The organism is Rhizobium sophorae, assembly GCF_013087515.1.
In the GTDB taxonomy this organism is placed as follows: Bacteria; Pseudomonadota; Alphaproteobacteria; order Rhizobiales; family Rhizobiaceae; genus Rhizobium; species Rhizobium sophorae.
In genome coordinates this window covers 223901-450711 of sequence record NZ_JABFCN010000048.1, presented here as the reverse complement: position 1 = coordinate 450711, position 226811 = coordinate 223901, and the positions used below count along the sequence as shown (strand labels likewise).

Genomic DNA, 226811 nt, shown 5'->3' with positions numbered 1-226811 from the left:
GCGACGATCGAATACCCCTCGCCCTCGGTAAAGCCCGTCGCCAGCCCATCGGCGCCGAGATCGAGTCCGAGCAGCGGATTGCGGTTGCGCTGGAAGATCTTGTTCCACTCAAAATCCGGTTGCGCGAAATAGGGATAAAGGTTCGGATAGGATTGTTGAAGAGCGGCGGCAAGCGTCACCATCTCGCGTGCGGTCACCTTGCTCTTGCCATCGGGAAGACCGGTGGAATTGCCGAACTCGGCCTTCTCCATGCCGAGTTCGCGGGCACGCCGCGTCATCGACACGGCAAATTGCTGCTCGCTTCCGGCCATGCCCTCTGCGAGGATGATACAGCTGTCATTGGCGCCCTGGATGGCGACGCCCTTGATAAGGTCCTCGACGCGCACGCGCGATTTGAGGCTGGCAAACATCGTTGCCGTCCGCGACGGGGCCCCGCCCGTCCGCCAGGCATATTCGGAAACGGGATAGTCGGTATCGAGCGTGATCTGGCCCTTGGTCAGCGCCTCGAAGACCAGATCCATCGTCATCAGCTTGGCAAGCGAAGCCGGCGAAAAGCTCTGATCCTCGTTCTTGGCGAGAAGCACCGTGCCGGTGGTAGCCTCGATCATATAGGCCTGCGCCGCCTTGGTGGCGAAGCCGGCACCGCCATCGGCTGCAAAGGCTCCGGTGGCGAACAGCATCAGGCATGCAAGCAGGCGAAGCGCGGGCTTCAACATCGCAATTTCCACTTATGGAGCGGCGTGTGTCGGGAGGTTAGAGCGGTGGAGAATCCGATGCAATGCCATGCTCAGCGCGCGGCGAACTTTGCCTGCTGGCGCTTGGCCGAGGCAAGGATGGACTCTTGGGTTAGCCCATCATTGCGCACCATGACCGCGTCGAAGGCGAGATTGACGGTCACTGTCTTCACCTCTTCGTTCTGGTAGCCGAGCGCCAGCGAATTCTGGGGCCGCTCATAGGGCATCGGACCGATCTCCGGCAGCACGACCATGTGGTCCATGGCCTGCGCGCCGTTGTTGAAGGTCGGCGCCGATGGCGCGACCAGAACATGGGCAGCCGGTGCCAGAGCGGGTGCTGCGGCGGCTGCCGCATTGTTGCGGGCGCTCGGCGTCGAGCCGGCATAGGAAGTTGCCGACCTTGGCACCGGCACGTTGGCCGGCGTCTCGTAGTCTTCCGAACTCTGAAGTTGGTCGCGGGTGATCTTTCGGCTGTTGGAGGCGACCATCACGCCGGTTGCGATCTGGCCTTCCGGATTGACGCCGGGAATGCGGCTGCCCTTCGGCGCGTATGAGGCCATCAGATAGGGCATGTCGTGGCCGTCCATGCGGGCGCGGCCGACATATTGCACGCGCACCTTGCCGGTGCCGCTGTGCTGCAGATCCAGCATGTCGGCCGTCTTGTTGGAAAGATCGATGATGCGGCCTTCATGATAGGGTCCGCGATCGTTGACGCGCACGATGACGGAAGAACCGCTTTCGAGATTGGTAACGCGCGCATAGCTCGGCAGCGGGAAGGTCGGATGTGCGGCGGAAAGATGCATCTGGTCGTAAACTTCGCCATTCGCCGTCAGGCGCCCATGAAAGGCCGAGCCATACCACGAGGCGACGCCGACCTTGTTATAAGAGAAATCTTCCTTCGGATAATACCACTTGCCCTTCACCTCGTAAGGGTTGCCGACGATATAGCGGCCGCCGCCCTTCGGGATATTGTTGCCGGTCGCGACCCGCGGGCTCGCCTTCACACCATATTCGGATTCGGAGAAATATTCTTTGCCGTGGGCTTTTTTCTTCGGCACCGCCTGCGTCGTGCCGCAAGCCGCAACCGTCGCACACATCGCCGAGATCGCCAGCCACCGTGCTGTCGTTGCGAAAGACGCCGCCCCGTAATCCAGTTTCATATGCCCCACGCCGCTCAAAGATCGTTATGGTTAAGGAACCCTGCCCCATCCTGGGGCAATAGCGCCTTATTCCCGCCCGCCTAACGAGGCTTTAATCTTGCTAAGTTCGTGGCAAATTTACGAACGATTTCGGAGCGATAGCGACAATTCTAATGATTATGGTTTATAAATCACTAACAAAAGCCACTTCCGCCTGCCCTTCCGCCGCCGCAATGAGGCCCGAAATCATCGTGCCGATGCGAGGCATATGGTGAACATCTGGGGTGCTTCCGGACGCCCCAAAGCTCCATATTGGAACACGGCCTGCGCGTATTTGAGGAGCGGCGGCGCGTCACTAGCTTGCCTATCCCCGCGATATGACGCTATGCACTCTCGACGCGGGTTGAGGGCTTAAGAATGGACAGAATTTTCAAAAGCTTGATCTTGCTGGTGGTGGTATCCAGCTCATCAGCAGTCGCCGCCGCGGAAGATTTCCCCGCCTATTGGCGCAAGACGATGACCAATGATCCCAAGACGAATTTTTATCTGGCCGAGGCCTTGAAACCCTTACCGAACAAGGATGCCGAAACCCTCAAGGTGCTCAGGCTGTCGCTGATCGCCGGCAACCTTTGCCTCGACGCCGCCATCGACAGGAGAACAGGCGAAGCCTATCTGCACCGGGCCGGATATGACCGCCTCCGCGGAAAGACATGGGACGAGGCCGCCTTCCTCGCCAACGACTGGTTCAAATATTTCAACTACCGCTCCCTCGCCCACCTATGCGCCGGCATCGACTATATGTTCGGGCGGGAGGGAAAGCTGGTGCCCAATCTGGTCAAGCCCGGCAAGGGTGAGCCGAAGGGAACCTACGATCCCCAAAATCCCTACCTGCGGCTTCCGCCCTTGCGCAAGCCGAATGGCTAGGTAGCGTCGCCGATAGATGTGATGCAACGCGGGTCGCGTATTTGACGCTTCGTGGCTGTATGGGAACGAATTGTCGGCCACGGGCTTTGAAGGTTTAGACCTTTGGAGGATCACCATGAACGATGAAACCCTGACTCAGCTCGACACGATCAGCCAGCAGTTGCATGCCCGATCTCGCGCGCTTGCCCAGCCGGATAAAGATAACGACATTGCAATCCTGATGTCGGCCCTCGCCGTGACGATGGAGGCGGTTCGATCGCTCGGCGAGGATATGAAACAGCTCAACGGCCCGAAGGGCCTCGGATCTGACGGAAGCTAAATCTCTTATGTCGCCGGCGCAATTCACAGAGCTTGCGCCGGGAACGATGAGCGCCAAGCGCTCATCTTCGACATGGTGGGAAGCCGTGGGCCGTCTATGCCGCCGGTGGACGATAGCGAATCGACTTCGCCTTTTCCAAGGCCTCGATCGTATCCTCGACGCTGAGGAGGACAGTGGTTTCCATGGAGCTGAGCGCGCCTCCTGCACCGATAGCAAGTGCTACAGCCGCCATCGATACGTTATCAGGCGCCTCCCACAGATTCCAACCGTCATGCTCGCCGAAGGCGTACCAGAACCCGTGGAGCTTTCCGCCCACGGATTCAATGTAACTACGTGCCGCCTCTCGGCGATCCTCGGGGTTTTCGATCATCCGCGCCCAGGTCTCGGGCGTATAGCTAAAGCGTGTGAGATACATGGCCATGGTTTGTTTCCTCCGCCAGAACACGCAGTTAACGCTCAAGCCGGGGAGAACGCGAGTCATTTCCAATGTGTGGAACGGGCTTCCAACGATCTCGGTCGCAATGCCCAGAAGAACAGCGAGTTTCGCCGTCAGAAGATCTTGCGGCGTTCATCGAAAAGTAGATTTTAGCAGTTATTCCGACTCCGCTTCTCATCTCACATCGGGTTCCGGCAATGGATCTTGCGACAGTCCTGCTTCTACACAAGTCTTCCTTCATCGTCGGAGCGATCTGCTTCTTCTACGTGAGGTGGCGCTCCGGAGCGACGCCCGGGCTCGGCGTGCTTGCCGTTGGTTTTACTTTGCTCGCGATCGCCTCAACGCTGGCAGGTTGGGACGAGAGCCTTCACATGTCCGCCAATGCCAGGACGTTCTGGAGTTTTTCGCTGGGCGCCAACGGTTACGGGCTGATGACGGTTGGTCTTTTCGGCCTCAGCCGGCGTCAAAACTCTCTACGAGACTGGTGGCCATTGCTCCTGCCCGTCGTCCTGACGCTGAGTGCGGCGATCACGCCATGGTATTTGGACAATGGATTGAGAGCATCGGTGTTCAATGGCAGCGCCACCATCCTGCTTGCCTTGTCAGGTTTCGTGATCGCCCGCGACTTCTTCCACGAGCGTCTTACCGGGCGGCTCGGCCTTTCCGCATCCATTTGGCTGGCGACGTCTCTCTCGGCTTTGGTCGTCATTGGTTTCATCTTTCCGAATGATGCGCCTCTTCCCCCGCGCTACGCATTCTTTCTGCTGATCATCTGTCATTTCGCAGTCGCTCTGTTCGTGCTCGTTGTCGTGCAGGAAAGAGCCGAAGAGAAGCTTATAAGACTTGCAAATACCGATATGCTGACCGGCATTCCCAACCGGCAGCATTTCTTCAATTCCCTTCCGAAAAGCCTCGGCCCCGGGGACGCCTTCGCCCTCATCGATATCGACTTTTTCAAGCGTGTTAACGATATGTACGGACATGACAAAGGTGATGTCGTTCTCATAAATGTTGCTCGGACGATTGCTCAGAGTGCCCCCGCTTCCTGCGTGCTAGGTCGGTTGGGCGGCGAGGAGTTCAGCCTCTTTTTTCGCGGCCAAACGGCAGCCTCCGCTTTTGCGTTCGCTGAGCGGATACGCGAGGCTGTCAACGCCCTGAGCTTGTCTTCGAAGGAAATCAGGTCACCCCTTCCGTCAGTGCAGGTGTGGCACTTTGGGAAGCGGGTCTAACCGAACAAGACGTCCAGAAGCGTGCAGATCAGGCGCTCTACATTGCCAAAAACAAGGGTCGCAACAGGGTTGAGTTGTTCAGCAGCGTCGGGTTGACCTGCAGCGTCCTTGCGCCGGAACCGCTACCGGCTCGTGCAGGCGAAGAACAACGGAAGGTCGGCTCTCTCGAGCTAGTCGCACGTCATGGCGAAGATGCTGGCAAATGCTGCAGAGCAAGTTGACGCTGCTACCAAAGCTGCTAAAAAGCCAGCCATCGAGTGATTGGGTCGCAAATCGGTAGCAATGGCCGGTTGGTAGAAATCGACAGAATGTTGATGTCTCAACCTTTTCAATCAGATGGAAGAGTGTCCGAGTGGTTTAAGGAACCGGTCTTGAAAACCGGCGTGCGGGAAACCGTACCGTGGGTTCGAATCCCACCTCTTCCGCCATCTTATATTGATTTTGTTGCACAATTTCCGCTTTTTCGAGAATGCACGCTTGTCGTATCCCCCCTTCTAGTATGAAAGCCGCCAGGCTGATGAGGCTGGCGGCTCATCTGTTGAGCACCAAGGTTGGTTTCAGTGGCACTGCCGGCTAAAAATCGAAATACACGGTCACACCTGACCGACGACGATAGGAGTAATGGTCGCGATAGCCGTAATAGTCGCGACTGCCGTAATACCGCGGACGATAGCACGAGCCGTAGTACCGACAGTCGCGGTAAGCGTAGCGGTGTTTCTTCCGGTGGCCATACGCATGTCCATTACCGTGGCGACGGTGTTTGACCTGCTCGACGTCGGGGGTGTGCATATGTACTGCGTTCGGCACGACGATCGGCGCGGCGTTCAGCGGCAGGGCGAAAGATGCAGACAAGATCATGGCTGCAAGTGAGGAAAAAAGCATCTTCATCGGCGCATCCTTTCAGGCTGCGATTCTGGGTTAATAAGCATTAACCTCCGATGAACGGCTGCAAGTATCCCAGAAAACACCGGCCGGCGCGCCGCTGGTGTGGCTCGGCAGCGGGCTAACGCAGGTCTACGACCCACGCCGATGCGCACAGGGCGGCGCACATTCGATTAATTCCCAGATCTCTCCGCGGCGGTCGCTCGTGTACAGGAGCCAGTCCATGCCGCGCGCTCTTCGTTGCAACGCTTGCACGCCAAAGCGATGCTGCCTGCCGTGAGCTGAGCTAAGAATTTCGATGTCGTAGAGTTCGCGACCCTTCCGCCATCCGTCGTTTTCCGAAAATTGCGGTTTGGTACCTCAAGAAGGTTGGCGTTCCCTGAGGCAAGAGATGAGTTTCACGCCGCCTCCCTTGCGTTGACGATGAGATGATGTACAGGCAGCAACAGGACGCGACCGCCATTAACTTAAGAATGGGGTCGGGCGGCAGATTGACGTCACGTCGCTGCCACGAGATCACGTGGCCGTCCTCTGGTCGGCGTCCGCAAGTACGAGAGCAGCAGTCGCCTATCTCGACTGAGATGATATTATTGGGGCTGCAACGGCAAGGGAAATGACTTTGTCAGCAGCACCCTAGGTCTTCAGATTTCCAATCTGGTATACCCGGTGTCTCAAGCGGTCCAACAAGTGCGAGGCTCCTTTTATGATCGTTCAAGCCTGCATCAACGGCGCGCGGCCGAGCGATTTCCATCCCCTCCTTCCGCTGACGATCGATGCCATGGTGCGTGATGCCACGGCTTCGGTTGCTGCCGGCGCTGCGGAGCTCCACGTTCATCCGCGCGAAGCCGATGGCAAGGAGAGCCTTGCCGCTGTCGATGAGACGGTGGGCGCGATCCGCCGGGCTTGTCCGGGAACGCTGATCGGCGTCTCCACGGGCGCCTGGATCGAGAGCGATCGCGAGAAAACGCGGGAAGCCATCCGCCGCTGGCGTGTCCTGCCGGATTATGCCTCGGTGAACCTGTCCGAAGACGATGCGCCCGATGTCATGCAGCTGCTGCGGCAGAAGGGTGTCGGCATCGAAGTCGGGCTGGCATCGGTCGCCGATGCGGAGCGCTACATCGGCCTCGATGATCGTGAGCGGGTCTTTCGCGTGCTAATCGAGCTCGATGACGAACAGGATTTGCAGCGCGCATGCGATATCGCGGACGGCATTATCAGGGTACTTTGGGATAGCCGGGTCAATCGACCCATTCTTCTGCACGGTTTCGACGACACCGTCTGGCCCTTCGTCAGGTTGGCGCGCGAGCGGCGCTACTCCACCCGTATCGGTCTGGAAGATGGCAAGCACCTCCCGGATGGGACGATTGCGAACGACAATGCCGCGCTGGTCACTGCGGCCGTTGCGATCTTCCGTGGCCAATCGAACTGATCCCGATGTGTCGGCGGCCGGGCGGCAGTGCGGAATCTCCTTCGGCGCCATCGGCCGTCAAGGCGCAGAAGTTTCGAAATACGGGCTCGGCGATGTCGATGATTCGCCGGACGGCCCTCACGAGAAGTACGCATATATCAGGACGCCAACAGAACCCCAGAAGATAAGCGGCGCCAGTATCATCCCCGCGACGAAAATTTTAGTCACAGCAAAACTCCGAACACCTCCATGCATGCCGAAGCAAGCTATTGCATCGACGGAAAGTTGCCATGGGCACAAAGTCCGGGATGGATCGGACCTTGGTCTGGGTTTCGCTCGCGCGGCCGATCAGTGCCGGACTCTACTCTCCCCGAGCGCTCGGCGGCGGTAAGTCCCGGCCGCGATGACGAGCGCGACGACAAGCAGTGCTGCCGCAACGGCGAAGGTCATCCGCATGCCTGAGGCGACGGCCTCGGGATGCGCCGCTGTGATATCGGGTGTTCCCGAAGAGAACGCGAAGACGGCGCCCATCACGGATGCGCCGGTAATCAGCCCGAGATTGCGCGACAGGTTGAGCATGCCCGAGATGACGCCTCGCTGGTCGGGGTGGACATCCGCCATGACGGCGGTGTTGTTGGCCGCCTGGAACAGCTGATAGCCGGGTGTCAGCATGGCGATGGCGGCGATGTAGCCTGATATCCCGGGAAGCACTGCCATGGCGACGGAGGCTGCCGCCATGACAACGAGCCCTGCGACAACCACGAATGGCGCGTCCAGACGGTCCACCAGCCGACCGGCCGGGATCCCGCTCAAAATGGAGATGACGGGGCCGATCGACATGACGATGCCGACGAGAGCTTGATTGAGCCCGAGCGCACGGGAGAGGTAGAACGGCGCGACGACCAGCGTCGCCATCATCACCGTCGAAACTAGCATGTTCATCGCCAGGCTGGCGGTGAGCACGCGATTGCGGAATACTGTCAACTGGATCAGCGGCGATGCCACTCTTGCCTCGGCGAAGACAAACAAACCGGTGCCGAAGACGGCGGTCAGTAACAGGGCGACGTTCAGCAGGCCAAAACGGCCGTGCCCGATCGTCATCGCCAGCGCATAGGCCGAAAGCGTCAGCGCAAGCAGCAGTGTGCCCGCCAAGTCGAAGCCCTTCCGATCTGTCCTCCCCTTGCTGATATCGGCGGGCAGGTGGCGATAGGCGAGAACGAAGGTCAGAACGCCGAGCGGCACGTTGACGAGAAAGATTGCCGGCCAGCCGAGCCCGGCGATCAGGAAGCCTCCGAGCGAGGGCCCAAGAGCAGTGCCGATCGCCGACATCGTTCCAAGCAACCCCATGGCGCTCCCGGTTCTTTCCTTAGGCACCGTTTCGCCGACAAAGGCCATGGTCAGAGCCATCATGATGGCCGCACCCAGACCCTGCACCGCGCGCGCGGCAATCATCAGCCATAACGTCGGCGCGACGCCGCAGAGGATCGAGGCCAGCGTGAAGAGCAGGATGCCGATGAGGAGCAGCCGGCGTCGACCGGTGATGTCGCCGAGCCGTCCGACGCTGACGATCAGGGTCGTGATGGCAAGGAGGTAGGCGAGAACGATCCACTGGACGTCCTGGAAGGCGGCGTTGAATGCCTGCGCCAGGCTCGGCAGGCCGACATTGGCGATGCTGGTGCCGAGTGACGGCAGCAACATGGAGAGGGAGAGACTGGCAAGCGCCCAGCGGACGGAAGGTGTCCGTTCGGCGATTGCCTCGCCTCGTTCTGCAATGATCGGCTTCACCCGTGAACTCCGTTTCTCTTAGCTCCCCAGAATGGGACTGATGAAAACCTAGTCCTCGGCTTGATATGGCAGAAGACGCATGATTTGCACTTCATCCATGCGTTTGACGCCACATTAGGATGAAACCGTGTTATACCTGATGCATGTCGACACCCGATCTCAACCTGCTAGTCACCCTCGATGTGTTGCTTGCCGAGGGCAGCGTTGCGCGTGCGGCACAAAGGCTGCGGCTCAGCCCGTCGGCGATGAGCCGGGCCTTAGCGCGATTGCGCGAGACGACGGGCGATCCGCTGCTGGTGCGCGCCGGCCGCGGCCTCGTCCCCACGCCGCGCGCGCTCGAACTGCGCGAGCGGGTCGGCCAGATTGTCGAGGACGCGCAGGCGGTCTTGCGTCCTGCCGAGGCGATTGACCTTCAACGCTTGGTCCGGACGTTCACGCTGCGCACCAGCGAAGGCTTTGCCGAGAGCTTTGGACCTGATCTGATCGCACGCCTCGGCCGGCAAGCGCCCGGTGTGCGGCTGCGCTTCGTGCAGAAACCGGACAAGGACAGCGCCCCGCTTCGCGATGGAACCGTCGATCTAGAAACCGGCGTCGTCAGCGGGACGACGGGTCCAGAGGTGCGGGCGCAGGCCTTGTTCCGCGATCGTTTCATCGGCGTCGTGCGCTTGGGGCATCCGCTTTGCGAGCGCGAGATGACACCCACCCTTTATGCCGGCGGCGAGCACATCTACGTCTCGCGGCGCGGCCTCGACAAGGGACCGATCGATGACGCCTTGAATGCGCTCGGGCTGGAACGGCAGATCGCCACCATCGTCAGCGGCTTTTCTACGGCGTTGGCGCTCGCCCGGAACTCCGATCTGATCGCCAGCGTGCCCGAACGGCACACCGGAGCCTTACGCGCGGGGATGCATAGTTTTCCCCTCCCCGTCCCGACGCCTGAGATTACGGTCTCGTTGCTCTGGCACCCCAGGATGGATGCCGACCCCGCGCATCGCTGGCTGCGCGGCTGCGTTCGGGACACCTGCGAGCGCGCTGATTGAAGGTCCGCGTAGGATCTAAGGTTTGACCCGATTGATCCGTGTGTTGACTATCCCGCGTCGCCGTGATTTCCCGTTGTGATCACCAAACGAGGACGTTATGACCGACATCATTGTAAAGGACAGCAACGGAAGCCAGCTTCACGACGGCGATTCCGTGACGCTGATCAAGGACCTCAAGGTTAAGGGAACCTCGGAGACGCTGAAGCGTGGAACGCTGGTCAAGGGCATTCGTCTGACCGACAATCCGGGCGAGATCGAGTGCAACACCAAGCAGGTCAAAGGCCTCGTGTTGAAAACCGAGTTTTTGAAGAAGGCATAAAGTCCCTCGCCCGCGACTCCGCGATCAATCGGCTTTCACCGCCTCCGGCGGCACTTCCTCGGTGATCACCTCGAAACGGGAGAGCGTTGCCGGACCGAAGGCTGTCGACATGGCGACGTCAGTGGCGTCGCGGCCGGTTCCCATCAGGATCCGGCCGATGCGCGGCGTGTTGTGGCGGGCATCGACCGTATGCCAGTGGCCGCCGAGAAAGACCTCGAACCAGGCGCTGAAATCCATCGGATTGGGATCAATCGGAACGCCGATATCGCCGAGATAGCCGGTGCAATATCTGGCTGGGATATTCATGCACCGGCAAAGCGCGATGGCGAGATGGGCAAAGTCGCGGCAGACGCCTGCCTTGTCGATGAAGCCGCCATGCGCGGTGCGCAGGAGGTCGGCCTTCTGGTAATCGAAGGTGATGTGGTCATGGACGAAATCGCAGATCGCCTGAACGCGCGCCCAGCCGAGCGGCGTCGACGAGAAGGTTGCCCAGGCGAAATCGGCAAGCCTGTCGGTGTCGCAATAGCGGCTGCCGAGCAGGAAGACGAGCACCTCGTCCGGTAGATCGTTGATCGCGTGCTGGACGGCATCTTCGGGAACGATGTCGGGTTGACCGCTGTCGTAGATCTCGAACTCCGTAGAGATCGTCGTCACTCCCGCCGGGGCGACGATCCGGCTGCAGGCATTGCCGAAACCATCGGCATATTCCCAGGCCTCGATCGCCCGGTCGAATGTCAGGACCTGCTCGCTGAGAAGATCGGCGCGACGGGAGGGATGGATATTGAGAACGAGCAGCATCGGTGTCGGCTGTATGCATTCATAGCCCAGATGAAACCCGGCGCGTATCTTCATTGTGGCTTCCTTATCGCGTCTCCGCAGAGGTGGAGGTGAGTATGGAACGTTGATCGCGACACCCGGTTCCCGCAGACACGATCGTCTCCGCGCGGCTGCCTCGCGGTAATCAAGATCACCTCGGAATAATCAAGACTATCTCATTGTAACCAAAGATTTACTTCGGAGGTAATCGAGATTACTTGGTGGTGACGTTGACCTGCACCGTCATGCTGTCGAAATCCTTCCCGTCCCCGTCATAGCTGCCGCTCAACGGCACTGCCTGGCGCGGATCGCGGGCAACCGCGACACGAATGAGATCGCGGTTGCCGACGATGCCGTTGGTCGGATCGAACTCGGTCCAGCCGGCGCCTGGAAGATAGATCTGGCACCACGCATGCGTGGAACCGCCGCCGAGCACGGTGGAACCGTCCCGGTCGGGAACATAGACATAGCCTGTGACGAACCGCGCTGCGAGGCCGAGGATGCGTGCCGCCTCCATCATCAGAAGCGCAAAATCCCGGCAGGTGCCGGAGCGAAGCTTCAAGGTCTGCACCGGCGTCTGCGTTCCGTGTTCATGGCGCCGCGCATAGACGAAGCTCTCGCGGATGGCGTAACAGAGCGTCATCAGCAGATGCCCGGTCTCCGTCGGACGCCCCTGGCGCACGAATTGGCGTGCCCAGCGTCCGACCTCGTCGTTCGGGTCGGGATAGTGGCGCTGCATCGCCGGCGTCAGATCCGCGATCTCGTCCTTGTCGTAGGAGAATGGATAGGTCAGGGCTGCGTCGTCGACCTTGAGATCCAGGGCGACCTGCGGCGTATGATCGAGCGTGATCCAGGTTTCGAAACGAAGTTCGGACGCCGGCCTCGAAAAATCGACGAGCGCCACGCAATTGCCGAAAACATCGTGGATCCAGCGCACATGACTTTCCTCAGGATAGATCGTCAACGACGCTTCGAGCAGCCGCTGGTCGAAACTGTCGCGCGGCCGGAACATCAAGCGATGCTCACCGAAATCGACGTCCCTGACGTAACGATAGGACGTGATGTGGCGGACGGAGAAAATCGTCATAAGCCACCGTCGAATCTATTCACTTTGCTGCTCCAAGGTGGCAACGCCGCCTCTCTTCTGCGGAAGCGCCCTGCCGGCTTTCCCGCTCATCCCGATTTCTTGTCATATAAGCACGTTCGAAAGATTGCTATTGTATCTTTATCGATCGACGGTAGGCCCGTCCAACCTAAGAGGATAACATGCATATCATCTGGGACGTTCTGACGCTTCTGCTGACAATCGGCTCGCTCTATGGCGGTCGCGAATACCGGATTATTCGCGCTCGTGCCCGCGCTCAGAATTGGGGCAACTTCTGATTCGATCCGGATATCTCTGATTTGATTGCGAATCATGGCCGCACCGGTCGTTGCCGGTCGCCGTTACGTCGAATGACGTAAAGTCATGCGCTTAAGAAACTGCTTTATTAGTTGAGGCGGAGTCTATCCGTCCATTCTCCCTGTTAATCCTAAGCCCGCCTCACCCCAGGCGGGCTTTTTTATTCCATCGCCTGCATCACTTCTTGGCGCCGGCCGAGAGCACCCGATGTGTCGCATTGTCCATGGCGTGGCTCGCTTCCTGGCCATCCTTCTTCAGTCCGTATGCGGTATTGCCGCAGCCGGAAAGTGTCAGCAGGCAGATGCAGGCGATGGCGATTGCAGCTTTTGGCATCAAGTGTTTTCCTCGGATTGAATGGCAATCAAGGGAAGATGACGCATTCTTCGCCAAAATCAATCCGCCGGCGATGAGCGCGAAACTCGCGACATGGAACTCGGTGACGTCACAGGCGTTTACGGGAGCCATCCAATCGGGGTTAACGACATGGACTACCAGATTGCCTTCGCCGCGACGGTCGCAACAGCGTCCTTCCTCGTCTTTATGCTGATCGTCCACCGAACCTGACTGGCCCTAGGGTGCGCGCGATCACTGGAACCCATCGCCAACGGCGTTCCGCGGCCTAATTATTTGCGATCTGGAGAGATAGCGGCACTAGTCGCCGCCTCGACGATAACGCGTAGATCGGAAGGTCTGAAGCGCGCACAGATCGCAGGTCACCCGCCAACAACACGGAAAAGGTGCAAAATAAAGCTTTCGACATCCGAAAGTATTTTTGCGATCCTCGATGTATTTAATTTTAATTAATTACCAAACTTAACTATCCGTTAACAATATTGTTGCGCTCCGTCCCCTTCCGATTATGCTTTACGCAAAAGGGGAGAGGGACGATGTTTAGCAAAAGTCTGATTATGCCTATCGGCTTCGCGTTGCTCGCCATTGCCGGCCTGCTGTTCCAGATTGTCGCCCACGCGCTACGCTCTCCGGTCACCCTGCTGCAGCTGTGAGTCACATAAGTTGCTGAACCCGCACGCGATCTCAGTAACTGGGAGTGGAACTTCCTTTCATTTCGTGCATTCTGTGACTCGTTTTGCCAGGAGGGAGATAACCATGGAAGATGCAGGCGTGGGTTGGATTGCAGCCATCATTATCGGCGGCGTCGCCGGATGGCTGGCGGAAAAGGCCATGCGCAGCAGCATGAGTCTGCTCATGAACATACTGCTCGGCATCGTCGGCGCCATCGTCGCCAACTGGATCCTGGGTCTGTTGCACATCCAGCCGCTCGCCGGTTGGCTGGGTTATCTGATCACCGGTTTCGTCGGTGCCTGCATCTTGATCGCGATCGGGCGCGTCATCCGCCGCTAAAGGGCGCCGTTGCCGATCGTCGGAAATATTAAAAGCCGGGCGTTCATCACGTCCGGCTTTTCCTTGCCCTGAATTCCGTTCAGCGGCGGCTGAGCAGGCCGAACACGTAGGCAATGCCTGCCGTCACGGCGAGTGCCACGAGCGGTTCTTCGCGCACCTTGTCGCGCAGCCGTTCCGTCATCAGCGAAGCCTCGTCGGTCACCGCCGACTTCGCCCCCTGCCCCAGCGCGACCACGCTTTCCGTCAGTCGGGAGAGATCGTTGCGAAGGGCTGCGACCTGCGCCGACAGATCGTCTGCTGCAATATCAGCCTTGACGCGCGCAGCGGTGGATTCGGCGGAAGCGGTTTTCAATTCTGCCATGGTCTGCTCCTGTTTCATGGGATGCCGCTTCAACGAAATGGCGGCCCGAAAGGTTCCGCCGCAACCGATCTTTTGTTCGCCGCAAAGCCACCGCGGCTGAGTGGACCCCTTGTGCAGCTTTTCGCGCGACAAACCCTTCATTTCCTGTCGGCTTTGTTTTAAGGAACGTCGAATGTCCGCCCGCGCGCGGGTCAATGATACTGCGAGGTTTGCGTTTCTATGTTCCATATCCTGAGAAGAGCTGCTCAGACCTGGGTTGCCAAGCTCCTCCTGCTTCTGCTCGTCGCGTCCTTCGGCGTCTGGGGCGTGTCGCATGAGCTGCTGTCAGGCGGCAACAGCACCACGGTCGTGACCGTCGGCGATCAGCATGTGGACGTCAACGAGTTCCACCTCGCCTATCAGCGCCAGGTGGCAAGCCTCAGCCAGCAGTTCGGCACGCGCCTCACCCCCGAGCAGGCCCGCGCCTTCGGCGTCGAGCAGCAGGTGCTCGCCCAGCTCGTCGCCGGCGCCTCGCTCGACCAGCTCGCCGAAGACATGAACCTCGGTCTTTCCGAAGATCGCCTCGCCCAGCTGATTGCTGACGATCCGGCTTTCAAGGCCGTCAACGGCCGGTTCGACCGCGAGCTCTTCATCTCGCGCCTGCGCAATGCCGGCATCCGCCAGGACGATTACATCAAGGAGCGCAGCAAGGTCGCTGTCCGCAGCCAGGTGGTCGATGCCATCTCCAACGGCTTCACCGCACCGAAGACGCTGGTCGACGCCTTGAAGCTCTATGGCGACGAAAGTCGCAGCGTCGAATACCTGCTGCTCACCAATGCCAATATCGAGCCGATCAAGGCACCTGCCGACGACGTGCTGGCGACGTGGTTCGAAGGTGTCAAACAGCGCTACCGAGCGCCTGAATACCGCAAACTCGTCTATCTCAAGCTGCAGCCTGCCGATATTGCCGATGCCGCGACCGTCACCGACGACCAGGTCCACGAAGCCTTCGACAAGAGCAAGGATACCTATCGCACGCCGGAAAGCCGCACCATCGAACAGCTGACCTTCGCCAGCAAGGATCTCGCCGCTGCCGCCGAAACGGCGCTGAAGAGCGGCACCAGCTTCGATCAGCTGGTCTCCGACCAGGGCAAGACGGCAAGCGACGTGCTTCTCGGTGAGTTCACCAAGGACAAGGTTCCCGACCAGGCCGTTGCCGATGCCGCCTTCGCGGTTTCGCGCGATGGCGGCACGACGCCTGTCGTCGATGGCTCCTTCGGCCCCGTCATCCTGCGCGTCACCAACATCAAGTCGGAAACGGCGAAGAATTTCGACGAGGTGAAGGAGGATATCCGCAAGCAGCTGGCGCTTTCCAACGCCTCTCAGGAAGTGATCAACGTTCATGACCGCATCGAGGACCTGCGCGCTGGCGGTTCGACGCTCGAGGATATTGCCGGCCAGCTGAATCTCAAAGCCGTAACCGTCGATGCCGTCGATATGACCGGCGCCGACAAAGATGGCAAAGAGGTCAAGGATATCCCAGCCAAGCAGCAACTGCTCGGCGAAGCTTTCAAGACCGAGGTCGGCGTCGATGCGCCGCCGCTGCCGATCGGCAATGACGGCTATGTCTGGTTCAACGTCCGCGAAATTACGCCGGACCGCGACCGCCCGGTCGCCGAAGTGCGCGAAAAGGCCGTCGAGGACTGGACGGCGGAGCAGCAGAAGGCCGAGCTCGCCAAGAAGGCCGACGCGTTGAAGGCCGAGGCGCAGGAGGGCACGGCCCTTGCCGATATCGCAATGCCGCTTGGCATTGCCGTCGAAAGCAAGAGCGGCGTCACCCGCGCGACCGACGATGCAGTCCTCGGCCGGGCTGGCGTCACAGCCGCCTTCTCGGGTCCGGTCGATACGGTCGCAAGTGCTGTCGGCGCCGATCCCTCGACGCAGATCCTGCTGAAGGTCACCGAGGTCAACACCCAGCCGACCGGCGACGTGCTGAACAATCGCGATGCCCAGATCACCGCCATGGCCAATGCCGCCGGCGACGATATTCTCGATCAGATGGTCAACCTGCTGCAGACGCAGTATGGCGCTCAGATCAACCAGACGCTCGCTGAACAGGCGACGGTCCGCTAGGAGGTTTTATGACCGATCTGAAGCCGTTCCTGGCCAAGGCCGCAAGCCGCGAGCCGCTGACGCGTGACGAGGCCCGCGCCGCCTTCGACATCCTGATGTCGGGCCAGGCGACGCCCTCGCAGATCGGCGGATTCCTGATGGCGTTGCGCGTGCGCGGCGAAACCGTCGATGAGATCGTCGGCGCCGTCACCGCGATGCGCTCGAAAATGCTGACCGTCGAGGCGCCGGCCGATGCGATCGACATCGTCGGCACCGGCGGCGATGCCAGCGGCACCTACAATATCTCGACGCTGGCAGCGCTGATCGTCGCCGGCGCCGGTGTTCCCGTCGCCAAGCATGGCAACCGGGCGCTGAGTTCGAAATCGGGCGCAGCCGACAATCTGGCCGCACTCGGTGTCAAGCTCGACGTCGGTCCCGAAATCATCTCCCGCTGCATTGCCGAGGCCGGCGTCGGCTTCATGTTCGCGCAGATGCATCATTCCGCCATGCGTCATGTCGGTCCCTCGAGGGTCGAACTCGGCACGCGGACGATCTTCAACCTGCTCGGGCCGCTCTCCAATCCGGCCGGCGTTCGCCGCCAGCTGCTCGGCGTCTTCTCACCGCAATGGCTGGTGCCGCTTGCCGAAGTCATGCGCGATCTCGGCTCCGAATGCGTCTGGGTCGTCCATGGCGACGGGCTCGACGAGATCACCACCACCGGCATCACACAAGTCGCAGCACTCGAAGACGGCAAGATCCGCACCTTCGAGCTCTCGCCCGCCGATTTCGGCGTCAGCCCTTGTGTGCTCGCCGACATCAAGGGCGGTGACGGTGTCGCCAATGCTGCAGCCCTTCGCGAGGTCCTCGGCGGCACCCAGAATGCCTATCGCGATGTCTCGCTCGCCAATGCCGCCGCCTCGCTCGTCATCGCCGGCAAGGTCGAGACGCTCCGCGACGGCATGACGCTGGCCACGCGGTCGCTGGATAGCGGCTCTACTGCGCTCGCTCTCGACAAACTCATCGCCGTTTCCAACGATATCGACTAGGATTGCCCGATGACCGATATCCTGAAGAAGATCGAACTCTACAAGCGCGAGGAGATTGCCGCTGCCAAGGCGGCGGTGTCGCTTGCCGATCTGAAGGCGATGCAAGCTGATCAGTCCGCCCCACGCGGCTTCCACAAGGCGCTCGTTGCCAAGCGTGATGCCGGCCGCTTCGGCCTGATCGCCGAGATCAAGAAGGCAAGCCCCTCGAAGGGTCTCATTCGCCCGGATTTCGATCCGCCGTCGCTGGCGAGCGCCTATGAGGCCGGCGGTGCCGCCTGCCTGTCCGTACTGACCGACAGGCCGAGCTTCCAAGGCGCACCGGAATTTCTGACAGCCGCCCGCGCTGCCTGCACGCTGCCGGCGCTGCGCAAGGATTTCATGTTCGAGACCTACCAGGTGCATGAGGCCCGTGCCTGGGGCGCCGATTGCATCCTGCTGATCATGGCCTCGCTGTCGGACGATGAAGCCGAGCGCCTGCAGGACGAGGCCTTCGCCCTCGGTATGGATGTGCTTGTCGAGGTCCACGACGCCGAGGAGATGGAGCGGGCGCTAAAATTCTCCTCACCGCTCATCGGCATCAACAACCGCAATCTGCGCACTTTCGAAGTCAGCCTCACCGTCAGCGAGACGCTTGCCCCCATGGTGCCGGCAGACCGGCTTCTGGTCGGCGAAAGCGGCGTCTTCACCCATGCCGATTGCAAGCGCCTGCAGGCCGTCGACATCAACACTTTCCTCGTCGGCGAGAGCCTGATGCGCAGGGACGACGTGGCGGCCGCTACCCGCGCTCTGCTCCTTGGCGACGCCGCCATCGCGGCCGAATGATATGAGCGGCCAAAAGCCAGGCCTCACGCATATCGGAGCCTCTGGTGAGGCGCATATGGTCGATGTCTCCGACAAGGCCGAGACGGTACGCATCGCCACTGCCGAGGGCCATGTGAAGATGGCGCCGGAAACGCTTGCTCTCATCCGCCAAGGCGATGCCAAGAAGGGCGATGTGATCGGCACGGCGCGTCTTGCCGGCATCATGGCGGCAAAACGCACCCCCGATCTCATTCCGCTCTGCCATCCGCTGATGCTGACGAAGGTCACGGTCGAGATCGCGGAAGATGCCGCGCTGCCCGGCCTGCGCGTTACGGCGACCGCCAAGCTCACCGGCAAGACCGGTGTGGAGATGGAGGCGCTGACCGCCGTCTCGGTCGCTTGTCTGACGATCTACGACATGGCCAAGGCGGCCGATAAGGCAATGGAGATCGCCGGCATCAGACTTCTTGAAAAGTCCGGCGGAAAATCCGGCGATTTCCGTCATCCGGAGGCGAGATGAACCTTCTCCCGGTCGCCGAGGCCTTGAACCGCTTACTGTCTCGCGCCAAGCCCATTGCTGCATCCGAGACGCTGCCGCTTTCCGAGGCTGAGGGCCGTATCCTGGCCGTCGATCTGACGGCCGGCCTGACCCAGCCGCCCTTCAATGCCTCCGCCATGGATGGCTATGCGCTACGCCGCGAAGACGCGCCGGAGCCGGGCGCCGTGCTGAAGGTCATCGGCATGTCTTCCGCCGGCCACGGCTTCGAGGGAAGCGTCGGCCAGGGAGAGGCTGTTCGCATCTTCACCGGCGCGCCTGTTCCGCCAGGCGCCGACAGCGTCCTGCTGCAGGAGGATGCGGAGAAGATCGAGGGCGGCATCAGAATCAATTTCCCTGTCCGGCAGGGGCAGCATGTTCGGCCGCGCGGCCAGGATTTCGCCGAAGGCGAAGCCGTGCTGTCGGCCGGCACCGTGCTCGATTTTTCGCGACTGACGGTTGCTGCCGGCATGAACCGGCCTGATGTCGAGGTGCTGCGTCGCCCGCTGATCGCCATCCTCGCAACCGGCGACGAACTGCTGCCGCCCGGAAGCACGCCCGGCCCTTCGCAGATCATCGCATCCAATACGTTTGGCATTGCAGCCCTTGCCCGCAAAGCCGGCGCCGATGTGCTCGATCTCGGCATCGTGCCTGACGACAAGGCCAAGATCAGCGCGGCGATCGACACGGCGCGGGACGCCAAGGTCGATGTGATCGTCACGCTCGGCGGCGCTTCGGTCGGCGACCATGATCTGGTGCAGGCCACGCTGATCGAGGCCGGTATGCAGCTCGATTTCTGGCGCATCGCCATGCGCCCCGGCAAACCGCTGATGGTCGGCAGCTTCGGCGAGACGCATGTGCTCGGCCTGCCCGGCAATCCGGTCTCTAGCCTCGTCTGCTCTCTGCTCTTCCTGGAACCGCTGATCCGCAAGCTCGCCTCCCTACCGCCAGTGCAGCGCGAGGCAACGGTGGAGGCAGCCGTCACACTGCGCGCCAACGACCACCGGCAGGACTATATCAGGGCGAAACTTTCGAAATCCGCCGCCGGCCACTGGCTCGCCGAACCTTTCGGCAAGCAGGATTCCTCGATGATGAAGGTCTTCGCCGCAGCCGATTGCCTTGTCATCCGCCCGCCACATGCGCCGGAATTGCCGGCCGGAGCGCCCTGCCCGGTCATGTTGTTGCGGCCTGACCTTCTGGCATAATCTTGCCTTCAGCTTTGCCGGAGAGCGCAAAAACGCCCGCCGGCACTGCCCCGCCGCCAGTGCCTCCGCCGAAATCCGCAACCGCATGGGTGGCGATTCGCCTGAGTTCGCCCTGCGGCAGGTGGGCCCGTTCGGGATCGCCGATCAGCACCTCGATATCGCTCGCCTGGCAACGCCGGAGGAAGGCCATTACCCGCAAGGCGAGCGCTGGATCGTAGAACAGGTCGCCGACGACGAGAAGGTCTGCATCCGGCGGCGGATCCTCGATGATATCGGCGGCCCGGGCTACGATATCCACGCCGTTGATCGCCGCGTTGAGGCCGATCGCGGCAATGGCATTGGCATCGATGTCGACCGCCGTAACCGTGCGTGCTCCAGCCTTTGCTGCCGCGATAGCGACGAGTCCTGAGCCGGCGCCGAGATCGAGGACACGGCGGCCCGCGACCGTTTCCGGCTGGTCGAGCAGATGGCGGGCAAGCACGGCGCCGCCGGCCCAGGGATAAGCCCAGTAAGGCGGCGGATCGGCCTCTCTGCTACTGGCAAGCCGCCAGAGCCCGCTCGCAGGCCCTGCCGTATGAAGGCAAATCTCGGGGATCGAGGGAACGGGGGATATAGGCAGGTTGGCACGGATGAAGGCGGCCGGATCGAGTTGCGACATGCCCGGGCGTTTCATCGTCGTCTGCTCCTGCCGAGGCTGTAAGGGCATCATCGTTTTTAATAGCAAGAGCAGGTCGCCGTTGTGGAATTCCCCGCCATTTATGCACGCGACGATTGAGGTGAAATAATCAAGCCGAGCCAGGCTTTTCGCAAGGAACTGAACCGCTATTCGTGATGAGGCGTGCCATATGCCATTCAAGAACGCAACACAGGTCGTTGAAGCGAGACCGTCTTGGGAGCCTCGGCGCGTGCGAGATCTGCGAGAAACTATTCCATCAGCGGGGAATCACCAAGCCGACGATAGGCGAACTTCCGTCCTGCAACCGATGTCTGAGGGAAGCTTAAGCTTCACTGATTGCACGCTGCGGCAGGCATCAAGAGGGTTGAGTCCTGCTGGTGCAAAGCAAGGCAGACAACCTTCGTCGACGATCGTTGGCTGTCGGGCATTTATGAATCTCATTTCTAACATCATGCAGATAGTACCGCCTAATGCTCCATGCTGAGGCGAGGTAACGTCCACAACCAACCGCCGTCTCCAGTGCGATGCCATGTCCGGAGAAGATGAGGCGTGTCTTGGGTCTAAGGTCTTTAGCGCGGCCTGCCAGCAACGGTGCTGGCGCGCGCTACTCCGCCGTCCTTTCAGGGGGCTTCGACAGCCTGCATTCGGGAAGTACACGCATGACAAAAATTTTGGCTTCTGTTGTGATCTCCACCTTCATCCTTGTGTCGGCGACGGCTCCTGCGGCAGCGGAGGGAGATGTCGCCTTGGGGCAAAAAGCGTTTCAGCGCTGTTCCGCCTGTCATTCGACCACGGATCAGAAGAAGGCTGGGCCGGGGCTCGGCGGCGTTGTCGGGCGCGCGGCCGGCGCTGCGGAGGGCGTCCGCTATTCGACGGCCATGAAGGCGTCGGGATTAGTATGGGACGAGGCGACGTTGGACCGATTTCTAGCAGCGCCTCGCGAAGTTGTACCAACCACCACAATGACCGTGGGCGTACCCAAGCCTGAGGATCGGCTAAAAATCATCGCTTACCTGAAGTCCCTGTCGAAGTAGCTGCGAACCTCTTGGCTGAGCAAGCCGGCGATCGATAGGCACCCAACGTGGCTGATCATCGCTGACCGGTCTTGGGTTGACGTGTCTGCTCGTGCTTTTGTCTCGCATTCAGAAGCCGCCTTTCTAACGTCGTGCAGGTTGGCCCAACTAATTTGGCGCCGCCGGACGAGCTAACGTTGCCGCGGAGAGCAGGCTCTTGGTCGAAGGCGTCTCATCATCCTGGAGGTAGCTGGCGGCACTCCTGTCGCCGTCGCTCTCCTCAGAGATCGACGGTTCTAACCGTTAGCTGAACGACAACGAGCACATCCATTATGAAACATCGGAGAACCGACCAGTCATGATCACACTGAATATCAACGGTAATCAGCACGAGGTCGACGCCGACCCGGAGACACCCATCCTTTGGGTCCTGCGCGACACGCTCGGCATGACCGGGACCAAGTTCGGCTGCGGCGCCGCGCTTTGCGGCGCGTGCACGATACATCTGGATGGTGAGGCTGTCCGGTCCTGCAGCACCCCTCTCTCCGCTGCCGAGGGCCTGAATATCACCACCATAGAAAAAGCGACCGACGGCAGCGACCGCGTCGGCGCCGCTGTGCGCGCAGCTTGGGTCAAGCACGATGTAGCGCAGTGCGGTTATTGTCAGAGCGGTCAGATCATGAGCGCCACGGCGTTCCTGGCATCCCTGCCCTCCGGTTCGCAGCCGACTGCCTCGGAGATCGATTCGGCAATGGAAGGCAATATTTGTCGTTGCGGAACCTATGTCCGCATCCGCGCCGCCATAGCCGATGCTGCCAGCAATCTCGTCTGAAGGAGACGCCATATGTTGCCGAACATGGATTATAGCGAATTACCGCGTGCGCTGCAGCACATGCTGGAACGGGGTCGTTCAACGGCGGTTCAGGCGTTGCCACGCCGCAGCTTTCTAAAGCTGACGGGGACCCTCGGTTTGGCTGTCGGCATTTTCCCCCATCTGGCCGCCGCCCAGTCCACCGACGCGGGTGAGGTGCCCACCGCTCTGAAGCCGACCGAGCAGCCTTCTGCATTTGTTCAAATTGCGCCAAATGGCGAAGTTATGGTCACAATCAACCGGCTCGAGTTCGGTCAAGGCGTCCAAACAGCATTGCCGATGATCCTGGCAGAAGAACTAGACGCGGACTGGAATTCAGTACGCAGCCAGCTCGGCACCAATGACATGGCCTATGTTGATCCGCTCTTCGGCATGCACCTTACCGGCGGTTCGAACACCATCAAGAACAGCTTTACGCAGTATCGCGAGTTGGGTGCCCGCGTCCGCGCCATGCTACTCGCAGCCGCGGCGGACCGCTGGAACGTGGATGTTTCCGCGCTGCGAACCGAGGCAGGTGTGGTTCTGGCTCCCGATGGCCGCAAGCTCGGTTATGGAGAACTTTCCGAAGCGGCCATGGCCCTGCCCGTCCCTCAGAAAATAGCGTTGAAGGACCCGAAGGATTTCCGCATCATCGGCCAGCCCACCCAGCGTCTGGACGCACAAGCCAAGAGTAGTGGCCAACAGAGTTTTGGCATCGACTTCAAGCTGCCGGGACAATTGACGGCCGTGGTGGCTCGCCCTCCGGTCTTCGGAGCTAAGATAGCATCGCTGGACGATAGCGCAGCACGTTCAGTAAAGGGTGTGAAAGCTGTTTTGCGGGTGCCGCTGGATCGCGGTGCAGAGGGTGTGGCCGTGGTGGCCGACGGGTATTGGCAGGCATCTCAGGGCCGCAACGCCCTTAAGGTGGAGTGGGACACATCGGCTGTCGAAAAGGTCGATAGTGAAAAGCAGCTTGCCCAGTTTCGCGAGATCGCCGATCGCCCCGGACCGCGCCAGTTCGATGCCGACATGGCGCCATTGGAAACCGCACCCTTGAGTCTGGAAGCCGAATTCGTGTTTCCGTATCTCGCCCACGCGGCGATGGAACCCCTGAACTGCACCGTTCGGCTTTCCGACGATCGTGCCGAGATCTGGATGGGGAGCCAAAGTGCAGGGCTCGACGCCGGCGTTGCAGCAAACGTGCTCGGCCTCAAGCCGGAACAGGTCGTGGTGAACGTGCAGACATCGGGTGGTGGCTTCGGCCGGCGCTTTTCCAGCAGCAGCGACACGGCAATGGAGGCGTGCCAGATAGCCAAAGCCGCCAGGGCGGCGGGGCTGAACGCACCGGTGCGAACGCTCTGGAGCCGTGAGGACGATATGAGGGGCGGCTACTATCGTCCAACGCATCTTCACCGCGCCCGCATCGGCTTCGACAAAGAGGGCAATGTGCTGGCCTGGGACCACACCATCGTCGGCCAGTCCATACTGACGGGAACCGTGTTCGAGAAGTTCCAGGTGAAGGACGGCATCGATGCCGCCACAACCGAGGGGATGCGGAGCCCCTATCCGCTTCCTATGCGCCTGACAGTACATCATCCTGTTGCCAACGTGCCGGTTCTGTGGTGGCGCAGCGTTGGCTCCACACATACGGCTTTCGTGATGGAGACCTTGCTTGACGATATAGCGAGAGCCACCGACCAGGATCCGGTCGCATATCGCATGAAGATGTTTGGCGATGAGCATCCTCGTCATCGCGATGCACTGCAACTCGCCGTAGACAAGAGCGGTTACGGCAGTAGGGCATTGGCAGAAGGCCGGGCCTGGGGTGTGGCCGTGCACGAATCCTTTTCATCCGTGGTGGCCTACGTGGTGGAAGCCTCCGTCGTCGACGGGCAGCCCAAGCTGCATCAGGTTACGGCGGGGGTGCACTGCAATTTGGCCGTCAACCCTCGGACTGTGGAAGCGCAGGTCCAGGGCGCGGCGATCATGGGCTTGTCGACATGCCTTGCCGGCGCGGAAATCACGCTCAAGGACGGTATTGTGGAGCAAGGCAACTTCAGCGAATTCACGGTGGCAAGGATCACGGATGTGCCAGAGTTCGACGTCAACATCGTACCGAGCGCGGATGCACCGACAGGCATGGGCGAACCCGGCTTGCCGCCTTTGGCGCCGGCATTTGCCAATGCCATCTCGCGTCTGACAGGCAAGCCAGTCAGGCAGATGCCTTTCAACCTCGCTTAGAACCTGGCTCGAACGAGAGCCTGCCCCGGTCCTGTGTGCCGCTGAATGCAGCGGGCCGCACAGGGCCGCGCTATTCCTGTCGCGTGATGCGACCATCTTCCGGACAGGCCTGGCAGGGGCGTCAGCCTTTGAAACGAAGCGCCTCGACGAGGAGCGCAAACGCAGCCGTATGCTGACGTCGGCTTGGGTAATACAGGTGATAGCCAGGGAACGACTGACACCAATCGTCGAGGACTCGGATCAGTCGCCCGTCTGCAATGTATTGTGAAACCTGACTTTCGAAGGTGTAGGCAAGCCCGAGCCCATCCAAAGCAGCGGCTTCCAGCATCAAACTATCGTTGATGATGAGCGGCCCGTTCATTCTGACCACAAGCTCCTCGCCGTCGCGCTCGAACTCCCAGGCGTACAATCCACCTCCTGTGGTTTGCCGGTAGCTAATACCCCGGTGGTCGCCGAGATCGCGGGGCGTCATTGGGATTGTGCGGTTCTGGAAGTAGGACGGCGATCCGACGACTGCCATGCGAAGGTCAGGGCCGATCCTGACGGCAACCATGTCTTTTTGAACCTGTTCTCCAATGCGAATACCGGCGTCGAACCGGCCGGCCACGATATCCGTCAGGCCCTCGTCAAGAATGACCTCCATTTCAATATCCGGGTATTCCGCCAAGAATGTTGTCATGACAGGCCAAAGCACGCTCATGGCGGCATATCGGAACGTCGTGATACGGATAGTGCCCGCCGGCTTGTCACGAAGTGAGGTGACGGCTGCGATCTCGCTTTCGATGTGTTCGAAGGCAGGGCGGAGGTTCCGAAGCATACGCTCTCCGGCATCGGTCAGCGACAAGCTTCGTGTAGTGCGTGAGATTAGCCGCACCCCCAGCCTCTGCTCCAGCATCCTGACTGAGTAACTGACGGCAGACTGGGAAAGTCCCAGCTTGGCGGAGGCGCGCGTAAAACTTCCAGCCTCGGCGACGGCGATGAAGGCTGCAAGTTCGCTGAAGTCACCGTGTCTCATTTATCAGCCTCATTTCTAACTTCATGCAGATTATAGCGGCTAATCATCGTTTGTCTTCATCGCTATCTGTCACTTCACAAACCGTTGACCGGCAAGCAAGAGAGACAATTGCTCATGGAAACTACGTCCAAAATTTTTGAACCGTTCGCATTCGCCAAGGGGCTCACGCTTCGCAACCGGGTCGTCATGGCACCAATGACGACATGGTCGGCGAATGACGATGGAACTGTCTCGGATGAGGAAGTTTCGTATTATCGACGTAGGGTAAACGGCGTTGGCCTCGTTGTGACGGGCTGCACGCACGTCACGCCCAATGGCATCGGCTTCACGGGCGAATTCGCTTCTTATGACGACAGCTTCATGCCAAGTCTGCGGCGGCTCGCGGAATCCGCTAAGAGCGGCGGCGCACCCGCGATTCTTCAGATTTTTCACGCTGGGAACAAGGCCGTGCCGGAGCTGGCCCCGAAGAAGGACGTGGTCAGCGCCAGTGCGCTCGAAGTTCCCGCCGGCCCGTTCAATCCAGGTGGGGTCACTACACGTGCTCTGAGCCATGACGAAATCCTCGATGTGATTTCGGCGTTCGGGCGTGCGACGCGCCGTGCCATCGAAGCGGGCTTCGACGGTGTCGAACTCCATGGTGCCCATGGCTTCCTGATCCAGAACTTCTTCTCGCCTGTCTATAACCAGCGCAACGACGAATGGGGAGGCGCGCTGGAAAACCGGATGCGGTTCCCGCTTGCAGTGGTCCTCGAAGTGAAGCGGGTAATAGACACATACGCGACGCGACCCTTCCTTTTGGGATACCGGATTTCCCCGGAGGAACCAGAATCCGGCGGGCTTCGGATCGAGGACACCTACGGGCTTATCGACCGTCTCATCGATTGCGGCGTGGACTACATCCATGCATCGCTGTCGAGCGTACTCGATGCCAAGCCGGTTGAAGCTAGCGATGATCGCATGATCGCTGAGTTGATCGCCGCCAGAGTTGCAGGGCGCGTGCCAGTCCTTGCCGCTGGCCAGGTCAGAACGCCTCAACAAGCGGAGCGTGCCCTCGATCTGGGCCTTTCGCTTGTGGCTGTCGGCCAAGGGCTGGTGATCAACCCGGACTGGGTCGAACTGTCAAAGAGCGGAAACGGCGATCTGATCGAGACGGAGATCAGAACCACGACGGTCCCAAAAATCGCACTTCCCACCAAGCTCTGGGGCGTCATTGAGGCAGCCGGCGGCTGGTTCAAGATCAACGATGATCATGCGGCGCACGGGCGGAAGGCCAACGCATAAAGTGTCGGTACACAACTCGCCATCAAGGAGAATTCTATGAGTAAAGTCTGGATGATCACAGGCGCCGGGCGCGGCATGGGGTTCGATTTCGCCAAGGCGGTTCTGGCGTCCGGCGACAAGCTCATCGCCACCGGCCGAAATCGTGAGCGCGTTGCCGCGGCCATCGGTCAATCGGAAAACCTGCTGGTCGTCACGCTGGACGTGACAAAGTCTGCCGATGCGGACTCCGCTGTCAAAGCGGCGCTTGAACGTTTTGGTCGCATCGACGTGCTGGTCAATAATGCCGCGAACTTTTACGCAGGCTATTTTGAGGAATTGACCTCAGCCCAGATGGATCTGCAGTTGGCCAGTAATCTCCTCGGCCCCATGAGTGTCACCCGCGCCGTCCTGCCGGTGATGCGCCGGCAGGGGTCCGGCAAGATCATCTCGATCTCATCGACGGCCAGCTTGCTGGGCTTTGAGTTTTGCAGCGCTTACTCTGCCGCGAAGTTTGCCCTCGATGGCTGGATGGAATCGCTGCAGCCCGAAGTGGCGCCGTTCGGCATCGAAACGATGATCGTCAATCCGGGCTTCTTCCGCACGGAATTGCTGACTGACGAATCAACCCAATATGCTCCGTCATCTGTCAGCGACTACGACGAAAGACGCGCCCAACACCTGGCATTCTGGAAATCCGCCAACGGCCAGCAGAGCGGCGATCCCGCAAAACTCGCCCAAGCGCTGATCACCCTGGTCAACCAACCGGAGCTACCCCGCCGGTTCATCGCCGGAGCCGATGCTGTTGGCATGGTGGAACAGAAAATCGCGCTGTTGCAGCAACAGATCGATGCCTACCGCGACCTTTCAAGTTCGCTTGCCTTTGACGTGAAATCGCAAGCCTGAATCGACGCTTTGCTGAAGCTCAGTAATTCTTCATGGCAAGATGCGGCATGCCACCGTCAAGAAATTCCGCGCCATAGGCGACGAAGCCGAAACGCTCGTAGAGCGGCAGCTTGTCCGCCTGTGCTGTGAGATAGAAGCGGTTGTCGCGGGCAGCGCGATGCAGGTCTATCGCTCGCTCGATCATTGCGGCTGCAATGCCTTGGCCGCGCCATTGGCCGGCAACAGCAACCCGGCCGATCTTCACATGTTCCTCGGCATAAATCACCCGCAGGGTGCCGGAGACCTCGCCCGCCGTGACGGCGACGAGATGATGGGCGCTGAGATCGTCGGCATCGAATTCCTCGGCTTCGGGAACCTTCTGCTCATGCACGAAAATAGCGCGCCGCAGCCGGAAGGCCTCATTGCAGAGCGTACTGAAAACCGGAACGCTGAGGATTGCCGTTTCCACCATCATCCTTGCCTCGCTGAGGGATACGGCCCAAAGCCCTCCGCCAGGACCGGCGAAGGGTTACTGCATAATTCCTTAAATGGGAATCGATTTAAGGATAAAATTATGCAGCAATTCAAAGCGTACAGCGCGGTGCTGTAGCGACAAAATCAGCCGGGCTTCTTCTTCGAAAACTTGGCCTTCGGCCCGGCGCCGCCTTTTCCGTCATATTTGGCGCCTTCGAATTTCGGCTTGTCGAATTTCGGTTTGTCGGATCTCGGGGCATCGAAGCCAGGCTTACCCGGTTTCTTGCTCCAGGGCTTGCTATCCTGTCTCTCCTGGCCCGCATTGTCGGCTGCGGCGTATCCGCCGCCCGGACCCTTGCCGAACTTGTTCTTCGGCCGCTCGCCGCGGAACGTATCGTCCGGCCGCTCGTCACGGGATGGCTTGCCGGCATAGGGCTTCGGCGCAGGCGCCCGGCTGAAATCCGGTGTGCCGGAAAGCCTGGTCACGCGGATGCCGCGTTCGAGCGCCTTGTTCGGACCGATCGCCGCCAGGAAGCTTTCGGCACTCGCCGCGGCGATCTCCACAAAAGTTTCCTCGGGTTGCATCTTGATCGCACCGATCTCGCGCTTCGTCACATTGCCGTTGCGGCAAAGCATCGGGATCAGCCAGCGCGGCTCGGCATTCTGCTTGCGTCCGACCGAGACGGAAAACCAGACGCTGGCGCCGAAATCTTCGCGCGGTCCCTTCTGCGCCGGCTCGTAGGGCTCGGCATTGTCGCGGCGCTTGCGGCTGCGCTCGTCCTGCACGGTGACCTCGATCAGATCCTCCGGCGCCGAATGATTGGTGCGGTAAAGACGCAGGAAGGCGGCGGCAAGCTTTTCGGCGCCGTGGCTGGCGAGAAGCTGCTGTACCAGCCCCTGCTCTTCCTCCTGCGGCGTTTCGTTGAAGATTGGATCGGCGAGCAGCCGCTCGTCGTCGCGCTCGCTCACTTCCTCGGCCGAGGGCGGCCGCGCCCAGGCAGCCGAAATACCGGCATTCTCGAGCAGGCGCTCCGCCTTGCGCCGTGCACTCAGCGGCACGATCATGGCGCTGATGCCCTTGCGTCCGGCCCGGCCGGTGCGGCCGCTGCGATGCAGCAGCGTTTCCGGATTGGTCGGCAGGTCGGCATGGATGACGAGATCAAGGCCCGGCAGGTCGATGCCGCGGGCGGCGACGTCGGTCGCGATGCAGACGCGGGCACGCCCGTCGCGCATCGCCTGCAGCGCATGGCTGCGTTCGTTCTGGGTCAGCTCGCCGGACAGCGCCACCACGGCAAAATTGCGGTTGTTGAACCGCGCCGTCAGATGATTGACGGCAGCACGCGTCGAGCAGAAGACGATGGCATTGGTCGCCTCGTAATAGCGCAGCACGTTGATGATCGCATTCTCGCGGTCGCTCGGGGCCACCATGAGTGCGCGATATTCGATGTCGATATGCTGCTTTTCCTCGGCCGCGGTGCTGATGCGCACGGCATCGCGTTGGTAGCTCTTGGCAAGCTTGGCGATCGCCGCCGGCACGGTTGCCGAAAACATCAGTGTCCGGCGTTCGTCCGGCGCCGCATCGAGGATGAATTCCAGGTCTTCGCGGAAACCGAGATCGAGCATCTCGTCGGCCTCGTCGAGCACGGCAGCCTTCAGTTCCGACATGTCGAGCGCCCTGCGGCGGATATGGTCGCAAAGCCGGCCGGGTGTGCCGACGACGATATGGGCGCCGCGTTCGAGCGACCGGCGCTCGCTACGGATGTCCATGCCGCCGACGCAGCTGACGATCACCGCGCCGGTCATCTCAAAGAGCCAGTCGAGCTCGCGCTTCACCTGCAGGGCAAGCTCGCGCGTCGGGGCGATGACGAGAGCGAGCGGCGCGCCGGCATTGCCAAACCGCTCCCTGCCCTCAAGCAGCGTCGGAGCCAGCGCCAGACCGAAGGCGACGGTCTTGCCGGAGCCCGTCTGGGCCGAGACCAGCGCGTCGGAAGCGGCGAGCGCGGGATCGAGCATCGCCTTCTGCACCGGGGTGAGTTCGGCGTAACCGCGCTTCTGCAACGCCTTGGCGATCGCCGGAACGACGCCGTTAAATTCTGTCATGGGTTCGATCTTTCGGAGCTGTCAGGCGCGTTGCTGCGCCATGGCCGGAGCCAGCCGGCGGGGTATTTGCGCCGTTCCTAGCCGCTCCCGCGGCGATTGTCAAAGCGTGCGGCTGCGCCACAGCCAGACGTCGATGCGGCTTGCACGGCCGCGCAGCGCCGTTTCCAACGGTCCCTCCATACGGCCGGACTGCATGAGCACGCTATCGGGACCTGCTGCGCGGACGATTTCGGCGCTCAGCGCCAGTTCGACACCATGGCGGGCGGCGACCTCCATCAGGCGGCTGCCGACATTGACGGTGTCGCCCGCCGCCGTGATCTGCTGCCGGTCGCCGCTGCCCAATCGCGAGGCGACGATCGGGCCGCAATGGGCGCCGACCTTGAAGCCGATCTTCTTCTGGGCAAAGCCCGCATGCGCTTGAAGCCAGGCCCTTGTGCGCTCGCACAGACTGACCGCGCAGGCGGCGGCCCGGGCGGCATCGTCATCGGCGGGCTCCGGCAGGCCGAACAGAATCATCGCCCCGTCGCCCATGAAGCTGGTGATGGCGCCGCCATGGGCGCGGGCCTCCTCGTCGACCAGTTCGAAGAAGCCGCTCAGCATCTCGCTCACCGCCACCGGCCCCGCATTTTCGCTGAGGCCGGTGAAACCCGAGAGATCGATGAAGATGACGGCGGCGTTCTGGCGCACCGGAGCGGCGAGGAAATTCGGATCGCGCGCCAGCCACTCGCCGAGCCCAGGCGCCTCAATGCGCTGCAGGAGTGCGCTCTGTTCGGCGTAATGACGGGCGCGGCCGCGGTCGAGCCAGAGTTCGGCCGCGCCGAACGCCAACGCCGGCGGCAGCGCCGCGGCGATCGGCAGCGCCGCACTCAGCCAATAGCCATGTGCGAAGGCCGACAGATTGAGCATCGCCCAGACGATCAGCGTCAGCACGATGATGACATAGCCTGCCGCACTCCGGCGCCAGGCGACCAGCGACACGAGCACGATCGGCAGTCCGATGGCAGTGGCGGCATCGATCAGCCGCATCCTGCGGTCGCGCACCATGCCGTCGCCGGTAACGAGATGGGTGATCGCCGTCGACATCACCTCGACGCCGGGCATGACGGGATCGAACGGGGTCGGGAAGACGTCGCCGCCGCCGGTGACAGTCGAACCGATGACGACGATGCGGCCTGCCACCGCATCCGCCGACAGCTTGCCATCCAGCGCATCGGCGGCGCTGAAGGTGGCGATACTGCCGTGCCCGCCATAGAAGGTCACCGGCAGGCGCTGGCCGATATCTGTGGGAATACGCAGCTTTCCGAGCATGATAGCGTCGCGTTCGATGGTGGGATCGACGCCGAGCGCCACCGACGCGGCACGCAGCGGAAAAGCCGGATCCAGCCGGTCTGCGGCACGCGAAATCAGCGGAATGAAGCGCGGCGTGCCGGTCTGGTCGGTTGCGACGTTGACGATACCGACCGCGGCGGCCTCGGCAAAGCGGGGGAGCGGCAAGAGAAGCTGATTTGCCTCCGGGATGGCGGCAAGCGGATCCTCGGCCGCATCGGTGACCCGCTGGCGGCTTTGCGCAAAGGTGGCCGCGGCCGCAATCACGCTTGGCCCCTGGCGAAGGGCTGAGGTCAGTGCGGCATCGCCCTCCTCCGGCCCCGGATCGACCAGCAGAATATCGATCGCCACGGCCTTCGGCTTCAGCGCGGTGATGGCATCGACGAGGCGCGCAAGTGTCGCCCGATTGAGCGGATAGCCGTGCGCCCCAGCGGTGCGGTCGTCGATCGCGACGATCGAGACGACGGGAGGCGGTGTTTTCGCCCCGACGATGAGGCTGCGGATATCGGCAAGCGAGGCCTCCATCCGGTCGAGAAGGCCGATACCGGCATGGAGATTGGTATAGCCAAGCGCAGCTCCCCAAAGACCGGCGAGCAGCAGCGCGATCACAGTCAACAGGCGATGGTTCATGGGACTTATTGGCCGAGACGGGCAAGAAGAGCAGCGGCGCGCGGCGCCGGCCAGCGACGCACGACGAGGGGTCCGGTTCCGGCGGTAACGTCGACACCCTCGCCCGGCGACAGCAGCACCGGCTCGCCAGCCGGCCGGCGAACCGCGACGCTGCCTCTGACGACCAGCACCGAGGTTTGGCCGCCTGCGACATCGACGGCCCATTGGGTGCCGCGCACGGCCGCAATCGCCTGCGGTGTCACGACCTGAAAACCACCGGCGTGCTGGGTGTTATCGACATCGACAAGAATGGCCTTGCGGCGCAGCGATGCCGAATCGGGGCTGCCGTCACGGTTGCGGTCGACGAGGCTGTAGGCAGCGCCGGCCTCTGCCGTCACCGTCACGCCGCCGGGACAACTGAGCACCTGGCGGGCGCCGGCATCACGCGATACCGTGCAGCCGGCAGACTGCGCAAAGGCCGCCCCATACGGAATGAGGCCGGCAGCAAGTGCGGCGGCAAGTATGCTGCGAAGCGTCGTATTCATGGAAAGTCCCCTTGACCGTGCGGAACAGTTCTTTTCGAAAGCGCCCGCCAACCGTCTTCTTCCATATGAGGGATGATAGCCGAATTCAAATATTTCCCTAGGCAAAAAAAGCAAACTGACGCAATCGGCGGCGGAATTCTTACGTTCTACTATCCGTTTCGGGCGCCGGTCCGGTATAACGCGCCCGCGGCCGGATCAATTCGCCACTGTCGATCTGTTCCATCGCATGGGCAAGCCAACCGACTGAACGGGCAAGCGAGAAAATGATGATTGGCGCCTCCCTTGGGAGATCGAAGGCGGCGGCCATCGCGGCAAGCGCGAAGTCGACGTTGACCCTTTCGCCGACCATCTGCTCGCCGGTTTCCCGAACCGCGGCAAACTGCGGCGGCAGGGGGAAGTGCGACAGCAGCGCTAAGGCCCTGACATCGCTGTCGGGATAGAGCGGATGGCCGAAGGCCGACAGGCGATTGCCCTGGGCGAGCGTGCGGCGGATCGCCTGCTCCGCCCCAAGCGCAGAAGCGGTCTCGATCAAGGCGTCGACGCCTTGCCAGGCGGCACCATGCAACGGCCCTGTCAGCGTCGCCAGACCGGACAGCACGGCGGCCGAAAGGGCTGCACCCGCCGATGCCGTGACCCGCGCTGCAAAGGTCGAGGCGTTGAGTTCGTGATCGGCAAGCAGCACCAGCGCACGGCGCAGGCAATCGGCAGCCTCCGGCCGCTGCCAGCTTGCCGCAAGCCTGAGATGCAGCGGCCGGTCGGAAGGCCCAGGCGCCAGCGCATCGGCGACTGTGTAGAGAACCCCGCTTGCTTCACGCCGAAGTGCTGCCTGCGAGCGGCCGAGCGACGGCAGATCCGATGTCACCGGCCCTGCCAGCGCCAGGAATGCCGCCTGAAGCGACGGAGAGGCATGTCCGGTCCCGCTGCTGCAAGAGAGTGGCTCCGCGCCGTTCCAGAGCAGTGCCGCCGTCTGCTCCAGCGTCGCGACTTCAGCAAAACCGGCAGCATCCTTTCCGCGATAGAAAAGCCGTCCGCCGATGATGGTGGAGACTGCCGACGGAAGAACCGGATCGCCCCAGCGGATCGCCTCGGCGGCGACCGTTTCGGTCTTGCGGCGGCCGGCATGGCGCTCGGCAAGCCGCTGGACGTCAGCGGCCTGGTAGAGGCTGCGGCGCGGGTCGGCGGGATCGGGCTTGGCGCGGATGCGTCCGCGGCTGACATTGGCGTAGAGCGTCTGCGGCTTGGTCTTCAGCGCCCGCAGCGCCTCCTCGGCAGTCAGCCACGACATCGGAACCTCACATTGATCAATTGCATCAAGATTGACGTCAATGAAACTAGGTCGGATCATCTTTGTCGTAAAGGAGAAACAACATGAAAAACGGCTTGGAAGATGTCATTGCTGCCGAAACGCAGCTTTCGGATGTCGATGGCGAAGCGGGACGTCTGATCATCCGCGGCGTATCGCTGGATCACCTGGTTGCAGAGGGCACCTATGAAGGCGTCGCCGCCCTATTGCTCGATGGGCTGATGGAAAAAAGCTTCGACGAAGCGGAATTGCGCGACTGGTTGGCGCAGGCGCGAACGAGGATTTTCGGCCATATCAGGGCCGCCGATGCCGCCCTGCTCGCTTTGCCTCCGGTCGATGCGATGCGGGCGCTGATCGCCCGCCTACCCGACGGCGAGGATTTCGATACCGCTCTCAGCCTTCTCGCTGCGCCCGCAGTTTTCCTGCCGGCGATCCTTCGCATGCAAAGCGGCAAAAGACCGATCGCGCCCAACGCCTCGCTGCGGCAGGCGGCCGATATCCTGCGTATGCTGACTGGAAAATTGCCGACCAGGGAGCAGACAGCGGCACTCGACACCTATCTCGTGACGATTTCGGACCATGGCCTCAATGCCTCGACCTTCGCATCACGCGTCATTGCCTCGACGCAGGCCGGCCTCACCTCTTCCGTACTCGCGGCACTGAGCGCGCTGAAAGGGCCGCTGCATGGCGGCGCGCCCGGTCCTGTGCTCGACATGCTGGATGCGATCGGAACGGCGGAGAATGCTTACTCGTGGCTCGGCGAAGCGCTTGACCGCGGCGAAAGGCTGATGGGCTTCGGCCACCGCATCTATCGCGTCCGCGATCCGCGCGCCGATGCACTGAAGGGAGCGCTGAAGCCGCTGATATCAACCGGACAGGTGAACAGCGCCCGCGGCGCTCTGGCGGAAGCCGTGGAGGTCGCTGCATTGGCGATCCTGAAGGCACGCAAGCCGAACCGGCCGCTCGACGTCAATGTCGAATTTTATACCGCGCTGCTGCTCGAAGCGCTCGGTTTTCCCCGCGAGGCCTTCACCGGCGTCTTCGCGATCGGCCGCACCGTCGGTTGGCTGGCCCATGCGCGCGAACAGGCGCTCGACGGCCGGCTGATCCGGCCGCGCTCGGTCTATATCGGGCCGCTGCCGGCGGCTGCGTGAAAGTTGAATTCGGCGGCAGTATACCCTGCCGCCGATCCTCAGCCGCCGACAAAAGCGGCCAGCTTGTCGAGTGTCGAGCGGCACCCTTCCTCATTGTCTTCGAGGCGGATCCCGGACGGAATATTGTCACTGACCATCGTCACATCGGTGCCTCCATCCGCAGGCGATAACATCGTACTGACGGTCATCTCGCCGGAAAAACCCTCGTCCCCGGAATCGAAGACCGTTGCCCAGACGATGCGTTCATCCGGCACGAGCTCGGCAAAGCGGCCTTCGAACCTGTCTGTCTTGTCGGAGGTCTTGCCCGGTTGCGATGCCTCTTCGTCGGGATAGACGAGCGACATGCTGAAGGCACCGCCTTCCCTGCCATCGAAGGCATGGACGATGCCCTTCATGGTACCGGGCGGAAGCCAGGTGGCGACCGCATCTGCATCGAGGAAGGCGCGGTAGATGCGCTCGCGCGGCGCTGCGATGAAGCGTGAGACGGTCGTGCTGCGTGAAGGGGCCATGCCGGCAAGTTAGCGCAGACATGGATGTTATCCAGATCGCGCCTGAAACAACGCGATCTGGTGCTGTCAGTCGTCAGACGAGACGGCTCTGTTCCGTCGCTGCTTCGATGAAGCTGGCAAACAGCGGATGCGGGTCGAGCGGCCGGCTCTTCAGTTCCGGGTGATACTGCACGCCGATGAACCAGGGATGATCGGGATATTCGATCGTCTCCGGCAGCACGCCGTCCGGCGACATGCCGGAGAAGACGAGGCCGCAGTTTTCGAGCCGGTCCTTGTAGTCGACATTGACCTCGTAGCGGTGGCGGTGACGCTCGGAAATATCGGTGGAACCGTAGATATCCGAGATCTTCGTGCCCTTCTTCAGCGCCGCCTTGTAGGCGCCGAGGCGCATCGTGCCACCGAGATCCCCGGCTGCCGTACGCTTCTGCAACTCGTTGCCCTTGACCCATTCGGTCATCAGGCCGACCACCGGCTCTTTCGTCGGGCCGAATTCGGTCGAGGAGGCACCGGACACGTCGGCGAGATTGCGCGCCGCCTCGATGACCGCCATCTGCATGCCGAAGCAGATGCCGAAATACGGCACCTTGCGCTCGCGGGCAAAGCGGGCAGCGTGGATCTTGCCTTCCGAACCGCGTTCGCCAAAGCCGCCTGGCACGAGGATGCCGTGCACCTTTTCGAGATAGGGCGCCGGATCTTCCTTTTCGAAGACCTCGGACTCGATCCATTCAAGATTGACCTTGACGCGATTGGCGATACCGCCGTGATGCAGCGCCTCGATCAGCGACTTATAGGCATCCTTGAGGCCGGTATATTTGCCGACGATCGCGATCGTCACCTCGCCCTCCGGCGTGCGGATGCGGTTGCAGACCTCTTCCCACGGGTCGAGCCGCGGCTTCGGCGCCGGCTCGATACCGAAGGCCGCGAGCACTTCGTCGTCGAGGCCTTCCTTGTGGTAGGCGATCGGCACGTCATAGATGTTGGCGACGTCGAGCGCCTGGATGACGGCGGACGGGCGAACGTTGCAGAACAACGAAAGCTTGCGGCGTTCGGCTTCCGGAATTTCGCGGTCCGCCCGCACCAGCAAGATATCGGGATGAATGCCGAGTGCCTGCAGTTCCTTCACCGAATGCTGTGTCGGCTTGGTCTTGAGCTCGCCGGCCGCCGGAATATAAGGCATCAGCGTCAGGTGAACGTAGACGGCGGTGCCGCGCGGCAGGTCGTTTCCGAGCTGGCGGATCGCCTCCATGAACGGCATCGCCTCGATGTCGCCGACGGTGCCGCCGATCTCGCAGATGACGAAGTCGTAGTCGTCATTGCCTTCGATGACGAAATCCTTGATCTCGTTGGTCACGTGCGGAATGACCTGCACCGTCGCGCCGAGATAGTCGCCGCGCCGTTCCTTGTCGATGATGTTCTTGTAGATGCGGCCGGTGGTGATGTTGTCGGTCTTGGTCGCCGAACGCCCCGTGAAGCGTTCGTAGTGACCGAGATCGAGATCGGTTTCCGCGCCGTCGTCGGTGACGAAGACCTCGCCGTGCTGGGTCGGGCTCATCGTGCCCGGGTCCACGTTCAGATAGGGGTCGAGCTTGCGAAGCCGGACCCGATATCCACGGGCCTGCAGCAACGCTCCGAGAGCCGCGGCCGCAATTCCTTTTCCGAGAGAGGAAACCACGCCGCCAGTGATGAATACGTATCGCGCCATGGGAGTCACCGGATACCTTTTCAAAAACGATTCCACCAGCCCAAAAATTCTTTTCCAGAACTTTCGATGCGTGGCGCAGGAATCTGAACAAAAGAAAACCGGCAGACCCGAGGGCCTGCCGGCGGTTTATGTCGAAGACCGGTTTACTGTCCCGTCGGGACGCCGGAGGGCTGAGCCGGTGCCGGCGCGGCCGGAGCTGCGGGCGTTGCCGGGGCAGTCGTTGCCGGAGCAGTGGTTGAAGGCGCGGTGGCCGCCGGGGCCTGAGGCGCCGGAGTGCCAGTTGCCGGAGCTTGAGCGGCGGGAGCCTGCGGTGCGGGTGCTGCCGCGCCGCTGCTCGGAACGCCGTTGCCGGCCGGCGGGGCTGCCGGAGCCTGCGCGCCGCCGAGCGAATCGAGAATACCGTTGCCCTGGCCGCCTGTTGCCGGAATGCGGTCGAGAATGTCGCTCGGACGGCCCTCGTAACGCGTCAGGATGCCGAGACCGAGCGAGGTCAGGAAAAACAGGGTCGCAAGGATCGCGGTCGTGCGCGTCAGCGCATTGGCCGTACCGCGGGCCGACATGAAGCCGGAACCGCCGCCGATGCCGAGGCCGCCGCCTTCCGAGCGCTGGATGAGCACGACGCCGACAAGGGCGAGCACGATCATGAGATGGATGACAATCAATACGGTCTGCATGGGTCCAGTCCTGCCCGCCTGGAGACGGACAAAGTTAAGAATTCTGGCGGCTCTTTACATGAGGCTTTCATCTATTCCAAGCCCTTCGGCCCGGAATAAACCCGGGAATAAACCCAGGAATAAAAAATGTCTCAGGCGAGCAGCGCCTCATAGGCCCGGTAGATGGCAAGGAAGTCGGCCGCTTTCAAGCTCGCTCCGCCGATCAGCGCGCCGTCGACATTGGCAACGCCCATCAGTTCATGGGCATTGGCCGGCTTGACGGAGCCGCCGTAGAGAAGACGCATCTTGCGGCCTTCATCACCGAAGCGGGCCGCAAGCTCTGCGCGCATGAAGGCATGCGCCTTTTCGACATCAGCTGATGTCGGCGTCACGCCGGTGCCGATCGCCCAGATCGGCTCGTAGGCGATGACTGTGCTCTTAGCGGTGGCGCCGTCCGGAACCGAGGCTGAAAGCTGGCGCTTGATGACGTCGAGTGCCTGGCCTGTCCGGCGCTCATCCGCGGTCTCGCCGATGCAGATGATCGCCGTCAGCCCTGCGACGAAGGCGGCCTCCGCCTTGGCGCGCACCAGATGATCCGTTTCGGCATGGTCGGTGCGCCGCTCGGAATGGCCGACGATGACATAGGTGCCGAAACAATCGGCAATCATCTCGGCCGAGATGTCGCCGGTATGCGCACCGGATGGGTTCTGATGGCAGTCCTGAGCGCCGATCGCCAGCGGGCTGTCGGTGCACAGCGCCGTCGCCACATAGAGCAGCGTCGCCGGCGGGCAGATCAGCGCTTCCACCTTGTCGGAGAGCGGCGGGCGAACACCCTCGGCGATCATCTTGATCTGATCCAGGGAGGCACGCATGCCATTCATTTTCCAATTTCCCGCCACAAGCGGGCGCACGTCAGGGGTCATGCCGGCCTTCCACAATCTGCTTATGCCTTGGGCAATATCAAAAGCTTGCAGCAAAGAAAAGCATCATGCCCTTGACGTAAGGGGAATCTCTGCGATCCCGCGCATATTTCTGCCGAATATCGTCCGCTACAGCGCCGCGCGTCTTTTGAGACACGCAAGGGTAGCATTTTTATTCATGCATCGTGCTTTCAAAAAATAGTCTCCGATTTTCCAACCGATGCGCTAGCCGGCAAGAATCCAGTTCACCACCCTGCGCCAGTCGATCATCCGGATCGGTGTCCCGTGATTGCCGGTCTGAAACAGCGTGAAACGCGCCGGATATTTTGCCTTGTGCAGGCTTTCGAACAGCGCCTGCTGGTCGGAGGCGGCATAGACCGGGTCGCGGCTGCCATGGGCAAACCACAGCGGCAGCTTTGCCTTGTAGAAGGCGCTCTTGATGAAATCCGGATCGGAGACCCCGCTCATGATCAGCATGCCCTTCAGCCGCTTGACACTGTCGCTGTCGCGCGCAATGCCCCAGCAAACCTGGCTGCCCATCGAGGCGCAGGAAAGGATGATCGGCCGGCCGGGCGATTGCGCGCTGGCATAGCGGATGAGGCCGGCGATCGCCGCAACGCCGCTGCTGTCGAAGCTTTTGACCGTCGGCGAATAATAGACGCCGCCATTGCCGGCGACGAGGTTCTTGAGGCGGTTGAAATTGCCACCGAAGCTATAGTCGTTGGCGCCGAGCCGGCGGTCGCCGTCGCGGCCATGGATGAAAATCACCGTGAAGGCGGCGCTGCCAGCCGGTCCCACCCTGGTGACATCGAGCTTAATGCCGTCGAGGGACAGCGTCTCGTCCGCTTGCGCCTTGCGGATGCCGAGTGCCACATATTTCTGCTGCACCCGCTTTTGCGGGATCTGATCGCGGCCGTTGATATCGCGCATCTCGTCATAGTCGATGACCTCGAAGGCGCCGCCGTCGCCTGTCTCCAACACGGACTGCTTGGAAAACAGATCGTCCTTGAAAGGCGGCAAAGCGTCGGCCGCCTCTGCCGGGCCAACAGCGGACAGGATGGCTGCGGATAAGAAAAACGCCGCAATTGCGGTGATGATGGTGCAATGACTTGTGGACATTCGCATTCGGATGGTTCCTGAAGCCTGCCGCCGCTTGCCATTCTGCGCCCGGCAACGCAAATCATTTGGGAAAAGCGCGCCAAATCCGGCGGTGTCGCGTATAGAGGTGCTTTCTGGCAAAATCTGCCTGATTCGCAAACGTGGCATGAAATGCGGTGATTTTGGGTCGGCGGCGGATGCCCGCCCAAGCCAGACCCAAGACAGGATGAAGATCTGAACGGCTCCATGGACGATAGCAACGACCTCTTTTCCGGAATGCCCCTCTCTGAAAAACGCGAGGAGGCGCAGAAGCCTGCGGTGCCCTCCGAACGGCCGCCGGTGACGGCTGCGCCCGCCGCAGCGGCAGCACCTCCTGCTGCCGGAGCCTCCGCACGCCCGGCGCCCGCCGCCTCGAACTCCGATGATTACGGCGCTTCGTCGATCCGCGTCCTCGAAGGCCTCGAGCCGGTGCGCATGCGCCCAGGCATGTATATCGGCGGAACCGACGAAAAGGCGCTGCACCACCTCTTTGCCGAGGTCATCGACAATGCGATGGACGAGGCGGTCGCCGGGCATGCTAATTTCATCGAGGTCTATCTCGACCTCGAGGGTTATCTCACCGTCTCCGACAATGGCCGCGGCATCCCGGTCGAGAACCATCCGCAGGTGCCGGGCAAGTCGACGCTCGAAGTCATCATGACCAAGCTGCATGCCGGCGGTAAATTCGACGGCAAGGCCTACGAGACCTCCGGCGGCCTGCACGGCGTCGGTGTTTCGGTCGTCAACGCGCTCTCCGACGACCTCGAGGTCGAGGTAGCGCGAAACCGCAAGCTCTACCGCCAGCGCTTCTCCCGCGGCCTGCCGCAGGGCGGGCTCGAAGAGTTGGGCGACGTCCACAATCGCCGCGGCACCCGCGTGCGCTTCCATCCCGACCCCCAGATCTTTGGGGATCACATGAAGTTCGATGCCGCCCGCGTCTTCCGCATGGCGCGCTCGAAGGCCTATCTCTTCGGCGGCGTCGAAATCCGCTGGAGCTGCGAGGCGGGCGTGCTGCCCGAAGGTTCCGAGGTCCCTGACAAGGCCGTTTTCCACTTCCCCGGCGGCCTGAAGGACTATCTCCAGGCGACGATGGGCAGGGAGTTTACCGTCACCCGCGAGATCTTTGCCGGCAAGACCGAGAAGACCAGCGGCCACGGCTCGATGGAATGGGCGATCACCTGGTATGGCGGCGATCCGCAGGTGCATTCCTATTGCAACACCATCCCGACGCCCGAAGGCGGCACGCATGAGGCCGGCCTTCGCATCGCGCTGACCAAGGGCCTGAAGGCCTATGCCGAGCTGACGCAGAACAAGCGTGCCGCGCAGATCACCACCGACGACGTGATGATTTCCGCTGTCGGCATGCTGTCGGTCTTCATCCGCGAGCCGGAATTCGTCGGCCAGACCAAGGACAAGCTTGCGACAGTCGAGGCCCAGCGCATCGTCGAGAACGCGCTGCGCGATCCTTTCGACCATTACCTTGCAGACAATCCGAACGAGTCGGCCAAGCTGCTCGACTGGGTGATCGAGCGCGCCGAGGAACGCCTGCGCCGCCGTAAGGAAAAGGAAGTCAACCGCAAAAGCGCGGTGCGCAAATTGCGCCTGCCCGGCAAGCTCGCCGATTGCTCGCAGAACACCGCCGAGGGTGCTGAACTCTTCATCGTCGAGGGTGATTCGGCTGGTGGTTCGGCCAAGCAGGCGCGCAACCGCGCCAATCAGGCAATTCTGCCGCTGCGCGGCAAGATCCTCAACGTCGCCAGCGCCGGACGCGAAAAACTCGGCGCCAACCAGCAGCTCGCCGATCTCATCCAGGCGCTCGGCTGCGGCACGCGCTCGAAATACCGCGATGAAGACCTGCGCTACGAACGTATCATCGTCATGACCGATGCCGACGTCGACGGCGCCCACATCGCCTCGCTGCTCATCACCTTCTTCTATCAGGAGATGCCGGAGCTGGTGCGTGGCGGCCATCTCTTCCTCGCCGTGCCGCCGCTTTACAAGATCACCCAAGGCTCGAAATCCGCCTATGCCCGCGACGACAATCATCGCGCCGAGCTGATGCAGACGGAGTTCAAGGGCAAGGCCAAGGTCGAGATCAGCCGCTTCAAAGGCCTCGGCGAAATGATGCCCGCCCAGCTCAAGGAAACCACCATGGATCCGTCCAAGCGCACCCTGCTCAAGGTGCTGATCGACGAGGTGGATTTCGAAGGCACCCGCAGCGCCGTCGACGATCTGATGGGCACCAAACCGGAAGCCCGCTTCCGCTTCATCCAGGATCGTGCAGCCTTCGCCGAAAACCTCGATATTTAAAGCGTCGCCACGCATTTTAGCATCGACGATTTCACGGAACTGACGAAGAACCGTAACAACTCCGTCAAACAACCGGCGCATGAAGCGGTCGGCGTGCCTCCCCCAGGGAGCATTTGCGCCGGTCGAACCGTTTTCAACCCTTGCCGGATATTTGTCATGACCAAGCGTTTTCTCGCGGCTGCCGCTTTCGTTCTCCTGTCCAGCACCGTCACCCTCAGCGCCACCGATATCGGCGCCACCTTCGAGACCGCCTGCCCCTTCGGCGGTTGCGCCGCCGGCATTTCGCTCTCCTATCTCGGTGAATTCGTCATCCCGACCGGCCATATGGAAAACGGCGTCGAATTCGGCGGCATTTCCGGCCTCGATTTCGATGCCGCCACCGGCCACTATATCGCCATCAGCGACGACCGCTCGGAAAGAGGCCCGGCCCGCTTCTATGAACTTGACGTCGATCTCGACGCGTCGGGCCTCAAGGGCGTTTCGGTCGTCAAGCAGGTGACCTTGAAGGACAAGAACGGCGAGCCCTTCACCGCCAGGACCGTCGATCCGGAATCGATCCGCCTCGGCAAGGACGGCATCTATTGGGGCAGCGAAGGCGACGGCAAGGCGTTGCTTCCGCCCTTCGTCCGCGTCGCTTCGCCGGACGGATCCTTCATTCGCGAATTCAAGCTGCCGGAGGGCTTTGCGCCGACCGCGGACAAGTCGACCGGTATTCGTGACAATCTCGCCTTCGAGGATCTCGCCATCGCGCCCTCCGGCGATGTTTTCGTCGGTGTCGAAGCCGCCCTTTACCAGGATGGCCCGAACCCCTCACTGACGTCAGGCAGCCTATCGCGCATCGTCCGTTATGACGGCACCACCGGCGAGCCGAAGGCCGAGTACGCCTACCCCGTCTCGCCGATCCCGCAGGCCGCCACCAAACCCGACGGCGGCAATGACAACGGCATGTCCGAGTTTCTTGCCCTCGACGATCACCGCCTGCTCGCCGTCGAACGCAGCTATGCCCAGGGATTCGGCAACAACATCAAGATCATGATGATGGATCTGACTGAGGCCACCGATGTATCCGCTATCGCTTCGCTGGCGAAAAACGACCAGCGGGTCGTCCCCGTCCGCAAGAGCCAGGTCCTCGATTTGAGGGCGATCGGCCTCGTTCCCGACAATATCGAGGCGATGTCGCTCGGCAAGGCAAAGGACGGCGCCGAGGTCCTCATTCTCGGCTCCGACAATAATTTCTCGCCCAGTCAGAAGACGCAATTCTACGCCTTCAAGGTTCTCAGCCGTCCGCAGCAGTAAGGCGTTCGGATCTGGGGGCGAATAGCGACGCTTTGTATACGCTTTCCCGCTACGGACCTTGAAACCGCCGGGATCATGGCTCATAACCAGAGTACAAGAATAAGAAGAGGCGCGCGTGGGTGTGTTCGACCGTCAGAAAAGCAATCATGAACCGCGATGGCTCGGATCGTCGGCGCAGACGCGCATGCCGCTTATTCCCTCCATTTCGGCGGCGCGCTGGCTGCTGGTCCTGGTCGTCGCTGCCGGCGTTTATTTCTTCTACGGCTTCCTCGTGCCGGTGCTCGCAGCCCTCGTCATCGGCTTTGCCAGCTGGCCGCTCTACCGCAAGCTTCTTGCCCGCGTCGGCGGCAATACGACGATCGCCGCGACCATCGCCATCATCCTGATCATCACCTTCCTGGTCATCCCGATCGGGCTTGCGGTGACCTATACGACGGGCGAAGTGCGCACCTGGGTCGCCTGGGCAATCCACGCCAACCGCGCCGGCGCCCCGACACCCGACTGGATCGTCGCCTTGCCTTGGGCCGGCGCCTATCTCGATGAAGTCTGGACAAAATATATCGGCAGTCCCGGCGCCCTGGGCGAAGTTATCCAGGCGGTCAGCGGCGCCAATATCGGCAACATATACCGTGCCGTGCTTGCGGCCGGCGGCGGCGCTTTCCACCTGCTGCTGACGCTGCTCTTCATGCTGATCGCGCTTTTCTTCGTCTATCGCGACGGTTTCTCCTTCTCCAAGCAGATCGACATGCTGGGCGAGCGCATCCTGCCCAACCGCTGGGAACGTATTTCCCGCGTCGTGCCGGCGACGATCAGCTCCACAGTCATGGGCATGACGCTGATCGCGATCGGCGAAGGCATCGTGCTCGGCCTTGCCTACTGGATTGCCGGCGTGCCCTCGCCGGTGACGCTCGGCGTGCTGACGGGCGTGATGGCGCTGATACCGGGCGGTGCGCCGCTCTCCTTCACGCTGGTCTCCATCTATCTGCTGGCGAGCGGCTCGCATGTCGCCGGCATCAGTCTCTTCGTCTGGGGGACTGTCGAACTCTTCATCGTCGACAAGACGCTGCGGCCGAAGCTCGTCGGCGGCCCGATCAAACTGCCCTTCCTACCGACCTTCTTCGGCCTCGTCGGCGGCGTCAAGACGATGGGTTTCCTCGGCCTGTTCATCGGCCCGGTGCTGATGGCGCTGATCGTCGCCATTTGGCGCGAATGGATCCACGAGGCCCGCAGCGCCGACAAGAGCGAAACGGGACCGCAGATCATCATCGACGAACAGGCCCCGCCGCCGGTCCCCGGTTCGCCGAAAACCATGCCGCGCGTCGCCGAAGGCTGAACATAGCGTCGCAGACCGGCTACCCAAGCCCCTTTTCCATGAACAGGCTGAGCGGGTCCGGCAGATAGCTGCCGAAGGGCTCGATTTCCCGATATCCGTATTTGCGGTAGAGAGCGATCGCCTCGGGCTGGTAGATGCCGGTTTCGAGCCGGATCGCCGTCAGCCGCTTTTCTCCTGCAATTGCTTCGAGCTTATTCATCAGGCCGCTGGCGATCCTCAGCCTCCTCGCCTCGGGATCGACGAACATGCGCTTGATCTCAGCCGTGCCGTCGCCGGCCTCGACCAGCGCGCAGCAGCCGACGATCGCATCGCCATTGCGCGCGACGAGGAAGCTCACCGAAGGCTTCTCCAGCACGGAAAGGTCGACCAGATGGTTGCTTTCAGCCGGATAGAGCGATTGTGCATAGGCATCGGAGAGATCGAGAAGCCGGATGACGCCCTCCTGGCGGGGCGGTTCAAGGGTAATGGTGACAGACATGCTGGCTCCTCTGCCGGCGTGGGGCGAAATTTTCCCCGATATGACGGAGAGTTAATGTCATTGCCTTCATTCGGTTGGAATTGCGCCCTCTAAGACGATGACGTGCTCAATAATCAAGGAAGCAGAATATGCAAGCGGTGCTGATCGCGATGACCATTCTCGGCTGCGACGATTCCATCAGCCAGTGCAATTATGTCGCGACGGTCGATAAACGCTGGGAAACCGTTGCCGCCTGCGATGCCGAAGCCGAACGACGGCTGAAGACCTATGTGAATGTCAACTATCCCTCGGTGATCGCGGTGTGCGAGGCGCCGAAACCGGCGCCCCTGCCAGCCGCCGCGCCCGAGGTCGCTGTCGCAGCGCCCCAACCCGCAGAAAGGATTGCCGGTTTTGCTGAGCGCATCGCCGGGCAGGTCCGCGCCCACCTGCCCTCTGGCAGAAACGTCAAGGACACACTGACCAAACCCGTACACTTCGTCTCCGCCAGCTATTCCTGGGTGGTGAAGCGGCTGGCCGATTAAGCCGCCGCAAGCGCCGCGTAGACGCGGGCCGATTGTCGCTGCTCGTTAACGTGCAGCTTTTCCACTATGTCGAGCAACTCGCCGATCGCGCCATGCGCGTCGTGATGGCGGAATTTTTCGAGAAGACGGCCGCAGATAGTGCCGAGCACGCTGCCCGGCGCTTTTCTGGCGGCGTCCCGCCACAGCATTGTCGCCTCGACGAAGATCACGCTGATATCCCTCGGCAGACCGGCAGACTCATAAAGCGCACGCACGGCATGCATACGCCCGGTTGCCAGGATCGAACGCACTCGGCGCTCGCTGCACGCGGTCAGATCGACGATTGCGCCGGCGAAAAAGTCGACCTTGCCGGCGCAGAGCGCATGCATCAGGAAGGACGGCGTCAGCCGGCCGCTGAGGCGCAGATGCTGGACGAGATCGGGTATTTCGCGCGGCGCAATGTCGCCTGCGATCGAAACGATGGCGGCCTCGGTTGCCTCGCGGCTGATCCGCTGAAGCCGCTGCAGGCCGATCGCCGCCTGTGCCAGCGGCAGGCCGACCAGCGCGTTGCTGACATGCTGGGTCAGCAATTGGCGCGCATCGGCGGGAAGATCGCTGCGGTCGAGAAGCAGGTTGCGAATATCACAGCAGTCGCCGAGCCGTTCGGCGATGCGTTTCAACGACAGGCTGGAGATCACCGCGCCGTCATTCTCGAGCAGGCAGAGCAGTTCTTCCTCGTCGCCGACCTCCGCAAGCGCAGCGGAAACCGGGCGCGTCACGTGCGCCCTGGCCGCGATCAGCATGCGGGTGGCGCCGTTGCCGCGCGCGGCAAGGTCGACGAGATCGGCGTCGCTCAAAAGCGGCGAACAGGTCACCGCATGGCAGGCGACCTCGGGCTGGTCTTCGGCAAGCGAAAGAATCAGGTGGCGCGGTGCATCGGGCGACCAGGCGATTGCCTCGGCCAGCGCAAGCCGCACGCGCGGCGACGGATCGTCGAGAAGAAAGGCCATCGCCATTTCGGCCGCCGCACGCTCATCCGCGGACATTTCGGACTGCAGATAGGCGCGCCCGAGGGCATTTGCGGCCCGGGCCCGGTCACCGGTCTTGGCCGTTTCGATCCAACGAAGGAAAGCTTCTACGATCACGCGACGCCCCAGCAGTTGAACGCGATTCCCTCGCGCTCCATTCAATGCTGCGACCGTAGTGGCAAAAGGTTTAAGATTGGTTCACCATGTTTCTTAAGTCTTTGGGCACATTGCCGTTCGGCTCAGCGTTGCTGCGGCTTCGGCCGGATCATCTCGAAAACATCGCTGCCTTCGCTGTAATCCATGTAGCCCATACGGGCGACAGGTCGCGCGATCGACATGTCGAGGCGGCCGTCCCTGACAATTGCTTCGTCGATGCGGATGCCGACCACTTCGCCGAAGACAAGGACATTTTCGGACGGTTCGCCCGAAAGCGTCTTCGGCTCGATGATCTCGGTAACCTTGCATTCGAGCACCGCGAAAGCCTCGCCGACATAGGGCGCGTCGATTAGTTCGGCCGGCTTCGGCGTCAGGCCGGCGAAGTCGAATTCGCTGTGGCCATAGGGCAGCACCGCCGAGGAGAGGTTCATCTTCTCGGCGAGATCGCGGCTGACGAAATTGCAGGTGAAGACGCCGGTCTCGGCCGCATTACGCTGGCTGTGTTTGCGCCCGGCCGAAGAAAACATCACCAGCTTCGGCCGGTCGGCAACGGCATTGAAGAAGGAATACGGCGCCAGATTGATCGAGCCATCCCTGCCCTTGCTGCCGATCCAGCCGATCGGGCGCGGCGACACTATCGCCTTGAACGGATCATGCGCGAGCCCGTGCCGGTTGCTGTCGGTGGTGTAGAACATCAGTCGTCTCCGCCGACCCAGGTCACGGTATCGGCAAGCTCTGGCCGCGGCCGTTCGATTGCCGGAAATGTGGTCGAGCCGATATGGATGAAGCCCGCCACCTTTTCATCAGGCCCGACGCCGAGCAGCGGATAGGCGCGCTCGTCATAGGCGAACCACTCCGTCAGCCAGTTGGCGACATACCCATTGGCATTGGCGGCGAGGATGACGTTGAAGCAAAGCGCGCCTGCCGACATCAGCTGCTCCCATTCCGGGATCTTTATATGCGGCCCCGCCTTGCTGACGACGGCGACGACCACGGGCGCACGGGTGAAACGGCTGCGCTCAACCTGGATCATCTCTTCGGAAAGGTCGGGCTTTGTCTGAAGTGCCAGCGTCAGAAGTTCCTCGCCGATACGCACGCGCTGCTCTCCGCGATAGACGATGAAGCGCCAGGGCGCGATCTTGCCGTGATCGGGAACACGCGAGGCAAGACGCAGGATCTCCTCGATCTCGGCCTTCTCGGGGCCTGGTTCGCACATTTGGAAAGCGGGGATGGAGCGGCGCACGGCGAGGTAGTCGATCAGCTTGATATCGGATTTCATACGGGAGAAGCTCTCATTTTTATGCTGCTGCAAAGGGTGGGTCTTGAATTTGCCATCGCGTTGGTCTTGAAGTGACCTTTGCGATTTCAGAAGTCAATCGGTTCACGAAACAGATGTTTGGCATTTTGCCTTTTGCACGCATCGGCCTTGCCATTGCCCTGATGGTATTGATGCCCCTCGGCGCCGGCGCTCAGGATGCCTTCAAGGAATTCAAACAGCTTGAATCGACACCGAAGATGCCGAAGCTCGATGCCTTTATTGCGCCCGGCACGGTGCCCCAAGGGGTCAAGCTCCGCGACGTCCCAATGGAAGCCAAGCTGACAGCTGACGGCACGCCGGTTGAGGAGGGTCTTTCTTGGTACGTCTTCAGCCCGATCGCCGGAACCGATGGCAAGCTGCCGCTGATCGCCAGCGCCAAGGGCGGGCCTGCCGCCTTCCAGCTCGCCCCCGGCGATTATTTTGTCAACGTCTCCTTCGGCCGCGCCGGGGTCACCAAGAAATTGACCGTGCCCGCTGAAGGCGAGGTCGACAAGCAGGTGATGGTGCTCGATGCCGGCGGCCTGCTGCTCAATGCCGTCTCCGGCGCCGACGCCCGCATTCGCCCCGACCAGTTGAGCTTCTCGATCTATTCCTCGGAAGTGCGCGACGACGGCGAGCGCGGCCTCGTCGTGGCCGATGTCTCGCCGAATACCGTCGTCCGTCTCAATGCCGGCACCTATCACATCGTTTCCGAATATGGCAGCGTCAACGCCGTGATCCGCGCCGACATCCAAGTCGAGGCCGGCAAGCTGACAGAGGCGACGATCCAGCATCGCGCCGCGCAGATCACCTTCAAGCTGGTCTCTGATGCCGGTGGCGAGGCGATCGCCGATACGGCATGGTCGATCCTGACGGCGGCCGGCGACAGCGTCGGCGAAAGTGTCAGCGCCTTCCCGACCATGGTTCTCGCCGAAGGCGGATATTCCGCCGTCGCCCGCAACAAGGACAAGATCTACCAACGCGATTTCACAGTCGTCGCCGGCAGGAACACCGATGTCGAGGTTCTGATGAAGGACCAGCAGCCGCAGCCGCCGGTCAGCGCGGCCCGCACGGTGCAGCAAGTACCGGTCGGCACGCCACCACCGCCAGGCGTCCAGCCGGCTCCGGTGGAGCCGCTGCCCTCCTATGAACAACTCGTGCCGCAGGGCGGCGACGACACCAGCCTCGATTGACTTTTACCGCGCGCGGTTTCGGCTCAACCGATACCTTTGGAAGGCGCGCTTCGGCGGCGCCATCGAGAACACGGCCTCATAGAGACGGGCAAGCAGACCCTTGCGGTCGCCGCCGCTGCTCAGCGCCTGCCAGGTCAGCACCTCGCCGACATGCGCCGTGATCGTGCTGCCGGACAGCCGGCGGAACTCTCCGATCAGCAGCGACAGGCGCAGCGTCATCGACACCCGGCTTGCCAGATGAAACAGCCGCCCGTTCTGGCCTTCGAAATAGATCGGCAGCACGCTGGCATGCGTCGCCTGGATGAGTTTTGCCGGAAACATCTTCCACGGTAGATCCTCGGCGCGGCCGAAGCCCCTCTTGGCGGTTGCAACGCCGCCTGCGGGAAAGACGATGATGGTGGTGCCTTCCCCGAGCAGCCGCACCGCCTCATGCCGGCTCTTCATGTTCATCGCCATCGCTGCCTTGGTCGCCGCAAAGGAGATCGGCAGCGAATAGGGCGCCATCTCCGGCATCTTCAGAAGGTCGTTATGGATCAGCACCTTGAAGGGACGGCCGAGCTGTTCGGCAAGCGCCAGCACGGCGATGCCGTCGCCGATGCCGAAGGGGTGGTTGGCGACGATGACGATGGGCTCGGCGGGAACGGGTTCGAGCGGCCAACTGCCTTTGACGTCGACCGACACGTCGATAAGACCGAGCGTCCTGGCGAACACGCGGTCGCTCTTGCCGATGATGTCGCTGCGCCATATGTCGTAGAGCCTGACATAGCGGTCGCGGCCCGAAAGCCCTTCGATCGAGCGGATCAGCCAGCGCTTCAGGCGTGGATCGCGATCATTGGCATAGGATAATTCTTTGAAGCGCACTCCGGCCTCGGGATGACCCGCTCCCCGTTCGTGGCGACAATATTGCAGTTACATATCAGATTTCCGACAGCGCCGGGTTCGGCGCTGTCGGATACCGGCCATTTGTTCAGGCCGCCTTGGCTTTTTTTGCTTCGGCCTTGCGACGAATGTCGGGCGGTGTCGCTTCGAGGGTAAGGCTCTCGACGGCGGCGTCGAGCCCCATCGAAACCTGGTCCTGGCTGCCGAGGCGGCGGATATTGACCGTGCGCTCCTCGGCTTCCTTCCTGCCGCAGACGATTATGACAGGAACCTTGGTGACCGAATGCTCGCGGATCTTGTAGTTGATCTTCTCGTTGCGGAAGTCGGTCTCGACGTTGAGGCCGGCCTCGCGCAGCGCCTCGGCCACCTCAAGCCCGTAGGCGTCGGCTTCCGAGGTGATCGTTGCGACCACCACCTGCAGCGGCGATACCCAGAGCGGCATATGGCCGGCGAAGTTCTCGATCAGGATGCCGAGGAAACGCTCCATCGAGCCGCAGATGGCGCGGTGGATCATCACCGGCTGCGTCTTTTCCGAGTTGCTGTCGATATAGAAGGCGCCGAAGCGTTCCGGCAGGTTGAAGTCGACCTGCGTCGTCCCGCACTGCCATTCGCGGCCGATCGCATCCTTCAGCGTATATTCGAACTTCGGACCGTAGAAGGCGCCCTCGCCCGGCACGATGCCGGTCTTGATATTGTTGGACTGCTGCTGGATCGTCTCCAGCACGCCCATCATCACGCTTTCGGCGCGGTCCCAGAGCTCGTCCGAACCGACGCGCTTGTCCGGCCGGGTCGAGAGCTTGATGGTGACTTCGTCGAAGCCGAAATCCTTGTAGACCGAAAGGATCAGCTCGTTGATCTTCAGGCATTCGGCGGCCATCTGCTCGTCGGTGCAGAAGATATGCGCGTCGTCCTGCGTGAAGCCGCGCACGCGCATCAGCCCGTGCAGCGCGCCCGACGGCTCATAGCGGTGGACATTGCCGAATTCGGCCAGCCGGATCGGCAGCTCGCGGTAGGATTTCAGCCCGTGCTTGAAGATCTGGATATGGCCCGGGCAGTTCATCGGCTTCAGCGCGAAGACGCGGTCGTCATCGGTGTCGTCGCCGGCAACCGTCACCTTGAACATGTTGTCGCGATACCAGCCCCAGTGACCGGAGGTTTCCCACAGCGACTTGTCGAGCACCTGCGGCGCATTGACTTCCTGATAGTCGTCGGCAAGCCGGCGGCGCATATAGGCAACCAGCGTCTGGAATACGCGCCAGCCCTTGCCGTGCCAGAAGACGACACCAGGACCTTCTTCCTGGAAGTGGAAGAGATCCATCTCGCGGCCGAGGCGGCGGTGATCGCGCTTTTCGGCTTCGGCAAGCATATGCAGGTAGTTGTCGAGTTCCGACTGCTCGGCGAAGGCCGTGCCGTAGATGCGGCTCAGCATCGGATTGTTGCTGTCGCCGCGCCAATAGGCGCCAGCCACCTTCAAGAGCTTGAAGGCGCTGCCGATGTGGCCGGTCGAGGCCATGTGCGGACCGCGGCACAAGTCGAACCAATCGCCCTGGTAATAGATCTTGAGATCCTGCCCTTCCGGGATCGCATCGACGAGTTCGACCTTGTACTGCTCGCCCTTGTCGGCGAAGACCTGTTTCGCCTTCTCGCGCGACCAGACCTGCTTGGTGAAGGCGGCGTTGCGGGCGATGATCTCCTTCATCTTCTTTTCGATTTTCGGCAGATCGTCGAGTGTGAAGGGCTCGTTCTTGGCGAAGTCGTAATAGAAGCCGTTTTCGATGACCGGGCCGATCGTCACCTGGGTGCCGGGCCAGAGCTCCTGCACTGCTTCGGCCATGACATGCGCCGCGTCATGGCGGATGAGTTCCAGCGCGCGGTCGTCATTGCGGGTGATGATCTCGATCCTGCCGGTCGTCACGGGATCGGAAAGGTCGCGCACGGTACCGTCGATCGCAACGGCGACCGCCTTCTTGGCAAGCGACTTGGAAATGGATTCGGCCACATCCCGGCCGGTTGCGCCGGCATCATAGCCGCGCACGGAACCATCGGGAAATGTCAGGGAAATAGCTTGGGACATCGAAATTCTCCTTGTCCAGTCCCGCCAACGAATGCGGGTGGTTGACACGAACGCGCCTCCGCGGAGCTGAATGCGCAGCCGCCTGATAGCCAGATTTGCTGTCTGAGTAAAGAAAAAGCGGGGTTATATAATCATTTCAGTCAGCCCGCGCACGGTGTTCCAGTTGCGCATCGTACCGACGCCGAGCCGCTTGGTCGTCAGCGCCGAAAGCAGCTTGGATTGGCTTGGCTTGCCGGCGAAATCGATCCAGAGATCGCCGCCGACGACGGCGATGCGCTGTCCCTCCGTCATCAGCGGTTTCAGTGCCTCCACCTTCTTGGGATCGACCGGCAGACGCATCACCCGGACGATGACCTGGTCGCCATTGCCGTCCTTGAAGGGATTGGTGCTGCAAAGCGCCATCCAGGTGCAGTCGCTGCGCACGATGATATCGACATGTTTGCCGAACTTTTCTTCAAAACCCTCTTCCAGCTGGGTCTCGACTTCGTGCGGCCGCATCTCGTCGGCCTCGAAGACAAGATTGCCTGTGGAAACCAGCGTGCGCGGCTCGCGATAACCGAGTTCTTTGGCAAGTGCGCGCAAATCCTGCATGATGACGCGGCGGTCGGGCGTCAGCACAATGCTGTGCAGAAGGGCGATGAAGGTGCTCATGGCTGCCAGAACTCCTCCGCTCCACCGGGCAAGGTCCTCAGCACTCTGTCGAATGCGGCGGCGTCGACATGTTTGCGAACGGCCATCGCCACGTCTCGGATGACGGTGTCGGGGGCAAAATTATGGTCACCGCGCAGTGACTGCACCTCCCGCGTCATCGCCACACGATCCACGAAAGACCGTTTGGCCTCGTCGGGATTCCAGTCGGCGACAAAGATCGCGCGCAGCACAGGCGGCAGCACATCGGCAAACCGGAGCGCGTCTGCGACATCGAGGCGGCGGCGGAACGTCTGAAAGACCCCTTGGGTCATCGTGTAGACCACGTTTCGGCTGTCGATCAGCGTATCGGCTCTCACATCATCGAGATAACCGTCGAAGTCCTCCGATGCACGCCTGTATTCGCCGGGCATCGTCATGGCCGTCAGCCTCTCTTGCGTCCGAGGGCGAGATAACGCCAAGGGGTCCACCAGCGGAAGCCGTCACCGAGCATCTCCGGCACCTGGTCGAGGCCGCTGGTGCCGCCCGGGCCGCAGCGGCCGACGCGAAACAGCGTCATCCAGCCGCCGGCCCAAAGGCCGTGGCGGGCGATCGACTCGTAGCCATATTCCGAGCAGGTCGGGATATGGCGGCAGGAATTGCCGACAAAGCCGGAAAGCGTCAGCTGGTAGAGGCGGATCAGCCCCATGCCGAGCAGGCGGTCGGGCGTCTTGGGGAACGGACCGGTATAGTTGCGGGACGTGCGTGCGGCCTTTTCGCGCGGTTTTACTGGTCCGGCGGCGCCACCGTCGTCCTCATCATCAGCCTGCCGAACACATAACTCGCACATGTCAGTTACGCCTCGACAATTTCCGCCCGTTTCGCCTCGATCTGGCCGATCGCATCGACGACGGCATCGAAGGTCAGCATCGTCGAGGCATGGCGGGCCTTGTAGTCCCGCACCGGCAACAGGTAGCGCATGTCTTCGAACCGTCCATGAGGCCCCGCCCCGTCCGCCTTCAACATGGCGAGCATGTCCTGGCGGGCCTGACGCAGTTCGTCCGACGTGGCGCCCACGACGTGGCGCGCCATGATCGAGGACGAGGCCTGGCCGAGCGCGCAGGCCTTCACGTCATGAGCAAAACCAGTCACGGTGTCGCCATCCATCTTCAGCCAGATCCGCACCTTCGAGCCGCAGAGCTTGGAATGGGCCTGGGCACTCGCATCGGCATCATCAAGCATACCGGTCAACGGAATATTGCCGGCGAATTCGAGGATTTTGCTGTTGTAGATATCGTCCATGCTGGATTTCCGCTCCAAAATCATTGCGGATCGGCCTCTGTGGGGGCGTTATTGTCGTCAAAACAAAAAACACACCGTGTCGTGTGAGGATACTTACATACGATGGCCGTCTTCCTATATGTATGTCGTTCGAAGGCCATGAAAATGCAATGGCCTGGTGTAAGTTTGATTGGGAAACCGTGCCGGACGGGTGAACTTGCCCTGAAAGCCCCGGAGCCTGCCAAAGGTGCATGAATTCCCGCATGGGATTGACCAGTGGCGATTCCGACAGATGGGTCCGCGGTGCGGACCAGGAGACCATTGTTCATGGACGCCATCGTAAAGAATTTTCCGCAGACGAACCGCGACTCGGATCGCCCCTCCCAGCAGGAGGCGGAGGAAGCCGTTCGCGTTCTGCTGCGCTGGGCCGGTGACGACCCGACACGTGAAGGCCTGCTCGAAACGCCGGCCCGCGTCGTCAAATCGTACCGCGAGCTTTTTTCCGGTTACGATATGGCGGCGGAAGACGTGCTAGGCCGCACCTTCGAGGAGGTCGCCGGTTACGACGACATGGTCCTCGTCAAGGATATTCCGTTCTACTCGCATTGCGAACACCACATGGTTCCGATCATCGGCAAGGCCCACGTCGCCTACATGCCGGACGGGCGTGTGCTCGGCCTGTCGAAGATTGCCCGTGTCGTCGAGATTTATGGCCGCCGCCTGCAGACCCAGGAAACGATGACCGCGCAGATCGCCCGGGCCATCGACGATACGCTTAATCCGCGCGGTGTCGCGGTGTTGATCGAGGCCGAACATATGTGCATGGCGATGCGCGGCGTCCAGAAGCAGGGCTCGACCACGTTGACGACGACGTTTACGGGAACGTTCAAGACCGAGCCGGCCGATCAGGCCCGTTTCATGACCATGGTGCGGAGCCGCTGATACCGGCTCCCTCAGGAGGGCCGCGATGAGTCAACTGATCTTCAATCAACCATCCGAGGACAAGTCCGCGTTGGAAGACGCCGGCGATTTCACGCCGCGTTTCGACGACCGCGGCCTGATCACCGCGATCGTCACCGACGCCGGTGACGGCGAACTGCTGATGGTGGCCCACATGAATGCCCAGGCGCTGGCGCTGACCATCCAGACCGGCACGGCGCACTATTTCAGCCGTTCGCGCGGCAAGCTCTGGAAGAAGGGCGAAACCTCGGGCAATCTCCAGACGGTGAAGGAAATCCGCACCGATTGCGATCAGGACGCCATCTGGCTGAAGGTCGAGGTCGCCGGCCACGACGCCACCTGTCACACCGGCCGCCGCTCCTGCTTCTACCGGACGATCACGCTGCGGGACGGAAAGCCGATGCTGGATATCGTTGACGACGAGCTTCATTTCGATCCGCAGGACGTCTACGGGAAATAGCCCCGAATTCTCCGACATTTGCTCCTTATTGCGCCAGAAACCGCTTCTATATACCATTTGGAAACTGATCGGGCACACTATCGAAAATCAAGTGTTCTGCTGGGAGGGGAGAGCGCCATGCTGAGCTGGAGTCTGCATCGTCAAAGCTCTGAAGGCGAGGGTTCCGGTTCCGGCATGTCGACCACGCTCGAGATGCTCCCGCCTCCCGCGCCTCAAAAGAAAATCAAGATCGCGCTGGCACTCGGCGGCGGCGCTGCCCGCGGCTGGGCCCATATCGGCGTGCTGCGCGCCCTCGACGAGGCAAAGGTCGAGATCGGCATGATTGCCGGCACCTCGATCGGCGCGCTGGTCGGCGGCTGCTATCTCGCCGGCAAGCTCGATGAACTCGAAAGTTTCGCGCGCTCGCTGACGATGCGCCGGATCGCAAGTCTCCTCGATCTTACGATTGGCGGCAGCGGCCTGTTCGGGGGCATGCGGCTGACCAAGCGCATGCAGGAACATCTCGAAGGCCTGAACGTCGAGGATCTCGACCGGCCGTTCGTCGCGGTCGCGGCCGAGGTCAATACCGGCCACGAGGTCTGGATCGCCAATGGTTCGCTGATTACGGCGCTGCGCGCCTCCTATGCCCTGCCCGGCATTTTCGAGCCGGTGCGCAGCAATCACCGCACGCTGGTCGACGGCGCGCTGGTCAATCCCGTCCCCGTCTCCGTCTGCCGCGCCTACGAGCAGCCGCTCGTGGTTGCCGTCAATCTCAATTACGATCTCTACGGCCGCTCGGCCGTCGTCCGGCACAATGCCAGCCTGTCGGCCCAGGAAGTGCAGAAACAGGAAGAGGCGCCCTATGCGCGCCTCGGCATGACCGGCGTCATGGTGCAGGCCTTCAACATCATCCAGGACAGGATCGCCCGCGCCCGCCTTGCCGGCGACCCGCCGGACATTTCGCTGCAGCCGCGTCTCAGCTATATCGGCCTTTCCGAATTCCACCGGGCCGGCGAGGCGATCGAACGCGGCTACGAGGAAGCCAAGGCCCGGCTCCCCGAGATCAAACGCATGCAGGAAGTCTACGCCACCCACCCCTGATGCAGGTCGTCCAAAAGCCCGCAGCGGTTTGGCGGCAACGACATCGATCAAGCACGGCCGGCGAAACCTCAGCCAGCGATATAGGCCTTGATTTCCTCGGCCTCACGCTCGACTTCGGCAATGCGCGATTTCACCACGTCGCCGATCGAAATGATGCCGGCAAGCTTGCCATTGCTTTCCACCGGCACGTGACGGAAGCGGCGGCTGGTCATCAGCTCCATCAGCTCGTTGACGGTCGTCTCCTCATGGCAGCGGTAGACCTTCGCTGTCATGACCTGGGCCAGCGGCTGGTCGAGGCCTTCCTTGCCGTGTTTGGCGATCGCATGTACGAGATCGCGCTCGGTGAACATCCCCGAAATCCGATTCTCCATGCCGACGACGACGATGGCGCCGATCTTCTTCTTACTGAGGATGGCGGCCGCCTCGGCGACGGTGGTGCTCGGCGCGGCAGTGATGACGTCCCTGCCCTTCAGGTCGAGGATTGCTTTAACTGAACTGGTCATTCGAACCTCCTATGTCCGTGAAACACTTGTCACAGGCATCCGCGGCGGTTTCTCCCCCCAGCGCGGATAGGTCAATCGTGCACTGCCCGGCTCAGGATTGCAACATATCCTTCTCCGTTCCGTCAGGCTCCATCACCGGCGGGCGCGGCGCCCGGTCGAACAGCGAAAACAGCAAGAAGCCGAAGACGAAACCGCCGATATGCGCGTCCCAGGCAATCGCCTGGTCGCTGTCGCCGACGAGCGGGATGCCGACCGCAATCAGCGCGTTGCCGACCAGCCAGAGCAGCATGAAGATGATGACGGTACGGCTCTTCAGCGCCTCGACGATAGAAAGCCGGGGATTGAAATGCGCCGGCGCCATCGGCCGACGTTCGGCCGGAAAGGCGAATCGGCAGGCGGCGCCCATCAGCCCGGAGATGACGCCCGACGCGCCGATCAGCAGCGACACGTCCCCCCAGTTCAGGACCGCGTGCAGGGCGGCGGATGCGACGGCGGAAAAAACCCAGAAGAGCACGAAACGCAGCGTCCCGATGCGGCGCACGACCGGCGCGCCGAAGGCCATCAGCCAGAAGGCGTTAAAGAGGATATGCTGGACGCTGCCGTGCAGCAGCGAATAGGTGACGGGCGTCCAGAACAGCTCCGGCCCCTGCTGCGACAGCGGAATCACATAGCGGGCGGGAACGAAGCCGAAGGTGAAGAACAGCCAGTTCAGCGCGTCGTCGGACAGCAGGAGCTCCTGCACCGCATAGATGACACCAAGCAGGCAAAGACTGAAGAACAGCGCCGGTGGAAGGTTGAAGACCGGTTCGCGCGGCCGTGCCGGCGGCTGGACCTCGGGAGGTTCGGGCGCCTTATGCGGCTCGGCCGACTGCTCATTCATCTGTCTTTTGCCTCGTTGAGGCCACAGCCATACAGGAGCGACTGTCAAAAAAAAAGCCGTCCGAAGTGCCGGACGGCGTGACCCGGAGTTCCAGGATAAAACCTCGGCCCGGGCAGGTTGTGCTGAACTTCGAAAGTCGAAGCGATGGCAGGACAGTGTCACGACGGGCATCGCATCTCAACCGAAACCATCTCTTAACCTTAACCGCCGCGATTTGGCATGAAACCCGCAAGGTAGAGCCTGTACGGGCAATGACTGCCTGAAAATGCTCCGGAATGAGACAGGTTGGTGTGAAATGCGGCTACAAACGACCATCGAGATTTTTGACTACTGGAACCGTATCCGCGGCGCTGCCGATGCGCCGTTGAAATCACAGGTCGACCCCTCCGCCGTCCCCCATCTTCTTCAAAGTCTCTTTATTCTGGAGACGCGCGAGGGCGGAGATATCTGCTTCCGGCTCGCCGGCACCCGCATTTGTGATCTCTTTGGGCGTGACCTGCGCGGCGAACGTTTTTCGTCTCTCTGGGCAAATGGTCAGTTCGCGGACATCGAACGCACGGCGATGGGCGTCATGGATCATGCCATGCCCGCCCTGTTCAACGCCACCGGCTACAGCACCGTTGGTCATCAGGCCTCCTTCGAGATTATCATGATGCCGCTGCGTTCGCCGGACGGCGCCTGCGACCGGCTGCTTGGCGCGATCGCGCCAGCAGCGGCCGCGAGCTGGCTGGAGATCGTACCGCTCGAATTCCTGGCGCTCGACCGCAGCCGCCTGCTGCCCGAAAAATTCGACAAGCCAGCACCGGCCGAACCGCGCCCCATCAACAGGATCGTCGCTGGAAAAAGCATCCATTTCGGGCAGGTCATGCGCCGCATGGTGTCGCAGCTGCTGAGCGTGGAGGCTCGCTGACGGTCCTATTTTAGGACATCGGGCATACTCGTTTTCCGCTATATGGGGACCGGGCAAAACAACCTTCTGTTAATGGATTGTGGGTAAAGATCGGTCTCTGCGATTTTCATGAAGAAGCCCTTTGATGCACTCGTTCCAGCCAGCTCAGACGCAACGACCTGCGCCGCGCCCTGAACAGGGCGTTTTCCAGCGCGTGCCCATCAATATGCAGGGCCGGCTGATGCTTGCGAACTACGAGGAATTCGAATGCATGGTCATCGACATGTCGCCTGGCGATATGTACGTCACCTGCCCCGGCCGGCCGCGCACCAACGAACGCGTCGTCGCCTATATCGACCATCTCGGCCGCGTCGAAGGTTATGTCCAGACGATCGATGGCCGTGGCTTCACCATGTCGATCAACGCCACCGACCGGAAGCGCGAGAAGCTCGCGGCCCAGCTCACCTGGCTTGCCAACAAGCATGAACTCGGCCTGCCCGAGGATCGCCGCCACGACCGTCTGACGCCACGCGACACGAAGACCGAGCTGACGCTCGAGGACGGCACGCGTTATTCCTGCCGCATCATGGACCTTTCGCTATCGGGCGCCGCCGTCGACGTCGAGATGCGCCCGTCGATCGGAACGGCCGTGCGCCTCGGCAACATGCGTGGTCGCGTCGTGCGCCATTTCGTCGAAGGCGTGGCGATCGAATTCCTGTCGATCCAGTCCCGCGAGACGCTGCGCGAATTCCTTTAACAGCTGCGGAAAATGGCGCTGCCTTGCCGGGGATTCCGTGGCGGGGCGCAATTCTCGACGAACTTCCATCGAACGCGGTTGCCGGGTCCGGCGTGCGCCCGGTCAGGTCGTGTTGAAAAGCCGGCACTTCACGGCAAGAGCTTTGCAAGCGGCAACGAATTTGGCTTTGGAAAGCAAGCGCGAAATCCTGTCGTAAGTCGTTCCACCCAGTCGGTAGATAATATTATGAGTGGAACAAGCTGCGACACCGATCGGCACCAATGAGGTTGCCCAGCTTGTGCAGTGATTTTGCGTCCGGGAATGCCTCGCCCTCGCCCGTCATCCATTCGTCACGGATATGACGGATAAGGCCCGCCTCGATCGCAGGTGCGCGCATGTCAGCTCTTTATCCCGAAATCGAACCCTATGATCATGGTCTGCTCGATACGGGCGACGGCAATCTGATCTATTGGGAGGCCTGCGGCAATCCGGCGGGCCGCCCGGCGCTGGTGCTGCATGGCGGCCCTGGTTCCGCTTGTTCGACCGCGGCGCGGCGCTATTTCGATCCCAACGCCTACCGAATCATTCTGTTCGATCAGCGCAATTGCGGCCGCAGCCTGCCGAGTGCTGCCGATCCTAAGACCGATCTCTCCCTCAACACCACCTGGCATTTCGTTGCCGATATCGAACGACTGCGGGCCTGTCTCGGCATCGACACCTGGCTACTTTTCGGCAATTCCTGGGGTTCGACGCTGGCGCTCGCCTATGCCGAAACCCATCCGGAGCAAGTTGCTGCGATCGTCATCGCAGGCGTGACCACGACAAGGCGCTCGGAAATCGACTGGCTCTATCGCGACATGGCGCCGCTCTTTCCGGAAGAATGGCACCGTTTCCGTGAGGCGGTTCCTCCTGGCCGCCAGCAACAAGGCGAGGACATGGTTGCCACCTATCATCGTCTCCTCAATGATCCGGATCCGGAAACGCGCTTCAAGGCGGCGCGTGACTGGCATGATTGGGAGGCGGCCTCGATCCTGCTCGCCGATCCCCAAGGCCGGCCGCGCCGCTGGGCCGATCCGGCCTATATGCTGACGCGCGCCCGCATCATCACCCACTACTTCATCAATGGTGCATGGCTGGAGGACGGCCAACTTTTGAAGAATGCAGCACGGCTCACCGGCATCCCCGGTATCCTGCTGCAGGGACGGTTCGACATCGAGGCGCCGCTCGTCACGGCTTGGGAACTCGCCCGCGCCTGGCCGCAAAGCGAGCTCAGCATCCTTCCGCATGCTGCACATTCCAACGCAAATCCGGATATGAGCGCGGCGATTGTGACCGCCACCGATCGATTTCGCGATTTTCCTCAAAAATAATTTTCCCGCCCACATCGGCGATCTGAGCGATAGACTGCTTTCGAACCGACCGAATCGGTCAATACCGGCGGCATCGATGGCCGGCCGCACGTCGCGGCAGACTGCCGGCCGGCCACCGAAATTTATCCGGCTCAACGAAAATCCTTAACATGACGACGGCAGCGCAACCTTTTTGCGGGCGAAAGCCTTGTTGTGTGGATTACAATTTTAATCGACTTCGAGACAAATCCGCATCGAATTTTAGGCGTATTCGAATCTGTTTTTAGCCAAGTTTTATCGGCATTTGAATCAACTAAGCCCTTAATTCTATTGCCTAATTTTGCGTGGGATAAAAACGTCTGTGCCATTGTCACCTCAACTTACGGGGAGACGGCAATGACAACTGCGAATATCCTGAAAGGCGGCCTTCTGGCCGGTGCCATCATGATGGCAATGGCGGGTTCGGGACAGGCGATGCCCGCCAGCATGGCCCTGGCAGGCAATGCCAGCCCGCCGATCGGACACTACGAATTCTGCAAGGCGAATCCGACGGAATGTGTCGAAGTCGGAGGCGATGCCGGACCGGCCATCCTCACCGAGGATCGCTGGAAGGAAATTCTCAAAGTCAACTACACCGTCAATTCGACGATCCAGCCGATGACGGATGAGCAGATCTACGGTGTCGAGGAGCGCTGGGCCTATCCGCGCACCGTCGGCGACTGCGAGGATTATGCCCTGCTGAAGCGCAAGATGCTGATCGATGACGGTTTCTCGCCGTCCGACACACTGATCACCGTCGTGCTGCAGCCGAATGGGGAAGGCCATGCCGTGCTGACGGTTCGAACCGATCATGGCGACTTCATCCTCGACAATATGCGCAACAAGGTGCTGCTGTGGTCGGATACCGAATACACCTATCTAAAGCGCCAGTCCGCCGACGATCCGGCCCGCTGGTCGAAGCTTCAGGACGGCCGCGCTGTCGCGGTCGGTAGCGTCAAGTAAGCACAGCCTGCCGGCCATTGCCGGTTGCAGCTGCGGCCCGGTCAGTCCCCGCATCCCGTCCCCGACCGGCGCCCAAGAGCCGTTCCCGCTGTCCCGGGAACGGCTCGCCCCTTTTCAAGCCTTACCCATCAACATCTTAGCGAATTGTTAACCTTGCCGGTCCGATCATGGCGATGAGATTCATCATCGGCACCGGCGGCTCATGTTCTTCCTGCGGCGGACCGAAACCCGAAGAACCGCCATGAGCCATGCCGCGCACAGCGCACCCGACGAGCAGCCGCTTCTTTCCATGGGGTTTCTCCTCCGCGCGATGGCGGTGATTGCCGTTTTGGCGGTCCTGACTGTTGCCATCAGCATCGGCGGCCGCTGGTTCGGCCGGCATATCTCGCTCGCCGGCAACACCGACAGCACGGCTGAAATCAAGCTGGCCATCGGCCGCGACACCGTGAAATTCCCCGAGAATGCCATCCGCTTCCCGAGTCAAAGGCATGAAGGCGCCGCCGAGCGCGTCGATCTCTACCTCGCCTGGCCGGAAATGCAGGGTTACGGCCAGGAAAACCACCTTCGATTCGACGATATCACCCAATCCTCCGGGCTGATCTTCCTGCAGATCACCCAGAGCACCATGTCGCGCGACATGTCCGGGCGGCTGGAGCCGATCTATTCGCATCTGCTCGAAGGACCTGCGGAGCCCTTCCGCGACGGGCTGACGCTGCACCGTCTTCGCGCCGATGCGGGTTACGGCGACGAGGTGCTGCTGACGGCGCCCGTCAAGGGCGGGCCGGATTACGTCGTGCGCTGCATATTGCCGTCAGCCCCGGATAAGGCGGCGGGCGGAGACTGTCAGCGCGATATCAAGGTCGGTCGGGATCTCAGCGTTCTCTACCGCTTCTCAAGCAGCCATCTCGACGATTGGGAACATATTGATGCCGCTATCCGCACCTTTGTAGACGCGCGTCTTGTGAACCGTTCTGCAACAAGTCCCTAAAATGCTCCACGAACGGCGAAATAAACGATTCATCATAAACGGATTGGTAACGCCCAACCGGTAATTTTAGAAGACGAGCTGTGCGGCGGGAGGTGTGCGGTTCCTGCCAAAATCTGAAGTGCCAAATATCTGAAATGCAAGCGAAGAGTGGAATAGTGTCAAGGTCAGTCTCCTCCGTATCATCGTCCCGATCCGGCAGTTTTTTCGCAAGGCTGCTGGCGATCCTTTCGGTGGCCGTCACGATCGTCATGGTCGATTCGGTGAATGCCGACGCGGAAGCGGCAAATCCGAAATATGCAGGCATCGTCGTCGACGCCAAGACCGGCAACGTTCTCTACAGTGAGAACGCCGACCGGCTGCAGTACCCCGCCTCCCTGACCAAGATGATGACCCTCTACATGACCTTCGAGGCATTGGAGCAGGGTCGCATCCGCCTCGATACGCCGGTTCCCTTCTCCGCCCATGCGGCAGCCCAGGCGCCGACCAAGCTCGGCGTGCGCGCCGGCGGTACGATCACCGTCGAACAAGGCATTCTCGGTCTCGTCACTCTGTCGGCCAATGATGCCGCAACCGCGCTCGGCGAAATGCTCGGCGGCGGCAGCGAGGATCGCTTCGCCCAGCTGATGACCGCCAAGGCGCATGCGCTCGGTATGACGCGCACCACCTATCGCAATGCGAACGGCCTGCCGAATACGGCGCAGATGACGACGGCGCGCGACCAGGCCCGCCTCGGCATCGCCCTTCGCCAGCATTTTCCGCAATATTACGGCTATTTCTCCACCCGCGCCTTCAAGTTCGGCAGCCGCACGATCCGTAGCCACAACCGCTTGGTCGGTTCGGTGCGTGGCGTCGACGGCATCAAGACCGGTTACACGCGGGCGGCCGGCTTCAATCTGGTAAGCTCGGTGCAGGTGGACGGCAAGTCGATCGTCGGCGTCGTGATGGGTGGTGCCTCGACGCCTGCCCGCGATGCCCAGATGCGCAATCTGATCGCCACCTATCTGCCGAAGGCATCGAGCCGAGGCGGATCGTCGGCGCTGATCGCCCAGGCAGCCCCTGCCCCGGCGATGATCGTGACGCCGGCTCCGGTCCAGCCCCAGAAGGCTCAGCAAGTAGCGAAGACCATCACCGCAGCGCAGCCGCCCGTTTCGGCCGCCGCTGCCGATCTCAGCCTGCCGCACAAAGGCCCGCTGCCGGATGCGCGCTATCAGGTCGCCGAGACCGAGGTCGCATATGCCGAGACCGCTGCACCGAAATCCGACAATCCGCTGGTAGCCCAGCCGATACCGGCGCCGGCCAAGGTGAAGACCATGACCTTCAAGCAGCAGGCAGCGGCCGCCGCACCAAAGCCGACGCCCGCATCTGTGCCGTCAGAACAGGGCGATACGTCGGTCGATAACGTCACAACCGCCTCGACCACTCCCTCCCCGACTCGTGCTGCTTCAACCAGCAATGGCCCGGCAGGTTGGGTGGTGCAGGTCGGCGTCTCGCCGAGCCGGCAGATGGCCATGGAGCTTCTGGAGGGCGCCAAGAGCAAGGGCGGCAAGGCATTGGCCTCGGCAAAGCCTTTCGCGGTCGCCTATGCCGCTGGTGGTGACCAGCTTTACCGCGCCCGCTTCGGCGGCTTCGACGATCAGCGCGATGCCGTCAACGCCTGCAAGGCCTTGAAGAAGGCCGGCATCAAGTGCTGGGCGGCTGCCCAATGAGCTATTCGATGCTGCTTGCAAGATGGCCGGCGGCATCGGTGACGGCCGGAACCGGTGTTTGCGTTTCCGGCCACCGTTCTTGAACTCGATCAGTATTGCGTACGGGGAAAACAATGGCGATCAATGAGAATGTTCCGGGAATGCCTTCAGACCGCCGCATGGCGGCCAAGGGGCGCTCATCCCTGCATCCGTTGCACGAGGCGGCTATGCGCCTCGCCGAAATCGGCCTGCAGAGGCCGAAGGCGAAGTCTGCGAAGACCCGGGACCTTATCAATCTGCTGCTGTGCCATGGCGCCCGCGCCTGGCGCTATTCCCAGCCCGAAGCCCGCATCCATCTGCATGTGACCTCGCCGGACGGCAGCGCGCCGGTGCAGTTGCGCCTGCGCTGAACTGCAGAGCGCCGCGGGTCCGAAAGGACGCGCGGAAGACGTTCAATCCACGCATAAACCTTTCCGGAAATCGGCTCCGGTTTTCCGGGATTAGAGCAGACCAAGGTCCGTAAGTTCGCGTCGAAGATCAGCGGGCATTTCGGCAATGCCGGCGCCAAGGCTTGTCAGGTCGCGCGGCACGTCATCCTCAGTATAATAACGCCAGCCCTGGAACGGACGCTTCGGCTGCACGGCGGTCTCGATGACCTCCGGGCCGAGCATCAGGCGGCAGCGCGAAATCCCCTCGCCGTCGGTGAAGGTCTCGATGTCGAGCAGCTTCTGCCTCGCCTGCACCTGCCCCTTGATCACCCAGTAGAGCGAGCCGCCGTCAAGCAGCTCCTCCATCCGTTTCGGCGCCATGCGCGTCGTATGCACCGAATGCGGCTCGAGCCCGGCGGCGATGGCGCGCAGTGAGCGTTCCGCCACCCATTCGCGCAGATCGTCTATCGAGTCGGCGCCGACACAGAGTTTGATGAGATGCAATGCCATGCTGCCGTTGAAATCCTTTTGGCAGCGAGCGTCAAGCATCAAGCATCCACAAACTCAGCATTCGACGACGTTGACGGCGAGCCCCCCGGTCGAGGTTTCCTTATATTTCTCGCTCATGTCATGCCCGGTCTGGCGCATTGTTTCGATGCAGGCGTCGAGCGGCACGAAATGTTGGCCGTCGCCCTTGATGGCGAGCGAGGCTGCCGTGACGGCCTTGACGGCGCCGAGCGCGTTGCGCTCGATGCAGGGTACCTGCACCAGGCCCGCGATCGGATCGCAGGTCATGCCGAGATGATGTTCGAGCGCGATTTCGGCGGCGTTCTCGATCTGCTCCGGCGTTCCGCCCATGACCGCGGCAAGGCCCGCGGCAGCCATTGCCGCTGCCGAGCCGACCTCGCCCTGACAGCCGACCTCGGCGCCGGAGATCGAGGCATTGTGCTTGATGATGCCGCCGATGGCGGCAGCCGTCAGCAGATAGTCGCGGATGCCGTTCTGGTCCCAGTCCTCATGGAAATGCTCGTAGTAGCGGATCGTCGCCGGAATGACGCCGGCCGCGCCGTTGGTCGGCGCCGTGACGACGCGCCCGCCGGCTGCATTCTCCTCGTTGACTGCCATCGCATAGACGCTCAGCCAGTCGTTGGCGAGCAGCGGGTTGATGCGGTTGCTGCGCCATTCCTCTTCCAGCTTGTCGTGAATCCTGCGGGCGCGCCGCTTGACGTTGAGGCCGCCGGGCATGATGCCCTCGACCTTGAGGCCGCGCTCGATGCAGGAGCGCATCGCCTCCCAGATGCGGTCGAGCCCCTGATCGAGCTCCTCCTGGCTGCGCTGGCTCTCCTCATTCGCCCGCTTCATCTGCGCGATCGACAGCCCGGAGCGCGCCGCCATCTCGAGCATCTGCTTGGCGGTGGAGAAGGGATAGGGCACGCGCATCCCACCAGCCGCGTTTTTCTTCGCCCGCATCTGCTCCAGCTCGGTGTCAGTGACGACGAAGCCGCCGCCGACCGAATAATAGATGCGCTTGACGAGCAGCCGGCCGTCCCTGTCATAGGCGGAAAAGACCATGCCGTTGGCATGCCCCGGCAGCGGCTGTTTCTTGTCGAAGATCAGGTCGGTTTTCGGCTGGAACTGATAGCCGGGATGGCCCTCCGGCATGATGCGGCCGGTGCGCTCTACCGTGTCGACGATGCCGTCCATTTTGTCGGGATCGACGCTGTCGGGCGCCTCGCCCATCAGCCCGAGAATGACAGCCCTGCCCGTGCCGTGGCCGATACCGGTATGGGCGAGCGAGCCGTGCAGGCTGACCTTGATGGCTGTGACCTGTGCACCCGATGACGGGCGCGGCCATTCGTTCGACAGGATCAGCTCGAGAAACCGGTTGGCCGCCGACATCGGACCCATCGTGTGCGAGCTCGACGGCCCGACACCGATCTTGAAGACATCGAATACCGAGAGAAACATGGGTGCGCCTTCTGAATATGAGGATGCAAGCTTAAGCGAGGCCGGTTTCGAATCCGTGCGGCGCACCGACATCGCATGGAGCCGGTGCGACATTCGGACTGCAGACTAGAGCGCCGCGACTCCAATAGGACGCGCTAGCACTTTGAGCTTGCGCATAATCCTTTCCGAAAATCGAATCCGATTTTCGGAATAGCTTTATGCCGATATCGGCGTGGAACCCATTGGACAAAGAGTAGGAAAAGACTGGATCGCGATCTGAGCGTAAGCGCTGGGGTCATGAGGGCTATGCGGCGGAAGAAATGGTTGCCTTATCTTGACAGTCTGCACCGGCTCCCAATGTCTTCCGGACGTCGATGGAACAGGACTGACGGAGGCCGGCCTGGACAGCGCCCGGCAAGTTGAACTCCTTCGTTGATGCGGGCACCCCGGATGGAGGCCGGGCAAGGTTGAGCAACCTGTCCGTTCTTAGATTAGACGACACCTTGCAGATTGGGAGATTGGACATATGGCGCTCAAACGGATGGACAACATGGGAATCGTCGTCGAAGACCTCGGAGTGACGATTGATTTCTTTCGCGAACTCGGCCTCGAACTCGAAGGGCGGGCCACGATCGAAGGAGAATGGGCCGGACGCGTCACCGGACTGGGCGATCAGCATGTCGAGATTGCCATGATGCGCACACCTGATGGCCACAGCCGGCTCGAGCTCTCCCGCTTCCTCACGCCGCCTGCCGTCGAGGATCACCGCAACGCCCCGGTCAACGCCCTGGGCTACCTCCGCGTCATGTTCACCGTGGACGACATCAATGACACGCTTGAAAGGCTCCGCAAGCGCGGCGCGCAGCTCGTAGGCGACGTAGTGGACTATCAAGACACGTATCGGCTCTGCTACATTCGCGGGCCTGAAGGGCTTCTTATCGGACTCGCCCAAGAACTCAGCTGAGCGCTATGCGCGAAGCTTCTCGTTGCGATTATCCTGAATGACCGTGCCGTCGGCCCCATCGGGTTCGGGCGTCGTCGAGATTTGTCGTTGATCGGCCGTGGTTGAAGTTGCGCTGCTCTGCAGGCGCTTTTCGATCTGTTGCAGATTGAGGATCGCGCGGTCCATTTGATCAGCCGGAGTTTCGCGCGAAACCATACGCGAGCGATTATCCTGCCATATCAGGGCCAGCCGCCGCCGGCCGGGAACCTCGATCGTCTCGTGGATGAACCATGCCCCGACCGCCGCAACGAAAAGCGTCACCACGATGAGCGCCGGTTCTGGGATCAAGGCATCAAAAGTTAGACGCGCCAGGAACATTATGGGGACATGAAAAAGGTAAAGTGAGAAGCTGATCTTCCCTAGAAACCGTACTGGTGCAGCTGCCAGGACATGTGCGGCGATGGGCGGCTGTCGAGCGACGAGCCCGACAATGACGGCCGCGGCCACCGCACTTTGCAGGCTCCAAAATTCAGGGGAAAAGCCCGACAGGACATGCCTGTAAGTGAAGAACACCGCCAGAAGGAAAAGCGTTAAAATTCCTGTGAGGGCAGATGGAATCCATCCTTTCCAGTAGGAATGCATCATCCCGGCAATTGCGCCGAAAAGAAAGTAAGGAAGCTTGGAGACGAGCATTATTCCCGGGCCTGGCAATTCAACCAGCCCATCCACGACGACGACCACCGTGAGGCCGACAATCACGCCGCTATAGCGGTGCGGTTGGGCCAGGCAAAGCCACAGGACAGGAAAGAGCAGATAGAATTGGATCTCGGGTGGTATCGACCAGAAAACACCACTCGAGCCGAGAAGAAAGACATGACGCACGAAATCTGTGACGCCAACGATAGGCTGAACAAAATCCAGATTGTGCATGATCGACAGCACCGCCACGAAAACGACGGCCGCCAGGTAAACCGGATAGATGCGAGCAAAGCGGCTCACAAGAAAATCCAATACGTTTTCTCTCGTGAATGGCCGTGAGCCGTAGAGATGAGCCATCAGGAAGCCACTGAGAGCAAAAAACAAACCGACAGCTTCGTCGCCCAGCGTCACGAGATGCGGAGCTGTGATTGGAAAGATAAAGCCAATATGGGCTTCAACGACCAGAAGCGCAGCGACACCGCGCAGGCCATCGAGACTGGGAATGTAATCCGGCCGGCTCATGGGTCACTTTTGAATCAGGTTTTCAGTCATGAACAATTGGCTATCACAACTTTACAAGCGGTTAACACGGTAGCTCGTGTGCCGGTTGCCATGCAGGCCCGATTGACAAGACGGATTTCGGGGCTCCCTCCAGAAGATGCCGGTCGGCTATCCACAAAGCCTTGTCGTTTCCCGACGGCTCGATTATGCCGAAAGCCCGCGTTAAGCCGCCGAACTGGGCCATGCGGCATAATCCGACTTGCGGCATAGTGGCCGCGTTCATGCGGAGACGGAATTACTGATGACGATGGCGGATTATATCGCTCTGGCCTTCTTTGCCTTTGTCTGGATGGGCTATTCCTGGCTGCTGCACGGCCGCACCTTCTTCGGGCGCACCAGCCTGACCCATGCGATGACCGAACGGCGCCGGGAATGGATTTACAATTCGCTGCGCCGCGACCTGAAGATGATCGACACGCAGATCATGGCCGGCCTGCAGAACGGCACCGCCTTCTTCGCTTCGACTTCGATCTTCGCGATCGGCAGCTGCTTTGCTTTGCTCGGCGCGACGGAGAAGGTCGACGCCGTCTTCGCCGACCTGCCCTTCGTTTTCCATGGCGGCCATGCCGTCTTCGAGATGAAGGTCGGCGGCCTGGCAGCGCTTTTCGGCTATGCCTTCTTCAAATTCGGCTGGTCCTACCGGCTGTTCAACTACTGCACCATCCTCTTCGGCTCGATCCCGATGATGCGTGACACCGAGCGCGACATCATCGCCGCTGAGCGGGCGGCCGAACGCGTCATCCGCATGAATGTCATTGCCGGCAGCAATTTCAACGAGGGCCTCAGGGCGATCTTCCTGTCGATCGGCTATCTCGGCTGGTTCATCAATCCCTATGTCTTCATGCTGACGACGGCGATCGTCATCTTCGTGCTTGCACGGCGGCAGTTCTTCTCGGAGGCGCGGCTGGCGATCATGGATGCTAGCCCGCCATCAAATCTCCACCTTTCTGCTATTCGCCGCGATAGGCCGTCGAGCGACGGAAATGATTTGTCCGAGGGACTTTGATGACATTGCCGGCAAGGGAAGCCGATGCGGCGGCAAAACCGCCGCGCATCGGTCTATTGGATACGGCGCGCGGCGTCGCGCTGATTGCCATGGCGAGCTACCATTTCAGCTGGGACATGGAGTTCATGGGCTATCTCGCGCCAGGCACGGCCGAGAGCGGCTGGCTGAAGATCTATGCCCGGGCGATCGCCACGACCTTTCTCTTCATCGTCGGCATCAGCCTGGTGCTGTCGAGCAAGCCTGAGATTCGCTGGCCCTCCTTCTGGAAGCGCTTCGGCATGATCGCCGCGGCAGCCGCGCTCACCTCGATCGCCACGCGCATCGCGATGCCGAACGAGTGGATCTATTTCGGCATCCTGCATTGCATCGCGGTGCTCACGCTCATCGGCGTCGTTTTCTCGAGACTGCCGCTCGCCTTCACGCTCGTCGCCACGCTCGCGCTCTTTGCCGCCTGGATCACCGATAATTTCGGGCCACCCGGCCTGCTTCGCTCAGCCTTCTTCGATCCCCGATATCTCGCCTGGATCGGCCTTGCGGTGACGCCGGAACGGTCCAACGATTACGTGCCGCTGTTTCCCTGGGCAACGCCCTTCTTCGCTGGATTGAGTATCGCCTCGATCGCCATCAGAACCAGGCTGCTGCACCGGCTTGCCGCCATCGGCACCGGCTCCTGGTGGCCGGCAAGGCTCGGCCGCCACAGCCTTGCCTTCTATCTTATCCACCAGCCGGTGTTGATCGGCATCGCCTATGGGATTTCCCTTGTCATCCCGCCGCAAGCCCCGGATCCGATCGCAACTTACCTAAGGCAATGCAACGCCTCTTGCGTCATGCACCAAGGCGAAGCGCTCTGCCACAGCTTCTGCCAGTGCACGCTGGGGAAATTGCAGGCGCAGGCCCTGTTTACGCCGCTGCAGGCGGGCGCGATCGATATACAGAACGACGAGCGGGTTCAGACGATCGCCGCCGAATGCAGCGCCGAGGCGCAATAAACGCCAGCAATCGCTCTGCGGTGCTTTTCAGGTGTTGACGCCGATTTCGGCGAGGCGGCCGAGGCAAGTCTCTTCAATAGAGTCGAGTTCCGCCAGCGTGTCGTCGATATCCTTGCGCTTCTGGCGCAGGTCGTCGCGCTTCTCGTCGACGCGCTTCATCAGGAGTTTCAGCTGGCCGAGTTCGCCCGGCGGCTCCTTGTAGACCTGGATGATCTCGCGGATCTCCGCGATGGTGAAGCCGATGCGCCGGCCGCGCAGTATTTCCCCGATCAGCCGCCGGTCGGCTTGCCGGAAAAGACGCGTGCGCCCGCGCCGCTCCGGGTGGATCAATCCCTCGTCCTCGTAGAAGCGGAGCGTGCGCGTCGAGACCCCGAATTCCCGCGTCAGCTCCGTTATGCTATAAAACTTGTTCACCGGCATGTGTTCCCCGTCGTGCGACAGACGATAATATTGACTTTTACGTAATAGTCAATTTTGGCGGTTCAGATGCCGAACCACCAGGTGGCGATGCCGAGAAAGGCGAAGAAGCCGGTACAGTCCGTCACCGTCGTGACGAAGACGGAAGAGGCGATCGCCGGGTCGGCCCCCATCTTGTCGAGCAGCAGCGGCAGCAGGATGCCGGCAAGGGCTGCCGCTATCAGATTGATGATCATCGCCGCCGCGATCACCCCGCCGAGCTGGTAGTCGTGGAACCAGGTGCCGGCGATCGCGCCCATGATCGTCGCGAAGACGATGCCGTTGAGGATGCCGACGCCTGCCTCCCTGCGGATGATGCGGCCGGCATTGTAGATGTCGAGATCGCGGGTGGCGAGCGCGCGCACCGTCACCGTCATCGTCTGCGTGCCGGCATTGCCGCCCATCGAAGCGACGATCGGCATCAGCACTGCAAGCGCGATCATCTTCTCGATCGAGGCGTCGAACAGGCCGATGACGCTTGCCGACAGCATCGCCGTGCCGAGATTGATCAAGAGCCACAGGAAGCGCGAACGCACCGTCGAGAGCACATTGTCCGACAGTTCTTCGTCGCCAACGCCGCCGAGGCGCTTGATGTCCTCGTCCGCCTCCTCGTGGATGACGTCGACGACGTCGTCGATGGTCAGCACCCCGACCAGCCGGCCGTTTTCGTCGACGACCGCGGCCGAGAGAAGGTCGTACTGCTCGAAGAGCTGGGCAGCCTCCTCCTGGTCCATTTCGGCCGGGACCGGATGGTTGGTCTCGCGCATGATCTGCTCGATCTTCGTCTGCCGCTTGGTGCGCAGGATCTGGTCGAGATCGACGGCGCCGAGCAGCTTGAAGGTCGGATCGATGACGAAGATCTGCGAGAAGGAATAGGGCAGATCTTCTTCGTCGCGCATGTAGTCGATCGTCTGTCCCACAGTCCAGAACGGCGGCACGGCGACGAATTCCGTCTGCATGCGGCGCCCGGCGGAGCTTTCGGGATAGTCGAGCGCCCGGCGCAGCCGCACCCGCTCGGTGAAAGGCAGCTGGGCGAGGATCTCTTCCCGATCCTCCTTGTCGAGGTCTTCGAGAATGTAGACGGCATCGTCCGAATCGAGCTCGCCGATCGCCGCGGCGATCTGCTCGTTCGGCATCTGGTCGACGATCTCGCGGCGGATCGCCTCGTCGACCTCGGTCAGCGCCGTCATGTCGAAATCGTCGCCGAGCAGGCGCACCAGCGCCAGGCGCTGATCCGGCTGGATCGATTCCAGCAGGTCGCCTATTTCGGATTCATGCAGGCGGGCAACATTCTGGCGCAGGAACAGCGTATCGCGGTCGGCGATCGCGGCACCCACGAGCGCCAGGAAATCGCCGCGGACATTGCCGTCCTCGTCGTAGATATCGGCTTCCTCGTCATCGGGACGCCTGCGAATACGGTCGTCCCCATCGGTCGTCGTCATCTGCCGCCCTCGCATCTGGTTCGAATTTCAACGACTGCCGCGCCGCATTCGCAAATGTCGGCCGAAAACACATTATCAACAAGCGGATAAGCGAATCCCGCGCGAGGCTCGCGCAACCGGAATTCTTGGCCCCTGCTAGCCCAAAGCATCCGTGTCGTAAAGCGGCAAACCGTGCTTCATGATGACAATGCCCACGGCCGGCGATAGTTTCCTCACCCGTCCAAGCAGAGGAAGCCCGCCCCATGCCCATCCGTCCGATTCTGCGTTATCCGCATCCGGGCCTGAAGACTGTCTGCGCGCCGGTGACGGTCTTCGATTCCTCGCTCACAGCACTCGCCGATGACCTGCTGGCGACGATGCGCGCAGCCCCCGGCGTCGGCATCACCGCCGCCCATATCGGCGTCTTCAGCCGTGTCACGGTGCTGGAACTCGACAAAGCCGACGGCGTGCACCTTTACGTCAATCCGGAGATCACCTGGTTTTCGAAGGAAACGATGAGCCATGCCGAAGGCAGCGTCTCAATGCCCGGCGCGACGGACGAGGTCACGCGCCCGCGAGCGATCCGCTTCCGCTATCAGGATGCTGAGGGCGCCGTGCACGACGACGCTGCGGAAGATTTCCTCGCCATCTGCATCCAGCACGAAGTCGACCAGCTCGACGGCATATTCTGGCTGCAGCGCCTCTCGCGGCTGAAGCGAGACCGTCTCGTGAAAAAATGGGAGAGGATGCAGGGCTGACAATCACGGCTGACAAATCAACGTCCATACCGAACCATTCACTGCTGCCGGCGTTTCCAGCAGAGAAACAAGGAGCAAATGCAATGGCAAGGATCGGTGACAAGACCCAGTTTTCCCGGGAGAAGCCTGAGCTTTCCCGGGAGGAAGATTATCGCGACCTCGAAGAGCGCAATCTCGATGAAGGCTGGCCCTATGCCGATGGCACCGGCGCCGGCACCGGCGGCCCGGATAATCGTCCTTACGGCGAGACAGCTGCCAATTTCGACAGCGATCCCAACAAGGGCTTCCGGATAGATGGCACGGATGAAGACGGCAACGAGAACCGCCTGAAAGATTCGCTGCGCGCCGATACGATCGACCGCGATGAAAGCGACGACCTCGAAGCGCGGGTGAACGACAATCTCGAAAATATCCCCGAGGTCGATATCGACAGCGTCGAGGTTCATGCAGACGGTCACGTCGTTACCCTGGAAGGATCGGTGGAGACGATCGGCATTGCCCGCAAGGTCGAACTCGGCGCGCTTTCGGTCGACGGCGTCCATCATGTCCGCAACAAGTTGCAGCTGACCGGTGTCGACGCGCATATCCCGAACGAGGACTGACTTCACGCACCGAAGTGCAAATTATCAACAGGCGGCGAACTGCCGTCGCCCGTTGATGATCTTGATCAACATTACCAAAAGTTAACAATTTACGATTGTAGCAACAACTGTCTTATTCACCGGCCCAATCGCCTATTTCTGTTAGGCGGCTTCTGTCACGAGAACGTCAATTCCGTTGACAACACCGTGATTTCATTCGGACAAATGGTCGCGGCTGCGTCGCCATATTATCACAAAATTGCCTGAATTGGGGCGCGAACTCGTGTGTGCCGAGGGTTGGTTTACGTTTGTGGAATTCAACAGCAGATTGAGGAGATAGACCCATGCGCATCAAATTTGCCCTTGCCGCGTCCCTGTTCGCCGTCAGCCTTGCAGGCGCCGCCTTCGCCCAGCCTACCTATTCCAGCGATTACACCAACGACAGCGACGGCTTTGCTCCGAGCCCGGTCGCAAAGCCGGCTCCCGTCCACTACAGCAGCCGCAAGGCGCCAGCCTATTCCAGCGACTACACCAATGATAGCGACGGCTTTGCCCCAAGCGCCATGGCGGCTCCTGTCGTCGACAAGACCGCAACTGCCAGCATCAATCCCCTGCCCCCATGCCACAGCATGATTGGCCCGAAGGGCTCCCACACCAAGGGTGCAGACAGCGGCGCCTCCCGCACCGAAGCATGCCGCGCGACGCATTGATCCGATAAAGGCTGGGATCCGACAAAAAGAAAGGGCCGGAAACGGCCCTTCTCCTTTTCAATCCATCTCGCCCGTCGTTTCGCCGAAAACCGCCTCGAAGGCGGTGCGCAGCCGGATATCGACATCAGCCATCATCACAGGCAGGCCAAGATCGACGAGGCTGGTCACGCCATAGGCTGAGATTCCGCAGGGCACGATGCCGCCGAAATGATCGAGATCGGGATCGACGTTGAGCGACAGTCCGTGGAAGGTCACCCATTTCCGCAGCCTTATGCCGAGGGCGGCGATCTTGTCCTCGGCCATCGTCCCATCGGCCAGCAACGGCTTTTCCGGCCGGCGCACCCAGACGCCGACGCGGTCTTCACGTCGCTCGCCACGCACATTCATCATGTCCAGCGTCCGGATGACGACATCTTCGAGGGCGGCGACGAAGGCGCGCACGTCCTGGCGCCGCCTCTTCAGATCGAGCATGACATAGGCGACGCGCTGGCCGGGTCCATGATAGGTGTATTCACCGCCACGCCCGGTCGCAAAGACCGGAAACCGGTTCGGCTGGACGAGGTCCCGCGCATTGGCGCTGGTGCCGGCGGTATAGAGCGGCGGATGTTCGACGAGCCAGACGAGCTCATCACCGCCATCGGCAATTTCCGCCACCTCGCGCTCCATCGTCTCCACCGCCTCCTCATAGGGAACGAGGCCATCGGCGATGCGCCAGCGTACCGGCCGGGTTCCGAGTTGGGGAAGCATGGAAAATTCGAGATCGGTGCGAAGCATAGCCATTCCTTGCCGCTCTCCCCGAAATGCCTGCGAAAAAGGGGCGGCAGGACAGCTATATGGACCCGTTTCGGGGCCAATTCAAATGCTGTGAGCGGTTTTCAAAAAAACTGTCATATCGCCCTTGTGCACCCCAGATGCTTTTGCTACATGCTGCCCCGCCGACGCAAATCGGCACCTACCACGATGCGGTCGTGGCGGAATTGGTAGACGCGCAGCGTTGAGGTCGCTGTGGGGCAACCCGTGGAAGTTCGAGTCTTCTCGACCGCACCATTTCCCTTCAGGGAAACGCTCTCTAAGCGACGATTTCGATTTCACTTCGAAGCCATTTGCGATTGCTCGGCTTGATTGCCCGGCCTTCTCATGGTTGATGGCGTCATCCTCGCAAGAATCAGCAGCCATGTCAGAGCCCCATCAAAATTCCCTGCAGGGCATGGCCATCATGTCCGGCGCCATGCTCATCCTGCCGATCATGGATGCCATCGCCAAATATATGGCGACCTTCGAGGCGATGTCGCCGGGTCAGGTCACCTTCTACCGATTTTTCTTCCAGATCGCCTGCACCCTGCCGATTCTCTTTGCCCTTTTCGGGCTGAAGGCGCTCTCGGCCAAACGGCCGTGGATGAACCTGCTACGCGGTGTGCTGCATGGTGCTGCAAGCCTGCTGTTCTTCGTTGCCGTCAAATACATGCCGCTTGCCGATGTCTTCGCCATCTATTTCGTCGAGCCCTTCATGTTGACCGCCCTGTCGGCGCTGTTTCTCGGTGACAGAGTCGGCTGGCGGCGCTGGACGGCGATCGTCGTCGGGTTCGGCGGCGCGATGATCGTCATTCAGCCGAGCTACGAGATTTTCGGCCTGAAGGCGCTGCTGCCGGTCGCCTGCGCCTTTCTGTTCTCGCTCTATCTCTTCCTCAACCGCGCCATCGGCGAGGCCGATTCGCCACTGACCATGCAGACGATGGCCGGCATCGGCGGAACGGTCTTCATGGCGGCCGCCCTTCTCGTCGGAAGTACTTCCGGCAATGCCGATTTTGCCGTCTCTCTGCCCTCCTCCGGGCTCGGCCTTGTCCTGCTTCTCGCCCTCGGAACAATCTCGGGATATGCGCATATGCTCGTGGTCCGAGCGTTCCGGCTCGCGCCGCTGTCGCTGCTTGCGCCGTTCCAGTACTTCGAAATCATCTCGGCGACCGTTCTCGGCTATGCGCTGTTCAACGATTTCCCGAGCTTTTCCAAATGGATCGGCATCTTCATCATCGTTGCTTCAGGCCTCTTCATCATCTGGCGCGAGCGGCTGCAGGCGCAATCGTTAAAATCTTCCTGACCCCGGGAATATCGGGTTAACTCCGCTTCTTGAGGGATCTTCAATTCGCAGGCGGTAAAACAGTCTCCGGTTTCATGATGAAGCCTGGAGTTAAAACATGAGCGAATTTCGTCTCGCTTTTCCGGCCAGTGTGGTGGCCGGCAAGCATCGGCTGACGGCCGAAGATATAGTACTGCTGCGCAAACATAGTTTTCCCGAGGGTATCCGGACATCCGACGATGTCGTGGCGATGTTGGCGCTCAACAATTCCTGCCCTGAAAAATGTGCCGACTGGAACGCTTTCTTCGTGGAGCAGCTCGCCGGTTTCATTGTCCATTACACCTATCCGCAGGGCTCGCTGGATGAAATCAATGTCGCCTGGATCATGCGCATGTTCACGACCGATGGTGTCGTCAACTCGGCGCTCGAGCTCGAACTCATTCTCCACGTCATGGAGGTTTCGGCCAACGTTCCCGGTGAGTTGAGAGCGCTCGCCCTCGATCAGCTCCGCCTGGCGATCACCGACAATATCGGTGGCTACAAGCTGTCGCGCGCCATCGATCGCCGGGGCATCACCCGCCAGGACGTCGATTACGCGATGCGCATATTCAGAAGCGTCGCCGAAGGCGGCGTCATCCCGGTCTCGTCGGTCGAATACGGCGTTCTCCAGCAGATCGAGCAGGCAACGCTGCGCGGCGCCAATCATCCTCACTGGGCGGGGATCATGGCTGCCGTCGAGCTGCGCGACTATGCCGAGCCGCGGCGCAGCCGCTGGCTGCGCATCGTCGACGAAGAACCCGTCGCAGAAGCTGCCGTCGCCTGACGCTCCGCAAGCCTGATTGTGCGTTCCGGTGTTTTGTGAGTAAAACTCCGGGATGCATTTCTGGGTGGAGTCTCGATGTTCAAGAAAATCCTGATCGCGAATCGCGGCGAAATCGCCTGCCGCGTGATCAAGACTGCGCGCCGGATGGGCATTTTGACCGTCGCGGTCTATTCGGATGCGGATCGGGACGCGCTGCATGTCGAGATGGCGGACGAGGCCGTTCATATCGGCCCGGCCGCGGCGTCGGAGAGTTATCTGGTTGCCGAAAAGATCATTGCCGCCTGCAAGGCAACCGGCGCCGAGGCGGTGCATCCGGGCTACGGCTTCCTATCCGAACGCGCCTCTTTCTGCGCTGAACTGGAAAAGCAGGGCATCGTCTTCATCGGCCCGAAGCCGAAGGCCATCATGGCGATGGGCGACAAGATCGAATCGAAGAAATTCGCCAATGCCGCCGGTGTCTCCACCGTGCCCGGCCATCTCGGCATCATCGAGGATGCCGCCCATGCGGAAGTAATATCAGGCGGGATCGGTTATCCCGTCATGATCAAGGCGTCGGCCGGCGGCGGTGGCAAGGGCATGCGCATTGCCTGGAACGAGGCGGAAGTACGCGACGGTTTCGAGCGCGCCCGCTCGGAGGCGAAAAGCTCGTTCGGCGACGACCGCGTCTTCATTGAAAAGTTCGTCGTCGAGCCGCGCCATATCGAGATCCAGGTGCTCGCCGATGCGCATGGCAACGTCGTCTATCTCGGCGAACGCGAATGCTCGATCCAGCGGCGGAACCAGAAGGTGGCGGAAGAGGCGCCCTCGCCCTTCCTCGACGAGAAAACCCGCAAGGCGATGGGCGAACAATCGGTGGCGCTGGCGAGAGCCGTCGAGTACCAGAGCGCCGGCACCGTCGAATTCATCGTCGACCGCGACCGCAATTTCTATTTCTTGGAAATGAACACCCGCCTGCAGGTTGAGCATCCCGTGACCGAACTCGTCACCGGCATCGACCTCGTCGAGCAGATGATCCGTGTCGCAGCGGGAGAGGCCCTTCCCTTTGCCCAGAAGGATATTAGGCTTGACGGCTGGGCGATCGAGAGCCGGCTCTATGCCGAGGATCCCTACCGCAACTTCCTGCCCTCGATCGGCCGCCTGACGCGCTACCGGCCGCCGGCGGAAGGCAGGACCGGCAAAGTCGTCGTCCGCAACGATACCGGCGTCTTCGAAGGCGCCGAGATCTCGATGTATTACGATCCGATGATCGCCAAGCTGTGCACCTGGGCGCCGACGCGACTGGAAGCAATCGAGGCCATGGGTCAGGCGCTCGACGGCTTCGTCGTCGACGGCATCGAGCACAATGTTCCTTTCCTGTCGGCGCTGATGAAACATCCGCGCTGGCGCGAGGGCCGGCTGTCTACAGGCTTCATCGCCGAGGAATATCCCGATGGTTTCGCGCCGATGAAACCGGACCCGGCGGAAGAGGCCGTGCTTGCCGGCATCGCGCTTTCCGCCTCTCTGATCGAGACCAACCGCCGCGAACGTATCGCCGATCGCCTGCGCGCCGCAGCGGGGGCGCTGCGCGAGGATTGGGTGGTCAAGATCGGCGACAACCACGTCGCGGCAAGATTGCTCGACGGCCTCGTCATCATCCCCTTCGATATGGACATGACGATCGAGGGGGCGATAGAGGGCGAGAGCCAGAATGTTGTCACCGATTGGAGACCGGGCGACCCTGTCTGGAGCGGCAAGGTCGGCGGTCGCGACATCACCGCGCAGATCCGCCCCGTTCTGAACGGCTTGCGTATCGACTGGCAGGGACTTTCAGTGACGACCAAGGTCTTTTCGCCGCGTCATGCCGAGCTCGACAGGCTGATGCCGGTGAAGCTGCCGCCCGATACTTCCAAGCTCCTGCTCTGCCCGATGCCCGGCCTCGTCGTCGCCATCGCCGTGGCCGAGGGCCAGGAGGTCAAGGCCGGTGAGACGCTTGCGATCGTCGAAGCGATGAAGATGGAAAACGTGCTGCGCGCCGACCGCGATCTCGTCGTCTCGAAGATCAATGCCGCGGCCGGTGAAAGCCTGGCCGTCGATGCCGTGATCATGGAATTCGCCTGACAGAAGGATTCCTCAGAGGCAGGAGCAGGCCAGCCCGCCATTCCTCGCTTGAAGTCAGCCGTTCCGTCGTACATATACGGAAAACCTTGACCTCATACATTCCGGCGAGAGCATTCACAGCGTGGTTCTCCATTGATGGCTCCGACTACCTACACAACCGACATCAAGGGTCTCGACGAGTTCTCCGCGCGGGAACTCTACGATCTCCTGAGAATGCGCGTCGATGTCTTCGTCGTCGAGCAGAACTGCCCCTACCCGGAACTCGACGGCAAGGATATCGATGCCCTGCATCTGCGGCTGCTGGAGGGCGCCGAACTGCTGGCCTCGGCGCGGATCCTTAAACCGCATAAGCCGCAGGATGCGTCGAAGATTGGTCGCGTGGTCGTCTCGCCTGCCCATCGCGGCAAGCGTCTGGGCGATGCGTTGATGAGCGAAGCGATCACCGCCTGCGAGCGGCTTTATCCGGCAAATGCCATCGCCTTGTCGGCGCAGGCCCATCTGCGGCGCTTCTATGAATCCTTCGGTTTTATCGGGACATCGCAGGAATATTTGGAAGACGGCATTCCCCACATCGATATGGTCCGCCAGCCGGCCACTCAGCCGGCATGAGGATATTGCCATGATCTATGTCGACGCCGATGCCTGCCCGGTCAAGCCGGAAATCCTGAAGGTCGCGGAACGCCTTGGCCTCGAAGTCACCTTCGTCGCCAATTCCGGCTTGCGCCCCTCGCGTGATCCGATGATCCACAACGTCATCGTTTCCAATGCCTTCGATGCCGCCGATAACTGGATCGCCGAACGCGCCGGCGCGGGCGATGTCGTCGTCACCGCCGATGTGCCGCTCGCCGTGCGTTGCGTCGCGACCGGCGCCTTCGTCAGCGGCCCGACCGGGCGTGTCTTCGACAAAACCAATATCGGCATGGCGAGCGCCATGCGCGATCTCGGCGCGCACCTGCGCGAAACCGGCGAGAGCAAGGGCTACAACGCAGCCTTCAGCCCGAAGGACCGCTCACGCTTCCTCGAAACCTTTGATCGTCTCTGCCGCCGAGCCAGAAGCCTTGCCGCGGAGGCTGGCGGGCAGCCGTGATGCAGCAACTAGAGCCTTTCCGGGTTAGATTGAAGCATTCTGCCGGAGCAGGTTTTCGTCAGGGCAAAGGCGATTGGCGACGGGCATACCTCTTGGTACGTCCGAGCCGATCGCCTTTGATCCTGGCGGAAAGATGCCCGGCCCTTCGGGTTGGCTGAAACGGGCCGGCTGATCGACCGGCCGGCTTGGCCGTAGAGCTGGGCTACGACGCGCGCCGGCCGGTCGACCATCCGACTCCGTTTGAGCCAACAGAATGCTTCAATCTGACCCGGAAAGGCTCTAAAGGTGCCACAGCGTCCTTTGCACGTCTAAAAGACGTGCAGCGCTATAGGCCGCAAGAAACGGGTGGCATGGCAGCCATGCCGATTCCTACCTTGAAGTCGGCCGTTTCCTCACGCATACAGGCGCAATCGCAGACGACTGCGGCATCCTCTGGGATGCAACCGTCGCGGGGACGGCCTCGCTCTTAACAAGGAGAGTCGCATGGCCTGGTTTCTGCTTTTTCTCGCCGGTCTTTTCGAATGTGGCTGGGCAATCGGCCTTAAATATACCGAGGGTTTCACACGGCCGCTGCCGACGGCGCTGACCGTCATATCCATGGTGGTGAGCATCGTGCTGCTCGGCCTGGCGGTGAAGCATCTGCCGATCGGCACCGCCTATGCGGTCTGGACCGGCATCGGCACGGTCGGCACGGTATTTCTCGGCATCTGGCTGCTTGGCGATGAGGCAAGTGTCTCCCGCCTTGCCTGCATCACGCTGATTGTCGCCGGCATCGCCGGTCTCAAGCTTACCGCCTGATATGAGATCGAGGGGCGCCGCTGACGCCCCTCAGTCTATCGTTCAAACCGCCTTGCGATTGTCGACGGCAAAAGCGCCGGGACCGGAGAAGACCAGATAGAGGAAGACAAAGCAGAACAGGATAGCCGCATCGCCCTGGTTGACGGCCGGGAAGAAGCTGCTCGGCGCATGCGCCATGAAATAGGCGACCGCCATTTCACCGGCCAGCAGGAAGGCAACCGGGCGCGTCAGCAGGCCGACGAGAAGGAGGATGCCACCGATCAGCTCGAGAAGGGCGGCGAAAAGCATCAGCGGCGGCAGCGAGCCCGACATCTGCGAAGCCGGGAAACCGAAAAGCTTCATCGTGCCATGTTCGATGAACAGCAGCGCTGTCATGATTCTGAGAGCGGCCAGCCCATAGGGGCGATAGGCAGAAAGACGCTCGAAAGTTGACATTAACCTCTCCTTTAAACAATAAGAATCGAGCGTTAGCTTGTCCTCGGCAAGGATTGAACACACGGATCGCTGACACCCGTTCACTTTTTCGACAGCACGTAAACACCCGATAGCGCAGCTTTATTCGGCGGAAAACGTCAAAGCGGAATGTTGTCGTGTTTCTTCCACGGATTGGCGAGATCCTTGTTGCGTAGCATCTTCAAACCGCGCGCCAGCCGCCGCCGGGTCGAATGCGGCATGATCACCTCGTCGACATAACCGCGCTCAGCGGCGACGAAGGGCGAGAGGAACCTGTCCTCGTACATTTTCGTGTGCGCGGCGATCTTCTCCGGATCGGCGATATCCTTGCGGAAGATGATCTCGACGGCGCCCTTGGCGCCCATTACGGCGATCTGCGCCGTCGGCCAGGCATAGTTGAGGTCGCCGCGCAGATGCTTCGACGCCATCACGTCATAAGCGCCGCCGAAGGCCTTGCGGGTGATGACGGTGAGCTTCGGAACCGTCGCCTCGGCATAGGCGAAGAGCAGCTTGGCGCCGTGCTTGATGAGGCCCCCGTATTCCTGCGCCGTACCCGGCAGGAAGCCCGGCACGTCGACGAAGGTGACGATCGGAATGTTGAAGCAGTCGCAGAAGCGCACGAAACGGGCCGCCTTGCGCGAGGCATCGCTGTCGAGGACGCCGGCCAGCACCATCGGCTGGTTGGCGACGAAACCGACAGTGGAACCTTCGATGCGGCCGAAGCCGCAGACGATGTTTTTGGCAAAGCTCGCCTGGATCTCGAAGAAATCCCCCTCGTCCGCCACCTTCCGGATCAGTTCCTTGATGTCGTAAGGTTTGTTGGAGCTCGCCGGCACCAGCGTATCGAGCGAGGCATCGACATCTGACACCGACTGGTAACATTCGATCTCCGGCAGCGGCGCCGTGTTCGAAAGCGGCAGGAAATCGACCAGCCGGCGCACCTGCAGCAGCGTTTCGACATCATTCTCATAGGCGCCGTCGGCAATCGACGAGCGCACCGTATGCACCACGGCGCCGCCGAGTTCTTCAGCCGTCACCGTCTCGTTGGTGACGGTTTTCACCACGTCGGGACCGGTGACGAACATGTAGGAAGTATCCCGCACCATAAAGATGAAATCGGTCATCGCAGGCGAGTAGACGTCGCCGCCGGCGCAGGGACCCATGATCACCGAGATCTGCGGAATGACGCCGGAGGCGAGCACATTGCGCTGGAATACCTCGGCATAACCGCCGAGAGCCGCCACGCCCTCCTGGATACGGGCACCGCCCGCATCATAGATGCCGACGATCGGCGCGCGGTTCTTCAGCGCCATGTCCTGCACCTTCATGATCTTCTCGGCATGCGCTTCCGACAGTGAGCCGCCGAAGACGGTGAAGTCCTTGGCGAAGACGAAGACGGTGCGGCCATTGACCGTGCCCCAGCCAGTGACGACGCCGTCGCCGGCAATCCGGCTCTTGTCCATGCCGAAGTCGGTGGAGCGATGTTCGACAAACATGTCGAATTCCTCGAAGGAGCCTTCGTCGAGGAAGAGGTCGATGCGCTCCCGCGCCGTCAGCTTGCCGCGCTTGTGCTGGGCGTCGATGCGCTCCTTGCCGCCGCCGAGGCGGGCGACGTCGCGGCGTCGTTCCAGCTCTTCGAGAATTTCCTTCATGCGATCTCCCTCGCCGCTGCGGCGGCAATCCGGCGGTTAGAGCGTCGCGCTATTGAGCGCGCCCGCTGAGTGAGAAAACCGAGCGTATCCTTGCGGCGGCGTCCTCGGCCAGGATCTCGTCGGCAAGCTTGGGATCGGCAGCGATACTGGTGACGTCGAAGGCGCTGACGGCGATGACCGAGCCGTCCTCGACCGAGGCTGCATCGATACTGATCTTGGCCACGTTACGGTCCTTCTGGAAGCCGAGACCCTTCTGGACGGAAACCACACGGATCGTCAGCACCACCCGCGGCAGCACGGTATCGCGCACGGTGGCGTTGATCGCAGCGTTGACGCGGTCGTTGATGCCGGAAAGCAGCTCGGCCGGCATGTTCGGACCGGAGAGAACGACGGCGCTGCGCACATCATAGACCGGCGCCGCCGGCTTGGTGGCCGAGAGGCTGCCGCAGGCCGTGAGCGCGACACAGACGAGTGTCGCCCGGCAAAAACACGACCTCAGCCAATTCATTGCAAAATCCCGCACCACCCCGTTGGAGTCGCAGACTTCGTCATAATGCATGGGAAGGCAATATGTTTCAGGCGCTTAGGGTGAAAAAAACATCCGCTGCGGCTTTGAACTCGGCAAAGCGCTTGGCCCGCCGCTCCTCGGCCTCCTCGTCGCTGCCCCAATGCTCGATCGTCCAATCCTCGTCGAGATGGGCAAGCGACCAAGCCTCCTCCACCGTCACCCGGCCCTCGGCGAAGGCGAGCGCCAGGATCGCCGAGCCGGTCAGCGTGGTAACTGTGTGGAGGGCGGCAAGCGCCATCGGGCTATCATATCTCGCAAGCGTAACGGCGAAGGCGGCAATCGCCTCGCGCGGCTGCTCATGAGGCATCACCCCTTCGACGAGGATGAAGCGGGCGCCGAGATCGGTCGCCGCCCAGTCGATCACGGGGTCCCAGCGTTCGGCCTGGCGCTCGACCAGCAGTTCCGGCTCCTCGGCGCGGTAGCAGATGAGGTCGCTGGATGAAAAACGCAATATATCCTCGAAGATCGCCTGCGCGTTGGCGGCAACGCCGTCGAGTGCAGTGTTGACCAGCCGCGTCACCGGCATGCTCAAGGGATTGATCTCCTCGCCCTGTGCCTGCCATTCGGCGGCGACAAGCCGCGCCAGCGCCTCGGTCGGCACGGCGAGAACCTGCCGGGCCGGCGTGCGCACCATCTTGCCGTCGAGCGTGATTGCAAAACCACCATCGTGCTCGGCAACGGAGACATCGGTATAGAAACGCTTCGGCAGCGGCTTCTTCATCTGGATCTGCGCGCGGCGGATGGGATCGGGATGGCTCAGGCCTTCGGAAAGGTCGTTCAGCAGATCGCGCATGGGCTCACCTCAGGAAAAATGACGCAATATCTCGTTCGGATGATAGGCGATCGCATCAGCGCCGTTGGCGATCAGTTCATCCACGCTGGCATAACCCCAGGCAACGCCGATCGCCTTGGCGCCGGCAGCCTTTGCCATCTGCATATCGTAAACCGCATCGCCGATGACAATGGTGTCGGCAGCACTCATGCTGGTTTCATCGCAGCATTCCGTCACCATGGCCGGATGCGGTTTGGAGGGGCAATCGTCGGCGGTGCGTGCGACGATGAAATGCTTGTCGAAGCCATGCGTCTCCATCACCACCTTGAGCCCGCGCCTGGATTTGCCCGTCACCGCGCCGATCAGCAGGTCACCGCGCCCGCTGATCGCGTCGATCATCTCGCGAATGCCCGCAAACAGCGGCTCCTTGTAGTCAAGATCCTGACGCACGATCGAGAACAGCGACTTGTAGTGCGCCGTCATGTCGATATCTTGCTGTTCCACATGCGGCCTGCCCTGCATGCGGGCGATCGCAATATCGAGGGACAAGCCGATAATTGCCTTGGTGTCTTCAAATCGCGGTTCCGGTTTGCCGAACTTGTCGAAGGTCCTGCGCATGGTTTCGTGGATCAGCGCAGCACTGTCGACCAGCGTGCCGTCGCAATCGAAAAGGGCAAGTTTCATTCGGCGTCCCTTTCGGCACTGGCGAGATCGAGGCCGAGAAGATTCCAGGTCTGGACCATATGCGACGGCAGCGGCGCGCTGACGCGCAGGCGGCCACCGGAGGGGTGCGGGATGTCGATGTGACGCGCGTGCAGATGCAGCTTCTTCTGGACGCCGCCTGGAAAATCCCAATTCGGATCGTCGTCGAAATACTTCGGATCGCCGATGATCGGGTGGCCGATATGCAGGGCATGAACGCGCAACTGATGGGTACGGCCGGTATAGGGCTCCATCTCCAGCCATGCGAGGTTCTGTGCCGCCGTCTCCAGCACGCGGTAGAAGGAAATCGCATGGTCGGCGCCGTCCTCGCCGTGCTTGGCGATGCGCATCCGGTCGCCGTCGGCGGTCGGCTCCTTCACCAGCCAGGTCGAGATCTTGTCCTCGTGCTTACGCGGCACGCCCTTGACCAGCGCCCAATAGGTCTTCTTGGTATCGCGCTCGCGGAAGGCAGCCGTCAGTTTCTGCGCCGCACCGCGGGTGCGGGCGATGACGAGAACACCCGAGGTGTCGCGGTCTAGACGGTGAACAAGCCGCGGCTTCTCGCCCTTCGGGCTGGTCCAGGCTTCGAGCATCTGGTCGATATGCCTGGCCACACCCGAGCCACCCTGCACCGCAAGACCAGGGGGCTTGTTGAGCACGATCACCTTTTCGTCCTCGTGCAGCACCATGCGCGATAGAAGTTCGAAATCGGTCGAATGTTTGAGATCCTTGCCGGCGATCGGTCCGGATTTCAGCTTCGCATCGACATCCATCGGCGGCACGCGCACCGTTTGGCCGGGCTGCACGCGTGCATCCGATTTGACACGTCCACCGTCGACGCGCACCTGGCCGGAGCGCAAGAGCTTCTGCAGCGGACCGAAGCCGAGCCCGGGAAAATGCACCTTGAACCAGCGATCGAGCCGCATGCCGGCTTCGTCGGGTTCAACCTTGATGTGTTCTATGCCAGCCATAAGGAATCTTTCGGAAATTGCAGCGCAGGCCCGAGCCAGCGTTCTTGCCGCAGCCTTTAGAGCATTTTCGCGCAAAACGGAAACCGGAAAAGAAATCAGGCCAAAGCGCGCATGACGGCAAGGCCGGCGATGACGGCCGCCATCGAAAGCCCGACGCTCGCAGCGATATAAATACCGCCGGCGACTGCCTCGCCGCGCTCGAAGAGCGAGATCGCATCCAGTGAGAAGGCTGAGAAGGTTGTGAAGCCGCCGAGGAAGCCGGTGATCAGCAGGAGGCGCAACTCCACCGAGGCGTTGAACTTCCGCGCGATCAGTTCGGCGAAGACGCCGATGACGAAACAGCCGACGACATTGACGGTGAGCGTGCCCCAGGGAAATGCCGGACCCATGAGTCTCAGCGCCCATTGGCCGACATAATATCTGAGAAGGGAACCGATAGCGCCGCCGACGGCGACGAGAAGAGCCTGGATCATCAGCCGGATTTATCTCAACTCCGCAGCGATTCCAATCGGGAAGGAATGAATTCTTACCGTCCGGTAAAATGCCGATGATTTTTTTATAATAGCGCCAAGTTCGTGCCGATACGGTGATGGCATGACCCAGCTCCTGTCCATATCGGCGAGCACCGCCGCCATTGCCTTCGACTCGCTCCGAATCCCGCAGCGAGTTGCGACGAGCACCGCCGCCCGCGATGCGCGTCGCATTGCCGACCGGCAGCTGAAGGCCGAAGGCACTGAGGAAATAGACGAGCCCTCCAGCATCATCCAGTCCACGGAAGTGGCCCTCGACCTGATGGCCAAAGGCAACCGCCAGCCGCAGGCCGGCCTGAAACAGGCGCTGCGATCCTACGAAGACTTCTGAGGCCATCGCCTTCCAAGCGAAAGCCTGCGACTGCGATTACAGTCGCGGGCTTTTCTGTTTTAACGACAGCGCCGCGCGTCTTTTCAGACGCGCAAAGGACGCTGTAGCACTTCGAATCGCTGCACTCATTTGCCCCGGGCGGAGAGCACCTGCAGGACCAGGTCGACCTTGCCGGCCTTTTCGAAGGTCAGCGTCACCGGCACCGTATCGCCCTGCTTGAACGGCGTCTTCACCTTCTGGAACATCAGGTGCAGGTTGCCGGGCTCGAGCTTGACCGTCTGGCCGGCGGCGATGGCGATACCGTCCTTCAGCTGGCGCATCCGCATGACATTGTCCTTCGTCACCATCTCGTGGATCTGAACCTCGCCAGCTGCGGGCGAGCTAACGGACAACAGGCGATCGTCCGTCTGCCCGTTATTCTTCACCGTAAAGAAGCCGCCGCCGACCGGCTGGCCGGGCAGCATTGCCTTGGCGAACCCGCCGGAGATTTCGAGATCGCCCGACTTGACCGTGTCGCCGGCCGGTGCGGCAGCGGCCGCGCCCGACATAGCGGTCATGTCCATGCCGGTCATACCGGTCATGTCCATGCCGGTCATACGGGTCATGTCCATGCCGGCCATATCGTCATGATCGTGACCATGGTCTTCGCCGGCAACGACCTTCAACAGCGGCGCCGGGCTTTTCATCCCATGCGCGTCGCCGCCTTCCTTTGCCACCTGATCCCAGGCCGTGACCGTGTCGCCGCACATCTGCGTCACCGGAAAGGCGAGCGAGGTGCCGGCTTCGACGCCTGATACCTTACCCTGGATGACGAAGGTGTCGTAGAAATCGTCGGAGAGATTGCCGTTCTTCCAGCGGATCTCGATCGTGCCCGTCTTCACCTTGTCGCCGTGATTGTCGTAGGTCTTCTGGTAGTCGCCCTTGATCACCTCGAGCTCCCAGCCTGCCTTCGGCTGCGGCTTGGCGAAGACGAAACCTTCCGGCAGCTTGACCCGCACTTCCGTGGTCGCCTTGCCGTCGCAGCCATGCGGCACCTGCAGCGTGGCGAGAATGGTGCTGTCCTGCGTCGCCTCTCTGTCGAGGAAGGTCACATGCGCCTCGGCGCCGGCAAAGGCGGGCACGGACAGAACGGCAGCAAGCCCGAATGTCTTGCCGAATTTTTTGATAGTTTTCATCGGATGTCTCCTCGCCGGCCGCGGACTTCTCTCGGGCGGACCGGCATGCTGATCATAATTGCGAAGGCAGATCAGGCGAGGATGGGAGGCGCGCGGGAATTCGGCTGGCTGACAGCGCTTGCACCGGCAACGGCTGAGATTTCGATCGGCGCGTTGATCAGCGAGGCGAGTTTGCGCTCGAGCCAGGAGCCCGCATCCGGCATCGGCAGGATGACGGAGGCCGATAGCCGGCAGGCTTGGCAATTCGGTTTGAAGGCGAAGGTCTTTCCGTCGGCGTCCTTGACGGTAATGCAGAGCGAGGCGAAAGTGCCGTCGGGCAGCACATAAGCCGCGCTATCGTAGCCTTCGAAGGCGACAGCCTGCGGCGCCTGATGGGCGAGGCCAAGCAAAGCCAAGCTCAATGCGCAAAGCATGCGCAGAAAGAGCATCGCTTTCAGTCCGTTCTGCCGCATGAAATCCCCTTCAACAGCATGTCGCGATAGCCGGTTTCTCCGCGAAATGCAAAAGCAGATTGCCGCAGATCAGGGCTCAGCCGGCATATGGCGACAAAAAATTGTCCGGTGACGACATTTGGCCTTGCCAACAGCTACACCCGCCGGATAATTGCGCCAACCTTGTTGGGAGAAGCCGGTGCTTTCGCCACCGGTGCCGAAGGAGCAACCGCCCCGGAAACTCTCAGGCAAAAGGACCAGCAAGGGGCAGACGGAACTCTGGAGAGAAGCGTTCTCGAAACGCTCGCCGAAGGGATAACAATCTCAGGCAAAGGGACAGAGGGGGCTCAGGAGAGAAGTGCGCAGTCGCGCCTTCAGATTTGAGCCCGCGCCTTCGCGAGAAGGCGCAAACCCCGGAGGCGTCTTTTGGACGATACTGCTGCCCTGAAGAAAACCCCGCTGCATGCCCTGCATCTTTCGCTCGGCGCCCGCATGGTACCGTTCGCCGGTTACGACATGCCGGTGCAATATCCCGCAGGCGTGATGAAGGAGCATCTTCATACCCGCACTGAGGCCGGCCTCTTCGATGTCTCCCACATGGGCCAGGTCATCGTGAAGGCGAAGTCGGGCAGCTACGAGGATGCGGCCCTGGCGCTCGAAAGCCTGGTGCCGGTGGACATCCTAGGCCTTGCCGAAGGCCGCCAGCGCTACGGCTTTTTCACTGATGACACCGGCTGCATTCTCGACGATCTGATGATCACCCATCTCGACGACCACCTTTTCATCGTCGTCAACGCTTCCTGCAAAGAGGCCGATCTCGCCCATCTGCAAACCCATATCGGCGACCAGTGCGACATCACCCTTCTCGACCGCGCTTTGATTGCGCTGCAGGGGCCACGCGCAGTCGAGGTTCTCGCCGAACTCTGGGCCGACGTCGCGGCGATGAAATTCATGGACGTGCGCCACTGCCGCCTGCACGACGTTTCCTGTCTGGTCTCGCGCTCCGGCTATAGCGGCGAGGACGGCTTCGAGATCTCGATCCCCGTCGACAAAGCCGTGGATGTCACCATGCGGTTGCTCGAACATCCGGACGTCCAGGCGATCGGCCTCGGCGCCCGCGATTCGCTGCGCCTCGAAGCCGGCCTCTGCCTCTACGGCAACGATATCGACACGACCACCTCGCCGGTCGAGGCAGCGCTGGAATGGGCCATGCAGAAGGCGCGGCGCGCGGGCGGCCTGCGGGCCGGCGGCTTCCCGGGCTCCGGCCGTATCCTGTCCGAACTCGAAAACGGCGCCGCACGCCGCCGCGTCGGCCTGAGGCCGGAAGGCAAGGCGCCGGTGCGCGGCCATGCCAAGCTTTATGCCGATGCCGAGGGCAAGATCGAAATCGGCGAGGTCACCTCGGGCGGCTTCGGTCCCAGCGTCGAAGGCCCCGTCGCCATGGGTTATGTGCCGCTCTCCCACGCTGCGGCAGGCACGCTGGTCTATGCCGAGGTGCGCGGCAAATATCTGCCGATCACCGTCAGCGCCCTGCCCTTCGTCACACCGACCTACAAACGCTAAACCTTTTCCAGAGAGGACGAACAATGCTGAAATTTACCGAAGAACACGAATGGCTGAAGATCGAAGGCGGCGTTGCAACGGTCGGCATCACGACCTATGCCGTCGAACAGCTTGGCGACCTGGTTTTCGTCGAACTGCCGGAAGTCGGCGCGACCTTCTCCAAGAACGGCAATGCCGCGACCGTTGAATCCGTCAAGGCTGCTTCCGACGTCTATTGTCCGCTTGATGGCGAGATCACCGAGGTCAATCCGGCCATCGTTGCAGATCCGTCGCTGGTCAATTCCGATCCTCAGGGCGCCGGCTGGTTCTTCAAGCTGAAGCTGGCAAACGCTGCCGACGCCGATGGCCTGCTCGACGAGGCGGCCTATAAGGAGCTCACCGCGTAATGACGACGCCGACCGAATTCCAGTTCACCGACTATCAGCCCTACGATTTCGCCAATCGCCGCCATATCGGTCCCTCGCCGGCCGAGATGACCGATATGCTGAAGGTGATCGGCTATAACAGCCTCGATAGCCTGATCGACGCGACGCTGCCGCCCTCGATCCGCCAGAAGGCGCCGCTCGTCTGGGGCGCGCCGATGACCGAGCGCGAGGCGCTCGACAAGCTGCGCGAGACCGCCAACAAGAACAAGGTGCTGGTCTCGCTGATCGGCCAGGGTTATTACGGCACGATCACGCCGCCGGTCATCCAGCGCAACATCCTGGAAAACCCGGCCTGGTACACGGCCTATACGCCTTACCAGCCGGAGATCAGCCAGGGCCGCCTGGAAGCGCTGCTGAACTACCAGACGATGATCTGCGACCTCACCGGTCTCGACGTCGCCAATGCCTCGCTGCTCGACGAGGCGACTGCCGCCGCCGAAGGCATGGCGATGGCCGAGCGCGTCGCCAAGTCGAAGGCAAAGGCCTTCTTCGTCGATGCTGACTGCCATCCGCAGACCATCGCCCTCATCCGCACCCGCGCCGAACCGCTCGGCTGGAGCGTCATCGTCGGTAATCCCTTCACCGATCTCGATCCTGTCGACGTCTTTGGCGCGATCTTCCAGTATCCCGGCACGCACGGTCACGTGCATGATTTTACCGGCCTGATCTCGCGCCTGCATCAGACCGGCGCCATCGCGATCGTCGCCGCCGATATCCTGGCGCTGACGCTGCTGAAATCGCCCGGCGAAATGGGCGCCGATATTGCCGTCGGCTCCTCGCAGCGCTTCGGCGTCCCGGTCGGCTACGGCGGCCCGCATGCTGCCTATATGTCGGTCAAGGATGCCATCAAGCGCTCCATGCCCGGCCGCCTCGTCGGCGTTTCCGTCGATGCGCGCGGCAACCGCGCCTATCGCCTGTCGCTGCAGACCCGCGAACAGCATATCCGCCGCGAAAAGGCGACGTCGAACATCTGCACCGCCCAGGTGCTGCTGGCCGTCATGGCCTCCATGTATGCCGTCTTCCACGGCCCGAAGGGCATCAAGGCGATAGCCCAGCAGGTGCACCAGAAGGCCGTGCTGATGGCCAAGGGCCTGGAAAAGCTCGGTTACAAGGTCGAACCCGAGACCTTCTTCGACACCATCACCGTCAATGTCGGCCATATGCAGGGCCTCATCCTGCGTGCCGCCGTTGCCGAAGGCGTCAATCTGCGCAAGGTCGGCGAAACCAAAATCGGCATGAGCCTCGACGAACGCACCCGGCCGGCGACGCTCGAAGCCGTCTGGCGTGCCTTCGGCGGCAATTTCACCATTGCCGATTTCGAGCCTTCCTACCGCCTGCCGAAGGGCCTGCTCCGCACCAGCGACTACCTCACCCATCCGATCTTCCACATGAACCGCGCCGAAAGCGAGATGACGCGTTACATCCGCCGGCTTTCCGACCGGGATCTGGCGCTCGACCGCTCGATGATCCCGCTCGGCTCCTGCACGATGAAGCTCAATGCAACGGCGGAAATGCTGCCGATTACCTGGCCGGAATTTTCCGATATCCATCCCTTCGTGCCATCAGACCAGGCGCTCGGCTACCGCGAGATGATCGACGACCTGATCGAAAAGCTCTGCGCCGTCACCGGCTACGACGCCTTCTCGATGCAGCCGAATTCCGGTGCCCAGGGCGAATATGCCGGGCTGCTGACGATCCGCAACTATCATATCGCCAATGGCGACGGCCATCGCGACGTCTGCCTGATCCCGACCTCGGCGCATGGCACCAACCCGGCTTCGGCCCAGATGGTCGGCATGAAGGTCGTCGTCGTCAAGGTGCGCGAAAACGGCGATATCGATCTCGACGATTTCCGCGCCAAGGCGGAGCAGCATGCGGCAAACCTCTCCTGCTGCATGATCACCTACCCTTCGACGCACGGCGTCTTCGAGGAGACCGTCAAGGAAATCTGCGATCTGGTGCATGAGCATGGCGGCCAGGTCTATCTCGACGGCGCCAATATGAACGCCATGGTTGGCCTATCCCGTCCTGGTGACATCGGCTCCGACGTTTCGCATCTCAACCTGCACAAGACTTTCTGCATTCCGCATGGCGGCGGCGGCCCGGGCATGGGCCCGATCGGCGTCAAGGCGCATCTGGCCCCCCACCTGCCGGGCCACCCGGAGACCGACGGCCGTCCGGGTGCGGTTTCGGCAGCCGCCTTCGGCTCGGCCTCGATCCTGCCGATCTCCTGGAGCTATTGCCTGATGATGGGCGGCGAAGGCCTGACGCAGGCGACCAAGGTGGCGATCCTCAACGCCAACTATATCGCCGCCCGGCTGAAGGGCGCTTATGACGTGCTCTACAAATCGAAGACCGGCCGTGTCGCGCATGAATGCATCATCGACACCCGCCCGCTGGTCGACAGCGCAGGCGTCACCGTCGACGATGTCGCCAAGCGCCTGATCGACTGCGGCTTCCATGCGCCGACCATGAGCTGGCCGGTCGCCGGCACGTTGATGATCGAGCCGACGGAAAGCGAGACCAAGGCCGAACTCGACCGTTTCTGCGAGGCGATGCTGGCGATCCGCGAGGAAGCCCGGGCCATCGAGGAAGGCCGCATGGACAAGGCCAACAATCCGCTGAAGAACGCACCGCACACGGTGGAAGATCTCGTCGGCGAATGGGACCGTCCCTACTCGCGCGAACAGGCCTGCTTCCCGCCCGGCGCCTTCCGCGTCGACAAATACTGGTCGCCGGTCAACCGCGTCGACAATGTCTATGGCGACCGCAACCTGATCTGCACCTGCCCGCCGGTGGAGGCCTACGCAGAGGCCGCCGAGTAGCGATCAAGCCTGATGCGGTAGCGAAAGGCTGGACAATCCAAGCCCCTTCCATCATGGGAGGGGCTTTCCTAATTCTGATAGAATGCGCGAAAGAAGGTCATCTCATGCCCCAGGATCAAAGCGAAGCAAGAATGCAGGCGCCCTGGTCGAAGCCCGTGCTCATCGCCCTCGAAGAGCCCGGCCAATACGTGACCATCGATAACACCCAGGCCGCCTCCTGGGCGATGATCGAGGACTGGCCGACGGAAGACGGTCCCGCACTCGACCAGGCGCTGCTGATCTGCGCCGACGTTATCAAGGGCAAGCGCACCGGCGAGGATGCACGCAAAGCATTCATCGCCGCCGCAGTCGAAGCGGGCCTCGACATCAAGGCCTGAACGGCGGTGATCGGCAAAGAGCCGCTGGAATGGACGATGACGACACGACGCCGCGCGTAGCTCAACCAGGTTCAGTGCCTCGGCAGGGGCACCGGTTTCCCGGTCCCCCTGCTCTCTATCAGCACCAAAGCGTGCGGGTTACCGTCTAGAGCTTTGTTTTCGCGCAATTCCCGGCAAAAGCGTTTCACGCTTTGCCTGGCAAAACCGCTGCCCACCTTTGCTGGAATTGCTCTAGGAGCGGCTGCATGCTTCTGATGCACAAAGATCAAATTTAACCTTTCTTAGCAAGTCTCTGTTAGCAATTCAGAAAGGCGGCTTCCATCAACATGGATCACCGTCGATCCCTTGTTTTGCGTGCAGGTTCTTATGCGTCCATCGGCAGTGCCAGCAATCCTTCTCGCCGCCCTAATCCTCTCGGGATGCGCTGCCAGTTCTGGCGCCGAAGATGTGCTGGGCAACGTGCCGTCACCGGAAACGACCAATGCCATCACCCAGCCGAGCGGCCCGATACCGGCTGCCGCCGTGGGCGATCCCGCGCCGCAGGCAAGCCCGCCGCAGCAGGCGTTGCGCTGGGCGGGAGAGGTTCCAGAGCCGCGGGCGCTCGTGCCCGCCGACAGGCCGGTCGGCATGCCGCTGCCGACCGATAAGCCGGTCGCGCTGCTGATGCCGGCCAATCCCGCGGGCAATGCAATGCCCGATGTCGGCACGAGATCGCCGACACGCGGGCAAATTTACGGCCACCGGTTCCGCGATGCCAAGCCGATCAACTTCGGTTCCACCTCGCCGAGAAAGCTTGCCGTGCACGGCGTCGACGTGTCGCGTTGGCAGGGCGAGATCGACTGGGAGACGTTGCGGCGGCAAGGCGCGAACTTCGTCTACATCAAGGCGACCGACGGCGGCGATCACCTTGATCCGATGTTCAAGAAGAACTGGCGCCGGGCCAAGGAAGCCGGCCTGAAACACGGCGCCTATCACTTCTTCTACTGGTGCCGGACAGCCGGTGAACAGGCCGACTGGTTTATCCGCAACGTGCCGAGGGAAGCCAACGCTCTTCCACCCGTCATCGACGTAGAATGGAACGGCGAATCGAGCTGCAAGAGGCGCATCTCCCCCGCGCGTGTTCGGGAAAAGATGCAGGTTTTCATGGACAAGCTGGAGCGCCATTACGGCCAGCGCCCGATCATCTATACCGCGCCGGATTTCTACCGCGACAATCTAAAGGGCCAAATGCTCAACTATCCCTTCTGGCTGCGCTCGGTGGCCGCTCACCCCTCCAAGGTCTATCCCGGCCGCAAGTGGGTGTTCTGGCAGTATTCCGGCTCCGGCCTCTCCGAAGGTGTCGACGGCAAGATCGACCTCAACGTCTTCAACGGCAGCGAGAGCGATTGGCATGACTGGGTGGCGTCGCGATAGCTACTGTTCCATGGTTCTGCCGCCTGCCGTTCCGTACCAATCCGGAACATGCAGCGGCAAGGCGCGCGCATCTATAGGTCCTTGCTAACGCAATGCCTTCAACATTCTCTAAGCCCTTGCGTGTACAAGATTTCATCCAGTTCTGGGGAAATGGTTGATGAGCATATCGGGTATTACGAGCACGGCTCTTTCGGGAATGCGGGCACAGTCGACGCGGGTCGGCGCCATTGCCAACAACATCGCAAACAGCAGCACGCCGGGCTATGCCAGGCTGAACACCAGCCTCACCTCCGTCGAGACCGGTGGCGTCCAGGCCGTCATCAACCCGACGGCGTCGGGTGTCGATCCCGCTACCGAACTGACGGACCTGATTGAAGCCGAACAGAGCTATAAAGCAAACGCCGTTGTCTTCGAGACTGGCGCCGACATGTGGGAAATGCTGATGAGCATCAAGCGCGACTGAGCACGACCCTCAAAGTCGTGGCGCTGTTATAATACTGTTTTACATCACACTTGTGCCGATCCACGTACTGGCCGTGGCCTTTACGAAATCAGCAGCCTAGCGTAATGCTCCGATCAGGGGCTCATATATCCCTTAGGGAAAGAATTCCGCTTGCGCCGCATTGCCTTGTCAGTTCTTCTGAATTTAGCCCTGATAGCCAGTGCCAGCGCTAGCGAAGACCTTTCCAGCGTTTGGCGTGATCTGTTCACACGGTGTCGAATTGCCGTACAGACGGGCAAAGACTCTGATGTAACAGGATTACTCGACCTTGGGCGCGACGTTAAGACAGTAGCCCCCGTAACGGATCCCAGGGTGCCCTTTCCACTCTTACTTGGATACCAGGTGACTGAACAGCGCTGGGAGGTTCCTGAATCTCGTTTCGTGGTCGTGGAAGCCGAGTATCCACCCCATGATGGCAAATCAAGACGTTCGTGCAAACTCGAAATTCAGGGAGCAAAGCCGATCTCAACAGCCGAGGAAAAGCACCTGAGGGCGACATTTTCGCCGAACGAGATGAACTCCTCAGCACCGGACGTTACGAGCGCTGGAATCCGGATCCTATATTTTCCACGAACCTCGGTGTTCGGCTGGCCGGCAACAACCCTCACGGCTGCCGTGTTGTCTCGTACCTAAACATCGAGACGCAACGCGCACCATCGTTTCTTGTGACGGGTTCTGCTGAACAGGACGGAGCATGCGGTGCGGCGCCTCGCTTTGCTCGCCCTTAAAAGACACCGACCCCGAAGAGGCTAACCAGATCCTATCAGGAATGCGCCGGCTCGCCTTGGCGCTGGGCGGCAAGGGCAGCAAGATCGGCAGGCTTCAGCTCGACGGATTCGCCGCAGCCGCAGGCCGATGTCTGGTTCGGGTTGGTGAAGGTGAAGCCGGAGCGCAGCGTCGTTGTCTCGAACCCCATCTCTGTGCCGAGCAGATAGAGAGCTGCCGATGGCTCGACCCAGACTTTCGCACCGTCGCGCTCGATCAGGTCGTCCTTGGCGTTGGGCTCGGTCACCAGGTCGATGGTATATTCCATCCCGGCGCAGCCGCCCTTCTTGATGCCGACGCGCACGCCCTTGGCATCAGGCCCAGAATTCTCGACGATCGCCTTGACGCGGGCCGCAGCCCCGTCCGTCATGCTCATGATTGCAAAGCCCATCGGCTCATTCTCCTTCCGCAACCGGGGTCAAGATCCGGCGCATCGTGACTCAAATGTAGTCGTCCGAGGTAAACGGATCAATACCGCGGGATGTCAATACCAGCCGACGGCGACCTGCGCCTCTTCCGACATGCGGTCCGGCGTCCACGGCGGATCGAAGGTCATGGCAACCTCGACGCCCGACACGCCTTCGACGGCACCGACTGCGTTTTCGACCCAGCCGGGCATCTCGCCGGCCACCGGGCAGCCGGGTGCGGTCAACGTCATCATGATTTTCACCATCCGGTCGTCTTCGATGTCGATCTTGTAGATCAGACCGAGCTCGAAAATGTCGGCGGGAATTTCCGGATCGTAGACGGTCTTCAGCGCGCTGATGACGTCGTCGCTCAGCCGCGCCAGCTCATCGGCCGGAATGCTGGAATGCACGATGCCTTCGCGCACGTCGATCTTCTGTTCGCTTTCGTCCAGGCTCATCACGGACACTCCTCAAGCAAAGAACTTGCGCGCATAATCAAGCGCATCGGCCAGGGCATCGACCTCGGCGCGGGTATTGTACATGCCGAAGGATGCACGGCATGTGGAGGTGACGCCGAAGCGTTTCAAGAGCGGCATGGCGCAATGCGTGCCGGCCCTGACCGCAACACCCTGCCTGTCGATCACCATCGAGACGTCATGGGCATGAATGCCGGCAAGCTCGAAGGAAAAGATGCTGCCCTTGTCGGGCGCCGTCCCGAAGACGCGCAGCGAGTTGACGGATTTCAGCCGCTCGACCGCATAGGCGGCAAGATCGGCCTCATGCCGGGCGATCGCCTCGCGGCCGATCTTCTCCATATAGTCGAGCGCATAACCCAGCCCGATCGCCTGCACGATCGGCGGCGTGCCGGCCTCGAAGCGATGCGGCGGATCATTATAGGTAACCACGTCTTCGGCGACTTCGAAGATCATCTCGCCGCCGCCCTGGAACGGGCGCATCTCGAAAAGCCGCTCCTTCTTGCCGTAGAGCACGCCGATGCCGGACGGGCCGTAGAGCTTGTGGCCGGTCATCACGAACCAGTCGCAATCGATATCCTGCACGTCGACAGGCAGATGCACGGCGCCCTGGCTGCCGTCGATCAGCACCGGAATGCCGCGCTCATGCGCGATCCGGCAGACTTCCTTGACCGGAACGATCGTGCCGAGCGCATTCGACATATGGGTGATGGCGACGAGCTTGGTGCGCTCCGTCAGGCTCTTTTCAAAATCCTCGATATGGAAGGCGCCCTCGTCGTCGACCGGCACCCAGACGAGTTTGGCCCCCTGCCGCTCGCGGATGAAATGCCAGGGCACGATGTTGGAATGGTGCTCCATGATCGTGAGCACGATCTCGTCGCCTTCACCAATCTTCGGCATGCCCCAGCCATAGGCGACGGTGTTGATCGCTTCCGTCGAATTCTTGGTGAAGACGATGTCGTTCACCGAAGGCGCATTGAGGAAGCGGCGGACCTTCTCGCGCGCTCCCTCATAGGCATCCGTCGCCGCATTCGAGAGATAATGCAGGCCGCGATGCACATTGGCATATTCATGGGAATAGGCATGTGAGATGGCATCGATCACGACCTGCGGCTTCTGCGCCGATGCGCCGTTGTCGAGATAGACCAGCGGCTTGCCATGCACCTTTTCCGCCAGGATCGGGAAATCCCGGCGGATGGCTTCGACGTCGTATTGCGTGGCCGGCACTATCTTGTCCATTGCTATATCCGATCAGGCGTGCTTTTCGAGCCAGGCCGAAATCACGCCTTCCAGCGCCTCGACCAGGGCTTCGTCTTCCAGTTCCTCGACGATCTCGGCGACGAAGGCGTTGACGAGCATCGCCCGCGCCTTGTTCTCCGGAATGCCGCGCGCCATCATGTAATAGAGATGGTTGGCGTCGATATCGGTCACCGTCGCGCCGTGACCGCACTGCACGTCGTCGGCGAAAATTTCGAGCTCGGGCTTGACCGAGAATTCGGCATCGTCGGACATCAACAGCGTGTTGCAGGCCATCTTGGCATCGGTTTTCTGCGCATCGGGCGCCACCCGGATCATGCCCTGGAAGACGCCCTTGGCGCGGTCGAAGACGACGTTGCGGATCACTTCGGTCGAGCCGGTATTCGGCACGTCATGGCCGAGCACCATCGTCACGTCGGTATGGCTTTCCGCTCCGAGCAGGTTGATGCCGCGCAGCGTCAGGTCGGCGCCCTCACCCGTCACCTTGATATGCAGTTCCTGCCGCACCAGCCTGCCGCCGGCATTGATGACGAAAAGCCGGAGCTTGGCGTCAGCGCCGAGATCGATACGAATCTGCCCGAGATGCGTATCGTCGGCCCCCTGCTGCTGCAGGATGATCCAGGTCAGTTCCGTGCCTTCGCCAACCGTGATGTCGCTGACATGGGACACCAGCGCTGCATCGCCGGTCACCGTACGGTGACGCTCGATGACGGTCGCCTTGACACCGGCGCCGAAGGACACGGGCAGGCGCGTATGTGTCTGCCCGCCGGCATGGATGAATTGGATTTCGAGCGGGTTTTCTAGCTCGGTATCGGCAGGCACGTCGACGACATAGCCGTCGCGCACGAAGCTGCCATTGATGCGGCCGACCGCGTCGTCGCTGCCGAGCGCATCGAGCCCGCCTGCGGCAGAACCGTCAAGCAGACGTTCGGAATAGGCCGAAACGCCAAGACCATCGACCGTAGCCTTCTGGTTGGAATGGCCCTGGATCACCGCCAGCACCGTGGAGTCGGCAACAAGCGGCTCCAAAGCCTGCGAGCCGGCATCGCCCGCCTGTTGCGGGACAGTGCGCAGCAGGTTCTTGAGGTCGCTATAGTGCCACGCCTCGATGCGGCGCGTCGGCAGGCCGGCCTTCTTCAGGTCGTCGAGAAGCCGGTCGCGCAGTGCCGTCACCGCACCATTGCCCGGCAGCTCGCCGATCTGCTGGTTGAAGGCCTCGATCAGCGCCGTCTCGGCCGCCGTCAGGCGGCTCGTCGTCTGCATGTTCATGGACGTCGTCCTTTCCACCCGAAACTCAGGCCGCCGTGCCGATGATGTCGGCATAGCCGTTGGCTTCCAGCTCATGCGCCAGCGTCTTGTCGCCCGACTTGATCACCTGGCCCTTGTAGAGCACGTGGACGGTATCTGGCACGATATAGTCGAGCAGGCGCTGGTAGTGGGTGATGACCACGACCGCGCGGTCCGGCGAACGCAGCGCGTTGACGCCGTCAGCGACGATCTTCAGCGCATCGATGTCGAGGCCGGAATCGGTTTCGTCGAGCACGCAGAGCTTCGGTTCGAGCAGCGCCATCTGCAGGATCTCGGCCCGCTTCTTTTCGCCGCCGGAGAAGCCGACGTTCAGCGGCCGCTTCAGCATCTCGGTATTGATCTGCAGCTTGCCGGCGGCATCCTTGACGCGGCGCATGAAATCCGGCGTCGTCAGCTCGTCCTCGCCGCGCGCCTTGCGCTGCTCGTTCATCGCCACCTTCAGGAACTGCATGGTGGCAACGCCCGGAATTTCGACCGGGTACTGGAAGGCAAGGAAGATGCCCTTGGCGGCGCGCTCGGCCGGATCGAGCTCGAGAATGCTCTCGCCATTATAGAGAATGTCGCCCTCGGTGACTTCGTAGTCGCTGCGGCCGGACAGGACATAGGAGAGCGTCGACTTGCCGGAGCCGTTCGGCCCCATGATCGCGGCAACTTCGCCGGCCTTCACCGTCAGGTTCAAGCCACGAATGATCTCGGTGCCGTCTTCGGCGATGCGGGCATGGAGGTTTCTGATTTCAAGCATTTCGTTCTTCCTGTCCATAAGGCCGGTCCAAGTGCCGCCTGATTGACCGTGCTCATCGGTCTCGATCGTCATCCTCGGGCTTGTCCCGAGGATCTAAGCCTTCAACTGTAATCGCTCCACTCCCGCGTATTCGGATGCGGTCGATAGATATTCTCGATTTCATCGATCCACTCGTAAAGGTCGATCCAGGTCGGATTGATGCCCTCTATAAGCTTGATTTTCCATTCACGCAGGTAGCGTTTCAAAGACTTCTCTCGTCGGATCGCCAACACGATGTTCGGGTGGTTCTCAAACCAGACAAGATTCTTTGCTCTTTATTTCTGCGTAAAGCCCTTCTCGATCTCGTTGCGGTGTTCCCATATGCGTCCGTGCAAATCACTCGTGACGCCGGTGTAGATCACGCCTCGCGGTTTGTCGGACATCATGTAGACGAAACCACTCATCCTTTGTTCTCTGGCCGCTGCAGATCCTCGGGACAAGCCCGAGGATGACGGAAACCATGTTTACCCCACTGAACCCTCGAGCGAGATGCTGATAAGCTTCTGCGCCTCGACGGCAAACTCCATCGGCAGCTCCTGCAGGACTTCCTTGACGAAGCCGTTGACGATCAGCGCGATCGCCGCTTCGGTCGGGATGCCGCGCTGCAGGCAGTAGAACAGCTGATCCTCGGAGATCTTCGAGGTTGTCGCTTCATGCTCGAACTGCGCCGTCGAGTTCTTCGCCTCGATGTAAGGCACGGTATGGGCGCCGCACTTGTCGCCGATCAACAGCGAATCGCACTGGGTGAAGTTGCGCGCGTTCGACGCCTTGCGGTGAGCCGAAACCTGGCCGCGATAAGTGTTGTTGGACACGCCGGCGGCGATGCCCTTGGACACGATGCGGCTCGACGTGTTCTTGCCGAGATGGATCATCTTGGTGCCGCTGTCGATCTGCTGATGGCCGTTGGACACGGCGATCGAGTAGAACTCGCCGCGGCTGTCGTCGCCGCGCAGGATGCAGGACGGATATTTCCAGGTGATCGCCGAGCCGGTTTCGACCTGCGTCCACGAAATCTTCGAACGGTCGCCGCGGCAATCGCCGCGCTTGGTGACGAAGTTGTAGATGCCGCCCTTGCCGTTCTTGTCGCCCGGATACCAGTTCTGTACCGTCGAATATTTGATCTCGGCATCGTCGAGCGCAACCAGCTCGACCACGGCAGCGTGCAGCTGGTTTTCGTCGCGCTGCGGCGCCGTGCAGCCTTCGAGATAGGAGACGTAGGCGCCCTCTTCCGCGATGATCAGCGTGCGCTCGAACTGGCCGGTGCCCTTCTCGTTGATGCGGAAATAGGTGGAAAGCTCCATCGGGCAGCGAACGCCCTTCGGCACGAAGACGAAGGAACCGTCGGTAAAGACTGCCGAATTGAGCGTCGCATAGTAGTTGTCGCTCGTCGGAACGACGGAGCCGAGGTACTTCTGCACCAGTTCGGGATGCTCGCGGATGGCTTCCGAGATCGACATGAAGATCACGCCGGCCTTCTTCAGCTCTGCCTTGAAGGTGGTGACAACAGAGACGCTGTCGAAGACGGCGTCGACGGCAATCCTCGGTTTCTCGACGCCGGCCAGGAGTTCCTGCTCCTTCAGCGGAATGCCGAGCTTTTCGTAGACCTTGAGGATCTCGGGATCGACTTCGTCAAGCGACTTCGGACCCGGCGTGCTCTTCGGCGCGGCGTAGTAATAAATGTCGTTGAAATCGATCTTCGGATAGTTGACGCGCGCCCAGGTCGGCTCTTCCAGCGTCAGCCAGCGCCGATAGGCCTCGAGGCGCCATTCCAGCATCCATTCCGGCTCCTGCTTCTTGGCCGAAATGAAGCGGATAATATCCTCGGACAGGCCCTTCGGCGCCTTGTCCATCTCGATGACGGTCTCGAAACCGTATTTGTACTGATCCACATCGATCAGGCGCACCTGATCGATTGTTTCCTGCACCGCAGCCATCTCATTCTCCAATCTCGCCGGATACAAGGTCCGGCAGCTTGTAGCGTTTGGGCAATTGTCTTGCCCCTCATGCCGGGCAATTACTTGCCCTTTATGTAAGAGGCCAAAAGGGACTTTTCAGCCCGATTGGCAAGCGGAAATTTGCGTTTCCGCAAGTTTTGACGCCGGGCAAGCCGCCTCCCCAGCCGACCTGCGCCGGTTGACGATCTTTGCGAAAGCCGCAATCGCCCTGTCGATATCCTCTTCCGTCGTCGAAAAGCCGAGCGAGATGCGCAGCGCTCCGAGCTTGGCGTCACGGCCCATCGCCGTCAGCACATGGCTTTCGCCAAGCCGCCCGGATGAGCAGGCAGAGCCAGCAGAAAGGGCAACGCCTTCGAGATCGAAGGCGATCTGTCCGGTCTCGGCCTTCAGCCCCGGCAGGGTGAAGAAGATCGTATTGGCGACACGCTCGCCACCCTCGCCGTGGATCATCACGTCGGCTGCCGCCTCACGCATGCCGGCTTCGAGCCGCTCGCGCAGCGCGCCGATTGCCACATTGCGCGCTTCGAGTTCGTCGGCCGCCGCTTCTGCTGCCGCGCCGAAGCCGATCAGCGCCAGCGAATTCTGTGTCCCCGAGCGGTGACCGCGCTCCTGCCCGCCGCCCTGGATCAGCGGCCGTGGCATCAGCGCCTCGCCGCGCGCAATGAGCGCACCGGCGCCCTTCGGCCCGCCGATCTTGTGCGAGGAAACGATCATGAAGTCGGCGCCGATCTTCTCGATATCGAGCGCGATGCGGCCGGCCGCCTGCACGGCGTCGACGACGAAGAGCCCGCCGTAAGCGTGGACGATCTTTGCCGCTGCCTCCACAGGCTGCACGATGCCCGTCTCGTTGTTGACGAGCATGATAGCGACCATCGGCAGGCCGGCGGCCTTGTCATGCGCATCGAGCAGGCGGCCGAGCGCGTCGAGATCGACGATGCCTGCTTTCGTCACCGGGATCTCCGTCATCTTCTCTCTGGCGAAGCGGCCGCCTTCGCGCACCGCCGGATGCTCGATCGCCGAAAAATAAAGATGGCCAAGCCGAAGCGGCGTGCGGCCCATGCGGAAATCCGACGTCAGCACCAGGTTGGCGGCCTCGGTCGCGCCGCTGGTAAAGACCACGTTGCCGGCATCGGTGCCGACAAGTGCTGCCACCTTGCGCCGTGCGCCTTCGATGGCGGCGCGGGCGGCCCGGCCCTCGCCGTGAACGGAATTTGGATTGCCGAAAATGTCGATGGCGCGCATGATCGCCGCGCGTGCTGTGGGGTGCAACGGCGCTGTGGCGTTCCAGTCGAGATAAAGGCGTGGCGGCGCCATGATCTTCAGTCCTGCGCTTGACGAGCTTGCTTCAGCATCCGCGGTTCATTTTTCTTGAAATTTCCGCCGGGCTTGCCTTATGACACATTCCACGATGCGTGGATCGCCATGCAAGTTTCGAATTGTTCTAAACTGCGTTTTAGAAAAGCTGACAACACTAGTCAAGTCATGTTGTCGTCCAAATGCCGCGCGAACGCGAAATAAAACCCGGAGTACCAATGCCCGAAGTTATTTTCAACGGCCCAGCCGGCCGTCTTGAAGGACGCTACCAGCCCTCCAAGGAAAAAAGCGCGCCCATCGCCCTGATTCTGCATCCGCATCCGCAGTTCGGCGGCACGATGAACAATCAGATCGTTTACCAGCTCTTCTATATGTTCCAGAAGCGCGGGTTCACGACGCTGCGCTTCAATTTCCGGGGAATCGGCCGCAGCCAGGGTGAATTCGACCACGGCGCCGGCGAACTCTCGGATGCGGCCTCCGCGCTCGACTGGGTGCAGAGCCTGCATCCCGATTCCAAGACCTGTTGGGTCGCCGGTTATTCCTTCGGCTCCTGGATCGGCATGCAGTTGCTGATGCGCCGGCCGGAGATCGAAGGCTTCATGTCGATCGCGCCGCAGCCGAACACCTACGACTTTTCCTTCCTGGCGCCCTGCCCGTCTTCCGGCCTGATCATCAACGGCGAGGCCGACAAGGTGGCCCCGGAAAAGGATGTCAACGGCCTGGTCGAGAAGCTGAAGACCCAGAAGGGCATCCTCATCACCCACCGCACCGTTGCCAATGCCAACCACTTCTTCAATGGCCAGGTGGAAACGCTGATGGGCGAATGCGAGGACTATCTCGACCGTCGCCTCAACGGCGAACTGGTGCCGGAACCGGCCGCCAAGCGCATCCGCTGACACCGTAAAATCTCGGCCTTGTGGATGCTGTGACGGCCCGGAACACACCCGGGCCGGCTGTGCCGGAACAGATCACCTATCGTGTTGCATTCCATGTTGCAGTGCGGTAGGTTCCTCGCGATCCTAACAAAAGCGAGGTCCGCAATGACCAAGTCGTTCGGGGAAGTCCTGGATAAGTATAGGGGAATTGGTCCGGGGTTCGATTTTCTTCGAATAGGGCTCGCCTTTTCCATCGTATTGACCCATTCCTTTTTGTTAACCGACAACAATGACTTCATCAGGGGATCAGTATTCTGGTTCACTGAATACGCTCTTGTTCCGATGTTCTTCGCTTTGAGCGGATTTCTGATCGCCGGCAGCGCCCAGCGCCTGAGCCTGCGGAATTTTCTGATCAACCGAGGCTTGCGCATCGTCCCGGCCCTTGCCGTCGATATCGTCGTTTGTTCGCTGATCATCGGGCCGCTCGTAACGGTCGTCTATCACTCCGAATATTTTACCGATCAGCGGTTTTTCAAATACTTCCTGAATATCGTCGGCTGGATTCATTACGAGCTTCCGGGCGTCTTCAAGGATAACCCGAGCCAACGTGTCAACGGCGCTCTGTGGACAGTTCCCTGGGAAATCTTCTGCTACATCATCATGTCGTTCCTGATGATCACCGCCATCGTGAAGACGCGCTACAAGCTGCTGGCGGTGACGATCGCCTACATCGTCATCGGTCTTATCGTGCAGAAGATGCCCTATCTGTTGCCGGGCTCGATCAAGCCGGTCGCTCGCTTCCTGTTCATGAGCCGAGGCTCCCAGCTGATAACGGCCTTCATGATGGGCATTGTCGCCTTTCAGTTCAGGGCAGTCATTCCGCATTCCCGCTGGATATTCGGCGCCGCCTGCCTGGTTTGCATCGTCGCCATCCTCACCCTGGACAGCCGGGCGACGGAGTCGGTGCTCAACCGGCCCTTGGTCATCACCTCTCTTGTTTACATCACCGTCTTCATCGGCCTGTCCGAGGTGCCCATCCCGGCCTTTTTTAGGAAAGGCGACTATTCCTACGGCGTCTATCTTTATCACGACCCGTTTTTACAGATCTGGATCAGCTCGTTCCCGTCGGTTTTCCTCTATCCGAAGTATGGTGCGCTGGCGCTCTATCTCGTCGGCCTGCCATCGGCTCTCGCCGTTGCGGTGCTGTCCTGGCATTTCATCGAGAAGCCGATCCTCGGCCTTCGCAAGAAATTTTCGTTCATCGCCCAAGTCAGGGGCGTCGAGGACGGCCATCAGGCTGGGCGCGAATCCCATGTCCGGCCGGTCGCCGTAAAGAGTTAGGGGTCTTTCGTCGGCCGCATATCGGCGGTGAGTTCGAAAGCCGTGTCCAGCACTCCATCGATCAGGATCGGCGCGCGTTCGCGCATGCCGATCTTTATGAGGACGCGTTGCGAGGCGATGTTTTCGGGATGCGTGAAGGCGATGAAGCCCGATGCAAGCTCCCTTTCGAAGAACCAGTCGGCAAGCGCGCTCGCCGCTTCCGTTGCCAGGCCCTTGCCCCACGCCTCCTCGCGCAGGGAATAGCCGAGTTCGAATTGCTCGTTCCTGAACTTTGAAATCCCCGCACGGCCGACAAATCGACCGTCCTCGGCAAGGAGCTTGTATTTGGTCGTGCCGTCGCGCGCCTGTTCCTCGAACCAGCCGCGCAGCCGTTCCTCAGCCTTTTGGAGGCTCCACGGCAAGTTGCCGGACAGGTATCGGGTCGTCGCCATCGTCGAATGCAGCTGTTGCACCAGGATCGCATCGCCTTCGTCCCACATGACGACGGTAAGCCGTGGCGTCTTCAGTATGACCCTTTGATCTGTCATGGCGTTGCCAGCACCCCACCGCTGACAGGAGCCGCGACCCCTGTCGTGCCGGGAAATGTCAGCGGCAGCCCGTCCAGCGAGCGGACGGCGAGATAGGCCCAGGCCTCGGCTTCCATCGCATCGCCGTCGAAGCCGGCCTCCTCGGCCGTCAACACCCTCGAGCCCAGCCTTTCGGCCATTTCTGAGAACTCTGCCATGAGAGTGAGGTTCAGCCGCCCGCCGCCGCAGACGATATAGAGCGCTGGGGTCTCAGGCAGGAAACCGGCCGATTTGATAATCGAGGCGGCGGCGACATGCGCCAGCGTCCGGGCGCCGTCTTCAAGACCCGCCTCCTCCGGCCGAAGCGGCGCAAAATCGCCGCGGTCCAGCGAACGGCGAACATTGCCGCGGAAGAACGGGCTTTGCAGATAGCGTTCCGCCAGGCTGGCCACGACCTTGCCGCCCCCACCGATCTCGCCGCCAGGGTCATAGGTTTTGCCGGTCTGCATCTCCACCCACTGGTCGATCAGCGTATTGCCCGGACCGCTGTCGAACGCCGATATCCGGCCGTCGGTGCCGATAAAGGTGAGATTGGAGATGCCGCCGATATTGACGAAGCACACCGCCTGTCCCGCCTGCTGGAATTTTCCCGCAAGTGCTGCGTGATAGGCAGGCACCAGCGGCGCACCCTGCCCGCCATGAACCATGTCGTTGGCGCGCATGTCGTAGACCACCGATATGCCGGACCGGCGCGCCAGTTCCTCGCCGTCGCCGATCTGGATCGTCAATCCCTCATCAGGGCGATGAAGCACCGTCTGGCCATGGAAGCCAAGGATATCGACGGCATCGGCAGAAAGCCCAAAACGTTTTATGAATGCCGTAACGGCAATTGCATGCCGCAACGTCAGTTCAAGCTCGATGGCGCGCAACTCGGCGGGTCGTTCGCTCCTGTCGCTCAGTGAACGCGACAGTTCCAGCGCCCGTTTGAGCTGCCCGCGAAAATCCGCGTCATAGGGCACGCCCATGAACGGCCCGCGCTCGATGAAGCCGCGGCCGTCGGTCCTGATCAACGCGACGTCGATTCCGTCCATCGACGTGCCGCTCATCAGCCCGATCGCGGTCCTGATGACATCCATGAGGCTTGCCTCCCATGCGATTCCCGGATGCACTTTTATAAAAACAGTGCTAAACGCGCCGCGACAGATCAACAACAACGAACTTGCGCCAAGCCCCCATGGGGTGCGGAGCAGACACCAAGAGACGAAACCTATGTCCGAGTTCAAGTCCGATTTCCTCCGCACGCTGAAAGAGCGCGGCTTCATTCATCAGATCTCCGATGAAAGCGGCCTCGACGACCTGTTCGCCAAGGAAACCGTGACGGCCTATATCGGCTACGATCCGACAGCATCCAGTCTTCACGTCGGCCACCTGACACAGATCATGATGCTGCATTGGCTGCAGGCGACGGGCCACCGCCCGATTTCGCTGATGGGCGGCGGCACCGGTATGGTCGGCGATCCCTCTTTCAAGGAGGAGGCGCGTAAGCTGATGACGATCGAGACGATCGAGCAGAATATCGCCTCGATCAAAACCTGCTTCTCGAACTACCTCGATTACGACAGGCCCGCAACCGCCGCGCTGATGATCAACAACGCCGAGTGGCTGCGCTCATTGAATTACCTGGAGTTCCTGCGCGATGTCGGCCGCCATTTCTCGGTCAACCGCATGCTGTCCTTTGACAGTGTGAAGACGCGCCTTGACCGCGAACAGTCGTTGTCTTTCCTGGAATTCAACTACATGATCCTCCAGGCCTACGATTTCGTCGAGCTTGCCAAGCGCTACGATTGCCGCCTGCAGATGGGCGGTTCGGACCAGTGGGGCAATATCGTCAACGGTATCGATCTTGGTCACCGAATGGGGACACCGCAGCTTTATGCCCTTACCTCGCCGCTGCTGACGACGTCGTCCGGTGCCAAGATGGGCAAATCGGCTTCCGGTGCAGTCTGGCTGAATGCCGATCTGCTGCCTGTCTATGACTTCTGGCAATATTGGCGCAATACCGAGGACGCTGATGTGCCGCGCTTCCTCAAGCTTTTCACCACGTTGCCCATGGATGAAATTACAAGGCTGTCGGCGATCGGTGGTTCGGAGTTGAACGAGGTCAAGAAGATCTTGGCAACTGAGGTTACCGCGATTCTGCACGGCCGCCCGGCCGCCGAGCAGGCCGCTGAAACCGCGCGCAAAACCTTCGAGGAAGGCAGCCTCTCGGAGAATCTGCCCTCGGTCGATATCCCTGCCACCGAACTCGACGGCGGCATCGGCCTGCTGTCGCTGATCGTTCGTGCCGGCCTTGCCTCGTCAAACGGCGAAGCTCGCCGTCACGTCCAGGGTGGCGCAGTCCGCATCAACGACGAGGCCGTCAGCGACGAACGCAAGATGATCGGCAGCGGCGAAATCACCGCCGACGGCATCATCAAGCTCTCGCTCGGCAAGAAGAAACACATCCTGATCCGCCGCGCAGCGTGAGCGGCTTCAATTCGAACCGATACTAAAGCCGGCGCCCACGCCGGCTTTTCTTTGCCTGACTATTCGGGTCGGCGAGCAAGGTCATTCAGCTCTCCGCCAGTATTCCGCGTCATCTCGTCTGGTCCTTTGAGAAGATAGCCCGGCGGATCGACGCTGGAAGCGGGCTTCACCCGCGACCACCAGCTGATCGAGAAGATCGGCGGCGTCATCATCGCGTCCAGAGGAACCATCAGGACGTGGTCGGAACGGATGACCGCCTCTTGCGAGTTCAGCCGCACGCTCTTTTCCGCTGAAAGCGACACGTCGGCAATCGTGACGGCCATCATGGCGGCCGATGCAAAAGAAACTGTCCGGGCGCACCGCATCGCATCCTCCGACATTGCACCGGCCTTTGCTTCCTGGCCGGGCCATTATAGTACATCAGATTTTTCTAAAATAGGCAAAGCATCACTGCCGGATTTGTCAGACTGGCTTGGAATCGGTTTTGTCGAGGAGGAGCCGGCGCATTTTCTACTGCGAAGCTTAGCGACCCACATAGCGAATGCTATCGGAACCTTTTCCGCCCGCCGGGATTTGCGACCAGATTGGATTGGAGCCCGGCATGATCAACGACCTCTGGTATAAGAACGCTGTCATCTATTGCCTGTCCGTCGAGACCTTCATGGATGCGAACGGTGACGGCGTCGGTGATTTTCAGGGTCTGATGCGGCGCCTCGATTATCTCTCCGGCCTTGGCGTGACGGCGATCTGGCTCATGCCGTTTCAGGCGTCGCCCGGTCGCGACGACGGATATGATGTCTCTGATTATTACAATGTCGACCCGCGCTATGGCTCGCTCGGCGATTTCGTCGAATTCACCCACGGCGCCAAGCAGCGTGGTATCCGGGTGCTGATCGATCTGGTAATCAATCATACATCCAGGGACCATGCCTGGTTCCAGGCCGCCAGGAGCGATCCGCGCTCGCGCTATCGCGACTGGTACGTCTGGTCGGAGAAAAAGCCTGATAATGCCGATCAGGGCATGGTCTTCCCTGGCGTCCAGAAGACGACCTGGACCTATGACGACAAGGCGAAGGCCTATTATTTTCACCGTTTTTACGATCACCAGCCCGATCTCAATACGTCGAACCCGGACGTGCAGGCGGAGATCCTCAAGATCATGGGCTTCTGGATCCAGCTCGGCGTCTCCGGATTCAGGATGGATGCCGCCCCCTTCATCATCGCAACGAAAGGCGCGGACGTTACCAAGCCTGTCGAACAGTTCGATATGCTGAGGAAATTTCGCGAATTCCTGCAGTGGCGCCTGGGCGATTCTATCATCCTGGCAGAAGCCAATATCCTGCCGAAGGACAATTTCGAATATTTCGGCGATGATGGCGACCGCATGCAGATGATGTTCAATTTCCAGGTCAATCAGGCACTGTTTTATGCTTTCGCCAGCGCCGATACGCGGCCGCTCAAGAGGGCAATGGAGGCCACGAAACCGCGCCCGGCGACCGCGCAATGGGGCCTCTTCCTCCGCAACCATGATGAACTGGATCTCGGACGACTGACGGAAAAGCAACGCGGCGCGGTATTTGCCGCCTTCGGGCCAGAAAAGGACATGCAGCTTTACGACAGGGGCATTCGTCGTCGCCTGGCACCCATGCTCGGCGGCGACCACCGCAGGATCGAAATGGCCAACAGCCTGCTGTTTTCGCTGCCTGGAACGCCCGTCATCCGCTACGGCGACGAAATCGGCATGGGCGACGATCTAGGCCTGCCGGAGCGCAATTGCGCACGCACGCCGATGCAATGGTCGACGGAGCCGGAAGGCGGATTCACCAAAAGTAAAAAGCCCATCTTGCCGGTCATCAAGGATGGTCCCTACGGTTTCCAGCATGTGAATGTTGCCGAACAGCGGCGCGATCCCAATTCCTTGCTGAACTGGACGGAGCGGATGATCCGGATGCGCAAGGAAGCCCCTGAGATCGGCTGGGGCGATTTTTCCGTGATCGATACCGGGAATGACGGCGTGCTGGCGCTTCGTTATGACTGGCGTGGCAATTCCGTGTTGATCCTGCACAATTTGCATGCGCAGCCGGCGGAAGTGACCTTTGATCCCGAGAGAGGCGAAGACGGGCGACAATTGATCGATATCGCCGATGGCGCGAGCAGCAACGCGGACGAGAAAGGATTTCATACCGTCATGCTCGATGCATACGGCTATCGCTGGTATCGCGTCGGCGGCCTCGACTATCTCCTCAGGCGGACGGAGATTTAAGTCCTAAGGAGATCACAAGGCCGTCCATATTCGTGTCCGGCCTTTTCCCCTCACTGGAATTCAAAGATCTGCCGGAAGACGCCCGGCGCGATGATCGACAGCGGATTGATCTGCAGGTTCGGCTGGTCGAACTTGCCTGTCAGCTTGAAGGTAATGCCGATCAAACCGCGGTCGCTGCCATTGCCGAGGATGACGCCGATCAATGGCAATTCGGCGAAGAGGCGGTTGAGGCCGTAGGCAGGCATGAAGGTGCCGGTCATGTCCATATTGCCCTTGCGGTCGCGCACGATGCCCTGGAAGGTTGCGCCGATCTGGTCGCCGCGCAGCACGCCGTTCTCGATGCCGACCATGCCATTGCGCGAGACGACGCGGGCAAAGCCGCGCTGGAAGCGCTGCGACGAAGTATCGATGTCGCGCTTGACCGCCTCGTTGAGACTGCGCTGCTCATTTCCGACCGGTGTCGAGACGATCGAGCGCAGGCGTTGTTCGTTGACGATCGCGAAGCGGCGCACGTCGAGCGAGCCGTCCCAGCCGCCATCTGCCGAAAGCCGGATGGCCAGATTGAGCAGGCCGCCCTGCATGTGCTGGTAGAGATCGGCGAAACGCGATACCGCGCCGGCATCGCCGCTGGTGATGTTGATGACGCCGCCGTCCTTCATCTGGCTGACCACAGCCTCGCCGCTGTCGGTAACGGCGGAAAAATTGAGCGCCTGCAGCTTGTCGCCACGCAGTGATATTTGCGCCTGAAAATTACCGACCTTCTCGTCGTTGAAGCCGATGACGTTTTTCAGTCTGGCGCGCACCGATACGCCGGTGTTGCCGCCATCCCCATCACCATCACCGTCCGAGCCCGCTTTCAACCGCGCAATGACCGGCCGCGCATCGGCGCTGTCACCGGAGAGCGAGACGTCGAAATTGCCTTTGCTGCGCTTCACCGACAGGGCGAAATCGTCGAGCGAGGAGAGCTTGACGCTGTCGAAATCCGCCGAGATCAGCCCGCCCTTGCCGATGTTCAGCGATCCGTTGGCGCCGAAACCATCGCCCTTCAGCCGGAAGTTCTTGATCTGGGTATTGTCGGCCGGGCCTGATGTTTCGAATTCGGCCGTGGCGGTAATGCCGCTGCCCTTCGACCAGCCGATCCAAGGCAGTTCCAGCAGCGACTTGGTAAGGTCGAGCTGGACATCCTGCCGATCGTCGTCGATCCGCGTCAGCACCATCTTCACGCTGCCGCCGACGATGCCGGAAAGCCCGGGTATCAGCTTGTTGCGCTGGTCCTCGGAAAGCGTCGCGGTGATCACCCGCTGCCTGGCCGCTGCATCGGCTGCCTCGACAGGTTCGGTAAGTTCGATATCGGCCGGGACGCCGTCGATCTGGGCCTTGGCGTCGAGCGTGATCCGCTTTGGATTGCCGTTCAGCGTGCCGTCGAGATTGCTGATCATCCGGCCCGAAAACGGCTTGGCAAGATCGATATCGGTGAGCTTCATTGCCGCCGTCCATTCAGCCGGCGGCGGGTTTTGCGAGGAGAGCAGGCCGAAATGGGCCTTAACATTCGCCTCGATCCGGCCCTTGAGATCGTCGGGCGTAAAGCCGGCGCGCTGCAGCACCCGGATCGGCCGGTAGGTCAGAAGCTCGCCGACGGCGTCCGCCGCCCCGGAGACCGCGAGATCGATATCGGCCATCAGCGGTTTATCGTAGGTGGCAGGCAGGATGAACGTCCCCTGCCCGAGGCCGACCGACCGGCCGGAGGGGAAATAGGAGGTGCCGCTCTTGATCGCGATCGTCGCAACCGGGCCGGTCAGGTCGAAATGCGCTGACGTGTCGCGGATCGGCGGAATGTCGCCGGCGACGTTCATCCGCGCGCCCGTGATATCGAAGCCGATGCGGATCTGGTTGGCGTCGAGCTTCAATCCCTTGCCGCCGGCTGCCTCGTCCAGTCTGCCGAAGGGAATGAAGACGGAAATGGCGGCGTCGGTGACGGTGCCACCGAAGAGATTGCCATGCACCCAGGTGCGCACCTTGGGCGCCATCCAGAACGGCCAGAGCTGCTTGATCGCGATCGTCTGCAGCTGCGCCGACTGGCCGGCAAAGCTGATTTCCGGCGATTTGTCGCCGAGCTTGATATCAAGTGAACCGTAGAGCGCGCCGAGCGGGCTGGAAACGGTCATGTTGGGAAACTGGAATTCGCGGCCGGCGACCATGTAGCGACCGGTCGCCTGGATGTCGAAGGAGAGCGGCTGCTCGCCAGAGCCGCCGGGGGCTGCCGTGCCGCCACTGACGAGCAGGTCGATGCCGAAGCCTTTGCCGGCCTGCGGGTCGAGCTTGTCGAGATCGATCAGCGCGCCGTTGATGGGAAGCGTGGTCGCGCCGAACCGGGCGTTCGACCGGGCGATCTCGAGTGTCTGCTTGGAGAAATCGTAGACGAGGTTGATTTGCCCGCCCGACAGTTCCTGCGGATCGCCGTCCGCATAGATCTGGCCGGGATCGATGTCGATCGTCGCCGCAAGCGCCGGCTGCACGCCATCGCGCGCTCTGGTGGCCGACACTGTCAGATCGGCAAAGGCGCTGAGCCCCTGCCGGATCACGCCCTGATCGTTGCGTTTCAGCGCAAAGGGGGTGAGGTCGGCATGCTTGAGCGTCGCCACGACCTTCGACACATGGCCCTCTTCCTTCTCGGCCAGCACGTCGAGCTCCGCCACCTCGCCGTTCAGCGCGACTTCACCGGTCAATTGCAGCGAGGACGGGCCGGCATGGGCAAAGACGAGATTGTCGATGACAAGCGACAGCGGACCGTTGGCGGTATCGGCAAGCTTGATGTCGATGCCGGAGATGCGCACAGAATTGGTGGAGCCGCGGGTCACGATGCTGTCGAACATGTCGAACTGCGAGAAGATCTTCTCCATCGCCGCAGGCATGGCGTCGATGCGCAGATCGTCGAGCTTGACGGCATTGCCGGAGGGCAGAAGCGCGGTATCGAGCGCGATATCCTCCGCTTCGATGTCCGCGACGGCGATGCGGCCGCGGAAAAGCTGTAGCGGATCGAGCCCCAGGCGCACCGAACCGGTCGTCGACAGGTGCTGGCCACTCTCCTGGTCGATCATGTTGACGTTGCGTGCTTCCAGTGCCAGCCGGAAATCAGAGGTGAAGCGGATGACGGTGGAGCCGACCTCGGCGCGATAACGCGGTCCGGCCACGCCATTCAGCGCCGCCTGAGCCTGCTGCGACAGCGCCTTGTCGAACATGCCGCTCTCGACAGTGAAAATGATGGCAGCGAGAATCAGAAGGATCAGCCCCAGAAATCCTGAGGTCAGCTTCGCCGTGCGTCGCATCGGCGAACGCGGCGGCGGGCAATGGACGATGATCGGATCCTCGGCCTGGGCGGACGGCAAGCGGTCCAGCGCAACGATATCCTTCTTGCGAAACGTGACCTTTTCGCCGCGGATGGCTGACATGCGCCTTCGGGCTCTCCCTTTAAGTGAAGAATTGAACCCGGCCATGCTGGACGGGTATCCGTCCACTATATAATTCGGGGAGAGAAAGTGTCATCCACAAACCCGGCAAAAGAAAGGTTTTCCCAATGGCGGTTCCCGGCATCGGCGCCTCGGCCCCTGATTTCAACCTCCCCCGCGACGGCGGCGGCCGCGTTTCGCTGGCCGAATTCCACGGCAAGCCGCTCGTGTTGTTCTTCTATCCCAAGGACGACACGACGGGCTGCACCGCCGAATCACTGGCTTTCACCGCGTTAGCAGCCGAGTTCGAAGCGGCGGGTGCTGCCGTTATCGGCATGTCGCCCGATTCGGCCGCCTGCCATGACAAGTTCATCAAGAAGCACCGTCTTTCGGTAGCGCTCGCCTCGGACGAGGAAAAGACGACGCTGCAGGCCTATGGCGTCTGGAAGGAAAAGAGCATGTACGGCCGCAACTTCATGGGCGTCGAGCGTACCACTTTCCTGATCCGCCAGGACGGCACGATCGCCACCATCTGGCAGAAGGTGAAGGTGCAGGGCCATGCCGAAACTGTGCTCGAGGCGGTCAGGAACCTGGCGGCGTGACCGGGGATCTCACGATAACCTCGCTACGCGGCGGTGCCATCGATGCGATCTCTTCCGCCGATCTCGACCGCAAGACGGCACTTGCGCAGGAAAGCGCCACCCGCTGGTTCGCCCGCCGGGTGTCGCTGCGCTCGCCGCTCGATGCGGCCCTGCCCGACAGGCCCGGCCGTCCTGATAAACCGGTGCTGACGCCGCCGACCCAGGTGGAGAAGCGCTCGCTGCATACGCTCAAAGGGCGGATCGCCCTGCTTCATGCCATCGCCCATATCGAGCTCAACGCCGTCGATCTGGCGCTCGATATCGTCGCGCGATTCGCGACCGAGCCGGTGCCGAATTCCTTTTTCGACGGCTGGATGCTGGTCGCCTTCGAGGAGGCGAAACATTTCCGTATGGTGCGCGCCAGGCTCAACGATCTCGGCGCCGATTATGGCGATCTGCCCGCCCATGACGGGCTCTGGCAGGCCGCCCATTCGACGCGCAACGATCTGACGGCAAGGCTCGCCGTCGTGCCGCTGATTCTGGAAGCCCGCGGCCTCGACGTCACCCCGTCGCTGCAGGCGAAGATGCGCCAGACAGGCGATCTCGAAAGTGCAGCGGTGCTCGACGTCATCTACAATGACGAGAAAGGCCATGTCGCCGTCGGCGCCAAATGGTTCCGCTTCCTCTGCGCCCGCGAGAAGCGCGACCCGGCAAAGGCCTTCCAGGAGTTGGTGCGCGCCAATTTCCGCGGACCGCTGAAGCCGCCCTTCAACGACCTTGCCCGCGCCGAAGCCGGGCTGACGCCGTCCTTCTATCGCGCGCTCGCATCGATCAGCCACGCTTGAAGTCACTGAAATTTATGACGCGACGGCAACAATGAAAGCATTCATTAACCATAACGGTGTCTAATTTCTCAAAGAGGCGTAGAGCATCAATCGGGAGAGCCTGCGTGAACAGCGGACATCAGCACCGGGTATTCGGCAGGCGGGCGAAGGAACATATCCTCATCCTCGCAAGCGGCGACAAGGTCCGCCATATGACGGTCCGGCCATGGATGGCAGCACTTGCCTTCTGCTTCGTCGGCGTCTTCTCGATCGGCTATCTCCTGGCCACGTCCTATCTGGTGCTGCGCGACGACCTGATCGGTGCCACGATGGCCCGCCAGGCCCGCATGCAGCACGATTATGAAGACCGCATCGCTGCCCTCCGCGCGCAGGTCGACCGCATCACCTCCCGCCAGCTTCTCGACCAGCAGGTGGTGGAAGACAAGGTCGACAAGCTGATGGAGCAGCAGATGGCGCTCACCTCCCGCCATGGCAAGCTCGACAATCTGCTCGACCGCGCCGAAAGCTCCGGCCTGACGGAAAAGGACGGCGCCCCGCCTGCGCCGTCTTCGCCCGTTCAGTCCTATGTACCCGACGTCAAGGACAAGCGTGCTTCGCTCTCCGGTAGCGGCATCGAGGCGATCGAGAAGCAGCTGGCGAGCGGCGCGCCCGCCGATGCGACGCCCGACAATTCGACGCTTGCCTATGTGCCGGCCACCGACACGGTCGGCGACCGTGCCGACCGCATCTTCTCCAAGGTGACACTGTCCCTTAAAGATGTCGAACAGGATCAGCGCAGCCGTGTCGAACAGTTGACGAGCGATGCCGGCAATGCCGCCAACGCCATCGAGACCGTGCTGACCCGCTTCAAGATTCCGATGCCCGAGACCGCTGCCAGGAAAGACGATGACGATGCAGTCGGTGGCCCCTATGTCGAGCCGGAAAGCAACGACGGCTTCAACAATTCGCTGGCAGCGCTCGACGGCGCGCTGACCCGGCTCGAAGCAGTGCGTAGCACCGCCGAATCCCTGCCCTTCCGCAATCCCGCTATCGGCAAGGACGTGACCAGCCCGTTCGGGAACCGCCGCGATCCCTTCCTCGGCCGCCTCGCGCTCCATTCCGGCATCGACTTCCGCTTTTCGCCGGGCGAAAGGATCCGCTCGACGGCGCCCGGCAAGGTGATTTCGGCCGGCTGGACCGGCGGCTACGGCAATATGGTCGAAGTCGATCACGGCAACGGCATCTCGACGCGTTACGGGCATATGTCGGAGGTTCTGGTCAAAGTCGGCGACACGGTCGACCGCAACGACGTCATCGGCCTTGCCGGCAGCACCGGCCGCTCGACCGGCACGCACCTGCATTATGAAGTGCGCCAGGATGGCCATGCCGTCGATCCAGTATATTTCATGAATGCCGGCCTTAAACTCGCCACCTATATCAAGTAACTCCTGCCTGGTAACCAACGCTTCACTCTGCAATGGGTGCGGCGTCTCTATTTCTTGACTTGCCGGCCATTCGGGGCTATGTCGCGCTGCATTGCGGCATGCAATCCCGCCGACTCGTTCAGAGTTCGGCCGAACGGAACGGAAACAGTTTTCCCTTTGACGACATTTGCTGACCTTGGCTTGAGCCAAAAAGTGCTATCCGCTGTTACGGATGCGGGCTACACCATCCCCACGCCCATTCAGGCGGGCGCCATCCCGTTTGCGCTCGAGCGCCGCGATATTTGCGGCATCGCGCAGACCGGCACTGGCAAGACGGCATCCTTCGTGCTGCCGATGCTGTCGCTTCTGGAGAAGGGCCGTGCGCGTGCGCGCATGCCCCGCACACTGATTCTCGAACCGACGCGCGAACTCGCCGCCCAGGTCGCCGAGAATTTCGAGAAATACGGCAAGAACCACCGCCTTAACGTCGCCCTTCTGATCGGCGGCGTTTCCTTCGAGGACCAGGACCGCAAGCTCGAACGCGGCGCCGACGTGCTGATCTGCACCCCCGGCCGCCTTCTCGACCATTTCGAGCGCGGCAAGCTCCTGATGAGCGGCGTCGAGATCCTCGTCATCGACGAGGCCGACCGCATGCTCGACATGGGTTTCATCCCCGATATCGAACGCATCGCCAAGATGATCCCGTTCACCCGCCAGACTCTGTTCTTCTCGGCAACCATGCCGTCGGAGATCCAGAAGCTCGCCGACCGCTTCCTGCAGAATCCCGAACGTATCGAGGTTGCAAAGCCGGCTTCCGCCGCAGCGACAGTGACGCAGCGTTTCGTCGCGTCGCACGGCAAGGATTACGAAAAGCGCGCCGTCCTGCGCGAACTCGTCCGCGCCCAGACCGAGCTCAAGAACGCCATCGTCTTCTGCAACCGCAAGAAGGATGTCGCCGATCTCTTCCGGTCGCTCGAGCGTCACGGCTTTTCGGTCGGCGCCCTGCATGGCGACATGGATCAGCGTTCCCGCACGATGACGCTGCAGAGCTTCCGTGACGGCAATCTCCAGCTTCTGGTCGCTTCCGACGTCGCCGCCCGCGGCCTCGATATCCCTGATGTCAGCCACGTCTTCAATTTCGACGTACCGATCCATTCCGAGGATTACGTCCACCGCATCGGCCGCACCGGCCGTGCCGGCCGCTCAGGTGCCGCCTTCACCCTCGTCACCAAGCGCGACACTAAGTTCATCGATGCCATCGAAAAGCTGATCGGCGAAAAGGTCGAATGGTTGAGCGGTGACCTGACGTCGCTGCCGCCGCCGGCAGAAGACAGCCGGGACAGCGAACGCCCGCGTCGCAACAGCCGCGAGCGGGGCGCCAGAGATAGTGCAGGCCGGGATCGTGCGCCGAGAGAGAGTGGCGACAAGGATCGTGGACGCGGACGTGGCAATCGCGCCGCCGCGAGTCATAAATCTGATAACGACATACAGGATAATGGCGTCGACGTGATCGAAGCAGCACCAGTAAAGGCCGACATCGTGAAGAACGAGCGCAAAGCAGAGCAGAAGCCGCAGAACAATGCGCGCAACAGTCGGCCCTACCCGGCAAACGATGACAGCCGCGATCGCCGCCGTCATCGCGATCACGACGACGGCCCAACTCCGGTCGGCTTCGGCGACGACATTCCCGCCTTCATGCTGATCGCCGGCAGCGCCAAGGTCTGAGCATTGCCATGGGTAAGCCCGGTCTCGATTTTCCGGGCTTCGGCGTCGGCCTGGTGATTCTGCGCGACGCCAGGATCCTTCTTTACAAACGCATGCGTCCACCTGAAGCCGGCTATTGGAATATCGTCGGCGGCAAGGTCGGTCACATGGAGCCGGCTGAGGAAGCCGCGCGTCGTGAGGCCGAAGAGGAAACTGGCCTGACGATCGGCCACATCGAGCGAATCGGCATGACCGAACAGATCATCGATGCCGATCGCCAACACTGGATCTCGATTCTCTATCTCGTCCGCGACGTCGAGGGCGAACCTCAACTGACCGAACCGGACAAGCTCTCGGATTTCGGCTGGTTTCCACTGACGGATTTGCCCACGCCACTGTCGGCCTTCACCAAAGCGGCGATAGAAGCGTTGCCGCCCGGTGAACGCGGCTAGAGCAGTTCAGCTTTTCATGGAAACGCGGAACCGCTCTAACTTTTGTCTTTACGCAATTTCGGACGGAAAACCGCTTCGGACTTTTCCTGGAATTGCTTTAGCTATTCGGCGCGAAGAGACGCCTCATAGGCAAGCCTCACCCATTTCGCCATCAGATCGGGATCGTCGTAAGCCTCGTCGGGGATCGACCAGTAGGGCATTTTTACCGGCTTGCCCTTCTTTCCCTCATAGGTCCATTGCGTGGAACCAGCGGCGGCAAACTCCGGGGCGCTCGTCTCGTCGGCCTTAAGCAGCATTTCGTCGCGCACTTCGAGCGCTATGATACGCCCCAGATGATAGATGCCCTTTCCACCGAACATGCGCTTGATCGTGACAGGTCCGAGCCCCTGAAACATTTCCTCGATCCCGGCATTGTCCATTCTCTGCTTCCTCAAATACCGCAAGCCGGATTACAGCGCGTGATAATCCCGGTTCATATAGATCAGCGCCGGGTGTTTTTCGCTGAAACGGACAGCCGCGACCTCGCCGAAGACGACATTGTGCGTCGGCATTTCCTTGATGTCGGTCACCCGGCAATCGAAGGCGGCGAGCGCATCGAAGAGAACCGGCGCGCCGGTGACGAGTGTGTCGAAACGGGCGCTGGCGAAGCGGTCGTCATTGGTAAGCGCGGTGCGCCCGGAGAAAGCGTCGGCAACGGCCTGGTGATGAGCGCCAAGCGTGTTGAGCACGAAGACGCCGCTGCGGAAGAAAATTGCGTTCTTCGGATTGGTGTTGTTGAGGCAGATCAGCACCGAGGCCGGATTGTCCGAGACCGAGCAGGCGGCGGTGATGGTGACGCCGCGACGCAGTTCGCCCATGGCCGTCGTCACGAGTTGCACATGGCCGGCATACCGGCTCATGGCATCGCGATAAAGGCCGGGGTCGATATGCTGCCTGTTCAACACCTGCTTCTCCGTGCGCGCGCTTTATGCCTGGATTGTCTTGCCATCGCGCCAATATGGCGAGCATCGGTTACCTTTTCTACAATAGGACCGGTGAAAAGCGCTGTGTTGCGCTTGTTTTTCTTTGACGATCGCGGCCTTGCGGATAAAAGGGCATGGACGATGGCTAGGGATCTCCGCCTTTCATGATCAACCTGCGTGGCATAGCAGCTTTTCTGGCGCTGCTGGGAGCGGCGGCTGAAAGCCATGCGGCCGGCGTGACGATCGGTATCGTCGCCCCTCAGAACGGACCGATCGCCCTCCTCGGCGCCCAGATTGCCGCCGGCGCCGGTTTCGAGATCCAGCAGTCCGGAAATACCCTCGTCGCCATCAACGAGACCTGCGAGGACAATAGTGGTGCCGCGGTCGCAGATGCGCTTGTCAACGCCAAGGTGCAAGTCGCGGTCGGCTTTCTCTGCAGCGAGACGCTGGAAGGCGCGCTGCCGAAGCTGAAGGACGCCAATATTCCGGCGATCACCGTCTCGGTGCGCTCCCGCATCCTGATGGAGGATGCGCTGAAGAACGGCTGGCCGCTCTTCCGGGCGGCGCCCGCCGACGGAGCCGAGGCGTCAAAGGTCATCGAGGTGATCCTGAAAGACTGGGCCGCCGATCCGATCGCGCTGATCGAGGACGGCACCATCCATGGCCGCGAACTGGCGGAAGCGGTCCGCAATGCGCTGGAGCAGAACGGCCTGAAGCCGGTCTTTACCGACACCTACCGTCCGGGACAGGAGCAGCAGATTGCCCTCGTCCGCCGCCTGAAACGGGCCGGCGCCACCAGGGTCTTCATCGGCGGCGACCGCAACGATATCGCCGTCATCGCCCGCGACGCCAAGGCCGAGAACATCCAGCTGTCCATCCTCGGCGGCGATGCCATGCGCGCCGCCAATCAGCCGCTGCCGCTCGCAGATGGCGTGCGCGCCGTCGCCCTGCCCGAATACGCCCTTCTGCCGGAAGGCACAGTTGCAGCCGATGCGCTGCGCGCCAAAGGCATCGAGCCGGAAGGTTATGTCCTGCCGTCGCTGGCCGCCGCCCTCATTGCCGGCCAGGCGGGAGAAGCCGCCGCCGCAGCGGGCAAACCTCTGCAAGAGACGCTTGTCGGCACGACATTCCAGACGCCGATCGGCGCCGTCGGCTTCACCGGCGCGCATGAACTTTCGCAAAACCCCTACCGCCTGCTCGAATGGCGGAGCAACGGCTTTTTTCCACCTGCCGCGCCGACGCAATGAGCGGGCATCAGCCTTGAATTCGGGCGCCGCGGACAGATGGAGCCCCATACGGAGTATAATTTGATGACGCTGCCCATTCGCATTGCACCCTCGATCCTCGCAGCGGATTTCGCCAGGCTCGGTGAGGAGGTACGCGACGTGACGGCCGCCGGCGCCGACTGGATCCATCTCGACGTGATGGACGGGCATTTCGTGCCGAACATCTCCTTCGGCCCCGATGTCATCAAGTCGTTGCGCTCCTATACATCAGCCACCTTCGACTGCCACCTGATGATCTCGCCAGTCGACGACTATCTCGAAGCCTTCGCCAAGGCCGGCTGCGACCGTATCACCGTCCATGCCGAAGCCGGACCGCATCTGCACCGCTCGCTGCAGACCGTCCGCAACCTCGGCAAGAAAGTCGGCGTGACGATCAATCCGGCGACACCGCTCAGCGCCATCGAGAACGTGCTCGACGATGTCGATCTCATCCTGATCATGTCGGTCAATCCCGGTTTCGGCGGACAGAAATTCATTCCGGCGATGGCGAAGAAGATCGCGGCGGCGAAGTCACTGATCGGTGATCGGCCGATCGAACTCGAGGTCGACGGCGGCGTCACGGTGGAAACGGCGCCTGATATCGCGCGGGCGGGCGGCAACGTCCTCGTCGCCGGCTCGGCAATTTTCAAGGGCGATACGGTCGAGGATTATCGCCGGACTGTCGCCGATCTGCGTCAGGCAGCGGAAGGGGCACGAGCATGAAGAAACGTATGATCATTGGTGGCATGCTTGCTGCCGCATTTGCCGGCCTGCCCGGCCTGTCACTTGCCGGCGACATCGCCAATATCCAGCCGATCGGCTTTTCCGCCGACGGCAAGGTCTTCGGATTTCAGGAGTTCGGCATCGAGGAGAGCGGCAACCTTCCCTACTCCAACACCTATTTCATCGATACCGAAGATGGCCACTATCTCGAGGGCACGCCCTTCCATACCGAGCTGACCGATAAGGACGCCAATCTCTCCAAGGCGCGGCGGCAGAACCTGACGGCGGCGCGCAGCCAGATGGACAAATACGATCTCCTCACCAATCCCGGCCTGATTGCCGCCTTCAATCCGCCGACCGAGCTTGGCTCACCCTCGAAGACGCTTCGCTACACGACGCTTGCAACCGACGGTCCGCCGAAAGCGCCCTATACGCTCTCGCTCGGCGAGATGCCGGTACCGACGCCGAAGGATTGCGCTGCGGTCGACAAGCGGGTCATCGGCTTCAGCCTGCAGATGATCGAGAAGGAAGGCGCTCCGAACCGGCAGGCGGCGCGCCAGGCCACCGCAGTTCCGGCCGAGCGCGTATGTTCGGTCGAATACCGGATCGGCGGCGCCATGGTCTATCAGCCGGAAGGCGGAAACCAGGTTCACATCGCCCTCGTCCTGGCCTTCGATGCCGACAGGAACGGACGCTGGATCGCCGTTCCGGTTCATCCCTGAGCATGGATCGTCCGAGGACGGATCGCCCCAGGATGGATCGTCTAAGAGCTGCACGACCGCCCTATCCCGATCTGATCGCCGGCGCGTTGCTTTGGGGCATTCAGATGCTCGCCGCCGCCATGCTCGGCCTTTACCTGCGCAACGGCCTGCAGACGAGCCGCCTCGCCGAGGTCGCCGCACTCTATTTCGCCGGCGGCCTGTTCGCCTGGCCCTTCGCCCTGCCGGTTGCCCGTTTCCTGGCCTATGACAGGCCGCTGGAAACGCGTTTTGCCGCTTTTTTCGTGACGCTGACAGCGGCCACGATCCTGATGACCGCCTTCCTCTTCGCCATGGAATACCGGATGTTCTATTCGCGCTGGCACGCGCCCTTCGGCAGCATCGTCTGGGCCTTCCAGTTCGTCTTCACCAGTATCAGCGCAGTCTATCAGTTCCTGGTGATCGGCCTGCGCCTCTTCCTGCCGCTCGGCCTCGTCTGTCTTGTCGCAAGCAGCTATCATCTTGCCAAACGCATGCGTTGAGATTGCCGCCCTTCTTTGCTACAGGGGCGCTAACGTTGATGAAGCAAACCTCTTGAAGTGAAGGCAGCCACCCATGATCCCGCGTTATTCCCGGCCCGAAATGGTCGCCATCTGGTCTCCCGAAACCAAGTTTCGCATCTGGTTCGAGATCGAGGCGCATGCCTGTGACGCGCTGGCCGAACTCGGCGTCATCCCGAAATCGGCGGCAAAGACGATCTGGGAAAAGGGCGGCAGCGCCACCTTCGACGTCGACCGCATTGATGAGATCGAGGCCGTCACCAAGCATGATGTCATCGCCTTCCTCACCCATCTCGCCGAGATCGTCGGCCCGGATGCGCGCTTCGTCCACCAGGGCATGACCTCATCCGACGTGCTCGACACCTGCTTCAACGTGCAATTGGTCCGCGCCACCGACATCCTGCTTGCCGATATCGACCGCCTGCTTGCCGCGCTGAAAACACGCGCCTTCGAACACAAAGACACCGTCACCATCGGCCGATCGCACGGCATCCACGCCGAGCCGACCACCTTCGGCGTCAAGCTGGCGCTCGCCTATGCCGAATTCGAGCGTTGCCGCCAGCGCCTGATCGCCGCGCGCGAGGAAGTCGCGACCTGCGCCATCTCGGGCGCTGTCGGCACCTTCGCCAATATCGATCCGCGCGTTGAGGAACATGTCGCCGAGGCGCTGGGCCTGAAGGCCGAGCCGGTTTCGACCCAGGTCATCCCGCGCGACCGCCACGCCATGTATTTCGCCACCCTCGGCGTCGTCGCCTCCTCGATCGAACGGCTGGCAACGGAAATCCGGCACCTGCAGCGCACCGAAGTGCTGGAAGCCGAGGAATATTTCTCGGCCGGCCAGAAAGGCTCTTCGGCCATGCCGCACAAGCGCAACCCGGTGCTGACCGAAAACCTGACCGGCCTTGCCCGCATGGTCCGCTCCTACGCCATGCCGGCCATGGAAAACGTCGCCCTCTGGCACGAGCGCGATATCTCCCATTCCTCGGTCGAACGCATGATCGGCCCCGATGCCACCGTGACGCTTGATTTCGCCCTGTCTCGGCTCGCCGGCGTCATCGAAAAGCTGCTGGTTTATCCCGAGAACATGGAAAAGAACCTCAACAAGTTCCGCGGCCTCGTCCATTCGCAGCGTGTCCTGCTGGCACTGACCCAGGCCGGCACTTCCCGCGAGGACGCCTACCGCCTGGTACAGCGCAACGCCATGAAGGTCTGGGAACAGGGCAAGGATTTCCTGGAAGAGCTGCTTGCCGATGCCGAAGTCCGCGCCGCACTGTCGGAAGAGGACATCCGCGAAAAATTCGACCTCGGCTACCACACCAAACACGTCGACACGATCTTCCGCCGTGTGTTTGGCAACGCCTGAGCGATCTGCAATCAACGATATAGCGGCGCCCTTGCAGGCGCCGTTTTTCTGCCGGCATACCTCTCCATCGAGAATCTATCGGACGGCTTTTCCCCTCAGTCGCAGCCTGATTATAACTGTAAAGTACATGCAGGCGACAAAGACAGAAGGCAGGGAAATGAATAAGAAAAAAGCTAATAAGGTCAGCCTTTGAATGCTGCCACCTGATAACAGCAAGAAAGCCGCCGTGATCAGCAATAAAATTGCTATAAAAATGATAAATGACCAAAGAACTGGTCGTGAATTTATTTCACAGTATTTAACGCGATAAAAAATAAATAATATAAAAACGATTGGAAGCGAAACAATAAACTTTGGAATAAACGCGATAAAGCCGATATCGTCGAAGAAAAATGGCAAATGACCTAACGCCATTCCTATGAAATAAGCCTGAAAGAACAGCTCGACCTGCGGTTCTCTAAGAAAGGAGTCGTTCATTTTCCCCTACGGAGTTGGATTTAATGAACTCAATATAATTGCCGATTCTATTTCATAGTCTAGCTTTTCTCAAGCGGCCGTTGTTTTTGCTTCGGCGCTTTGGCAGCCACAGAGCGTTTACGCGCCTCCGCGTTCTTCGACGGCGCCGCATTCGCTGCCTCCGATGTCCTGCAAGCCTCCCTCTCACCCCTGCCTTTGGCATGCCTTGGCGACCAGCTCGTCGAGACGTTTCAGCTCTTCCTCGTCGAGATTCTCGATACCGATGAAACGGTTTTCGGCATGGCTGGTGAGGATGATTTCGTTGAGCTTGGCCTGGATCGCCCGCGTGTCGCGTGTCTGGGCGTTTTGCAGCACGAAGACCATCAGGAAGGTGACGATCGTCGTGCCGGTGTTGATGACCAGCTGCCAGGTTTCCGAATAATCGAAGAAGGGGCCGAGTGCCGCCCAGATGACGACGGCGATCAGCGCCAGGATGAAAATGACGGGTTTGCCCGCCCATTCCGATACCTTTGTTGCGAAGCGGGCGAACAGATGCTTCATCGTCACCTCTGGAATCCTCCCTCGAAGTCTCCGGAGCATGAAGTCGACGACACCATGCTCCCGGCTGAACAAACTCCGAGCCAGGATCGAGGTTCCCCAGGGATCTAGATTCTCCCAGGGATCGGAGATTTCCCCTGAGGGCTCTCCGTGATTCCCCGCAGGCGAAGCCGTGGTTATGCTGTGACTTCCCCTTCCCGCCCAATCAGCTTGCGATAGAGATGCCAAGTCGCATGGCCGAGGATCGGGATGACGAGCGCAAGTCCGGCAAAGACCGGGATCGTGCCGATGACGAGCAGTGCGGCGACGATTAGGCCCCAGAGCAACACCGGCACCGGATTGAGAACCGTGGCGCGGATCGACGCCGTGACGGCGGCGACTGCCCCAACATCGCGGTCGAGCAGCAGCGGAAAAGTGATGACGGTCATCGCCAGCACGACGAGCGCGAAGACGAAGCCGATGAGATTGCCCCAGATGATCAACTGCATGCCCTCTGACGTGCCGAAGACCTGGCGGAAGAAATCCGCCATGCTGCGCGGAAAGACCTCGCCGAGCAGATTGCTGTAGAGCGTCTGCGCCGTCACCAGCCAGACCACGAAGAGGCCGCACAGCATCAGCCCGACCGCGACAATCGACGGCAGTGCCGGCGAATGGCGCACATCGAGCGCATGCGTCCAGGACGCGTCGAGGCCGGCCTCGCGCCGGCGGCTGATCTCGTAGAGGCCTATCGCCGCGATCGGGCCGATCAGCACGAAACCTGCCATCAGCGGGAAGACCATCGGCAAAAGATTGGCGCCCGAGGTCCACAACGTCAGGAAGACGCCGGCGATCGGGTACATCAGGCACAGAAACACATAGTGAGACGGTTTCTCCATGAAATCGTCGTACCCGCGCTTCAGCGCGTCGAAGACGTCGGCGATACCGATGCGATTGACCACGGGCCGCGCGAAGCTTTCGCCAGCACCCGTCATGACATGAAATGTCGCCATGGCTTTCTCCTCCTCAGCCGAGACCTGGTCGGCGGCGGTAAGCATCGGCGGGCAAGCCGACACGAAATCCGCAACCGGCACTGGCGCAATATAACAAATCTCAGCGCCCGTGTCGCTCTCTTGCTTGACATCCCCTCTTGACATCTTGGACCAGCTTTCTCACATCGGCGGCACTATGAAAGCCTCAGACGCAGATATCCTCATCATCCCCGGCTACACCAATTCCGGCCCGAGCCATTGGCAGAGCCGCTGGGAGGCAAAACTCAGCACGGCGCGGCGCGTCGAGCAGGCCGAATGGACAAAGCCAGTCCGCGAGGATTGGATCGCACGCATCGCCGAGGAGGTGAACGCCTCGACCCGTCCGGTCGTTCTCGTCGCCCATTCGCTGGGCGTGCCCTCGGTGATCCACGCCATCCCGCATTTCCGCAACCGCGTGGCTGGCGCTTTCCTGGTCGCTCCGCCCGATGTCGCCAATCCCGACATCCGCCCGAAGCACCTGATGACTTTCGGCCCCTATCCGCGCGATCCGCTGCCCTTCCCGTCGATCACGGTGGCCAGCCGCAACGATCCTTTCGGCAGCTACGACCATGCCGACGATATTGCCAGCAGCTGGGGCTCCTTCCTCGTCGATGCCGGCGAGTCCGGTCATATCAATGCCGATTCCGGTCACGGCCCCTGGCCCGAAGGTACCATGGTCTTTGCCCAGTTCCTCGGCCGGCTCTCCCCCTGATCGAGGAAAAGGCGCAATCTCGCTTGTTGAGCAGGTGCTTTCTAAGTCTTTCTTAATGGAATGACCGCAGACTGCGCCGAGGTGAGATAAGCGAGAATGCCCGTGAAGAAAGCCCATACAGAGGCCGGTGATCTGCATGGCGATGCCGCAGCGGCCGCGACAGGCATCGGCAATGGGGCAACCGACGATTCCGACCTGGCCGAGCGCGAAAGCCGCTGGAATTATGCGCTCGTCGGCTCTGGCCTCGGCGTATGGGATCACAACTACCGGCTCGACCGGAAATATTACTCGCCGACGTGGAAAACCATCCGCGGCATGGCGCCCGACGAGGAAGCCGACGGCGATTACGAGGCCTGGCTGCAGCTCGTTCATCCCGACGATCGCGATTTCGTAGTCCATGCGATCGACCGGCAGAATGCCGGCGATCCAAATTACCAGATCTTCGAATATCGCGAGCGCCACAAGGACGGCCAGTGGGTCTGGATCGAGTGTCGCGGCGCCTGCGTCGAATGGGACGAGAACGGCGTGCCGACGCGCATCATCGGCACGGATACGGATATCACCGCCCGCAAGGAAGCCGAGGAAACACTGTCGCGTTTGTCGCGCCGGCTTGATCTGGCGCTGGAGGTTTCCCGCATCGGCGTCTTCGAGGCTGATATCGAGCGTGATATCGTCCAATGGGACGACCGCCTCATCGCCATTTACGGGCTCAAAGGCGCCTCACGCCTGATCGGCGGCGACGCCTGGGCGAAAAGCCTGCATCCCGACGATCGCGAGCGCGTGCTTGGCTTGTCCGACCGCAGCGTCGAAAGCGGAAGCGATTTCCAGCAGGAATACCGCATCATCCGCGGCGACGGCGCCGAACGCGTCATCCGCGCCCGCTCGGCCTTCTTCGTCGACGGCAACGGCCATCGCAAGCTGATTGGCGCCAACTGGGACGTCACCGAGGAAGTCGCGCTCCGCAACGAGCTGCAGCGCGCCAAGGATCTGGCCGAGGCGCGCAACCGCGAACTCGAAGCCGCCAAGGAGAGCATCGAGCACCTGGCGCTTCACGATTATCTCACCGGCCTGCCGAACCGCCGCTATCTCGACAAGATGCTGGGCGAGCGCTCGGCCGAATGCCGGGCAAAGGGCCTGGCACTGGCGATCCTGCATATCGATCTCGACCGCTTCAAGCAGATCAACGACACGCTGGGCCACCGGGCCGGTGACGCCATGCTGCAGCACGCCGCAAACGTGCTGAGACATTCCGTCCGCGCCGCCGATTTCGTCGCCCGCATTGGCGGCGATGAATTCGTCATCCTCTGCGCCGTCGATCCCGCGTCGAAGAAGATCGCCGGCCTTGCCGAACGTGTTATCCGCGAATTGCGCAAACCCGTCAGATATGAGGGGCACGATTGCCGTTTCGGCGCCAGCATCGGCATCGCCATCGATAGCGGATCGACACTCGACGCCAAGCAAATGCTGCTCGACGCCGATATCGCGCTTTATCGGGCCAAGGGCCTGGGCCGCAATCGCTTCGAATTCTTCTCGGCCTCTGCCCGCCGCGACATCATCTCCGCCAAACACCTCGCCGACGAGATCCTGATCGGCCTCGAGCGCAATGAATTCGTGCCTTTCTATCAGCTGCAGTTCGATGCCCGCACGCTCGATGTCGCAGGCATTGAAACGCTTGCCCGCTGGCAACACCCGGTGCACGGGCTGCTGACGCCCGACCGCTTCCTCGACATCGCCGAGGATCTCGACGTCGTCTCGACCATCGACGCCCTGATCCTGGAACGAGCGCTGGCCGACCGCCGCGTCTGGATCAAGGACGGACTGTCGATCCCGAAGATATCGGTCAACGTCTCCGCCAGGCGGCTCGCCGACCCCGATCTCGGCAAGAAGCTCCGGGCCCTGAAGATCGAGCCCGGCACCATCTCATTCGAGTTGCTGGAATCGATCTCGCTCGACGATTGCGACGAGGCGGTGGCCGCCAACCTGAAAAAGCTGCGCAAGCTCGGCATCGACATCCAGATCGACGATTTCGGTACCGGCCATGCCTCGATCGTCAGCCTGCTGCGATTGAGCCCGAAAACGCTGAAGATCGACCGTGAACTGATCCGCATGCTGCCGCAATCGTCCGAGCAGCGCAAACTCGTCGGCTCGATCATCGATATCGGCCGCTCGCTGAACATTCTCGTCATCGCCGAGGGCGTCGAGACGGCGGATCATATCCGCATTCTCGAAGAACTCGACTGTGACACGCTGCAGGGCTACGCGCTCGCCCGGCCGATGCCGGCCATGCAGATCCCCTCTTTCATCCGCGCCGGAAGCTGGCGCCACGGGCAAATCGCTGCTCGCGCCCTGCAGACGCAGCTCCGTCGCGCGCTGCGAAGCAGAGCCGCTAAATAAAAACCTGCAAAAGCGGCCCGCCATTTTGCCTTCATTCCACCGTAGAGGAAAAGACGCTAGACTCGTCTTGCGAATTCATTCGATTCTCTTGGCGGTATTCCGTAAAATTGGAAACCAGGGCCGGGAAAACCCGAAATCGGGACCAAGAGAATCCGAAACCCGGGAAGGAGCGACAGGCGGATTGTGAAACCCTCTCTTTTCCTTTAAGGGGACGCCACGAGATCGATCCACTCGCGCTATCCCAAGAGCGCCAACAACAGAGAATGACCACGATGAACCGTCGCCGCCGTATCTACGAGGGCAAGGCAAAGATTCTGTATGAAGGCCCGGAACCGGGCACTTTGATCCAGTTCTTCAAGGACGATGCCACTGCCTTCAACAAGAAAAAACACGAAGTCATCGATGGCAAGGGCGTCCTCAACAACCGCATTTCCGAGTATATCTTCAGCCATCTGAACAAGATCGGCATTCCCACTCATTTCATCCGCCGGCTCAACATGCGCGAGCAGTTGATCAAGGAAGTGGAGATGATCCCGCTGGAGATCGTCGTGCGCAATGTCGCGGCCGGTTCTCTCGCCAAGCGCCTCGGCATCGACGAAGGCGTCGTGCTGCCGCGCTCAATCATCGAGTTCTATTACAAGTCCGACGCGCTCGACGATCCGATGGTCTCCGAGGAGCACATCACCGCCTTCGGCTGGGCAAACCCCGCCGAACTCGACGACATCATGGCGCTTGCCATCCGCGTCAACGACTTCATGACCGGCCTCTTCCTCGGCGTCGGCATCCAGCTCGTCGATTTCAAGATCGAATGCGGCCGTCTCTTCGAAGGCGATATGATGCGCATCATCCTCGCCGACGAAATCTCGCCGGACAGCTGCCGGCTCTGGGATATCGAAACCCACGAGAAGATGGACAAGGACCGCTTCCGCCGTGACCTCGGTGGGTTGCTCGAAGCCTATTCCGAAGTGGCGCGCCGTCTCGGCATCATCAATGAAAACGAGCCTGTGCGCGGCACCGGCCCGGTTCTCGTCAAGTAAGGCAGGAAAGACAAAGTGATCAAGGCTCGTGTCACCGTCACGCTGAAAAACGGCGTTCTCGATCCGCAGGGCAAGGCTATCGAGGGTGCGCTTGGCGCCCTCGGCTTCTCGGGCGTCGGCCATGTAAGACAGGGTAAGGTCTTCGACCTCGAGCTGGAAGGCGCCGACAAGGGCAAGGCCGAGGCCGACCTCAAAGCCATGTGCGAAAAACTGCTCGCCAACACGGTGATCGAGAATTACGCAATCGCGATCGACTGATGATCACAGACCCGTCGTCTGGCGGACTTTGAGGATTTGGCGTCATGATGAAAGCAAAGCTGGAGACGGAAGTCTCGAAATATATGAGCTATGTTTTGCGTCATGCGCCGGAATCTGCGGGCTTGACGCTTGATGGCGAGGGTTGGGTGTCGCTCGACGAACTCGAAAAAGCGTTGTCGTCGAAATACGATGTTTCCCGCGCCGATATCATCGAGATTGTCGAAAACAATCCAAGGAAGCGCTTCACGCTCGCCGATAACAGAATTCGTGCAAATCAAGGTCATAGCGTCGAGGTCGATCTTGCATTGAACCAGGTCGCGCCGCCGGCTGCTCTTTTTCACGGCACGTCTCTGACGAACTGGCAGTCGATCGAGCGCGAAGGCTTGAAGAAGATGCAACGGCATCACGTTCATCTGTCTGCAGATGTCGAAACGGCGAAAATCGTCGCAATGCGCCGCAAGGGTGAACATCTCATCCTGCGCGTGGATGCGGCCCGCATGTTTTCCGAGGGGCATTCTTTCTTTGTCTCCGACAATGGAGTATGGCTCGCCGAAAGCGTTCCAGTTCAATATCTTTCGCGAAACGCAGGGACCCCATGAAATCAGCCGTCGTTCAACTTCCGGGCCTCAACCGCGACCGCGACATGATCGCCGCCTTGACCAAGATCTCCGGCCAGCCACCGGTGACGATCTGGCAGACGGAAACCGAGATCCCCGATGTCGACCTGATCGTCATCCCCGGCGGCTTTTCTTATGGCGATTACCTGCGCTGCGGCGCGATCGCCGCCCGCATGCCGGTCATGCAGGCGATCATCGACAAGGCTGCAAAGGGCGTGAAGGTGCTCGGCGTCTGCAACGGCTTCCAGATCCTCGTCGAGGCCGGCCTGCTGCCCGGCGCGCTGATGCGAAATTCCTCGCTGAAATTCGTCTGCCGCGAGATCAAGCTCGAAGTCGTCAATGCCGAGACGGATTTCACCCGCGCCTATGCGCAGGGCCAGGTCATCCGCTGCCCGGTCGCCCATCATGACGGCAATTATTTCGCCGACGATGCGACACTGGCTGCGATCGAAGGCAATGGCCAGGTGGTGTTCCGTTATGCCGAAGGCACCAACCCGAACGGCTCGATCAATGATATCGCCGCCGTCATGAACGAAAAGGGCAACGTCCTCGGCATGATGCCGCATCCCGAGAACCTGATCGAGGCCGCCCATGGCGGCTCGGACGGCCGCGGCCTCTTCGCCTCGGCGCTCGACGTCATCGCCGCCTGAACCTCGACACACGAAAATCCTTCTGTTCGGATCTGGAGCAATCGATGCGCCCTTGCCTCTCCGTCGCAAACGCCGCCCTGTTGACCGCTCTCGCAGCCGTGGTGGCAGCCTGCCAGACGCCGGCGCCGACAGGCCCGAACCGCGCCGCACTGCCGACAATGGAACGCGTGGCCCTCGGCGCCAATGCCTGCTGGTTCAAATCGGGCGATCCGGCCTTTGCAGCCTACAAGCTCGCGCCGGAGCTCAATTCTTTCACCGGACGTCCGCGCATCCTGCTCGTCCATAAGGGCAGCCCGGAAAGCCGGCCGCTGCTCGTCGTGCAGGCTGAGGGAAGCCCGTCGCGCCTGCAGGCCTTCGGTCCGATGATGCAGGAGCCGATCGCCGGTCGCATCACCGCCGACGTCAATCGCTGGTCCGGCGGCAACAAGGCCTGCAGCTGATCCCCAGACTGCAGCGCAGCGCGTCTTTTTCAGATGCGCAAGGACGCTGTAACACTTTGAGTTACTGCATAATTTTATCCTAGGAACTAGGCAGTAGCCCGAAAGCACGTTCAGTCCCAGAAAAACGACTTGCCGACTTCGCGCGCGGCATCGGACTGCGACACACCGATATCCTTAAGTTCGCTCGCCGTCAGGCCTCTCAGCACGCGCCGGCCTTCCCGCTTTTGATGCCAGAGAAGAATGGCGGCCCAGATTCGCTCCAAACGCGTCGTCGCCTCGGCGGGCGCGCCGGGGAGGATGATCTGCCTCCTATCCTCGTAAGAGACAATCGGTACAATCGGCATTTTGATCTCGGGTAACGCGGACATTCCAGGAATCCTCTCGGCTTGCCATTGGAATTGACTCATACGCTTGACGGGTACAATGTGCCAATATATACAATTGTCACCATGACAAATTGGCTTCCCGATATTTCCCGCGGTTCCGGGCCGGTCTATCTCCGGCTTGCCGACAGCATCGAATCCGCCATAGCAAGCGGCGCCCTGCCCGCGGGCAGCAAGCTGCCGCCGCAGCGCAATCTCGCCTATGATATCGGCGTGACGATCGGCACGATCGGCCGCGCCTATGCGCTGGTGCATGAGCGCGGCCTGGTCGCCGGCGAAGTGGGGCGCGGCACTTATGTGCTGAACCGCTCCGAAACGCCGCCCGGGGAACAGATCGATCCGCTGACCGTCTCCCTCGGCGGCACCCGCGTCCAGGATGCGCCTGCCAACAAGATCCGTTTCGACACGACAGCCGCGCCCGATCTCGGCCAGGGCAAGGTCATAGCGGGTATCCTCGCCGAGATCGGCGAGCAGCATCTTTCCGAAATCTCCTCCTATTCCCGGAGTTTCCCGCAGAACTGGTTCGAGGCCGGCCGGCTGTGGCTTGCCCGCAGCGGCTGGACGCCGGAGGTTGAAAACATCGTGCCGACGCTCGGCGCCCATGCGGCGGCGATCGCCGTTATCGCCGCCGTCTCGGCGCCTGGCGACAAGATCGTCTTCGAGGATCTCACCTACACCCAGGTCAGCCGCAGCGCCCGCCTTCTCGGCCGCCGCACGCTGACGGTCGATTCCGACAAGCTTGGCATGATCCCCGAGGATTTCGAGCGGCTCTGCCAGCAGCAGCATCCGAAGATCGCCTTCCTGATGCCGACCGTCCACAATCCGACGCTGGCGATCATGCCCTATGAACGGCGCGCGGCGATCGCCGCAATCGCCAGGAAACACAGTGTCTGGCTGATCGAGGACGACCTCTACGGCGGCATGGCCGACGACGATACGCCGCTGCTCGCCTCGATCGCGCCCGACCGCACCTTCCTCGTCAACGGCCTGTCGAAATCGGTCGCCGCCGGCGTGCGCGGCGGCTGGGTCGCCTGCCCGCCACATTTTGCCCAGCGCATCAGGGTGACGCACAAGATGATCACCGGCGGCCTCCCCTTCATCCTGGCGGAGACCTGTGCGCGCCTCGTCGAAAGCGGCACAGCGCACGAGATCCGCAAAGCGAGCGTCAATGAACTTTCCAGGCGCGTCCAGCTCGCCCGCGAGCAGTTGCAGGGTTTCGATTTCGAATCGCACCTCCACGCGCCCTTCCTCTGGCTGAAACTGCCGGAGCCCTGGATGTCGGGCACCTTCAAGAATGCCGCCTACCGCGACGGCGTGCTCGTCGACGATGAGGACGAGTTCAAGGCGGCCCGCGGCGAGAAAGCCTATCACCGCGTTCGCATCGGTTTGTCCTCGCCGAAGACGGGGCAGGAACTGACCTCGGGACTGATGATCCTGCGCCGGCTGCTGGAAAATGGCGGATCCACCTATGACGGCGAAATATGACGTGTTGCAAACACACGTCATAAATCGGAAAAAACGCCGCAGCCTATTCGGAGCGCTTTAGCGACTCAACCTCCGTGTTACCTCTTTGTTGTTCCCGTCTGATGCGAATCAAAGGACAGCAAATGAGGGTCGACTTCGGCAGGATCGGGTTGCGTTTTTTGAGTATGGCATCGTTGGCAGCGGCAGCCGCTATCCCGGTTGCGGGCTCGGCAAGTGCAGGCGAGCAGATATTTGATGAATTGCGCTTCGGCGCCTCGGCCTCGGTGCAGCCGGGCCATTCCAGGGAAGACGGCGTCTTTCCCGAAATTACCGCTCTCTTCGATCCTTTCGGTTACGACACGGCGGTCGGCTGGCAGCAACAATTACGGCATCCCCGCGTCCATCTGGGCACCTCGATTGGCACGTCGGGCGAAGCCACCCAGTTCTTCACCGGTTTCACCTGGACAGTCGATTTGAACGAGAAGCTCTTTGCCGAAGCCGGCTTCGGCGGCGTCATCCATACCGGCGATCTCGAAGGCGATGATGACGGTCCGGAACTCGGCTGTCGTGTTCTCTTCCACGAATATTTGGGCGCCGGCTACCGTTTCAACGCCCGCTGGAATGTCATGGCCCAGCTTGCCCATTCCTCGCACGCCAATCTTTGCGACGGGCCGAACGACGGCATGACGCGCGCCGGCCTGCAGATCGGCTACAAGTTCTGAGAGTCCGTTCGACAATTTCAGCGGGTTGGCCGACGGATGATTGAACTGCTCATTACGGCCGTCTGATCGACCATCGGCAGCCGGGAACCGTTTAGTCCCATGTGGGACGAACAGGCTTCAACTCGCCCTGACAAGCCGCCGCGACGCAGTCCGCCAGGCTGCCGAACCGAAGCGCCTTACCCGTCAATCCAGGACCGTAGTGAGCGAACTTCGCGGAATTGGTGATAATTGTATCGACCGATTTTGGGATGACAGGCTCCGCAAGTGTGCACCAGCACGCATCGGTTACGAATTCTACGCCGAAGTCCGACAATTTGCAGACGAGATTCGCAGCGGAAGCCCTTTCGAATGTCGCACGGTTGCAGGTAACCAGCACCTTGACGTCAGGATGTTTCGCCAGGCCTTCGCAAAGCGCGGCCAGCCGCTCGCATTCGTCGAAAGAGAAATGGGGATTGCCCAGCGCGACGAACTCGATGGCATCCACAGACCCGCCGTTGAGTTTCCTCCAGTCGGCAACGACGTCCTTGGGACAGATTTCGTAGCTCGCCTTGATCGTGCTTCCGACAATGCTCTCAAGGCTGTCCGCCTCCGGCGTGATACCGACGATATGGAACATGGGAGAGCCCGATGTCGTCGCAAAACCCGCCCCGAACGCCTTTAGGTCGTCCAGATTCGGCTTCCACGTCTCGAGGCCGATCACGACCGGAATTTCATCTCCGACAAGCTTGCCGATGTGGTAGCCGAGAATGGGGTAGACCATGTCATCCCGCGACACGAAGCCCGACACCTTGACCACGAGGCTGGCGCGCCTGTTGTCGGCGACATGCGGCCCGGTCAGCGGCGCGCGCCCGGTGAGAGCGATGCACAGATCCAGGTAGTCAGGATACTTGGCAGTGCGAGCACCCAAAACACTGTTCGCGAATACGACCGCATTCGACTCCGCCCAGGCCACCTGCTCACCCTGCCTGGGTGCGGACGACAGCTGATAGGGCGCGCAGGTGAACGTCTTTCGTGCTCCCATGGAGGCGTAGGCCTCACCCAATTCGGATGCGGGTCCGGCGACGCCGGGAGACACGCCCTGCTCCCGCCAACGCATCTGGTCCACCGATATCGAGTTCAGGGTCGTTGGAACGGCAACCCTACCCTCCCAGTCCCGCATGCGTTTCGCGAATTCCAGGCTGGTCGGCCCGGTGTAGATGCAGCCATCGATATGGACCTGGGAGATATCGATGAGTTCCGTCGCTCCCTGAATTTCAGCCATGCGCGTCGTGGCCCTCATTGCCACCTGTACGGCCTTGCCCATTTCCCCGTTCAAAGCGGACCGATCCCTCAATGTCAGCGCTATCGAATTTCCATAGGTGCGATCGGCGACATCGAAACCGGGGGCGGTTTCGATCCGGCTCGCGATGACCTTGTCGCCGATGAGGGTGACTTCAGGGATAGAATGCAGCTCGGCGAAGTCGTCTTCGGAGAGCTGGACAACGGGGATCGATCGGCCGAACACTTCGTCAGCGACGATCACTCCGAGCGACAGTATTTCCTCCTGGCGCGAGACCACGATGCCGGCGGGGGCGTGCCCGTTCATGATCAGCTCCATGAGCACGCTGCTGCCCGTACACGAGCCGCGTCCGCCGGGGATGGCGAGAATCTTTCCTGTCAGGACCTGTGTCGACAGGGGATGGTGGCGGTCGATGACTTCTCCTGTCCGGGAGTTGACGCCGCCCCAGAAGCTGAGCGCCGTGTCGCTGAATACGATCGACCCCGCAGCGAAGCCAGCCACAAGCGCGCGCCCGGCAAACACCTTTTCGTCTGCCTGTTGTTGTATGTCCGGCATTGTATTTCGATACCATCAACCAAGAAGAAAAGTTTCCTATAGGAAACATCAGCGGCACACAAAAGCTGAGGCCGGAGCCTTGCACCATTCTATGGATCGAGAATCAAAAGCAAGTTGTCAAACAGACTCTGAGAAGCGGCCGCCCGTACCGGGCCGAAGAAGTCGCCCGCCCTCTGTTGACGGCGGGCATTTTCCTGTCGCGCGCCGTCCCTACATAGGTTAAAGAGCGGAAAACGCGCAACGGCAGGGACTTCCGAGAGCTCATGACCATTCCAAACACTATCCCGATCACGCCGGAACTCATCGCGGGCCATGGCCTGAAGCCGGACGAGTACCAGCGCATTCTGGATCTGATCGGCCGCGAGCCGACGTTTACCGAGCTCGGCATCTTCTCGGCCATGTGGAACGAGCACTGCTCCTACAAATCCTCGAAGAAATGGTTGCGCACTCTGCCGACCAAGGGGCCGCGCGTCATCCAGGGCCCGGGCGAAAATGCCGGCGTCGTCGACATCGATGACGGCGATTGCGTCGTCTTCAAGATGGAGAGCCACAACCACCCCTCCTATATCGAGCCTTATCAGGGTGCTGCGACCGGCGTCGGCGGCATTCTGCGCGACGTCTTCACCATGGGTGCGCGCCCGATCGCCGCGATGAACGCGCTGCGCTTCGGCGAGCCGGATCATCCGAAGACCCGCCATCTCGTCTCCGGCGTCGTTTCCGGCGTCGGCGGCTACGGCAATTCCTTCGGCGTGCCGACGGTCGGCGGTGAGGTCGAGTTCGACGCCCGCTACAACGGCAACATCCTCGTCAACGCCTTTGCCGCCGGTATTGCGAAGTCGAACGCCATCTTCCTGTCCGAAGCCAAGGGCGTCGGCCTTCCGGTCGTCTATCTCGGCGCCAAGACCGGCCGCGACGGCGTCGGCGGCGCGACGATGGCATCGGCCGAATTCGACGAATCGATCGAAGAGAAGCGCCCGACCGTTCAGGTCGGCGACCCCTTCACCGAGAAGTGCCTGCTGGAAGCCTGCCTCGAGCTGATGCAGACCGGCGCCGTCATCGCCATCCAGGATATGGGTGCGGCCGGCCTCACCTGCTCGGCCGTCGAAATGGGCGCCAAGGGCGATCTCGGCATCCTGCTCGAACTCGACAAGGTGCCGGTGCGCGAGGAGAGAATGACGGCCTACGAAATGATGCTGTCGGAAAGCCAGGAGCGCATGCTCATGGTGCTGCAGCCGGAGAAGGAAGAGGAAGCCAAGGCGATCTTCGTCAAGTGGGGCCTCGACTTTGCCATCGTCGGCTGGACGACCGACGATTTGCGCTTCCGCGTCATGCACCAGGGTGAGGAAGTCGCCAACCTGCCGATCAAGGATCTCGGCGACCAGGCGCCGGAATATGATCGCCCCTGGCGCGAATCCGGCAAGCACGCCCCCCTGCCCGCCAATCTCGTCGCCGCTCCTCAGGATTACGGCCGGGCGCTGCTGCAACTCGTCGGCTCCGCCAACCAGTCGAGCCGCCGTTGGGTCTATGAGCAATACGACACGCTGATCCAGGGCAATTCGCTGCAGCTTCCGGGCGGCGATGCCGGCGTCGTACGTGTCGACGGCCATCCCTCCAAGGCGCTTGCCTTCTCTTCCGACGTCACTCCGCGTTATGTCGAGGCCGATCCCTTCGAAGGCGGCAAGCAGGCGGTCGCCGAATGCTGGCGCAACATCACCGCGACAGGCGCCGAGCCGCTCGCCGCCACCGACAACCTCAACTTCGGCAATCCCGAAAAGCCCGAGATCATGGGCCAGTTCGTTCAGGCGGTGAAGGGCATCGGCGAGGCCTGCCGCGCGCTCGACTTCCCGATCGTCTCCGGCAACGTCTCGCTCTACAACGAGACCAACGGCGTCGCCATTCTGCCGACGCCCACGATCGCGGGCGTCGGCCTATTGCCGGACTGGAGCAAGATGGCCCGCATCGGCAGCGCCAACCACGGCGATAAGGTCATCATGATCGGTGTCGACGGCAGCCATCTCGGCCAGTCCGTCTATCTCCGCGATGTGCTTTCCAGCCGCGAAGGTCCGGCGCCGGAGGTGGATCTGTTTGCCGAGCGCCGCAATGGCGATTTCGTTCGCTCCGTCATCCGCAACGGCCAGGCGACCGCCTGCCACGACATTTCTTCGGGTGGTCTAGCGGTGGCGCTCGCCGAAATGGCGATGGCCTCGGGCAAAGGCCTGACGATCGATCTGAGCGAAGGCAAGGGTGAACCGCATGCACTGCTCTTCGGCGAGGATCAGGCGCGCTACGTGCTGACGTTGCCTGCCGATGTCGCCGATTTCGTCTGCGTCAATGCAGAAGGTGGCGGCGTTCCCTTCCGCCGTCTCGGCACGGTCGGAGGAACGGCGCTCGTCGTCGGCGATCTCATCTCGCTGCCGATTCAGCAATTGCGCGATGCCCATGAATCGTGGTTCCCTGATTTCATGGAAGGCCGCGGCGAACTTGCTGCGGAATGATGCGCAAGGAGTAACGATCATGGCCATGAAACCCGGCGATATCGAAGACATGATCAAGGCTGGGATTCCCGGTGCCAAGGTGACGATCCGCGATCTGGCGGGCGACGGCGATCACTACGCCGCCGAAGTCGTCGCCGAAGCCTTCCGCGGCAAGAGCCGCGTGCAGCAGCACCAGATGGTCTACGAGGCGCTGAAGGGCAATATGGGCGGCGTCCTGCATGCTCTGGCCCTGCAGACCTCCGCGCCGGAATAGAGCCCCGACGCAATCCGGATGACGATGCCCGGCCCTCAGCCGGGCATTCTCTTTTCGTCGGGATCGGCAAAGACCGAGGCCGGCATCGGCCCGGATGTCAAAAGCGTGAAGTCGAAGGGCGCTTGCAGATCGGGTCCAAGCACATATTGCCGGTGGACGCGCAGCTGGTCTTTGCGGATCCTGCGATAGTGCTCGCGCGTCAGCATCTGCTTGACGCGGATCAGGATCATCTTCGCTTGAGGCGCATCCGCATGGCCGGAGACGGCAACGACCGGCACCTTGTAGAAATTGATCGAATCCGTCAGGCACTGCACGTCGAGCCAGGAAATCTCGGGACAGCGGGCGATCAGCCCGACGCGGGCGCGAAGCAGCGTTGCCGATGACATCAGCGCGCATTGCAGGATGGCGCTCCCGAGTGTGGCAAACACCACGCGCTTGCCCCTGAAAATCTCCGGTTCCCTTTCCAGCAATATGCCGATGACATGGGCGGCGACGCTCGATCCCATGCTATGCGAGGAGATCACATATTCGTCCGCCTCTTCGTCTAGCGCCTTGCGCACGGCAGTGGCCCGATCCTCGAGCCAGTCGCTGAAATCGGCCCGGTTCATCCGGCCGAGCGCCACCGCCATTTCCCAATCGGCAAAGAGATGCAGCGTATGGAAGCGTTCGGAAAATGGCAGGAAGGCGAAGATGAAGAAACAGAGCGCCAGCGGCCCACTCCAGAGCATGTGCCACGGCGAAAAGCCGAGACTATAGGGCATGACGGCGATCTGCGCCGTCAGCGCAATCGCCAGAGCCGTCAGGAGGAACGGGAAGAGGAAGAACAGGCCGAAGCGCCAGGCGTGGCGGAAATATCCCCGCATCCCGCCTTCCAAGATGATCTCGGCGCAGCTTCGGAAGCCCGCAATGATGTGGCTCAGTGTATTGCCGGCACGCAGCTTGCGCACCAGTATATGGTGATCGACCATATGGATGCGGCTCTTCGTCTGCCAGCCTGGGGAACCGGTCCCTGCCTCGGGCGCCGCTACCCGCTCAGCCGTCCTGACGTCGAAACTGACCGGATCGCTCCCCTCGTCCACTGGCCCCGTCTCAACCGAATAACCCCAGACGGCGGCACTCTGCCTCGCCGAACGCTCGTAGCGCGCCCTGTGGGCAACGCCGTCGAGCGGCTCGAAGCCGGGAAAGTGCAGGACGACCCGATTCTCGATCAATTTCATTTCGTTCTTCCGGCCGGGCAATGGCCGGCTTGTTGCTGCGATCCGGCTGCTGGTCACTTATATCGGCGAAAAAGCAGCTACGGTCTCGAAGCGGTCTTGCTAACCGAACTCTTCCGGAATTCAATAGTAGCCATCTCGTTTCCAACACGAACGGAGGGGTTTTGTGGCCGACCTAATGAAAGAATTGATATCGGGCGTCGTCGACACCGTGCTGAAGGAAATCCTGAAGAAAACCACCGGCCGCGCTACCACGAAGCGCAGGAGGCGGAAGACGGGCCCCGCCGCGCCGACGACGGCAACGCGCAAGACGATCTCGGCCAAGGCCAAGCCCGCCCGCAAACAGGTCAGCAAGCGCCGCACCGCCGCCGGCCGCAGCCGCCAGCGTCGCAGCTGAGGCGAGCGGCAAAAACTCCGACCGTAACGCGACGGCAACAATCCTCAGCGAGGCCCAGCCCGAATTGGTCTTTTTTTGGTTCGGGCGGCTGGAATTCCTGCCGTCGCATGCTATCTAAAGGCAACGATTGAAACGGTGGGCCTTTAACCCGCCTGTTGAAAGGATTAGGTCCCATGAGCGGCATTCGCGAATTCATCGACAACGAAATCAAGAGCAACGACGTCGTCCTCTTCATGAAGGGCACGCCGCAGTTTCCGCAGTGCGGTTTCTCCGGGCAGGTCGTGCAGATTCTCGATTACATCGGCGTCGACTACAAGGGCGTCAACGTGCTCGCCGATTCGGAAATCCGCCAGGGCATCAAGGAATATTCCAACTGGCCGACGATCCCGCAGCTCTATGTAAAGGGCGAGTTCGTCGGCGGTTGCGACATCGTCCGGGAAATGTTCCAGGCTGGTGAACTGCAGCAGCATCTCCAGGAAAATGGCATCGCGGTGCGCGCCGCCTCCTGACCGGTCACCGGACGTCCGCCCGGTTTCCAAATCTGTTTCTTGAGTTCGAGGCGCTGCGGCCAGCAGCGCCTTGACCTGTTTATGGGAATTTCATTGTGACAGATTCTTCACAAGCCGTGTCCGCGGGCCGCCTGCCCATGGGCAAGCGAGAATTCATCGCGCTCGCAGCCTTCCTGATGGCCATTAACTCGCTGGCGATCGATATCATGCTCCCGGCCTTGCAGCAGATCGGCGCGAGCCTCGGCGTCGAGAGCGAGAACCACCGGCAATTCGTCGTCTCCACCTATCTGCTCGGCTTCGGCTGCGCCCAGCTGTTCTACGGTCCGCTCTCCGACCGTTTCGGCCGCCGCACGCCGCTTCTCATCGGCCTCGTCATCTATATCCTGTCCGCTATTAGTATCGTCTTCGTTCCTTCCTTTGCTGGGTTACTCGCCCTGCGCTTCATTCAGGGTGTCGGCTCCGCCGCAACCCGCGTCATCACCGTCTCCATCGTTCGCGATATCTATGGCGGCCGGCAGATGGCTGAAGTCATGTCGCTAATCATGATGGTCTTCATGATCGTGCCGGTCATTGCGCCGGGCACTGGCCAGATCGTCATGTTCTTCGGCAACTGGCACCTGATCTTCCTCTTCATCGCCGCGATGGCGACTGCTATCGCCGTCTGGGCCTATCTCCGTCTTCCGGAAACCTTGCATCCGCAGAACGTCCGCCCCTTCACTGCCCGCTCAATCTTCGGCGCCTTCAAGCTGGTGCTGACCAATCGCGCGGCGCTCTGTTACACCATCGCCAGCACCTTCATCTTCGGCGCGCTCTTCGGTTTCATCAATTCCGCCCAGCAGGTCTATGTCGGTATTTACGATCTCGGCGTCTATTTCCCCTTCGCCTTCGCCGGCGTGGCGATCTTCATGTCTTTGTCGTCCTTCTTCAATTCGCGCTTCGTCGGCAAGCTCGGCATGCGCCGCCTGTCGCACGGTTCGCTCATCGGCTTCATCGCCATCAACACCATCTGGCTAATCGTCCAGATGGCCAGCACCGAGCCGATGCCCTTCACTCTGTTCATCTCCTTCTTCGGCCTTTCCATGTTCCAGTTCGGCTGGATCGGCTCGAACTTCAATTCGCTCGCCATGGAGCCGCTCGGCCACGTCGCCGGCACCGCCTCCTCCGTCCTCGGCTTCATGAGCACGGTCGGCGGCGCCATCATCGGCGCCGGCATCGGCCAGGCCTTCGACGGCACAGCACTGCCGATGGTCGCCGGTTATTTCACCGTGTCGATCATCGGGCTCGTCTTCGTGGTGATCGCCGAAAGGGGCCGCCTCTTCCAATCGCAGAACCCAGCCGTCTGAACGGTGGGCCTCATTCGCATCCGGGATTTCACCACATGACGCCGCCGCATAAACCGCACCAGGAAAACCAGGGCTCCCGCCGCATCGGCATGGGTTTTGGCGAATTTGTCGTTACCATCGCCATCATGACCGCCAGCGTTGCTATGGCGATCGACAGCATGCTGCCGGCATTGCCCAATATCGGCCATTCGCTCGGCGTCACCAATACCAACGACGCGCAGTTGATCATCGGCGTGTTCTTCTTAGGATTCGGCGTCTCGCAGATATTCTTCGGCAGCCTTTCGGATACGTTCGGCCGCCGCAACATCCTGCTCGGTGGCCTAGCCTGCTATATTGTCGGAATGTTTGCTGCGGCCGCAACCGGCAGCTTCGAAATGCTGCTCGTCATGCGTTTCATTCAGGGTGTGGGCGGCGCTGCGGTGCGCATCACCACCATGGCCATGGTACGCGACTGCTTCGGTGGCCGCGAAATGGCCCGTGTCATGTCCTATGTGATGATCGTCTTCATGATCGTGCCGATCGTTGCCCCTTCCGTCGGCCAGCTCATCATCCTCTATGCCAACTGGCACTGGATCTTCATCCTGCTCGGGATCATCGCTACCATCCTCTTCGTCTGGGCTTTCCTGCGGCTGAAGGAATCGCTGCCACCGGAAGAGCGGCTGCCGCTGTCGGTCGGCTCCGTCGTGGATGGCTTCAAGACCGTGCTCACAAACCGCATCACCTGTGGCTACATGATCGGGCTCACCATGTTCACCGGCGTCATCAGCGCCTATGTGATCTCGGTGCAGCAGGTCTTCGGCGAGGTCTATGGCCTTGGCGAATGGTTGCCGATCGCCTTTGCGGCCACCGCCGGCGGCATTGCCGTCGCCAATTTCGCCAACGGCTTCTTCGTACGCAAATTCGGCATGCGCCGCATCTCGCACGCTGCCTTGCTGATCTTCACGGCGCTATCGGCTGCCGGCTTTTTCTATTCGCTGGCCGGCAAGCCGGATTTCGCCGTCGCCTACGGCATCTTCACCATCGTGCTGATGATGTTTGCGCTGATCGCCACCAATTTTACTGCGATCAGCCTCGAACCGATGGGCAATCTCGCCGGCACGGCGACCGCCATCACCGGCTTCGTCTCCACCACCTTCGGTGCCATCCTCGGCGGCTTGGTCGGCCAGATGTTCAACGGCACGGTACAGCCGCTCTTCGGCGGCTTCGCGCTTTTCGGCGCGGTGACGATCGCAGCCACCCTCTGGGCGGAAAACGGCAAGCTGTTCACTCATCCGGGAGACAGTCCGCAACTCGATCCGGGCGCTGCCCATTTCTGAAATGGCAAGCGCCGCAGAAGGCTGATTTTTGCGACGCTGTGAAAATCAGACGGAAAACTGTCGTCTCAATCGGGAGATTGGGCAATGCATCTCTGTGCGATCGCCCGTTGACCAAAGTTGGCGGCACATATATGAGTGAGACAGGTCTGTATCATTTCTGTTTTAAGGTTTCCTATGTCGCTTCGCGCCGACGCCGCCGAGAAACGCCAACATATCGTTGAAACCGCCTATCGCCTCTTCAAACGAGACGGCTTCCACGCCACCGGCATAGACAAGATCATTGCCGAGGCTGCCGTCGCAAAGATGACTATGTATCGGCATTTCCCAAGTAAGGACGGCCTCATTGTCGAGGTTCTGGACTGGCGGGCGGAAAGATTCAAACGCCAACTCGACCGGCTGGCCGAAGCGGCATTGTCGCCGCAAGAGAGCATCCTCGCAATTTTCGAATGGCATGAACGCTGGTTCGACAGTCCGGATTTCCACGGATGCTTGTTTCAGCACGCGCTTGCCGAATTCGGGGAGCCGAAACATGCTGTGTTCGAGGCCGTCATGCGGCAGAAGCGCGATCTTCAGGAGCGGCTGCACCGCATCCTGGCGAAATCCATACCGGACGATCGTGCGAAGCAAGCCGCCATGAGCCTGTTCATGCTGATCGAAGGGGCGACCCTCCTCGCGCAGATGGCACAAGGAAAGGAAGCGATCAACAACGCTCGAAGGATCGCGACCGGGATTCTCTCGGCGGAAATACGACAATGAGCGCTATCGTTATCGGCTTGGCGCTCTTTGCAGCGATCTTGCACGCGACCTGGAACGCATTCCTGCGTAGCGGCGGTGATCGGCTCCGGACCGTTACCGTCATGAGCTTTGCCAGTACGACCGTGGCCCTGCCGTTCCTGTTCGTCTATCCCCTGCCGACATCTGACGCGTGGCCCTATATTCTACTCTCGGCCGCCCTTCAGGTGGGTTACAGCGTCTTCCTCGTCGCCGCCTACCGAGATGGAGAACTGGGACAGGTCTACCCGATCGTTCGCGGGACTGTCCCGCTTCTGGTGACAATTGGCGGCTTCATCATCGCGGGCGATCGTCCGGACCTTTCCCAGATTGCTGGCGTCGTGCTTGTCGCTCTGGGAATCATGAGCCTGTCGCTTGGCAAACGCAGAGCCTCCACCGCGTCCAATCTGCTTGCTCTCGCGACCGGGACGATCATCGCCGCCTATGCTACCGTCGATTCCATCGGTGTGCGGCAGACCAGTGCGAGCGGCACATATACAGCCTGGGTATTGGTGCTCTACGGCACGTTTCTTCCAGCCATGTTCATCGCCATGCGCAGGCGGCTCATCGTCGATTTTCGAGCGCCGGATACATGGAAGGCGCTTGGCGGCGGACTGGTCGCTATGATCGCCTACGGGGTTGTCGTCGCGGCCTTCTCGCTCGGGCCTGCCGGACCGATCACGGCGCTGCGGGAAACGAGCGTTGTTTTCGCCGTCCTGATCGGCTGGCTGTTTCTGAAGGAAACCCTGACGTTTCGGCGTATTCTCGCCTGCTTGATCGTCGCAGCGGGCGCAATTCTGCTCGGACATTAAATTATGCGACGGTACGGCTAGCCCGATCGCTTGGCTTTCCGTGCATTCAGACCGTGAAAACCTCGTGCCGTAACACGTCCCACGAGGCCTTGTCGGGCGCAATCAGCAGCCCGCCGTCGAGATGATGCGGCAGGTAGGCCGAGCCGTCGAAGCGCGCCGCATAGGCGCCTGCCTCCTGCGCGATCAGCGTGCCGGCGAGGTGATCCCAGGGCATCAGCTTGTTGTACATGAGGTAGTGCACATACCCGCCGGCAAAAGTGCGGTATTCGTGGGCAGCGCAGCGGTAATTGGTAAGAAAGCGCACCTTGGCGAGATTGCCGAGCACTTCGGCGCGCTTCTCCTGCGGCAGGTAGCCGGTGGAAGCCATGCCGACCATATGCTCCAGCTCCACGGGCGCTGCGACCGAGAGCCGCTCGGCGCTGCCTTCCGGCCGTCGCAGCCAGGCGCCGCCGCCCTTTTCCGCCATCACCCAGTCGTCGCCCATCGGATCGTAGATGATACCGGCGACCGTCTCGCCGCCGGACACAACGGAGGCCATGACGCCGAAGGCCGGGATGCCGGCGGCAAAATTGAAGGTGCCGTCGACTGGATCGACGACGATCGCGAGATCGGCATGTTCGAGCCTGTGGAGCAAATCGGGATCGGCCGCGACCGATTCTTCGCCAAGGAACAGCGCGCCCGGCCAGAGCCTCTCAGCTTCCGCCTTGATCATCCGCTCGGCCTGCTCGTCGGCCTCGGTGACGAGATCGGTCGCCTCGCTCTTGGCGCGCACATCGCTCTGACCAAGCCGGCGGAAGCGCGGCAGGATCTCTGCTTTCGCCGCGCGGCGCAGCAGATCGGCAAGAACGGTCACGTCGACAGTCGAAGTCATGTCAAATCCTCACGCTTAGGTCTCTCAGGAGAACCTTGAATCAGATGCCGACGATCTCGCGCCGGATGAGCTGCCAACTCTCCGGGTCGGGCGCAGAGATGATGCCACCCGTCGTCTCCCCGGGGCGATAGGGCGTTCCGTCGAATTTCGCCGTATGGCCGCCGGCCTCCTGATGCGCCAGCACGCCGGCGAGGTGATCCCAGGGCATCAGCTTCGCATGGCCGATGAAATGCATCTTGCCGGAGGCGACCATCCAGTATTCGTAGGCCGAGCAGTTGAAGGCAAAGGTCATCCGGATCTTCGCCATGTTGGCGCAGATACGCGCGCGATCCGGTTCGTCCATGTGGCTCCATGACAGGCCACCGACCATCTGGTTCAGGCTAGCAGGCTCAGCGACCTTCAGCTTTGTCGACTGCCCATCCCGACGCGTCAGAAAGGCGCCTGCCCCCTTTGTCGCCATCACGGTGTCACCGAGAACGGGATCATGAATGATGCCGGCGACCGTCTCGCCCTTGATCGTCACCGCCAACATCGTCCCGAAGACGGGAAGCCCGGCGGCGAAATTGAACGTCCCGTCGACAGGGTCAATGACGAAGGCGAGCTCGGCATCGGCAAGTGCCGGCACGACGGAGCGGTCGGCATCATAAGCCTCCTCGCCGACGACGAGTGCTTTGGGAAAGCGCTCGCTCAGCGCCGCGGTGATCCGGTGTTCGGCAAGCACGTCCGCCTGCGTCACCAGATCGATTGCCGAAGTCTTCTCCGAAACATCGGCAGCGCCGAGATTACGGAAACGCGGCATGATCTCGGCGCGCGCCGCCTCTCGGACGCAATCGCCGAGAAAGAGAATATCCTGGTCTGAAATAGTCATGCGAAATCCTGCCTTGATGCAATAGCCAGCCCGCCCACAGCGCCGCGCATCTTTTAGACGCGCAAAGGACGTTGGAACACCTTAAATTGCTGCATAATTCCTTAAATCGATTTCGATTTAGGGAATTATGCAGTAGCCGGCCTTTCATGAAGGATCGGTGACACCAAGGGTGGAAAAGTCGAAGAGTTTCGGGTCGAGCAGATGCGACGGGTTCACATGCGAAAGCGCCCGCAGCATCGTATCCTTACGTCCCGGCATCCGCCGCTCGATATCGGCGAGCATATCCTTCATCGCATTGCGCTGCAGCCCGTCCTGCGAGCCGCAGAGATCGCAGGGAATGATCGGAAACTGCATGGCGGCGGCGAATCTCGCGAGGTCATCCTCGGCAGCATAGGCGAGTGGCCGAAGCACTATCAGGTTGCCTTCGTCGTTCAGAAGCTTCGCCGGCATCGAGGCGAGCCGGCCGCCGTGGAAGAAATTCATGAAGAAGGTTTCGAGAATGTCCTCGCGGTGGTGGCCGAGGACCAGCGCATCGCATCCCTCTTCCCGCGCGACGCGGTAGAGATTGCCGCGCCGCAGCCGCGAACAGAGCGAACAATAGGTGGCGCCTTCAGGCACTTTCTCCTTCACGATCGAATAGGTGTCGCGATACTCGATCCGATGCCGAACGCCGATCTTCGTCAGATAGTCCGGCAGCACGTGCTTCGGGAAATTCGGTTGTCCCTGGTCGAGATTGCAGGCGATCAGCTCGACCGGCAGCAGGCCGCGCCATTTGAGATCGAGCAGCAGCGCCAGCAGCCCATAAGAATCCTTGCCGCCGGAAAGGCCGATCAGCCAGCGCTTCTGGCCCTTCAGCATGTCGAAATCGTCGAAGGCCTGGCGCACCTGCCGCAGCAGCCGCTTTCGCAGCTTGTTGAAGGAGACGGAACGCGGCGCATCGGCAAACAGCGCATGACCGCCGGTGTCGGCCTCGCTATTCTCCAACTCGTCGGCGATATTGGCTGCGATATTCATTGCTTCGTCCTACAGAAATTCCACACTTGCTCTAGCAGAAACCCGCCTGGCAACACAGCGTCAATCGCCGAAAACCGACCAGCCGGTGCGCGCTGCGAGCATTTCCAGCGCCGCGGCGCCGAGCTGCGAATTGCCGACCTTGTTCAGCCCCGGCGACCACACCGCGATCGAGGCAATACCGGGCGCCACCGCGAAAATGCCGCCGCCGACGCCGCTCTTGCCCGGCAGGCCGACATGATAGGCGAAGTCGCCCGAGCCGTCGTAATGGCCGCAAGTCAACATCAGCGCATTGATGCGCCGCGCCCGCTTCGGCGAGACCACCGAATGGCCAGTCGTCGGATTGCTGCCGCGCGCCGCCAGGAACAGCCCGGCACGGGCGAGCTGCTCGCAGTTCATCGACAGCGCGCATTGATGGAAGTAGACGCCGAGCACATGGTCAACGGGATGGTCGAGATTGCGGTAGGCGCGCATGAAGTTGGCAAGCGCGAAATTGCGGTATCCCGTCTGGGTTTCCGAGCGCGCCACCTTGTCATCGATGGTGATCGACTCGTCATCGGCGAGATAGCGAACGAAGCGCAACAGCTCGCCGATTGCCTCGCGCGGCGCATGGCCGGCCATGACGACGTCGCTGACGGCGATCGCGCCGGCATTGATGAAGGGATTGCGGGGAATGCCGCTCTCGTGCTCGAGCTGGACGATCGAGTTGAAAGCCGATCCTGAGGGTTCGCGCCCGACGCGCTTCCACAGCCCCTCGCCGACCTTGCCGAGCGCCAGCGTCAGCATGAAGACCTTCGATATGCTCTGGATCGAGAAGGCGATGTCGGCATCGCCGACGCGATAGACTTTGCCGTCGACGGTGACGATCGCCATGCCGAACTGCTTCGGATCGACCTTGGCGAGTTCCGGAATATAATCCCCGACCTTGCCCTCGCCGATCCGCGGCTGGATATCGGCGTAGATACTATCGAGGGTCGCCTGCAAATCTGCCATTGCTTCTCTCCAGATCGCAAAAAAGCCGCTCGAAAGAGCGGCTTTCCGTATATCGACGCATGCTGTTGTCTCGCAATCGGTTTCGACTGCGAGACGAATGCATTAACGCGAATAGAATTCGACGACCAGGTGCGGTTCCATGACGACCGGGAACGGAACGTCGCTGAGCGTCGGAACGCGGCCGAAGGTTGCGACCATCTTGTGGTGATCGACTTCGATATAGTCGGGAACGTCACGCTCTGCGAGGCTGACGGCTTCCAGAACGATCACCAGCTGCTTCGACTTTTCGCGAACTTCGATGACGTCGCCGGCCTTGCAACGGTAGGAACCGATGTTGACGCGCACACCGTTGACGGTGACGTGGCCATGGTTGACGAACTGACGGGCAGCAAAGACCGTCGGAACGAACTTGGCGCGATAGACGATCGCGTCGAGGCGCGATTCCAGCAGGCCGATCAGGTTTTCAGAGGTATCGCCCTTGCGGCGGTCGGCTTCGGCGAAGATCGCGCGGAACTGCTTTTCGCGCAGGTCACCGTAGTAACCCTTGAGCTTCTGCTTGGCGCGCAGCTGCACACCGAAGTCCGAAAGCTTGCCCTTGCGGCGCTGGCCGTGCTGGCCCGGGCCATATTCGCGGCGGTTTACCGGGGACTTAGGACGACCCCAGATGTTTTCGCCCATACGGCGGTCGATTTTGTACTTCGACGATTCGCGCTTGCTCATCGTATTTCCTTTCAAAGGTTTATGACGGTTTGTTGCCAAACCGCACGAAGGAAACACGCCCTCCTCTGGTCTCTTCCAAGACCTGACAGGATGTTCCGGTTAGCGAACAGGAACGATCCACGGGACATGTCAAATGAAACACCGGACATTGCTGCCCGGCGCTTGCGGCGGTCTTTAGAGGGCCGTCATGAAAATGTCAACAGCGGCAAACCCCGAAAGCGCCACTATTCCGCCGCCAGCGGTTGGTCCCCGCCAGCATCAGGTGCGTTGGCGTCGCCCGGCGCCGTCTGGCAGTCCATGTCCGGGAAAGCGACGATACGCTTGCCGGAAAAATCGGCGTGCACGACGATGATGCCCTGCTCCTCGAAATAGCCAAGCAGGCGCCGCGCGCGGCGGGCTGAATGGGTGCCGTAGGCGCGCGCGATGCGGGCGTCCGACGGGCACGGCTCGCCGCAGACGGCGGCCTTGGCGAGCATCAGGAAGACGCCCTGCAGGTCGTCGGTGACACCCGACGACAGCGACAGCGCCGTCGCCCAGGCATCGGTCGCGGCCGTTGCCGTATCGACGCCGGAACGCGAGATCGCCACGCGCCGGCGGAAATCCGGCAGCGCGATCGGCGGTCCCGGCACGCGACGCATGCGCAGCCTTACCAGAAAATCCTGGTAGAGCACAGAATCGGTACGGAAGGCGGCGGTGGGATCGTCGAGGATTTCGGCAAGCACGCCGGCAAGGCGCTCCTCCCGCTCCTCGGCGGAGACTTCCACCTGGCTCGCCCTCGCCTCGGCTGGTACGGCCGATGCAGCCGGCGTCGAGCGCGAGAGTTCGGCCAGAATATCGGTCGTCGGCCGCGGCGCCGGCGGGGCGCGGCGCACCAGCGGGCGTTGGAATTCCTCCGGATCGGGCGTAAAGATCAGGTCTTCGACATCCTGCGGCGCATCCGGCAGCGGCATTAGCTTCGGGCTGGAAGAGCGTGCCGAGGTCTCCACCGCGCCGATCTGGATCGGCAGCGGCCGGCGCGACAGCGCCGGTCCGAGAGCGACGAAATTGCCGCGCTTCAGGTCGCGGAACATCTCGGCCTGGCGCCGGTCCATGCCGAGCAGGTCGGCAGCGCGCGCCATGTCGATATCGAGGAAGGTCCGGCCCATCAGGAAGTTCGAGGCCTCGGCCGCGACATTCTTGGCGAGCTTGGCAAGCCGCTGCGTCGCGATCACGCCGGCAAGCCCGCGCTTGCGGCCGCGGCACATCAGGTTGGTCATCGCGCCGAGCGACATCTTGCGCGCATCTTCCGAGACATCGCCACCAACCGACGGCGCAAACATCTGCGCCTCGTCGACCACAACGAGAACCGGATACCAATATTCGCGATCGGCATCGAACATGCCGTTGAGGAAGGCGGCGGCGGCGCGCATCTGGTCTTCGAGATCGAGGCCCTCGAGCGTCAGCACGCAGGAAACGCGATGCTGGCGGATGCGGTTGGCAATGCCCGCCAACTCCGCCTCTGTGCGCTCACCGTCGACGACGACGTGGCCAAACCTGTCGCTGAGGGTGACGAAATCACCCTCGGGATCGATGATGACCTGCTGCACCCATTGCGCCGATTGCTCGAGCAGGCGGCGCAGCAGATGTGACTTGCCCGATCCGGAATTGCCCTGCACGAGCAGACGGGTGGCCAGCAGCTCCTCGATATCGAGCGTCGCCGGGCTGCCGGACGCCAATCCCATATCGATGCCAACCTGCAATGCATATCCTCGCGGCCAAGAGACTCACATGAACGAAGCGCCATTCTTCCGAAACGGCATCGCCCCGTCTATCAAAGAATGCATTGTCTTTCAGGGCGGGATTTCACCAACCCACAGGACAATTCCCGGCGTCAACCGAGAAGCTGATCCATCGCCGTGATTGTGCATCTCTTCGCCGAGCTACGCCCTCAATCCGAATCCCTGCATCAGCCGCCGGGTCGCAAAATCGGGATTGCCAGAGGTGAGCACCGCGAAGTCGAAATTGTCGGGATGCACAGCGTCTGCGACCAACGGCACCAGCGTGCGGGCGCGCCGGGCGATCGCTTCGGCGGGGTCAAGCCAGTCCACCGGCCAAGGTGCCAGTCTGCGGAATAGATTGGCCATGAAGGGATAATGCGTGCAGGCGAGCACGACGATATCGGTCTTGCGGCCTTCCTTCTCGACGAAACATTGGTCGATCTCGGTCAGCACGGCGTCGTCGGAGACAGCATCACCGCGAATATAGGCCTCCGCCATGCGCGCAAGGTTCTCCGAGCCGACGAGACGGACATGGCATTGCTGGGCGAAGGACTGGATGAGATCGCGGGTATAGGCACGCTTGACCGTGCCCGGCGTCGCGAGCACCGAGACGAGGCCGGACCGCGTACGCTCCGCCGCCGGTTTGATCGCCGGCACCGTGCCGACGAAGGTCATCCGAGGAAAGGCGGCGCGCAGATCGGCACCAACGAGCGTGAAGGCCGTGTTGCAGGCGATGATGCAGACTTCGGGATCGTGCTCTTCGAGCAGCCGGCCAAAGAGGCCGATCACCCGCTCCTTCAGCGCCTGCTCCTCCCAGCCGCCATAGGGAAAGCCGGCATCGTCGGCGACATAGATGAAACCGCGTTCCGGCATCAGCACGCGCGCCTCGCGCAGGACGGTCAGCCCGCCAATGCCGGAATCGAAGACGAGGACGGGTTTCAGCTCATGCGTCGGCGCTGTCATCTGGCGGTGTTTCCTTGGTCGCGGTCGGGATCCGGCCGCCGCGCGGGCTCTTGCGCGAGAAGCGGTCGAGGGAAGAGATGACGCCGCGCAACACGCTGATTTCCTGCTCCGTGAAGGCCCGGCGGGATAAGACAGCGCGCAGATTGTCGACCATTTTCGGCTTTTTCCCGGCAGGATGGAAATAACCGCGCGCATCGAGCGCCTCTTCCAACTGGTCGAACAGACCGAACAGCTGTTCCTTGGTCGAAGGTGTCTGCCCCATCGCCTGGAAGGGCACGGCACCGAGATCCTCCATGCCGGATTTCATCCATTCATAGGACATCAGCAACACCGCCTGGGCGATGTTCAGCGAAGCAAAGGCCGGATTGACGGGAAAGGTGACGATCTCGTCGGCAAGTGCCACCTCCTCGTTGGTCAGCCCCCAGCGCTCGCGCCCGAAGAGGATACCGGTGCCCTCGCCGGCGCGGAACCTCGCCCGAAGCGTTTCGGCGGCGATGACCGGAGAGCGCACCGGCTTATAGCCGTCGCGCTCGCGCGCCGTCGTCGCATAGACGAAATTAAGATCGGCAACGGCCTGCTCCAGCGTGTCGTAGACCTTGGTCGCCTCGATGACGTGATCGGCCTTGGAGGCGGTCGCCAGGGCTTTCTCGTTCGGCCAGCCGTCGCGCGGGTTGACGAGGCGGAGTTCAGCAAGGCCGAAATTCGCCATGGCGCGCGCCACCATACCGATATTCTCGCCCATCTGCGGCTCGACCAGAATGATCGCCGGGCCTTCGGCCAGAAGTTGACGCTCGCTGTTCGTGCCTGCCATGATCCTATCCCTGTTTCGAGCGCGCAATAACCTCGCCCGGCGCAAACGGCAAGACATCAGCCTGCGGATAGAGCCTTTCCAGCGCCGAACCGATCATTTCGAGCCCGAGTCTGGCGCCTTCGCGCGACAGCGGCAGGTGCCGCCCTGTCGTCCGCGACGCCTTGCGCTCGATGAAGAAACAGGTCGAGCCGCGCGGGGCCGCATCCTTCATCAGCGCCAGATTCGACGCGATCAGCCTCTTCATCTCGTCGGCTTCGGCCGGCGCTGCGTAGCTCTTCGCCAGGATGCGCGCCCAATAGGTGCAGGAGAGGAAGATGGCCAGCGTCTGGCGGATTTGGCCGGGCCGCGTCACCACCGACCAGGACGAGCCGAGCGGCCGCGCCGCCACCGTTACGTCGCGGTAGCAGGCATCGATCTTCTGCGACAGCGCAATCAGCGCAAAACCGCTCTTGCCATCGCCGATCGCGCTCAACAACTCGTCCAGCGCCTGAAACCAGCGGGCGAGTGCGGCATCAAGCGCGCCGCGCGTGCGTGCCGGAAAGACCAGGAAGGCAACCGCCGTCCCGGCCACCGCGCCGATCAAGGTCTCCCCGATACGCAGTTGCAGGAGATCAAGCGTCAGCACCCCAGTCATGCCGTAGACCAGGCAGAGCACGATCGAGATGAAGAAGGTCATCGTCGCGTAGGAGACCTGCAGGAAATAGAAAGCGAGGAAGATGCAGATGCCGGCGACCGGAATGGCGATGACAGGCTCACCCGAAATCAGCGTCGCCAGCACGAGACCGATCGCGATCCCGAATACCGTGCCGAGCGAACGCGACAGTGCCTTCATTGCCGTGTCGCCGCGCGAATTGGTGTTGGTGAAGACGAGGAAGGCGGCAAGCACCGCCCAGAACCAGCGCTCGCGCGACAAGAGCAGGCCGAAGCCCATGGCGAGCGCCGAGGCGAGCGTGATCTGCAGCGCGGAGCGCAGTAGCGGATTGGCGAATGAAAAGTCGACCTTCTCACGCTGCGCCGTGTCCTTGATGGCATCGATGCCGGCAAAGCCGGAAGCCTGCCCCTCGCCGATCGCCTGCGTCAATTGCTGCCGCGCCTCGCCGAGCCAGAGCAGCGCCCGCACGGTTTCGCCTTGCGGCTCGTCCTTGATAGCTTCGGCCATCCCCTCATAGGTGGCGAGCTCCGCCTTGTCGGCCTCGATCACGGCATGGACAAGCGCAAAGGACGGCAGGCTCTGGACGCTCACCACGACCGCGCTCTCGGCGGCGAGATGTGCATCGAAGAGCCGGATCGCTAGTTCCGCTGCGGGATTGGAAGCACCGTCGAAGACGCCGGCCGCGGGGCGCGGGATGAAGGTCTCTGCCATCAGCACCACCTCTTTCAGCCGGTCTTCCAGCTGACGCAGCTCCTGCCGGTCGGCCTCGCCGATATGGCCGCTGCTGGCAAGGGTGGCGAGCTTGAAGAGGATCTGGTTGATCCGGCCGCGCACGCTTTCGAGCGAGCGCAGCAGATCGCGCCGCCAGTCGTCAGGCAGAAGCACCGCCCTCACCACATGGCCGACCAGCACCGCGACGACAGGGCCGGCCGCCACTACAGGCAGCTCGGCAAGCGAAGGCTGGAAATAGGCCCCCATGAAATAGGAGGTGAAGGCGAACATGCCGATTGCAAAACCGCGCGGCCCGAACACTCGCCCCGCCGATGCGAGCGCGATCACCACCAGGAAGACGAGATCGGAGAGAAAACGGTGATCCTCGAGCCCCGCGGCGATGCCGACAACGGCAAGGCTCGCGACACAGCCGAAAAGCCGCGTCACGAGTTGGCGCGAATTGCCCTTGTCACGCACTGCCACCCCGCCCTCGATCGACAACACGATGCCGAGGCCGAAGGCGGCCGTCGGCAGGGGCACGATGAACATCTGGATGGCGACCAGGATGGCGAAGGAGAGGACGATCGTCAGCGTCACCCGCGAGGCCATGCGCAGACGCGAGAGCGCCGGATCGTTGGCAAGCAGCCAGTCGCGGAACTGAAAACCGGAAAACAAATGCAAGAGCCCCTCATGCTGCCCAGGGATCGACAGATACCGCCGCGAGAGTGGAAATCAAACCGCCTGAGATCGAATCTCGATGCTCTCGAATGTCTCGCGCCTATTGGCCCTTGGCAATCAGTGCCATCGTCGCCTTCAGGGAATCGCGCATCTGCGTTTCAATATTCTCGGTGACGATATCGTCGATGACAGGTTTACCGCCTTCTTCGATCACCTCGAAGCGAACGGTCGTATAGTCCTTCGCATCGGGCGCATCCGAGCAGGCGGATTTCTTGAAGCGCACGGTCACCTCGGCCACGCCGTCGACCACAGGCGCTGCCGCCATCGTCAGATCCTCCAGCGGGCAGGCATCCTGGCCATTGACGATCACGTCATAGTCGAAGGGCGAAATGCCATCGTCGTCGACGGCAGGAAACTGTGCCGCCGCCTGGTATCTCGCGACGAAATCGCGGCTGTAGAGATGGTCGAGCCGGCTCGTATCGAAAATGTCGGTCCAGTCGCTGTTATTGACGGCCCAGTTGCTCCTGGTCGCATCCATGATCTCCTTGACGGGAGCGGTGATGTCAGCGGCGTGGCTGGCGCCCGAAAAGGCGATAAGGCATGCGATAACAACGGCGATTGTCTTCATGGTCGAATGTCCGGAGCGGCAGATCGAGGCGGACACTAGCTAAATTCCAGCACTTGGCAATGGTGGCAAAAACGCACTGTCGAACCCCTTGCAGCTTTGCGTTCCCGGTTCACAATGCTATAGCGCTCCGGATCATATCACCCACCCGGGACCCCGTCCCCATTGAAGCTCGAACGAGGCAGATACATGAACAAGATCAAGGTCGCCAATCCCGTCGCCGATCTCGACGGCGATGAAATGACGCGCATCATCTGGCAGCTCATCAAGGATAAGCTGATCCATCCGTATCTCGACCTCGACATCGACTATTTCGACCTTTCGGTCGAAAACCGCGACGCCACCAACGACCAGGTCACCGTCGACGCCGCCAACGCCATCAAGAAATACGGCGTCGGCATCAAGTGCGCGACGATCACGCCGGATGAAGCCCGCGTCAAGGAATTCAACCTCAAGGAAATGTGGAAGAGCCCGAACGGCACGATCCGCAACATCCTCGGCGGCGTCATCTTCCGCGAGCCGATCATCTGCAAGAATGTGCCGCGCCTGGTTCCCGGCTGGACCAAGCCGATCGTCGTCGGCCGCCATGCCTTCGGCGACCAGTACCGCGCCACCGATTTCAAGTTCCCCGGCAAGGGCAAGCTGACGATCAAGTTCGTCGGCGAAGACGGCACCGTCATCGAAAAGGAAGTCTTCAACGCACCGGGCGCCGGCGTTGCCATGGCCATGTACAACCTCGACGAATCAATCCGCGAATTTGCCCGCGCTTCGATGATGTACGGCCTGATGCGCAAGTGGCCGGTCTATCTGTCGACCAAAAACACCATCCTCAAGGCCTATGACGGCCGCTTCAAGGACATCTTCGAGGAAGTCTACGAGACCGAATTCAAGGATCAGTTCAAGGAAGCCGGCATCACCTACGAACACCGCCTGATCGACGACATGGTCGCCTCGGCGCTCAAGTGGTCTGGCGGCTACGTCTGGGCCTGCAAGAACTATGACGGCGACGTCCAGTCCGATACCGTTGCCCAGGGCTTCGGCTCTCTTGGCCTGATGACCTCGGTTCTGCTGACGCCCGACGGCAAGACGGTCGAAGCCGAAGCCGCCCACGGCACGGTGACCCGTCACTACCGCCAGCATCAGAAGGGCCAGGAAACTTCGACGAACTCGATCGCCTCGATCTTCGCCTGGACCCGTGGCCTCGCGCATCGCGCCAAGCTCGACGACAATGCCGATCTCGCCAAGTTCGCTTCCACGCTGGAAAAGGTCTGCGTCGACACCGTCGAATCCGGCTTCATGACCAAGGATCTGGCACTGCTCATCGGCCCCGACCAGCCGTGGCTCTCGACCACGGCCTTCCTCGACAAGATCGACCAGAACCTGCAGAAGGCCATGGCGTAAGCCGGTCTTTCCAAGATAACGTCGAAGCGGCGGGGATTTCCCCGCCGTTTTCATTTGGGAGAATGAACTGATGACGGCCATCCTGCGACCGCTTGGACCCTTGGATCGTGTCGCTTGGGAACCCCTATGGGAGGCTTATCAGCGCTTCTACGAAGTGGTCATCCCGCCCGAAACCACGGATCTCACCTGGGCTCGCTTCCACGATCCTGATGAACCGATGCACGCGCTCGGCGCTTTTGACGAAGGTGGCCGTCTCGTCGGCATCGTCCATGCCGTCTTTCACCGCTCCTGCTGGCTGCCGCAATGGACCTGCTATCTGCAGGATCTCTATGTCGACAACAGCCAGCGCGGGCTCGGCACCGGTGCCGCATTGATCGACGCCGTCGCCGACCTCGCCCGCGCCAACGGCGCAGGCAGGCTCTATTGGATGACGCACGAGACCAATTTAACAGCGCGCCGGCTCTACGACAGGATCGCCGAGCGCTCCGGTTTCATCCAGTATCGCAAGGCGCTCTAACGGTCGGGACTTGCAGGCGGCCATCGCTGCGCTATTGATTCCGGGGGACCAAATAACGGCAACACGAGGAGGACGTCATGACGGAAGAATTGGTATTCTATACGAACCCGATGTCGCGCGGCCGCATCGTGCGCTGGATGCTGGAGGAGATCGGCCAGCCCTACCGCACCGAATTCCTGACCTTCGGCGAAACCATGAAAGCGCCGGAATATCTCGCGGTCAATCCGATGGGCAAGGTGCCGGCAATCCGCCACGGCGACACGGTCGTCACCGAATGCGCGGCGATCTGCGCCTATCTGGCCGAAGCCTTCCCCGAAAAGGCGCTGGCGCCAAGACCGGAGGAGCGCGCCCGCTATTACCGCTGGATGTTTTTTGCCGCGGGTCCGCTCGAATCGGCGGTGACGATGAAGGCTCTCGGCTTCGAAATTCCGAAGGAACGCCTGCGGATGGCCGGCTGCGGCGGTTTCGACGACGTCATGGACACATTGGAGAAAGCCGTCTCCGCTTCGACCTACATCGCCGGCGAGCGCTTCACCGCCGCCGACGTCTATGTCGGCTCCCATATCGGCTGGGGCCTCGGCTTCGGCGGCATCGAAAGACGCCAGGCCTTCCTCGACTATGTCGGCCGCATCAGCGAGCGCGAGGCCTACAAGCGGGCAAACGCCCTTGACGACGAAGCCATCAAGACCATGCAGGCCGCTTGAAAATTCCAGGACGCGGAAGGTCGCCTGACCGTCCGGGGACGCGGCAGATCCGCCGCGCCCCCGATCGACGACTTTAGACAAGCGGCATGTGAATATCCGTCAGAAGCTCGGTCGGCGACACCTCGCGCGGATTGTTGAGATATTCCTCGAACATGATCCTGTCCTTCAACTGCCGGCCGGATTTCGGCAGCCATTCCGCAAAGAGCCACTGATAGGACTTGGACATGTCGGCATAGGGACCCTTGTGGCGCAGCACCGCATAATCGCCTCCGTCGATCGTGCGCCGCTCGAAGGGTGCCGCCGCCGGCACTTCGGCAGGGCCGGTGACGCAAGCGATCGAACGCAGCTTTTCCTCCGGCACAAGATCGGGATCGTCGAGATAGATGCCAATCATCCGCATGTCGGGCTTGGCGAGGCCGCGGGCGTAAAGCGTGCCGAACAGCGTCTCGAAGGCCTTGTCGATCTGCATGTAGGAACCGGTATGGGCAACGCCGATCAGCTCGATCGCCCCGATCTCGCGTATGGTAACGTCTAACATGGCTTTGGTCTTTCCGTTAGGTGAGGGTTGGAAGGCTGTATGGCTTCCCTCTTTCCGGTAGCGGGCCGGCGGCATGCCGTAGACCGACTTGAAGATGCGATTGAAGGATTGGAGATTGGGATAGCCTGATCGCTTCGCAATTTCGCTGACGGCAAGCTCCGTGCGGACGATCTCGCCCGCCGCGCGATGCAGCCTGAGCCGCTTGACGGTGGCGGCTAGCGTCTCGCCGTAAATCGCCCGGTAGATCCTGTGCCAGTGATAGCTCGACATGCAGGCGATCTCGGCGAGGCGCTCCATATCCAGTTCCTCGTCGAGGTGGTCGTGAATATAGGCCGAAACCCGTCTCAGACGGTTTTCATAAAGTGCCCATGCCGTTTCGCCATTCATGTCGGAACCTCGTGCAAATCGATCGGCTTGAGAGAACCATATCCCGATTTGACAAATCCTGCGGAAATTGGCTCTGGGCTTTGAATCCGCGAAACAAAAAGGCGGAAGCCAAGCCTCCGCCTTTCGAAAATCGTTGATGAACCGGCAGCTCAGCCGGCGAGTGCCACGGCAACCGCTTCGATCGCCTCGTCGGCCTTCGATCCGTCGGGGCCGCCTGCTTGCGCCATATCGGGGCGGCCGCCGCCGCCCTTGCCGCCGAGGGCGGCAGATGCGATGCGGACGAGATCGACGGCACTGTAGCGCTCCACAAGATCCGGCGTCACCGCGACGACAGCGCTCGCCTTGCCGTCGTCGGAAACGCCGATAAGCGTGACGACGCCCGATCCGATGCTGGTCTTGCCATCATCGGCAAGCCCCTTCAAATCCTTGGGATCGACGCCCGAAATCGCCTTGCCGAGGAACTTGACGCCGGCGACTTCGCGCACGGCATCGGCCGAGCCGCCCTGCCCGCCGCCCATGGCGAGTTTGCGCTTGGCATCAGCCAGTTCCTTTTCGAGCTTGCGGCGCTCGTCCATCAACGCTTCGACACGCGACAGCACTTCGCCCGGCTGCACCTTCAGCGAGGCGGCAAGCGTCTTCACGCGTTCGTCCTGTTCGGCCAGATATTCGCGCGCCGATTCGCCGGTGACGGCCTCGATACGGCGAACACCGGCGCCGACGGCACTTTCGCCGAGAACACGGATCAGGCCGATCTGGCCAGTGGCTCCGACATGCGTGCCGCCACAGAGTTCGATCGAATAGGGCTTGCCGGCCTTGACGCCGCGCACACCCTCTCCCATCGCCACGACCCGGACTTCATCGCCGTATTTTTCGCCGAACAGCGCCATCGCGCCTTCAGCGATCGCATCATCGACGCTCATCAGCCTCGTGGTAACCGGCGAATTCTGCAGCACGATCTCGTTTGCCATATCCTCGACGATCTTCAGTTCCTCGGCCGACATCGGCTTCGGATGCGAAACGTCGAAACGCAGGCGCTCGGGCGCGACCAGCGAACCCTTCTGGGCAACATGGGTGCCGAGCACTTCGCGCAGCGCCTCGTGCAGCAGGTGGGTCGCAGAATGGTTGGCGCGCAGCCGCGAACGGCGGGCATGATCGACAGTCAGCACGACCGCATCGCCGTCCTTGAACACGCCGTCGACGACAGTCCCCTGATGCACGAACAGGCCTTCGCCCCTCTTCTGCGTATCTAAAATCTCGATCTTGCCGTGGTCGGACGAGATCACGCCGGTATCGCCCATCTGGCCACCGGATTCGCCGTAAAACGGCGTCTGGCTGACGACGATCTGTACCTTGTCGCCGGCCATGGCTTGGGACGCAACAGCGCCGTCCCTAACGATCGCCTGCACCACGCCTTCAGCCGTCTCAGTGTCGTAACCCAGGAATTCGGTCGCGCCGTGCTTTTCCTTGAGCTCGAACCAGACGGTCTCGGTGGCCTTTTCGCCTGAACCGGCCCAATGCGAGCGGGCTTCCGCCTTCTGGCGCTGCATCGCATCAGTGAAGCCGGAGATGTCGACGCCGATCTCGCGGGCGCGCAGCGCATCCTGCGTCAGATCGAGCGGGAAACCATAGGTATCGTAGAGCTTGAAGGCGGTCTCGCCATCAAGCATGTCGCCCTTGGCAAGGTCCGCAGTCGCATCGGAGAGAAGCGACAGGCCGCGCTCCAGCGTCTTGCGGAAGCGGTTTTCCTCGAGTTTCAACGTCTCTGATATCAGCGGCTCGGCACGCACCAGTTCCGGATAGGCGCGACCCATCTGCTGCACCAGCGTCGGCAGCAGCTTGTACATCAGCGGTTCTTTGGCGCCGAGAAGCTGCGCATGGCGCATGGCGCGGCGCATGATACGGCGCAGCACATAGCCGCGGCCTTCATTTGAAGGCAAGACGCCGTCCGCAATCAGGAAGGCAGAGGAGCGCAGGTGGTCGGCGATGACACGGTGGCTGGCGCTGCCCTCCGCCTTGACTCCTATCGTATCTTCGATGGTGCCGGTCAGCGTGCGGAAGAGGTCGGTATCGAACACGCTCTGGACGCCCTGGAGAATACAGGCCATGCGCTCCAGACCCATGCCGGTGTCGATCGACGGACGGGGCAGCGGGTTGCGAACGCCAGGCTCGGTTTGCTCGAACTGCATGAAGACGAGGTTCCAGAATTCCAGGAACCGGTCGCCATCTTCCTCAGGCGAACCGGGAGGGCCGCCCCAAACATTCTCACCCTGGTCGATGAAGATTTCCGAGCATGGGCCGCAGGGGCCGGTATCGCCCATCTGCCAGAAATTGTCAGAGGTCGGGATGCGGATGATCTTGTCATCGGAAAAGCCGGCGATCTTCTTCCACAGCGCTGCTGCTTCTTCGTCCTCGGAATAGACGGTCACCAGCAGGCGGCTCTTCGGAAGGTCGAAGCCTTCGGTGACGAGCTTCCAGGCAAGCTCGATCGCATTCTCCTTGAAATAGTCGCCGAAGGAGAAGTTGCCGAGCATCTCGAAGAAGGTCAGGTGGCGTGCAGTATAGCCGACATTGTCGAGGTCGTTGTGCTTGCCGCCGGCCCGCACGCATTTCTGCGACGTCGTCGCCGTCGAATAGGGACGCTTTTCGAGGCCGGTGAAGACGTTCTTGAACTGCACCATGCCGGCATTGGTGAACATCAGCGTCGGGTCGTTGCGCGGCACGAGCGGGCTCGACGGGACGATCTCATGGCCGTTCTTCTTGAAATAGTCGAGGAAGGTCGACCGGATATCGTTCACGCCGCTCATGCTATGCCCTTCAATGCTGCCCGAGGCAGGTAAATTTAAATCCATCGGCTTTTAACGTTCGCCCCCGCCACTGTCCAGCAGACAAACAAAACCGGCCGCATTCTCATCAGGAATGCGGCCGGTTGGAACTGTCCGATGAGTTCAAGCGCGAAAATTACATTTCCGCAGTGGCATCACCATCGCCGTCATCCGGGTCCGGTCCGCCATTCTGCAGGAAGCGGTCGGCGATCAGGCCGGCATTCTGGCGCAGCGACAGTTCGATCTCGCGGGCGAGATCCGGATTGTCGCGCAGGAAAGTCTTGGCGTTTTCACGGCCCTGGCCGAGACGCTGGCTGTTATAGGAGAACCAGGCGCCAGATTTCTCGACGATGCCGGCCTTGACACCGAGATCGACCAGTTCGCCGGTCTTGGAAACACCTTCGCCATACATGATGTCGAACTCGACCTGCTTGAAGGGCGGCGCCATCTTGTTCTTGACGACCTTGACGCGGGTCTGGTTGCCGATCACCTCTTCGCGCTCCTTGACCGCGCCGATGCGGCGGATGTCGAGGCGCACGGAGGCATAGAACTTCAGCGCATTGCCGCCCGTCGTCGTTTCCGGCGAGCCGAACATGACGCCGATCTTCATGCGGATTTGGTTGATGAAGATCACCATGGTATTCGACTTCGAGATCGAAGCGGTGAGCTTGCGCAGCGCCTGGCTCATCAGTCGTGCCTGCAGGCCGGGAAGGCTGTCGCCCATCTCGCCTTCGATTTCAGCGCGCGGCGTCAGTGCGGCCACCGAATCGACGACGAGAACGTCGACGGCGCCGGAGCGCACCAGCGTATCGGTGATCTCAAGCGCCTGCTCGCCGGTATCGGGCTGCGAGATCAGAAGGTTCTGCAGGTCGACGCCAAGCTTGCGGGCATAGACGGGATCGAGCGCATGTTCGGCATCGACGAAGGCGCAGATGCCACCCTTCTTCTGCGCTTCGGCAATCGTCTGCAGTGCAAGCGTGGTCTTACCGGAGCTTTCCGGCCCGTAGATTTCGATGATGCGGCCCCTCGGCAGGCCACCAACGCCGAGTGCAATATCGAGGCCAAGCGAGCCGGTCGAGATCGTCTCGATCTCGACAACATTCTCGTTGGAGCCGAGTTTCATGATCGAGCCCTTGCCGAACGACCGCTCTATCTGTGAGAGTGCCGCTTCAAGCGCCTTGCTTTTGTCCACCGATTTGTCCTCTACCAGCCGCAATGAATTCTGAGACATCCGATCCACCTTTAGGTTATTGAAGCCGCTCAAGCAATGTCGAGTTTGTACCCTATTTGTTCCATTCTCACAATAGGCGATCAAACAGTTGAAAGAAAAAGGTAAAACGACACGTGTTCTGCATTTGTTTTATCAATGAAAAGCAACAGCTTAGGCCAAAAGTGCCGACTCGGCCGCAGCAAGTCGCACCGTATCGATTCGTCCTTCCGGCATCGGGAGAGCGGATCGGATGACGAAAAAGATTCTTGTTCTCGGCGGCGCCCATATCGACCGGCGCGGCCGCATCTCCGGCGAGACGGCGCCTGGCGCCAGCAATCCCGGCACATGGTTCGAGGAGCCGGGCGGCGGTGGCTTCAATGCGGCGCGCAACTTGGCAAGGCTCGGTTTTCAGGTGACGATGATCTCGCCGCGCGGCGGCGATCCGATGGGCGAGACGGTCGGAGAAGCTGCCGATTTCGCCGGCATCGACGACCGGCCCTTCGTCTTCCTCGACCGCAAGACGCCGAGCTATACGGCGATCATCGAGAAGGACGGCAATCTGGTGATCGCCCTTGCCGACATGGATCTCTACCGCTTTTTCGTGCCGCGGCGTCTCTCCATCCGCTGGGTGCGGGAGGCATTCGCCGCCCATGATTTCATCCTCTTCGACGCCAACCTGCCGGAAGAGACGATCGCTGCGATCGTCGCAAAGGCACATTCGCTAAGCAAGCCCGTTGCGGCAATCGCCATCTCGCCGGCGAAGGTCGTCAGGCTGAAGCCCTGCATCGGGGATATCGACTACCTGTTCCTGAATGAGGCTGAAGCCGCCGCCCTTGCCGGCGAGCGGCCGGAAGACGCCGCCGGCTGGCCACCTTTGCTGAACGAGATCGGCATCAGGAATGCCGTCGTCACCCGCGGCCGGCGCGAGCTCGTGGCGCTTTGCGAGGGCCGCGCCGTGACGCTGCAGCCGCCGATCGCCGACACCGTCGCCGATGTTACGGGCGCCGGCGATTCTCTTGCGGCCGGCACGCTGGCTGCCTTGATGCTCGGCCTGCCGCTCGAAGAAGCCGTCCGCCACGGCACTGCGGCCGCCATACTGACCGTGCAGTCGCGGCACGCCGTCAACGAAAATCTGACGCCCGACCTGCTGAATGAGGTGCTCGCCCTTGTTCCCAAGGTCAGAATTCTGCATTGAAGCGGCTCATTAAATAGTTGAGCATGATGCCGTCCGAAAACCGCTCACACTTTTCGGCACCATGCTCTGTCGATCACAGGACAAGACCATGACCAAGCCCATCTCCCCTCTTCTGCCGATCGCCTATTCGAAGGAAGTCGCCAGCGCCAAGCAGCGCGGCGCGCCGCTGGTGGCGCTGGAATCGACGATCATCACCCATGGCATGCCCTATCCCGGCAATATCGAGATGGCCCGCAGCGTCGAGGCGATCATTCGCGAACAGGGTGCGGTGCCGGCAACGATCGCCGTCATTCATGGCACGCTGCACATCGGCCTTGAAGCCGCGGAACTGGAGCAACTCGCCAAGGCGACCGAAGTGATGAAGGTGTCGCGCGCCGATCTCGCCTTCGCCATCGCCGAGCGCCGCACGGGTGCCACCACGGTCGCGGCGACAATGATCGCGGCGGCGCGCGCCGGCATCCGTGTCTTTGCCACAGGCGGCATCGGCGGCGTGCATCGCGGCGCCGAGGAAAGCTTCGATATATCAGCCGATCTCGAGGAACTGGCGCGCACCGGCGTCATCGTCGTCTGCGCCGGCGCCAAGGCAATCCTCGACATTCCGAAAACGCTGGAAGTGCTGGAAACTCGCGGCGTGCCTGTCGTCACCTATGAGAGCGAGGAATTCCCCGCCTTCTGGTCGCGCTCCTCCGGCATCCCAAGCCCGCTGTCGCTGAACAGCCCGGCCGCCATCGCCAATTTCCAGGCGGTGCGCGAGCAGCTCGGCATCGACGGCGGCATGCTCGTCGCCAACCCCGTGCCCGAGGCCGACGAGATCGCGCGTGAGGAGATGGAAATCTATATCGAGCGGGCGCTCGACAGTGCCGAGCGCGACGAAGTCACCGGCAAGGCGGTCACACCTTATCTTCTGTCGACCATTTTCGACCTGACGGATGGCCAGAGCCTCAAGACCAATATCGCGCTGGTCGAGAACAACGCGCGGCTTGCTGCTGAGATTGCGGTGGCGCTGGGTGAATGAGGACTACGGCCCGCCGGCGGTGCCAGGCAAGCCCCCTCTGCCCTGCCGGGCATCTCCCCACGGGTGGGGAGATTGGCAGGAAGCACCGGCTTCCCCAACCAAGTATCCATTGCAGCTCGGCGAAACGTTGATGTGATGGAAAGCGTTCGCCCCTTGTGATCTCCCCACCCGTGGGGGAGATGCCCGGCAGGGCAGAGGGGGCTGACACGGCACAACGCCCACGCTCACCCTCCGACAACCCTCCCTCACCCGTCCAACGTCTCCTTCACCACAACAGCGAGCTGCTTCAGCGAAAACGGCTTCGGCAGGAAGCCAAATTTCGCCTCCGGCGGCAGATTGCGGGCAAAGGCATCTTCGGCATAACCGGAAACGAAGATGAACTTCATGTCGGGATAGGTCTTGCGCAGCTCGCGCAGCAGCGTCGGGCCATCCATTTCGGGCATCACGACGTCGGAAACGACGATATCGACCTTGCCGTCGAGTTCTTCCAAGATGCTCAGCGCCTCGACGCCCGAGCCCGCCTCGTGCACGGTGTAGCCGCGCGTTTCCAGCATGCGCTTGCCGCCCCGGCGCACCGCCTCCTCGTCCTCGACGAGAAGGATGACGGCCGATCCCGTCAGGTCTTCCGGCTGCTGCGGCGATACCGGCAGCGGCACCACTTCGGCCCCGGCGATGGCGCCGTCGATCGAGCCCGCTTCGGCGGCCACCGCCGGCTCCGGAATGTGGCGCGGCAGGAAGACGCGGAAGGTCGTGCCCTTGCCGACTTCGGATTCCGGCTGGATGTAGCCGCCCGACTGCTTGACGATGCCGTAGACCATGGCGAGGCCAAGCCCGGTGCCCTTGCCGACATCCTTGGTGGTGAAGAACGGCTCGAAGATCTTGTCCATGATCTCCGGTGCGATACCGGTGCCGTTATCGGCGACTTCGACCAGCACCATGTCCTCTGCCGGCATGTAGGAGTAATTGAAGGCCGAGACCTCGGCGGCGGTCAGATTGCGGGTGCGTAGCGTCAGCGTACCGCCTTCGGGCATTGCGTCGCGCGCGTTGACGCAGAGATTGATCAGCACCTGCTCGAATTGCGAAAGGTCGGTTTTGACAGGCCAGAGGTCGCGGCCATATTGCACGTCGAGCTTGACGTTGGTGCCGGAAAGCAGCCGGTCGACCAGCATGCGCAGGTCGCCGACGACATCGGTGAGGTTCAGCACCGAGGGCCGCATCGTCTGCTTGCGTGAGAAGGCGAGCAGCTGGCGCACCAGCACGGCGGCGCGGTTGGCGTTGCGCTTGATCTCTATCAGGTCGGCGAAGCTGGCATCCGCCGGCCGCGCCTGCAGCAGCAGATGGTCGGAGGAAAGCAGGATCGCGGTCAGCACATTGTTGAAATCATGCGCGATGCCGCCGGCGAGCGTGCCGACCGCATTCATCTTCTGCGTCTGCGCCATCTGCGCTTCCAGCGCCTTCTGCTCGGTCACCTCGACGGCATAAACGATCGCCGCCTCCTCTGGCGCCTCGTCGCTCTGGTCGATGACGGCATTGACATAGAAGCGGAAATAGCGCGCCTCGTCGGTCGGTGTGCGGGTGTCGAGGGGCGCGATGTCGCCCTGCCGGTCCTTGGCCGCCGCCAGCGCCGCGGCCAGCTGTGGCCGGTCGCTCTCCTGCACGATGGTTTCAAGATGCGGCGCCTTTTCGAGATCGTCGCGTGAGACGACGCCGGAGAACATCTTCAGGAACGGCGCGTTGGTGCGCAGGATGCGCCCGCTGCCGTCGACCGAGGCGATCGCCATCGGCGTGTTGTTGAAGAAGCGGGTGAAGCGCATGGCGGCGGCCGAAGCGGACTGGCCGCCGGCATCGCTCTTTTCACGCGCCAGCACGATCGTCCGGCTTTCGCCCGGTGCGCCGTCGCGCATCGAGGTGACGCTGTGGATGATTTGTACCGGCAGGCTCTGGCCGTTGGTCTTGCGCAGGTCGAGATCGAGCGTCACGGTCTTCTTCAGGCCCGGTTCGGCCTGCACCGACTGGATCAGCGCCAGTCCCTCGCCCGCCACGACGTCGCCGATCGTCATCGAGCCCGGCACGAACTTGGTGAGGTCGAGGCCCAGCCACTCGGCAAGCGTCGCATTCAGGTAGAAGATCTCGCCCTTCCTGCCGGCGGAAAAGAAGCCCGCCGGCGCATGGTCGAGATAGTCGATCGCGTTCTGCAATTCCTTGAAGAAGCGCTCCTGGTCGTCGCGCTCCGTGGTGATGTCGGTGATCTGCCAGATCTGCAACGGCTTGCCGCCATTTTCCTCCGGCTGCAGCAGCCGCGCCTTCAGCCGGTACCAATGCGCGCCGGAGCTGTTGCTGCCAGGCCCAACGGCGCGCAGCAGGCGAAATTCCTCCCGCCCTTCCTTGCCCTCGCGCAGGCCGTTGACCAGCCTGTAGAGCGCCTCGTTGGATTCGCGATGGCGCGACAGCAGCGTTTCCAGCGTCTGCACCTCGGTCGCTTTGCGCGCGCCGGTCAGCGCGCCATAGGCGGCATTGGCATAGATGATCCGGCCCTTCTCGTCGGTAATCAGCGTTCCGTCGGGATGGCTGTTGAGGAAGGCACGCGCCAGGCTGTCGGACTGGTGCTGCGGCATCACCTCGATGAAGCCGATGACCGAAGACACCAGGAAGAAGATGCCGACCATGGCGAGCACGCCGAGACCTCCAAGCACGACCTCGTTGTCGAGCGATTTTTTGAAGAAGACGAAGGCGCCGGCAGCCGCGATCAGCACGAGCGCCAGCAGAAGAATACGCAAGACCGTGCCAGAACGCCCCCCACGATCCACAAGCGGTGCGTTATAGTCGTCGGCCTGACGCGGTTTCGTCATGTATTCCTCACATAAGCCCTCCCGCTTCGTAGCACGAACACGAAGCAGGAATCAGGCACTCTTTCCTTCTTAGCAATTTGCCGCGTCGGCAAAAACACCGCTAGCCGGCAAGACTGCTTGAATTCACAGGCAACAGCGCCATCTGCCCCAGAAGCCCAACGCTGCCACCCGTGCGCAAGGTCGCCGGGTGCCAAGCAGCGGAACACGAAATCGCGTTCTCCCGTGACTGGACAGCATCGGCGGCCCTTGCCTAAGGAACGGAAAAGTCGTCAATATGTGCCGAATGCGAAATGGAGTGAGTGACTATGTTGGATGATGTTGTCGGAGCTTATGGCAGCCGTTTCCTGCTTGCGGCCGGTGGCGTAGGCCTGGCGCTTCTCCTGCTCATCATCGTGCTCTGGGTGATCCGCAGCCGGGCGCCCTCACCCTTCGTGCGCGGCGGCCGCAACCGCCAACCCCGCCTGCAAGTGCTGGATGCCGCAGCCGTCGATGCCCGTCGCCGGCTGGTGCTGGTGCGCCGCGACGATGTCGAGCACCTGATCATGATCGGCGGCCCGAGCGATATCGTCATCGAAAGCCGTATCCTGCCGGCAGCGGCCGAGCAGCCGGACCGCGCCATCCGTCCGCAACCCGTCGAGCAGCGTCCGATATCTGTCGCGCGGCCGGAAACGCCACCGGTCTCGCCACCGCGCCCGCCGGTCGCAGCCCGTGTCGAGCCGGCCGCCGAGCCCACTTTCTCCGCGCCGGCTTCGCCAGAGCCGCGCCCGCGGCCAGAATCATCGGCCCAACCGTTGGCCCAACCGCCGGCCCAGCCTGCCGTGGCACCGCCGGTGGTCACGAGCCCCCTTCCGGCAGAGCCGGTGACAGCGCCGCTGTCGGCCGAACGCGACAATCCTCTGCGTGCCGTCCCGCCCCAGCCGCGCCCACTGGAGCGTCCCGTCGTTCCCCCGGCCGCGCAGCCCATACCGTTTCACGATACCTCAAGTGCCGCCGAGATCCTCGATGCCGCCCGCCAGCGCGTGCTGCCGCAGCAGCGCATCGAACCCGAGGTCTCCGCCCCGCCTGTCAAGGATATGCCGGCGGCCGCACGCGCCGCACCAGGTAGCGCCGAAGACGATTCGGCCGCGCAGTCGGCAGCAGCGAGCCGTCTTGATTTCCAGCGGGTGCTGGAACAGGAAATGTCGAACAATCTGACCGCCGAACGCATCGTGCCGGCGCCGGCAAACCAGGCGCCCCGGCCCGGAGCGCCGCAACCCGGAAACCTGCCGCGCCGCGATCCGGAAATGGCCCCGATCACCGGCGCCGATACCGATCTGCAAAAGGAAGTCGCCCGTATCTTCGGCGAGATGAGCGTCAACCGCGACAAGTGACTGGGCACGACAAGTGACCGGGCGCGACAAGTGAGCGGAGCGTACCTCCGACTTTCCTTCATCACCAAGTTGCATAAAAGCCGCAATGCCGCGACTTTCAGTTCCCGATGCGTCAGGGGACTCCATCTTGTGCTGATAATTTGGTATCGCTCCGGTTGAAGAGCGTTGGCGCATCGAGGTCATAGTTTGCCTAAGTAAATACCGGTCTCACTCCAATTTCACCCGTACTGCCGGACAGCGACGCGCTGACGGCGTATGAACATGTTCATCGGGTGGTGGCGAGAGACCGGTTTGGCATTGTTGACATGTGCCATGTGCAGCTCCGCTGTCTCAGCTCTTCCGCCGCCCAGAACATCGCCACACCGCGCCCGCAAGGGCTTTCTCACGCACCATCCTGGTGGACTTCCGAACGGAAGACCAACACGATATGTGCAATACCCTTCGGGTCCGATGGACCATTCTGCCGAAAACAGCGCCCCAGCCCTGGATTGTATGCAGCGGCTGCGGGGGACTCAGAGCTTTCCGATGCAGCAACAAGATCCGGCTCAACGCCAATGGCCGCAAGCTCGATGCCTGGCTTATCTACAAATGCTCGACCTGCGAAAAGACGTGGAACCGTCCGATCTTCGAGCGCCGCAATGTTCGCGACATCGATCCCGCGATCCTCGAGGCGTTGCAGTCCAACGATCCGGATTGGATCCGGGCAGAAGCGTTCAACCTCGACGCTCTCAGGCGCAAGTCGCAGCATGTCGACGAGTTTGCCGAATTTGAAATCGCAAAAGAGATGCAGCAGGAAATTGCCAATTGGACGCGACTGGAAATCGAACTGATGGTCCCGTTTCCATCAAGTACGCGCCTCGACCGCCTGCTGGCGTCCGAGTTGCAAGTTTCACGCACCCGGCTACAGGCTCTTCACGATGGTGGCATGCTGCGGACGGATTCGAATCGAGCCGACGTTTTGCAGCGGCGGATCAAGAGCGGCACCACGGTTACAGTCGACCTCGTCGCCGAGACCGGCCGGGAGCAATGGTGGAGGTCTGTGGCGACCGGAAGCTCACCGTAATTGTAAAAGGCGCCGCGATCGGATCGCGGCGCCTGTTCTGCTTTCATGCCTGCATGAAAATTGTCATTCGTCGCGATAGACCTTTTCGCGGCGTTCGTGGCGCTCCTGCGCCTCGATCGACAATGTCGCGATCGGGCGGGCGTCGAGACGCTTAAGGCCGATCGGTTCGCCGGTTTCCTCGCAATAGCCGTAGGTGCCGTCTTCGATGCGCTGCAGTGCCGCGTCGATCTTTGAAATCAGCTTTCGCTGTCTGTCACGGGCGCGAAGTTCGATCGCCCGGTCTGTTTCCGACGACGCCCGGTCGGCGAGGTCGGGATGGTTTGCGCTTTCCTCGGCCAGATGGTCGAGTGTCTCACGCGCTTCTCTAAGGATATCATTTCTCCATGCAACCAGCTTCGCCCTGAAGTACGCACGCTGGTTTACGTTCATGAATTCTTCCTCTTCCGAGGGAACGTAATTGCTAAGATCGATCTTCTCACTCAACGCGATTCTCCTGAAGAACATCTCATCTGGCCGGGTGTATATCCCAAGCGCTAGCCGCGATTCAAGCCTAATACGACAGGTAAACAGATTTTTAAATCTGTTACAGTTTTCGGCTAACAGACTATTTTCTCATCATTATTCCGGCCTGCGTTTTTTGCTTCGCCTTCAAAAGGCCGTGTTGTCAGCCGCGTTTTGGGCAGCTGGAGCAGCGCGGACGGTTGACGCCGGCCGATTGCAACCGCTACTGAAAAGGCCCGCTGGATCCTGGATTTGCCCATGACCGTACCCCTGCCTCCGCCCAACCGCATCTATCTCCTGCGCCACGCCGAGGCCGCCTGGGCCGAACCCGGACAGCGCGATTTCGACCGGCCGCTCAACGAAAAGGGCTTTGGCGATGCCGAAATCATCGCCGATAAGGCCGCCGACAAGGGCTACCGTCCCGATCTTGTGATCAGTTCGACTGCACTGCGCTGCCGCGACACCGCCGGGGCCGTCCACCGGGCAATGGGCGTCACGCTCGACGTGCGCTATGTCGATGCGCTCTACAACGCCACGGTCGATACCTATCTGGAGATCGTCGATGCGCAGGATGAGGCGGCCGTCATGCTGGTCGGCCACAATCCAACCATGGAGCAGGCGCTGGAAGCGCTGATCGGTCATGAGGCGATGGCAAGCGCCCTTCCCGGCGGCTTCCCGACGGCAGGCCTTGCCGTCGTCGATTACGACGCTTCCGCCGCCGTCTGGCGCCTCACCGATTTCGTCGTCGTCTGAAGACTTTCGCGCCGCGTCTTTTGCGGGCGGCGCGCCCTTCCTATATTGCCGGCAGTCACCAACCGGAATCGCGCCTTGCCGCCACGCCTGACATCCTTTGCCGATGACGCCCGCATCGCCTTCGACAATCTCGCCGACCGGGCGAGCGGCCTCGTCAACCCAACCGTGCGGCTCGGCGTTACCGGCCTCTCCCGCTCCGGCAAGACGGTCTTCATCTCCTCGCTGGTTCACAATCTGCTGCATGGCGGCCGACTGCCACTGTTCGAGCCGATCCAATCCGGCCGCGTCTCGGCGGTGCGGCTGGAGCCGCAGCCGGATGATGCCGTGCCACGCTTCCAGTACGAGGACCATATCCGCGCGCTGGTGAAGGACCGTATCTGGCCGGATTCGACCCGCGCCATATCAGAACTGCGCATCACGCTGGATTATCAGAGCGCCAGCGGCTGGAATCGGTTGTTTTCGCCCGGTCGCTTGTCGATCGATATCGTCGATTATCCCGGCGAATGGCTGCTCGACCTGCCGCTGCTCGGCAAGGACTACCGCACGTTCAGCGAAGAGACGATCGCGCTTGCCGAAACCGGCGTCCGCTCCGAGCTGTCGCGCCAATGGCTGGCGCTGACACGTGCCGCCGATATCCATGCCGGCGCCGACGAGATGGTCGCCCGCGACCTCGCCACCGCTTTTGCCGATTATCTCAAAGCCTGCAAAGCCGACGAACGCTCGCTTTCCACCTTGCCGCCTGGCCGTCTGCTCCTGCCCGGCGATCTCGACGGCTCGCCGGCGTTGACCTTCGCGCCGCTGGCTCTGCCGCCGGATGGCCGTCCCGGCCGCGGCTCGCTCTGGACGATGATGGAGCGGCGCTACGAGGCCTACAAATCGGTCGTCGTCAAACCTTTCTTCCGCGAGCATTTCGCCCGGCTCGACCGCCAGATCGTCCTGGTTGATGCGCTGCAGGCGATGAACCGCGGCCCCGAAGCCGTGCAGGATCTGGAGCGCGCACTGACCGACGTGCTCGCCTGTTTCCGCCCCGGCACCAATTCGCTGCTCTCCTCCCTGCTCGGGCGCCGCATCGACCGCGTGCTGGTCGCTGCCACCAAGGCCGATCATCTCCATCATGAAAGCCACGACCGGCTCGATGCCCTGACCCGCCGCCTGGTGGATCGCGCCATAGACCGCATCGGCATGGCCGGCGCCGGCATCGACGTCATGGCGCTTGCCTCCGTGCGCGCCACCCGCGAGGCAACCGTCAAACGCGACGGCCATGAATTGCCGGTTATCGTCGGCACGCCGATGGAGGGCGAAACCATCGCCGGCGAGCGTTTCGACGGGGAGAGAAAGACCGCGATCTTCCCCGGCGACCTGCCGGAGGATCCAGAAAGCCTGTTCGACCGCATCGCCTCGGGCGAGACCGGCCTGCAACTGCCCGATGTCAACGTCGTCAGGTTCCGGCCGCCGCATCTTGAGGAAACCGGCGGCGGCATCAAGCTGTCGGTGCCGCATATCCGCCTCGACCGCGCCATGCAGTTTCTGTTCGGAGACCGTCTCGCATGAGCAAGCCCCCGTCCGATCCGCCGCGCCGCGCACCCGCCGCCTTCAGCTATGAGGACGAAGCCACAGAGCGGCGTGACAACGGCCGGCAAGGAGGTGAGCGGCGCAAGCCGGAAAGCTTCTCCGAGAACATCGTCGTGACGCCGGATGAGGACGATCCCTTCGTCAATCCCGACAAGGATCTGAGCGCGGTCCCCGTTGCAGCGCCGCGCAAGCGGCGGACCTCCTTCGGCAAGATCGCCGCCGGCGCCTTCGGCATCCTGCTGTCGCTCGCCATCGGCCTCTGGACCGATAGCCTGATCCGCGATCTTTTCACCCGCGCCGACTGGTTGGGTTATGCCGCCCTTGCCGTGCTCGCAGTCGGCATCCTCGCCGTACTTGCCCTCGTCATCCGCGAAACCGTCGGCATGATGCGCCTTGCCGCCGTCCAGACGATCAAGGCCGAGGCAGACGCGGCGATGCTCGAAACCCGACCAGTGAAAGCGCGCGCCGTAGTCGCACGCCTTACCACGCTCCTTTCCACCAATCCGGAGACGGCGAAGGGCCGCGCGACGCTGAAGGCGACCGAGGGCGAGGTTATCGATCCCCCGCATCTGATCGCGCTCGCCGAACGGGAACTGCTCGCTCCGCTCGACCGCAAGGCCCGCGCCCTGATCGTCAACGCCTCGAAGCGCGTCTCGATCGTTACCGCCGTCAGCCCGCGCGCCGTGGTCGACCTGCTCTACGTGCTCTATGAGGCCGTGCGCCTCATCCGCGCCATGGCCGAGCTTTACGGCGGCCGTCCCGGCACGCTCGGCATGTTCCGTCTGCTGCGTGACGTACTGGCGCATCTGGCCGTCACCGGCTCTATTGCCGTTGGCGACAGCCTCGTCCAGCAGGTGCTCGGCCACGGGCTGGCCTCGAAGCTCTCGGCCCGACTGGGCGAAGGCGTCATCAACGGCCTGATGACCGCCCGAATTGGAATCGCGGCGATGGATCTCTGCCGCCCGCTCGCCTTCCGCGCCCTGAAGCGGCCGGGAATCGGTGATTTCATCGGCGATCTCACTCCCTCCATGTCGCCGCGCGGCAACAATCCCTGAACAAAGCAGCGAATAACCAGATTTTGCCTCCCCTTGCGTAATGCCGAAGAAACTCTAGCATATTCAACGCTTTAGTGAAGAAGATTTAAAATCTCTGCCGCACGAAAGCTCTGTGTTGCCTTGCATTTCGGCGCAATCGAAAGGAAGGATTAACCATTCTTCGGCAAAACTTGCAGTCAGTTCGTGAGTGGTGTTTGCCAAGGAAAATCCATGTATTCGCGCAAGTTTCTCATCGTATGCGGCTTGGCCGCCGCGGCATTGTCTCCCGTCGCAGATGTCGCACCGGCAGCCACGGCTGCAACCCGTGACAAGGCCTTCTTCGATTCCGTCGCCGGCTCCTGGAAGGGCCCCGGTGAAATCGTCGCCGGCAAGTACAAGGGCACAAAATTCACCTGCAACCTGATCGGTGAGCCCACCGGCGACAGCAGCGCCGGCATCAAGCTCGACGGCACCTGCCGCGTCGGCGTCTTCAAGCAGCCGATGACCGCCGTCATCTCTCAGTCGGGCTCGAGCTATAAGGGCAAATTCCTCGACGGCGCCGCCGGCAAGGGCCTTGACGTCGTCTCCGGTGCCGTCAGCGAGGATACCGTCGTTGTCGGCATCAACCGCGCCAAGCTGAATGGTGCGATGATCGCGCGCGTGCGCGACGACAAGACGATGAACGTCACCGTTTCAGTCAAGGTCGAAAGTCAGATGATCCCGGTGATCGGCCTGACACTGACCCGCCAGGTCGACGAGATGGCCGTCGGTTCCATCCAGTAGACAAACCGCACTGCGGATTTTCCTGAAGCGGCGGGTTTCCCGCCGTTTCCGTTTCAGGTTCCCTTCTTCAGGCGCTCAGCCACCAGTCGCGACTGTCGTCGGCAATCTCGATACCGGTCACTTCGGCATCATCAAGCCAGTCACCGACCGCCCTGCCCCTGACCAGAAGACCCGGCGCGATATCGGCAAGCGGCATCAGCACGAAACCGCGATCGGTCATGCGCGGATGCGGCAGTTCTAGCCGCGGCGCGTCCTGGATCACGTCGCCATAAGTCAGCACGTCGATATCGAGCGTGCGCGGACCCCAACGCTCGATGCGCTCGCGTTTCATCTCTCGTTCGATCGACAGGCAGACATCGAGCAAAGCCTCAGGCTCCAGCCTGGTGTCGACAACAGCACAGGCATTGAAGAAGAACGATTGGTCGGTCTTGCCCCAGGGCGGCGTGCGATAGAGCCGCGAGACCGCCGTAACCCGGCAGTCGTTGCGTCCGTCCAGCTTCTGCAGTGCCGCAGCCATCGCCTTCACAGGGTCGCCGATATTACCGCCGAGGCCGAGTGTGGCGGTTTTTAGTGCGGCCTCAGGCAAAGTGTTCAACGCTCACCTGCACGAAATCGAGCACGCCGGGCACCGGCGCGTTCGGCTTGCGCACCGTGATCTTCGCCCGCCGGATCTGCGGGAATGTCTCGCAGAGCCCCTTGGCGATATCGAGCGCCAGGGCCTCGATCAGGTAGCGCCGCTTGCCGGTGACGATCTGCTCGATCACGGTGAAGGCGATGCCGTAATTGACGGTGTCGTTGATCGAATCGCTTTCCAGCGCCTCGCCGGCGACGACATCGAGCTCGGCATCGACGAAGAAACGCTGGCCGAGGAATTCCTCCTCGTCATGCACGCCGTGGCGCGCGAAGAAGGCGCAGTTCTGCAGCGTGATCGTGTAGGTGGTCATGTCGGCCGCTTCCTCTCGAATTCCTGGCGCGCATTCAGCATAGCATCGGCGATCTCGAGCGCGTCCCTGTTGATTGCGACATTGTGCACGCGGAAAACCGCAGCCCCTTGAAGCCTGAGCAGCGCGCTGGTCGCAGCCGTCGCCGCATCCCTGTCCTGCGCCTCACGCCCCGTCACCGTGCCGAGGAAGCGCTTGCGCGACGTGCCGGCGAGCAGCGGCAAGCCGAAGCGGGAAAGTTCGGAAAACCGCGCCATTAGCTCCAGATTCTCCTCGGCCGTCTCCTTGGCAAAGCCGAAGCCCGGATCGAGCACGATACGGTCGCTGTTGACGCCTGATGCCGCAGCGATCGCAAGCGACCGTTTGAGAAAATGCACCTGGTCGGCGATGACATCGGGAAGCTTCGCCCTGTCGCGGCCGGTATGCATGATACAGAGCCCGGCTCCGGTCACCGCAGCAATATCGGCGATGTCGGGCTCCTTCTGCAGCCCGAAGACGTCGTTGACGATATGGGCGCCGGCACTGATCGCAAGCCGCGCCGTCTCGGCGCGATAAGTGTCGATCGAGATCAGCGCCTGGGTGCGGCCGCGCAGTGCCTGGATAACGGGCAGCACGCGCGCCTGCTCCTCGGAAGGGCTGACGGTTGCTGCGTTCGGCCGGGTCGATTCGCCGCCGATATCGATGATGCCGGCACCCTCGCTCACCGCCCGCAGCGCCTGTTCGACCGCCGCATCGACGGTTTCAAAACGTCCGCCGTCGGAAAAGGAGTCCGGCGTCACGTTGATGATCGCCATGATCACCGAGCGACGGCCGAGTTCGATCTCCCGGCCATGGCCGACACGCCATATGCTGCCTTCGAGCCCTGTCACCAGACTTATCCCATTGATGACGAAAAAAGCGCCATCTGATATTGCGCTTGGGGTGGCTATGCCCCAAGCTCCTGTCGATTTCAACACGGGTTGCGTTCAGAATGCCGCTTGCAGTGCGTTATATGGTCGTTCCCATCGCCTTTTCCATTGCTCTTTCTCTTTGCAGCCCGTCGGCAGCCGAAGTGATCGCATCGAAAAGCTATTCCTATTTCGACATTCGCGGCAAAACCGCGGATGAGCTCGACCGCGAACTCAGCCGGCGCGGCCCAACGGCAAGCGGTTCCTCGGCACGCCATCCCGGCGCTACGAAGATCCGCTTCGGCGGCGAGGCAACCTATGTTCAGAATAACGGGCGCTGCCGCGTCGGCTACGTCAAGGTCACGGTCCACACCCAGATCATCCTGCCGCGCTGGAGCAGCCGCAAGGGCGCCAGCAAGGAGCTGTCGATGATCTGGGACGCGCTGTCGAGCGATATCAAGCGCCACGAGGAGCGCCATGCCGAGATCGCCCGCGACCAGGCCCGCGCCATGGAGCGCGCCATTCGCGCGCTGCCGCGGCAGCGCAGCTGCGAAGCCATGCAGGAACTCGTCTCCGACGAATCAGCTCGCGGTATAGAGGAGCACGACCGGCAGCAGGCGCGATTCGACCGGGTCGAGGCGGTCAATTTTCAGAAGCGCATGCTGAGGTTGCTGAACAATCGAATCAACGGTCGAGCCGGCGCAAAATAAGGTTTTTTCAGTCTGGTTGCGAGCGGAAAACCTTAGCTGCATAACGAAACTTGTGCGAAACTTGCACCCTCCCCAGCGATTTACTGGTCATTTTTCATCCTGGCAGACTCAACCGGAACGCGTTAATATGAACACATTCGAAAGTTCAGGTACGGCATCTGCACTTTCATCGCTGGGTTCTCCTGGCGCGTTCCGAAGCCGCGGATGTTCCTCCCTCATCCGTAGGTAATGCGCCCGCCTCGCCTCGCTCGCTCTAGCGCGCGAGGCGTTTTTTTGGTATCGAATTTTTCGGCGACGTTTGAAGAGCAGCGTGCTTCAGGCCTGGCGTTCCGGCACGTGCACCACGAGCCCGTCATAGACAGCCTTCATCCGGATCTGACAGGACAGCCGCGAGGTCGGGCGCACATCGAAGGCGAAGTCGAGCATGTCCTCTTCCATCGCTTCAGGCTGGCCGACCTTCTCCGTCCACTCCTCGTCGACATAGACATGACAGGTCGCGCAGGCGCAGGCGCCACCGCATTCGGCCTCGATGCCGGGCACCGAATTGCGCACGGCATTCTCCATCACGGTGGAGCCTTGGTCGACATCGAGGTCGAAGCGCGTGCCGTCGAAGGCGACGATGGTAAGTTTGGGCATCAGGACTATTTCCGGTCTTCAAGTGGGTGGGCGGATTTTCTTCCGACAAATCGACGCGTCAGTCAACATCGCGGCAATTCGCCATAGCGTCGCAGATCAGGCCTTCGTCCGCCGTCTTCAAAGCGTCATGAAGCAGGTCGCAAAAAGACCCGAGGTTCCGCAATGGAACAACGGGCCTCGTTCGAACGGCATCTTATGCATGCCATCCAAAACTGTGCAGCGGTTTTGGGACAACGACATGCATCAACGAAAGACTTGGAAATCAGCCGCGGCAGAGCTTCAGAATGAAATTCTCGGCGTCGATGACGGCGGCACCGAGCGCTGCCGTCGCGCCGGCATCGCCGCCGTTCTCCTCGACGGCTTCCGCTGTCTGCGACACGCGGAACGCGCCGACCGAGCTTGCCGCGCCTTTCAGCCGATGCGCGGCTGCGCCGATACGGATTGTTTCGCCGCTGGCAATATCCTGAAGGCATGCGCGGGCCTGACGCGCAAACATCTGAAGGACTTCGAGTTCCAGCGTCTTGTCGCCCATCGTCTGCTTTGCGAGATGGACCAGATCGATCGGCCGGACCTTGGAGGGACACGGTCCCTTTGCATTATCAGGCGCCTCGAATACGATGTTCAATGCTGCCATCTGGGCTGCCATTGCCAATTCTCCCGTCTCTGTCGTCCGCAGTTGCAACAGTTCTGCGACAGGAGGGTGGCCATCACGTTAAATTCCGGCACATTCAGGGTGGAAATCTCGCCATATGGTTAACATCCGTTAAATATCCCTAAATTATTGGTTTTTAAGCCGCGCCTAGGATTCAAAGGTGTTAACAACGGGTTAACGCGCCGTGAATCTCAAGCCTTCATTAATTGTGTGAAGAGCCCAGATGTGTCACTACGGTACTGGTGGAGCGGGTTTATGGTACGCGCCTTTGCCGAGCGAGTGGATAATGGTAGTGTTTTGATACCTTCCGTTTGAAAAAGCGGCTATCTACTCTGAAATGACATGCTTATCCGTCCTTCGTTGGGATGGAAGGCTGGAACGGCAAAGTTGTTCCCGGGTGAGGCGGAAGCCCAGGATGCGCTGTCGGACTGGCTGACAGTAACGAGGCATAACCGAATGGCGAACAACAAATATAACGAGTCAATTGAGGACAAGGCGTTCAAGGCATTGGACGAGGCGCTCCAGATCGACTTTAGCAAGGATAACGTACCGTCTCGCCGCGGCGACGCGCCCCAGGCCCCGGAGGCTAATGTGTCTGATCCAGTAAATGCGCGTAACCAGCAGGCCCAGGAAGAAGCGCAGCGCCGCAGCCGCCGCGGTGCCGCCGGCGAGCAGGCTTCCAGGGGTCCGGCCTTCGCGCCCGCCAACGATGCCAGCCGCAATACGCCCGCCTCGATCCTGAAATCCTTTGACGGCGCCTCCAGCCGCTCGGCGGTGCGCACCGCCACCCTGTTTTCCGTGCTTTGGGTCATGGCCGGCCTCGGCCTGATGTCGCTGCTTTATGCTCCACAGATCTGGCAGATCCGTTCGCTCGCCGATCTCGTCGCCCTGCCCGGCGTTATCGCCGGCCTCGTCGGTATCATCATTCCCGTGATGATGTTCTATGCCTTCGCCATCATGATCTCCCGCGCCCAGGACATGCGCAACGCCGCCCGCTCCATGGCAGAGGTGGCGTTGCGCCTGGCAGAGCCGGAAACCATAGCCTCCGAGCGCATCATGACCGTCGGCCAGGCCGTGCGCCGTGAGGTCTCGGCTATGAATGAAGGCATCGAGCGCACCATCGCGCGTGCCTCCGAGCTGGAAACGCTCGTTCATTCTGAAGTCAATGCGCTTGAACGTTCTTATGCCGACAACGAGTTGCGCGTTCGCGGCCTCGTCCACGAACTCGGCTCCGAGCGCGAGGCGATCGTCAACCATGCCGACCGTATCCGCACCTCCATCGGCAGCGTGCACGACCAGTTGAAGGAAGAGCTGTCGCTTGCGACCGAAGAGATCGCGGTGCGGCTTGCCACATCGGGCGAAGCCTTCGCTTCGCTGATCGATACACGCGCCGCGACGATCCTGGAAAAATCGGACAGCGCCCTGCAGTCGATGGGCAGCCTGCTCGCAGCCAAGACCGATACCCTGCTGCAGACCCTGAACGCATCGGGTTTTGCGCTGGCCACCGAATTCGACAACCGCCTCGAAGCCCTCTCCGTCAATCTCAACGATCATGGCGAAAGGCTGCTCAGCCAGTTCGAGACGCGCGCCTCGACCATGGACAGCAGCACCGAAAAGCTGAATGCGGCGCTGAATGAGCGCACGCACCAGCTCAACGAGATTCTGATCGCCCGCACCCGCGAGATCAACGAGAGCCTGACGTCAGGCGAACGCACCATCGGCGGCACGCTCGACGACGTGCTGTCGAAGCTGAACAGCGCGCTCGACGAAAAGGGCGCAAGCTTCCGCCAGAGCCTGCAGACCACTGCCGACGACGCCGTCATGGATCTCGACGTGCGCTCCGGCTTCTTCGAGGAGCGGCTGCAGACGACCGTCGCCCAGCTGTCGACCGCCTTCGACGAACGCGTCGCCGAATTCACCAGCGCCTTCGACAAACGCACCGGCTCGCTCGACACCAAGCTGATGGAGAGCCTCGCCCGTATCAACGAGACGCTGACCGGCGGCTCGGATTCAATCGACGGCATCCTGAATACCGGCATCGACCGGCTCGGTTCGTCGATATCAGACCAGTCGCTGGCGCTTGCCACCGCGCTTGCCACCGGCCACGAAGTGCTGGAAAGCACGCTCGGCAACCGGGCAGACGAAATCACCACTGCGCTCACCAGCCGCACCGGCGAGCTGACCTCGGCGCTGCAGAGCGCCACTTCGGAAATCGCGCTGACGCTTGCGACCGGCACCTCCGAGCTGCAGAACAACCTCCAGACACGCTCGGCCGAATTCCGCGACACGTTGCGCACCACCACCACCGATCTGACGACTGCCGTTGCCGCTGGCACCGAGCAGGTGACCGCTGCCTTCGGCGGTCGCGCCGAGGAGCTGCGCGGCGTGCTTAACGCCCGTGCGGCCGAAATCAGCGAGGCGCTCGGCTCGGCCCACGGCCGTATCGACAGCGTCATGGCAGAGCGCGGCGGCGCATTGGTCGAGGCGCTGACCACCCATCACGGCCGCTTCGAGGAAGCGCTGACGACCCGCTCCGACGCCATCATCAATGCCGTCTCCGGCACGCATGACCGTCTTGCCGAGACGCTCGATGAAAAGGCGATGGCCCTCGCCATCTCTCTGAACGAGAGCCAGGCGCGCATCGAGGACACGCTCGGGACCCGCTCCGAAGCTCTGTTGAATGCAGTCTCCGGCACCCATGATCGCCTCTCCGAGACGCTCGACGAGAAGGCGATGGCGCTCGCCATTTCGCTCAGCGAAAACCAGGCCCGCATCGAGGAGACACTCGAGACGCGTTCCGAAGCCTTCCTCAACGCCGTCTCCGGCACGCATGATCGCCTGTCGGAAACGCTGGACAGCAAGGCGGCGGCCCTTACGACCTCGCTCGACGAGCGCCATGCCCGCATCGAGGATGCGCTTGGAACGCGCGCCGAAGCCCTGCTGAACACTGTATCCGGCACGCGCGACCGTCTTGCCGAGACGCTCGACGAGAAGGCGATGGCGCTCGCCATTTCCTTGAATGAGAGTCAGGCGCGCATCGAGGATACGCTGGAAACCCGTTCCGCCGCCCTGCTGAACGCCGTCTCCGGTACCCATGATCGTCTGTCGGAGACTCTGGACGGCAAGGCGGCAGCTTTTGCCACCTCGCTGAGCGAAGGCCAGGCCCGTATCGAGAATACGCTCGAAACCCGCTCTGCAGCGCTGCTAAACGCCGTCTCCGGCACCCATGATCGCCTCTCCGAAACGCTCGACGAAAAGGCGATGGCACTCGCCATTTCGCTCAACGAAACCCAGACGCGGATCGAAGACACGCTCGAAACCCGCTCGGCGGCCCTGCTGAATGCCGTCTCGGGCACGCATGACCGTCTGTCCGAAACGCTGGACGAGAAGGCGATGACGCTCGCCATCTCGCTCAATGAGAGCCAGTCGCGGATCGAAGACACGCTGGAAGCACGCTCCGAAGCCTTCCTCAAGGCCGTCTCCGGCACGCATGACCGTCTCTCGGAAACGCTCGACGAAAAGGCGACGGCGATCGCCGCCTCCCTGAACGAGGGTCAGAGCCGCCTGCAGGATACGCTGGAGAGCCGCTCGGAATCCTTCCTGAATGCGGTCTCCGCCACCCACGACCGCCTGTCGGAGACACTCGACGATCGGGCGATGGCGCTTGCTATCTCGCTGAACGAGAGCCAGAGCCGTCTCGAGGAGACGCTGACGAGCGGCGCCGATGCGATCACCAATGCGGTCTCCGGCACGCATGACGGCCTGAACGGTGTACTCGACCAGAAGGCCGCCGCCCTCGCCGCCTCGCTGAGCGAAGGCCAGGCCCGCCTCGAAGAAGCCTTGGGCCACCGCACCGCCGCGATCATCGGCGCCGTAACGGCAACCCATGATCGGCTCACCGATACGCTCGACGAAAAGACAATGGCGCTCGCGATTTCGCTCGACGATAACCAGAGCCGCTTCGACAGTGTGCTCGAAGCCCGCAGCAACGCCATCATGGAGGCCGTCTCCGGTGCCGAGGCACGAGTGGCCGGCGCCTTCTCCGACAAGACCGATGCGATCCGCACCGCCTATACCGACAATCAGCAGCGGCTCGAAAATGCGCTTTCCGAACATAGCGCCGCCCTCTCGGGCGTTCTCGATGCCGGCGGCGACCGCTTCGAGGATCTCGTGGGCGGCTTGACCGGCCGCATCGAAGGCCGTCTGACCGATGCACATACGCGGCTCGGCGGCCTCGCCGACGAGGCCGCAGCGCGCATCGAGGGTGGGCTCGCCTCTGCCCATGAGCGCATCCGCACGACTCTCGAAGAGCGCGCCAACGCCATCGACTTATCGCTGAACCAGGCCCATGCGCTGATCAGCGATACGCTGGCCGAACAGGCGACCAGCATCGGTACCTCGGTGGCGACGAGCGTCGGCATGCTCGAATTGTCGCTGGAGCACCGTGAAGCCGCGATCCGCCAGGCGATCGATGCCGGCGCCCAGACATTGGAAGATCGCATGCATGCCGGCGCCGGCCAGATCGCCGGCCGCTTTCAGGAAGCGGCAAACACGATTTCGAGTTCCACCCAGAATTTCTCCGCCAATCTCGATCGGTCGGTCGAAAGCCTGACGGGCCGTTTTGAAGAAACTGGATCGCGTGTCGAAGCCGGTCTTGCGGCGATCGAGACCCGCATCCGCGACGGCGTCGGCGGCGTTGCCGAAAGGGTCGAAGCGGCCAGCGGTCAGTTGTCCGGCGTGCTTGCCGACGGCGTCGCCCGTCTCGGCGCGCTCAGCGACGACGCTACGCAGCGCATCTCTGCGACACTCGAAGGCAGTGCCGCAAACCTCACTCAGGCGATCGACAGCCGCACCGCCAATCTGGCCGAGACGCTGGACAGCCGCGCCACCACCCTGACCGGCGCCATCGACGGCCGCACAGCAAGCCTCGGCGAAACCCTCGACCGCGGCAATGAACGCATCGAGGAACGCCTCTCCACCATGGACCGTGCGTTGACCGTCGGCCTCGAGGCCGTCAACCGCACCATCGAAGGCAAGGCCGCCGGTCTAGCCTCGACGCTGCGTAGCGCGGTTGCCGACGCGGCCCAGGGAATGGAAGGCGAAGCGACGAGAACCACCGAACTGCTTGGCAGGACCGGCCAGCAATTCGCCGAGGATCTCAATGCGAAGAGCGACGAATTTACCCGCACCATGGATGAGCGCTCGTCGCAGATCGTCACCCGGGTCGCCGAAGCTCAGAACCGGCTGGCAAGCCAGGCCGCTGCCGTCGCCCAAACCTTCTCGGAAGCCGGCAACGCCATCGTCAACAAGGTCGCCGAGGCTGAGACCATTGTCGGCACGCAAGTCAATGCCATCTCCAAGGTGCTGTCGGATGCCGGCCAGTCTCTGGAGGCGCGCGGCAGTGCCATCCGCTCGACGCTGTCGGGCGCCGGCAGCGAGATTTCCGCGACCATGGCGGATGTCGACCGGGCGCTCGAAGCCCGCAGCAGCGTCATCCGCTCCAATCTCGAGGAACGCGCCCGCGAAATCGATACGACGTTCTCCGAGATCGACCGGGGGCTCGAAGCGCGCGGCAACTCGATCCGCTCGACGCTCGAGGAGCGCACCCGCGACCTCAACTCGATGCTCGCTGGCCGTTCGGTCGAATTGACGCGCATCCTCGACGAAACGGCCCGCCCGATCATTGACCGTTACACCGATGCCGGCGAGCAGGCCGCCGCCCGGATCACCGCCGCGGCCAACCTCAGCGCCGACCGTCTGCGCGCCGAAAACGAAGCGCTCGCCAGCGCCGTTGCCGCCCGCACCGAGAATGTCGCCAATGCCGTCAGCGCCATCGAGAACAGCCTGGTCGGCAACGTCAACGGCCTCGTCGAGCGCATGTCGGAAAGCAGCGCGGCGATGGCGATGATGATGAACCGCGCCGCCGAGCAACTGACCAGCGTCGACGGCCGTCTCGGCGATACCACTACGCGCTTTGCCGACTCCGCCACCAAGGCCGCTGAAATGGTCTCGGCCTCGACCAGGCTTCTCGAAGGCAAGGTCGACCGCCTCTCCGACATTTCGGGCCAGACGCTGTCGCAGGTCGGCAGCATCATCGGCCGCTTCGACGAACACTCCAAGGTCCTGACCCAGGCCTCGCAGCTTCTCGGCGCCGCCCAGTCCAACCTCGCCTCGACGCTCGAGGAGCGCGAGAGCGCTCTGCAGACGCTCTCGGTCGGCCTCGTCCAGCGCTCGGCCGAGATCGAAAAGACCATGCGCGGCCTCGGCGGCATGATCGAAACCGTGTTCGAGCGGGCAGAGCAGCGTTCAGCCCAAGTCACCGGCAATCTGCGCCAGGGCGTGCAGTCCTCCTTCGCCGATATCGGCCGCATTCTCACCGAAACCGAGAAGCGCGCCCAGGAAGCCGCAGAGACGATGCGCGAGGCGATCACCCGCGCCGGCGACGAGGCCAATACGACGATCGACGGCACCTTCGCCAATGTCGAGCGCCGCTCCGGCGATCTCTCCAATCGCATTCGCGGTGGTCTCACCGCTTCGCTGTCGGAAGTCGAGCGCATGCTCGGTGAAGCCGGGCGCGCCTCCGACGGTGCCGCCCAGCACATGCGCGAAGCGCTGCGCGAAGCGATCGATGATGCAGTCGGCCGCTTCTCCGGCGCCACCGAGGATATCCGCCGCTCCGCCGCCGACATCCGCAGCGAGCTCGACGCCACCCGCGCCGAACTGAAGCGCGGCGCCTTCGATCTTCCCGAGGAAGCCAAGGAAAGCGCCTCGGCCATGCGCCGGGCCGTCGCCGAGCAGATCAAGGCGCTGCAGGATATCTCCCAGCTCGTCGGCCGCTCCAGCCAGCAGCTCGAGATCTCCGAGCCCGTTGCCCGCACACTCGCCCAGGTGCAGCCGGCATCCCGCCCCGCCCAGCCGGTCGCAGCCCAGCCTCCGCAGCCGGTAGCGCCGCCGCCGATCGAAGCGACAGGTCTGCGCGGAACGATCGCACCGTCTGCGCCGGCTGCCGCCCCCCAGCGCGCCGCGCCGCAGCCTGCCCCCAATCGACAGGAAACGGGGCGCCAGGAAACAGGTCGCCAAGAGCCGGCCCATCCGGAAAGCGGCGGCTGGATCAGCGATCTCCTGCGCGGCGCCTCGCGTGAGGAGGCTGCCGACGAGGCGGCTGCCCGCGCTCCGGCCCGCCCGGCGGAGACTGCCGCACCGGCCGCGCGCAGCAATGACAGCCGCAATCCGCGCCACGTCGTCGAATCGCTGAACTCGCTCTCGGTCGATATCGCCCGCGCCATCGACCACGACGCCTCGGTCGATCTCTGGCGCCGTTATCAGCGCGGCGAGCGCGACGTCTTCACCCGCCGCCTCTACACGCTGAAGGGCCAGCAGACCTTCGACGAGATCAAGCGCAAATACGACCGCGAACCGGAATTCCGCACCGCCGTCGACCGCTACATCGGTGATTTCGAAAAGCTGCTCGCCGACGTCGCCCGCACTGACCCGAACCGGACGGTGACGCAGTCCTACCTCACCTCGGATACGGGCAAGGTCTACACCATGCTCGCTCATGCCGCAGGCAGGCTCGGCTGAGGCTGATGTGTGAAGACCGGAGCCGCCACGCGGCTCCGGCCTGACAGCTGACAAAGTCGGCCGACTCCTCTTTCGTCATGCTCGGGAGCACGGACGCCGCGGCATACCTTCTTCTTCCCAGCGGGGAGAAGTGCCGGAGCGACAGCGAGGCGATGAGGGGGTGAGCGGCAAAGCCGCGAATGCACTGAGCGCAAGCGAAGAGCAATGAATGGCGTGCCGTGTGGCTCCCTCATCCGACCCTTCGGGCCACCTTCTCCCCACTGTGGAGAAGAAGGAGTAAGCCGCGCCGACCCCCGGCTTCCCGTATACTACCGATCGGCCGCTATGTTCCAGTTGTAGATACAGCGGTCGAGGCCAATGGCAATCTCAAGCCCGAGAACATCGTGCTCGACGGCCGCTCCCTTCTTCGGCTGCGACCGGTAGCGCTGCGGAAAATCCGTGCGTCGCGAGATCGAGCAGACCTCCATCCACTTGTCGCCATTGTCGACCTCGATATCCATCGTCACCTCGGAATAGGCCGGCAGCCGGTCGGAGGCTACGATCCGCGTCGGCAGATGGATCAGCGATGCGATCATCCGGCGGACCGGCTCGAGGCAGGCGGCATGATAGTCGTTGCCGCTATCGGCCGTGAAGGCGCATTGGAATTCGAGCTGCCAGAATTCCTTCAGCCGCATGTGTTTGCTCGGCTGTTCCTGCTCGCGACGATAGGATCTGCCGGCCTGCCAGACGCAGAGCGGCAGCCGTGTCTTCGAGTGATTTCCGAGAATATGCTGCATGTAGATGTAGGTCGACGGCGTGGTCTCCGGTCTCAGCACCAGCGCGGCATCGCTGGCGGCAAGCTGTTCCTGGACCCAGATATCGGCGTTCGAATAGGCGCTTGAAACCAGCGACCGCGGCATCAGCGCCGGCGCCTCGACCCTTCTGACATCCCAGGCCGGATTGACGGATCTGAGAAAACTGCGGACCTCTTGCGAGAAGAACCCGATCATATGATCGCGCAGATGGATCTCGCGCTCCTCCCAATGGACGAGCGAATTGACATGATAAATATTGAGCACGGCGCCTGTCTCCCTGGCAACCTTGATTGACGTGGTGAGGGGCTTTACGTCCAGCAGCGCGCCGGACGCCTAGCGCCCTGACGTCACAGCAGGACGCGAAGACCTCGTCCGCCAAAAGCGCGCACGATCGCGACCTGCAGGCAGGTGCGGTCATGACGGGAGAAGGGCGCGCGCTTCGTGCTCATGGCGCTTTTTCTACGTGCCCTACGCATCATTGTCAAAACCGAAGAGGGTGAGACAAAAGGAATCAGCTGTGGATGATCCTTTTTTATTGCCCCCCGTCCTTCATTCCGTCACAAACTTTTATGATCCGCTCATATTCAAACAGAACGGCTCACTCCGCCATCCAAACGACAGAGACAGCAACATTGATGACCAAGACGACATCCCGGCTCCTTGCCAACGCGCTCTCCTCTTTTTTCCTGATGGGCGCTTTCACTCAGGTTCAGGCAGGCCAGGCAAGCTTCGTCGTGGATGTGCAGTCCGGCCAGGTCCTCGAAGGTTCCAACCAGGACGATCTGAACTACCCGGCGTCGCTGACCAAAATGATGACGCTCTATCTCGCCTTCGAGGCCCTGCATGACGGACGCCTCAGCTGGGACCAGAAGCTCACCATGTCGGAAAATGCCGAGAGCAAGGAGCCTTTCAAGCTCGCCGTCGGCGTTGGCCGCAAGGTGACCTTGCGCGAAGCCGTCGAAGGGATTGTCGTGCTCTCCGCCAACGATGCGGCTGTGGCAATCGCCGAACAGCTTGGCGGCACCGAACAGGCCTTCGCCAAGGCGATGACCGACAAGGCGCACCAGCTCGGCATGAAGGATACGGTCTTCAAGAATCCGTCGGGCCTTCCCGATCCTGAGCAGGTCACCACGGCGCGGGACATGGCGACACTCGGCGTTTCACTGATGCGGGACTTTCCCGAGGAGTTCAAGCTCTTCTCCATGCGCGGCTTCCAGTTCCGCGGCATGAAGCTTCGCGGCCACAACAACCTCATGTATCGCTATGACGGCGTCGACGGGATCAAGACAGGCTACACCGATGCATCGGGCTACAATGTCGTGACCTCGGCGCTGAAGGATGGCCGCCGCGTGGTCGGCGTCGTCATGGGCGAAAAAACCGCGAGTATACGCGACGACAAGATGGCAAGTCTGCTGGACAGCACCCTGCCATCGTCATCGACCGCCACGGCATCCACCACACCGGGCAGCCAGCCGGGAGCGACGATGACGGATTCGCAGCCGACGAAGTAGTTAATGAGCGGTGACCCGTCGACAGATTACCTGAAAGCTACTTCCAGATGCTGGCGGTCTTGCGCGATCACCCGGCAATTTGTTTCGAATCCTTCGCCTTTGATAGCCAGGATGAATTCCGAAGGAATGCCTGATGTATTGGAGACTGAAATGCCGGCGCTCTCCGAGCCGATGGATTTGACGGTGCAGTCGATGGTCGAACGCCGATCGTTGAACAGGATCGAACCCGCCTTCAGCACCCGCCGTCGAGCCCCAATGGCGTGATCGGCGTGGATGGAACTCCACGACACGCAACGATTCCGCCCGCCATGCTTGGCCTGATACATCGCCGCATCCGCCTGAGCCAGCAGGGTCTCGATCTCCTTACTGACGATCGAGAGTGCCGACGTTCCGAAGCTGGCTGTGACGGTCAGGGCGCCATGATCGCCGCGTATGATCTGAGAGGCGATGGCGGCTCTGAGTTTTTCGGCGACTGCGACAGCGCCTTCCCGATCGACATGCGGCAGGATGACGCCGAATTCCTCGCCGCCAAGCCGGCCAAACAGATCACCGGCTCGAAGGGTCGTCTTGCAGATCGATGCGACCGCCTTGAGGACCTCGTCTCCCGCAGCGTGCCCGTGCGTATCGTTCACCTGCTTGAAGCGGTCGATATCGAAAACGATGCACGACAGGTCGTGCTGGTGCCGCAAAGCGAGCGAAATGAGCTGATCGGCCTCCTGCCTGAAGGCACGCCGCGTCATCGCCTCGGTCAGGCTGTCGATGGCGGCCGACTGCATGAGCTCGATGCGGTCCATCGCGGCCCCCGCCAGCTCCTCGAGAATGCCGAGATCTCTGTTGCCGAAAGATCTGGGCCTGCGGTCGATCGCGCATACCGTTCCGATCATGTGTCCGGCCTTTGTTGTCAACGGCACGCCGGCATAAAAACGAATGCTGTCCTCGCCTGTCACCGCAGGATGCTGTGAAAACCGCGAGTCCTTGGTGGCGTCCTGCACGACAACAGGCCTTTCACAGTCGATGACGTAGCGGCAGAATGTGTCTTCGCGCGACACCTCGTCGGCTGAAAGGCCGGAGCAAGCCTTGTACCATTGCCGATGCGCATCGATCAGCGACACGATGCCGATGTCGATGGAAAAGATCTCCTTTATCAGGCGTACGATCCGCTCGAAGCCCTCGTCTCTCGGCGTGTCGAGCAGATCGAGCTGTTGCAGCGCAGCCAGGCGATCATTTTCGCGCTGGATCGCCTCCGATGACGATTTCCCGAATACTCGCGCAACCACCATGCAGCATTCCTCCTGAAAGGGACTGTATGATGCGTTCCATAAATTTGTGAAGAAATTGAATACGATGACGACCCCTATGCCATGGGATCAAATATTTTTCAGGATCGACAACCCCCGATATTCACGGGGCGGCCTCGAAATTCCAGTTCAAATTGAGCGCAGCGTCCAGCTGACGATCTCGGAGGCGACCGTGGAGAAGGCGCGGTCGAGGCCTTTGACGAAGCCGTCATTGTCGCCGCCGGCCGGCGCCATCGCGCGGAACACCTTCTGAGCGCGCACCGAGCCGTTGCGATCGTTGAGGATCTTGGCGGAAATTTCGACCACCGCCTGGTTGCTGTTCGAAGCATCGATCTCGAAGGAGCGGATATCGGTGACGATCTGGTAGTCGATCGCCAGCCCCTGCCCCGGCATGCCGACGCCGCCGAGCTTGCCCGAGTTCTCGAAGGCTTCCACCAGCTTCGACTGCACTATGCGCGGCAGCTTGTCGCCCCACTGCGCCTTTGAGAGATACTGGATTTCCGACGGCGAAACACGGATGACGATCTGCTCGCTGTCGAGCGACCTTAGCGCCGTGGGGCTGGCGATCAGAATTTGGCGGGATTTGGCCGCGGGTCCGCTGCCATCGACGGCGGCGGGCAGGTCGTAGGTGTCGTTCTTGGCCGCGGTGCCGCACCCCGAAAGGATCAGCGCCGTCAGCGGCAGCGCGATCACCGTTCCCCTAATCCAAGAACGGCGCGACAACAGATGCGATGCGACCATATTAGGCTACCCTTGATTTCCCAGTTAACGCCGCGTCCGGCCGTCATATTGCTTGACCGTGTCTCCGCCGAAGATCAGGCGCTGCGGATTTCGGTCGAAGTTGGTGATCGTATCGTTCAGATTGCTCACGGTTCCGCGCATGTCGTTGACGAGAGTCTGTACGTCGCGCAAGCCGCCGCTCGAGAATTTCTGCAGATTGTCGGCAATCGGCCCAATGCGCGAATTCAGGTTGTCGGCGACCTTCTTGAAGGATTCCAGCGTATTGCGCGCTTCAGTGAACAGCGATTGCGTATTGTCTGTGCCAAGCAGCGCATCGACCTTGATGAGAATGCCGTCGATGCGGGTTGACGCCGAATTCAGCTTGTTGGAAAGCTGCGACACGTCCTGGATCGTCTGGTCGATATCTTTCTGGCGGGCCGAAACCGTGTTGGCGACATCGCGGATCGAGGCGACGGCGGCGCGCGCATCCTTGGTCGCCTGCGAGATATCGTCGACCGAGCCCTTCACCTTCGCCGGATCAATCTGGGCAACGAGCGTATCGACTCGATCGAGCGTCGCCTGCGCCTGCTTGCCGAAATCGTTGAAGGTGGTGGCCGTCTGGTCGAACTTCTGGATCGCGCCCTTGAGGTCGCCCGAGGCATCGGCGACATTGGCGGTGATCTTCTCGGCATTGGAGACGATGTTGTCGATCTTCTGCGCATCGACTGCCTTGACCAGCGCTTCGACCGCTTGAAGCGTCGAATCGACACGACCGGAGACCGCCTTCACCGTATCGGAGAGCTGGCCGACACTTTGCAGGAAGGCGTCGATATTGCCGGAATTCTTGGCAAGCGCATCGGAGAACGTCTCGGCATTTTTGAAAGTCTCGGTCAGCGGCCCGCGCGAATCTTCGATGAAACCCTGAAGTTCGCCGACCGCGTCGTTGGCGCGATCGAGGATCTTGTCTGCGGTCGCCAGAAGATTGGTGACACTCGACTGGTCGGCGACGATCACGGCGCGTTTGTTATTGTCGATCGCATGCTGGAGGATGCTTTCCTCGCCCTTGCGGCCACCCGACAGTTCGATATAGGCAGCCCCGGTCAAGCCCTGAATTTCAAGGGCGGCCTTGGTGGAGGGGTAGATCGGGGCATCGGTGCGCACCTGGGTGAAGGCCAGCGAATATTGCGGATCGTCGGCATCGATCGACAGCGTCTGCACCGAGCCGATCTGGATGCCGTTGAAGCGCACCGGCGAGCCGACGCTGAGGCCGTTGGCCGAACCCGGAATACGAACGATCAGTTCCGTCATCGGGCCGCCGCGGCCATATTCGGCCATCCAGTAAACGAAGCCGAAGGCCGCCGCGATCACCAGCACCGTGAAAAAACCGACAATCGTGTAATTGGCTTTGGTTTCCATCTTATCCGGTCACTTCCCGCTGCTGCCGTGCCGCGCGTCATCGTCCTGCGGCACGATCGACCGCGCCCGCTTACCCTTGAAATAGGCCTGCACCCACGGATCGTCATAGGCCAGCATGTCGTCGATCGTGCCTTCCACCATTACCCGCTTCTTTCCGAGCACGGCAATACGGTCGCAGACCGAAAACAGGCTGTCGAGGTCATGGGTCACCATATACACAGTCAGTCCCAGACTATCGCGCAGGTTGGCGATCAGTTCGTCGAATTCGGCCGCGCCGATTGGGTCGAGACCCGAAGTCGGTTCGTCCAGGAAAACGAGTTCCGGATCGAGCGCCAGCGCGCGGGCAAGGGCGGCACGCTTGATCATGCCGCCGGAAAGCTCGGACGGGTATTTGTCGGCGGCATCGGCCGCAAGCCCGACCATACGGATCTTCAGATGCGCCAATTCGTCCATCAGCGAGCGCGGCAGGTCGAGATATTCGCGCATCGGCACCTGGATGTTTTCCTTGACCGTCAGCGACGAGAACAACGCCCCCTGCTGGAACAGCACGCCGAGCCGCATGTCGAGCGCGTTGCGCTGCGGTTCATCCAGCTCGTCGAAATCCTGGCCGAGGATCTTGATCGTGCCGGAGCGGCGTGGCAGCAGCCGAAGCACCGTGCGCATCAGCACCGATTTACCGGTGCCCGATGCGCCGACGAAACCGAGGATCTCGCCGCGGTAGATATTGAGGTTGAGATTGTCGAGCACGACTTTCGAGCCGAAGCCGACGGTGACGTCGCGCGCCGACAGCACGATGTCCCTTGCGTCCTTGTCTTCCGTATCGATCGGTTTCTCGTCCACGCGGTCCGCCATCTTAGAAATCGATCGCTGCATAGAACATCGCAAAAAGCCCGTCCATCAGGATGACGACGAAAATCGCCTTCACCACTGCGGCCGTCACATGCTGGCCGAGCGATTCCGCGCTGCCGCCGACCTTCAGCCCCTCAACTGCGGCGACGATGCCGATCACAAGAGCCATGAACGGCGCCTTGATCATGCCCGAAAGCACCGTCGACAGTGTCACCGCCTCGTGCAGGCGCGACAGGAAGTTGGCGAAGGTGATGCCGGAATAGCCCCAGGCGACAGCGGCAGCCCCGCCCAGCGAAGCGAAATTTGCGAGCACCGTCAAAAGCGGCAGCGCAATGGTCAGAGCCACCAGCCGCGGGAAGATCAGCACGCCGATGGGGTTCAGCCCCATCACCTTCAGCGCGTCGATCTCCTCGCGCATCTTCATCGAGCCTATTTCGGCGGTGATGGCGCTGCCGGAACGGCCGGCGATCATGATCGAAGTCAGAAGCACGCCGATTTCGCGCAGTTGCAGGATGCCGACGAGATCGACGACGAAAACCTCCGCGCCGAAATAACGCAGCTGGAAGGCGCCCTGCTGGGCAATGATCGCCCCAATCAGAAACGACATCAACAGAATGATCGGAACGGCGCGAACGCCCATATGGTCGATCTGGTTGACGATGGAGGCTGGCGAAACGCCGCTGCCGCGGCCGAACTTCATCTGCGCCCCGCGCACCGCCGAGCCGAGGATATACATGGAGGCGGCGAAATTGTCCCAGAGGTCGTAGGTCATCCTGCCGATCGGCGCGAAGATGCGCGCGGCAAGCGAGACCTTCTCCATCTGCTCCGGTTCGGGCTTGGCCGGCTCCTCGGAAAACATCTCCAGCATTTCGTCGATATGCGAATTGGTGCCTTCGAAGCGAACCGTCCGCCCGCCAGCCTCTTCCTGCTTTTTCAGCCGGCACAGCAGCCAGATGCCGGCTGTGTCGATCTCCGAAATATCCGAGAGGTCTACCGTCAGGTCGCCGGTCTTCCTCTGCAGGAGCTTTTCGAAATCGCGCAGCACCAGATGGATGTAGGCGCTGCGCCAATTTCCCTGAAGACGCACACGCTGTCCCGAGCCATCAGCCTGGTCGTCCACTTGCAGTGAGGCGGCGTTGCGATTCTCGGCGTTCAAGATACTTGTGTCTTTCAAGGCTTACAGCGACATCGCCGAATCGCGAAGCAGATCGTTCGTCGCCCGGCGCGTCAATATACAGAAGCACCGTGCAATTTCCATGCTTGCAGGAGAGCAATAATGCCGCGCACCCTCGATATCCAGATGAATTCCTTTCCGATTGCCGGGACCTTCACCATCTCGCGCGGGGCAAAGACCGAAGCCGAGGTCATCACCTGCACGCTTATCGAAGAGGATGCACAGGGGCTCGGCGAATGCGTGCCTTACCGCCGCTACGGCGAGACCATGGAGAGTGTTTTCGCCCAGATCGAGGCGGCGCGACCGCTGATCGAGGCCGGCATCTCGCGCCATGACCTGCTGTCGGCCATGCCGCCGGGTGCGGCCCGCAACGCCGTCGACTGCGCCCTTTGGGACCTCGAGGCGAAGCGGACGGGAGACAGTGTCGCCGTCCGCCTCGGCCTGTCCGCTCCGCAGCCGCTCACCACAGCCTACACCATCTCGCTCGGTGAGCCGGAGGTGATGGCCGCCCAGGCGCGCGAGCATGCCGGCCGCGCCCTGCTGAAGGTCAAGGTCGGCACCGGCGACGATGAAAGCCGCATCCGCGCCGTCCGCGCCGCCGCGCCCGATGCCGAAATCATCCTCGACGCCAACGAGGGCTGGCCGGAAGCGGTGTTGGAGCGTCATCTCCATATCGCCGCGGAAGCAGGCATCGCCCTCGTCGAGCAGCCGCTGCCGGCCGGCCGCGATGGGCTGCTCGCCGAAATCCGCCGCCCTCTCCTCGTCTGCGCCGATGAGAGCGTCCACCACACCGGCGATCTCGCAAGCCTTGCCGACCGCTACGACGCGATCAACATCAAGCTCGACAAGACGGGCGGCCTGACGGAGGCGCTGTCGATGAAGGCCGAGGCCGAACGGCTTGGATTCAGCATCATGTTCGGCTGCATGGTCGGCACTTCGCTTGCCATGGCGCCCGCCGTTCTGCTCGCCCAGAATGCCGATTTCGTCGATCTCGATGGCCCGCTACTACTCGCCCGCGACCGCGAACCCGGCCTGCGCTACGCCGCTTCCTTGGTCTTTCCGCCCGAAACTAGCCTTTGGGGCTGAAGGTAATAGGCAAAGATGACGAGGCCGAGGCCGGCGAAGGCCACCACGGCCATGACGTAATAGCTGACGACGCCGAGCCAGGCATAGAGATAACCCGACGCCAGGGTCATCAGCGCCATTGCCATGCCGACATAGAAGAAATAGGCGCCCTGCGCCGAGGATTCCTGCGTCTCCTGCACCGTCGCCACGATCCGCCGCTGAACGCCGGTATGCACGAAGGCATAGGTGAAGCCGTGGAAACATTGCAGCAGGAAGAAACCGGCAAAGCCCGTATTCATTGGAAACAGGATCCAGCGGCAGACGCTGACGGCGCAGCCGAAGCGGATCAGCGTCCAGGCGTCGAAGCGACGGCTGAGGCGCTTCGACAGGAAGAACACCGTCACTTCCGAAGCGACGCCGGCGCTCCAGAGCAGGCCGACCTCGGTGCCGGAAAAGCCGAGGTGATGCCAGTAGATCGAGGAGAAGGCGTTGAGCACCGCATGGCTCGATTGCTGGACGGCGACGCCGATCAAGAGCAGCAACAGGTGCGGCTCACGCAGGCCGCTGCCGGTGGCGGCCGGAAGATCGATCGGCTGACCCCGCCGCCGCGTCGGCCCGATGCGCGGGCAGAAGATCGCCATGAGCACGGTCATGATAAAGCCGAACATCATGATGGGCAGCACCATCCCCCCGCCCCACTGGTTGATGAGTTCGCCGCCGACCAGCGTCGAAACGATGAAAGCAATCGAGCCCCAGACCCGCATCGATCCGTAGTCAAGCCCCCAGCGACGCACGCCCGATATGACGATCGATTCGACGACCGGCACATAGGGCGCGAAGGTGGCGCCCTGCAGCGTAAACACGATGAAGACAGGCCAGAAAGTCGTCGTCCAGTAGAGTGCTACCGCCGTTAGCAGCGACAAGCCGCCTGACCAGAGCAGCACGTCGGCGCGTTCCTTCGTCCGGTCGGCGATCATGGCGACAACAGGCGCCACCAGCACGCGCACCACCATAGGAACGGCTAGGATGACACCGATTTCGTGGTCGCTGAAGCTATGGCCCGCAAGCCAGACGGGGAAGAACGGCAGCACGATGCCGTTGACGAGCAGCGGCGCGCAATAAGAAAGCGCGCTGAGCAGCCGGAAGCGCGGCGGCGCTCCCTCACCCGTCGGAGAATTTTGAGCGGGAATCATGGGGGGACCTGAAGGAAACTGGTCGTTGTCCTAACACACCACCCTGGAGGCGACTATTGCGAGAAATAGCCGTTCTGAAACGTTTTAGAAAATAAATAGGGCCTGTCGCCTGACGGTAACGGCTAAATTCCTACGGCAAATTTCAAAGGTGCTAAGGCGTCCTCTGCGCGTCTCAAAAGATGCGCGGCGCTGTAAAGCGCGGGCGCCAAAATCAGGCGGCCTGCGGGGCCAGCTCACCCTCGTCATGCATTTCGATGGCTGCAAGCGCCGGCACACTGCTGGCGAGCGACCGCCAGGTGATCAGTTCGAAGGTGCCATCCTCGTGTTCGGCAACCGCCGTGCAGCTTTCCACCCAATCGCCGGTGTTGATGTAGCGGATGCCGTCCATGTCCTGGATCACGGCGTGGTGGATATGTCCGCAGATGACGCCGTCAGCGCCGTTTTTGCGGGCTTCCTCGGCCACGACGCGCTCGAATTCGCCGATGAAATTGACGGCATGCTTGACCTGCAGCTTCGCCCAGGCCGAGAACGACCAGTAGGGCATGCCGAGCCGGCGGCGCACCGCCGCCAGGATGATGTTGATGCGGATTGCCGTGTCATAGGCCCAGTCGCCGAGGTAGGCGAGCAGCCGGGCGTTGCGGACCACGACGTCGAACTCGTCGCCGTGCAGGATCAGGTATTTTTTTCCATCGGCGCCGTCATGCATCATGCGCTCGACGACCTCGATGCCGCCGAAATGCATGCCCGGGAAGGCGCGCAGGAACTCGTCGTGATTGCCGGGAATGTAGACGACGCGCGTGCCCTTGCGCGCCTTGCGCAACAGTTTCTGGACGACGTCGTTGCAGACCTGTGGCCAGTACCAGCTGCGCTTCAGACGCCAGCCGTCGACGATGTCGCCGACGAGCACGATCGTATCGGCCTCGTGGTGGCGCAGGAAATCCAGCAGGAAGTCGGCCTTCGCGGCCTTCGAGCCGAGATGGACATCGGAAATGAAGAGCGTGCGGAAATGTCTGGGTTCCATCATGTCTTTCACGAGCTGCCGCTCATGTCCCATCTTTCATCTAGCCTTCCAAAACCAGACTCGTGTTTCAGGAAGATGACAAGCTGGGGAAAAGCCCTGCAAACCTGTTCATTCAACGCGGACAGAATGCCCATCGCCGCGCGGGCAGTATGCCCGTCACCGCCAGGCCCGCCGACAAGGTTGCCCTGTGCATTCAGGGCGTTCATGATGACGGCGATTCATATCCGACAATGCGGGATGGCTGATGCGTCTCTTTCTCGTTCGCCACGGCGAATCCCTCGGCAACATCAACGAACAGGCCTACCGCCAATTCGGCGATCACAACGTGCCGCTGACGCAGTGGGGCCATCGGCAAGCTCTCGAGGCAGGCGGTGTGATCGCCTCCTACCTGCAAGCATTGCCGAGCGCGGGTTTCGGCAAGCTGCAGATCTGGTATTCGCCCTTTCTCAGGACCCGGCAGAGCAAGGATGCGCTGCTCGAAGCCCTGCCGGAAAGTTTTGTCGGCGATATCAGGGAGGATTATCTGCTGCGCGAGCAGGATTTCGGTCTCTTCACCGAAATCTACGACCACGCCGAACAGAAGCAGAAGTTTCCCGAGGAGTTCGAAAAATGGGCGAGGCTGCGCAGCAACAGCGGCAAGTTCTACGCGCGGCCGCCGGATGGCGAAAGCCGGGCGGATGTGGCCCAGCGGGTGCGCCTGTTCCTGCAGACCGTCATGCACGACGCCGAAAATAGCGACCACAACCTCGTGATCGTCGGTCATGGCGTCACCAACCGGGCGGTCGAAATGAACTTCCTGCACCGCCCTGTCGAGTGGTTCGAGCGCTCCGACAATCCCGGAAACGCCGATATCACGCTGATCGAGGGGACGCGCTCGCAAGGATACGAGTCGATCCTCCTGCATCAGGCGGCCGACCGGCAACCGGGACAGGAAGGCGAACTGCGCGATGCCTATGGCGCCGACGTGACGATCACGCCGAAGCCGACCGCATAATTCCTGAAAGCGGACCGGCGCAAAGGTGTGGCGAGTTGCGCAAGGCAACCCGCCAACTCTTCACCTCAGCTCGGCGACGTTACCGGCGCGGGCTCCTGCCCGGCCGGCGTCTCCTCATTCACTGTCTCCGGCCGCTTCGTCCTCAAGAGACGCAGCACGAAGACGAAGAAGACGGGAACGAAGAAGATCGCCAGCACCGTCGCCGAAATCATGCCGCCAAGCACGCCCGTGCCGATGGCATTCTGGCTCGCCGCACTTGGCCCGGTGGCGATCGCGAGCGGCACCACGCCCAAAGTGAAGGCGAGCGAGGTCATGATGATCGGCCGGAAGCGCAGACGGGCGCCTTCGATCGCGGCATCCATCAGCGATTTGCCCTCGGCATAGCCGTCCTTGGCGAATTCGACGATCAGGATGGCGTTCTTCGCCGACAGCCCGATGATCGCAATCAGGCCGACCTTGAAGTAGATGTCGTTGGACATGTCGCGGCTCATCACCGCGAGCACGCAGCCGATGACGCCGAGCGGCACGACCAGCATCACCGACAAGGGGATGGACCAACTCTCGTAAAGCCCCGACAGCAGCAGGAAGACGAAGAGAATGCTGAGGCCGAACAGGAACGGCGCCTGCGATCCCGATCTCAACTCCTCCAGCGACTGGCCGGTCCATTCGAAGCCGAAGCCGTCGGGAAGTTCCGAGGCCAGCCGCTCCATTTCGATAATCGCCGCCCCCGACGAATATCCCGGCGCCGGAGCGCCGGAGATACGCACGGAAGGGTAGCCGTTATAACCGACGATCTGGGCCGGTCCCTTCTGCCATTCGGCGACGGCGAAGGATGATAGCGGCACCATGCCGCCGCTTGCATTGCGGACATTGAGCTTCATCAGGTCTTCCGCCTGAAGTCTGCTCTTGTCCTGCGCCTGCACGATGACGCGCTGCATGCGGCCCGAATTCGGGAAATCGTTGACATAGCTCGAACCGAGATTGGCGGTGATCGTGCTATTGATGTCGGCGAAGGCGACGCCGAAGGTATTTGCCTTTTCGCGATCGATGACGAGCACGAGCTGGGCCGAGTCAGGCATGCCTTCCGGGCGGATACCTGATATGATGGGATTCTGCGATGCCTTGCCGATCAGCATTCCCGCCGCCTCTGTCAGTGCCGCCTGGCCTTTCGCCCCGCGATCCTGCAGGCGGAAGGTGAAGCCGTTGGTCGTGCCGAACCCTTCGATCGGCGGCGGCGACAGCGCGAAGGAGGTGGCGTCCTTAAGCCCAAACAGCTGCATGTTGGCGCGGTTGGAGATCTCTTGTACCGAATTGCCGGCGCCGCGTTCGGCCCAGTCCTTGAGCGTGACGAACACCAGGGCAGCGTTCGGTCCCTGCCCCGAGAAGCTGAAGCCCTGGATCGCAACGACGTTTGCAACGGCCGGCTCCCTCCTGAAGATCGCCTCGATGCTTTCGAGCGAGGCCACCGTGCGGTTGCGGCTCGCCTCCGGCGGCCCCTGCACGTCGACGATCAGGAAGCCCTGATCCTCATCCGGCACGAAGCTGCTCGGCAGGTTGACGAAGAGGTAGCCAAGGCCGATGAGCAGCGCGACATAGACGGCCATCACCCGCCAGGAGCGCTTGGCCAATCCTTCGACGGTGCGGGCATAACGGCCGGTCAGCCGGTCGAAGTTGCGGTTGAACCAGCCGGCGATGCCCTTCTTCTCGTGATGACCCTTGATCGGCTTCAGGAAAGTGGCGCAAAGCGCCGGGGTCAGCGACAGCGCCAGGAAGGCCGAAAACAGGATGGACACGACCATGGTCAGGCTGAACTGACGGTAGATGATGCCTGTCGAGCCCGGGAAGAACGCCATTGGCACGAAGACGCAGGAGAGAACCAGCGTAATCCCGAGGATCGCGCCGGTGATCTGCCGCATCGCCTTCTTGGTCGCTTCCTTCGGCGACAGCCCTTCCACCGCCATCAGCCGCTCGACGTTTTCCACCACCACGATGGCGTCGTCGACGAGAATGCCGATGGCAAGCACCATCGCAAACATCGTCAGCACGTTGATCGAGAAGCCGGCGGCATACATGACAGCCAGCGTCCCGAGCAGCGCGACGGGCACGACGAGCGTCGGAATGATGGTGTAGCGGAAGCTCTGCAGGAAGATGAGCATGACGACGAAGACGAGCGCGACGGCTTCTGCAAGCGTATGCGCCACCTTCTCGATCGATGCCGAGACGAACGGGCTGGTATCATAGGGAACGGAATATTCGACGCCATCAGGGAAGAAGCGTGACAGCTCCTCCATCTTCGCCGTGACCAGATTGGACGTATTGACGGCATTGCCTGTCGACGACAGCTGGATGGCGATGGCGGCACTCGGCTGCCCGTTCAAGCGCGTGGAAAAGCTGTAGCTCTCGCTGCCCTCTTTGATGCGCGCGACGTCGCGGAGCCTGACGTTCGATCCGTCGGCATTGGCGCGCAGCACGATGTCTCCGAACTCCTTGATGTCGGTCAGTTGCCCCTTGACCAGCACTGTCGCCGTCAGATCCTGCGAGATCGGATTGGGTGCTGCGCCGATCTGGCCCGCCGCCACCTGGGCATTCTGCGCCGAGATTGCCGCGCTGATGTCGGATGCGGTGAGGCTCAGGCCGACCATCTTGTCGGGATCGATCCAGATGCGCATCGCCCGCTGCGAAGCAAACAGCTGCGCGCGGCCGACGCCCTCGAGCCGGCGCAGTTCGCCGATGACGTTTCGGTTGAGATAATCGCCGAGCGCCACCTCGTCGGTCTTCCCGTCCGTCGAGGTCAGCGAGATGAACATCAGGAAGCCTGAGGACGCCTCCTCGACGGTGATGCCCTGATCCTTGACGGATTGCGGCAGCCGCGGTTCGACGCGGCGGATGGCATTCTGAACGTCGACGGAAGCCTGGTCGATATCGGTGCCCGCGGCAAAGGTCGCGGTGATCGTCATTGCACCTGAGGTATCAGAGGTCGACTCAAAATAGGTAAGGTGCTCGACCCCGTTCAGCTCTTCCTCGATCTGGCGAGTGACGCCCTGATAGATGTCCTGCGGCGATGCGCCGGGATAGCTGGTGGTTATGCTGAGCTGCGGCGGAGCGACCTTCGGATATTGCGCGACCGGCAGGAACGGCAGCGCGATCAGGCCGGCTATGGAGATGAAGATCGCAAAGACCCAGGCAAGGATCGGGCGATCGATAAAGAAACGTGCCATCGATCCTACTCCGGCTTCTTGGCGTCACCGGACGCGAGCTGGCCATCCCGCCATTCTTCCGGCGCGACCTTTGCGCCCGGCTGCAGCTTCTGGCTGCCGTCGACAACGAGACGCTCACCTGATGACAGGCCGCTTTCGACCACCCATTCATTGCCGAAGGATTGACCGAGCTCCACGTCACGCGGCTGTGCTACGTCTCCCTCCTGGACGACATAGACCTGAGCCTTGCCGTCGGCCGTGCGGATGACGGCGCGCTGCGGAATGAGGATTGCCTTCTCACGGACGGCCTGTTCGATGCGGACCCTGATGTAAAGCCCCGGCAGCAAATCGCCCTTCGGATTGGGAAATTCGCCGCGAAGGGTGACCTGGCCCGTCGTCGCATCGACGCTGGCACTGCTGAAAAGCAGCTTCCCGGCTTCGCCATAGACCGTGCCGTCCTCGAAGACGAGCTTGATGTCGGCCTTGCCTGGTTCGGTCGATGTGAGGCTGCCGTTCTCGACCGCCCGCTTCAGCGCCAGCAGGTCTCCGGAAGATTGCGTGAAGTCGGCATAGACGGGGTCGATCTGCTGGATCATCGCCAGCGCGTCGCCGGCGTCGGCCGTCACCAGCGCGCCTTCCGTCACCAGCGCGCCGCCGATGATGCCTGATATCGGCGCACGGACTTCGGTATAGCCGAGATTGATTTTCGCTTCGTCGAGGGCGGCCTGCGCCAGCGCGACATCGGCATCGGCCTGGGCAAGGGCGACGGCTGCCGCATCGTATTCGATACCGCTGGCAACATCGCGGTCCCGCAGCGACTTCTGCCGGTCCAGTTGCTGGCGAGCATTCAGCTGCGTCGCCTTGGCGCGATCGAGGCTTGCCTCCGCACTTGCCACCCGGACGCGGAACAGCGCCGGATCGATCCGGTAGAGCACATCGCCTTGATGAACGAGGCTGCCCTGCTCGAAGATCCGCTGCTGCAAGATGCCGGAAACCCTGGCCCGCACTTCGGAAACGCGCGTTGCGGCAATGCGGCCGGGCAGTTCGCTGACCACAGGAACGGGGCGGCTGCTAAGCGTCAGGACACTGACGGCGGCAGGCGGCATCGCCCCGCCTTCCTGAGCGGAAGCCGGCAGGCCTGCACTGAGAAGCAGCGCCAAGGTCAGCGCGTAACGCAATGATTTCGTATGAAGAAGCATGGTCATCAGCCTTCCAGGTGGCCCCAATGTCGTCCAAAAAATAACAGCCCGCCGACATGACGTTCGGCGGGCCTCTGAGCCGACAGATAGTCGATATTTTTCCGCTTTGCAAGATACCTACCGGTTGGTATGATAGCCTTATCACGTTCAGCGTGCCCATGGAACCGCGATCCCGGGAGTGATACTGATCGTCACGAAGCTCATCTCGAACACGAGTCATGCATTGGTAGATAGCCCCCGCAACAGAAAGAAACAGCCGGATGTCGTGCGGCAGGCTCTTCTCGATTGCGCCACCAAGCTGGCGCTCGAGCATGGTCTGGCCGCCGTCAGCCTGCAGGCTGTCGCCAGCGCAGCCGGCGTGACCAAGGGAGGTCTGTTTCACCACTTCCCCAATAAGCAGGCGCTTATAGAGGCCGTGTTCGACGGCATGATGGAAAACCTCGACCGCGAAATCGACCAGGAGCTGGAAAAGGATAAGGGCGGCCGCGGCACATTCACCCGCGCCTATGTCCGCACCCTGTTTGCCGACCGCGCCCTCAACAACAGCCCATGGTCGGCGCAAACCATGACCGTGCTTGCCGACCCCTACTCCAAGAGCCTCTGGCACAGATGGATGAATGACCGGCTTGTCAGGCACGCCGAAACCGACGCCGGAATGCGGCTCGAGATCGTTCGCCTGGCAGCAGACGGAGCATGGCTTGCCCATGTTCTGAGACCGGACGACCATGCCGGCTCCGACGACGCGGTTCTGCTGAAGGAATTGATCCAACTCACCGAGGGCTGACAAGCAATCGGCGCCTCATCCCGTGCCCGGGTATATCACCCGAGCACGGGATCGTCGGGGCTAGGCAGCGCGTACTGCCGCCGTCGGTTTAACATTCTGGTTCATCCGGAACAGATTGTTCGGATCGTAGCGCCGCTTGATCTCGGCAAGGCGAGCGTAGTTGGCGCCGTAGGCGGTCTCGACGCGATCGCCTTCGTCTTCGGGCATGAAGTTGATGTAGGCGGTGCCGACAGAATGCGGCTTGGTAGCCTCGAAGAGCTCCCGCGCCCAGCCGATGCAGCTTCCGTCCATCCCGGCCTCCCGCCAGCGCGCATGCACATTCATGACGAAATGCGAGCTGCGTTGCGGAAATGCGGTGGCCTCGATGGGCACACGCCCGGCAGCACCGCCGACATGGCCGATGAAGATCTCGCATTCCGGTCCGGGCAGCTTGCGCACGGCCTTGAGCAGCACATCGATCGCCGCATCCGAGAGCGAGGCGAAATCCTGGCTCTTCCAGTAATTGCGTGCACCGGGCGTGAGCAGCGGGTCGAATGCCTGCTGCCAGCCGGTAAACGGCACCGGGCCAACGACGTCGGCAATCGGATTTCCGATGGTGCGCAATCTGGCCGCCGCCTTTTCGCCCGCAGCGATGTCTCCGCAATAGCACATGGCGAGCACGACGATCTCCTTGCCGTGCCATTCGGCCGGAAGGAACGGCAGCGGCGGCGCCTGGCGCATCACCACCCAGCAGGTCAGCTCATCGGGTGCCGCGTCCAGCGCCTGCCGATATTCCCTCAGCACCTTCTCCGCATCGGCGAAGGGATGCACGACCAGCCCGGCGAGCACCTCCGGATTGAGCGGGTTGAGTTTAAATTCAAAGGATGTGACGACACCGAAATTGCCGCCGCCGCCGCGCAACGCCCAGAAGAGGTCCGGCTTTTCCGTCTCGCTCGCCTTGACAAACTCACCATCGGCCGTCACCACGTCCACTGAAAGCAGATTATCGAGCGTCAGCCCGAATTTGCGTGTGAGCCAGCCGAAGCCGCCGCCGAGCGTCAGTCCGGCGATGCCGGTGGTGGAATTGATGCCGGTCGGCAGCACCAGCCCGAAGGCCAGCGTTTCCTTGTCGACATCGGCAAGCGTGGAGCCCGGCTCGATCCTGGCGCGCCGCGTTTGCGGATCGACTCGCACCGATTTCATCGCCGACAGGTCGATGACCACACCACCCTCGCAGACGGCATTGCCGGCAATGCCGTGCCCGCCGCCGCGCACTGAAACGAGCAGATTGTTGTCGCGGGCAAACCGCACCGCCCGCACGACATCGGCGGCACCGGCACAGCGCGCAATAAGCCCGGGCCGGCGGTCGATCATCGCATTCCAGATCGTCCGCGCCTCGTTGTAATCCATATCCTTGCTGGTCAGGAGACTGCCGCGAAATCCGGCGGCAAAGGCATCGATGGCCACGTCATTGACCATCGTCTGACCCCTTTGCAGGGTCGTCAGGTTCAAATTGTCCATGATTTCCTCCATGCGACCGGCGCCCCGCACCGTCGCGGCGGCATCCTGCGCCCGTTGAGGTCGTCGGACAAGTTTACCCAAAAGGATTAGCTGGCCGCGGCGGCTCTGGCGTTTGGACAAAAAGATCGAGAGAATGGCGGCAGCCAGGCATCAAGACCGAATTGGTCATGCCGTAGGTTACCCCGCTGCCTTGCCGGGCATCTCCCACAAAAGGGAGATCCAAATGTGCGGGCTGGCTTCCCAAACAATGAGAGGCGTGACGATCTTGCGGAATTAGGTAGCAGATACCATCGACCGCTGGCCGCGCTCGGCGACTGCTTCGCGCCAGAAGCGGACCAGCGCTTGAACAAGTAGATTTGGCCCTAATACATCAGTTTTGACTCATTTCGGTGCCCGAGTCATTGCCCAGAGCGTGGGCGCCCCCGCAAACGGATGCCCCTCCACGTCGATTACGAAGCCAAGCCGACGATAGAAGTCGTGGGTTCGCGGAAAGGGTGTTTCCAAATAGCATGGCGCGCGCGACCGGTCGGCGTTCTCCAATACCGGGGCAAGCAGGCGAGATCCAATGCCGCTATCTTGCATCTCAGGCTCAACACCGATGAAGAAAAGATACCAATGCGGCTCGGAGGGGTGCCCGGATTCGAGCCCAGCGAAGCCTTCGAATAGGGCGACCGCAGCTTTTGGGTCGATCGCACGTACCCGGTTTTCAGTCAGCGTTTGGCGCCTGAGGTCCCTGGCGGTCGACTGTCCAGCGTCTGGTGGCCGCCAGACCGCCGCCGCCACAATCTTCTCATCCATCATGGCCGCATAGACGTGCCCAAACCTGATGTGCGTGCGCACCACATCGTTAAAGAAGGCTCGGAACACCTCGGCGCGCCGGTTGGCATCAGGAAAGTAATACGAGAAGATCGGGTCGGGCATGAATGCCCGCGTCAGCAGGGCAACTGCCTCTTTCACTCTGGTGAGTGGCAGCCGACCAATGACCAGTTTCACAACGTCGCCCCTGCTTGACCGCTGGCTCTCAAAACTCGGCGAAAGAGATTGTATTGACGCAGTTAGAAGGAGTCAATTCGGCCGAACTTCCGTTTGGGGCCATGAACTGCCGTTGGTGGCATTTGCTGCCAATACCGCGATTGCACCGCCAAACAGGAACCGAAGATCCAATCTCTTGCCGATCCCGCCGTGCGGGGAGATGTCTGCAGGGCAGAAGGGGGTGGCCCCACAGCACGCCGCCCCGCCCTTTCACGAAAACTTTCCCCACTCCGCATTTCCATACTGTCCCCGTTATCCGATTGATGTATGGAGAAAGTTCAAAAAAGACGTGCACGGAGGCGGCAGTGGATCATCTGGAAAAATCCAAGACGGAAAAGAACCTGACGAGCGGCGATCTCGACGAACAGGCGCTTTTCTTCCACCGCTACCCCCGCCCCGGCAAGCTTGAGATCCAGGCGACAAAGCCGCTCGGCAACCAGCGCGACCTGGCGCTGGCCTATTCGCCCGGCGTTGCCGCCCCTTGTCTTGCCATCCGCGACAATCCCGAAATGGCGGCAGAATATACCTCGCGCGCCAATCTCGTCGCCGTCATCTCCAACGGCACCGCCGTGCTCGGCCTCGGCAATATCGGCCCTCTCGCCTCCAAGCCGGTCATGGAGGGCAAGGCCGTGCTCTTCAAGAAATTCGCCGGCATCGACGTCTTCGATATCGAGATCGACGCGGCAGCCGTGGACCAGATGGTCTCGACCATCGCTTCGCTGGAGCCGACCTTCGGCGGCATCAACCTCGAAGACATCAAGGCGCCGGAATGTTTCGACGTCGAGCGGCGCCTGCGCGAAAAGATGAAGATCCCCGTCTTCCACGACGACCAGCACGGCACGGCGATCATCGTCGCCGCCGCGATCCTGAACGGGCTGGAGCTCGCCGGCAAGAACATCGCCGACATCAAGATCGTCGCGTCCGGAGCCGGTGCTGCCGCCCTAGCCTGCCTCAACCTGCTTGTCATTCTCGGGGCAAAACGCGAAAACATCTGGGTCCACGATCTCGAAGGCCTCGTCTATGAGGGCCGCATCGAGCTGATGGACGAGTGGAAATCCATCTACGCCCAGAAGAGCGAGACGCGCACGCTCGCCGAAAATATCGGTGGCGCCGACGTCTTCCTCGGCCTTTCCGCCGCCGGCGTGCTGAAGCCGGAGCTGCTGGCGCAGATGGCCGACAAGCCGCTGATCATGGCGCTCGCCAATCCGACGCCGGAGATCATGCCGGATCTCGCCCGTGCCGCCCGCCCCGACGCGATGATCTGCACCGGCCGCTCGGATTTCGCCAACCAGGTCAACAACGTCCTCTGCTTCCCCTATATCTTCCGTGGGGCGCTCGATTGCGGCGCCGAGACGATCAACGAGGAAATGAAGATGGCGGCCGTGCGCGCCATCGCTGCCCTTGCCCGCGAAGAACCGTCCGACGTCGCCGCGCGTGCCTATTCCGGTGAGACTCCGGTCTTCGGCCCTGACTATCTCATCCCCTCGCCCTTCGATCCGCGCCTGATCCTGCGCATCGCACCTGCAGTCGCTAAGGCTGCCGAACAGAGCGGCGTGGCGCGTCGCCCGATCCAGGATTTCGACGCCTATCTCGACCAGCTGAACCGCTTCGTCTTCCGCTCCGGCTTCGTCATGAAGCCGATCTTCACAGCAGCCAAGGCCGCAGAGCGCAAGCGCGTCATCTTCTCCGAAGGCGAGGACGAGCGCGTGCTGCGCGCTGCTCAGGTGCTGCTCGAAGAAGGCCTTGCCGAACCGATCCTGATCGGCCGCCCGCAAGTCATCGAGACGCGCCTGAAGCGCTACGGCCTGCGCATCCGGCCGCTGCAGGATTTCGAAGTCATCAATCCGGAAGACGATCCGCGTTTCCGCGAATATGTCGATCTTTATTTCTCCCTCGTCGGCCGGCGCGGCGTCATCCCGGAAGCGGCCCGCACGATCGTGCGCACCAATACCACCGTCATCGGCGCGCTGGCGCTGAGGCGCGGCGAGGCCGATGCGCTGATCTGCGGCCTCGAAGGCCGCTACGAGAAGCATCTGCGCGACGTCCGCCAGATCATCGGCAAGCGCAAGGATGTTCGGGATTTCTCAGCCCTCAGCCTGATGATCTCACAGCGCGGCGCCACTTTCTTCACCGACACCTACGTCACCTTCAATCCGAACGCCGAGGAGGTCGCCGAGGCGACGGTGCTGGCGGCCGAGGAAATTCGCCGTTTCGGCATTACCCCGCGCGCCGCCCTGGTCTCGCATTCCAATTTCGGCTCGCGTGAATCCGAAAGCGCCACGAAGATGCGCAACGCCCTGCAGCTCGTGCGCGAAGCCGCGCCCGAGCTCGAGGTCGACGGCGAGATGCATGGCGAAAGCGCCATCACCGAAGCGCTGCGCAAGCGCGTCATGCCGGACACGACGCTGCACGATGAGGCGAACCTCCTGGTCTTCCCGAACCTCGATGCCGCCAACATCACCCTCGGTGTGGTGAAGTCGATGACCGACGGCCTGCATGTCGGACCGATCCTGCTCGGCACGGCGCTACCCGCCCATATCCTCGCCCCCTCGGTCACTTCCCGCGGCGTCGTCAATATGGCGGCACTCGCCGTCGTCGAGGCATCGCAACCGGCATGAGCCGGTTCAGGCCGACAAATCTCTTTCGCGATGCTCGGGCTTGTCCCGAGCATCGGCGTCAGCTGCAGCGGATGCTCGGCAAAGGTCGAGGATACGCCGAGTCATCCGCCCCCTAACGACAGACGTCCTCTATCCGCAAGCTTATCCGAGCGTTCGTTGCCGGCAATGCCGGAATGTCCCTTGCACCAGGCGATAGTCACCAACTGATTCTGGGATAGCTGAAGATCGACTGCTTTCCAGAGTTCAGCATTGGCGATCATTCGGCTTCGAGCCTTCCCGTTCGGATTGCTTTTCTTCCAGCCATTGTTCTTCCAGATGTGTCGCCTGATGTTGCAGCCTGTGACGGCGTAGACCGAATCCGACCAGATGGTCGCGGCTTCGCCCGCCTCGCTGTTGATCCATATCGCTGCCTTCAGGACGGCGGTCAATTCCATCGAATTATTGGCGGAATCGCCGACGCCACCGAAGCCGGAGGTAATTTCCACGACATCGCGATAAGCAACAAAAGCCCAGCCCCCGTGCCCGGAAACCGGGTCATAACAACCGTCCACGAAGACATGGAGACCGTGTTGGGCTGCCGGCATGCCGAATGTCGTCGCAGGAAGGTGAAGTTCGTTGGAAATGCTTGTCATTCTCCGCCCTTGTCGCCTTCGCTCGCCGCCGCGCCGGCCAGGGCGATCCGCGCCAGCCGCTTCTTGCTATTCAATCATCACCAGCCTTTGCTCTCGGCCCAAAGCAGCCATTGCTCTGGGCCGAAGACTTAATTGTCTGGAAGCGGCGACTGCGAAATCAGTTCTTCACAGATCCCTTGGGAGGCTCGGCCAGGTTGATCCGGTTGCCCTCCGCATCAAATATCTGAGCCACGACCCCAAAGTCACCTTCCACTTTGTTGACGAGTTGCAAGCCCAGGCGCGAAAGCCTTTCGCACTCGGCCTCGAGCGCGCGGACGACGATCGTTATCATCCCGTTGCCGGCGCGTTCGTCATCCTTCCAGACCTGCAGGCCGGCCCCGCCCATTTTACGCCACTGAGCCATGCCCGGTATCGGTTTGTCATCTGCGGGGCGTCCCATGAGCTTTTCATACCAGACGAGTGCCTCTTCAAAGTTGGAAACTGTGGCGGAAGCAAAGATGCTCTGTACGGTTATTGAAGTGTTGGTCATGTCGTACTCCTTGGTTGGACAGACGGATGTCGTGCAGGAGTTCTTGATTTCGACAGGCGCCGTGAGAAAACTTCGCGGTCAACACAAAACTTTTGAGCGCTGTTCTTCAAGGTGGCGTCGTTCTGCCTCCGACCAACACAATCCGATGGCGACCGTGAAAGCCTCTGCCGCTTCAACATGGTTCTCTAGATCGGCGCAAATCCGCGCGCAGGCCGCCCAATAGGGCAGGTAGTCGGCCATCCTCGGATCGCCGGCAAGCGCATATATGTCGCCAAATGCCGCATCTGCCTGGCCTATCCGCATGAGCGCCACGGACCGATTGAGTGTCACGACCGGCGACGGAGCAATCTTGCCCAGCACATCATAGAGGGAAACCACAGCTTGCCAGTTTGAGATGCCGCTCAAACGGCGCGCGACATGAGCGGATTGAATGGCCGCCTCGATCTGGTAGCGGCCAGTCGGCCCGTTTGCGTTTGCCTCTCGCAAGAGACCTTCTGCGATGCGCAATTGCTCATGATCCCAAAGTCCGACATCCTGGCTGTCCAGCGGCACGAATGCACCATCAGGGGCCCTGCGGGATGATCTCCGCGCCTCCGCATAAAGCATCAGGGCGAGAAGACCCTTCGGCTCCGGCTCTTGCGGAAGCAGGGATACGACCACGCGTGCAAGCCAGATTGCCTCTTGTCCAAGCGTTTCCGCCCCGTCAATGTCCATCCACCCATTCGTATAGGCGGCGTAGATGGCAGCAAGGACCGGCGGCAAGCGGTTCGACAGTTCCTCTTTTTCCGGCACGAGGAACGGAATTTTCTCATCCTTGATCCTCGCCTTGGCTCTCACAAGCCTCTGCCCCATGGCCTTCGGAGAGACAAGGAACCGCGCGGCGATATCTGCTGCGGTCAGGCCCAGCACGGTCTGAAGGATGAGCGGCGTTCGCACCGAGACATTGATGTCGGGATGTGCGCAGGCAAACATGAGCGCCAGTCGCCGGTCCGCGATTTCTTCAGCCCGATCCGCCGCCGCCGACAGTTCCTCGGTGATGAGAGCGAGATGATCGGCGCTCCTCCCCCTGACTTTGTCCTTGCGCCAGTCGTCGAGCCTGCGCCTGCGCGCGATGGTCAACAGCCAGGCATCGGGGTTGTCAGGCACGCCATCGACAGGCCATTTCTCGAGAGCCGCGAGGAAAGCCGCCGCGAGCGCATCCTCGGCAGACGCGAGGTCACCCAAGCGCCCGCCGAGATAAGCAACGAGGCGGCCATAGCTCTCGCGCGCCACCCGCTCTGCAACGGATCGGGCAAGGGCGGAACCCGAATCCGTCATCCTGCATATTCCGACGCATCCCTGATACGGCGAACCTCGACCGTCCCCCAGGTCGCGGCAGGACAGCGTGCCGCCCATTTGTTGGCTTCGTCTATACCGGCGACGTCAATGATAAAGTAACCGCCGAACTGTTCGCGAACATCGGCATAAGGGCCGTCCAGAACACTGACCTCATTTCCTTGAACGCGAACGATACTCGCCTCGGAGGAACTGACGAGCGCAGAGCTGGAGACGAATGCTGCCGCTTTCTCAAGCGCTTGTTGATAGGCATACATCTGGCCGAGGAAGCGTGCCATGTCCTCGGGTGCTACGGCCTTCCCGGCAGCTTCGTCGGCGTGCAACATGAGCATGTAGCGCATTGTGTACTATCCCAGTGAAAGCCAATTTCCCGCAGGAGCGAGCGGAGAGAATAACAATTCGGATGAAGAAGGGAACTGCCATTGACGGTTGCTGTGTCCGCTTCCAGCGCAAAGCTACCCCGGACCTTCCCCAAAGGAAGATTGCCGCATCTGCTGGATAAAATCGCGAAAATGCGCTAGGAATTTATCCCAGCTTCTTAAGAGAAACACGCTAAGAGGAAACGGGCGGCGAATGGACGTCGCCTTTGACCGATTGATTATTTCTCATACCGGGACGACGCCGTGAAACGCCGAAACCTGTCTCTCGCGCTCCTTCTTGCGCTGGCAGCACCAGCTGCCGCGCAGACCAGCGCTATCTGCAACGATCTGCGAGGCCGTCTTGCCGATTTGCCGCGATCGATCGGCAACAACAACGGGCCGGAAGCGCGCCAATATGCCAACGCCATGGCCGAGCAGAACCTCGAACTGCGCAAGGTCCGCAACGATCTGCGCAGTTTCGGCTGCACCTCGGGCAGCATGGTTGTGATCGGCGGAGAGAATGCCGATTATTGCGCCGAGCTCTCGCAAGCCGAAGCCCGGATGATCGACAACATCCGCTATCTCCAGGATCGCCGTAACGAGCTGCGCAACCAGACCGATGGCGGTGACGACGCGCGCCGCGAGCTGACCGCCGCCCTCGAGCGCAACGGCTGCAACAGCGACAATTTCTATGCCCCGTCCGAGCGCAGCGCCAACGATCCCGCCCCGAGCGTCGAGGAACAGGCGATGCGCACCGATACCTTCATTCCGCTCGGCGGCGGTGAAGAGGTCGACCCGCGTTACGGCCTGCCTCGGGCCGAGATGCTCTCGCCGGTCAGCACCATGTGCGTGCGCAGCTGCGACGGCGGCTTCTTCCCGATCAGCTCGAACGCCACGTCGGTCGATTTCGGCCGCGACGCCCAGACTTGTGCCAAGATGTGCCCGGGCATCGAGACCGAATTGTTCTATCGCGACGTGACGAGCACCGAAGCCTCGAACATGATCTCGGTCGCAACGGGCACGCCCTACAGCGCCATGAAGAACGCCTTTGCCTACAAGAACCGCACGCCCGGAGAAAAGTCCTCCTGCGCCTGCAATCTCAACGCCTATTACGAGGAGATGCGCGGTAAGCAGGCGATGAGCGAACCGCCGCAGCAGGGCTCGATCACCACCATCCGCACCACCCCTCCGGCGAAGGATGCCGCAGCCGCCGCGCCGCAACCATCCGTTCCCGAGCGCCCCTATGATCCGACGCAGAACCGCGTCCGTCAGGTCGGTCCGCAGTTTCTGGCCGGCGATCAGGGCTCGATCGACCTCGCCAACCCCGCCGCCCCCGGGCCTCAGCCGCAACAGCAGCAGTGATTCCGCACTTGGAACGGCGATGTCGCGCGAACGTGCGGCGGGATGTGAATGCGGACAGCTTTAGCATCGTCAGTAGGTCGTACGACCGCCGCTCAGGTCGAATGTCGATGCGGTCGTGAAGGAGTTCTCTTCCGAGAGCAGCCAGACGACCATCGACGCGATCTCATGAAGTTCAACAAAACGGTCGCGCGGAATGCGGACGCGCATATATTCGATAAATTCGGGTGTCAGCCCGTCCAATATAGCTGTCTTTGCTGTGGTCGGCGTGACCGCGTTCACGGCGACCCCTGTCTTTGCGAGTTCCTTGCCAAGAGACTTGGTGAAGCCCAGCACACCAGCTTTTGCTGCGCTATAGGCGGCGATGTTCGGATTTCCTTCCTTGCCCGCAACCGACGAGATGTTCACGATCCGCCCGTAGTCGCGCTTTAACATGACCGGAACGATGTGCCGGCAACAATTGAAGGTTCCCGTGAGGCAGACATCGACGACGTCTTTCCACTCGCTGACATCGTATTCGATCGCGGGCTTTACCGGACCGGTAATCCCGGCGGAATTGACGAGCCCGTCGATACGGCCAAAAATCTCTTCGGTCGTCGCCGCCGCGTTTTTTACTGATACGGGATCTGCGACGTTGACGCCGAAAGCGACCGTGCCAGATCCGAGAGCGAAAGCGCTGTCCTTCGCCATGTTTTCGTTGAGGTCCCAGATGGCCACCTTGCCACCAGACTGGATGACGCGCTCTGCGATAGCATAGCCGATGCCGCGCGCACCGCCTGTGATCACGATGATCCGCTCCTTCAAGTCGATCATGTTCATTGGGCCGTTATCCTCCGATTGAGCCGCCGATAGCCGAATATCTAATTCCGGGATTTCGCCTTCAGCGTATCGATATGAAGGTCAGGAATAAAGATATCTCGGCCTCGCACGGCGTCGGCGATACCGGCATCGAAAGATCGCGACGCGCTTTAGGTGTACAGTCCCCATCCATCATGGAAGACGAGTTCGTCAAGCGGCAGCCGCTGCCGCCAGCCTTTGACGGAGAGTTCAGGCTCGTCATAGAGCCGATCGACGAAACCGGCACAGAGCCAGGCCACCACTTCGATATGCTGGGGTATGCCGAGAATGCTCTTCAGATCGCCTTCGCGAAAAATGCTGACCCAGCCGATGCCAACCCCTTCCGCCCGCGCCGCAAGCCAGAGATTCTGGATGGCGCAGACTGTGGAATAGCTATCCATCTTGGGATTGTGCGTGCGCCCCAGCACTACGCTGCCGCTGCGGGTAGGATCGCAGGTCACGCATATGCCGAGCGGCGCCTCCACAATGCCTTCGAGCTTGAGGGCGCGGTAAGCCTGCTGCCGCTCGCCGGCAAACATCAGCGCCGCCTCGTCGTTGGCGCTCGCAAAGGCGTCCCGGACACGCGCCCGCACAGCGGCACTTTTCACCAGAATGAAATTCCACGGCTGCATGAAGCCGACGGAGGGCGCGTGATGGGCGGCCATCAGCAGCCGCTGCACAACGCCATCCGGCAAGGGGTCGGCTCGAAACTGGCCGCGAACGTCGCGCCGCGTCATGATCGCGTGATAGACGGCCTCGCGTTCGGCCAAGGAAAAACCGGACGCCGCCGAAAGGGCATCCTCATCAAAGGGTCGCATCGTCAAATCCCAAACAACGCGACCGCCCCGCCGTCCGCGCGGATCGGTCCATCTTGCCAGGCCGGTCTTCTGACTCGGCGTCATCCGTCTACCGCAGCCTTCCCGGCAAAAAGCCAGTGGCATGATGATGCGGAAAGCGTCGGCCTTACAGCGTTGGGCACGTTCCGGCCTTGCACCGGATTCCCGATTCTCCCGCCTTACCGGCGGGCACCTGACGGCGCATCTATTTCAGGAAAGTGCTGCGGCGGCAAGCCGCGAGCCGACAGGCGGTTGAGAGGACGGCGCGGCATCCTCCACGATTCCATCCTTGCCCCGTAGGAGCCTCGAAGGACACGCCGCAGCGCCGCTTCTTTCGTCATTCATCATTTCGCGTCCGCGCCGGTGCACCCGCCTCGCCCTTCGAGGCTCCGGCCTTTGGCTGCGCACCTCAGGAGGAGGCTCTCTTGGGCATTGGTGCATGTGGCTAACATGACAGCGCTGCTGCTGTCTGGTCTTAAGGGAACAAGCCCACCCGCGTCGGTTTGAAGCGGCGTGGCAAAGCCCTTCATCGATAGTTTCTATGGCCTTGTCCCCGCCGAAGGCGTATGGACTGAGCCAGTCCATCGCAGCATCCCGGTTGCCCGTGCCCCGCCTCACACCCATGATCCTTGCGGTCGCCCTGTTCATGGAACAGATGGATTCGACCGTGATCGCCACCAGCCTGCCGGCAATCGCCGCCGATATCGGCACCTCGCCGATCGCGCTGAAGCTCGCCGTCACCAGTTATCTCGTGGCGCTGGCGATCTTCATCCCGATTAGCGGCTGGATGTCCGATCGCTTCGGTGCGCGCAACATCTTTCGCATGGCGATCTTCGTTTTCATGATCGGTTCGATCGCTTGCGCCTTTTCCAACTCGATCACGGCCTTCGTCATCTCGCGCCTGATCCAGGGCGCCGGCGGCTCGATGATGACACCGGTCAGCCGCCTGCTGCTGGTTCGGGGAACGCCACGCCACGAACTCGTCGATGCCATGGCCTGGCTCACCATTCCCGCTTTGATCGGCCCGATCATGGGTCCGCCGATCGGCGGTTTCCTCACCACCTATCTCACCTGGCACTGGATTTTCTGGATCAACGTCCCGATCGGCGTGCTCGGCATCATCCTCGTCACGCGTTTCCTGCCGGCCGTCGAGCCACGCAGTCCGCGACCGATGGACTTTCCGGGCTTCTTGCTGTGCGGCCTCGGCTTCTCCGGCTTCGTCTTCGGCCTGTCGGTGATCAGCCTGCCAGCCGTGCCCGTCATCTATGGTTATGCCACGGTTACGATCGGCATCCTTGCCGGCCTCTTCTACCTCCTGCATGCCCGCCGCGTGCCCTATCCGCTTCTCGATCCGAAGATGTTCCGTTACCCGATGTTCCGGGCAGCGATCCTCGGTGCCTCGAATTTCCGCATGGGGCTTGGCGCCCTGCCGTTCCTGATGCCATTGATGCTGCAGCTCGGCTTCGGCCTGACGCCGCTGCAATCGGGCTCGGTCACCTTCGTCAGCGCGCTCGGCTCCATGGGCTCGAAATTCGCCGCCTCGCGCACCTTCAATGCCTTCGGCTTCCGCACGGTGATCTCGCTCACCACCTTGCTGGCAGCAATCTTCCTCGGCATCAACGGCCTTTTCACCGCCGAAACGCCACTGTTCCTGATCATGGCCTGCCTGCTGATCGGCGGCCTGTTTCGCTCCATGGCTTTCTCGGGCGTCAACGCCATGGCCTTCGGCGATGTCGACAATGCCGACAGCAGTCAGGCGACCGCGATCAATGCCGTTGCCCAGCGCATCTCCATGGCGATGGGTGTGGCGATCGCCGGCGGCATTCTTGAAATTTCCAGCAGCTTCCATGGTGGCAGGCTGCTGGTCTCGGACTTCCACATTGCCTTCTTCAGCGTCTCGGCGATTTCGGCGCTGGCCTGCATAACCTTCCTGCGCTTGCCGCATGATGCCGGCGCGGAACTGACGGCGCGCGGCCGCAAGCGCCGGCATGCCGAGCCCGAAGAGGCCGTGGCGGAAAATAGCTGATCTCCCTGGCGCGTTGGAAGCACTACTCCCACAACGGTGCGCAACGCTCGGCGCCGGCGGGACCAAGGGCGAATGGCACGCGTGTGCTCAACATCCCATTCTACTTTATGATTTATTCACATATCAAATACACACTGCGTTTGCGCGTTTTGGGTGGCAATCCGGACATGGGCATGAGGGCTCGTGATGTGACCGTCAGCGCGGATGCCCGTATTGAGACGCCGGTCGGGCATGTCCGACTGAGCCGCAATTCTAGGCCGCCGCGGAATGTTCCAATTTTTGAAAACTATGCCTCTGACAGCCAAGCTGGCGGCGATTATCGTTGCCGTCAACCTCTGCGGCATTTCCGCTTTCGCCACCTATACGTGGATGTACGAAACCCGGGCATTGATCGATGGCGCCAAGGCCAACTGGTCCAAGGATGCGGAGCAGTTTGCCTCGCTGGCCGCCGGCGGCGTCAAGTGGGGCAAGGCGAATGCGGTCCGTGAAGCTTATTCGCTCTACCGCGACGACCCTTCGCTCGATCTTGTGCAGTTTGCCGCATTCAACGCGGAACCTGCCGCCGTCGACACATGGACACGCGATGGTATCAACGGTTTGCCCGCACCGGCCGATCTGGCGAAGAGCCTCAGTGCCAAGCCGGAGAAAACGACGATCGACGATAGTGGAATAGCCGCCGGCGTGGTCACGATCATCGCGCCGCTCCCGCTGGATAAATCAGGCAAGGCGACCGGCTACATCGTCACGAACTGGTCCGTCGAAAAAATCGCTGCTGAAGTCAGGCAGAAGGTTCTCGTATCGCTGCTCACGCAGTCCGTGATCACCGCCTTGGCCGTCATCGCCTTCCTTCTTGCCATGCGCAGCCTCGTTGGCCGGCCGATCCGGATCATCAGCGAACGGATCAGCGCCTTGCAGAAAGGCGACCTGGCCTCTCCCGTCACCTACAAGGAAAATGGCGACGAGATCGGCTTTCTGGCGCGTGCCTTGGAAGTTTTCCGCCACGAGGCTATTGCGAAGGTCGAGCGAGAGCAAGCCGCTGCCGAGCAGAGCGCTTCGCTCGATGCCGAACGGGCGCGCAATGCATTGTTCACGGAAGAAGCCAGTAACACGCAGCGGCTGGTCATGACCGCTCTCGCAAATGCATTGGAAAAGCTCGCAGCAGGCGACTTTTCCGTACACCTGGCCGATCTCGGTCCGGAGTTCGATAAGTTACGGCAGGATTTCAACAACATGGTCGAGGCCGTCGCAGCCGCCCTGACGGAGATCAAGGCCGCCTCCGTGGCGGTTGAAGGCGGCTCGAGCGAGCTGGCCTCCTCCGCAGATCAACTCGCCAAGCGAACCGAGCAACAGGCGGCATCATTGGAAGAGACCGCTGCCGCACTGGATGAAGTGACCACCACGGTCCGAACATCGTCGCAGCGCGCCGAAAATGCCGGGAAGCTGGTCGAGGAGACAAAGCGGAGCGCTCATGTCTCGGCGACGGTGGTGCGTGATGCCATCGGGGCGATGGACCGGATTCAGACCTCGTCGAGCCAGATCGGCCGCATTATCGGCGTCATCGATGAAATCGCGTTCCAGACAAACCTGCTGGCGCTGAATGCCGGCGTCGAGGCGGCACGTGCCGGTGAGGCCGGCAAGGGTTTTGCGGTTGTCGCGCAGGAGGTGCGTGAACTCGCCCAGCGGTCGGCAAATGCGGCCAAGGAAATCAAGAACCTGATCAATGTGTCCGGCCAAGAGGTTGCCGCAGGCGTCGGGCTAGTGAACGAAACAGGCGACGCCCTGCTGAAGATCGAGGAACAGATCAACCGCATCAGCGACAGTATCGCTTCCATTGTTCAATCCTATCGCGAACAGGCAACGGGTCTGCAGGAAATCAATGGCGCGATCAATCAGATGGATCAGGCGACACAGCAGAACGCGGCAATGGTCGAGGAAACCAACGCGGCCTGCCAGGAACTGCTGCAGCAAGGACGCCTTCTGCAGGACTCGGCCGGCAGGTTCGTCGTCGGCGCGTCCGCAGCCAGCCAGACCAAACCCGTTCAAGTCGCCCGCCAATCTCGTCCCGAACCCAGAGCCTACGTGCAGCGGCATGCAGGAAATGCCGCCGTTGCCGCTGCTCCCGGCGCCTGGGAGGAGTTCTGACCTCATCTTCGTCCGATAAGCCTTAGTTCTCAGCAACCGATAATCAGGAAGGAAACAGTTATGAAGAAACTCGTGCCCGCATTTCTTTTGGCCTGCACCGCAGTTGCCGCGCCCATGGACGTATCCATGGCGCAGGATGCCAAGCTTGCCCCGATCTTCGACTACGTGAAGAGCGACGTAACGCCCTGGTTGAACGACCCCGCCATCATCGAGGCCGTCAAGGCGCAGGACGCTGCCAACGCCAATCTCAGTGCGGCCGATATCGACGCCCTCGACAAGAAGTGGCGCGCCGAAGTCGATGGTTCCGACCATTCGATGATCGACGGCGTGCTCAACAATGCGCTGTCGAAATTCCTTCAGGCAAAGAAGGAGGCCTCCGGCGGCAAGATCACTGAGATCTTCGTCATGGATGCCAAGGGCCTGAATGTCGGCCAAAGCGACGTCACCTCAGACTACTGGCAGGGCGACGAGGGCAAGTTCCAGAAGTCCTTCGGCGCCGGCAAGGATGCCGTCTTCGTCGATGAGATCGAAAAAGATGAATCGACCCAGACGCTCCAGTCGCAGGCAAGCGTGACGATATCAGACGACACGGGAACACCGATCGGTGCCATCACCGTCGGCGTGAACGTCGACGCCCTCTGATCTCAAAGACCCTGAGCACGTCGCACGAGTGAGATCGAGTGCGACGGGCTTCCTGCCCCGGTGGGTGTAGTTCGCGCAAGAGCAGTTGCTGTCCCCAGGAGCGTCCGGTTTAGGCAGAAAAATCTGCGTGACAATGCGCGGGCGTGACGCTAAATCAGCGTCATGTCGAACACGTCAATCAACGCCTCGCGATTTTATTGGTACCGCTGCTCTCAGCGGACGCGGGTCCATGCGTAATTGAATTCGACGCGACGACAACCCGAACAGCCGCTAGTCTACCTGGCGGCTTTTTTGTTCCGCACGGTATGACCAAACAGGAGCCATACCGTGTCTGATGCTATTGATGATCTACGTATCCTCGAGATCACGCCCCTCACCAAACCCGCCGATATCCTCGCAGAAATTCACCGCGATACTGCCGTCACCGAGACAGTGACCAGCAACCGCGATGCGATCCACAAGATTCTCCGTGGCGAAGACGATCGCTTGATTGTCGTGATCGGCCCCTGCTCCATCCACGATCCGGTTGCCGCCCGGGAATATGCCGCGCGGCTCGAGGAACAGCGGCGGCGCTTTGCCGGCGATCTCGAGATCGTCATGCGCGTCTACTTCGAAAAGCCCCGCACGACCGTCGGCTGGAAGGGCCTGATCAACGACCCACACCTCGACGGCAGCTACCGCATCGAGGAAGGGTTGAGGATTGCACGACGCCTGCTGCTCGATATCAATGCAATGGGCCTTCCGGCCGGTGTCGAATTCCTTGACACGATCACCCCGCAATACTTCGCCGACCTCGTCAGCTGGGGCGCGATCGGCGCCCGCACGACGGAAAGCCAGATCCACCGGCAGCTTGCCTCCGGCCTCTCCTGCCCGATCGGCTTCAAAAACGGCACCGACGGCGGTGCGCGCGTGGCCCTCGATGCGATCCTCGCCGCCTCGCAGCCGCATCACTTCCCTGCGGTCACCAAGGACGGCCAGGCGGCCATCGCCTCGACGACGGGCAATGAGGACTGCCACATCATCTTACGCGGCGGCAAACGGCCGAACTATGAGGCGGCTGACGTCGAAGCTGTCACCGCCGAAGCCGTCAAGCTCGGCGTCGCCCCGCGCATCCTCATCGATGCCAGCCATGCCAACAGCGGCAAGGATCCGTTGAACCAGCCGCGCGTCGTCAAATCCGTCGCAGCGCAGATCGCCGCCGGCAACAACGACATCAAGGGCATGATGATCGAAAGCAACCTCGTCGCCGGCCGCCAGGACCTCGTTCCAGGCAAGCCGCTGGTCTACGGCCAGTCGATCACCGATGGCTGTATCGACTGGGATATGTCGGTCGCCGTGCTGGAAGACCTCGCGAAATCGGCACGCGATCGTCGCAAGGCAGCGGCGGCCTAACCCGCCGGAAAGTACCGGACATAGGCGAATTCTTCGCCGTCTGGTGACCAGCAGGGCACGTTGATCGTGCCCTGCCCGCCGAAAAGCTCGAACAGCGTCTTCAGATTGCCGCCGTCCATGTCCATCAGCCGCAGCCGCACGTCGAGATCGCGCGGATGGTCGAACACCGAAGGGTCGTAGGACAGGATCAGCACCTTGTCATTCGAAGGCGACGGATGGGCGAACCAGTTGCCGTAATCGTCCGATGTCACCTGGTGGAGACCCGTGCCATCGGGATGGATGCGCCAGATCTGCATCAGCCCGGTGCGGCTGGAATTGAAATAGATCCACTGTCCGTCGGCGGAATAATCCGGTCCGTCATTGCGGCCCTCGCCATGCGTCAGCCGCGTCTCGGTGCCGCCGTCGACGGAGATCGTGTAGATATCGAAGAGGTCGTCGCGGATGCCGCAATAGGCAAGCTGGCGCCCGTCCGGCGACCAGCCATGCCAGTAGGATGGCAGGTTCTGGGTGATCAGCCGCGGCGTGCCGCCTTCGATCGGCAGGATATAGATCGCCGACTTGCCGAATTCGGTCTTGTCGGAAATGACGATCTCAGTGCCATCGGGCGAAATGCCGTGATCATTGTTGCAGTTGACGGCAAAGCCGGTATCGACCTTGACCACCTCGCCGCCATCGAGCGGCAATCTGTAGAGCAGCCCGTCGCCGTTCAAGAGCAGGGTGGAACCGTCGGGCGAGAAGTTCGGCGCCTCGACCAGCCTGTCCGTCTGCCAGACTTCGCGCGCCCTGCCCGTCCTGACATTGTATATCTCAACCGAGCTGCGCATGTTTCCTCCCGCAAAGCTTGATGCCGTCAGCGATCTCAATTGCGTCAGCGATCCCGGAAACGGTTGGTGATCGGATAGCGCCGGTCGCGGCCGAAATTCTTCTTGGTGATCTTCACGCCGGGCGCCGATTGCCGGCGCTTGTATTCGGCGAGATAGAGCAGGTGCTCGACCCGGTGGACGGTCGCAACATCATGGCCGCGTGCGACGATCTCCTCGACCGCCATCTCCTTTTCCACCAGGCATTCGAGAATATCGTCGAGCACGGGATAGGGCGGCAGTGAATCCTGGTCCTTCTGGTCCGGGCGCAGTTCGGCCGATGGCGCCTTGTCGATGATATTTCGCGGGATCACCTCGCCTGACGGTCCCAACGCCCCCGGCGGCACATTTTCGTTGCGCCAGCGGGAAAGCGCATAGACCTGCATCTTGTAGAGATCCTTGATCGGATTGAAGCCGCCGTTCATGTCGCCGTAAAGCGTGGCATAGCCGACCGACATTTCCGACTTGTTACCCGTCGTCACCACCATCGAGCCGAACTTGTTGGAGATCGCCATCAGGATGACGCCGCGCGCCCGACTCTGCAAGTTCTCTTCGGTGATGCCGCTATCCGTCCCCTCGAAAAGGCTGGAGAGCGCATTGCTGAAGCCCGTCACCGGCTGCTCGATCGGCACGATGTCATAGCGGCAGCCAAGCGCCTTGGCGCAATCGGCCGCATCCTTCAGCGAATCCTCGGAGGTGTAACGGTAAGGCAGCATGACGGTGCGTACCCGCTCCTCGCCAAGTGCGTCGACGGCGATCGCCGCGCAGATCGCCGAGTCGATGCCGCCGGAAAGGCCGAGCACGACGGTCTTGAAGCCGTTCTTGTTGACATAATCGCGAAAGCCGAGCAGGCAGGCGCGGTAATCGGCCTCCTCGCGCTCGGGAATATGCGCCATGGGCCCTTCGGCGCAGTGCCAACCGCTGTCGCCGCGCTTCCATGTCGTCACCGCCAGCGCGGTTTCGAACTGGCTCATCTGGAAGGCGAGCGACTTGTCGGCATTGAAAGCGAAGCTCGCGCCGTCGAAGACCAGCTCGTCCTGGCCGCC

General features: G+C 61.6%; 216 protein-coding genes, 2 tRNA genes, 2 pseudogenes and 2 riboswitches (2 of these 222 running past the window's edge). Of the genes and pseudogenes, 110 read left to right on the top strand and 110 right to left on the bottom strand.

Annotated features, from left to right (window positions below):
- Positions 1–716 carry the 5' portion of a D-alanyl-D-alanine carboxypeptidase family protein gene (locus G9X64_RS27935; RefSeq protein WP_171377792.1) on the bottom strand. 475 nt of this gene lie to the left of the window's left edge, so 716 of the gene's 1191 nt are visible here — the first part of the coding sequence; the start codon lies at positions 714–716; its stop codon lies beyond the left edge, outside the window.
- Positions 717–787: 71 nt separating this feature from the next.
- Positions 788–1894: a septal ring lytic transglycosylase RlpA family protein gene (locus tag G9X64_RS27930; RefSeq protein ID WP_171377791.1), complete on the bottom strand. Its 1107-nt coding sequence runs from the start codon at positions 1892–1894 to the stop codon at positions 788–790.
- A 396-nt stretch (positions 1895–2290) separates the two neighbouring features.
- Between G9X64_RS27930 and G9X64_RS27925 the strand changes: the two genes are divergently transcribed.
- On the top strand, positions 2291–2797 hold the full coding sequence (locus G9X64_RS27925; RefSeq protein ID WP_171377790.1) for a hypothetical protein: 507 nt from the start codon (positions 2291–2293) through the stop codon (positions 2795–2797).
- Between the two features lie 115 nt (positions 2798–2912).
- On the top strand, positions 2913–3116 hold the full coding sequence (locus G9X64_RS27920; protein ID WP_168311306.1) for a hypothetical protein: 204 nt from the start codon (positions 2913–2915) through the stop codon (positions 3114–3116).
- A gap of 94 nt (positions 3117–3210) precedes the next feature.
- Here G9X64_RS27920 and G9X64_RS27915 read toward each other — a convergent pair whose 3' ends face one another.
- Positions 3211–3537, bottom strand: coding sequence for a GYD domain-containing protein (locus G9X64_RS27915; RefSeq protein WP_011652042.1), 327 nt, complete (start codon positions 3535–3537; stop codon positions 3211–3213).
- A 212-nt stretch (positions 3538–3749) separates the two neighbouring features.
- Between G9X64_RS27915 and G9X64_RS37165 the strand changes: the two are divergent.
- Both G9X64_RS37165 and G9X64_RS27905 read left to right on the top strand, forming a co-directional pair.
- Positions 3750–5002, top strand: a pseudogene (locus G9X64_RS37165) (GGDEF domain-containing protein).
- Positions 5003–5119: 117 nt separating this feature from the next.
- Positions 5120–5209, top strand: a tRNA-Ser gene (locus G9X64_RS27905).
- A gap of 145 nt (positions 5210–5354) precedes the next feature.
- On the opposite strand, the gene G9X64_RS27900 is transcribed toward G9X64_RS27905, so the two are convergent.
- The gene (locus G9X64_RS27900; RefSeq protein WP_168316966.1) at positions 5355–5669 is read right to left on the bottom strand and encodes a hypothetical protein; all 315 of its coding nucleotides are present in this window, start codon (positions 5667–5669) and stop codon (positions 5355–5357) included.
- 697 nt (positions 5670–6366) lie between these two features.
- Here G9X64_RS27900 and G9X64_RS27895 point away from each other — a divergent pair.
- Complete coding sequence (locus tag G9X64_RS27895; RefSeq protein ID WP_171377789.1) at positions 6367–7092, top strand: 3-keto-5-aminohexanoate cleavage protein; 726 nt, start codon at positions 6367–6369, stop codon at positions 7090–7092.
- A gap of 327 nt (positions 7093–7419) precedes the next feature.
- Here G9X64_RS27895 and G9X64_RS27890 read toward each other — a convergent pair whose 3' ends face one another.
- On the bottom strand, positions 7420–8856 hold the full coding sequence (locus G9X64_RS27890) for an MFS transporter (RefSeq protein WP_171377788.1): 1437 nt from the start codon (positions 8854–8856) through the stop codon (positions 7420–7422).
- Between the two features lie 143 nt (positions 8857–8999).
- On the opposite strand from G9X64_RS27890, the gene G9X64_RS27885 reads away from it, so the two are divergent.
- Both G9X64_RS27885 and G9X64_RS27880 read left to right on the top strand, forming a co-directional pair.
- Entirely contained in the window at positions 9000–9896 is an 897-nt protein-coding gene (locus G9X64_RS27885) for a LysR family transcriptional regulator (protein WP_171377787.1), read from the top strand.
- Between the two features lie 97 nt (positions 9897–9993).
- Positions 9994–10215 carry an alkylphosphonate utilization protein gene (locus tag G9X64_RS27880; RefSeq protein WP_168272188.1) on the top strand — a complete coding sequence of 74 codons (222 nt, stop codon included), beginning with the start codon at positions 9994–9996 and terminating at the stop codon, positions 10213–10215.
- 24 nt (positions 10216–10239) lie between these two features.
- On the opposite strand, the gene G9X64_RS27875 is transcribed toward G9X64_RS27880, so the two are convergent.
- From G9X64_RS27875 to G9X64_RS27865, 3 genes are all read right to left on the bottom strand, one after another.
- On the bottom strand, positions 10240–11067 hold the full coding sequence (locus G9X64_RS27875) for a transglutaminase-like domain-containing protein (protein ID WP_171377786.1): 828 nt from the start codon (positions 11065–11067) through the stop codon (positions 10240–10242).
- Between the two features lie 178 nt (positions 11068–11245).
- The gene (locus G9X64_RS27870) at positions 11246–12118 is read right to left on the bottom strand and encodes a transglutaminase family protein (RefSeq protein WP_168311313.1); all 873 of its coding nucleotides are present in this window, start codon (positions 12116–12118) and stop codon (positions 11246–11248) included.
- Between the two features lie 492 nt (positions 12119–12610).
- Positions 12611–12766 carry a hypothetical protein gene (locus G9X64_RS27865; protein ID WP_018445292.1) on the bottom strand — a complete coding sequence of 52 codons (156 nt, stop codon included), beginning with the start codon at positions 12764–12766 and terminating at the stop codon, positions 12611–12613.
- 93 nt (positions 12767–12859) lie between these two features.
- Here G9X64_RS27865 and G9X64_RS27860 point away from each other — a divergent pair, with 93 nt between their 5' ends.
- Both G9X64_RS27860 and G9X64_RS27855 read left to right on the top strand, forming a co-directional pair.
- A complete protein-coding gene (locus G9X64_RS27860; protein ID WP_168311314.1) occupies positions 12860–12997 on the top strand; it encodes a hypothetical protein in 138 nt (45 codons plus the stop codon).
- 543 nt (positions 12998–13540) lie between these two features.
- Positions 13541–13795, top strand: coding sequence for a GlsB/YeaQ/YmgE family stress response membrane protein (locus G9X64_RS27855; protein WP_168311315.1), 255 nt, complete (start codon positions 13541–13543; stop codon positions 13793–13795).
- Positions 13796–13874: 79 nt separating this feature from the next.
- On the opposite strand, the gene G9X64_RS27850 is transcribed toward G9X64_RS27855, so the two are convergent.
- Complete coding sequence (locus G9X64_RS27850) at positions 13875–14156, bottom strand: hypothetical protein (RefSeq protein WP_025394620.1); 282 nt, start codon at positions 14154–14156, stop codon at positions 13875–13877.
- A gap of 219 nt (positions 14157–14375) precedes the next feature.
- Here G9X64_RS27850 and G9X64_RS27845 point away from each other — a divergent pair, with 219 nt between their 5' ends.
- The 5 genes from G9X64_RS27845 to G9X64_RS27825 are packed head-to-tail and all read left to right on the top strand — an operon-like array spanning position 14376 to position 19834.
- The gene (locus tag G9X64_RS27845) at positions 14376–16268 is read left to right on the top strand and encodes a peptidylprolyl isomerase (protein WP_171377785.1); all 1893 of its coding nucleotides are present in this window, start codon (positions 14376–14378) and stop codon (positions 16266–16268) included.
- Between the two features lie 8 nt (positions 16269–16276).
- Positions 16277–17293, top strand: coding sequence for an anthranilate phosphoribosyltransferase (gene trpD, locus G9X64_RS27840; protein ID WP_171377784.1), 1017 nt, complete (start codon positions 16277–16279; stop codon positions 17291–17293).
- A 9-nt stretch (positions 17294–17302) separates the two neighbouring features.
- Positions 17303–18115, top strand: a complete 813-nt coding sequence (trpC, locus tag G9X64_RS27835) for an indole-3-glycerol phosphate synthase TrpC (protein ID WP_171377783.1) — start codon at positions 17303–17305, stop codon at positions 18113–18115.
- 1 nt (position 18116) lies between these two features.
- Positions 18117–18614: a cyclic pyranopterin monophosphate synthase MoaC gene (gene moaC, locus G9X64_RS27830; protein WP_171377782.1), complete on the top strand. Its 498-nt coding sequence runs from the start codon at positions 18117–18119 to the stop codon at positions 18612–18614.
- Positions 18611–19834, top strand: coding sequence for a molybdopterin molybdotransferase MoeA (locus tag G9X64_RS27825; protein ID WP_171377781.1), 1224 nt, complete (start codon positions 18611–18613; stop codon positions 19832–19834). Before moaC ends, G9X64_RS27825 begins: the two co-directional genes overlap by 4 nt.
- Here G9X64_RS27825 and G9X64_RS27820 read toward each other — a convergent pair.
- Complete coding sequence (locus tag G9X64_RS27820; protein ID WP_171377780.1) at positions 19803–20507, bottom strand: class I SAM-dependent methyltransferase; 705 nt, start codon at positions 20505–20507, stop codon at positions 19803–19805. The two genes, G9X64_RS27825 and G9X64_RS27820, sit on opposite strands and share 32 nt — an antisense overlap.
- 662 nt (positions 20508–21169) lie before the next feature.
- On the opposite strand from G9X64_RS27820, the gene G9X64_RS27815 reads away from it, so the two are divergent.
- The 3 genes from G9X64_RS27815 to G9X64_RS27805 all read left to right on the top strand — a co-directional run bounded on the left by G9X64_RS27815 (position 21170) and on the right by G9X64_RS27805 (position 24614).
- Complete coding sequence (locus G9X64_RS27815) at positions 21170–21544, top strand: c-type cytochrome (protein ID WP_171377779.1); 375 nt, start codon at positions 21170–21172, stop codon at positions 21542–21544.
- 337 nt (positions 21545–21881) lie between these two features.
- Positions 21882–22355 carry a (2Fe-2S)-binding protein gene (locus G9X64_RS27810; protein ID WP_168316976.1) on the top strand — a complete coding sequence of 158 codons (474 nt, stop codon included), beginning with the start codon at positions 21882–21884 and terminating at the stop codon, positions 22353–22355.
- A gap of 12 nt (positions 22356–22367) precedes the next feature.
- The gene (locus tag G9X64_RS27805; protein ID WP_171377778.1) at positions 22368–24614 is read left to right on the top strand and encodes a xanthine dehydrogenase family protein molybdopterin-binding subunit; all 2247 of its coding nucleotides are present in this window, start codon (positions 22368–22370) and stop codon (positions 24612–24614) included.
- 121 nt (positions 24615–24735) lie between these two features.
- Here G9X64_RS27805 and G9X64_RS27800 read toward each other — a convergent pair whose 3' ends face one another.
- The gene (locus G9X64_RS27800; RefSeq protein WP_168316978.1) at positions 24736–25629 is read right to left on the bottom strand and encodes a LysR family transcriptional regulator; all 894 of its coding nucleotides are present in this window, start codon (positions 25627–25629) and stop codon (positions 24736–24738) included.
- A 108-nt stretch (positions 25630–25737) separates the two neighbouring features.
- Here G9X64_RS27800 and G9X64_RS27795 point away from each other — a divergent pair, with 108 nt between their 5' ends.
- Positions 25738–26910, top strand: a complete 1173-nt coding sequence (locus G9X64_RS27795; protein ID WP_168311325.1) for an NADH-dependent flavin oxidoreductase — start codon at positions 25738–25740, stop codon at positions 26908–26910.
- A gap of 36 nt (positions 26911–26946) precedes the next feature.
- A complete protein-coding gene (locus tag G9X64_RS27790; protein WP_171377777.1) occupies positions 26947–27792 on the top strand; it encodes an SDR family oxidoreductase in 846 nt (281 codons plus the stop codon).
- A 19-nt stretch (positions 27793–27811) separates the two neighbouring features.
- Here G9X64_RS27790 and G9X64_RS27785 read toward each other — a convergent pair whose 3' ends face one another.
- From G9X64_RS27785 to G9X64_RS27765, 5 genes are all read right to left on the bottom strand, one after another.
- Positions 27812–28246 carry a GNAT family N-acetyltransferase gene (locus G9X64_RS27785; protein WP_168311327.1) on the bottom strand — a complete coding sequence of 145 codons (435 nt, stop codon included), beginning with the start codon at positions 28244–28246 and terminating at the stop codon, positions 27812–27814.
- A gap of 143 nt (positions 28247–28389) precedes the next feature.
- Positions 28390–30345, bottom strand: a complete 1956-nt coding sequence (locus tag G9X64_RS27780) for a DEAD/DEAH box helicase (RefSeq protein ID WP_171377776.1) — start codon at positions 30343–30345, stop codon at positions 28390–28392.
- Between the two features lie 99 nt (positions 30346–30444).
- Complete coding sequence (locus G9X64_RS27775; RefSeq protein WP_171377775.1) at positions 30445–32301, bottom strand: CHASE2 domain-containing protein; 1857 nt, start codon at positions 32299–32301, stop codon at positions 30445–30447.
- Between the two features lie 5 nt (positions 32302–32306).
- Entirely contained in the window at positions 32307–32825 is a 519-nt protein-coding gene (locus G9X64_RS27770) for a FecR domain-containing protein (protein WP_168311330.1), read from the bottom strand.
- 139 nt (positions 32826–32964) lie between these two features.
- A complete protein-coding gene (locus G9X64_RS27765) occupies positions 32965–34110 on the bottom strand; it encodes a citrate synthase (protein ID WP_171377774.1) in 1146 nt (381 codons plus the stop codon).
- Positions 34111–34193: 83 nt separating this feature from the next.
- Between G9X64_RS27765 and G9X64_RS27760 the strand changes: the two genes are divergently transcribed.
- Positions 34194–35282 carry a citrate synthase/methylcitrate synthase gene (locus G9X64_RS27760; protein WP_171377773.1) on the top strand — a complete coding sequence of 363 codons (1089 nt, stop codon included), beginning with the start codon at positions 34194–34196 and terminating at the stop codon, positions 35280–35282.
- A 38-nt stretch (positions 35283–35320) separates the two neighbouring features.
- Here G9X64_RS27760 and G9X64_RS27755 read toward each other — a convergent pair whose 3' ends face one another.
- The 4 genes from G9X64_RS27755 to tpiA all read right to left on the bottom strand — a co-directional run bounded on the left by G9X64_RS27755 (position 35321) and on the right by tpiA (position 39069).
- Entirely contained in the window at positions 35321–35791 is a 471-nt protein-coding gene (locus G9X64_RS27755) for an SRPBCC family protein (RefSeq protein WP_168311333.1), read from the bottom strand.
- Positions 35792–35864: 73 nt separating this feature from the next.
- Positions 35865–37493: a CTP synthase gene (pyrG, locus tag G9X64_RS27750; protein ID WP_003539844.1), complete on the bottom strand. Its 1629-nt coding sequence runs from the start codon at positions 37491–37493 to the stop codon at positions 35865–35867.
- A gap of 143 nt (positions 37494–37636) precedes the next feature.
- Positions 37637–38167 carry a preprotein translocase subunit SecG gene (secG, locus tag G9X64_RS27745; protein WP_171377772.1) on the bottom strand — a complete coding sequence of 177 codons (531 nt, stop codon included), beginning with the start codon at positions 38165–38167 and terminating at the stop codon, positions 37637–37639.
- Positions 38168–38298: 131 nt separating this feature from the next.
- Complete coding sequence (gene tpiA, locus G9X64_RS27740) at positions 38299–39069, bottom strand: triose-phosphate isomerase (RefSeq protein WP_171377771.1); 771 nt, start codon at positions 39067–39069, stop codon at positions 38299–38301.
- Between tpiA and G9X64_RS27735 the strand changes: the two genes are divergently transcribed.
- Positions 39017–39268: a hypothetical protein gene (locus G9X64_RS27735; RefSeq protein ID WP_171377637.1), complete on the top strand. Its 252-nt coding sequence runs from the start codon at positions 39017–39019 to the stop codon at positions 39266–39268. The two genes, tpiA and G9X64_RS27735, sit on opposite strands and share 53 nt — an antisense overlap.
- Positions 39269–39291: 23 nt before the next feature.
- On the opposite strand, the gene G9X64_RS27730 is transcribed toward G9X64_RS27735, so the two are convergent.
- A complete protein-coding gene (locus tag G9X64_RS27730) occupies positions 39292–40191 on the bottom strand; it encodes an alpha/beta hydrolase family protein (protein ID WP_171377770.1) in 900 nt (299 codons plus the stop codon).
- Positions 40192–40410: 219 nt separating this feature from the next.
- On the opposite strand from G9X64_RS27730, the gene parE reads away from it, so the two are divergent.
- The 3 genes from parE (at position 40411) to G9X64_RS27715 (ending at position 45142) form a co-directional block, all read left to right on the top strand.
- Positions 40411–42513: a DNA topoisomerase IV subunit B gene (parE, locus tag G9X64_RS27725; RefSeq protein WP_171377769.1), complete on the top strand. Its 2103-nt coding sequence runs from the start codon at positions 40411–40413 to the stop codon at positions 42511–42513.
- 156 nt (positions 42514–42669) lie between these two features.
- Positions 42670–43809, top strand: coding sequence for an esterase-like activity of phytase family protein (locus tag G9X64_RS27720; RefSeq protein WP_171377768.1), 1140 nt, complete (start codon positions 42670–42672; stop codon positions 43807–43809).
- A gap of 115 nt (positions 43810–43924) precedes the next feature.
- Positions 43925–45142 (top strand): AI-2E family transporter, encoded by a 1218-nt coding sequence (locus G9X64_RS27715; RefSeq protein WP_171377767.1) that lies wholly within the window; start codon positions 43925–43927, stop codon positions 45140–45142.
- A gap of 19 nt (positions 45143–45161) precedes the next feature.
- On the opposite strand, the gene G9X64_RS27710 is transcribed toward G9X64_RS27715, so the two are convergent.
- The gene (locus G9X64_RS27710) at positions 45162–45620 is read right to left on the bottom strand and encodes a GNAT family N-acetyltransferase (RefSeq protein WP_171377766.1); all 459 of its coding nucleotides are present in this window, start codon (positions 45618–45620) and stop codon (positions 45162–45164) included.
- 128 nt (positions 45621–45748) lie between these two features.
- On the opposite strand from G9X64_RS27710, the gene G9X64_RS27705 reads away from it, so the two are divergent.
- Positions 45749–46141: a hypothetical protein gene (locus G9X64_RS27705; protein WP_171377765.1), complete on the top strand. Its 393-nt coding sequence runs from the start codon at positions 45749–45751 to the stop codon at positions 46139–46141.
- Here the strand turns inward: G9X64_RS27705 and G9X64_RS27700 are convergent.
- The 3 genes from G9X64_RS27700 to G9X64_RS27690 all read right to left on the bottom strand — a co-directional run bounded on the left by G9X64_RS27700 (position 46138) and on the right by G9X64_RS27690 (position 48583).
- Positions 46138–47280, bottom strand: a complete 1143-nt coding sequence (locus tag G9X64_RS27700) for a DUF2336 domain-containing protein (RefSeq protein WP_171377808.1) — start codon at positions 47278–47280, stop codon at positions 46138–46140. The two genes, G9X64_RS27705 and G9X64_RS27700, sit on opposite strands and share 4 nt — an antisense overlap.
- Positions 47281–47387: 107 nt before the next feature.
- Positions 47388–47999, bottom strand: coding sequence for a flavin reductase family protein (locus G9X64_RS27695; protein ID WP_168316994.1), 612 nt, complete (start codon positions 47997–47999; stop codon positions 47388–47390).
- Entirely contained in the window at positions 47999–48583 is a 585-nt protein-coding gene (locus G9X64_RS27690) for a nitroreductase family protein (protein WP_168316995.1), read from the bottom strand. The genes G9X64_RS27695 and G9X64_RS27690 overlap by 1 nt, the downstream gene beginning before the upstream one ends.
- Positions 48584–48696: 113 nt before the next feature.
- Between G9X64_RS27690 and G9X64_RS27685 the strand changes: the two genes are divergently transcribed.
- On the top strand, positions 48697–49794 hold the full coding sequence (locus tag G9X64_RS27685) for an RgsD C-terminal domain-containing protein (protein WP_171377764.1): 1098 nt from the start codon (positions 48697–48699) through the stop codon (positions 49792–49794).
- Between the two features lie 3 nt (positions 49795–49797).
- On the opposite strand, the gene G9X64_RS27680 is transcribed toward G9X64_RS27685, so the two are convergent.
- From G9X64_RS27680 to G9X64_RS27655, 6 genes are all read right to left on the bottom strand, one after another.
- Complete coding sequence (locus G9X64_RS27680) at positions 49798–50655, bottom strand: lysophospholipid acyltransferase family protein (RefSeq protein ID WP_171377763.1); 858 nt, start codon at positions 50653–50655, stop codon at positions 49798–49800.
- Between the two features lie 106 nt (positions 50656–50761).
- Positions 50762–52747, bottom strand: coding sequence for a threonine--tRNA ligase (gene thrS / locus G9X64_RS27675; protein ID WP_171377762.1), 1986 nt, complete (start codon positions 52745–52747; stop codon positions 50762–50764).
- 123 nt (positions 52748–52870) lie between these two features.
- The gene (locus G9X64_RS27670; protein WP_168311345.1) at positions 52871–53398 is read right to left on the bottom strand and encodes a DUF1697 domain-containing protein; all 528 of its coding nucleotides are present in this window, start codon (positions 53396–53398) and stop codon (positions 52871–52873) included.
- Positions 53395–53823: a DUF2267 domain-containing protein gene (locus G9X64_RS27665; RefSeq protein WP_205920234.1), complete on the bottom strand. Its 429-nt coding sequence runs from the start codon at positions 53821–53823 to the stop codon at positions 53395–53397. The genes G9X64_RS27670 and G9X64_RS27665 overlap by 4 nt, the downstream gene beginning before the upstream one ends.
- A complete protein-coding gene (gene yidD, locus G9X64_RS27660) occupies positions 53820–54224 on the bottom strand; it encodes a membrane protein insertion efficiency factor YidD (protein ID WP_168311347.1) in 405 nt (134 codons plus the stop codon). The genes G9X64_RS27665 and yidD overlap by 4 nt, the downstream gene beginning before the upstream one ends.
- A 5-nt stretch (positions 54225–54229) precedes the next feature.
- Positions 54230–54676, bottom strand: coding sequence for an iron-sulfur cluster assembly scaffold protein (locus G9X64_RS27655; protein ID WP_171377761.1), 447 nt, complete (start codon positions 54674–54676; stop codon positions 54230–54232).
- 306 nt (positions 54677–54982) lie between these two features.
- Here G9X64_RS27655 and folE point away from each other — a divergent pair, with 306 nt between their 5' ends.
- The 3 genes from folE to G9X64_RS27640 all read left to right on the top strand — a co-directional run bounded on the left by folE (position 54983) and on the right by G9X64_RS27640 (position 57155).
- Positions 54983–55597 (top strand): GTP cyclohydrolase I FolE, encoded by a 615-nt coding sequence (gene folE / locus G9X64_RS27650; RefSeq protein WP_017960561.1) that lies wholly within the window; start codon positions 54983–54985, stop codon positions 55595–55597.
- A 25-nt stretch (positions 55598–55622) separates the two neighbouring features.
- A complete protein-coding gene (hisI, locus tag G9X64_RS27645) occupies positions 55623–56075 on the top strand; it encodes a phosphoribosyl-AMP cyclohydrolase (RefSeq protein ID WP_017964406.1) in 453 nt (150 codons plus the stop codon).
- Between the two features lie 117 nt (positions 56076–56192).
- Entirely contained in the window at positions 56193–57155 is a 963-nt protein-coding gene (locus G9X64_RS27640) for a patatin-like phospholipase family protein (protein ID WP_168311349.1), read from the top strand.
- Between the two features lie 68 nt (positions 57156–57223).
- Here G9X64_RS27640 and G9X64_RS27635 read toward each other — a convergent pair whose 3' ends face one another.
- Together G9X64_RS27635 and G9X64_RS27630 are read right to left on the bottom strand one after the other, a co-directional pair.
- A complete protein-coding gene (locus G9X64_RS27635) occupies positions 57224–57658 on the bottom strand; it encodes a CBS domain-containing protein (protein ID WP_003539882.1) in 435 nt (144 codons plus the stop codon).
- A gap of 91 nt (positions 57659–57749) precedes the next feature.
- Complete coding sequence (locus G9X64_RS27630) at positions 57750–58538, bottom strand: rhomboid family intramembrane serine protease (RefSeq protein WP_168311351.1); 789 nt, start codon at positions 58536–58538, stop codon at positions 57750–57752.
- Between the two features lie 265 nt (positions 58539–58803).
- On the opposite strand from G9X64_RS27630, the gene G9X64_RS27625 reads away from it, so the two are divergent.
- The 7 genes from G9X64_RS27625 to G9X64_RS27595 all read left to right on the top strand — a co-directional run bounded on the left by G9X64_RS27625 (position 58804) and on the right by G9X64_RS27595 (position 65597).
- Positions 58804–59448: a PAS domain-containing protein gene (locus tag G9X64_RS27625; protein WP_168311352.1), complete on the top strand. Its 645-nt coding sequence runs from the start codon at positions 58804–58806 to the stop codon at positions 59446–59448.
- A 124-nt stretch (positions 59449–59572) separates the two neighbouring features.
- Positions 59573–60184 (top strand): PilZ domain-containing protein, encoded by a 612-nt coding sequence (locus G9X64_RS27620; RefSeq protein WP_168311353.1) that lies wholly within the window; start codon positions 59573–59575, stop codon positions 60182–60184.
- A gap of 374 nt (positions 60185–60558) precedes the next feature.
- The gene (gene pip, locus G9X64_RS27615; protein ID WP_171377760.1) at positions 60559–61533 is read left to right on the top strand and encodes a prolyl aminopeptidase; all 975 of its coding nucleotides are present in this window, start codon (positions 60559–60561) and stop codon (positions 61531–61533) included.
- Between the two features lie 375 nt (positions 61534–61908).
- Positions 61909–62514, top strand: a complete 606-nt coding sequence (locus tag G9X64_RS27610) for a transglutaminase-like cysteine peptidase (protein WP_011652094.1) — start codon at positions 61909–61911, stop codon at positions 62512–62514.
- Between the two features lie 202 nt (positions 62515–62716).
- On the top strand, positions 62717–63502 hold the full coding sequence (locus G9X64_RS27605; protein ID WP_168311355.1) for a hypothetical protein: 786 nt from the start codon (positions 62717–62719) through the stop codon (positions 63500–63502).
- 134 nt (positions 63503–63636) lie between these two features.
- Positions 63637–65208, top strand: coding sequence for a serine hydrolase (locus tag G9X64_RS27600; protein ID WP_168311356.1), 1572 nt, complete (start codon positions 63637–63639; stop codon positions 65206–65208).
- 113 nt (positions 65209–65321) lie between these two features.
- Positions 65322–65597, top strand: a complete 276-nt coding sequence (locus G9X64_RS27595) for a hypothetical protein (RefSeq protein WP_168311357.1) — start codon at positions 65322–65324, stop codon at positions 65595–65597.
- Positions 65598–65687: 90 nt separating this feature from the next.
- Here the strand turns inward: G9X64_RS27595 and G9X64_RS27590 are convergent, their stop codons facing one another.
- Both G9X64_RS27590 and G9X64_RS27585 read right to left on the bottom strand, forming a co-directional pair.
- Positions 65688–66125 (bottom strand): DUF1489 family protein, encoded by a 438-nt coding sequence (locus G9X64_RS27590; RefSeq protein ID WP_003559632.1) that lies wholly within the window; start codon positions 66123–66125, stop codon positions 65688–65690.
- Positions 66126–66179: 54 nt separating this feature from the next.
- Complete coding sequence (locus G9X64_RS27585; protein WP_171377759.1) at positions 66180–67583, bottom strand: L-serine ammonia-lyase; 1404 nt, start codon at positions 67581–67583, stop codon at positions 66180–66182.
- 505 nt (positions 67584–68088) lie between these two features.
- Here G9X64_RS27585 and G9X64_RS27580 point away from each other — a divergent pair.
- Positions 68089–68526 carry a VOC family protein gene (locus G9X64_RS27580; protein WP_168311358.1) on the top strand — a complete coding sequence of 146 codons (438 nt, stop codon included), beginning with the start codon at positions 68089–68091 and terminating at the stop codon, positions 68524–68526.
- A 3-nt stretch (positions 68527–68529) separates the two neighbouring features.
- On the opposite strand, the gene G9X64_RS27575 is transcribed toward G9X64_RS27580, so the two are convergent.
- Positions 68530–69726: an acyltransferase family protein gene (locus tag G9X64_RS27575; RefSeq protein WP_168311359.1), complete on the bottom strand. Its 1197-nt coding sequence runs from the start codon at positions 69724–69726 to the stop codon at positions 68530–68532.
- A gap of 280 nt (positions 69727–70006) precedes the next feature.
- On the opposite strand from G9X64_RS27575, the gene G9X64_RS27570 reads away from it, so the two are divergent.
- On the top strand, positions 70007–70771 hold the full coding sequence (locus G9X64_RS27570; protein WP_168311360.1) for a DUF599 domain-containing protein: 765 nt from the start codon (positions 70007–70009) through the stop codon (positions 70769–70771).
- On the top strand, positions 70771–71760 hold the full coding sequence (locus G9X64_RS27565) for a heparan-alpha-glucosaminide N-acetyltransferase (protein ID WP_171377758.1): 990 nt from the start codon (positions 70771–70773) through the stop codon (positions 71758–71760). Before G9X64_RS27570 ends, G9X64_RS27565 begins: the two co-directional genes overlap by 1 nt.
- Before the next feature lie 27 nt (positions 71761–71787).
- Here G9X64_RS27565 and G9X64_RS27560 read toward each other — a convergent pair whose 3' ends face one another.
- Positions 71788–72180: a MerR family transcriptional regulator gene (locus tag G9X64_RS27560; RefSeq protein WP_168311362.1), complete on the bottom strand. Its 393-nt coding sequence runs from the start codon at positions 72178–72180 to the stop codon at positions 71788–71790.
- A gap of 62 nt (positions 72181–72242) precedes the next feature.
- The gene (mgtE, locus tag G9X64_RS27555; RefSeq protein WP_168311363.1) at positions 72243–73658 is read right to left on the bottom strand and encodes a magnesium transporter; all 1416 of its coding nucleotides are present in this window, start codon (positions 73656–73658) and stop codon (positions 72243–72245) included.
- A gap of 242 nt (positions 73659–73900) precedes the next feature.
- Between mgtE and G9X64_RS27550 the strand changes: the two genes are divergently transcribed.
- The 3 genes from G9X64_RS27550 to G9X64_RS27540 all read left to right on the top strand — a co-directional run bounded on the left by G9X64_RS27550 (position 73901) and on the right by G9X64_RS27540 (position 75686).
- Positions 73901–74395 (top strand): peptide deformylase, encoded by a 495-nt coding sequence (locus G9X64_RS27550; protein WP_168311364.1) that lies wholly within the window; start codon positions 73901–73903, stop codon positions 74393–74395.
- A gap of 83 nt (positions 74396–74478) precedes the next feature.
- Positions 74479–74997, top strand: a complete 519-nt coding sequence (locus tag G9X64_RS27545; protein WP_168311365.1) for a BON domain-containing protein — start codon at positions 74479–74481, stop codon at positions 74995–74997.
- A 323-nt stretch (positions 74998–75320) separates the two neighbouring features.
- Entirely contained in the window at positions 75321–75686 is a 366-nt protein-coding gene (locus G9X64_RS27540; protein WP_168311366.1) for a hypothetical protein, read from the top strand.
- Between the two features lie 57 nt (positions 75687–75743).
- Here the strand turns inward: G9X64_RS27540 and lipB are convergent, their stop codons facing one another.
- Positions 75744–76466 carry a lipoyl(octanoyl) transferase LipB gene (lipB, locus tag G9X64_RS27535; protein ID WP_168311367.1) on the bottom strand — a complete coding sequence of 241 codons (723 nt, stop codon included), beginning with the start codon at positions 76464–76466 and terminating at the stop codon, positions 75744–75746.
- Positions 76467–76648: 182 nt separating this feature from the next.
- On the opposite strand from lipB, the gene G9X64_RS27530 reads away from it, so the two are divergent.
- The 7 genes from G9X64_RS27530 (at position 76649) to sugE (ending at position 82565) form a co-directional block, all read left to right on the top strand.
- Positions 76649–76733 (top strand) — tRNA-Leu (locus G9X64_RS27530).
- A gap of 97 nt (positions 76734–76830) precedes the next feature.
- Positions 76831–77781: a DMT family transporter gene (locus G9X64_RS27525; protein WP_171377757.1), complete on the top strand. Its 951-nt coding sequence runs from the start codon at positions 76831–76833 to the stop codon at positions 77779–77781.
- Positions 77782–77878: 97 nt separating this feature from the next.
- Complete coding sequence (locus G9X64_RS27520; protein ID WP_168311369.1) at positions 77879–78583, top strand: hypothetical protein; 705 nt, start codon at positions 77879–77881, stop codon at positions 78581–78583.
- 75 nt (positions 78584–78658) lie between these two features.
- Positions 78659–80680: an acetyl-CoA carboxylase biotin carboxylase subunit gene (locus G9X64_RS27515; RefSeq protein ID WP_171377756.1), complete on the top strand. Its 2022-nt coding sequence runs from the start codon at positions 78659–78661 to the stop codon at positions 80678–80680.
- Positions 80681–80815: 135 nt separating this feature from the next.
- Positions 80816–81289, top strand: a complete 474-nt coding sequence (locus G9X64_RS27510; RefSeq protein ID WP_168311371.1) for a GNAT family N-acetyltransferase — start codon at positions 80816–80818, stop codon at positions 81287–81289.
- Between the two features lie 10 nt (positions 81290–81299).
- Positions 81300–81767 carry a YaiI/YqxD family protein gene (locus G9X64_RS27505; protein WP_168311372.1) on the top strand — a complete coding sequence of 156 codons (468 nt, stop codon included), beginning with the start codon at positions 81300–81302 and terminating at the stop codon, positions 81765–81767.
- 483 nt (positions 81768–82250) lie between these two features.
- Entirely contained in the window at positions 82251–82565 is a 315-nt protein-coding gene (gene sugE, locus G9X64_RS27500; protein ID WP_003559670.1) for a quaternary ammonium compound efflux SMR transporter SugE, read from the top strand.
- Between the two features lie 42 nt (positions 82566–82607).
- On the opposite strand, the gene G9X64_RS27495 is transcribed toward sugE, so the two are convergent.
- The 7 genes from G9X64_RS27495 to crcB form a co-directional block, all read right to left on the bottom strand.
- The gene (locus tag G9X64_RS27495) at positions 82608–83000 is read right to left on the bottom strand and encodes a DoxX family protein (RefSeq protein ID WP_168311374.1); all 393 of its coding nucleotides are present in this window, start codon (positions 82998–83000) and stop codon (positions 82608–82610) included.
- A gap of 137 nt (positions 83001–83137) precedes the next feature.
- Positions 83138–84670, bottom strand: a complete 1533-nt coding sequence (locus tag G9X64_RS27490; protein WP_168311375.1) for an acyl-CoA carboxylase subunit beta — start codon at positions 84668–84670, stop codon at positions 83138–83140.
- Between the two features lie 49 nt (positions 84671–84719).
- A complete protein-coding gene (locus tag G9X64_RS27485) occupies positions 84720–85178 on the bottom strand; it encodes a calponin homology domain-containing protein (protein WP_129422445.1) in 459 nt (152 codons plus the stop codon).
- 67 nt (positions 85179–85245) lie between these two features.
- Complete coding sequence (locus tag G9X64_RS27480) at positions 85246–86031, bottom strand: ATP12 family chaperone protein (RefSeq protein ID WP_168311376.1); 786 nt, start codon at positions 86029–86031, stop codon at positions 85246–85248.
- 9 nt (positions 86032–86040) lie between these two features.
- Positions 86041–86694 (bottom strand): HAD-IA family hydrolase, encoded by a 654-nt coding sequence (locus G9X64_RS27475; protein ID WP_168311377.1) that lies wholly within the window; start codon positions 86692–86694, stop codon positions 86041–86043.
- Positions 86691–87683 carry an RluA family pseudouridine synthase gene (locus G9X64_RS27470; RefSeq protein WP_168311378.1) on the bottom strand — a complete coding sequence of 331 codons (993 nt, stop codon included), beginning with the start codon at positions 87681–87683 and terminating at the stop codon, positions 86691–86693. The genes G9X64_RS27475 and G9X64_RS27470 overlap by 4 nt, the downstream gene beginning before the upstream one ends.
- A 95-nt stretch (positions 87684–87778) precedes the next feature.
- A complete protein-coding gene (crcB, locus tag G9X64_RS27465; protein WP_168311379.1) occupies positions 87779–88156 on the bottom strand; it encodes a fluoride efflux transporter CrcB in 378 nt (125 codons plus the stop codon).
- Positions 88157–88277: 121 nt separating this feature from the next.
- On the opposite strand from crcB, the gene G9X64_RS27460 reads away from it, so the two are divergent.
- On the top strand, positions 88278–88544 hold the full coding sequence (locus tag G9X64_RS27460; protein ID WP_129422450.1) for a hypothetical protein: 267 nt from the start codon (positions 88278–88280) through the stop codon (positions 88542–88544).
- A gap of 125 nt (positions 88545–88669) precedes the next feature.
- Here the strand turns inward: G9X64_RS27460 and G9X64_RS27455 are convergent, their stop codons facing one another.
- Positions 88670–89719, bottom strand: a complete 1050-nt coding sequence (locus G9X64_RS27455; protein ID WP_168311380.1) for a DUF1775 domain-containing protein — start codon at positions 89717–89719, stop codon at positions 88670–88672.
- A 71-nt stretch (positions 89720–89790) separates the two neighbouring features.
- Positions 89791–90171 (bottom strand): hypothetical protein, encoded by a 381-nt coding sequence (locus G9X64_RS27450; protein ID WP_168311381.1) that lies wholly within the window; start codon positions 90169–90171, stop codon positions 89791–89793.
- A 156-nt stretch (positions 90172–90327) separates the two neighbouring features.
- Positions 90328–90420: riboswitch (glycine riboswitch) on the top strand.
- A 156-nt stretch (positions 90421–90576) separates the two neighbouring features.
- Between G9X64_RS27450 and gcvT the strand changes: the two genes are divergently transcribed.
- The 6 genes from gcvT to G9X64_RS27420 all read left to right on the top strand — a co-directional run bounded on the left by gcvT (position 90577) and on the right by G9X64_RS27420 (position 97216).
- A complete protein-coding gene (gcvT, locus tag G9X64_RS27445) occupies positions 90577–91713 on the top strand; it encodes a glycine cleavage system aminomethyltransferase GcvT (protein ID WP_168311382.1) in 1137 nt (378 codons plus the stop codon).
- A 23-nt stretch (positions 91714–91736) separates the two neighbouring features.
- Positions 91737–92099: a glycine cleavage system protein GcvH gene (gene gcvH / locus G9X64_RS27440; protein WP_003539971.1), complete on the top strand. Its 363-nt coding sequence runs from the start codon at positions 91737–91739 to the stop codon at positions 92097–92099.
- On the top strand, positions 92099–94963 hold the full coding sequence (gcvP, locus tag G9X64_RS27435; protein ID WP_168311383.1) for an aminomethyl-transferring glycine dehydrogenase: 2865 nt from the start codon (positions 92099–92101) through the stop codon (positions 94961–94963). Before gcvH ends, gcvP begins: the two co-directional genes overlap by 1 nt.
- Positions 94964–95094: 131 nt before the next feature.
- On the top strand, positions 95095–95340 hold the full coding sequence (locus tag G9X64_RS27430) for a DUF982 domain-containing protein (protein ID WP_168311390.1): 246 nt from the start codon (positions 95095–95097) through the stop codon (positions 95338–95340).
- A gap of 366 nt (positions 95341–95706) precedes the next feature.
- A complete protein-coding gene (locus G9X64_RS27425; RefSeq protein ID WP_168311273.1) occupies positions 95707–96753 on the top strand; it encodes a glycoside hydrolase family 25 protein in 1047 nt (348 codons plus the stop codon).
- 157 nt (positions 96754–96910) lie between these two features.
- On the top strand, positions 96911–97216 hold the full coding sequence (locus G9X64_RS27420) for a flagellar basal body rod protein FlgC (RefSeq protein WP_168311272.1): 306 nt from the start codon (positions 96911–96913) through the stop codon (positions 97214–97216).
- Positions 97217–98018: 802 nt separating this feature from the next.
- On the opposite strand, the gene sufA is transcribed toward G9X64_RS27420, so the two are convergent.
- The 9 genes from sufA to G9X64_RS27380 all read right to left on the bottom strand — a co-directional run bounded on the left by sufA (position 98019) and on the right by G9X64_RS27380 (position 105515).
- Positions 98019–98411, bottom strand: coding sequence for a Fe-S cluster assembly scaffold SufA (gene sufA / locus G9X64_RS27415; RefSeq protein ID WP_018072227.1), 393 nt, complete (start codon positions 98409–98411; stop codon positions 98019–98021).
- Positions 98412–98504: 93 nt separating this feature from the next.
- Positions 98505–98885: an SUF system Fe-S cluster assembly protein gene (locus tag G9X64_RS27410; RefSeq protein WP_003559708.1), complete on the bottom strand. Its 381-nt coding sequence runs from the start codon at positions 98883–98885 to the stop codon at positions 98505–98507.
- Between the two features lie 12 nt (positions 98886–98897).
- Positions 98898–100139 carry a cysteine desulfurase gene (locus tag G9X64_RS27405; protein WP_168311271.1) on the bottom strand — a complete coding sequence of 414 codons (1242 nt, stop codon included), beginning with the start codon at positions 100137–100139 and terminating at the stop codon, positions 98898–98900.
- 12 nt (positions 100140–100151) lie between these two features.
- A complete protein-coding gene (gene sufD, locus G9X64_RS27400; protein ID WP_168311270.1) occupies positions 100152–101426 on the bottom strand; it encodes a Fe-S cluster assembly protein SufD in 1275 nt (424 codons plus the stop codon).
- A gap of 25 nt (positions 101427–101451) precedes the next feature.
- Complete coding sequence (gene sufC, locus G9X64_RS27395; protein WP_018445225.1) at positions 101452–102207, bottom strand: Fe-S cluster assembly ATPase SufC; 756 nt, start codon at positions 102205–102207, stop codon at positions 101452–101454.
- Positions 102208–102308: 101 nt separating this feature from the next.
- Positions 102309–102452, bottom strand: a complete 144-nt coding sequence (locus tag G9X64_RS36760; RefSeq protein WP_246271027.1) for a GIY-YIG nuclease family protein — start codon at positions 102450–102452, stop codon at positions 102309–102311.
- Positions 102453–102521: 69 nt separating this feature from the next.
- A complete protein-coding gene (locus G9X64_RS36755) occupies positions 102522–102650 on the bottom strand; it encodes a GIY-YIG nuclease family protein (RefSeq protein ID WP_246271026.1) in 129 nt (42 codons plus the stop codon).
- Positions 102651–102710: 60 nt separating this feature from the next.
- Complete coding sequence (sufB, locus tag G9X64_RS27385) at positions 102711–104180, bottom strand: Fe-S cluster assembly protein SufB (RefSeq protein WP_171377755.1); 1470 nt, start codon at positions 104178–104180, stop codon at positions 102711–102713.
- Positions 104181–104297: 117 nt separating this feature from the next.
- Positions 104298–105515, bottom strand: coding sequence for a cysteine desulfurase family protein (locus G9X64_RS27380; RefSeq protein ID WP_168311268.1), 1218 nt, complete (start codon positions 105513–105515; stop codon positions 104298–104300).
- 218 nt (positions 105516–105733) lie between these two features.
- Here G9X64_RS27380 and G9X64_RS27375 point away from each other — a divergent pair, with 218 nt between their 5' ends.
- Positions 105734–106411 (top strand): alpha/beta hydrolase, encoded by a 678-nt coding sequence (locus tag G9X64_RS27375; protein WP_003559715.1) that lies wholly within the window; start codon positions 105734–105736, stop codon positions 106409–106411.
- Positions 106412–106555: 144 nt separating this feature from the next.
- Complete coding sequence (locus G9X64_RS27370) at positions 106556–107731, top strand: acyltransferase family protein (protein WP_171377754.1); 1176 nt, start codon at positions 106556–106558, stop codon at positions 107729–107731.
- Here G9X64_RS27370 and G9X64_RS27365 read toward each other — a convergent pair.
- Positions 107728–108258, bottom strand: coding sequence for a GNAT family N-acetyltransferase (locus G9X64_RS27365; protein WP_171377753.1), 531 nt, complete (start codon positions 108256–108258; stop codon positions 107728–107730). The two genes, G9X64_RS27370 and G9X64_RS27365, sit on opposite strands and share 4 nt — an antisense overlap.
- The gene (locus tag G9X64_RS27360; protein WP_168311265.1) at positions 108255–109373 is read right to left on the bottom strand and encodes an anhydro-N-acetylmuramic acid kinase; all 1119 of its coding nucleotides are present in this window, start codon (positions 109371–109373) and stop codon (positions 108255–108257) included. Before G9X64_RS27360 ends, G9X64_RS27365 begins: the two co-directional genes overlap by 4 nt.
- A 133-nt stretch (positions 109374–109506) precedes the next feature.
- Here G9X64_RS27360 and tyrS point away from each other — a divergent pair, with 133 nt between their 5' ends.
- Positions 109507–110763 carry a tyrosine--tRNA ligase gene (gene tyrS, locus G9X64_RS27355; protein ID WP_168311264.1) on the top strand — a complete coding sequence of 419 codons (1257 nt, stop codon included), beginning with the start codon at positions 109507–109509 and terminating at the stop codon, positions 110761–110763.
- A 59-nt stretch (positions 110764–110822) separates the two neighbouring features.
- On the opposite strand, the gene G9X64_RS27350 is transcribed toward tyrS, so the two are convergent.
- Positions 110823–111143 carry a hypothetical protein gene (locus G9X64_RS27350; protein WP_168311263.1) on the bottom strand — a complete coding sequence of 107 codons (321 nt, stop codon included), beginning with the start codon at positions 111141–111143 and terminating at the stop codon, positions 110823–110825.
- Between the two features lie 221 nt (positions 111144–111364).
- Here G9X64_RS27350 and G9X64_RS27345 point away from each other — a divergent pair, with 221 nt between their 5' ends.
- Positions 111365–113026: an alpha-amylase family protein gene (locus tag G9X64_RS27345; protein ID WP_171377752.1), complete on the top strand. Its 1662-nt coding sequence runs from the start codon at positions 111365–111367 to the stop codon at positions 113024–113026.
- Positions 113027–113076: 50 nt separating this feature from the next.
- Here G9X64_RS27345 and G9X64_RS27340 read toward each other — a convergent pair whose 3' ends face one another.
- On the bottom strand, positions 113077–116475 hold the full coding sequence (locus G9X64_RS27340) for a YhdP family protein (protein WP_171377751.1): 3399 nt from the start codon (positions 116473–116475) through the stop codon (positions 113077–113079).
- Positions 116476–116600: 125 nt separating this feature from the next.
- Between G9X64_RS27340 and G9X64_RS27335 the strand changes: the two genes are divergently transcribed.
- From G9X64_RS27335 to G9X64_RS27315, 5 genes are all read left to right on the top strand, one after another.
- Entirely contained in the window at positions 116601–117074 is a 474-nt protein-coding gene (locus G9X64_RS27335) for a peroxiredoxin (RefSeq protein ID WP_168311260.1), read from the top strand.
- On the top strand, positions 117071–117898 hold the full coding sequence (locus G9X64_RS27330) for a ferritin-like domain-containing protein (protein WP_171377750.1): 828 nt from the start codon (positions 117071–117073) through the stop codon (positions 117896–117898). Before G9X64_RS27335 ends, G9X64_RS27330 begins: the two co-directional genes overlap by 4 nt.
- A 104-nt stretch (positions 117899–118002) precedes the next feature.
- Complete coding sequence (locus G9X64_RS27325; protein WP_171377749.1) at positions 118003–119322, top strand: M23 family metallopeptidase; 1320 nt, start codon at positions 118003–118005, stop codon at positions 119320–119322.
- Positions 119323–119478: 156 nt separating this feature from the next.
- Entirely contained in the window at positions 119479–121026 is a 1548-nt protein-coding gene (locus G9X64_RS27320) for a DEAD/DEAH box helicase (RefSeq protein ID WP_168311257.1), read from the top strand.
- Between the two features lie 8 nt (positions 121027–121034).
- Complete coding sequence (locus G9X64_RS27315; RefSeq protein ID WP_171377748.1) at positions 121035–121457, top strand: NUDIX domain-containing protein; 423 nt, start codon at positions 121035–121037, stop codon at positions 121455–121457.
- A gap of 101 nt (positions 121458–121558) precedes the next feature.
- On the opposite strand, the gene G9X64_RS27310 is transcribed toward G9X64_RS27315, so the two are convergent.
- Positions 121559–121876: a TfoX/Sxy family protein gene (locus G9X64_RS27310; protein WP_065280095.1), complete on the bottom strand. Its 318-nt coding sequence runs from the start codon at positions 121874–121876 to the stop codon at positions 121559–121561.
- Between the two features lie 30 nt (positions 121877–121906).
- Positions 121907–122401, bottom strand: a complete 495-nt coding sequence (locus tag G9X64_RS27305) for a flavin reductase (RefSeq protein WP_168311255.1) — start codon at positions 122399–122401, stop codon at positions 121907–121909.
- A 182-nt stretch (positions 122402–122583) separates the two neighbouring features.
- Between G9X64_RS27305 and G9X64_RS27300 the strand changes: the two genes are divergently transcribed.
- The 5 genes from G9X64_RS27300 (at position 122584) to purB (ending at position 127028) form a co-directional block, all read left to right on the top strand.
- Positions 122584–123666: a branched-chain amino acid ABC transporter substrate-binding protein gene (locus G9X64_RS27300; protein WP_171377747.1), complete on the top strand. Its 1083-nt coding sequence runs from the start codon at positions 122584–122586 to the stop codon at positions 123664–123666.
- 63 nt (positions 123667–123729) lie between these two features.
- A complete protein-coding gene (gene rpe / locus G9X64_RS27295; RefSeq protein ID WP_064247082.1) occupies positions 123730–124407 on the top strand; it encodes a ribulose-phosphate 3-epimerase in 678 nt (225 codons plus the stop codon).
- Positions 124404–125129, top strand: coding sequence for a DUF2259 domain-containing protein (locus G9X64_RS27290; protein ID WP_171377746.1), 726 nt, complete (start codon positions 124404–124406; stop codon positions 125127–125129). Before rpe ends, G9X64_RS27290 begins: the two co-directional genes overlap by 4 nt.
- Positions 125130–125161: 32 nt before the next feature.
- Positions 125162–125647 carry a hypothetical protein gene (locus G9X64_RS27285; protein WP_171377745.1) on the top strand — a complete coding sequence of 162 codons (486 nt, stop codon included), beginning with the start codon at positions 125162–125164 and terminating at the stop codon, positions 125645–125647.
- A 73-nt stretch (positions 125648–125720) separates the two neighbouring features.
- On the top strand, positions 125721–127028 hold the full coding sequence (gene purB / locus G9X64_RS27280) for an adenylosuccinate lyase (protein WP_171377744.1): 1308 nt from the start codon (positions 125721–125723) through the stop codon (positions 127026–127028).
- A gap of 75 nt (positions 127029–127103) precedes the next feature.
- Here purB and G9X64_RS27275 read toward each other — a convergent pair whose 3' ends face one another.
- From G9X64_RS27275 to G9X64_RS27265, 3 genes and pseudogenes are all read right to left on the bottom strand, one after another.
- Positions 127104–127505 carry a hypothetical protein gene (locus tag G9X64_RS27275; protein ID WP_171377743.1) on the bottom strand — a complete coding sequence of 134 codons (402 nt, stop codon included), beginning with the start codon at positions 127503–127505 and terminating at the stop codon, positions 127104–127106.
- Between the two features lie 59 nt (positions 127506–127564).
- Positions 127565–128045: pseudogene (locus G9X64_RS27270) on the bottom strand (low affinity iron permease family protein).
- Positions 128046–128218: 173 nt separating this feature from the next.
- On the bottom strand, positions 128219–129031 hold the full coding sequence (locus tag G9X64_RS27265; protein WP_168317091.1) for a DUF2189 domain-containing protein: 813 nt from the start codon (positions 129029–129031) through the stop codon (positions 128219–128221).
- Positions 129032–129206: 175 nt separating this feature from the next.
- Here G9X64_RS27265 and G9X64_RS27260 point away from each other — a divergent pair, with 175 nt between their 5' ends.
- The 7 genes from G9X64_RS27260 (at position 129207) to G9X64_RS27230 (ending at position 135157) form a co-directional block, all read left to right on the top strand.
- Complete coding sequence (locus G9X64_RS27260; RefSeq protein WP_168311247.1) at positions 129207–129761, top strand: RBBP9/YdeN family alpha/beta hydrolase; 555 nt, start codon at positions 129207–129209, stop codon at positions 129759–129761.
- 96 nt (positions 129762–129857) lie between these two features.
- Positions 129858–132155, top strand: coding sequence for a bifunctional diguanylate cyclase/phosphodiesterase (locus G9X64_RS27255; protein WP_171377742.1), 2298 nt, complete (start codon positions 129858–129860; stop codon positions 132153–132155).
- Between the two features lie 272 nt (positions 132156–132427).
- Complete coding sequence (purC, locus tag G9X64_RS27250) at positions 132428–133192, top strand: phosphoribosylaminoimidazolesuccinocarboxamide synthase (RefSeq protein ID WP_018242191.1); 765 nt, start codon at positions 132428–132430, stop codon at positions 133190–133192.
- 15 nt (positions 133193–133207) lie between these two features.
- Positions 133208–133450: a phosphoribosylformylglycinamidine synthase subunit PurS gene (gene purS / locus G9X64_RS27245; RefSeq protein ID WP_012757626.1), complete on the top strand. Its 243-nt coding sequence runs from the start codon at positions 133208–133210 to the stop codon at positions 133448–133450.
- 44 nt (positions 133451–133494) lie between these two features.
- On the top strand, positions 133495–134049 hold the full coding sequence (locus G9X64_RS27240) for an RNA 2'-phosphotransferase (RefSeq protein ID WP_171377741.1): 555 nt from the start codon (positions 133495–133497) through the stop codon (positions 134047–134049).
- Positions 134046–134717, top strand: a complete 672-nt coding sequence (purQ, locus tag G9X64_RS27235; protein WP_064648224.1) for a phosphoribosylformylglycinamidine synthase subunit PurQ — start codon at positions 134046–134048, stop codon at positions 134715–134717. The genes G9X64_RS27240 and purQ overlap by 4 nt, the downstream gene beginning before the upstream one ends.
- A 44-nt stretch (positions 134718–134761) precedes the next feature.
- A complete protein-coding gene (locus G9X64_RS27230; RefSeq protein WP_171377740.1) occupies positions 134762–135157 on the top strand; it encodes a hypothetical protein in 396 nt (131 codons plus the stop codon).
- Between the two features lie 110 nt (positions 135158–135267).
- On the opposite strand, the gene G9X64_RS27225 is transcribed toward G9X64_RS27230, so the two are convergent.
- The gene (locus G9X64_RS27225; protein WP_171377739.1) at positions 135268–135525 is read right to left on the bottom strand and encodes a DUF1127 domain-containing protein; all 258 of its coding nucleotides are present in this window, start codon (positions 135523–135525) and stop codon (positions 135268–135270) included.
- Positions 135526–135606: 81 nt separating this feature from the next.
- Here G9X64_RS27225 and G9X64_RS27220 point away from each other — a divergent pair, with 81 nt between their 5' ends.
- Positions 135607–137025: an aminotransferase-like domain-containing protein gene (locus tag G9X64_RS27220; RefSeq protein ID WP_171377738.1), complete on the top strand. Its 1419-nt coding sequence runs from the start codon at positions 135607–135609 to the stop codon at positions 137023–137025.
- Between the two features lie 122 nt (positions 137026–137147).
- On the top strand, positions 137148–137726 hold the full coding sequence (locus G9X64_RS27215) for an acyloxyacyl hydrolase (protein ID WP_171377737.1): 579 nt from the start codon (positions 137148–137150) through the stop codon (positions 137724–137726).
- Positions 137727–137817: 91 nt separating this feature from the next.
- Here the strand turns inward: G9X64_RS27215 and lhpI are convergent, their stop codons facing one another.
- Complete coding sequence (gene lhpI / locus G9X64_RS27210; RefSeq protein ID WP_171377736.1) at positions 137818–139560, bottom strand: cis-3-hydroxy-L-proline dehydratase; 1743 nt, start codon at positions 139558–139560, stop codon at positions 137818–137820.
- 263 nt (positions 139561–139823) lie between these two features.
- Here lhpI and purL point away from each other — a divergent pair, with 263 nt between their 5' ends.
- Together purL and G9X64_RS27200 are read left to right on the top strand one after the other, a co-directional pair.
- Entirely contained in the window at positions 139824–142055 is a 2232-nt protein-coding gene (gene purL, locus G9X64_RS27205) for a phosphoribosylformylglycinamidine synthase subunit PurL (protein WP_168311238.1), read from the top strand.
- 19 nt (positions 142056–142074) lie between these two features.
- Complete coding sequence (locus G9X64_RS27200; RefSeq protein ID WP_003540079.1) at positions 142075–142308, top strand: BolA/IbaG family iron-sulfur metabolism protein; 234 nt, start codon at positions 142075–142077, stop codon at positions 142306–142308.
- A gap of 35 nt (positions 142309–142343) precedes the next feature.
- On the opposite strand, the gene G9X64_RS27195 is transcribed toward G9X64_RS27200, so the two are convergent.
- The gene (locus tag G9X64_RS27195; protein WP_171377735.1) at positions 142344–143525 is read right to left on the bottom strand and encodes a hypothetical protein; all 1182 of its coding nucleotides are present in this window, start codon (positions 143523–143525) and stop codon (positions 142344–142346) included.
- Between the two features lie 163 nt (positions 143526–143688).
- Between G9X64_RS27195 and G9X64_RS27190 the strand changes: the two genes are divergently transcribed.
- The 6 genes from G9X64_RS27190 (at position 143689) to G9X64_RS27165 (ending at position 148670) form a co-directional block, all read left to right on the top strand.
- Positions 143689–143919 (top strand): hypothetical protein, encoded by a 231-nt coding sequence (locus G9X64_RS27190; protein ID WP_168311236.1) that lies wholly within the window; start codon positions 143689–143691, stop codon positions 143917–143919.
- A 173-nt stretch (positions 143920–144092) separates the two neighbouring features.
- Complete coding sequence (gene grxD, locus G9X64_RS27185; RefSeq protein WP_168311235.1) at positions 144093–144428, top strand: Grx4 family monothiol glutaredoxin; 336 nt, start codon at positions 144093–144095, stop codon at positions 144426–144428.
- Between the two features lie 137 nt (positions 144429–144565).
- Positions 144566–145771: a multidrug effflux MFS transporter gene (locus G9X64_RS27180; RefSeq protein WP_171377807.1), complete on the top strand. Its 1206-nt coding sequence runs from the start codon at positions 144566–144568 to the stop codon at positions 145769–145771.
- 35 nt (positions 145772–145806) lie between these two features.
- A complete protein-coding gene (locus G9X64_RS27175; protein ID WP_168311234.1) occupies positions 145807–147087 on the top strand; it encodes a multidrug effflux MFS transporter in 1281 nt (426 codons plus the stop codon).
- A 174-nt stretch (positions 147088–147261) separates the two neighbouring features.
- The gene (locus G9X64_RS27170; protein ID WP_168311233.1) at positions 147262–147843 is read left to right on the top strand and encodes a TetR/AcrR family transcriptional regulator; all 582 of its coding nucleotides are present in this window, start codon (positions 147262–147264) and stop codon (positions 147841–147843) included.
- Entirely contained in the window at positions 147840–148670 is an 831-nt protein-coding gene (locus G9X64_RS27165) for an EamA family transporter (RefSeq protein ID WP_171377734.1), read from the top strand. Before G9X64_RS27170 ends, G9X64_RS27165 begins: the two co-directional genes overlap by 4 nt.
- A gap of 46 nt (positions 148671–148716) precedes the next feature.
- On the opposite strand, the gene G9X64_RS27160 is transcribed toward G9X64_RS27165, so the two are convergent.
- The 10 genes from G9X64_RS27160 to G9X64_RS27115 all read right to left on the bottom strand — a co-directional run bounded on the left by G9X64_RS27160 (position 148717) and on the right by G9X64_RS27115 (position 159333).
- On the bottom strand, positions 148717–149541 hold the full coding sequence (locus G9X64_RS27160) for an inositol monophosphatase family protein (protein ID WP_171377733.1): 825 nt from the start codon (positions 149539–149541) through the stop codon (positions 148717–148719).
- A 40-nt stretch (positions 149542–149581) separates the two neighbouring features.
- The gene (locus G9X64_RS27155; RefSeq protein WP_171377732.1) at positions 149582–150409 is read right to left on the bottom strand and encodes an inositol monophosphatase family protein; all 828 of its coding nucleotides are present in this window, start codon (positions 150407–150409) and stop codon (positions 149582–149584) included.
- A gap of 144 nt (positions 150410–150553) precedes the next feature.
- Entirely contained in the window at positions 150554–151423 is an 870-nt protein-coding gene (gene ttcA, locus G9X64_RS27150; protein ID WP_168311229.1) for a tRNA 2-thiocytidine(32) synthetase TtcA, read from the bottom strand.
- A gap of 60 nt (positions 151424–151483) precedes the next feature.
- Positions 151484–152413 carry a glutaminase gene (locus G9X64_RS27145; RefSeq protein ID WP_171377731.1) on the bottom strand — a complete coding sequence of 310 codons (930 nt, stop codon included), beginning with the start codon at positions 152411–152413 and terminating at the stop codon, positions 151484–151486.
- Between the two features lie 102 nt (positions 152414–152515).
- Positions 152516–153133, bottom strand: a complete 618-nt coding sequence (gene rpsD, locus G9X64_RS27140) for a 30S ribosomal protein S4 (protein WP_018072277.1) — start codon at positions 153131–153133, stop codon at positions 152516–152518.
- Positions 153134–153357: 224 nt separating this feature from the next.
- On the bottom strand, positions 153358–154872 hold the full coding sequence (locus tag G9X64_RS27135) for a helicase HerA domain-containing protein (protein ID WP_171377730.1): 1515 nt from the start codon (positions 154870–154872) through the stop codon (positions 153358–153360).
- Positions 154873–155052: 180 nt separating this feature from the next.
- Positions 155053–155853: a glutamate racemase gene (gene murI / locus G9X64_RS27130; RefSeq protein ID WP_171377729.1), complete on the bottom strand. Its 801-nt coding sequence runs from the start codon at positions 155851–155853 to the stop codon at positions 155053–155055.
- Entirely contained in the window at positions 155834–156664 is an 831-nt protein-coding gene (locus G9X64_RS27125; protein ID WP_171377728.1) for an RNA methyltransferase, read from the bottom strand. Before G9X64_RS27125 ends, murI begins: the two co-directional genes overlap by 20 nt.
- A 4-nt stretch (positions 156665–156668) precedes the next feature.
- Positions 156669–158708, bottom strand: coding sequence for an FUSC family protein (locus G9X64_RS27120; RefSeq protein WP_171377727.1), 2040 nt, complete (start codon positions 158706–158708; stop codon positions 156669–156671).
- Between the two features lie 97 nt (positions 158709–158805).
- Positions 158806–159333, bottom strand: a complete 528-nt coding sequence (locus G9X64_RS27115) for a hypothetical protein (RefSeq protein WP_171377726.1) — start codon at positions 159331–159333, stop codon at positions 158806–158808.
- Positions 159334–159519: 186 nt separating this feature from the next.
- Between G9X64_RS27115 and G9X64_RS27110 the strand changes: the two genes are divergently transcribed.
- The 3 genes from G9X64_RS27110 (at position 159520) to G9X64_RS27100 (ending at position 161952) form a co-directional block, all read left to right on the top strand.
- Positions 159520–160731 carry an NADP-dependent isocitrate dehydrogenase gene (locus G9X64_RS27110; protein ID WP_168311223.1) on the top strand — a complete coding sequence of 404 codons (1212 nt, stop codon included), beginning with the start codon at positions 159520–159522 and terminating at the stop codon, positions 160729–160731.
- 70 nt (positions 160732–160801) lie between these two features.
- A complete protein-coding gene (locus tag G9X64_RS27105; RefSeq protein ID WP_171377725.1) occupies positions 160802–161248 on the top strand; it encodes a GNAT family N-acetyltransferase in 447 nt (148 codons plus the stop codon).
- A 77-nt stretch (positions 161249–161325) separates the two neighbouring features.
- On the top strand, positions 161326–161952 hold the full coding sequence (locus G9X64_RS27100; protein ID WP_171377724.1) for a glutathione S-transferase family protein: 627 nt from the start codon (positions 161326–161328) through the stop codon (positions 161950–161952).
- A 73-nt stretch (positions 161953–162025) separates the two neighbouring features.
- Here the strand turns inward: G9X64_RS27100 and G9X64_RS27095 are convergent, their stop codons facing one another.
- The 3 genes from G9X64_RS27095 to recA form a co-directional block, all read right to left on the bottom strand.
- A complete protein-coding gene (locus G9X64_RS27095) occupies positions 162026–162877 on the bottom strand; it encodes an AraC family transcriptional regulator (protein ID WP_171377723.1) in 852 nt (283 codons plus the stop codon).
- Between the two features lie 149 nt (positions 162878–163026).
- On the bottom strand, positions 163027–165681 hold the full coding sequence (gene alaS, locus G9X64_RS27090) for an alanine--tRNA ligase (protein WP_171377722.1): 2655 nt from the start codon (positions 165679–165681) through the stop codon (positions 163027–163029).
- Between the two features lie 154 nt (positions 165682–165835).
- The gene (recA, locus tag G9X64_RS27085) at positions 165836–166930 is read right to left on the bottom strand and encodes a recombinase RecA (RefSeq protein WP_003540131.1); all 1095 of its coding nucleotides are present in this window, start codon (positions 166928–166930) and stop codon (positions 165836–165838) included.
- Between the two features lie 229 nt (positions 166931–167159).
- Here recA and G9X64_RS27080 point away from each other — a divergent pair, with 229 nt between their 5' ends.
- Both G9X64_RS27080 and G9X64_RS27075 read left to right on the top strand, forming a co-directional pair.
- Positions 167160–168104 (top strand): carbohydrate kinase family protein, encoded by a 945-nt coding sequence (locus G9X64_RS27080; RefSeq protein WP_168317066.1) that lies wholly within the window; start codon positions 167160–167162, stop codon positions 168102–168104.
- An 88-nt stretch (positions 168105–168192) separates the two neighbouring features.
- Complete coding sequence (locus tag G9X64_RS27075) at positions 168193–169119, top strand: pseudouridine-5'-phosphate glycosidase (RefSeq protein WP_171377721.1); 927 nt, start codon at positions 168193–168195, stop codon at positions 169117–169119.
- A gap of 245 nt (positions 169120–169364) precedes the next feature.
- Here the strand turns inward: G9X64_RS27075 and cckA are convergent, their stop codons facing one another.
- Positions 169365–171968 (bottom strand): cell cycle histidine kinase CckA, encoded by a 2604-nt coding sequence (gene cckA, locus G9X64_RS27070; protein WP_171377720.1) that lies wholly within the window; start codon positions 171966–171968, stop codon positions 169365–169367.
- Positions 171969–172267: 299 nt separating this feature from the next.
- On the opposite strand from cckA, the gene G9X64_RS27065 reads away from it, so the two are divergent.
- Positions 172268–173338 (top strand): flagellar biosynthetic protein FliO, encoded by a 1071-nt coding sequence (locus G9X64_RS27065; protein ID WP_168317069.1) that lies wholly within the window; start codon positions 172268–172270, stop codon positions 173336–173338.
- Positions 173339–173765: 427 nt separating this feature from the next.
- Positions 173766–174401: a DUF1062 domain-containing protein gene (locus G9X64_RS27060; RefSeq protein ID WP_171377806.1), complete on the top strand. Its 636-nt coding sequence runs from the start codon at positions 173766–173768 to the stop codon at positions 174399–174401.
- Between the two features lie 63 nt (positions 174402–174464).
- Here G9X64_RS27060 and dksA read toward each other — a convergent pair whose 3' ends face one another.
- Positions 174465–174884, bottom strand: a complete 420-nt coding sequence (gene dksA, locus G9X64_RS27055; protein WP_017964517.1) for an RNA polymerase-binding protein DksA — start codon at positions 174882–174884, stop codon at positions 174465–174467.
- A gap of 276 nt (positions 174885–175160) precedes the next feature.
- Between dksA and G9X64_RS27050 the strand changes: the two genes are divergently transcribed.
- From G9X64_RS27050 to G9X64_RS27035, 4 genes are all read left to right on the top strand, one after another.
- The gene (locus tag G9X64_RS27050) at positions 175161–175655 is read left to right on the top strand and encodes a SixA phosphatase family protein (RefSeq protein WP_168311213.1); all 495 of its coding nucleotides are present in this window, start codon (positions 175161–175163) and stop codon (positions 175653–175655) included.
- Positions 175656–175730: 75 nt separating this feature from the next.
- Entirely contained in the window at positions 175731–177206 is a 1476-nt protein-coding gene (locus tag G9X64_RS27045; RefSeq protein WP_171377719.1) for a YcjX family GTP-binding protein, read from the top strand.
- Positions 177203–178282, top strand: coding sequence for a YcjF family protein (locus G9X64_RS27040; protein WP_171377718.1), 1080 nt, complete (start codon positions 177203–177205; stop codon positions 178280–178282). The genes G9X64_RS27045 and G9X64_RS27040 overlap by 4 nt, the downstream gene beginning before the upstream one ends.
- A 210-nt stretch (positions 178283–178492) precedes the next feature.
- Positions 178493–179044, top strand: a complete 552-nt coding sequence (locus G9X64_RS27035) for a hypothetical protein (protein ID WP_003540146.1) — start codon at positions 178493–178495, stop codon at positions 179042–179044.
- A gap of 67 nt (positions 179045–179111) precedes the next feature.
- On the opposite strand, the gene folK is transcribed toward G9X64_RS27035, so the two are convergent.
- Genes folK through folP form a run of 3 tightly spaced genes read right to left on the bottom strand, consistent with a single transcriptional unit; the run spans position 179112 to position 180854 of the window.
- Positions 179112–179630, bottom strand: a complete 519-nt coding sequence (gene folK, locus G9X64_RS27030; protein WP_168311276.1) for a 2-amino-4-hydroxy-6-hydroxymethyldihydropteridine diphosphokinase — start codon at positions 179628–179630, stop codon at positions 179112–179114.
- A complete protein-coding gene (gene folB / locus G9X64_RS27025) occupies positions 179623–179988 on the bottom strand; it encodes a dihydroneopterin aldolase (protein ID WP_027667693.1) in 366 nt (121 codons plus the stop codon). The genes folK and folB overlap by 8 nt, the downstream gene beginning before the upstream one ends.
- A complete protein-coding gene (gene folP, locus G9X64_RS27020; protein WP_168311209.1) occupies positions 179985–180854 on the bottom strand; it encodes a dihydropteroate synthase in 870 nt (289 codons plus the stop codon). The genes folB and folP overlap by 4 nt, the downstream gene beginning before the upstream one ends.
- A gap of 101 nt (positions 180855–180955) precedes the next feature.
- Between folP and G9X64_RS27015 the strand changes: the two genes are divergently transcribed.
- On the top strand, positions 180956–181582 hold the full coding sequence (locus tag G9X64_RS27015) for a DUF922 domain-containing Zn-dependent protease (protein WP_168311208.1): 627 nt from the start codon (positions 180956–180958) through the stop codon (positions 181580–181582).
- Between the two features lie 315 nt (positions 181583–181897).
- On the opposite strand, the gene G9X64_RS27010 is transcribed toward G9X64_RS27015, so the two are convergent.
- Both G9X64_RS27010 and G9X64_RS27005 read right to left on the bottom strand, forming a co-directional pair.
- Positions 181898–182218: a 2Fe-2S iron-sulfur cluster-binding protein gene (locus G9X64_RS27010; protein ID WP_003540151.1), complete on the bottom strand. Its 321-nt coding sequence runs from the start codon at positions 182216–182218 to the stop codon at positions 181898–181900.
- 262 nt (positions 182219–182480) lie between these two features.
- Entirely contained in the window at positions 182481–182864 is a 384-nt protein-coding gene (locus tag G9X64_RS27005; RefSeq protein ID WP_003540152.1) for an Hpt domain-containing protein, read from the bottom strand.
- A gap of 462 nt (positions 182865–183326) precedes the next feature.
- Here G9X64_RS27005 and G9X64_RS27000 point away from each other — a divergent pair, with 462 nt between their 5' ends.
- Positions 183327–190451, top strand: a complete 7125-nt coding sequence (locus tag G9X64_RS27000) for an apolipoprotein A-IV repeat region-like domain-containing protein (RefSeq protein WP_171377717.1) — start codon at positions 183327–183329, stop codon at positions 190449–190451.
- 308 nt (positions 190452–190759) lie between these two features.
- Here the strand turns inward: G9X64_RS27000 and G9X64_RS26995 are convergent, their stop codons facing one another.
- Positions 190760–191509, bottom strand: a complete 750-nt coding sequence (locus G9X64_RS26995) for an aminoacyl--tRNA ligase-related protein (RefSeq protein WP_171377716.1) — start codon at positions 191507–191509, stop codon at positions 190760–190762.
- A 371-nt stretch (positions 191510–191880) separates the two neighbouring features.
- Between G9X64_RS26995 and G9X64_RS26990 the strand changes: the two genes are divergently transcribed.
- Positions 191881–192756, top strand: coding sequence for a D-alanyl-D-alanine carboxypeptidase family protein (locus tag G9X64_RS26990; RefSeq protein WP_171377715.1), 876 nt, complete (start codon positions 191881–191883; stop codon positions 192754–192756).
- A 26-nt stretch (positions 192757–192782) separates the two neighbouring features.
- On the opposite strand, the gene G9X64_RS26985 is transcribed toward G9X64_RS26990, so the two are convergent.
- The 5 genes from G9X64_RS26985 to G9X64_RS26965 form a co-directional block, all read right to left on the bottom strand.
- Complete coding sequence (locus tag G9X64_RS26985; RefSeq protein WP_171377714.1) at positions 192783–194036, bottom strand: sensor domain-containing diguanylate cyclase; 1254 nt, start codon at positions 194034–194036, stop codon at positions 192783–192785.
- 147 nt (positions 194037–194183) lie between these two features.
- Positions 194184–194795 (bottom strand): ABC-type transport auxiliary lipoprotein family protein, encoded by a 612-nt coding sequence (locus G9X64_RS26980; RefSeq protein ID WP_168311204.1) that lies wholly within the window; start codon positions 194793–194795, stop codon positions 194184–194186.
- A gap of 24 nt (positions 194796–194819) precedes the next feature.
- Positions 194820–196190: an MlaD family protein gene (locus tag G9X64_RS26975; RefSeq protein WP_168311203.1), complete on the bottom strand. Its 1371-nt coding sequence runs from the start codon at positions 196188–196190 to the stop codon at positions 194820–194822.
- Between the two features lie 9 nt (positions 196191–196199).
- Positions 196200–197042 carry an ABC transporter ATP-binding protein gene (locus G9X64_RS26970; protein ID WP_168311202.1) on the bottom strand — a complete coding sequence of 281 codons (843 nt, stop codon included), beginning with the start codon at positions 197040–197042 and terminating at the stop codon, positions 196200–196202.
- 1 nt (position 197043) lies between these two features.
- Positions 197044–198213 (bottom strand): ABC transporter permease, encoded by a 1170-nt coding sequence (locus G9X64_RS26965; protein ID WP_171377713.1) that lies wholly within the window; start codon positions 198211–198213, stop codon positions 197044–197046.
- Positions 198214–198315: 102 nt separating this feature from the next.
- Here G9X64_RS26965 and dgcA point away from each other — a divergent pair, with 102 nt between their 5' ends.
- Complete coding sequence (dgcA, locus tag G9X64_RS26960) at positions 198316–199299, top strand: N-acetyl-D-Glu racemase DgcA (RefSeq protein WP_171377712.1); 984 nt, start codon at positions 198316–198318, stop codon at positions 199297–199299.
- Here the strand turns inward: dgcA and G9X64_RS26955 are convergent.
- The 3 genes from G9X64_RS26955 to G9X64_RS26945 form a co-directional block, all read right to left on the bottom strand.
- Positions 199251–200471, bottom strand: a complete 1221-nt coding sequence (locus G9X64_RS26955; RefSeq protein WP_171377711.1) for an MFS transporter — start codon at positions 200469–200471, stop codon at positions 199251–199253. The two genes, dgcA and G9X64_RS26955, sit on opposite strands and share 49 nt — an antisense overlap.
- A gap of 211 nt (positions 200472–200682) precedes the next feature.
- On the bottom strand, positions 200683–201525 hold the full coding sequence (locus tag G9X64_RS26950; RefSeq protein ID WP_168311198.1) for a UDP-2,3-diacylglucosamine diphosphatase: 843 nt from the start codon (positions 201523–201525) through the stop codon (positions 200683–200685).
- Positions 201501–201698, bottom strand: a complete 198-nt coding sequence (locus G9X64_RS26945) for a hypothetical protein (protein ID WP_168311197.1) — start codon at positions 201696–201698, stop codon at positions 201501–201503. Before G9X64_RS26945 ends, G9X64_RS26950 begins: the two co-directional genes overlap by 25 nt.
- Before the next feature lie 38 nt (positions 201699–201736).
- Between G9X64_RS26945 and G9X64_RS26940 the strand changes: the two genes are divergently transcribed.
- On the top strand, positions 201737–202486 hold the full coding sequence (locus G9X64_RS26940; RefSeq protein WP_168311196.1) for a histidine phosphatase family protein: 750 nt from the start codon (positions 201737–201739) through the stop codon (positions 202484–202486).
- A gap of 65 nt (positions 202487–202551) precedes the next feature.
- On the opposite strand, the gene G9X64_RS26935 is transcribed toward G9X64_RS26940, so the two are convergent.
- Together G9X64_RS26935 and G9X64_RS26930 are read right to left on the bottom strand one after the other, a co-directional pair.
- The gene (locus G9X64_RS26935) at positions 202552–205704 is read right to left on the bottom strand and encodes a multidrug efflux RND transporter permease subunit (RefSeq protein WP_171377710.1); all 3153 of its coding nucleotides are present in this window, start codon (positions 205702–205704) and stop codon (positions 202552–202554) included.
- A 5-nt stretch (positions 205705–205709) separates the two neighbouring features.
- Positions 205710–206888, bottom strand: coding sequence for an efflux RND transporter periplasmic adaptor subunit (locus G9X64_RS26930; RefSeq protein ID WP_171377709.1), 1179 nt, complete (start codon positions 206886–206888; stop codon positions 205710–205712).
- 217 nt (positions 206889–207105) lie between these two features.
- Between G9X64_RS26930 and G9X64_RS26925 the strand changes: the two genes are divergently transcribed.
- Positions 207106–207666, top strand: a complete 561-nt coding sequence (locus G9X64_RS26925) for a TetR/AcrR family transcriptional regulator (protein WP_168317082.1) — start codon at positions 207106–207108, stop codon at positions 207664–207666.
- Positions 207667–207726: 60 nt separating this feature from the next.
- Here G9X64_RS26925 and G9X64_RS26920 read toward each other — a convergent pair whose 3' ends face one another.
- Positions 207727–209166, bottom strand: coding sequence for an FAD-binding oxidoreductase (locus G9X64_RS26920; RefSeq protein WP_171377708.1), 1440 nt, complete (start codon positions 209164–209166; stop codon positions 207727–207729).
- A 381-nt stretch (positions 209167–209547) separates the two neighbouring features.
- The gene (locus G9X64_RS26915; RefSeq protein WP_168311192.1) at positions 209548–210159 is read right to left on the bottom strand and encodes a GNAT family N-acetyltransferase; all 612 of its coding nucleotides are present in this window, start codon (positions 210157–210159) and stop codon (positions 209548–209550) included.
- Positions 210160–210503: 344 nt separating this feature from the next.
- Here G9X64_RS26915 and G9X64_RS26910 point away from each other — a divergent pair, with 344 nt between their 5' ends.
- Positions 210504–212816, top strand: coding sequence for an NADP-dependent malic enzyme (locus tag G9X64_RS26910; RefSeq protein WP_171377707.1), 2313 nt, complete (start codon positions 210504–210506; stop codon positions 212814–212816).
- 101 nt (positions 212817–212917) lie between these two features.
- Here G9X64_RS26910 and G9X64_RS26905 read toward each other — a convergent pair whose 3' ends face one another.
- From G9X64_RS26905 to G9X64_RS26890, 4 genes are all read right to left on the bottom strand, one after another.
- Positions 212918–213448, bottom strand: a complete 531-nt coding sequence (locus G9X64_RS26905) for a ribonuclease H family protein (RefSeq protein WP_171377706.1) — start codon at positions 213446–213448, stop codon at positions 212918–212920.
- A gap of 157 nt (positions 213449–213605) precedes the next feature.
- Entirely contained in the window at positions 213606–213977 is a 372-nt protein-coding gene (locus G9X64_RS26900; RefSeq protein ID WP_171377705.1) for a VOC family protein, read from the bottom strand.
- A 78-nt stretch (positions 213978–214055) separates the two neighbouring features.
- On the bottom strand, positions 214056–215294 hold the full coding sequence (locus tag G9X64_RS26895; RefSeq protein ID WP_171377704.1) for an RNA polymerase sigma factor: 1239 nt from the start codon (positions 215292–215294) through the stop codon (positions 214056–214058).
- On the bottom strand, positions 215291–215653 hold the full coding sequence (locus tag G9X64_RS26890; protein WP_168311187.1) for a YciI family protein: 363 nt from the start codon (positions 215651–215653) through the stop codon (positions 215291–215293). The genes G9X64_RS26895 and G9X64_RS26890 overlap by 4 nt, the downstream gene beginning before the upstream one ends.
- A gap of 282 nt (positions 215654–215935) precedes the next feature.
- On the opposite strand from G9X64_RS26890, the gene G9X64_RS26885 reads away from it, so the two are divergent.
- Positions 215936–217033: a DUF2865 domain-containing protein gene (locus tag G9X64_RS26885; RefSeq protein ID WP_168313676.1), complete on the top strand. Its 1098-nt coding sequence runs from the start codon at positions 215936–215938 to the stop codon at positions 217031–217033.
- A 69-nt stretch (positions 217034–217102) separates the two neighbouring features.
- On the opposite strand, the gene G9X64_RS26880 is transcribed toward G9X64_RS26885, so the two are convergent.
- Both G9X64_RS26880 and bluB read right to left on the bottom strand, forming a co-directional pair.
- The gene (locus G9X64_RS26880) at positions 217103–217849 is read right to left on the bottom strand and encodes an SDR family NAD(P)-dependent oxidoreductase (protein WP_171377703.1); all 747 of its coding nucleotides are present in this window, start codon (positions 217847–217849) and stop codon (positions 217103–217105) included.
- Between the two features lie 149 nt (positions 217850–217998).
- Positions 217999–218685: a 5,6-dimethylbenzimidazole synthase gene (gene bluB, locus G9X64_RS26875; protein ID WP_171377702.1), complete on the bottom strand. Its 687-nt coding sequence runs from the start codon at positions 218683–218685 to the stop codon at positions 217999–218001.
- 42 nt (positions 218686–218727) lie between these two features.
- Positions 218728–218915: riboswitch (cobalamin riboswitch) on the bottom strand.
- A 410-nt stretch (positions 218916–219325) separates the two neighbouring features.
- On the opposite strand from bluB, the gene G9X64_RS26870 reads away from it, so the two are divergent.
- The 4 genes from G9X64_RS26870 to G9X64_RS26855 all read left to right on the top strand — a co-directional run bounded on the left by G9X64_RS26870 (position 219326) and on the right by G9X64_RS26855 (position 224905).
- A complete protein-coding gene (locus G9X64_RS26870) occupies positions 219326–220729 on the top strand; it encodes an MFS transporter (protein WP_171377701.1) in 1404 nt (467 codons plus the stop codon).
- Between the two features lie 267 nt (positions 220730–220996).
- The gene (locus tag G9X64_RS26865; protein ID WP_168311183.1) at positions 220997–222871 is read left to right on the top strand and encodes a methyl-accepting chemotaxis protein; all 1875 of its coding nucleotides are present in this window, start codon (positions 220997–220999) and stop codon (positions 222869–222871) included.
- 60 nt (positions 222872–222931) lie between these two features.
- Positions 222932–223513 carry a hypothetical protein gene (locus G9X64_RS26860; RefSeq protein ID WP_171377700.1) on the top strand — a complete coding sequence of 194 codons (582 nt, stop codon included), beginning with the start codon at positions 222932–222934 and terminating at the stop codon, positions 223511–223513.
- A gap of 327 nt (positions 223514–223840) precedes the next feature.
- Positions 223841–224905 carry a 3-deoxy-7-phosphoheptulonate synthase gene (locus G9X64_RS26855; protein ID WP_171377699.1) on the top strand — a complete coding sequence of 355 codons (1065 nt, stop codon included), beginning with the start codon at positions 223841–223843 and terminating at the stop codon, positions 224903–224905.
- Here the strand turns inward: G9X64_RS26855 and G9X64_RS26850 are convergent.
- Entirely contained in the window at positions 224902–225729 is an 828-nt protein-coding gene (locus G9X64_RS26850; protein ID WP_168311180.1) for a TolB family protein, read from the bottom strand. The genes G9X64_RS26855 and G9X64_RS26850 overlap by 4 nt on opposite strands.
- A 44-nt stretch (positions 225730–225773) precedes the next feature.
- On the bottom strand, positions 225774–226811 hold the 3' portion of the coding sequence (locus tag G9X64_RS26845) for an NAD+ synthase (RefSeq protein ID WP_168311179.1). Its footprint extends 642 nt past the window's final position; only the last 1038 of its 1680 coding nucleotides appear in the window; its start codon lies off the right edge, out of view; the stop codon is at positions 225774–225776.

Excerpts from the sequence above, each read along its gene's own strand:
- G9X64_RS27930 (WP_171377791.1), bottom strand. The coding sequence starts at position 1,894 with ATGAAACTGGATTACGGGGCGGCGTCTTTCGCAACGACAGCACGGTGG.
- G9X64_RS27925 (WP_171377790.1), top strand. The coding sequence starts at position 2,291 with ATGGACAGAATTTTCAAAAGCTTGATCTTGCTGGTGGTGGTATCCAGC.
- G9X64_RS27920 (WP_168311306.1), top strand. The coding sequence starts at position 2,913 with ATGAACGATGAAACCCTGACTCAGCTCGACACGATCAGCCAGCAGTTG.
- G9X64_RS27915 (WP_011652042.1), bottom strand. The coding sequence starts at position 3,537 with ATGGCCATGTATCTCACACGCTTTAGCTATACGCCCGAGACCTGGGCG.
- G9X64_RS27900 (WP_168316966.1), bottom strand. The coding sequence starts at position 5,669 with ATGAAGATGCTTTTTTCCTCACTTGCAGCCATGATCTTGTCTGCATCT.
- G9X64_RS27895 (WP_171377789.1), top strand. The coding sequence starts at position 6,367 with ATGATCGTTCAAGCCTGCATCAACGGCGCGCGGCCGAGCGATTTCCAT.
- G9X64_RS27885 (WP_171377787.1), top strand. The coding sequence starts at position 9,000 with ATGTCGACACCCGATCTCAACCTGCTAGTCACCCTCGATGTGTTGCTT.
- G9X64_RS27880 (WP_168272188.1), top strand. The coding sequence starts at position 9,994 with ATGACCGACATCATTGTAAAGGACAGCAACGGAAGCCAGCTTCACGAC.
- G9X64_RS27875 (WP_171377786.1), bottom strand. The coding sequence starts at position 11,067 with ATGAAGATACGCGCCGGGTTTCATCTGGGCTATGAATGCATACAGCCG.
- G9X64_RS27870 (WP_168311313.1), bottom strand. The coding sequence starts at position 12,118 with ATGACGATTTTCTCCGTCCGCCACATCACGTCCTATCGTTACGTCAGG.
- G9X64_RS27865 (WP_018445292.1), bottom strand. The coding sequence starts at position 12,766 with ATGCCAAAAGCTGCAATCGCCATCGCCTGCATCTGCCTGCTGACACTT.
- G9X64_RS27860 (WP_168311314.1), top strand. The coding sequence starts at position 12,860 with ATGGAACTCGGTGACGTCACAGGCGTTTACGGGAGCCATCCAATCGGG.
- G9X64_RS27855 (WP_168311315.1), top strand. The coding sequence starts at position 13,541 with ATGGAAGATGCAGGCGTGGGTTGGATTGCAGCCATCATTATCGGCGGC.
- G9X64_RS27850 (WP_025394620.1), bottom strand. The coding sequence starts at position 14,156 with ATGGCAGAATTGAAAACCGCTTCCGCCGAATCCACCGCTGCGCGCGTC.
- G9X64_RS27845 (WP_171377785.1), top strand. The coding sequence starts at position 14,376 with ATGTTCCATATCCTGAGAAGAGCTGCTCAGACCTGGGTTGCCAAGCTC.
- trpD (WP_171377784.1), top strand. The coding sequence starts at position 16,277 with ATGACCGATCTGAAGCCGTTCCTGGCCAAGGCCGCAAGCCGCGAGCCG.
- trpC (WP_171377783.1), top strand. The coding sequence starts at position 17,303 with ATGACCGATATCCTGAAGAAGATCGAACTCTACAAGCGCGAGGAGATT.
- moaC (WP_171377782.1), top strand. The coding sequence starts at position 18,117 with ATGAGCGGCCAAAAGCCAGGCCTCACGCATATCGGAGCCTCTGGTGAG.
- G9X64_RS27825 (WP_171377781.1), top strand. The coding sequence starts at position 18,611 with ATGAACCTTCTCCCGGTCGCCGAGGCCTTGAACCGCTTACTGTCTCGC.
- G9X64_RS27820 (WP_171377780.1), bottom strand. The coding sequence starts at position 20,507 with ATGAAACGCCCGGGCATGTCGCAACTCGATCCGGCCGCCTTCATCCGT.
- G9X64_RS27815 (WP_171377779.1), top strand. The coding sequence starts at position 21,170 with ATGACAAAAATTTTGGCTTCTGTTGTGATCTCCACCTTCATCCTTGTG.
- G9X64_RS27810 (WP_168316976.1), top strand. The coding sequence starts at position 21,882 with ATGATCACACTGAATATCAACGGTAATCAGCACGAGGTCGACGCCGAC.
- G9X64_RS27805 (WP_171377778.1), top strand. The coding sequence starts at position 22,368 with ATGTTGCCGAACATGGATTATAGCGAATTACCGCGTGCGCTGCAGCAC.
- G9X64_RS27800 (WP_168316978.1), bottom strand. The coding sequence starts at position 25,629 with ATGAGACACGGTGACTTCAGCGAACTTGCAGCCTTCATCGCCGTCGCC.
- G9X64_RS27790 (WP_171377777.1), top strand. The coding sequence starts at position 26,947 with ATGAGTAAAGTCTGGATGATCACAGGCGCCGGGCGCGGCATGGGGTTC.
- G9X64_RS27785 (WP_168311327.1), bottom strand. The coding sequence starts at position 28,246 with ATGATGGTGGAAACGGCAATCCTCAGCGTTCCGGTTTTCAGTACGCTC.
- G9X64_RS27780 (WP_171377776.1), bottom strand. The coding sequence starts at position 30,345 with ATGACAGAATTTAACGGCGTCGTTCCGGCGATCGCCAAGGCGTTGCAG.
- G9X64_RS27775 (WP_171377775.1), bottom strand. The coding sequence starts at position 32,301 with ATGAACCATCGCCTGTTGACTGTGATCGCGCTGCTGCTCGCCGGTCTT.
- G9X64_RS27770 (WP_168311330.1), bottom strand. The coding sequence starts at position 32,825 with ATGAATACGACGCTTCGCAGCATACTTGCCGCCGCACTTGCTGCCGGC.
- G9X64_RS27765 (WP_171377774.1), bottom strand. The coding sequence starts at position 34,110 with ATGTCGTGGCTGACTGCCGAGGAGGCGCTGCGGGCGCTGAAGACCAAG.
- G9X64_RS27760 (WP_171377773.1), top strand. The coding sequence starts at position 34,194 with ATGAAAAACGGCTTGGAAGATGTCATTGCTGCCGAAACGCAGCTTTCG.
- G9X64_RS27755 (WP_168311333.1), bottom strand. The coding sequence starts at position 35,791 with ATGGCCCCTTCACGCAGCACGACCGTCTCACGCTTCATCGCAGCGCCG.
- pyrG (WP_003539844.1), bottom strand. The coding sequence starts at position 37,493 with ATGGCGCGATACGTATTCATCACTGGCGGCGTGGTTTCCTCTCTCGGA.
- secG (WP_171377772.1), bottom strand. The coding sequence starts at position 38,167 with ATGCAGACCGTATTGATTGTCATCCATCTCATGATCGTGCTCGCCCTT.
- G9X64_RS27735 (WP_171377637.1), top strand. The coding sequence starts at position 39,017 with ATGCCATTCATTTTCCAATTTCCCGCCACAAGCGGGCGCACGTCAGGG.
- tpiA (WP_171377771.1), bottom strand. The coding sequence starts at position 39,069 with ATGACCCCTGACGTGCGCCCGCTTGTGGCGGGAAATTGGAAAATGAAT.
- G9X64_RS27730 (WP_171377770.1), bottom strand. The coding sequence starts at position 40,191 with ATGCGAATGTCCACAAGTCATTGCACCATCATCACCGCAATTGCGGCG.
- parE (WP_171377769.1), top strand. The coding sequence starts at position 40,411 with ATGGACGATAGCAACGACCTCTTTTCCGGAATGCCCCTCTCTGAAAAA.
- G9X64_RS27720 (WP_171377768.1), top strand. The coding sequence starts at position 42,670 with ATGACCAAGCGTTTTCTCGCGGCTGCCGCTTTCGTTCTCCTGTCCAGC.
- G9X64_RS27710 (WP_171377766.1), bottom strand. The coding sequence starts at position 45,620 with ATGTCTGTCACCATTACCCTTGAACCGCCCCGCCAGGAGGGCGTCATC.
- G9X64_RS27705 (WP_171377765.1), top strand. The coding sequence starts at position 45,749 with ATGCAAGCGGTGCTGATCGCGATGACCATTCTCGGCTGCGACGATTCC.
- G9X64_RS27695 (WP_168316994.1), bottom strand. The coding sequence starts at position 47,999 with ATGTTCTACACCACCGACAGCAACCGGCACGGGCTCGCGCATGATCCG.
- G9X64_RS27690 (WP_168316995.1), bottom strand. The coding sequence starts at position 48,583 with ATGAAATCCGATATCAAGCTGATCGACTACCTCGCCGTGCGCCGCTCC.
- G9X64_RS27685 (WP_171377764.1), top strand. The coding sequence starts at position 48,697 with ATGTTTGGCATTTTGCCTTTTGCACGCATCGGCCTTGCCATTGCCCTG.
- thrS (WP_171377762.1), bottom strand. The coding sequence starts at position 52,747 with ATGTCCCAAGCTATTTCCCTGACATTTCCCGATGGTTCCGTGCGCGGC.
- G9X64_RS27670 (WP_168311345.1), bottom strand. The coding sequence starts at position 53,398 with ATGAGCACCTTCATCGCCCTTCTGCACAGCATTGTGCTGACGCCCGAC.
- yidD (WP_168311347.1), bottom strand. The coding sequence starts at position 54,224 with ATGTGCGAGTTATGTGTTCGGCAGGCTGATGATGAGGACGACGGTGGC.
- G9X64_RS27655 (WP_171377761.1), bottom strand. The coding sequence starts at position 54,676 with ATGGACGATATCTACAACAGCAAAATCCTCGAATTCGCCGGCAATATT.
- folE (WP_017960561.1), top strand. The coding sequence starts at position 54,983 with ATGGACGCCATCGTAAAGAATTTTCCGCAGACGAACCGCGACTCGGAT.
- hisI (WP_017964406.1), top strand. The coding sequence starts at position 55,623 with ATGAGTCAACTGATCTTCAATCAACCATCCGAGGACAAGTCCGCGTTG.
- G9X64_RS27640 (WP_168311349.1), top strand. The coding sequence starts at position 56,193 with ATGCTGAGCTGGAGTCTGCATCGTCAAAGCTCTGAAGGCGAGGGTTCC.
- G9X64_RS27635 (WP_003539882.1), bottom strand. The coding sequence starts at position 57,658 with ATGACCAGTTCAGTTAAAGCAATCCTCGACCTGAAGGGCAGGGACGTC.
- G9X64_RS27630 (WP_168311351.1), bottom strand. The coding sequence starts at position 58,538 with ATGAATGAGCAGTCGGCCGAGCCGCATAAGGCGCCCGAACCTCCCGAG.
- G9X64_RS27625 (WP_168311352.1), top strand. The coding sequence starts at position 58,804 with ATGCTCCGGAATGAGACAGGTTGGTGTGAAATGCGGCTACAAACGACC.
- G9X64_RS27620 (WP_168311353.1), top strand. The coding sequence starts at position 59,573 with ATGCACTCGTTCCAGCCAGCTCAGACGCAACGACCTGCGCCGCGCCCT.
- pip (WP_171377760.1), top strand. The coding sequence starts at position 60,559 with ATGTCAGCTCTTTATCCCGAAATCGAACCCTATGATCATGGTCTGCTC.
- G9X64_RS27610 (WP_011652094.1), top strand. The coding sequence starts at position 61,909 with ATGACAACTGCGAATATCCTGAAAGGCGGCCTTCTGGCCGGTGCCATC.
- G9X64_RS27605 (WP_168311355.1), top strand. The coding sequence starts at position 62,717 with ATGTTCTTCCTGCGGCGGACCGAAACCCGAAGAACCGCCATGAGCCAT.
- G9X64_RS27600 (WP_168311356.1), top strand. The coding sequence starts at position 63,637 with ATGCAAGCGAAGAGTGGAATAGTGTCAAGGTCAGTCTCCTCCGTATCA.
- G9X64_RS27595 (WP_168311357.1), top strand. The coding sequence starts at position 65,322 with ATGGCGATCAATGAGAATGTTCCGGGAATGCCTTCAGACCGCCGCATG.
- G9X64_RS27590 (WP_003559632.1), bottom strand. The coding sequence starts at position 66,125 with ATGGCATTGCATCTCATCAAACTCTGTGTCGGCGCCGACTCGATAGAC.
- G9X64_RS27585 (WP_171377759.1), bottom strand. The coding sequence starts at position 67,583 with ATGTTTCTCTCGGTATTCGATGTCTTCAAGATCGGTGTCGGGCCGTCG.
- G9X64_RS27580 (WP_168311358.1), top strand. The coding sequence starts at position 68,089 with ATGGCGCTCAAACGGATGGACAACATGGGAATCGTCGTCGAAGACCTC.
- G9X64_RS27575 (WP_168311359.1), bottom strand. The coding sequence starts at position 69,726 with ATGAGCCGGCCGGATTACATTCCCAGTCTCGATGGCCTGCGCGGTGTC.
- G9X64_RS27570 (WP_168311360.1), top strand. The coding sequence starts at position 70,007 with ATGACGATGGCGGATTATATCGCTCTGGCCTTCTTTGCCTTTGTCTGG.
- G9X64_RS27565 (WP_171377758.1), top strand. The coding sequence starts at position 70,771 with ATGACATTGCCGGCAAGGGAAGCCGATGCGGCGGCAAAACCGCCGCGC.
- G9X64_RS27560 (WP_168311362.1), bottom strand. The coding sequence starts at position 72,180 with ATGCCGGTGAACAAGTTTTATAGCATAACGGAGCTGACGCGGGAATTC.
- mgtE (WP_168311363.1), bottom strand. The coding sequence starts at position 73,658 with ATGACGACGACCGATGGGGACGACCGTATTCGCAGGCGTCCCGATGAC.
- G9X64_RS27550 (WP_168311364.1), top strand. The coding sequence starts at position 73,901 with ATGCCCATCCGTCCGATTCTGCGTTATCCGCATCCGGGCCTGAAGACT.
- G9X64_RS27545 (WP_168311365.1), top strand. The coding sequence starts at position 74,479 with ATGGCAAGGATCGGTGACAAGACCCAGTTTTCCCGGGAGAAGCCTGAG.
- G9X64_RS27540 (WP_168311366.1), top strand. The coding sequence starts at position 75,321 with ATGCGCATCAAATTTGCCCTTGCCGCGTCCCTGTTCGCCGTCAGCCTT.
- lipB (WP_168311367.1), bottom strand. The coding sequence starts at position 76,466 with ATGGCTATGCTTCGCACCGATCTCGAATTTTCCATGCTTCCCCAACTC.
- G9X64_RS27525 (WP_171377757.1), top strand. The coding sequence starts at position 76,831 with ATGGCGTCATCCTCGCAAGAATCAGCAGCCATGTCAGAGCCCCATCAA.
- G9X64_RS27520 (WP_168311369.1), top strand. The coding sequence starts at position 77,879 with ATGAGCGAATTTCGTCTCGCTTTTCCGGCCAGTGTGGTGGCCGGCAAG.
- G9X64_RS27515 (WP_171377756.1), top strand. The coding sequence starts at position 78,659 with ATGTTCAAGAAAATCCTGATCGCGAATCGCGGCGAAATCGCCTGCCGC.
- G9X64_RS27510 (WP_168311371.1), top strand. The coding sequence starts at position 80,816 with ATGGCTCCGACTACCTACACAACCGACATCAAGGGTCTCGACGAGTTC.
- G9X64_RS27505 (WP_168311372.1), top strand. The coding sequence starts at position 81,300 with ATGATCTATGTCGACGCCGATGCCTGCCCGGTCAAGCCGGAAATCCTG.
- sugE (WP_003559670.1), top strand. The coding sequence starts at position 82,251 with ATGGCCTGGTTTCTGCTTTTTCTCGCCGGTCTTTTCGAATGTGGCTGG.
- G9X64_RS27495 (WP_168311374.1), bottom strand. The coding sequence starts at position 83,000 with ATGTCAACTTTCGAGCGTCTTTCTGCCTATCGCCCCTATGGGCTGGCC.
- G9X64_RS27490 (WP_168311375.1), bottom strand. The coding sequence starts at position 84,670 with ATGAAGGAAATTCTCGAAGAGCTGGAACGACGCCGCGACGTCGCCCGC.
- G9X64_RS27485 (WP_129422445.1), bottom strand. The coding sequence starts at position 85,178 with ATGAATTGGCTGAGGTCGTGTTTTTGCCGGGCGACACTCGTCTGTGTC.
- G9X64_RS27480 (WP_168311376.1), bottom strand. The coding sequence starts at position 86,031 with ATGCGCGATCTGCTGAACGACCTTTCCGAAGGCCTGAGCCATCCCGAT.
- G9X64_RS27475 (WP_168311377.1), bottom strand. The coding sequence starts at position 86,694 with ATGAAACTTGCCCTTTTCGATTGCGACGGCACGCTGGTCGACAGTGCT.
- G9X64_RS27470 (WP_168311378.1), bottom strand. The coding sequence starts at position 87,683 with ATGGCTGGCATAGAACACATCAAGGTTGAACCCGACGAAGCCGGCATG.
- crcB (WP_168311379.1), bottom strand. The coding sequence starts at position 88,156 with ATGATCCAGGCTCTTCTCGTCGCCGTCGGCGGCGCTATCGGTTCCCTT.
- G9X64_RS27460 (WP_129422450.1), top strand. The coding sequence starts at position 88,278 with ATGACCCAGCTCCTGTCCATATCGGCGAGCACCGCCGCCATTGCCTTC.
- G9X64_RS27455 (WP_168311380.1), bottom strand. The coding sequence starts at position 89,719 with ATGAAAACTATCAAAAAATTCGGCAAGACATTCGGGCTTGCTGCCGTT.
- G9X64_RS27450 (WP_168311381.1), bottom strand. The coding sequence starts at position 90,171 with ATGCGGCAGAACGGACTGAAAGCGATGCTCTTTCTGCGCATGCTTTGC.
- gcvH (WP_003539971.1), top strand. The coding sequence starts at position 91,737 with ATGCTGAAATTTACCGAAGAACACGAATGGCTGAAGATCGAAGGCGGC.
- gcvP (WP_168311383.1), top strand. The coding sequence starts at position 92,099 with ATGACGACGCCGACCGAATTCCAGTTCACCGACTATCAGCCCTACGAT.
- G9X64_RS27430 (WP_168311390.1), top strand. The coding sequence starts at position 95,095 with ATGCAGGCGCCCTGGTCGAAGCCCGTGCTCATCGCCCTCGAAGAGCCC.
- G9X64_RS27425 (WP_168311273.1), top strand. The coding sequence starts at position 95,707 with ATGCGTCCATCGGCAGTGCCAGCAATCCTTCTCGCCGCCCTAATCCTC.
- G9X64_RS27420 (WP_168311272.1), top strand. The coding sequence starts at position 96,911 with ATGAGCATATCGGGTATTACGAGCACGGCTCTTTCGGGAATGCGGGCA.
- sufA (WP_018072227.1), bottom strand. The coding sequence starts at position 98,411 with ATGGGCTTTGCAATCATGAGCATGACGGACGGGGCTGCGGCCCGCGTC.
- G9X64_RS27410 (WP_003559708.1), bottom strand. The coding sequence starts at position 98,885 with ATGAGCCTGGACGAAAGCGAACAGAAGATCGACGTGCGCGAAGGCATC.
- G9X64_RS27405 (WP_168311271.1), bottom strand. The coding sequence starts at position 100,139 with ATGGACAAGATAGTGCCGGCCACGCAATACGACGTCGAAGCCATCCGC.
- sufD (WP_168311270.1), bottom strand. The coding sequence starts at position 101,426 with ATGAACATGCAGACGACGAGCCGCCTGACGGCGGCCGAGACGGCGCTG.
- sufC (WP_018445225.1), bottom strand. The coding sequence starts at position 102,207 with ATGCTTGAAATCAGAAACCTCCATGCCCGCATCGCCGAAGACGGCACC.
- G9X64_RS36755 (WP_246271026.1), bottom strand. The coding sequence starts at position 102,650 with ATGAGTGGTTTCGTCTACATGATGTCCGACAAACCGCGAGGCGTGATC.
- sufB (WP_171377755.1), bottom strand. The coding sequence starts at position 104,180 with ATGGCTGCGGTGCAGGAAACAATCGATCAGGTGCGCCTGATCGATGTG.
- G9X64_RS27380 (WP_168311268.1), bottom strand. The coding sequence starts at position 105,515 with ATGGCGCCGCCACGCCTTTATCTCGACTGGAACGCCACAGCGCCGTTG.
- G9X64_RS27375 (WP_003559715.1), top strand. The coding sequence starts at position 105,734 with ATGCCCGAAGTTATTTTCAACGGCCCAGCCGGCCGTCTTGAAGGACGC.
- G9X64_RS27370 (WP_171377754.1), top strand. The coding sequence starts at position 106,556 with ATGACCAAGTCGTTCGGGGAAGTCCTGGATAAGTATAGGGGAATTGGT.
- G9X64_RS27365 (WP_171377753.1), bottom strand. The coding sequence starts at position 108,258 with ATGACAGATCAAAGGGTCATACTGAAGACGCCACGGCTTACCGTCGTC.
- G9X64_RS27360 (WP_168311265.1), bottom strand. The coding sequence starts at position 109,373 with ATGGATGTCATCAGGACCGCGATCGGGCTGATGAGCGGCACGTCGATG.
- tyrS (WP_168311264.1), top strand. The coding sequence starts at position 109,507 with ATGTCCGAGTTCAAGTCCGATTTCCTCCGCACGCTGAAAGAGCGCGGC.
- G9X64_RS27350 (WP_168311263.1), bottom strand. The coding sequence starts at position 111,143 with ATGTCGGAGGATGCGATGCGGTGCGCCCGGACAGTTTCTTTTGCATCG.
- G9X64_RS27345 (WP_171377752.1), top strand. The coding sequence starts at position 111,365 with ATGATCAACGACCTCTGGTATAAGAACGCTGTCATCTATTGCCTGTCC.
- G9X64_RS27340 (WP_171377751.1), bottom strand. The coding sequence starts at position 116,475 with ATGTCAGCCATCCGCGGCGAAAAGGTCACGTTTCGCAAGAAGGATATC.
- G9X64_RS27335 (WP_168311260.1), top strand. The coding sequence starts at position 116,601 with ATGGCGGTTCCCGGCATCGGCGCCTCGGCCCCTGATTTCAACCTCCCC.
- G9X64_RS27315 (WP_171377748.1), top strand. The coding sequence starts at position 121,035 with ATGGGTAAGCCCGGTCTCGATTTTCCGGGCTTCGGCGTCGGCCTGGTG.
- G9X64_RS27310 (WP_065280095.1), bottom strand. The coding sequence starts at position 121,876 with ATGGACAATGCCGGGATCGAGGAAATGTTTCAGGGGCTCGGACCTGTC.
- G9X64_RS27300 (WP_171377747.1), top strand. The coding sequence starts at position 122,584 with ATGATCAACCTGCGTGGCATAGCAGCTTTTCTGGCGCTGCTGGGAGCG.
- rpe (WP_064247082.1), top strand. The coding sequence starts at position 123,730 with ATGACGCTGCCCATTCGCATTGCACCCTCGATCCTCGCAGCGGATTTC.
- G9X64_RS27290 (WP_171377746.1), top strand. The coding sequence starts at position 124,404 with ATGAAGAAACGTATGATCATTGGTGGCATGCTTGCTGCCGCATTTGCC.
- G9X64_RS27285 (WP_171377745.1), top strand. The coding sequence starts at position 125,162 with ATGGATCGTCTAAGAGCTGCACGACCGCCCTATCCCGATCTGATCGCC.
- purB (WP_171377744.1), top strand. The coding sequence starts at position 125,721 with ATGATCCCGCGTTATTCCCGGCCCGAAATGGTCGCCATCTGGTCTCCC.
- G9X64_RS27275 (WP_171377743.1), bottom strand. The coding sequence starts at position 127,505 with ATGAACGACTCCTTTCTTAGAGAACCGCAGGTCGAGCTGTTCTTTCAG.
- G9X64_RS27265 (WP_168317091.1), bottom strand. The coding sequence starts at position 129,031 with ATGGCGACATTTCATGTCATGACGGGTGCTGGCGAAAGCTTCGCGCGG.
- G9X64_RS27260 (WP_168311247.1), top strand. The coding sequence starts at position 129,207 with ATGAAAGCCTCAGACGCAGATATCCTCATCATCCCCGGCTACACCAAT.
- G9X64_RS27255 (WP_171377742.1), top strand. The coding sequence starts at position 129,858 with ATGCCCGTGAAGAAAGCCCATACAGAGGCCGGTGATCTGCATGGCGAT.
- purC (WP_018242191.1), top strand. The coding sequence starts at position 132,428 with ATGAACCGTCGCCGCCGTATCTACGAGGGCAAGGCAAAGATTCTGTAT.
- G9X64_RS27240 (WP_171377741.1), top strand. The coding sequence starts at position 133,495 with ATGATGAAAGCAAAGCTGGAGACGGAAGTCTCGAAATATATGAGCTAT.
- purQ (WP_064648224.1), top strand. The coding sequence starts at position 134,046 with ATGAAATCAGCCGTCGTTCAACTTCCGGGCCTCAACCGCGACCGCGAC.
- G9X64_RS27230 (WP_171377740.1), top strand. The coding sequence starts at position 134,762 with ATGCGCCCTTGCCTCTCCGTCGCAAACGCCGCCCTGTTGACCGCTCTC.
- G9X64_RS27225 (WP_171377739.1), bottom strand. The coding sequence starts at position 135,525 with ATGTCCGCGTTACCCGAGATCAAAATGCCGATTGTACCGATTGTCTCT.
- G9X64_RS27220 (WP_171377738.1), top strand. The coding sequence starts at position 135,607 with ATGACAAATTGGCTTCCCGATATTTCCCGCGGTTCCGGGCCGGTCTAT.
- G9X64_RS27215 (WP_171377737.1), top strand. The coding sequence starts at position 137,148 with ATGAGGGTCGACTTCGGCAGGATCGGGTTGCGTTTTTTGAGTATGGCA.
- lhpI (WP_171377736.1), bottom strand. The coding sequence starts at position 139,560 with ATGCCGGACATACAACAACAGGCAGACGAAAAGGTGTTTGCCGGGCGC.
- purL (WP_168311238.1), top strand. The coding sequence starts at position 139,824 with ATGACCATTCCAAACACTATCCCGATCACGCCGGAACTCATCGCGGGC.
- G9X64_RS27200 (WP_003540079.1), top strand. The coding sequence starts at position 142,075 with ATGGCCATGAAACCCGGCGATATCGAAGACATGATCAAGGCTGGGATT.
- G9X64_RS27195 (WP_171377735.1), bottom strand. The coding sequence starts at position 143,525 with ATGAAATTGATCGAGAATCGGGTCGTCCTGCACTTTCCCGGCTTCGAG.
- grxD (WP_168311235.1), top strand. The coding sequence starts at position 144,093 with ATGAGCGGCATTCGCGAATTCATCGACAACGAAATCAAGAGCAACGAC.
- G9X64_RS27180 (WP_171377807.1), top strand. The coding sequence starts at position 144,566 with ATGGGCAAGCGAGAATTCATCGCGCTCGCAGCCTTCCTGATGGCCATT.
- G9X64_RS27175 (WP_168311234.1), top strand. The coding sequence starts at position 145,807 with ATGACGCCGCCGCATAAACCGCACCAGGAAAACCAGGGCTCCCGCCGC.
- G9X64_RS27170 (WP_168311233.1), top strand. The coding sequence starts at position 147,262 with ATGTCGCTTCGCGCCGACGCCGCCGAGAAACGCCAACATATCGTTGAA.
- G9X64_RS27165 (WP_171377734.1), top strand. The coding sequence starts at position 147,840 with ATGAGCGCTATCGTTATCGGCTTGGCGCTCTTTGCAGCGATCTTGCAC.
- G9X64_RS27160 (WP_171377733.1), bottom strand. The coding sequence starts at position 149,541 with ATGACTTCGACTGTCGACGTGACCGTTCTTGCCGATCTGCTGCGCCGC.
- G9X64_RS27155 (WP_171377732.1), bottom strand. The coding sequence starts at position 150,409 with ATGACTATTTCAGACCAGGATATTCTCTTTCTCGGCGATTGCGTCCGA.
- ttcA (WP_168311229.1), bottom strand. The coding sequence starts at position 151,423 with ATGAATATCGCAGCCAATATCGCCGACGAGTTGGAGAATAGCGAGGCC.
- G9X64_RS27145 (WP_171377731.1), bottom strand. The coding sequence starts at position 152,413 with ATGGCAGATTTGCAGGCGACCCTCGATAGTATCTACGCCGATATCCAG.
- rpsD (WP_018072277.1), bottom strand. The coding sequence starts at position 153,133 with ATGAGCAAGCGCGAATCGTCGAAGTACAAAATCGACCGCCGTATGGGC.
- murI (WP_171377729.1), bottom strand. The coding sequence starts at position 155,853 with ATGACAGCGCCGACGCATGAGCTGAAACCCGTCCTCGTCTTCGATTCC.
- G9X64_RS27125 (WP_171377728.1), bottom strand. The coding sequence starts at position 156,664 with ATGGCAGGCACGAACAGCGAGCGTCAACTTCTGGCCGAAGGCCCGGCG.
- G9X64_RS27115 (WP_171377726.1), bottom strand. The coding sequence starts at position 159,333 with ATGAAGACAATCGCCGTTGTTATCGCATGCCTTATCGCCTTTTCGGGC.
- G9X64_RS27110 (WP_168311223.1), top strand. The coding sequence starts at position 159,520 with ATGAACAAGATCAAGGTCGCCAATCCCGTCGCCGATCTCGACGGCGAT.
- G9X64_RS27105 (WP_171377725.1), top strand. The coding sequence starts at position 160,802 with ATGACGGCCATCCTGCGACCGCTTGGACCCTTGGATCGTGTCGCTTGG.
- G9X64_RS27100 (WP_171377724.1), top strand. The coding sequence starts at position 161,326 with ATGACGGAAGAATTGGTATTCTATACGAACCCGATGTCGCGCGGCCGC.
- G9X64_RS27095 (WP_171377723.1), bottom strand. The coding sequence starts at position 162,877 with ATGAATGGCGAAACGGCATGGGCACTTTATGAAAACCGTCTGAGACGG.
- alaS (WP_171377722.1), bottom strand. The coding sequence starts at position 165,681 with ATGAGCGGCGTGAACGATATCCGGTCGACCTTCCTCGACTATTTCAAG.
- recA (WP_003540131.1), bottom strand. The coding sequence starts at position 166,930 with ATGTCTCAGAATTCATTGCGGCTGGTAGAGGACAAATCGGTGGACAAA.
- G9X64_RS27080 (WP_168317066.1), top strand. The coding sequence starts at position 167,160 with ATGACGAAAAAGATTCTTGTTCTCGGCGGCGCCCATATCGACCGGCGC.
- G9X64_RS27075 (WP_171377721.1), top strand. The coding sequence starts at position 168,193 with ATGACCAAGCCCATCTCCCCTCTTCTGCCGATCGCCTATTCGAAGGAA.
- cckA (WP_171377720.1), bottom strand. The coding sequence starts at position 171,968 with ATGACGAAACCGCGTCAGGCCGACGACTATAACGCACCGCTTGTGGAT.
- G9X64_RS27060 (WP_171377806.1), top strand. The coding sequence starts at position 173,766 with ATGTGCAATACCCTTCGGGTCCGATGGACCATTCTGCCGAAAACAGCG.
- G9X64_RS27050 (WP_168311213.1), top strand. The coding sequence starts at position 175,161 with ATGACCGTACCCCTGCCTCCGCCCAACCGCATCTATCTCCTGCGCCAC.
- G9X64_RS27040 (WP_171377718.1), top strand. The coding sequence starts at position 177,203 with ATGAGCAAGCCCCCGTCCGATCCGCCGCGCCGCGCACCCGCCGCCTTC.
- G9X64_RS27035 (WP_003540146.1), top strand. The coding sequence starts at position 178,493 with ATGTATTCGCGCAAGTTTCTCATCGTATGCGGCTTGGCCGCCGCGGCA.
- folB (WP_027667693.1), bottom strand. The coding sequence starts at position 179,988 with ATGACCACCTACACGATCACGCTGCAGAACTGCGCCTTCTTCGCGCGC.
- G9X64_RS27015 (WP_168311208.1), top strand. The coding sequence starts at position 180,956 with ATGCCGCTTGCAGTGCGTTATATGGTCGTTCCCATCGCCTTTTCCATT.
- G9X64_RS27010 (WP_003540151.1), bottom strand. The coding sequence starts at position 182,218 with ATGCCCAAACTTACCATCGTCGCCTTCGACGGCACGCGCTTCGACCTC.
- G9X64_RS27005 (WP_003540152.1), bottom strand. The coding sequence starts at position 182,864 with ATGGCAGCCCAGATGGCAGCATTGAACATCGTATTCGAGGCGCCTGAT.
- G9X64_RS27000 (WP_171377717.1), top strand. The coding sequence starts at position 183,327 with ATGGCGAACAACAAATATAACGAGTCAATTGAGGACAAGGCGTTCAAG.
- G9X64_RS26990 (WP_171377715.1), top strand. The coding sequence starts at position 191,881 with ATGACCAAGACGACATCCCGGCTCCTTGCCAACGCGCTCTCCTCTTTT.
- G9X64_RS26985 (WP_171377714.1), bottom strand. The coding sequence starts at position 194,036 with ATGGTGGTTGCGCGAGTATTCGGGAAATCGTCATCGGAGGCGATCCAG.
- G9X64_RS26980 (WP_168311204.1), bottom strand. The coding sequence starts at position 194,795 with ATGGTCGCATCGCATCTGTTGTCGCGCCGTTCTTGGATTAGGGGAACG.
- G9X64_RS26975 (WP_168311203.1), bottom strand. The coding sequence starts at position 196,190 with ATGGAAACCAAAGCCAATTACACGATTGTCGGTTTTTTCACGGTGCTG.
- G9X64_RS26970 (WP_168311202.1), bottom strand. The coding sequence starts at position 197,042 with ATGGCGGACCGCGTGGACGAGAAACCGATCGATACGGAAGACAAGGAC.
- dgcA (WP_171377712.1), top strand. The coding sequence starts at position 198,316 with ATGCCGCGCACCCTCGATATCCAGATGAATTCCTTTCCGATTGCCGGG.
- G9X64_RS26955 (WP_171377711.1), bottom strand. The coding sequence starts at position 200,471 with ATGATTCCCGCTCAAAATTCTCCGACGGGTGAGGGAGCGCCGCCGCGC.
- G9X64_RS26950 (WP_168311198.1), bottom strand. The coding sequence starts at position 201,525 with ATGGGACATGAGCGGCAGCTCGTGAAAGACATGATGGAACCCAGACAT.
- G9X64_RS26945 (WP_168311197.1), bottom strand. The coding sequence starts at position 201,698 with ATGAACGCCCTGAATGCACAGGGCAACCTTGTCGGCGGGCCTGGCGGT.
- G9X64_RS26940 (WP_168311196.1), top strand. The coding sequence starts at position 201,737 with ATGCGTCTCTTTCTCGTTCGCCACGGCGAATCCCTCGGCAACATCAAC.
- G9X64_RS26935 (WP_171377710.1), bottom strand. The coding sequence starts at position 205,704 with ATGGCACGTTTCTTTATCGATCGCCCGATCCTTGCCTGGGTCTTTGCG.
- G9X64_RS26930 (WP_171377709.1), bottom strand. The coding sequence starts at position 206,888 with ATGACCATGCTTCTTCATACGAAATCATTGCGTTACGCGCTGACCTTG.
- G9X64_RS26920 (WP_171377708.1), bottom strand. The coding sequence starts at position 209,166 with ATGGACAATTTGAACCTGACGACCCTGCAAAGGGGTCAGACGATGGTC.
- G9X64_RS26905 (WP_171377706.1), bottom strand. The coding sequence starts at position 213,448 with ATGACAAGCATTTCCAACGAACTTCACCTTCCTGCGACGACATTCGGC.
- G9X64_RS26900 (WP_171377705.1), bottom strand. The coding sequence starts at position 213,977 with ATGACCAACACTTCAATAACCGTACAGAGCATCTTTGCTTCCGCCACA.
- G9X64_RS26895 (WP_171377704.1), bottom strand. The coding sequence starts at position 215,294 with ATGACGGATTCGGGTTCCGCCCTTGCCCGATCCGTTGCAGAGCGGGTG.
- G9X64_RS26890 (WP_168311187.1), bottom strand. The coding sequence starts at position 215,653 with ATGCGCTACATGCTCATGTTGCACGCCGACGAAGCTGCCGGGAAGGCC.
- G9X64_RS26880 (WP_171377703.1), bottom strand. The coding sequence starts at position 217,849 with ATGAACATGATCGACTTGAAGGAGCGGATCATCGTGATCACAGGCGGT.
- bluB (WP_171377702.1), bottom strand. The coding sequence starts at position 218,685 with ATGCGACCCTTTGATGAGGATGCCCTTTCGGCGGCGTCCGGTTTTTCC.
- G9X64_RS26870 (WP_171377701.1), top strand. The coding sequence starts at position 219,326 with ATGATCCTTGCGGTCGCCCTGTTCATGGAACAGATGGATTCGACCGTG.
- G9X64_RS26865 (WP_168311183.1), top strand. The coding sequence starts at position 220,997 with ATGTTCCAATTTTTGAAAACTATGCCTCTGACAGCCAAGCTGGCGGCG.
- G9X64_RS26860 (WP_171377700.1), top strand. The coding sequence starts at position 222,932 with ATGAAGAAACTCGTGCCCGCATTTCTTTTGGCCTGCACCGCAGTTGCC.
- G9X64_RS26850 (WP_168311180.1), bottom strand. The coding sequence starts at position 225,729 with ATGCGCAGCTCGGTTGAGATATACAATGTCAGGACGGGCAGGGCGCGC.